The sequence below is a fragment of the Bradyrhizobium sp. U531 genome, from assembly GCF_051710265.1.
In the GTDB taxonomy this organism is placed as follows: Bacteria; Pseudomonadota; Alphaproteobacteria; order Rhizobiales; family Xanthobacteraceae; genus Bradyrhizobium.
On record NZ_JASVEN010000001.1, the window covers coordinates 334,226 to 556,563 of the forward strand.

At 65.2% G+C, this 222,338-nt stretch carries 224 protein-coding genes, 5 tRNA genes and 2 pseudogenes (2 of these 231 running past the window's edge); 124 read left to right on the forward strand and 107 right to left on the reverse strand.

Annotation, left to right across the window (positions count from 1 at the left end; translation table 11 throughout):
- The 6 genes from QRQ56_RS01615 to QRQ56_RS01640 form a co-directional block, all read left to right on the forward strand.
- Positions 1-646, forward strand: partial view of a TetR/AcrR family transcriptional regulator gene (locus QRQ56_RS01615; RefSeq protein WP_438737139.1) — the 3' portion only. The gene continues 41 nt to the left of window position 1, outside the view; 646 of the gene's 687 nt are visible here — the last part of the coding sequence; the start codon falls outside the window, past its left edge; the stop codon is at positions 644-646.
- The gene (locus QRQ56_RS01620) at positions 643-1,431 is read left to right on the forward strand and encodes an HlyD family secretion protein (protein WP_438737141.1); all 789 of its coding nucleotides are present in this window, start codon (positions 643-645) and stop codon (positions 1,429-1,431) included. The genes QRQ56_RS01615 and QRQ56_RS01620 overlap by 4 nt, the downstream gene beginning before the upstream one ends.
- The gene (locus tag QRQ56_RS01625; protein WP_438737143.1) at positions 1,428-2,360 is read left to right on the forward strand and encodes an ABC transporter ATP-binding protein; all 933 of its coding nucleotides are present in this window, start codon (positions 1,428-1,430) and stop codon (positions 2,358-2,360) included. The genes QRQ56_RS01620 and QRQ56_RS01625 overlap by 4 nt, the downstream gene beginning before the upstream one ends.
- Positions 2,357-3,538 (forward strand): ABC transporter permease, encoded by a 1,182-nt coding sequence (locus QRQ56_RS01630; RefSeq protein ID WP_438737145.1) that lies wholly within the window; start codon positions 2,357-2,359, stop codon positions 3,536-3,538. Before QRQ56_RS01625 ends, QRQ56_RS01630 begins: the two co-directional genes overlap by 4 nt.
- A 109-nt stretch (positions 3,539-3,647) precedes the next feature.
- Positions 3,648-4,955, forward strand: coding sequence for an adenylate/guanylate cyclase domain-containing protein (locus QRQ56_RS01635; RefSeq protein WP_438737147.1), 1,308 nt, complete (start codon positions 3,648-3,650; stop codon positions 4,953-4,955).
- Between the two features lie 552 nt (positions 4,956-5,507).
- Positions 5,508-6,422, forward strand: a complete 915-nt coding sequence (locus QRQ56_RS01640) for a PhzF family phenazine biosynthesis protein (RefSeq protein WP_438740045.1) — start codon at positions 5,508-5,510, stop codon at positions 6,420-6,422.
- A gap of 150 nt (positions 6,423-6,572) precedes the next feature.
- On the opposite strand, the gene QRQ56_RS01645 is transcribed toward QRQ56_RS01640, so the two are convergent.
- The gene (locus QRQ56_RS01645) at positions 6,573-7,034 is read right to left on the reverse strand and encodes a DUF488 domain-containing protein (RefSeq protein ID WP_438737149.1); all 462 of its coding nucleotides are present in this window, start codon (positions 7,032-7,034) and stop codon (positions 6,573-6,575) included.
- A gap of 9 nt (positions 7,035-7,043) precedes the next feature.
- Positions 7,044-7,865, reverse strand: a complete 822-nt coding sequence (locus tag QRQ56_RS01650; RefSeq protein ID WP_438737150.1) for a DUF72 domain-containing protein — start codon at positions 7,863-7,865, stop codon at positions 7,044-7,046.
- Between the two features lie 117 nt (positions 7,866-7,982).
- Here QRQ56_RS01650 and QRQ56_RS01655 point away from each other — a divergent pair, with 117 nt between their 5' ends.
- The 4 genes from QRQ56_RS01655 to QRQ56_RS01670 all read left to right on the forward strand — a co-directional run bounded on the left by QRQ56_RS01655 (position 7,983) and on the right by QRQ56_RS01670 (position 11,535).
- Positions 7,983-8,363, forward strand: coding sequence for a hypothetical protein (locus QRQ56_RS01655; protein ID WP_438737152.1), 381 nt, complete (start codon positions 7,983-7,985; stop codon positions 8,361-8,363).
- 66 nt (positions 8,364-8,429) lie between these two features.
- A complete protein-coding gene (locus tag QRQ56_RS01660; RefSeq protein WP_438737154.1) occupies positions 8,430-8,633 on the forward strand; it encodes a hypothetical protein in 204 nt (67 codons plus the stop codon).
- Positions 8,634-8,891: 258 nt separating this feature from the next.
- The gene (locus tag QRQ56_RS01665) at positions 8,892-10,025 is read left to right on the forward strand and encodes a glycosyltransferase family 2 protein (RefSeq protein WP_438737156.1); all 1,134 of its coding nucleotides are present in this window, start codon (positions 8,892-8,894) and stop codon (positions 10,023-10,025) included.
- A 7-nt stretch (positions 10,026-10,032) separates the two neighbouring features.
- The gene (locus QRQ56_RS01670) at positions 10,033-11,535 is read left to right on the forward strand and encodes a glycosyltransferase family 39 protein (protein WP_438737157.1); all 1,503 of its coding nucleotides are present in this window, start codon (positions 10,033-10,035) and stop codon (positions 11,533-11,535) included.
- Between the two features lie 177 nt (positions 11,536-11,712).
- On the opposite strand, the gene QRQ56_RS01675 is transcribed toward QRQ56_RS01670, so the two are convergent.
- Together QRQ56_RS01675 and QRQ56_RS01680 are read right to left on the reverse strand one after the other, a co-directional pair.
- A complete protein-coding gene (locus QRQ56_RS01675) occupies positions 11,713-13,599 on the reverse strand; it encodes a CHASE2 domain-containing protein (RefSeq protein ID WP_438737159.1) in 1,887 nt (628 codons plus the stop codon).
- A gap of 107 nt (positions 13,600-13,706) precedes the next feature.
- Positions 13,707-14,231 (reverse strand): FecR domain-containing protein, encoded by a 525-nt coding sequence (locus QRQ56_RS01680; protein WP_438737161.1) that lies wholly within the window; start codon positions 14,229-14,231, stop codon positions 13,707-13,709.
- A gap of 646 nt (positions 14,232-14,877) precedes the next feature.
- Here QRQ56_RS01680 and QRQ56_RS01685 point away from each other — a divergent pair.
- Complete coding sequence (locus QRQ56_RS01685; RefSeq protein WP_438737163.1) at positions 14,878-15,972, forward strand: DUF2778 domain-containing protein; 1,095 nt, start codon at positions 14,878-14,880, stop codon at positions 15,970-15,972.
- A gap of 60 nt (positions 15,973-16,032) precedes the next feature.
- Here QRQ56_RS01685 and QRQ56_RS01690 read toward each other — a convergent pair whose 3' ends face one another.
- Entirely contained in the window at positions 16,033-16,857 is an 825-nt protein-coding gene (locus tag QRQ56_RS01690; RefSeq protein WP_438737165.1) for an SDR family NAD(P)-dependent oxidoreductase, read from the reverse strand.
- A 22-nt stretch (positions 16,858-16,879) separates the two neighbouring features.
- Complete coding sequence (locus QRQ56_RS01695; RefSeq protein WP_438737167.1) at positions 16,880-17,713, reverse strand: MurR/RpiR family transcriptional regulator; 834 nt, start codon at positions 17,711-17,713, stop codon at positions 16,880-16,882.
- A 136-nt stretch (positions 17,714-17,849) separates the two neighbouring features.
- On the opposite strand from QRQ56_RS01695, the gene QRQ56_RS01700 reads away from it, so the two are divergent.
- From QRQ56_RS01700 to QRQ56_RS01730, 7 genes are all read left to right on the forward strand, one after another.
- A complete protein-coding gene (locus tag QRQ56_RS01700) occupies positions 17,850-19,139 on the forward strand; it encodes an ABC transporter substrate-binding protein (protein WP_438737169.1) in 1,290 nt (429 codons plus the stop codon).
- 79 nt (positions 19,140-19,218) lie between these two features.
- Entirely contained in the window at positions 19,219-20,163 is a 945-nt protein-coding gene (locus QRQ56_RS01705) for a branched-chain amino acid ABC transporter permease (RefSeq protein WP_438737171.1), read from the forward strand.
- A gap of 4 nt (positions 20,164-20,167) precedes the next feature.
- The gene (locus QRQ56_RS01710) at positions 20,168-21,211 is read left to right on the forward strand and encodes a branched-chain amino acid ABC transporter permease (protein ID WP_438737173.1); all 1,044 of its coding nucleotides are present in this window, start codon (positions 20,168-20,170) and stop codon (positions 21,209-21,211) included.
- Complete coding sequence (locus tag QRQ56_RS01715; protein WP_438737175.1) at positions 21,208-21,951, forward strand: ABC transporter ATP-binding protein; 744 nt, start codon at positions 21,208-21,210, stop codon at positions 21,949-21,951. Before QRQ56_RS01710 ends, QRQ56_RS01715 begins: the two co-directional genes overlap by 4 nt.
- A complete protein-coding gene (locus QRQ56_RS01720; protein ID WP_438737178.1) occupies positions 21,948-22,649 on the forward strand; it encodes an ABC transporter ATP-binding protein in 702 nt (233 codons plus the stop codon). The genes QRQ56_RS01715 and QRQ56_RS01720 overlap by 4 nt, the downstream gene beginning before the upstream one ends.
- On the forward strand, positions 22,649-23,314 hold the full coding sequence (locus QRQ56_RS01725; RefSeq protein ID WP_438737180.1) for an ATP-binding cassette domain-containing protein: 666 nt from the start codon (positions 22,649-22,651) through the stop codon (positions 23,312-23,314). The genes QRQ56_RS01720 and QRQ56_RS01725 overlap by 1 nt, the downstream gene beginning before the upstream one ends.
- A 91-nt stretch (positions 23,315-23,405) precedes the next feature.
- Entirely contained in the window at positions 23,406-24,842 is a 1,437-nt protein-coding gene (locus QRQ56_RS01730; protein ID WP_438737182.1) for an NAD-dependent succinate-semialdehyde dehydrogenase, read from the forward strand.
- Positions 24,843-24,982: 140 nt separating this feature from the next.
- Here the strand turns inward: QRQ56_RS01730 and QRQ56_RS01735 are convergent, their stop codons facing one another.
- From QRQ56_RS01735 to QRQ56_RS01745, 3 genes are all read right to left on the reverse strand, one after another.
- Positions 24,983-26,338: a caspase family protein gene (locus QRQ56_RS01735; RefSeq protein ID WP_438737184.1), complete on the reverse strand. Its 1,356-nt coding sequence runs from the start codon at positions 26,336-26,338 to the stop codon at positions 24,983-24,985.
- A 109-nt stretch (positions 26,339-26,447) separates the two neighbouring features.
- Positions 26,448-27,086, reverse strand: a complete 639-nt coding sequence (locus QRQ56_RS01740) for a glutathione binding-like protein (protein WP_438737186.1) — start codon at positions 27,084-27,086, stop codon at positions 26,448-26,450.
- An 11-nt stretch (positions 27,087-27,097) separates the two neighbouring features.
- On the reverse strand, positions 27,098-27,691 hold the full coding sequence (locus QRQ56_RS01745) for a cysteine hydrolase family protein (protein ID WP_438737188.1): 594 nt from the start codon (positions 27,689-27,691) through the stop codon (positions 27,098-27,100).
- Positions 27,692-27,820: 129 nt separating this feature from the next.
- Between QRQ56_RS01745 and QRQ56_RS01750 the strand changes: the two genes are divergently transcribed.
- Together QRQ56_RS01750 and lepB are read left to right on the forward strand one after the other, a co-directional pair.
- A complete protein-coding gene (locus tag QRQ56_RS01750; protein ID WP_438737190.1) occupies positions 27,821-28,660 on the forward strand; it encodes a LysR family transcriptional regulator in 840 nt (279 codons plus the stop codon).
- A gap of 128 nt (positions 28,661-28,788) precedes the next feature.
- Positions 28,789-29,538 carry a signal peptidase I gene (gene lepB / locus QRQ56_RS01755; RefSeq protein WP_438737192.1) on the forward strand — a complete coding sequence of 250 codons (750 nt, stop codon included), beginning with the start codon at positions 28,789-28,791 and terminating at the stop codon, positions 29,536-29,538.
- 195 nt (positions 29,539-29,733) lie between these two features.
- Here lepB and groL read toward each other — a convergent pair whose 3' ends face one another.
- Positions 29,734-31,374 carry a chaperonin GroEL gene (gene groL, locus QRQ56_RS01760; RefSeq protein WP_188095365.1) on the reverse strand — a complete coding sequence of 547 codons (1,641 nt, stop codon included), beginning with the start codon at positions 31,372-31,374 and terminating at the stop codon, positions 29,734-29,736.
- A 45-nt stretch (positions 31,375-31,419) separates the two neighbouring features.
- Entirely contained in the window at positions 31,420-31,734 is a 315-nt protein-coding gene (locus tag QRQ56_RS01765) for a co-chaperone GroES (RefSeq protein WP_008139213.1), read from the reverse strand.
- A gap of 376 nt (positions 31,735-32,110) precedes the next feature.
- Here QRQ56_RS01765 and QRQ56_RS01770 point away from each other — a divergent pair, with 376 nt between their 5' ends.
- The gene (locus tag QRQ56_RS01770; protein ID WP_438737195.1) at positions 32,111-32,398 is read left to right on the forward strand and encodes an usg protein; all 288 of its coding nucleotides are present in this window, start codon (positions 32,111-32,113) and stop codon (positions 32,396-32,398) included.
- 204 nt (positions 32,399-32,602) lie between these two features.
- Here QRQ56_RS01770 and QRQ56_RS01775 read toward each other — a convergent pair whose 3' ends face one another.
- Positions 32,603-34,732, reverse strand: a complete 2,130-nt coding sequence (locus tag QRQ56_RS01775) for an O-linked N-acetylglucosamine transferase family protein (protein ID WP_438737197.1) — start codon at positions 34,730-34,732, stop codon at positions 32,603-32,605.
- A gap of 187 nt (positions 34,733-34,919) precedes the next feature.
- Between QRQ56_RS01775 and QRQ56_RS01780 the strand changes: the two genes are divergently transcribed.
- Positions 34,920-35,447, forward strand: a complete 528-nt coding sequence (locus QRQ56_RS01780) for a cupin domain-containing protein (RefSeq protein WP_438737199.1) — start codon at positions 34,920-34,922, stop codon at positions 35,445-35,447.
- Between the two features lie 123 nt (positions 35,448-35,570).
- Here QRQ56_RS01780 and QRQ56_RS01785 read toward each other — a convergent pair whose 3' ends face one another.
- Positions 35,571-36,839, reverse strand: a complete 1,269-nt coding sequence (locus QRQ56_RS01785; protein ID WP_438737201.1) for a NupC/NupG family nucleoside CNT transporter — start codon at positions 36,837-36,839, stop codon at positions 35,571-35,573.
- Positions 36,840-36,993: 154 nt separating this feature from the next.
- Here QRQ56_RS01785 and QRQ56_RS01790 point away from each other — a divergent pair, with 154 nt between their 5' ends.
- Entirely contained in the window at positions 36,994-38,232 is a 1,239-nt protein-coding gene (locus QRQ56_RS01790; RefSeq protein ID WP_438737203.1) for an MFS transporter, read from the forward strand.
- A 216-nt stretch (positions 38,233-38,448) separates the two neighbouring features.
- On the opposite strand, the gene QRQ56_RS01795 is transcribed toward QRQ56_RS01790, so the two are convergent.
- The 6 genes from QRQ56_RS01795 to QRQ56_RS01820 form a co-directional block, all read right to left on the reverse strand.
- A complete protein-coding gene (locus QRQ56_RS01795; RefSeq protein ID WP_438737204.1) occupies positions 38,449-39,207 on the reverse strand; it encodes an SDR family oxidoreductase in 759 nt (252 codons plus the stop codon).
- Positions 39,208-39,231: 24 nt separating this feature from the next.
- Positions 39,232-39,990: a peptidase gene (locus tag QRQ56_RS01800; RefSeq protein ID WP_438737206.1), complete on the reverse strand. Its 759-nt coding sequence runs from the start codon at positions 39,988-39,990 to the stop codon at positions 39,232-39,234.
- Positions 39,991-40,102: 112 nt separating this feature from the next.
- Positions 40,103-40,510 (reverse strand): carboxymuconolactone decarboxylase family protein, encoded by a 408-nt coding sequence (locus tag QRQ56_RS01805; RefSeq protein ID WP_438737208.1) that lies wholly within the window; start codon positions 40,508-40,510, stop codon positions 40,103-40,105.
- 66 nt (positions 40,511-40,576) lie between these two features.
- A complete protein-coding gene (locus QRQ56_RS01810; protein ID WP_438737209.1) occupies positions 40,577-41,425 on the reverse strand; it encodes a transglutaminase family protein in 849 nt (282 codons plus the stop codon).
- A 105-nt stretch (positions 41,426-41,530) separates the two neighbouring features.
- Positions 41,531-42,475 carry an alpha-E domain-containing protein gene (locus QRQ56_RS01815; protein WP_438737211.1) on the reverse strand — a complete coding sequence of 315 codons (945 nt, stop codon included), beginning with the start codon at positions 42,473-42,475 and terminating at the stop codon, positions 41,531-41,533.
- Between the two features lie 4 nt (positions 42,476-42,479).
- Positions 42,480-43,898 (reverse strand): circularly permuted type 2 ATP-grasp protein, encoded by a 1,419-nt coding sequence (locus tag QRQ56_RS01820; protein WP_438737213.1) that lies wholly within the window; start codon positions 43,896-43,898, stop codon positions 42,480-42,482.
- Positions 43,899-44,179: 281 nt separating this feature from the next.
- On the opposite strand from QRQ56_RS01820, the gene QRQ56_RS01825 reads away from it, so the two are divergent.
- The 3 genes from QRQ56_RS01825 to QRQ56_RS01835 all read left to right on the forward strand — a co-directional run bounded on the left by QRQ56_RS01825 (position 44,180) and on the right by QRQ56_RS01835 (position 46,211).
- Positions 44,180-44,917, forward strand: a complete 738-nt coding sequence (locus tag QRQ56_RS01825) for a competence/damage-inducible protein A (RefSeq protein ID WP_438737215.1) — start codon at positions 44,180-44,182, stop codon at positions 44,915-44,917.
- Positions 44,918-44,959: 42 nt separating this feature from the next.
- Positions 44,960-45,487 (forward strand): xanthine phosphoribosyltransferase, encoded by a 528-nt coding sequence (gpt, locus tag QRQ56_RS01830; protein ID WP_438737217.1) that lies wholly within the window; start codon positions 44,960-44,962, stop codon positions 45,485-45,487.
- A gap of 106 nt (positions 45,488-45,593) precedes the next feature.
- A complete protein-coding gene (locus QRQ56_RS01835) occupies positions 45,594-46,211 on the forward strand; it encodes a hypothetical protein (protein WP_438737219.1) in 618 nt (205 codons plus the stop codon).
- 25 nt (positions 46,212-46,236) lie between these two features.
- Here the strand turns inward: QRQ56_RS01835 and QRQ56_RS01840 are convergent, their stop codons facing one another.
- Complete coding sequence (locus QRQ56_RS01840; RefSeq protein ID WP_438737221.1) at positions 46,237-47,259, reverse strand: methionine synthase; 1,023 nt, start codon at positions 47,257-47,259, stop codon at positions 46,237-46,239.
- 133 nt (positions 47,260-47,392) lie between these two features.
- Here QRQ56_RS01840 and QRQ56_RS01845 point away from each other — a divergent pair, with 133 nt between their 5' ends.
- The 4 genes from QRQ56_RS01845 (at position 47,393) to QRQ56_RS01860 (ending at position 51,966) form a co-directional block, all read left to right on the forward strand.
- Positions 47,393-48,094 carry a glutathione S-transferase N-terminal domain-containing protein gene (locus QRQ56_RS01845; protein ID WP_438737222.1) on the forward strand — a complete coding sequence of 234 codons (702 nt, stop codon included), beginning with the start codon at positions 47,393-47,395 and terminating at the stop codon, positions 48,092-48,094.
- Positions 48,095-48,223: 129 nt separating this feature from the next.
- A complete protein-coding gene (locus QRQ56_RS01850) occupies positions 48,224-48,832 on the forward strand; it encodes a 2-hydroxychromene-2-carboxylate isomerase (RefSeq protein WP_438737224.1) in 609 nt (202 codons plus the stop codon).
- A complete protein-coding gene (locus QRQ56_RS01855; protein ID WP_438737226.1) occupies positions 48,832-49,809 on the forward strand; it encodes an NADPH:quinone oxidoreductase family protein in 978 nt (325 codons plus the stop codon). The genes QRQ56_RS01850 and QRQ56_RS01855 overlap by 1 nt, the downstream gene beginning before the upstream one ends.
- Positions 49,810-49,917: 108 nt before the next feature.
- Complete coding sequence (locus QRQ56_RS01860) at positions 49,918-51,966, forward strand: methyl-accepting chemotaxis protein (protein WP_438737228.1); 2,049 nt, start codon at positions 49,918-49,920, stop codon at positions 51,964-51,966.
- Between the two features lie 32 nt (positions 51,967-51,998).
- On the opposite strand, the gene QRQ56_RS01865 is transcribed toward QRQ56_RS01860, so the two are convergent.
- The 8 genes from QRQ56_RS01865 to QRQ56_RS01900 form a co-directional block, all read right to left on the reverse strand.
- Entirely contained in the window at positions 51,999-52,889 is an 891-nt protein-coding gene (locus tag QRQ56_RS01865) for a crotonase/enoyl-CoA hydratase family protein (RefSeq protein ID WP_438737230.1), read from the reverse strand.
- Between the two features lie 126 nt (positions 52,890-53,015).
- The gene (locus QRQ56_RS01870; protein WP_438737231.1) at positions 53,016-54,449 is read right to left on the reverse strand and encodes an amidase; all 1,434 of its coding nucleotides are present in this window, start codon (positions 54,447-54,449) and stop codon (positions 53,016-53,018) included.
- Positions 54,450-54,452: 3 nt separating this feature from the next.
- The gene (locus tag QRQ56_RS01875; RefSeq protein WP_438737233.1) at positions 54,453-55,616 is read right to left on the reverse strand and encodes a M20 aminoacylase family protein; all 1,164 of its coding nucleotides are present in this window, start codon (positions 55,614-55,616) and stop codon (positions 54,453-54,455) included.
- A gap of 14 nt (positions 55,617-55,630) precedes the next feature.
- A complete protein-coding gene (locus tag QRQ56_RS01880) occupies positions 55,631-57,136 on the reverse strand; it encodes a M81 family metallopeptidase (protein ID WP_438737235.1) in 1,506 nt (501 codons plus the stop codon).
- 211 nt (positions 57,137-57,347) lie between these two features.
- Positions 57,348-58,997 (reverse strand): ABC transporter ATP-binding protein, encoded by a 1,650-nt coding sequence (locus QRQ56_RS01885; protein WP_438737237.1) that lies wholly within the window; start codon positions 58,995-58,997, stop codon positions 57,348-57,350.
- A 128-nt stretch (positions 58,998-59,125) separates the two neighbouring features.
- A complete protein-coding gene (locus tag QRQ56_RS01890) occupies positions 59,126-60,013 on the reverse strand; it encodes an ABC transporter permease (protein ID WP_438737239.1) in 888 nt (295 codons plus the stop codon).
- A 21-nt stretch (positions 60,014-60,034) separates the two neighbouring features.
- Positions 60,035-60,976 carry an ABC transporter permease gene (locus QRQ56_RS01895; RefSeq protein WP_438737241.1) on the reverse strand — a complete coding sequence of 314 codons (942 nt, stop codon included), beginning with the start codon at positions 60,974-60,976 and terminating at the stop codon, positions 60,035-60,037.
- A gap of 234 nt (positions 60,977-61,210) precedes the next feature.
- Positions 61,211-62,341, reverse strand: coding sequence for a M20/M25/M40 family metallo-hydrolase (locus QRQ56_RS01900; protein WP_438737243.1), 1,131 nt, complete (start codon positions 62,339-62,341; stop codon positions 61,211-61,213).
- A gap of 268 nt (positions 62,342-62,609) precedes the next feature.
- Between QRQ56_RS01900 and QRQ56_RS01905 the strand changes: the two genes are divergently transcribed.
- From QRQ56_RS01905 to QRQ56_RS01915, 3 genes are all read left to right on the forward strand, one after another.
- A complete protein-coding gene (locus QRQ56_RS01905) occupies positions 62,610-64,220 on the forward strand; it encodes an ABC transporter substrate-binding protein (RefSeq protein WP_438737244.1) in 1,611 nt (536 codons plus the stop codon).
- A 108-nt stretch (positions 64,221-64,328) separates the two neighbouring features.
- Positions 64,329-65,936, forward strand: a complete 1,608-nt coding sequence (locus QRQ56_RS01910; RefSeq protein WP_438737246.1) for an ABC transporter substrate-binding protein — start codon at positions 64,329-64,331, stop codon at positions 65,934-65,936.
- A 229-nt stretch (positions 65,937-66,165) separates the two neighbouring features.
- Positions 66,166-67,758 (forward strand): glycosyltransferase family 39 protein, encoded by a 1,593-nt coding sequence (locus tag QRQ56_RS01915; RefSeq protein ID WP_438737249.1) that lies wholly within the window; start codon positions 66,166-66,168, stop codon positions 67,756-67,758.
- Positions 67,759-67,765: 7 nt separating this feature from the next.
- Here QRQ56_RS01915 and QRQ56_RS01920 read toward each other — a convergent pair whose 3' ends face one another.
- The 3 genes from QRQ56_RS01920 to QRQ56_RS01930 all read right to left on the reverse strand — a co-directional run bounded on the left by QRQ56_RS01920 (position 67,766) and on the right by QRQ56_RS01930 (position 69,496).
- Positions 67,766-67,903, reverse strand: coding sequence for a hypothetical protein (locus QRQ56_RS01920; protein ID WP_438737250.1), 138 nt, complete (start codon positions 67,901-67,903; stop codon positions 67,766-67,768).
- Positions 67,904-67,958: 55 nt separating this feature from the next.
- A complete protein-coding gene (locus QRQ56_RS01925; RefSeq protein ID WP_438737252.1) occupies positions 67,959-69,161 on the reverse strand; it encodes a multidrug effflux MFS transporter in 1,203 nt (400 codons plus the stop codon).
- 182 nt (positions 69,162-69,343) lie between these two features.
- The gene (locus QRQ56_RS01930) at positions 69,344-69,496 is read right to left on the reverse strand and encodes a hypothetical protein (RefSeq protein WP_438737253.1); all 153 of its coding nucleotides are present in this window, start codon (positions 69,494-69,496) and stop codon (positions 69,344-69,346) included.
- Here QRQ56_RS01930 and QRQ56_RS01935 point away from each other — a divergent pair.
- The 3 genes and pseudogenes from QRQ56_RS01935 to QRQ56_RS01945 all read left to right on the forward strand — a co-directional run.
- Positions 69,432-69,728: pseudogene (locus tag QRQ56_RS01935) on the forward strand (enoyl-CoA hydratase-related protein); the annotation flags it as partial. The gene QRQ56_RS01930 and the pseudogene QRQ56_RS01935 overlap by 65 nt on opposite strands.
- Before the next feature lie 170 nt (positions 69,729-69,898).
- Entirely contained in the window at positions 69,899-71,212 is a 1,314-nt protein-coding gene (locus tag QRQ56_RS01940; RefSeq protein WP_438737255.1) for a hypothetical protein, read from the forward strand.
- Positions 71,213-71,247: 35 nt separating this feature from the next.
- Positions 71,248-72,519 carry a hypothetical protein gene (locus QRQ56_RS01945; protein WP_438737256.1) on the forward strand — a complete coding sequence of 424 codons (1,272 nt, stop codon included), beginning with the start codon at positions 71,248-71,250 and terminating at the stop codon, positions 72,517-72,519.
- An 8-nt stretch (positions 72,520-72,527) separates the two neighbouring features.
- On the opposite strand, the gene QRQ56_RS01950 is transcribed toward QRQ56_RS01945, so the two are convergent.
- The 5 genes from QRQ56_RS01950 to QRQ56_RS01970 form a co-directional block, all read right to left on the reverse strand.
- Positions 72,528-74,033, reverse strand: coding sequence for a hypothetical protein (locus QRQ56_RS01950; RefSeq protein WP_438737258.1), 1,506 nt, complete (start codon positions 74,031-74,033; stop codon positions 72,528-72,530).
- Positions 74,034-74,224: 191 nt separating this feature from the next.
- Complete coding sequence (asnB, locus tag QRQ56_RS01955) at positions 74,225-76,126, reverse strand: asparagine synthase (glutamine-hydrolyzing) (RefSeq protein ID WP_438737260.1); 1,902 nt, start codon at positions 76,124-76,126, stop codon at positions 74,225-74,227.
- Positions 76,127-76,160: 34 nt separating this feature from the next.
- On the reverse strand, positions 76,161-76,634 hold the full coding sequence (locus QRQ56_RS01960) for a hypothetical protein (protein ID WP_438737261.1): 474 nt from the start codon (positions 76,632-76,634) through the stop codon (positions 76,161-76,163).
- Positions 76,597-77,025: a glycosyltransferase family 2 protein gene (locus QRQ56_RS01965; protein WP_438737263.1), complete on the reverse strand. Its 429-nt coding sequence runs from the start codon at positions 77,023-77,025 to the stop codon at positions 76,597-76,599. The genes QRQ56_RS01960 and QRQ56_RS01965 overlap by 38 nt, the downstream gene beginning before the upstream one ends.
- Positions 77,022-77,768 carry a class I SAM-dependent methyltransferase gene (locus tag QRQ56_RS01970; protein WP_438737265.1) on the reverse strand — a complete coding sequence of 249 codons (747 nt, stop codon included), beginning with the start codon at positions 77,766-77,768 and terminating at the stop codon, positions 77,022-77,024. Before QRQ56_RS01970 ends, QRQ56_RS01965 begins: the two co-directional genes overlap by 4 nt.
- 329 nt (positions 77,769-78,097) lie before the next feature.
- Between QRQ56_RS01970 and QRQ56_RS01975 the strand changes: the two genes are divergently transcribed.
- The 5 genes from QRQ56_RS01975 to QRQ56_RS01995 all read left to right on the forward strand — a co-directional run bounded on the left by QRQ56_RS01975 (position 78,098) and on the right by QRQ56_RS01995 (position 82,514).
- Complete coding sequence (locus QRQ56_RS01975; RefSeq protein ID WP_438737267.1) at positions 78,098-79,591, forward strand: M15 family metallopeptidase; 1,494 nt, start codon at positions 78,098-78,100, stop codon at positions 79,589-79,591.
- A 76-nt stretch (positions 79,592-79,667) separates the two neighbouring features.
- Positions 79,668-80,228 (forward strand): hypothetical protein, encoded by a 561-nt coding sequence (locus QRQ56_RS01980; protein WP_438737269.1) that lies wholly within the window; start codon positions 79,668-79,670, stop codon positions 80,226-80,228.
- Complete coding sequence (locus QRQ56_RS01985) at positions 80,225-81,532, forward strand: hypothetical protein (RefSeq protein WP_438737271.1); 1,308 nt, start codon at positions 80,225-80,227, stop codon at positions 81,530-81,532. Before QRQ56_RS01980 ends, QRQ56_RS01985 begins: the two co-directional genes overlap by 4 nt.
- Positions 81,533-81,536: 4 nt before the next feature.
- Positions 81,537-82,067: a hypothetical protein gene (locus tag QRQ56_RS01990; protein WP_438737272.1), complete on the forward strand. Its 531-nt coding sequence runs from the start codon at positions 81,537-81,539 to the stop codon at positions 82,065-82,067.
- Positions 82,068-82,073: 6 nt separating this feature from the next.
- Complete coding sequence (locus QRQ56_RS01995) at positions 82,074-82,514, forward strand: hypothetical protein (RefSeq protein ID WP_438737273.1); 441 nt, start codon at positions 82,074-82,076, stop codon at positions 82,512-82,514.
- Positions 82,515-82,580: 66 nt separating this feature from the next.
- Here the strand turns inward: QRQ56_RS01995 and QRQ56_RS02000 are convergent.
- Positions 82,581-82,669, reverse strand: a tRNA-Leu gene (locus QRQ56_RS02000).
- A gap of 172 nt (positions 82,670-82,841) precedes the next feature.
- Here QRQ56_RS02000 and QRQ56_RS02005 point away from each other — a divergent pair.
- Entirely contained in the window at positions 82,842-83,270 is a 429-nt protein-coding gene (locus QRQ56_RS02005; protein ID WP_438737275.1) for a twin-arginine translocation pathway signal, read from the forward strand.
- Positions 83,271-83,295: 25 nt separating this feature from the next.
- On the opposite strand, the gene QRQ56_RS02010 is transcribed toward QRQ56_RS02005, so the two are convergent.
- Both QRQ56_RS02010 and QRQ56_RS02015 read right to left on the reverse strand, forming a co-directional pair.
- Positions 83,296-84,498 carry an FAD-dependent monooxygenase gene (locus QRQ56_RS02010; protein ID WP_438737277.1) on the reverse strand — a complete coding sequence of 401 codons (1,203 nt, stop codon included), beginning with the start codon at positions 84,496-84,498 and terminating at the stop codon, positions 83,296-83,298.
- Positions 84,499-84,518: 20 nt separating this feature from the next.
- Positions 84,519-84,764, reverse strand: a complete 246-nt coding sequence (locus QRQ56_RS02015; protein WP_007602543.1) for a zinc-finger domain-containing protein — start codon at positions 84,762-84,764, stop codon at positions 84,519-84,521.
- Between the two features lie 321 nt (positions 84,765-85,085).
- Here QRQ56_RS02015 and QRQ56_RS02020 point away from each other — a divergent pair, with 321 nt between their 5' ends.
- Together QRQ56_RS02020 and QRQ56_RS02025 are read left to right on the forward strand one after the other, a co-directional pair.
- Entirely contained in the window at positions 85,086-86,222 is a 1,137-nt protein-coding gene (locus QRQ56_RS02020) for a hypothetical protein (RefSeq protein ID WP_438737278.1), read from the forward strand.
- A 117-nt stretch (positions 86,223-86,339) separates the two neighbouring features.
- Positions 86,340-87,095 carry an alpha/beta fold hydrolase gene (locus QRQ56_RS02025; RefSeq protein WP_438737280.1) on the forward strand — a complete coding sequence of 252 codons (756 nt, stop codon included), beginning with the start codon at positions 86,340-86,342 and terminating at the stop codon, positions 87,093-87,095.
- Between the two features lie 10 nt (positions 87,096-87,105).
- Here QRQ56_RS02025 and QRQ56_RS02030 read toward each other — a convergent pair whose 3' ends face one another.
- Both QRQ56_RS02030 and QRQ56_RS02035 read right to left on the reverse strand, forming a co-directional pair.
- The gene (locus tag QRQ56_RS02030; RefSeq protein ID WP_438737281.1) at positions 87,106-87,828 is read right to left on the reverse strand and encodes a substrate binding domain-containing protein; all 723 of its coding nucleotides are present in this window, start codon (positions 87,826-87,828) and stop codon (positions 87,106-87,108) included.
- A complete protein-coding gene (locus tag QRQ56_RS02035) occupies positions 87,828-88,028 on the reverse strand; it encodes a LysR family transcriptional regulator (protein ID WP_438737283.1) in 201 nt (66 codons plus the stop codon). The genes QRQ56_RS02030 and QRQ56_RS02035 overlap by 1 nt, the downstream gene beginning before the upstream one ends.
- 107 nt (positions 88,029-88,135) lie before the next feature.
- Between QRQ56_RS02035 and QRQ56_RS02040 the strand changes: the two genes are divergently transcribed.
- Positions 88,136-88,549, forward strand: a complete 414-nt coding sequence (locus QRQ56_RS02040) for a hypothetical protein (protein WP_438737285.1) — start codon at positions 88,136-88,138, stop codon at positions 88,547-88,549.
- Positions 88,550-88,680: pseudogene (locus QRQ56_RS02045) on the forward strand (alpha/beta fold hydrolase); the annotation flags it as partial.
- 76 nt (positions 88,681-88,756) lie between these two features.
- Here the strand turns inward: QRQ56_RS02045 and rpsU are convergent.
- Entirely contained in the window at positions 88,757-89,032 is a 276-nt protein-coding gene (gene rpsU / locus QRQ56_RS02050) for a 30S ribosomal protein S21 (RefSeq protein WP_438740046.1), read from the reverse strand.
- Positions 89,033-89,446: 414 nt separating this feature from the next.
- Between rpsU and QRQ56_RS02055 the strand changes: the two genes are divergently transcribed.
- The 3 genes from QRQ56_RS02055 (at position 89,447) to QRQ56_RS02065 (ending at position 90,260) form a co-directional block, all read left to right on the forward strand.
- Positions 89,447-89,656 carry a cold-shock protein gene (locus QRQ56_RS02055; protein WP_438737287.1) on the forward strand — a complete coding sequence of 70 codons (210 nt, stop codon included), beginning with the start codon at positions 89,447-89,449 and terminating at the stop codon, positions 89,654-89,656.
- A 96-nt stretch (positions 89,657-89,752) separates the two neighbouring features.
- On the forward strand, positions 89,753-89,986 hold the full coding sequence (locus QRQ56_RS02060) for a transcriptional regulator (protein WP_438737288.1): 234 nt from the start codon (positions 89,753-89,755) through the stop codon (positions 89,984-89,986).
- Positions 89,987-90,038: 52 nt separating this feature from the next.
- Positions 90,039-90,260: a hypothetical protein gene (locus QRQ56_RS02065; protein ID WP_438737290.1), complete on the forward strand. Its 222-nt coding sequence runs from the start codon at positions 90,039-90,041 to the stop codon at positions 90,258-90,260.
- Between the two features lie 37 nt (positions 90,261-90,297).
- Here QRQ56_RS02065 and QRQ56_RS02070 read toward each other — a convergent pair whose 3' ends face one another.
- From QRQ56_RS02070 to QRQ56_RS02090, 5 genes are all read right to left on the reverse strand, one after another.
- Positions 90,298-90,534 (reverse strand): DUF6894 family protein, encoded by a 237-nt coding sequence (locus QRQ56_RS02070; RefSeq protein ID WP_438737292.1) that lies wholly within the window; start codon positions 90,532-90,534, stop codon positions 90,298-90,300.
- A 3-nt stretch (positions 90,535-90,537) separates the two neighbouring features.
- Complete coding sequence (locus tag QRQ56_RS02075; protein WP_438737294.1) at positions 90,538-90,723, reverse strand: hypothetical protein; 186 nt, start codon at positions 90,721-90,723, stop codon at positions 90,538-90,540.
- A 3-nt stretch (positions 90,724-90,726) separates the two neighbouring features.
- Entirely contained in the window at positions 90,727-91,098 is a 372-nt protein-coding gene (locus QRQ56_RS02080; RefSeq protein ID WP_438737296.1) for a hypothetical protein, read from the reverse strand.
- Positions 91,099-91,241: 143 nt separating this feature from the next.
- Positions 91,242-91,478: a hypothetical protein gene (locus QRQ56_RS02085; protein WP_438737297.1), complete on the reverse strand. Its 237-nt coding sequence runs from the start codon at positions 91,476-91,478 to the stop codon at positions 91,242-91,244.
- A gap of 110 nt (positions 91,479-91,588) precedes the next feature.
- Positions 91,589-92,956 carry a hypothetical protein gene (locus QRQ56_RS02090; protein ID WP_438737299.1) on the reverse strand — a complete coding sequence of 456 codons (1,368 nt, stop codon included), beginning with the start codon at positions 92,954-92,956 and terminating at the stop codon, positions 91,589-91,591.
- A gap of 290 nt (positions 92,957-93,246) precedes the next feature.
- Here QRQ56_RS02090 and cysE point away from each other — a divergent pair, with 290 nt between their 5' ends.
- Together cysE and QRQ56_RS02100 are read left to right on the forward strand one after the other, a co-directional pair.
- Positions 93,247-94,071: a serine O-acetyltransferase gene (gene cysE, locus QRQ56_RS02095; protein ID WP_438737301.1), complete on the forward strand. Its 825-nt coding sequence runs from the start codon at positions 93,247-93,249 to the stop codon at positions 94,069-94,071.
- 153 nt (positions 94,072-94,224) lie between these two features.
- Positions 94,225-94,443, forward strand: a complete 219-nt coding sequence (locus QRQ56_RS02100) for a DUF3126 family protein (RefSeq protein ID WP_007602550.1) — start codon at positions 94,225-94,227, stop codon at positions 94,441-94,443.
- A gap of 331 nt (positions 94,444-94,774) precedes the next feature.
- Here QRQ56_RS02100 and QRQ56_RS02105 read toward each other — a convergent pair whose 3' ends face one another.
- A complete protein-coding gene (locus tag QRQ56_RS02105) occupies positions 94,775-95,482 on the reverse strand; it encodes a hypothetical protein (RefSeq protein WP_438737303.1) in 708 nt (235 codons plus the stop codon).
- A 224-nt stretch (positions 95,483-95,706) separates the two neighbouring features.
- On the opposite strand from QRQ56_RS02105, the gene QRQ56_RS02110 reads away from it, so the two are divergent.
- From QRQ56_RS02110 to QRQ56_RS02120, 3 genes are all read left to right on the forward strand, one after another.
- Complete coding sequence (locus tag QRQ56_RS02110; RefSeq protein WP_438737304.1) at positions 95,707-96,036, forward strand: DUF6949 family protein; 330 nt, start codon at positions 95,707-95,709, stop codon at positions 96,034-96,036.
- A gap of 91 nt (positions 96,037-96,127) precedes the next feature.
- A complete protein-coding gene (locus QRQ56_RS02115) occupies positions 96,128-96,658 on the forward strand; it encodes a gamma carbonic anhydrase family protein (RefSeq protein WP_438737305.1) in 531 nt (176 codons plus the stop codon).
- A 129-nt stretch (positions 96,659-96,787) separates the two neighbouring features.
- Positions 96,788-98,479, forward strand: a complete 1,692-nt coding sequence (locus tag QRQ56_RS02120; RefSeq protein ID WP_438737307.1) for a PAS-domain containing protein — start codon at positions 96,788-96,790, stop codon at positions 98,477-98,479.
- Positions 98,480-98,506: 27 nt separating this feature from the next.
- On the opposite strand, the gene QRQ56_RS02125 is transcribed toward QRQ56_RS02120, so the two are convergent.
- The gene (locus QRQ56_RS02125; protein ID WP_438737309.1) at positions 98,507-98,671 is read right to left on the reverse strand and encodes a hypothetical protein; all 165 of its coding nucleotides are present in this window, start codon (positions 98,669-98,671) and stop codon (positions 98,507-98,509) included.
- 95 nt (positions 98,672-98,766) lie between these two features.
- Between QRQ56_RS02125 and QRQ56_RS02130 the strand changes: the two genes are divergently transcribed.
- Together QRQ56_RS02130 and QRQ56_RS02135 are read left to right on the forward strand one after the other, a co-directional pair.
- Positions 98,767-99,078 carry a hypothetical protein gene (locus tag QRQ56_RS02130; protein WP_438737311.1) on the forward strand — a complete coding sequence of 104 codons (312 nt, stop codon included), beginning with the start codon at positions 98,767-98,769 and terminating at the stop codon, positions 99,076-99,078.
- Positions 99,079-99,183: 105 nt separating this feature from the next.
- Positions 99,184-99,540, forward strand: a complete 357-nt coding sequence (locus QRQ56_RS02135; RefSeq protein WP_438737313.1) for a hypothetical protein — start codon at positions 99,184-99,186, stop codon at positions 99,538-99,540.
- 206 nt (positions 99,541-99,746) lie between these two features.
- Here QRQ56_RS02135 and QRQ56_RS02140 read toward each other — a convergent pair whose 3' ends face one another.
- A complete protein-coding gene (locus tag QRQ56_RS02140) occupies positions 99,747-100,241 on the reverse strand; it encodes a hypothetical protein (RefSeq protein ID WP_438737314.1) in 495 nt (164 codons plus the stop codon).
- A 517-nt stretch (positions 100,242-100,758) separates the two neighbouring features.
- Between QRQ56_RS02140 and QRQ56_RS02145 the strand changes: the two genes are divergently transcribed.
- A complete protein-coding gene (locus QRQ56_RS02145; protein WP_438737316.1) occupies positions 100,759-102,030 on the forward strand; it encodes a DUF892 family protein in 1,272 nt (423 codons plus the stop codon).
- 103 nt (positions 102,031-102,133) lie between these two features.
- On the opposite strand, the gene QRQ56_RS02150 is transcribed toward QRQ56_RS02145, so the two are convergent.
- Genes QRQ56_RS02150 through QRQ56_RS02170 form a run of 5 tightly spaced genes read right to left on the reverse strand, consistent with a single transcriptional unit; the run spans position 102,134 to position 107,046 of the window.
- The gene (locus QRQ56_RS02150; protein WP_438737318.1) at positions 102,134-102,865 is read right to left on the reverse strand and encodes an aspartate/glutamate racemase family protein; all 732 of its coding nucleotides are present in this window, start codon (positions 102,863-102,865) and stop codon (positions 102,134-102,136) included.
- Positions 102,866-102,885: 20 nt separating this feature from the next.
- Positions 102,886-103,764, reverse strand: coding sequence for an ABC transporter permease (locus QRQ56_RS02155; protein WP_438737320.1), 879 nt, complete (start codon positions 103,762-103,764; stop codon positions 102,886-102,888).
- A gap of 3 nt (positions 103,765-103,767) precedes the next feature.
- Positions 103,768-104,721, reverse strand: coding sequence for an ABC transporter permease (locus tag QRQ56_RS02160; RefSeq protein ID WP_438737322.1), 954 nt, complete (start codon positions 104,719-104,721; stop codon positions 103,768-103,770).
- A gap of 5 nt (positions 104,722-104,726) precedes the next feature.
- Positions 104,727-106,016 carry an ABC transporter substrate-binding protein gene (locus QRQ56_RS02165; RefSeq protein WP_438737324.1) on the reverse strand — a complete coding sequence of 430 codons (1,290 nt, stop codon included), beginning with the start codon at positions 106,014-106,016 and terminating at the stop codon, positions 104,727-104,729.
- 43 nt (positions 106,017-106,059) lie between these two features.
- Complete coding sequence (locus QRQ56_RS02170; RefSeq protein ID WP_438737326.1) at positions 106,060-107,046, reverse strand: ABC transporter ATP-binding protein; 987 nt, start codon at positions 107,044-107,046, stop codon at positions 106,060-106,062.
- A 255-nt stretch (positions 107,047-107,301) separates the two neighbouring features.
- Here QRQ56_RS02170 and QRQ56_RS02175 point away from each other — a divergent pair, with 255 nt between their 5' ends.
- Positions 107,302-108,009: a GntR family transcriptional regulator gene (locus QRQ56_RS02175; RefSeq protein WP_438737327.1), complete on the forward strand. Its 708-nt coding sequence runs from the start codon at positions 107,302-107,304 to the stop codon at positions 108,007-108,009.
- A gap of 426 nt (positions 108,010-108,435) precedes the next feature.
- Entirely contained in the window at positions 108,436-110,196 is a 1,761-nt protein-coding gene (locus QRQ56_RS02180) for a CYTH and CHAD domain-containing protein (protein WP_438737329.1), read from the forward strand.
- Between the two features lie 118 nt (positions 110,197-110,314).
- Here QRQ56_RS02180 and QRQ56_RS02185 read toward each other — a convergent pair whose 3' ends face one another.
- The 3 genes from QRQ56_RS02185 to QRQ56_RS02195 form a co-directional block, all read right to left on the reverse strand.
- On the reverse strand, positions 110,315-110,938 hold the full coding sequence (locus tag QRQ56_RS02185) for a transglutaminase-like cysteine peptidase (protein WP_438737331.1): 624 nt from the start codon (positions 110,936-110,938) through the stop codon (positions 110,315-110,317).
- 331 nt (positions 110,939-111,269) lie between these two features.
- Positions 111,270-111,881 (reverse strand): PilZ domain-containing protein, encoded by a 612-nt coding sequence (locus tag QRQ56_RS02190; RefSeq protein ID WP_094895511.1) that lies wholly within the window; start codon positions 111,879-111,881, stop codon positions 111,270-111,272.
- A gap of 136 nt (positions 111,882-112,017) precedes the next feature.
- Positions 112,018-113,259 (reverse strand): MFS transporter, encoded by a 1,242-nt coding sequence (locus QRQ56_RS02195; RefSeq protein ID WP_438737333.1) that lies wholly within the window; start codon positions 113,257-113,259, stop codon positions 112,018-112,020.
- A gap of 266 nt (positions 113,260-113,525) precedes the next feature.
- Here QRQ56_RS02195 and QRQ56_RS02200 point away from each other — a divergent pair, with 266 nt between their 5' ends.
- The 5 genes from QRQ56_RS02200 (at position 113,526) to QRQ56_RS02220 (ending at position 116,944) form a co-directional block, all read left to right on the forward strand.
- Entirely contained in the window at positions 113,526-114,677 is a 1,152-nt protein-coding gene (locus QRQ56_RS02200; protein ID WP_438737335.1) for a zinc-binding dehydrogenase, read from the forward strand.
- A 4-nt stretch (positions 114,678-114,681) separates the two neighbouring features.
- Positions 114,682-115,164 (forward strand): DUF5680 domain-containing protein, encoded by a 483-nt coding sequence (locus QRQ56_RS02205; protein ID WP_438737336.1) that lies wholly within the window; start codon positions 114,682-114,684, stop codon positions 115,162-115,164.
- A 212-nt stretch (positions 115,165-115,376) separates the two neighbouring features.
- Positions 115,377-115,793 (forward strand): VOC family protein, encoded by a 417-nt coding sequence (locus QRQ56_RS02210; protein ID WP_438737338.1) that lies wholly within the window; start codon positions 115,377-115,379, stop codon positions 115,791-115,793.
- A gap of 100 nt (positions 115,794-115,893) precedes the next feature.
- Entirely contained in the window at positions 115,894-116,406 is a 513-nt protein-coding gene (locus QRQ56_RS02215) for a hypothetical protein (protein ID WP_438737339.1), read from the forward strand.
- Between the two features lie 112 nt (positions 116,407-116,518).
- On the forward strand, positions 116,519-116,944 hold the full coding sequence (locus QRQ56_RS02220) for a GFA family protein (RefSeq protein ID WP_438737341.1): 426 nt from the start codon (positions 116,519-116,521) through the stop codon (positions 116,942-116,944).
- 24 nt (positions 116,945-116,968) lie between these two features.
- Here QRQ56_RS02220 and QRQ56_RS02225 read toward each other — a convergent pair whose 3' ends face one another.
- Both QRQ56_RS02225 and QRQ56_RS02230 read right to left on the reverse strand, forming a co-directional pair.
- A complete protein-coding gene (locus QRQ56_RS02225) occupies positions 116,969-117,322 on the reverse strand; it encodes a cupin domain-containing protein (RefSeq protein ID WP_438737343.1) in 354 nt (117 codons plus the stop codon).
- Between the two features lie 124 nt (positions 117,323-117,446).
- On the reverse strand, positions 117,447-118,187 hold the full coding sequence (locus tag QRQ56_RS02230) for a metallophosphoesterase family protein (protein WP_438737345.1): 741 nt from the start codon (positions 118,185-118,187) through the stop codon (positions 117,447-117,449).
- Positions 118,188-118,644: 457 nt separating this feature from the next.
- Here QRQ56_RS02230 and QRQ56_RS02235 point away from each other — a divergent pair, with 457 nt between their 5' ends.
- Entirely contained in the window at positions 118,645-120,639 is a 1,995-nt protein-coding gene (locus QRQ56_RS02235) for a DEAD/DEAH box helicase (protein ID WP_438737347.1), read from the forward strand.
- Between the two features lie 78 nt (positions 120,640-120,717).
- Here QRQ56_RS02235 and QRQ56_RS02240 read toward each other — a convergent pair whose 3' ends face one another.
- Together QRQ56_RS02240 and QRQ56_RS02245 are read right to left on the reverse strand one after the other, a co-directional pair.
- Complete coding sequence (locus QRQ56_RS02240) at positions 120,718-121,032, reverse strand: hypothetical protein (RefSeq protein WP_438737349.1); 315 nt, start codon at positions 121,030-121,032, stop codon at positions 120,718-120,720.
- A 128-nt stretch (positions 121,033-121,160) separates the two neighbouring features.
- Positions 121,161-121,667, reverse strand: a complete 507-nt coding sequence (locus QRQ56_RS02245; protein WP_438737350.1) for a GNAT family N-acetyltransferase — start codon at positions 121,665-121,667, stop codon at positions 121,161-121,163.
- Between the two features lie 144 nt (positions 121,668-121,811).
- Here QRQ56_RS02245 and QRQ56_RS02250 point away from each other — a divergent pair, with 144 nt between their 5' ends.
- A complete protein-coding gene (locus tag QRQ56_RS02250; protein WP_438737352.1) occupies positions 121,812-122,198 on the forward strand; it encodes a COG4315 family predicted lipoprotein in 387 nt (128 codons plus the stop codon).
- Positions 122,199-122,245: 47 nt separating this feature from the next.
- Here the strand turns inward: QRQ56_RS02250 and QRQ56_RS02255 are convergent, their stop codons facing one another.
- Both QRQ56_RS02255 and QRQ56_RS02260 read right to left on the reverse strand, forming a co-directional pair.
- A complete protein-coding gene (locus QRQ56_RS02255; protein ID WP_438737354.1) occupies positions 122,246-123,379 on the reverse strand; it encodes a DJ-1/PfpI family protein in 1,134 nt (377 codons plus the stop codon).
- A 153-nt stretch (positions 123,380-123,532) separates the two neighbouring features.
- Positions 123,533-124,087 carry a PAS domain-containing protein gene (locus QRQ56_RS02260; RefSeq protein WP_438737356.1) on the reverse strand — a complete coding sequence of 185 codons (555 nt, stop codon included), beginning with the start codon at positions 124,085-124,087 and terminating at the stop codon, positions 123,533-123,535.
- A 461-nt stretch (positions 124,088-124,548) separates the two neighbouring features.
- Between QRQ56_RS02260 and QRQ56_RS02265 the strand changes: the two genes are divergently transcribed.
- Together QRQ56_RS02265 and QRQ56_RS02270 are read left to right on the forward strand one after the other, a co-directional pair.
- Entirely contained in the window at positions 124,549-125,370 is an 822-nt protein-coding gene (locus QRQ56_RS02265; protein ID WP_438737358.1) for a rhomboid family intramembrane serine protease, read from the forward strand.
- 191 nt (positions 125,371-125,561) lie between these two features.
- On the forward strand, positions 125,562-125,990 hold the full coding sequence (locus QRQ56_RS02270) for a CBS domain-containing protein (protein ID WP_438737360.1): 429 nt from the start codon (positions 125,562-125,564) through the stop codon (positions 125,988-125,990).
- On the opposite strand, the gene QRQ56_RS02275 is transcribed toward QRQ56_RS02270, so the two are convergent.
- A complete protein-coding gene (locus QRQ56_RS02275) occupies positions 125,991-127,037 on the reverse strand; it encodes a patatin-like phospholipase family protein (protein ID WP_438737362.1) in 1,047 nt (348 codons plus the stop codon). It abuts the gene before it with no gap.
- A gap of 273 nt (positions 127,038-127,310) precedes the next feature.
- On the opposite strand from QRQ56_RS02275, the gene QRQ56_RS02280 reads away from it, so the two are divergent.
- Positions 127,311-128,384 (forward strand): hypothetical protein, encoded by a 1,074-nt coding sequence (locus QRQ56_RS02280; RefSeq protein ID WP_438737363.1) that lies wholly within the window; start codon positions 127,311-127,313, stop codon positions 128,382-128,384.
- A gap of 611 nt (positions 128,385-128,995) precedes the next feature.
- Positions 128,996-129,235, forward strand: coding sequence for a hypothetical protein (locus QRQ56_RS02285; RefSeq protein WP_438737365.1), 240 nt, complete (start codon positions 128,996-128,998; stop codon positions 129,233-129,235).
- 106 nt (positions 129,236-129,341) lie between these two features.
- Here QRQ56_RS02285 and QRQ56_RS02290 read toward each other — a convergent pair whose 3' ends face one another.
- Entirely contained in the window at positions 129,342-130,334 is a 993-nt protein-coding gene (locus QRQ56_RS02290) for a zinc-dependent alcohol dehydrogenase family protein (protein WP_438737367.1), read from the reverse strand.
- Positions 130,335-130,438: 104 nt separating this feature from the next.
- Here QRQ56_RS02290 and QRQ56_RS02295 point away from each other — a divergent pair, with 104 nt between their 5' ends.
- Positions 130,439-131,290, forward strand: a complete 852-nt coding sequence (locus tag QRQ56_RS02295) for a LysR family transcriptional regulator (RefSeq protein WP_438737368.1) — start codon at positions 130,439-130,441, stop codon at positions 131,288-131,290.
- Positions 131,291-131,872: 582 nt separating this feature from the next.
- Positions 131,873-134,335 carry a putative bifunctional diguanylate cyclase/phosphodiesterase gene (locus QRQ56_RS02300; protein ID WP_438737370.1) on the forward strand — a complete coding sequence of 821 codons (2,463 nt, stop codon included), beginning with the start codon at positions 131,873-131,875 and terminating at the stop codon, positions 134,333-134,335.
- On the opposite strand, the gene QRQ56_RS02305 is transcribed toward QRQ56_RS02300, so the two are convergent.
- The 3 genes from QRQ56_RS02305 to thrS form a co-directional block, all read right to left on the reverse strand.
- Entirely contained in the window at positions 134,321-135,589 is a 1,269-nt protein-coding gene (locus QRQ56_RS02305; RefSeq protein ID WP_438737372.1) for a serine hydrolase domain-containing protein, read from the reverse strand. The two genes, QRQ56_RS02300 and QRQ56_RS02305, sit on opposite strands and share 15 nt — an antisense overlap.
- 63 nt (positions 135,590-135,652) lie before the next feature.
- Positions 135,653-136,216 carry a nitroreductase family protein gene (locus tag QRQ56_RS02310; protein WP_198963839.1) on the reverse strand — a complete coding sequence of 188 codons (564 nt, stop codon included), beginning with the start codon at positions 136,214-136,216 and terminating at the stop codon, positions 135,653-135,655.
- Positions 136,217-136,309: 93 nt separating this feature from the next.
- Entirely contained in the window at positions 136,310-138,352 is a 2,043-nt protein-coding gene (gene thrS / locus QRQ56_RS02315) for a threonine--tRNA ligase (RefSeq protein ID WP_438737375.1), read from the reverse strand.
- A 186-nt stretch (positions 138,353-138,538) separates the two neighbouring features.
- On the opposite strand from thrS, the gene QRQ56_RS02320 reads away from it, so the two are divergent.
- The gene (locus QRQ56_RS02320) at positions 138,539-139,708 is read left to right on the forward strand and encodes an MFS transporter (RefSeq protein WP_438737377.1); all 1,170 of its coding nucleotides are present in this window, start codon (positions 138,539-138,541) and stop codon (positions 139,706-139,708) included.
- A 90-nt stretch (positions 139,709-139,798) separates the two neighbouring features.
- Complete coding sequence (locus tag QRQ56_RS02325; protein ID WP_438737379.1) at positions 139,799-140,188, forward strand: hypothetical protein; 390 nt, start codon at positions 139,799-139,801, stop codon at positions 140,186-140,188.
- 37 nt (positions 140,189-140,225) lie between these two features.
- On the opposite strand, the gene QRQ56_RS02330 is transcribed toward QRQ56_RS02325, so the two are convergent.
- Positions 140,226-140,552, reverse strand: coding sequence for a hypothetical protein (locus QRQ56_RS02330; RefSeq protein ID WP_438737381.1), 327 nt, complete (start codon positions 140,550-140,552; stop codon positions 140,226-140,228).
- A gap of 181 nt (positions 140,553-140,733) precedes the next feature.
- Complete coding sequence (locus QRQ56_RS02335; protein ID WP_438737382.1) at positions 140,734-142,020, reverse strand: alpha/beta hydrolase; 1,287 nt, start codon at positions 142,018-142,020, stop codon at positions 140,734-140,736.
- Between the two features lie 353 nt (positions 142,021-142,373).
- Between QRQ56_RS02335 and QRQ56_RS02340 the strand changes: the two genes are divergently transcribed.
- Together QRQ56_RS02340 and QRQ56_RS02345 are read left to right on the forward strand one after the other, a co-directional pair.
- Complete coding sequence (locus QRQ56_RS02340; RefSeq protein WP_438737384.1) at positions 142,374-143,741, forward strand: APC family permease; 1,368 nt, start codon at positions 142,374-142,376, stop codon at positions 143,739-143,741.
- A gap of 2 nt (positions 143,742-143,743) precedes the next feature.
- Positions 143,744-144,958 (forward strand): hypothetical protein, encoded by a 1,215-nt coding sequence (locus QRQ56_RS02345; protein ID WP_438737386.1) that lies wholly within the window; start codon positions 143,744-143,746, stop codon positions 144,956-144,958.
- On the opposite strand, the gene QRQ56_RS02350 is transcribed toward QRQ56_RS02345, so the two are convergent.
- Both QRQ56_RS02350 and yidD read right to left on the reverse strand, forming a co-directional pair.
- Entirely contained in the window at positions 144,959-145,087 is a 129-nt protein-coding gene (locus QRQ56_RS02350) for a hypothetical protein (protein ID WP_438737388.1), read from the reverse strand.
- A 174-nt stretch (positions 145,088-145,261) separates the two neighbouring features.
- Entirely contained in the window at positions 145,262-145,600 is a 339-nt protein-coding gene (yidD, locus tag QRQ56_RS02355) for a membrane protein insertion efficiency factor YidD (RefSeq protein ID WP_438737389.1), read from the reverse strand.
- A gap of 229 nt (positions 145,601-145,829) precedes the next feature.
- Between yidD and QRQ56_RS02360 the strand changes: the two genes are divergently transcribed.
- Positions 145,830-146,738 (forward strand): hypothetical protein, encoded by a 909-nt coding sequence (locus QRQ56_RS02360; protein WP_438737391.1) that lies wholly within the window; start codon positions 145,830-145,832, stop codon positions 146,736-146,738.
- A gap of 139 nt (positions 146,739-146,877) precedes the next feature.
- Here the strand turns inward: QRQ56_RS02360 and QRQ56_RS02365 are convergent, their stop codons facing one another.
- Positions 146,878-147,333, reverse strand: coding sequence for an iron-sulfur cluster assembly scaffold protein (locus tag QRQ56_RS02365; RefSeq protein ID WP_438737393.1), 456 nt, complete (start codon positions 147,331-147,333; stop codon positions 146,878-146,880).
- Positions 147,334-147,574: 241 nt separating this feature from the next.
- Here QRQ56_RS02365 and folE point away from each other — a divergent pair, with 241 nt between their 5' ends.
- The 4 genes from folE to QRQ56_RS02385 all read left to right on the forward strand — a co-directional run bounded on the left by folE (position 147,575) and on the right by QRQ56_RS02385 (position 151,604).
- The gene (gene folE / locus QRQ56_RS02370; protein ID WP_298242100.1) at positions 147,575-148,255 is read left to right on the forward strand and encodes a GTP cyclohydrolase I FolE; all 681 of its coding nucleotides are present in this window, start codon (positions 147,575-147,577) and stop codon (positions 148,253-148,255) included.
- A gap of 28 nt (positions 148,256-148,283) precedes the next feature.
- Positions 148,284-148,706: a phosphoribosyl-AMP cyclohydrolase gene (gene hisI, locus QRQ56_RS02375; RefSeq protein ID WP_438737395.1), complete on the forward strand. Its 423-nt coding sequence runs from the start codon at positions 148,284-148,286 to the stop codon at positions 148,704-148,706.
- Between the two features lie 198 nt (positions 148,707-148,904).
- Complete coding sequence (locus QRQ56_RS02380; RefSeq protein ID WP_438737397.1) at positions 148,905-149,963, forward strand: lytic transglycosylase domain-containing protein; 1,059 nt, start codon at positions 148,905-148,907, stop codon at positions 149,961-149,963.
- Positions 149,964-150,440: 477 nt separating this feature from the next.
- A complete protein-coding gene (locus QRQ56_RS02385) occupies positions 150,441-151,604 on the forward strand; it encodes a DUF2336 domain-containing protein (protein ID WP_438737398.1) in 1,164 nt (387 codons plus the stop codon).
- Between the two features lie 238 nt (positions 151,605-151,842).
- On the opposite strand, the gene QRQ56_RS02390 is transcribed toward QRQ56_RS02385, so the two are convergent.
- On the reverse strand, positions 151,843-152,421 hold the full coding sequence (locus QRQ56_RS02390; protein ID WP_438737400.1) for an Hpt domain-containing protein: 579 nt from the start codon (positions 152,419-152,421) through the stop codon (positions 151,843-151,845).
- A 29-nt stretch (positions 152,422-152,450) separates the two neighbouring features.
- Positions 152,451-152,996, reverse strand: coding sequence for a response regulator (locus QRQ56_RS02395; protein ID WP_008549760.1), 546 nt, complete (start codon positions 152,994-152,996; stop codon positions 152,451-152,453).
- 171 nt (positions 152,997-153,167) lie between these two features.
- Between QRQ56_RS02395 and QRQ56_RS02400 the strand changes: the two genes are divergently transcribed.
- The 3 genes from QRQ56_RS02400 to QRQ56_RS02410 are packed head-to-tail and all read left to right on the forward strand — an operon-like array spanning position 153,168 to position 154,625.
- A complete protein-coding gene (locus QRQ56_RS02400) occupies positions 153,168-153,731 on the forward strand; it encodes a DUF2975 domain-containing protein (RefSeq protein WP_438737402.1) in 564 nt (187 codons plus the stop codon).
- Positions 153,732-153,733: 2 nt separating this feature from the next.
- Positions 153,734-153,988 carry a helix-turn-helix domain-containing protein gene (locus QRQ56_RS02405; protein ID WP_438737404.1) on the forward strand — a complete coding sequence of 85 codons (255 nt, stop codon included), beginning with the start codon at positions 153,734-153,736 and terminating at the stop codon, positions 153,986-153,988.
- Positions 153,989-154,040: 52 nt separating this feature from the next.
- Positions 154,041-154,625 (forward strand): hypothetical protein, encoded by a 585-nt coding sequence (locus tag QRQ56_RS02410; protein WP_438737406.1) that lies wholly within the window; start codon positions 154,041-154,043, stop codon positions 154,623-154,625.
- 15 nt (positions 154,626-154,640) lie between these two features.
- Here the strand turns inward: QRQ56_RS02410 and QRQ56_RS02415 are convergent, their stop codons facing one another.
- Positions 154,641-155,420 (reverse strand): NAD kinase, encoded by a 780-nt coding sequence (locus tag QRQ56_RS02415; protein WP_438737407.1) that lies wholly within the window; start codon positions 155,418-155,420, stop codon positions 154,641-154,643.
- A gap of 242 nt (positions 155,421-155,662) precedes the next feature.
- On the opposite strand from QRQ56_RS02415, the gene QRQ56_RS02420 reads away from it, so the two are divergent.
- Complete coding sequence (locus QRQ56_RS02420; protein ID WP_438737409.1) at positions 155,663-157,237, forward strand: S10 family peptidase; 1,575 nt, start codon at positions 155,663-155,665, stop codon at positions 157,235-157,237.
- Here the strand turns inward: QRQ56_RS02420 and QRQ56_RS02425 are convergent.
- Together QRQ56_RS02425 and QRQ56_RS02430 are read right to left on the reverse strand one after the other, a co-directional pair.
- Positions 157,227-158,612 (reverse strand): serine hydrolase domain-containing protein, encoded by a 1,386-nt coding sequence (locus QRQ56_RS02425; protein WP_438737411.1) that lies wholly within the window; start codon positions 158,610-158,612, stop codon positions 157,227-157,229. The two genes, QRQ56_RS02420 and QRQ56_RS02425, sit on opposite strands and share 11 nt — an antisense overlap.
- A 127-nt stretch (positions 158,613-158,739) precedes the next feature.
- Positions 158,740-159,285, reverse strand: a complete 546-nt coding sequence (locus QRQ56_RS02430; RefSeq protein WP_438737413.1) for a tetratricopeptide repeat protein — start codon at positions 159,283-159,285, stop codon at positions 158,740-158,742.
- Positions 159,286-159,529: 244 nt separating this feature from the next.
- Between QRQ56_RS02430 and QRQ56_RS02435 the strand changes: the two genes are divergently transcribed.
- From QRQ56_RS02435 to QRQ56_RS02450, 4 genes are all read left to right on the forward strand, one after another.
- Entirely contained in the window at positions 159,530-159,910 is a 381-nt protein-coding gene (locus QRQ56_RS02435) for a His-rich protein BRANT (RefSeq protein ID WP_438737415.1), read from the forward strand.
- 253 nt (positions 159,911-160,163) lie between these two features.
- On the forward strand, positions 160,164-160,559 hold the full coding sequence (locus QRQ56_RS02440) for a hypothetical protein (protein WP_438740048.1): 396 nt from the start codon (positions 160,164-160,166) through the stop codon (positions 160,557-160,559).
- Between the two features lie 287 nt (positions 160,560-160,846).
- Positions 160,847-161,554 carry an outer membrane protein gene (locus QRQ56_RS02445; protein WP_438737417.1) on the forward strand — a complete coding sequence of 236 codons (708 nt, stop codon included), beginning with the start codon at positions 160,847-160,849 and terminating at the stop codon, positions 161,552-161,554.
- Between the two features lie 273 nt (positions 161,555-161,827).
- Positions 161,828-162,070 carry a hypothetical protein gene (locus QRQ56_RS02450; RefSeq protein ID WP_438737418.1) on the forward strand — a complete coding sequence of 81 codons (243 nt, stop codon included), beginning with the start codon at positions 161,828-161,830 and terminating at the stop codon, positions 162,068-162,070.
- 27 nt (positions 162,071-162,097) lie between these two features.
- On the opposite strand, the gene QRQ56_RS02455 is transcribed toward QRQ56_RS02450, so the two are convergent.
- On the reverse strand, positions 162,098-162,352 hold the full coding sequence (locus QRQ56_RS02455) for a hypothetical protein (RefSeq protein WP_438737420.1): 255 nt from the start codon (positions 162,350-162,352) through the stop codon (positions 162,098-162,100).
- Positions 162,353-162,695: 343 nt separating this feature from the next.
- Positions 162,696-163,088: a hypothetical protein gene (locus QRQ56_RS02460; protein ID WP_438737422.1), complete on the reverse strand. Its 393-nt coding sequence runs from the start codon at positions 163,086-163,088 to the stop codon at positions 162,696-162,698.
- A 99-nt stretch (positions 163,089-163,187) separates the two neighbouring features.
- On the opposite strand from QRQ56_RS02460, the gene QRQ56_RS02465 reads away from it, so the two are divergent.
- Positions 163,188-163,352, forward strand: coding sequence for a hypothetical protein (locus tag QRQ56_RS02465; protein WP_438737424.1), 165 nt, complete (start codon positions 163,188-163,190; stop codon positions 163,350-163,352).
- An 81-nt stretch (positions 163,353-163,433) separates the two neighbouring features.
- Here QRQ56_RS02465 and QRQ56_RS02470 read toward each other — a convergent pair whose 3' ends face one another.
- Positions 163,434-163,634 carry a hypothetical protein gene (locus QRQ56_RS02470; protein WP_438737426.1) on the reverse strand — a complete coding sequence of 67 codons (201 nt, stop codon included), beginning with the start codon at positions 163,632-163,634 and terminating at the stop codon, positions 163,434-163,436.
- Between the two features lie 240 nt (positions 163,635-163,874).
- On the opposite strand from QRQ56_RS02470, the gene QRQ56_RS02475 reads away from it, so the two are divergent.
- The 4 genes from QRQ56_RS02475 to QRQ56_RS02490 all read left to right on the forward strand — a co-directional run bounded on the left by QRQ56_RS02475 (position 163,875) and on the right by QRQ56_RS02490 (position 169,231).
- The gene (locus tag QRQ56_RS02475; RefSeq protein WP_438737428.1) at positions 163,875-165,572 is read left to right on the forward strand and encodes a methyl-accepting chemotaxis protein; all 1,698 of its coding nucleotides are present in this window, start codon (positions 163,875-163,877) and stop codon (positions 165,570-165,572) included.
- Between the two features lie 241 nt (positions 165,573-165,813).
- Positions 165,814-166,530, forward strand: a complete 717-nt coding sequence (locus tag QRQ56_RS02480; protein WP_438737430.1) for a class I SAM-dependent methyltransferase — start codon at positions 165,814-165,816, stop codon at positions 166,528-166,530.
- Between the two features lie 59 nt (positions 166,531-166,589).
- Positions 166,590-167,303, forward strand: coding sequence for a class I SAM-dependent methyltransferase (locus QRQ56_RS02485; protein WP_438737431.1), 714 nt, complete (start codon positions 166,590-166,592; stop codon positions 167,301-167,303).
- A 95-nt stretch (positions 167,304-167,398) separates the two neighbouring features.
- Positions 167,399-169,231: an outer membrane protein assembly factor BamB family protein gene (locus QRQ56_RS02490; RefSeq protein WP_438737433.1), complete on the forward strand. Its 1,833-nt coding sequence runs from the start codon at positions 167,399-167,401 to the stop codon at positions 169,229-169,231.
- 3 nt (positions 169,232-169,234) lie between these two features.
- On the opposite strand, the gene QRQ56_RS02495 is transcribed toward QRQ56_RS02490, so the two are convergent.
- Positions 169,235-169,495, reverse strand: a complete 261-nt coding sequence (locus QRQ56_RS02495; RefSeq protein ID WP_438737435.1) for a hypothetical protein — start codon at positions 169,493-169,495, stop codon at positions 169,235-169,237.
- A gap of 126 nt (positions 169,496-169,621) precedes the next feature.
- Between QRQ56_RS02495 and QRQ56_RS02500 the strand changes: the two genes are divergently transcribed.
- Positions 169,622-170,035, forward strand: a complete 414-nt coding sequence (locus QRQ56_RS02500) for a GFA family protein (protein WP_438740050.1) — start codon at positions 169,622-169,624, stop codon at positions 170,033-170,035.
- Positions 170,036-170,048: 13 nt separating this feature from the next.
- Here QRQ56_RS02500 and QRQ56_RS02505 read toward each other — a convergent pair.
- Together QRQ56_RS02505 and QRQ56_RS02510 are read right to left on the reverse strand one after the other, a co-directional pair.
- A tRNA-Thr gene (locus QRQ56_RS02505) sits at positions 170,049-170,123 on the reverse strand.
- Between the two features lie 167 nt (positions 170,124-170,290).
- Positions 170,291-170,767, reverse strand: coding sequence for a hypothetical protein (locus QRQ56_RS02510; protein WP_438737437.1), 477 nt, complete (start codon positions 170,765-170,767; stop codon positions 170,291-170,293).
- A gap of 281 nt (positions 170,768-171,048) precedes the next feature.
- Here QRQ56_RS02510 and QRQ56_RS02515 point away from each other — a divergent pair, with 281 nt between their 5' ends.
- Positions 171,049-171,534: a hypothetical protein gene (locus QRQ56_RS02515; protein WP_438737439.1), complete on the forward strand. Its 486-nt coding sequence runs from the start codon at positions 171,049-171,051 to the stop codon at positions 171,532-171,534.
- Between the two features lie 44 nt (positions 171,535-171,578).
- Positions 171,579-172,064, forward strand: coding sequence for a hypothetical protein (locus tag QRQ56_RS02520; RefSeq protein WP_438737441.1), 486 nt, complete (start codon positions 171,579-171,581; stop codon positions 172,062-172,064).
- A gap of 62 nt (positions 172,065-172,126) precedes the next feature.
- Here the strand turns inward: QRQ56_RS02520 and rlmB are convergent, their stop codons facing one another.
- Positions 172,127-172,957, reverse strand: a complete 831-nt coding sequence (gene rlmB, locus QRQ56_RS02525) for a 23S rRNA (guanosine(2251)-2'-O)-methyltransferase RlmB (RefSeq protein WP_438737443.1) — start codon at positions 172,955-172,957, stop codon at positions 172,127-172,129.
- Positions 172,958-173,173: 216 nt separating this feature from the next.
- Here rlmB and QRQ56_RS02530 point away from each other — a divergent pair.
- Positions 173,174-173,259, forward strand: a tRNA-Tyr gene (locus QRQ56_RS02530).
- A 177-nt stretch (positions 173,260-173,436) separates the two neighbouring features.
- Here QRQ56_RS02530 and ppk2 read toward each other — a convergent pair.
- The 4 genes from ppk2 to QRQ56_RS02550 form a co-directional block, all read right to left on the reverse strand.
- The gene (gene ppk2, locus QRQ56_RS02535; RefSeq protein WP_438737445.1) at positions 173,437-174,570 is read right to left on the reverse strand and encodes a polyphosphate kinase 2; all 1,134 of its coding nucleotides are present in this window, start codon (positions 174,568-174,570) and stop codon (positions 173,437-173,439) included.
- A gap of 72 nt (positions 174,571-174,642) precedes the next feature.
- Positions 174,643-175,695: an LLM class flavin-dependent oxidoreductase gene (locus QRQ56_RS02540; RefSeq protein WP_438737446.1), complete on the reverse strand. Its 1,053-nt coding sequence runs from the start codon at positions 175,693-175,695 to the stop codon at positions 174,643-174,645.
- Between the two features lie 95 nt (positions 175,696-175,790).
- Positions 175,791-176,771 carry an NADPH:quinone oxidoreductase family protein gene (locus tag QRQ56_RS02545; RefSeq protein WP_438737447.1) on the reverse strand — a complete coding sequence of 327 codons (981 nt, stop codon included), beginning with the start codon at positions 176,769-176,771 and terminating at the stop codon, positions 175,791-175,793.
- A 56-nt stretch (positions 176,772-176,827) separates the two neighbouring features.
- A complete protein-coding gene (locus QRQ56_RS02550) occupies positions 176,828-178,885 on the reverse strand; it encodes an ATP-dependent helicase (RefSeq protein WP_438737448.1) in 2,058 nt (685 codons plus the stop codon).
- Positions 178,886-179,015: 130 nt separating this feature from the next.
- Here QRQ56_RS02550 and QRQ56_RS02555 point away from each other — a divergent pair, with 130 nt between their 5' ends.
- Entirely contained in the window at positions 179,016-179,600 is a 585-nt protein-coding gene (locus QRQ56_RS02555; protein ID WP_438737449.1) for a TMEM175 family protein, read from the forward strand.
- Positions 179,601-179,609: 9 nt separating this feature from the next.
- On the opposite strand, the gene QRQ56_RS02560 is transcribed toward QRQ56_RS02555, so the two are convergent.
- The gene (locus tag QRQ56_RS02560; RefSeq protein WP_438737450.1) at positions 179,610-179,990 is read right to left on the reverse strand and encodes a YciI family protein; all 381 of its coding nucleotides are present in this window, start codon (positions 179,988-179,990) and stop codon (positions 179,610-179,612) included.
- A 199-nt stretch (positions 179,991-180,189) separates the two neighbouring features.
- On the opposite strand from QRQ56_RS02560, the gene QRQ56_RS02565 reads away from it, so the two are divergent.
- Positions 180,190-180,387: a hypothetical protein gene (locus QRQ56_RS02565; RefSeq protein ID WP_438737451.1), complete on the forward strand. Its 198-nt coding sequence runs from the start codon at positions 180,190-180,192 to the stop codon at positions 180,385-180,387.
- 27 nt (positions 180,388-180,414) lie between these two features.
- Positions 180,415-180,618, forward strand: coding sequence for a hypothetical protein (locus QRQ56_RS02570; protein ID WP_438737452.1), 204 nt, complete (start codon positions 180,415-180,417; stop codon positions 180,616-180,618).
- A 9-nt stretch (positions 180,619-180,627) separates the two neighbouring features.
- Here the strand turns inward: QRQ56_RS02570 and QRQ56_RS02575 are convergent, their stop codons facing one another.
- Positions 180,628-181,341, reverse strand: a complete 714-nt coding sequence (locus QRQ56_RS02575) for a substrate-binding periplasmic protein (RefSeq protein WP_438737454.1) — start codon at positions 181,339-181,341, stop codon at positions 180,628-180,630.
- 337 nt (positions 181,342-181,678) lie between these two features.
- On the opposite strand from QRQ56_RS02575, the gene QRQ56_RS02580 reads away from it, so the two are divergent.
- The 6 genes from QRQ56_RS02580 (at position 181,679) to QRQ56_RS02605 (ending at position 187,026) form a co-directional block, all read left to right on the forward strand.
- Positions 181,679-184,090 (forward strand): ATP-binding protein, encoded by a 2,412-nt coding sequence (locus tag QRQ56_RS02580; RefSeq protein ID WP_438737456.1) that lies wholly within the window; start codon positions 181,679-181,681, stop codon positions 184,088-184,090.
- A 332-nt stretch (positions 184,091-184,422) separates the two neighbouring features.
- Positions 184,423-184,496, forward strand: a tRNA-Gly gene (locus tag QRQ56_RS02585).
- 95 nt (positions 184,497-184,591) lie between these two features.
- Positions 184,592-184,921, forward strand: a complete 330-nt coding sequence (locus QRQ56_RS02590; protein WP_438737458.1) for a hypothetical protein — start codon at positions 184,592-184,594, stop codon at positions 184,919-184,921.
- Between the two features lie 63 nt (positions 184,922-184,984).
- Positions 184,985-185,437 (forward strand): DUF2231 domain-containing protein, encoded by a 453-nt coding sequence (locus QRQ56_RS02595; protein ID WP_438737460.1) that lies wholly within the window; start codon positions 184,985-184,987, stop codon positions 185,435-185,437.
- A complete protein-coding gene (locus QRQ56_RS02600; protein ID WP_438737462.1) occupies positions 185,434-186,771 on the forward strand; it encodes a PQQ-dependent sugar dehydrogenase in 1,338 nt (445 codons plus the stop codon). Before QRQ56_RS02595 ends, QRQ56_RS02600 begins: the two co-directional genes overlap by 4 nt.
- 51 nt (positions 186,772-186,822) lie before the next feature.
- Positions 186,823-187,026, forward strand: coding sequence for a hypothetical protein (locus tag QRQ56_RS02605; RefSeq protein ID WP_438737463.1), 204 nt, complete (start codon positions 186,823-186,825; stop codon positions 187,024-187,026).
- A gap of 3 nt (positions 187,027-187,029) precedes the next feature.
- On the opposite strand, the gene QRQ56_RS02610 is transcribed toward QRQ56_RS02605, so the two are convergent.
- Together QRQ56_RS02610 and QRQ56_RS02615 are read right to left on the reverse strand one after the other, a co-directional pair.
- Positions 187,030-187,965, reverse strand: coding sequence for a sugar kinase (locus QRQ56_RS02610; RefSeq protein WP_438737465.1), 936 nt, complete (start codon positions 187,963-187,965; stop codon positions 187,030-187,032).
- Positions 187,949-188,995, reverse strand: a complete 1,047-nt coding sequence (locus tag QRQ56_RS02615) for an SPFH domain-containing protein (RefSeq protein WP_438737466.1) — start codon at positions 188,993-188,995, stop codon at positions 187,949-187,951. Before QRQ56_RS02615 ends, QRQ56_RS02610 begins: the two co-directional genes overlap by 17 nt.
- A 101-nt stretch (positions 188,996-189,096) precedes the next feature.
- Here QRQ56_RS02615 and QRQ56_RS02620 point away from each other — a divergent pair, with 101 nt between their 5' ends.
- The 3 genes from QRQ56_RS02620 (at position 189,097) to QRQ56_RS02630 (ending at position 192,592) form a co-directional block, all read left to right on the forward strand.
- Positions 189,097-189,849 carry an NUDIX hydrolase gene (locus QRQ56_RS02620; RefSeq protein ID WP_438737468.1) on the forward strand — a complete coding sequence of 251 codons (753 nt, stop codon included), beginning with the start codon at positions 189,097-189,099 and terminating at the stop codon, positions 189,847-189,849.
- Positions 189,850-189,983: 134 nt separating this feature from the next.
- Positions 189,984-191,180 carry an MFS transporter gene (locus QRQ56_RS02625; RefSeq protein WP_438737470.1) on the forward strand — a complete coding sequence of 399 codons (1,197 nt, stop codon included), beginning with the start codon at positions 189,984-189,986 and terminating at the stop codon, positions 191,178-191,180.
- A gap of 182 nt (positions 191,181-191,362) precedes the next feature.
- Positions 191,363-192,592, forward strand: a complete 1,230-nt coding sequence (locus QRQ56_RS02630) for a CaiB/BaiF CoA transferase family protein (RefSeq protein WP_438737471.1) — start codon at positions 191,363-191,365, stop codon at positions 192,590-192,592.
- Positions 192,593-192,615: 23 nt separating this feature from the next.
- On the opposite strand, the gene QRQ56_RS02635 is transcribed toward QRQ56_RS02630, so the two are convergent.
- Positions 192,616-195,981, reverse strand: a complete 3,366-nt coding sequence (locus QRQ56_RS02635; protein WP_438737472.1) for an autotransporter domain-containing protein — start codon at positions 195,979-195,981, stop codon at positions 192,616-192,618.
- A gap of 209 nt (positions 195,982-196,190) precedes the next feature.
- Here QRQ56_RS02635 and QRQ56_RS02640 point away from each other — a divergent pair, with 209 nt between their 5' ends.
- From QRQ56_RS02640 to QRQ56_RS02665, 6 genes are all read left to right on the forward strand, one after another.
- Positions 196,191-197,288 carry a sensor histidine kinase gene (locus tag QRQ56_RS02640; RefSeq protein WP_438737474.1) on the forward strand — a complete coding sequence of 366 codons (1,098 nt, stop codon included), beginning with the start codon at positions 196,191-196,193 and terminating at the stop codon, positions 197,286-197,288.
- Positions 197,276-198,034, forward strand: coding sequence for a LytR/AlgR family response regulator transcription factor (locus tag QRQ56_RS02645; RefSeq protein ID WP_438737475.1), 759 nt, complete (start codon positions 197,276-197,278; stop codon positions 198,032-198,034). The genes QRQ56_RS02640 and QRQ56_RS02645 overlap by 13 nt, the downstream gene beginning before the upstream one ends.
- Before the next feature lie 131 nt (positions 198,035-198,165).
- A complete protein-coding gene (locus QRQ56_RS02650) occupies positions 198,166-199,044 on the forward strand; it encodes a 3-keto-5-aminohexanoate cleavage protein (protein ID WP_438737476.1) in 879 nt (292 codons plus the stop codon).
- A 106-nt stretch (positions 199,045-199,150) separates the two neighbouring features.
- Positions 199,151-199,366 (forward strand): hypothetical protein, encoded by a 216-nt coding sequence (locus QRQ56_RS02655; protein ID WP_438737478.1) that lies wholly within the window; start codon positions 199,151-199,153, stop codon positions 199,364-199,366.
- A 97-nt stretch (positions 199,367-199,463) separates the two neighbouring features.
- On the forward strand, positions 199,464-199,856 hold the full coding sequence (locus tag QRQ56_RS02660; protein WP_438737479.1) for a RidA family protein: 393 nt from the start codon (positions 199,464-199,466) through the stop codon (positions 199,854-199,856).
- 147 nt (positions 199,857-200,003) lie between these two features.
- A complete protein-coding gene (locus tag QRQ56_RS02665; RefSeq protein WP_438737480.1) occupies positions 200,004-200,861 on the forward strand; it encodes an outer membrane protein in 858 nt (285 codons plus the stop codon).
- Between the two features lie 71 nt (positions 200,862-200,932).
- Here the strand turns inward: QRQ56_RS02665 and QRQ56_RS02670 are convergent, their stop codons facing one another.
- Positions 200,933-201,595: a TetR/AcrR family transcriptional regulator gene (locus tag QRQ56_RS02670; protein ID WP_438737481.1), complete on the reverse strand. Its 663-nt coding sequence runs from the start codon at positions 201,593-201,595 to the stop codon at positions 200,933-200,935.
- A gap of 270 nt (positions 201,596-201,865) precedes the next feature.
- Here QRQ56_RS02670 and QRQ56_RS02675 point away from each other — a divergent pair, with 270 nt between their 5' ends.
- Positions 201,866-203,101, forward strand: a complete 1,236-nt coding sequence (locus QRQ56_RS02675) for an acyl-CoA dehydrogenase family protein (protein WP_438737484.1) — start codon at positions 201,866-201,868, stop codon at positions 203,099-203,101.
- Positions 203,102-203,261: 160 nt separating this feature from the next.
- Positions 203,262-204,320: a phosphotransferase family protein gene (locus QRQ56_RS02680; protein WP_438737485.1), complete on the forward strand. Its 1,059-nt coding sequence runs from the start codon at positions 203,262-203,264 to the stop codon at positions 204,318-204,320.
- Between the two features lie 134 nt (positions 204,321-204,454).
- On the opposite strand, the gene argE is transcribed toward QRQ56_RS02680, so the two are convergent.
- The gene (gene argE / locus QRQ56_RS02685; RefSeq protein ID WP_438737486.1) at positions 204,455-205,627 is read right to left on the reverse strand and encodes an acetylornithine deacetylase; all 1,173 of its coding nucleotides are present in this window, start codon (positions 205,625-205,627) and stop codon (positions 204,455-204,457) included.
- A 208-nt stretch (positions 205,628-205,835) separates the two neighbouring features.
- Between argE and QRQ56_RS02690 the strand changes: the two genes are divergently transcribed.
- Positions 205,836-206,108 carry a hypothetical protein gene (locus QRQ56_RS02690; RefSeq protein WP_438737488.1) on the forward strand — a complete coding sequence of 91 codons (273 nt, stop codon included), beginning with the start codon at positions 205,836-205,838 and terminating at the stop codon, positions 206,106-206,108.
- An 874-nt stretch (positions 206,109-206,982) separates the two neighbouring features.
- On the opposite strand, the gene QRQ56_RS02695 is transcribed toward QRQ56_RS02690, so the two are convergent.
- Entirely contained in the window at positions 206,983-207,768 is a 786-nt protein-coding gene (locus tag QRQ56_RS02695; RefSeq protein WP_438737490.1) for an SDR family NAD(P)-dependent oxidoreductase, read from the reverse strand.
- A 134-nt stretch (positions 207,769-207,902) separates the two neighbouring features.
- On the opposite strand from QRQ56_RS02695, the gene QRQ56_RS02700 reads away from it, so the two are divergent.
- Positions 207,903-208,601 carry a histidine phosphatase family protein gene (locus QRQ56_RS02700; protein WP_438737492.1) on the forward strand — a complete coding sequence of 233 codons (699 nt, stop codon included), beginning with the start codon at positions 207,903-207,905 and terminating at the stop codon, positions 208,599-208,601.
- A gap of 120 nt (positions 208,602-208,721) precedes the next feature.
- The gene (locus QRQ56_RS02705; RefSeq protein WP_438737493.1) at positions 208,722-209,489 is read left to right on the forward strand and encodes an SDR family NAD(P)-dependent oxidoreductase; all 768 of its coding nucleotides are present in this window, start codon (positions 208,722-208,724) and stop codon (positions 209,487-209,489) included.
- A 152-nt stretch (positions 209,490-209,641) separates the two neighbouring features.
- Here QRQ56_RS02705 and QRQ56_RS02710 read toward each other — a convergent pair whose 3' ends face one another.
- The gene (locus QRQ56_RS02710; RefSeq protein ID WP_438737494.1) at positions 209,642-210,865 is read right to left on the reverse strand and encodes a serine hydrolase domain-containing protein; all 1,224 of its coding nucleotides are present in this window, start codon (positions 210,863-210,865) and stop codon (positions 209,642-209,644) included.
- Between the two features lie 102 nt (positions 210,866-210,967).
- On the opposite strand from QRQ56_RS02710, the gene QRQ56_RS02715 reads away from it, so the two are divergent.
- A complete protein-coding gene (locus tag QRQ56_RS02715; protein WP_438737495.1) occupies positions 210,968-211,678 on the forward strand; it encodes a DUF6778 family protein in 711 nt (236 codons plus the stop codon).
- Positions 211,679-211,776: 98 nt separating this feature from the next.
- A tRNA-Trp gene (locus QRQ56_RS02720) sits at positions 211,777-211,852 on the forward strand.
- A gap of 120 nt (positions 211,853-211,972) precedes the next feature.
- On the opposite strand, the gene QRQ56_RS02725 is transcribed toward QRQ56_RS02720, so the two are convergent.
- The 3 genes from QRQ56_RS02725 to QRQ56_RS02735 all read right to left on the reverse strand — a co-directional run bounded on the left by QRQ56_RS02725 (position 211,973) and on the right by QRQ56_RS02735 (position 213,901).
- Positions 211,973-212,734 carry a glycosyltransferase family 2 protein gene (locus QRQ56_RS02725; RefSeq protein ID WP_438737496.1) on the reverse strand — a complete coding sequence of 254 codons (762 nt, stop codon included), beginning with the start codon at positions 212,732-212,734 and terminating at the stop codon, positions 211,973-211,975.
- Between the two features lie 144 nt (positions 212,735-212,878).
- The gene (locus QRQ56_RS02730) at positions 212,879-213,385 is read right to left on the reverse strand and encodes a hypothetical protein (RefSeq protein ID WP_438737497.1); all 507 of its coding nucleotides are present in this window, start codon (positions 213,383-213,385) and stop codon (positions 212,879-212,881) included.
- 9 nt (positions 213,386-213,394) lie between these two features.
- Positions 213,395-213,901, reverse strand: coding sequence for a hypothetical protein (locus tag QRQ56_RS02735; protein ID WP_438737498.1), 507 nt, complete (start codon positions 213,899-213,901; stop codon positions 213,395-213,397).
- A gap of 162 nt (positions 213,902-214,063) precedes the next feature.
- On the opposite strand from QRQ56_RS02735, the gene QRQ56_RS02740 reads away from it, so the two are divergent.
- Positions 214,064-215,719 (forward strand): hypothetical protein, encoded by a 1,656-nt coding sequence (locus tag QRQ56_RS02740; RefSeq protein WP_438737499.1) that lies wholly within the window; start codon positions 214,064-214,066, stop codon positions 215,717-215,719.
- On the opposite strand, the gene QRQ56_RS02745 is transcribed toward QRQ56_RS02740, so the two are convergent.
- The 5 genes from QRQ56_RS02745 to QRQ56_RS02765 form a co-directional block, all read right to left on the reverse strand.
- Complete coding sequence (locus tag QRQ56_RS02745) at positions 215,709-216,743, reverse strand: Gfo/Idh/MocA family protein (RefSeq protein WP_438737501.1); 1,035 nt, start codon at positions 216,741-216,743, stop codon at positions 215,709-215,711. The two genes, QRQ56_RS02740 and QRQ56_RS02745, sit on opposite strands and share 11 nt — an antisense overlap.
- A gap of 13 nt (positions 216,744-216,756) precedes the next feature.
- Positions 216,757-217,950 (reverse strand): class I SAM-dependent methyltransferase, encoded by a 1,194-nt coding sequence (locus QRQ56_RS02750; RefSeq protein ID WP_438737502.1) that lies wholly within the window; start codon positions 217,948-217,950, stop codon positions 216,757-216,759.
- Entirely contained in the window at positions 217,943-219,160 is a 1,218-nt protein-coding gene (locus QRQ56_RS02755) for a class I SAM-dependent methyltransferase (RefSeq protein WP_438737504.1), read from the reverse strand. The genes QRQ56_RS02750 and QRQ56_RS02755 overlap by 8 nt, the downstream gene beginning before the upstream one ends.
- Positions 219,161-219,327: 167 nt before the next feature.
- Positions 219,328-221,574 carry a hypothetical protein gene (locus QRQ56_RS02760; RefSeq protein WP_438737505.1) on the reverse strand — a complete coding sequence of 749 codons (2,247 nt, stop codon included), beginning with the start codon at positions 221,572-221,574 and terminating at the stop codon, positions 219,328-219,330.
- 49 nt (positions 221,575-221,623) lie between these two features.
- Positions 221,624-222,338, reverse strand: partial view of a hypothetical protein gene (locus QRQ56_RS02765; protein ID WP_438737506.1) — the end only. 1,550 nt of this gene lie beyond the right edge of the window; the window shows 715 of its 2,265 coding nt (coding positions 1,551-2,265); its start codon lies beyond the right edge, outside the window; it ends in the stop codon at positions 221,624-221,626.

Below are 222,338 nucleotides of genomic sequence, written 5' to 3' on the forward strand. Positions count from 1 at the left end.
GAGCGCGGAGCATGCGCCCGCGACCGGCGGAAAGCTGCCGGCCTCGAACCGCGCTGTGCGCGCGCTGGAGCGGCGCGCGGCGATCGTGGAGGCTGCGATGGAGGAGTTCATCGCCCGCGGCTTTGCCGCAACGCGCCTCGACGACATCGCCAAGCGCGCCGGCGTGGCGAAGGGCACGATCTACCTGCACTTCAAGGACAAGGAATCGATGTTCGAAGAGCTGGTGCGCATCGTGATCGTGCCGGTGGTGGAGCGGCTGACCACGCTGCCGCCGCCGACCGGCTCGGTGCGGGACCTCATCGAGGCCTTTGCCGGAAACTTCCTGAGAGAGGTGATCGGCACCAGGCGTGGCGATCTCGTGCGGCTGATCGTGGCGGAGGGGCCGCGCTTTCCGGCCGTCGCCGATTTCTACTACCGCGAGGTCGTCTCGCGCGGGATCGCGGCCATGCGCGCGCTGATCGAGCTCGGCATCGCTCGCGGCGAGATCCAGCACAAGAACCTCGCGCGCTATCCGCAGATACTGGTCGCACCGGCGATGATTGCGGTGATCTGGCAGAGCCTGTTTGCGCGGCACGCGCCCCTCGACGCGCAGGACATGCTGCGCGTCCATCTCGATTTGATTTTTGGCGAACGGAGGACGACATGACGTCGTCGCGGGTAATCCCTGTATTTGCATTGGCCATCGTCCTCGCAACCGGTCTTGCCGGCTGCAAGGAGAAGCGCGAGCCCGGATTTCAGGGCTGGGTCGAGGCCGACATGATCTATGTCAGCCCGGATGAGGCCGGCCGCGTCACGAAGCTGAACATCCGCGAGGGCGACGAGGTCAAGGTCGGCGATCAGCTTTATTCCGTCGATGACGATCTCCAGCTCGCCGATCTCAACCAGCAAAAGGCGACGCTGGCCAACGCGCAGCAGACCTATGACCGCGCGGCCTCGTTGAGCAAGACCGGCTCGGGCACGCAAGCCAACCTCGATTCTGCGGTGTCTTCGCTACGCGTCGCCGAAGCGCGGGTGGCGACGTCGGAGACGCGGATGGCGCGGCGCAAGGGCTTTGCGCCCGTTGCCGGCACCATCCAGCAGATCTATTTCCGTGAAGGAGAGATGGTGGCGGCGCAGCGGCCGGTGCTGTCGATCATGCCGCCCGGCAACATGAAGCTGCGCTTCTTCGTGCCGGAGACCGCGCTGCCGAAGCTTTCGATCGGTGATACGGTCCGCGTGTCCTGTGACAATTGCGCGGCCGATCTCACCGCGAAGATCTATTTCATCGCGACGTCGGCCGAATACACCCCACCCGTCATCTACAGTCTCGAAGAGCGCAACAAGCTGGTCTATCTGATCCAGGCGCGCCCTTCGCGTCCCGACGCACTGCGTGTCGGACAGCCGATCGACGTCTATTTCAATCCAAAGACCCCGGTGGCGGACAAGCGATGAGCGGCGGCAACGGCATCGCGATCGACGTCAAGGGCCTGAGCAAATCGTTCGGCGGCCGTGAGGTCGTGCACGATCTGTCGATGCAGGTGAGGCGCGGATCGATCTACGGCTTCCTCGGGCCCAACGGCTCCGGCAAGACCACGACCATCCGCATCCTCTGCGGTCTGCTCACGCCCGACAGCGGCGAGGGCACCTGCCTCGGCTACGACATTCTCAAAGATGCCGAGAAGATCAAGCGCCAGGTCGGCTACATGACCCAGCGCTTCAGCCTTTACCAGGATCTTTCCGTGCGCGAGAACCTCGAATTCGTCGCGCGGCTCTATGGTCTCGCCGACGCACGCGGTGCCGCGCGCGACATGATCAAGCGGCTCGGGTTATCGGGCCGCGAGGAGCAGCTCGCCGGCGAGCTCTCGGGCGGCTGGAAGCAGCGGCTGGCGCTGGGGGCCTGCACGCTGCCCAATCCGCAATTGCTGCTACTGGACGAGCCCACCGCCGGCGTCGATCCAAAGGCGCGGCGCGACTTCTGGAACGAGATCCATGCGCTGGCCGCCGAGGGCCTCACGGTGCTGGTTTCCACCCATTACATGGATGAAGCGGAGCGCTGTCACGAGATCGCCTACATCGCCTACGGCCATCTGCTGGTGCACGGCACCGTGGAGGAGGTGATCGCGAAGTCCGCACTGACGACCTACACCGTGACCGGAGAGGATCTCAACGCGCTCGCGGCCGAGCTCACCGGCAAGGCCGGGGTCGACATGGTGGCGCCGTTCGGCACCTCGCTGCACGTGTCCGGCCGTGACGTTCCCGCGTTAGAGGCCAGCATCGCGCCGTGGCGGCAGAGAAGCGGCCTGCACTGGCATCAATCGTCGCCTTCGCTGGAGGACGTCTTCATCGAGCTGATGGGGCGCTCGAAGGACAATTTCCAATGAGCACCGCCGATCGTCCGGCTGCAGCCCGGCCCCAAACCCCGGCCTACGCCATCCGCGAGCGCTTCGGCTTTCTGCGGCGCTCCTATGCGATGCTGATCAAGGAGTTCATCCAGCTCAAGCGCGACCGGGTGTCGTTCGCGATGATCGTGATGCTGCCGGTGATGCAGCTCATGCTGTTCGGCTATGCCATCAACACCACGCCGCACCATCTGCCGAGCGCGGTGCTGCTTCAGGAGGACTCCGATCTCGCCCGCTCGATCCTGAAGGCGCTGGAGAACACCGCCTATTTCCGCTTCCTCTACGAGGTGCACGACGTCGAGGATTTCGACAACCTCCTGAAATCCGGCAAGGTGCTGTTCGGCGTCGAGATCCCGCGCGGCTTCGAGCGCGCGGTGCGGCGCGGCGAGAGGCCGGCGCTGCTGGTCGCGGCCGATGCGACCGATCCGGTGGCGGCGAGCTCGGCGATCGGCTCGCTCGGCATGATCGTGCAGACCGCGCTCAAGCACGATCTCTATATCGGCGATCCCCCGGAGATGCCGTTCGAGATCCGCGCCCATGCCCGCTACAACCCGGCGGCGTCCTCCAGCCTGAACATCGTGCCGGGCCTCGTCGGCACCATCCTCACCATGACCATGCTGATCTTCACCGCGCTCTCTGTGACGCGCGAGGTCGAGCGCGGCACCATGGAGAGCCTGTTGTCGATGCCGATCAGGCCGGTCGAGGTGATGTTCGGCAAGATCGTGCCTTACGTGCTGGTCGGCTTCGTCCAGGCCTTCCTCATCATCGGCATCGGTGTCGGCCTGTTCGGCGTGCCCGTGCTCGGCAATCTGTTCCTGCTGGCTCTGCTCTCGACGTTGTTCATCACCACCAATTTGTCGATCGGCTACACCATCTCGACGGTGGTGCAGAACCAGCTCCAGGCCATGCAGATGTCGATGATGTTCTTCCTGCCGAGCATCCTGCTGTCCGGCTTCATGTTCCCGTTCGCAGGGATGCCGGCCTGGGCGCAATATGTCGGCGAATGCCTGCCGCTGACCCACTACTTGCGGATCGTCCGCGCCATCATGCTGAAGGGCGCGACCATGCAGAATCTGCGCTTCGACACGCTGGCCCTGGCGGCCCTGATGCTGCTCGCCATGACCATCGCCGTGACGCGCTTCCGCCGCACGCTGGATTGAGGCAAACTGTCTCTCGGGTCCTTCCGGGGCGATGCGCTAGCATTGCCCCCGGAATCTCGAGATTCCGGGTTCACGGCTTCGCCGCGCACTGGAATGACAAGGGGGCGGAATGGTCAGGTTTGCGAGCAGAAGGACACGGCACCACGCCGTGCTGTCGGAAGAGTTCGAACGCGAGCTGACACGTGAAGTGCTGCGCACCGAGCTATTGCGGGTGCGGGCCCTGATCATGACGGGCTGCATCATGATGCTGCTGCTCACCGCGATCTACATGATCGATCCGACCGTGGTGAACCGGGTCTGGCGCGGAACCGAGGGGATTGTCGAGGTCTACGGCCTTCTGGTCGGCTTCATCCTGTTCGAAGTCTGGGTACACACCCAGATCAGGAAGAATCTCCGCCTCGATCGCGACCTGCCGGTGATCCGGCGCTATATCGGCACGCTGATCGAGACGTCGCTCCCGACGCTGATTCTCGTTCTGCAGATCCGGACCATGGGCGCGACCCAGGCGCTCGGCTTCGCCGTGCCGCTGATGTACTTCATCTTCGTCATCCTCTCGACCCTGCGGCTCGACTTCTGGCTCTCTGCATTCACGGGTTTCGTCGCCGCGGCCGGGCTTCTCTCCGTCGCGCTGTACTACAATTCGGCTGACGAGGCCGGCGATCCCCTGATCTATCTGCATGCCGTGCGCAGCGTCGTCATCCTGATATGTGGCGTGCTGGCGGGTGCGGTCGGTGCGCAGCTGCGTCGCCAGTTCGCCGCGAGCATTGCGGCGGCGACCGCGCGGGACCGGGTCACGAACCTGTTCGGCCAGCACGTCTCGCCGCAGGTGGTGGAGCGACTGATGGCGGCGGGCACCAGCGGGGGCGGCGATCTCCGCCGCGTCGCGGTGATGTTCGTCGATTTCCGTGGCTTCACGGCTGGTGCGCAATCGCGCAGCCCCCAAGAGGTGGTGGATCGGCTCGACGGCGCCTTTGCAGTGCTGGTGGACATCCTCGATCGCCACGGCGGCATCGTGAACAAATTCCTGGGCGATGGTTTTCTCGCACTGTTCGGCGCCCCGCTGGAGGCCTCCGATGCCGCGCAGCGCGCGGTTGCCGCAGGCCGCGACATGCTGCGCGCGATGGACCGCATCAACGCGCAGACGAGCTGGCCGCTGCGCATCGGCATCGGCATTCATTTCGGTGAGGTCGTCGCCGGCAATATCGGCTCGCCCCGGCGCAAGGAATATACGGTCATCGGCGACACCGTGAACTTCGCCTCGCGGCTCGAAGCGCTGAACAAGGAGTTCGGCTCGCAGCTCCTGATCTCCGCGACCGTGCGCGAGGCATTGGGCGAGGACGGCAGCGACGCTGTCGCGCTCGGCGAGGTAACCGTACGCGGCTATGAGCAGAAGGTCGCGGTGTTTCAATTGGGGTAGGGCGTCTTCACATGTGGGTCGCGGTTCGTTGAAGCGGGTCGCGCTTCGGTGAACGCGTGTGATGAAATATCAGAGGTAGCTTTCGCGTATTGCATTGTGGAAGCCGAAACCCCTCGGCCTCCACTCGTGATACGGAGAAAGCCAATGACCCGAATGACCCTCATTGCGGCCGCCTTGATCGCGGCTGCCGCTGCCCCGACTTACGCCGCATCGGTCCGGCACGCTGCGCATCCTCGCGCTGTTGTCACTCAGGCGGCGACCGACAGCTGCGTCAGGGCTCCGGCCGAGGGCGCGTATGCTTCTGCGCCCTACACGCAGCCGCCTTGCCTGCCGAGCACGGGCGCCTCGTACGCCTACTGACAAGCAGACAGCGTCGGGCTGGTGAAAGCTTGCCGGCCCGGCGCTGCGTATCTCTGGAGCGTCGTCTTCCAACGCGTCATTGCCATTGCTCCGATTGCTCCGAATTTTGGGGCATGACGGGCGATGTCGCCGGCCTGTAGACTGCCGGCGATGCGGCCGGCTATTGGCCGCGACTTGCATGGGGGAATGACGATGCAGCGCCGCTACATCACCGTCGACGTGTTCACCGACCGCGCCTTCGGCGGCAATCAGCTCGCCGTGGTGCTCGATGCCGGCGGGCTTTCGACGACTCAGATGCAGACCGTCGCCACCGAGTTCAACTATTCCGAGACCACCTTCGTGCTGCCGCCGCGCGACAAGGCCAATGACGCGGAGGTGCGCATCTTCACGCCTGTCCGCGAGATGCCGTTCGCGGGCCATCCCAATATCGGCACCTCCTTCGTGTTGGCGAGCTTCGCCAAGGAGCCGAAGCCGCGCCTGCTGTTCGAGGAGAAAGCGGGCCTCGTGCCGGTCGAGATTCGCAGAGAGCAGGGCAAGGTGGTCAGCACCGAGCTGACCGCGCCGCAGCCGCTGTCGCGACTGGCGGAAGTTTCCGCCGCTGATGTCGCTTCCTGCATCTCCTTGGGCGCCGACGACATCAGGACCGACCATCACGCGCCACAGGTCGTCGGCGTGGGGACGCCGTTTCTGGTGGCGGAGCTGCATTCGCGCGATGCGCTCAAGCGGGCGAGGCCCGACGCGGCCGCCTTCGGCAGGGTGCTGCCGCGCGATGGCGCCGTCTCGGTGTGGTTCTATACGCGCGACGTGGCCGCGTCCGAGGCGCCTTGCGACCGCCAGGCGCGGATGTTCATGCGCGGCGCCAGCGGCCTCGTGGAGGATCCCGCCACCGGCAGCGCGACGGTCGCCGCGGCCGCGCTGTTCGCCGAACTCGATCCCGCGCGCGATGGCGAACTGAAGCTCACCGTCGGCCAGGGTTTCGACATGGGCCGGCCGAGCATCCTGCTGACGCGCGTGCGCAAGCAGGACGGCAAGATCGTCTCCTCCCATGTCGGCGGGCAATGCGTGCAGATGATGGAGGGGACGTTTAGGTTGGCGGGGGAGGGGTAAGGTCTCTCCCGTCATCCTGAGGTGCGAGCCCTTGCGAGCCTCGAAGGATGAACAGCCGAGCTGCAACCTCGGGGGCACGCCGTCGTCCTTCGAGGGCCGCTGAAGAAGCGGCCACCTCAGGATGACGGCTACGGCTGAAGCCGGCGCTGGCTACACCTGCCGCCCCGCCAAATTCTTCACCGTCACCCCATCGCGTTCTTCGATGATCTCCGCGATCATCTGGCGGTGGCAATGGGTGTGGTCGCGCTCGTAGCAGAGCAGGCACACCGGGCCCGCCTTCTTCACCAGCGCCGAGAGCTCGTCCATGGCTTCTCTGGCCTCGGGCGCCTTCAGGTGTTTTGAGAATATCTTCTCCAGCAAATCATACTGACCGCTCCGCGCGGCGAGGCGGCCTTCCTTCGGCGTGCCGAGCGCGGCGAGGTGGACATAGGCGATGCCGCGTTCGTCGAGGCCGGCCGACAGCTGTTTCTTGGAAAAGCCCGGCCGGCGCGACGACGTCACCGCGCGCACGTCGACCACGAGCTTGACCCCGGCGTCCTGCAGCTCGTCGAGCACCGCCTTGGGCGGCGTCTGCTCATAACCGATGGTGAAGAGCTTCTTCGCTTTTGCCATCAACCGTCCTCAGCTTACCCGCGCGATCAGCTCCATGGCGCCGTGCGGGGCACGTACCTTGCCCTCGTGGATGACGTAGGCGAACACGTCGCGCGGCTCTTTCTTGGGCTTGGCCTTGTCGACTTTCGGCAGGTCGCCGGGTTCGCCGCCCGAGGCCCAATCCTTGAAACGCTCGGCCCAGGCATCGAGCTGCTTGGGCGGATAGCAGGTCTTGATCTCGTCATCGCCCTTCTGCAGCCGGGCGTAGACGAAATCGCCGGCCACGTCGGCGATGGCGGGGTATTTGCCGTGCTCGGCGAACACCACGGGCGTCTCGAATTCGCGGATCAGCGCGATGAAATCCGGCGTGCAGAAGCTGTCGTGGCGGACCTCGACGACATGACGCAGCGCGCGCCCCTCGAGCTTGCGCGGCAGCAGCTCGAGGAACTTGCCGAAATCGGCGCCGTCGAACTTTTTCGTCGGCGCGAACTGCCACAGCACCGGTCCGAGATGGTCGCCGAGTTCCAGCACGCCGGAATCATAGAACCGCTTGATGGAATCACCGGCCTCGGCCAGCACGCGGCGGTTGGTGGCAAAGCGCGGGCCCTTCACCGAGAACACGAAACCATCGGGCACCTCGCTCGCCCATTTGCGGAAGCTTTCCGGCTTCTGCGAGCCGTAATAGGTGCCGTTGATCTCGATCGAGGTCAGCTTCGAGGCTGCATAGGACAGCTCCTTCGCCTGCGTCAGCTTTTCCGGATAGAACACGCCGCGCCAGGGCTCGAAGGTCCAGCCGCCGATGCCGATGAAGATGTTGCCTGATTTTTTTGACGCGGTTTTTGCTTTGGCCACGGAGGATCTCGCATCGACGGGAAGGGGAGGCCTCATCCTAGTCAAACGAGATGTGATTGGCCAGTTCTCGCCTCCGGTCTAAGCTCGGCGGTGCGATCTGCGACAAGGGAGAACAAGATGCGGATGCTGATGCTGGGAGCGGCGCTTATCATGATGACATCTGCTGCCATGATGTCCTCGGTCAAGGCGGATGACGACGACGCCAAGGGCGCACAGAAGCTCGCCCAGCAGGGCCGCGACGATTACTGGCATTGTCTGGCGCGGGAATATTCGCGCGACAGCAATCAGGGAAAAACGGAACAGGATTTCGGCCGTTCGGTCGCGAGTGCCTGTCCGTCGGAGCGGCAATACTACCGGGTGGCGCTGCTGGACTATCTCACCACGCAATATCCGAGCATCGATTCCGGCGCTCATCTCGCGACCGCGAACCGGGCGGTCGAGTCCGCGCAGAAGGACATTGTGACCGCTTTCGTCAAACACAGGCCCCCGGCGAAGTAGGGGCCCTTCCGGCTCCGCGCGCTTCCGTGGTATCACGGGGCGTATCTGGATGAGGGATGGGTTTCCATGGCGTCTGAGTCGATGGGGGGCATTTTGGGCGCGGTCGTCGCCGCGATCGTGCTTGCAGTGGCCGTCGTGTTCGGCCCCATCGGGCAGTACGGCAAGCCGCCCAAGCCGGCGAAGCTCGAGCCGGCCCCGGCTGCGGCGCCCGCAGCCCCCGCCGCGCCGGCGCCGCGGGGCCCGATCATCCGGGAAGTGCCGAACCAATAAGGCACGAGAATTCCGGTTTCCGGCCCCTTGCGGAGCGGTCCTGGCGTTCCTATCTAGTCTTTAACGGCGACGTTGAGCGAAAACTCCGGCGCTGGGACGACCTTGGAATAGCTTAAGGCTTGCGCCGGATGTACGCGCAGCCGGCCGTTCCGGGGTCGTTGGCATTTTGGGGCCCCTTTGGGCCGATTCCCACAGACCTCCCGGCTTGGCGGCGCAAGAACTTGGCAGCGCAGGACGCGACGGATATACGCTGCCGTCATGAATGAAGCGATCAGACCGGGCTCCGACCATCCGCCTCAGGCCCAAGAGGGCCCGGAACTATCGGTCATCGTCCCGACCTTCAACGAGCGCGACAACGTCACGGTGCTGTACCGGCGGCTGGAGGCGACGCTCGCCAATGTCGCCTGGGAGGTCGTGTTCGTCGACGACAATTCGCCCGACGGGACCTGGGATGTGGTGCGCGCGCTGGCGCAGCAGGACAGCCGCGTGCGCTGCATCCGCCGCATCGGCCGCCGCGGCCTGTCCGGCGCCTGCATCGAGGGCATCCTGGCCTCCAGCGCGCCCTTCGTGGCCGTGATCGATGCCGACCTTCAGCACGACGAGACGCAGCTGCCGAAGATGCTGTTGCTGCTCGCGAGCGACCAGGCCGATCTCGTGGTCGGCAGCCGCTACATCGAGGGCTACAAGAGCGAAGGCTTCAACAAGCAGCGCGCCGGCGCCAGCGCGCTGGCGACCGAGGTCGCCAGGAAGATGCTGCGGGTCGAGATCGCCGACCCCATGAGCGGTTTCTTCATGGTTCGCCGCGATCGGTTCGAGCAGCTCGCGCCGAAACTGTCGGTGCACGGCTTCAAGATCCTGCTCGACGTCGTCGCGACCGCGCACGGCACGTTGCGGGCCGTCGAGATTCCCTACACCTTCGGTGCCCGCCAGCACGGCGAGAGCAAGCTCGACTCCATGGTCGCGCTCGATTTCCTCGGCCTCGTGCTCGCCAAGCTGACCAACGACATCGTTTCGCTGCGTTTCGTTTTGTTCGCGATGGTCGGCAGCATCGGCCTCGTGGTGCATCTCGCGACGCTGTTCATCGGCCTTCAGCTGTTCAAGGCGCCGTTCGCGGAAGCGCAGGCGGCCGGCGCCATCGTCGCCATGACCAGCAATTTCGTTCTCAACAACTTCCTCACCTATCGCGACCAGCGGCTGAAGGGTTTTGCGCTGCTGCGCGGCCTGATCGCTTTCTACATCGTGTGCAGCGTCGGTCTGCTCGCCAATGTCGGCGTCGCCTTCTCGGTCTACGACCAGGAGCCGATCTGGTGGCTGGCCGGCATGGCCGGTGCCCTGATGGGCGTGGTGTGGAATTACGCGATGTCAGGCCTGTTCGTCTGGCGCAAGAAATAGCCGGAAGATGGCTGGAGCTGACGCGCGGATCGTCCGCAACACCGCGCTGGTGATTTTCGCGCTGGTGGCCCTGCGGCTGGTCGCGGCCGCCGTCACGCCGATTACCTTCGACGAAGCCTATTACTGGATGTGGTCGAAGAACCTGGCGGGCGGTTATTACGACCATCCGCCGATGGTCGCCTATGTGATCCGCGCCGGCACCATGATCGCGGGCGATACCGAGCTCGGCGTCCGCGTATTTTCCATCCTCCTGGCGCTGCCGATGAGCTATGCGATCTACCGCTCCGCGGCGATCCTGTTCGGCGGGGTGCGGGTCGCGGCGACCAGCGCCATCCTGCTCAATGCAACGCTGCTCGCCTCCGTCGGCACGCTGATCGTGACGCCGGACGCGCCGCTGCTGGTTGCCTCCAGCTTCGTGCTGTTCTTCCTCGCCAAGGTGCTCGAGACCGGCCGCGGTGTCTGGTGGCTTGCCGTCGGCGCGGCCGTCGGCGCCGCGCTGCTGTCGAAATACACGGCGATGTTCTTTGGCGCCGCGATCCTGATCTGGCTCATTTGCGTGCCGAAGCTGCGGCGCTGGTTCCTCTCGCCCTGGCCCTATCTCGGCGGCATCGTTGCGCTGGCCCTGTTCTCGCCGGTGATCCTCTGGAATGCCGATCATCAATGGGTCTCGTTCGCAAAGCAGCTCGGCCGCGCGAAGATCGAAGACTTCCGCCCCGTTTTCATTGCCGAGTTGATCCCGGCCCAGATCGCGTTCGCGACGCCGCTGGTCTTCATCCTCGGTGCGATGGGCCTGCACGCGCTGACCTGGCAGCGCGCCGGCGCGCTGGCCTCGCGCGTGCTGATCGAAGCGCTGTTCTGGACCATCGTCGCCTATTTCGTCTGGCATTCGCTGCACGCCCGGGTTGAGGCCAATTGGTTCGCGCCGGTCTATCCGCCGTTCGTCCTCGCAGCGGCCGCCGGAGCCAATCTCGTGCAGTGGAGGCCGCGTGCGCGCCGCGTCGTGGATTTCTGCCTCCGCTGGGCCGCGCCCGCGGGCACCGTGATGTTCATCGCGCTGGTCGTGCAGGCCAACACCGGCTGGCTGTCCGGCTATCGCCGCGACGCGACGGTGCGCAGCGTCGGCGTCGGCTGGCGCGAGCTTGCCGCGGGGATCGAAGCCGAGCGCGTGCGCCATGGCGCGACCTGCGTGCTCGCACAGGACTACGGGACCACCGGCTGGCTCGCCTTCTACCTGCCGCGCGGCACCTGCGTGCTGCAGCAGAACCAACGCATCCGCTGGGTCAACATGGGCGAGCCCGATCCCAAGCTGCTTGCGGGCAAGCTGCTTTATGTCGACGAGCTGCGCCCCGATGGTCACCCCTCCCTCAACGCTCTGTTCGCGAAGGTCACACAGGTTGCGCAATTGCAGCGCAAGCGCGGCCCGCTCGTGGTCGAGACCTACGGCATCGATCTGCTGGAAGACGCCAAGGGCGACGTGCTCGACCGCTCGCCGCCGCCCGAGGCGAGGTAGCTGCTTGTCGTCCCCGCGCACGCGGGGACCCATACCCCCAGGGAGAAGTTTGACGAAGACCGTTCGTGGGCGGCTCTTCAGCCGGTACGGCGACCTGCGCTCATCGAAGGATCACGCGGTAAGGATCCCCGCGTTCGCGGGGATGAAAGTGGAGTGCTGAGTCGATAGCAACAACTGTCAGTCGATCATCTCGGCCTTTGTCGCAGCCTGGCCCGGCCCGCTGTGATCGCGCCAGAACCACACCGTCACGACGCCCGAACGGCCGCGGACGCGGGCGAGGAGGGGGCCCGACAGGACGCCGTCGGGAGCGCCGTGGAAGTCGGCGGCATCCAGCAGCGTATCGCTCAGCGCGAGCCGCGCGCCATTCTGGACGGCCACCTCCATCAGCCGGCTCGCGACGTTGACGGTGTCGCCGGTGGCCGTGATGTGCTGATGGCTTTCGCCGAGACGGGAGGCGACGATCTCGCCGAAATGCGCGCCGATCTTGAAGCCGAGCCGATCGCCGATGGCCGGCGGCAGCGACGCGATCCAGCGTTCGATGCCGCGATGCAAGTCGATCGCGCATTTCAGCGCACGCGCCGGATCGTCGGGCATCGCGCCCGGAAGCCCAAACAGGATCATGGCGCCATCGCCGAGAAAGCCCGTGATCGTGCCGCCGCAATCGACCGCGGTCCGGTCGATCAGCGCATGAAATGCCTTCAGCACCTCCTGGATCGCGTCCGGATCGGTCCGCTCGCTCAGGCCCGTGAAGCCGGAGAGGTCGATGAAGACCACCGCTGCGTTCTGCCGGACGGGTTTTGACAGGAAGTTGGGATCGCGGGCCAGCCACTCCTGCACCGCGGGCGCCTGAAACTGGGCGAGCGACCTGCTCTTGGCTGCGAGATATTGCGTGCGGCGGCCGCCGGCCCAGAGTTGCACGCCGGCGAAGATCGCAACCGGCGGCACTGCGGCGGCGAGCGTCGTTGCTGCGTTCAGCCAGATGCCGTGCGTGAATGCGAGCGCATTGAGTCCGGCCCAGGCCATCACCACCGCGGCGGCGGCCACGATGCCGAGCGCGCTGCGCCGCCAGGCCAGCAGGCCGACCAGCAGCATCGGAAGCAGGATCGCCGCGAGCGCGTCGGCGATACGAACCCTGTAATCGCGCACGATGCCGTCGCCGGCAACGAGATGCGTGATCGCGGTCGAGACAACTTCGACGCCGGGCATCAGGGAATCGAACGGCGTGGGATAGAAGTCGCCGCCGCCGGCGACCGAGGCGCCGATCACGACGATCCGGTTCTCGATCGCCGCGCGGTCGAGCGTGCCGTCGAAAATGCTCTGCGCGCTGACGGTGCGGATGGTGCGGCGCGGACCGTAATAGGTGATCGGCAGCGCGAAATCGGCATCGGTCGGCACCGCGCGGTTGCCGAGCATGAGGTGATCCGAGGCGATCGTCAGTGCCTTGTCGAGCGCGCGGGCGGCGACCCGCAAGGGAAACGACAGTTCGACCTTGTCCTGGGTGCGGAACAGCATCGGCACCGAGAGCGGCGAGCCCGACTGCCCCGTCGCGACATTGACGACGCCGACCTCGGCGTGGTCGGCAAACGCCGGCAACGGCAGCAGGAAGCGTTCGGCCTGGGGCAGCACGGCGAGGGGGCCCTCGCTGTTCGGCTCCACGGTCTCGCTGGCGGACGGGAAGATCGCCGCGGCGGCCAGCACCATGGGGCCGGTCGCCAGCGTGTTGGCCAGCGTCGCGTCGCCGATCGCGGCGCTGCGGTCGACCAGCAGGAGGTCGATCGCGACGACCTTCGGCTTGAACTGCACGATGGTGTCGACGACGCGGGCGAGGTCGGCGCGCGGCAGCGGATAGCTGCCGCCGCGCTTCACGACGGTATCGTCGATCGCGACGATGGTGACGAGATCGGGCGGACGCTGCACGCCGCGAATCTGGGTTCGCCAATCGGTCAGCGTTGCCTCGAGCCGGTCGAGAAAGCGCAGATGGCCCTTGGCGTGCGCGGCATAGATGCCCGCGCCCCACAGTGCGGTGAGGGCAAGGGCCACCAGGATCTGAACGCGTCTCGTCATCAGCTACTGCAATCTACTTCAGGTACGGCAATCTTCTCTGTCGCCCGTGCCTTGCTGCGCGGGCCTCAATGATCCGGCCTCGTTGGCCGGCTGTATCGACCGGGCCCCTATTGGCCCAATCTTGCCATCAGCGCATCGACGCGCGGCTGGCCCCATGTCTTGACGGTCAGCGGGCCGGTTGCCTCGACGTCGACGCCTTCGCCCGGTCCAAGCACGACGCCGCGTCCGCGGCTTCTGCGCGTGACGCCGACACGTCCGTCCGCAACGAAGACCGATGTCTTGGCATCTGCGACATCGACGGCCCATCTGGTGCCGCGCACGGCGGCGATCGCTTGCGGCGTCAGCACCTTGAAGGGATTGCCGCCGGGCTTCTTGGGCACTTCGACCAGCAGCGCTTTGCTGCTCAATTCCACGGAGTCTATATGTCCGTCGCGGTTAGTGTCCTTAAGTTCAAATCTGGCGCCACTTTCGGCCACGATGGTGATGCCGTTGTCGCAGCGCCACACCTGCGTGCCTGCGGCCGACGGCGATGCCGTGCAGCCCGAATTGGCCGCGGGCTGTGCCATCGCACAGCCGATCAACAGAAACAGCCACGCGGGAGCGAAAAACCCGGCGCGCGCGAACCCCATCATGCCAGCCTCCGTTTGCGTGCTTGGCACAGTTCAAGGCGATGTTGATACGGTACCGTATCACACGCAGAGGCTGCTGAAAAGTGCCGCTCCCGGAGCTATTTCCTCGCTGCGGCATTTTCCAGTCCGCAGTGATCAACTTTCGGTCACGGGAGTGTGCCGCGCGAGCGCTGCGGCGCGTGAGCGAGCGGTCCACGGAGGCGTCGCGAGGGGCGAAGCAGCCGCTTCCGCACGCCAGCCTCGCACAATGCTTCACCGGTATCCTGCGGGCATTGATGACCACGAAAAGGACTTGGTTGGATGCGCTTAAGAAGGGGGCCGGCGAGGCTCGCTGACGACGCCAATCCGGCCGAGAATTATAGTTAACAGACGCGCGTAAGTCCGTAGTTCTGCGGGCTTTTTTCTCAGAATGAGACAGCGTGGACGAGCTGCCCTACATCCGCCCGAACTTAATCCGCATTTAACTAAAAGTCGCCTTAATGACGCTCCGACCCTCTGCGAGATGCTGTTCCCGGATCGTGACCAGCGGCACTTTGAAGGGGGACTGAGTGACACCGTCCTGGACGCAAGGCGAATGAGTACGAGTATCGCTGCGCAAAGTAACGCGGCACGGAAGTCCAAGAGAAATTCGCGGAAATCTTCCCTGAAAATGACCACGACCAATTGGCTTGGCGCCGCGGCCATCGGCTGCGCCGTGATGGGCGCCGGCTGGACCATCTACAGCAACGTCCTGGGCGCGAGCGTCTATCCGTCGGTCGGCAGCATTGGCTACGACGAGCCGGTGGTGAAGCGGGCGCCCAAGGTCGCGCTGCGTGAAGCGGGCGACGCCATCAAGGAAGCTTTCGCGCTGCTGCCCGACCGGCTGCAGGTCGCAGCCCCGATCTCGCGCGAGATGTTCAACGAGCGCTTTGCTGCGGCCGCGACCCAGGGCGTGGCGTCGAATGCAGCGAGCGCGGCGCCTGCGACCCAGGTTGCGGTGCTGAAAGATCCCCCGAAGCAGAGTGTGATCGCCAAGGTCGCGGAGGCGCTGAAGCCGGCGGCCCTGACCAAGTCTGCAGACAAGTCCACCGACAAGACGGCTGCGGACAAGACCAAGCGCGCTCCGGATGCCCAGATCCAGCTCGCTTCGGCCGATCCGGCGCAGATCGTGCCGGCCCCCGAAGCGAAGAAGTCGTTCGCGGACCGCGCCAAGGCTGCGGTGATGTCGATCACCGGGCCGCGCCAGTCGATGGTGGAAAAGCTCTGGGGCAAGCGTGAGCCGTCCGGCGGGCTTTTGGCCTATGCCTCGGCCGATGCCAGCATCACCTCGGCCATCGCGCCGAAGGAGCAGAACCCGATGTTCGGCGGTGCGCCGCCCTATGAGCGCGACACCGCGGTCTACGACATCACGGCCAAAGCGGTGTATCTGCCCGATGGCACCAAGCTCGAGGCGCATTCCGGCCTCGGCTCCAACCTCGATGATCCGCGCTCGCAACGCACCCGCATGCGCGGCGTGACCCCGCCGCACATTTACACGCTGAAGCCGCGCGAGGCGCTGTTCCACGGCGTGCCGGCGCTGCGCCTGACCCCGATCGGCGGCGAGAGTGCGATCTACGGCCGCGACGGCCTGCTCGCCCACACCTTCATGCTCGGGCCGAACGGCGACTCCAACGGCTGCGTGTCGTTCAAGGACTACTACGCGTTCCTCGACGCCTATCGCAACAAGGGCATCCGCAAGCTCGCGGTGCTGGCGCGGGTCGAGTAAGCTCAGTCAATCGAGATGATGCAAAAGGGCCGCTTCGCAGCGGCCCTTTTCTTTTGCGCGTCAGCCCGGCCAGCATTGTCCGCCGCCGTCGATCCGCAGCACCTGGCCCGAGACGAAGGCGCCCATGGGCCCTGCGAAGAACTCGACGACGCGCGCGACCTCGTCGACGGTCGCGATGCGGTCGAGCGTGCCGGTCTCGACCATCCGGTTCGCGTCCACCGCGCGCGTGCCGAGGAAGCGGCCGGTGCGTGTGTCGCCCGGCGCGATGCAGTTGACGGCGATGTCGTAGGGCCGGAGCTGGTCGGCGAGGCATCGCGTGTAGTGCGTCACGCCGGCCTTCGACACCGCATAGATCGAGCCCTGGGTGCGCCCCTTGAAGGCGGCGACCGAACCAAGCGTGACGATGCGGCCGCGTTTCCGCTCCATCATGCCCTTTGCGACCGCCTGGCAGGTCAGGATGGTCGAGAGCAGATTGCGCTCCAGCACCGCGCGCACATCCGCCTCCTTGATGAAGACCGCGTCGTTCGGATCGGGCTTGCCGCCCGCCGCCGCGATGTCGCCGCCGGCATTGTGTACGAGGATGTCGATCGGGCCGAGCGCGGCTTCCGTCTCGGCAATTACGCGCGCGATGTCCTCGCCCCTGGTGAGATCGCCGAGCACGCGCTGGCTGCGGATGCCGAACTGCTGGCCGATCTCTGCGGCAACCGCGGTCAGTGTGGTGCCCTCGCCATATTCCGCCGGCCCGTTCTCGCGCATGCCGTGGATGGCGACATCGGCGCCCAGGGCTGCGAGCTTTTCCGCGAAGGCGCGGCCGAGCCCGCGGCCTGCTCCGGTCACCAATGCGACCTTGCCGGCAAGAATCTTCGTTCCGTCATGCGATGCCATGATCTTCTCCTGTTGTGAAAGCTCAGTCTGCCGCGAGGTCGAGGCCGATCGCCATGGCCTGCACCAGGCACATCGGTGCCACCAGTGTGCGCAGTGCCGGCTCGGGCATGTCCTGGATCTCGAACACCACGCGCGCGCCTTCGACGATCGGGCTGAGCAGGCTGTCGGTGATGGAGATCGTGGGTACGCCGCGTGCGACGAGCTCGGGAAACAGCCGCGCCGTATCCGGATAGTAATTGCGGAAGCTGATCGCGACCAGCGCGTCCTCCGTGGTCGCGGCATGCGACTGCTCGTGGATGCTGCCGCCGGTGCCGTCGAGCAGGACGACGCGGCGACCGAGCTTGCGCAAGACATAGGCGAGGTGGGTTGCCACCGGAAACGAGCCGCCGAGGCCGAGCAGATAGATGTCGCGCGCCTTCGCGAGAATGGCGGTCGCAGCGTCGAGCTCGCGCGCATGCACAGACTGGCTCAACGTCACCAGCGACGACTGCGCCTCCGAGACGAAGCGCGAGAGCACCGCGGCCGGCTGGCGGCCGAGCACCGATTTCTCCTCGCTCTTCATGCGGGCGAGCCGCGCCTTGTAGCTCGGCGCGACGCCGGCCACGAGGCGTGAGCGGAACACCTGCTGCATTTCCGTGAAGCCGCCGAAGCCGAGCGCGTGGGCGAAGCGAACGATCGCCGACGGCGGCACGCCCGAGCGCTGCGCCACCTCCGCGACCGTGCCGAGTGCGACCTCAGTCGGGTGATCGAGCACGAACTCTGCGATTTGCTGCAGCCGCCCGGACAGCGCGCGGTGCCGCTGCGCAATCGCGCCGCGCAGCTCGTCGTAGCTCATGGCGCCCTGTGCCTTGTTCATCGTCTCGGGTCTCCGGATCGGTCGCCTGTTTAACGGCATTTCACCGTTTGGACCAAATATTCTACTTTACATCACAAATGGAATGAATATTCTAATCGCACAAAAAAGCAAAAGACTTCGAAAACGGGAGGAAACGATGAGGCGTCAGATCTCACGGCGAAGCGTTTTGAAGGGCAGCTTGATGGCGAGCGTCATCGGCGGCACCGGCAGCTTCTTTGGGCCGTGGAAAGAGAATCACGCGTGGGCGCAAGGTGCCAAGCCGATCAAGCTCGGCCTGACCTGCGATGCCAGCGGCCAATACGGCAACAGCGGCCAGGATGATTTCCGCGGCATCAAGATGGCAATCGACGAGGTCAACGCCAAAGGCGGCGTGCTCGGGCGGCAGGTGACATTCATCACCGCGGACACCGAGACGACACCGGCCACCGGCAGCCGCGTCGCTGAGCGCTTCATCACCCGCGAGGACTGCACCATTCTGATCGGCGCGCTGCATTCCGGCGTCGCCAACGCCATCACGCAGGTCGCCAGCAAATACGGCGTTATCTACATGAACACCAATTCCTCCGCGCCGAGCGAAGCCGGGGAGAATTGCTCACGCGTGAAATTCGTGTGGGACGGCAACGGCACCAATTTCTCCAAGGCGTCGGTCAAGAACGCGGTTGATTCCATTGGCAAGAACTGGATGCTGCTGACCAATGACTATGTCTGGGGGCACACCACCTCGGCCGCGACCAAGACGCAGGCCGAGGCGGCCGGCGGCAAGATCATCGACAATCTCCTGGTGCCGCAGAACACCCGCGACTTCACCGCCTATCTCCTGAAGATCCAGCAGGCTAAACCCGACGTGGTCGCAACCGCCATCGGCGGCGACGACATCAAGGCCTTGCGCGAGCAGGTCGCCCAGCTCAAGCTCGACGGCAAGCCGGCCTGGATCAACAACCAGCAGGACTGGCCCGACGTGTGGGGCGCGCCCGACAGCCTGTTCGGCGTGTTCGGCACGACCTGGTATCACAAGCTGCAATTGCCGGGGGTCGCCGACTTCGTCAAAAAATGGCAGGCCGCCAACAAGGACGGCCCGATCCCGGTGCCCGGCAACGTGTCCTATAACGGCTACATGTCGACGCGCGAATTGCTTCGTGCGATCGAGCGGGCAGGGTCGACCAACAACGTCAAGATCATTAGGGAGCTCGAGAACCTCAAGGTCTCGGCGACCGATCGCATGCAGCATTTCGATGCCTACATGGATCCGATGACGCATCAGATGCAGCAGACGATCTATCTGGCGCGGCGCAACGCCAAGCCGGCGGACAATACCGATCTGTTCGAGATCATCAGCTGGACCGAGCCGAAATCGGCCGCCGATGACGCCGCGCCCGGCAAGTGCAAGCTGACGCCTTACGAGCAGGTGCCGACCGTCGACTCCTAGCGGCGGTCCATCCCATCGCAGAACGAGCGGCGCGCAATCGCGCGCCGCGTGCCCGGGCCGTCATTGTTCCGGGCGAGGCATGCCAGTTGCGAGAGCCAACACCTTGTTCGACCTTCTTCCGCATCTCCTGAACGGGCTGACACTCGGCCTGTTGTTCGCACTGATTGCGCTCGGCTTCATGCTCATTGTCGGGCTGATGGAGCAGATCAACCTGGCGCATGGTTCCCTGTTCGCGCTCGGGGCCTATGTCGCCATGCAATTCACGGGACCACGCCCGCCATTGCCGGCTGATCTGGCAAAAGCCTGGCTCGCGTTGCCGCTGGGCTGGCGCTACGCCGCGACGCTCGTCATCGCGCCCGTGATCGTCAGTCTCGTCGGCATGCTGATCGAGCTCTGCATGCGGCGCACCTATGGCAAGGACCCGCTGTATGGACTGCTGCTGACCTTCGGCGCGGCGATGGTGATCGAGGAGCTGATCCGCCTGGTCTGGGGCACGCGCGACTACGTGCTGCAGGTGCCGTCCGCCATCAACGGCGGTTTCCTGTTCGGTGACCTGATTTGGTCGACCTACCGCTTCTATGCGGCGGGCATTGCGGCGGGGATCATCGGCCTGGTCTGGCTGTTGATCGAGAAGACCTCGTTTGGCGCGACCGTAAAGGCCGGCGCGCATGACAGCGAGATCGTCCGTGCGCTCGGCATCAACCTGTCGCGATTGCGGCTGCTGGTCTTCGTGTTCGGAACGATGCTGGCCGCGATCGCCGGAATGATCGTTGCGCCGATCTGGGGCATTCGCCCGCATATGGGCGTCGATGCCGTCATTCCTGCATTCCTGGTGATCGTGCTCGGCGGCGTCGGAAGTTTCTGGGGCGCGGTCGTGGCGGGGCTTCTGGTCGGGCTCTGCGTCGGTCTTGCCGGCGCTTACGCGTCCGAATGGTCGCTGTTGTCGATGTACATCCTGCTCGTCGCCGTCGTGACGTTCCGCGCGCGTGGCCTGTGGGGCAAGAAGAGCGTGCTCGAGGCCTAGGGAAATGATTGTGGGATCAAATTCGTCGTCCGACGCCGGGCGCCTGGTCACGCCGACCATGCTGGTGCTCTGGCTCGTGCTCGCAACGGTGCCGCTCTGGATCACCAAGGTCGGACTCTATCCTTATCTCGGGATCGAGATTCTGATCTGGTCGCTCTATGCGCTGGCGTTCAACCTGGTGCTGGGCACGGCCGGACTTCCGTCATTCGGGCATGGCGCCTATTTCGGCATCGGCGCCTATGCGTTCGGACTGTGCCAGTTCGACATCGTCGCCAATCTCTGGGTCTGCCTCGTGGCGGCGGTGCTGGCTGCGGGGCTCGCCGGCGCGCTGGTCGCCCTGTTCATCTCGCACCGGCGCGGCATCTACTACGCGTTCATGACGATCGCCTTCGGGCAGATCTTCTGGACGCTGGCGATCAAGTCGCACCGGATCACCGGCGGCGAGGACGGACTTCTCAAGATCAGGCGGTTGCCCGCCGATTTCGGCTTGGTCTCGTTCGACCTCACCGACAACACCGCGTTCTACTATTTCGTGCTCGCGGTCTTCGCGGTGGGTACTGCGGCATTGTGGCGGCTGGTACACTCGCCCTATGGCCGTGTGGTCGCGGCAATCAGGCAGAGCGAGATTCGCGCCTCCCATCTCGGCTACAATGTGTGGCTCTACAAGGCGTCGGTGTTCGCGCTGTCGGCCGCCGTGTCCGGCTTTGCCGGCGGGTTGTTCGCGATGGCGCAGCTTGCCGCGTTCCCCGATGTGATGAGCCTGCATCAATCCGGCTACGTCGTGATGATGACGCTGGTCGGCGGCGGGCTGGTCAGCTTTTGGGGGCCGGTGGTCGGGGTGTTTCTCTTCCTCACCGCGCGCGACGTCATCGGCGCGCTCACCAACGCCTGGATGCTCTATTTCGGTTTGCTGTTCATCGCGATCGTGCTGTTCCGCCCGGAGGGCATTGCCGGCGCACTCTCGGCAGCGGTGCAGCAGCATTCGCTCAACGCGTTGCGGCGGCGCGGCACGTCCGCAATGCGGCTCCTGGTCGGAGGCGGGCGATGAGCATGCTGGAGGCCGCGAATGTCCATGTCCGCTTCGGCGACCGCGTCGTGCTGGAGAGCGTCGATCTCGCGGTGGCCGAGGGCGAGTTCCACGGCGTGATGGGTCCGAACGGTGCGGGCAAGACCACCTTCTTCAATGTCCTCACCGGTCGGGTGAAGCCGAGCCGCGGCCGGGTCCTGCTCGGCGGCGAGGATGTCACGGGCCTGAGCCCGCACCGGATCGCCGCCAAGGGCATCGCCCGTTCGTTCCAGATCATGACGCTGTTCGACGAGTTCTCCGCCCGCGACAACGTGATGATGGGCCTGCCTGAGTTTCGTGCGCGCGGCCTCGATATCGCACGCGCGGCCTCGGGCGATAGCCGGTTTTCGGCGAAGGCATCCGAAACGCTCGCCGCGGTCGGGCTTGCCGACAAGGGCGATGTCCGTGCCAAGGACCTGTCCTATGGCGACCGCCGCGCGCTGGAGATCGCGGTCGCTCTGGCGCAGGCACCGCGCGTGCTGTGCCTGGACGAGCCGACCTCCGGCCTCGGCTCCGATGGCGTGCAGCGCCTCGCCACGCTGGTCGCGCGCCTGAAGGGCAGGCTGACCATCGTCGCCATCGAGCACGACATGGAGTTCCTGTTTTCCCTGGCGGACCGGATCTCGGTGATCCATTGGGGCCAGGTGGTCGCGCGCGGCACGCCGCACGAACTCCAGCAGAACGAATGGGTCCGTCGCTCCAACCTCGGGAAGTTCGCATGATCCTCGAAGTGGACGGCGTCGATACCTTCTATGGCGAAACCCAGGCGCTGTTCGGCGCCTCGCTCGCGATCGAGCACGCAAAAGTATTTGCACTGCTCGGGCCGAACGGCGCCGGCAAGACCACCATGCTGCGTTCGATCCTCGGGCTGACGCGGCCGCGCCGCGGTAGCGTGCGCTTCGACGGCAACGACGTGACGCGCAATCCGACCCACGAGATCGCGCGTGCCGGCATCGGCTGGGTACCGGACGACCGGCGTCTGTGCCCGACCTTGTCGGTGGCGCGCAACCTGTCGATCGCGCAGAAGCGCACGCGTTTTCGCAACTGGTCCGTCAAGGAGGCCGCGGCGATCTTTTCGCCGCTCGAATATCTCATGGAGCGCGACTGCGAAAACCTGTCGGGCGGCGAGATGCAGATGGTCGCCATCGCCCGCGCGCTGGTCGGCTCGCCCGGCCTCGTGCTGTTCGACGAGCCGAGCCAGGGGCTCGCGCCCAAGATCGTCGGTGACGTGCTCGCCACCATCATGCGGATGAAGCAGGAGGGAATCGCCTCGCTGGTCGTGGAGCAGAATGCCGAGATCGCCCTCTCGGTCGCGGACCACGCCGCGGTGATCGATCGCGGTCGGATCGTCTGGACCGGGGAGGCGGCCGCCTTGCGCGAAGATCGCGACCTGCGTCAACGCTTGCTGGGAGTACAGTGATGGCTGCGCCGCTGCTCGTTCTCGACGACGTCCGCAAGGTCTATACGCGGGGCCGTATGGTCCGCCGTCCCACCTTCACGCTCCAGGCGAGCCTGACGCTGGACCAGCCCGGCATCGTCGGCGTCGTCGGCCCGAACGGTGCCGGCAAGACCACCCTGTTCGAGATGATGACCGGCTCCAATGCGCCGACCTCCGGCCGCGTCCTGGTCGCCGGCACCGACATCCATGGCGTCAAATATCGCGAGCGCGACCGGCTCGCGATCCACTATCACCAGTCCTATCAGGTCCGGCGCTTCCGCAAGCGTGTTCCATCTGCCCTGCTGGCGCCGTCGCCGACCCGGACGCCGTTGGTGCATCTGTTCGATGAGCCGCAGTTCAACCTGCAGGACGGCTATATCGGCTTCATGCTCGATTTCTTCCGCAAGCTGCGCGACGAGGGGAGGCTGGTCATCCTCTGCATGCATCCGACGGCGAGCTGGCATCTGGACATCCTCGCCGAGATTGCTGAGCAATTCCTGTTCGTGGCTGGCGGCGGGGTGACGCAGATCGCCGATTTTCGCGGCCTCGTCACTGAGCCCCGCTTTCGCGCCTATCTCGGGCCGGAGATGACACGGGCTGCGGAGGTGCTTTGTCAGGGCAGCATTGCGCGCAAATTTGACGCGTGAGGTGGCGCGCCCTGCTGTGCTAAAGCTGCCGGCAGATGGGGTCCCATCGTCCACCCATATCACAACGATAAGCAACAACAGGGAGAGACCGTTGGCTTACACGAACACCCAGCTTTTCATCGGCGGTAAATGGCGTCCGGCCCAGTCGGGCAAGGTCATCGAGGTCGTCAATCCCGCGACCGAAGAGGTGATCGGCACCGTTGCCCATGCCGAGAAGGCCGATCTCGACGAGGCGCTGGCCGCCGCTGCCGCGGGCTTCAAGGTCTGGCGCAACGTCGCGCCGTTCGAGCGCTGCCGCATCATGCGCAAGGCGGCCGCGATCATGCGCGAGCGCAACGACGAGATCGCGCCGCTCCTGACCATGGAGCAGGGCAAGACGCTGGCCGAAGCCAAGATGGAGGCCATGGCTGCCGCCGACGTGATCGAGTGGTTCGCCGAGGAAGCCAAGCGCGCCTATGGCCGGGTGATCCCCGCGCGTGGACCCGGCATCTACCAGCTCGCGATGAAGGACCCCGTCGGCCCGGTTGCCGCCTTCACGCCCTGGAATTTCCCGATCAATCAGGTCGTTCGCAAGCTGTCGGCTGCGCTCGGCGCCGGCTGCTCGATCATCGTCAAGGCCCCGGAAGAAACGCCGGCCTCGCCCGCGCAGCTGATCCGCGCCTTCGCCGATGCCGGCGTGCCCGATGGCGTCATCAACCTGGTCTACGGTGTACCCTCTGAAATCTCCGAATACCTCATTCCGCATCCGGTGATCCGTAAGATCTCCTTCACCGGCTCGACCAATGTCGGCAAGCAGCTCAACGCGCTCGCCGGCCTGCACATGAAGCGCGCCACCATGGAGCTCGGCGGCCATGCGCCGGCGATCGTGTTCAAGGACGCGGACGTCGCTTCGGCGGCGAAGATCCTGGCGGCGGCGAAGTATCGCAACGCCGGTCAGGTCTGCATCTCGCCGACCCGCATGCTGGTGCAGGACGACGTGTTCAAGGAGTTCGTCGAGAAGTTCGTCGACGGCGCCAAGGCGTTCAAGGTCGGCAACGGCCTCGACCCTGATTCCAAGATGGGCTCGCTCGCCAATCCGCGCCGCGTCACGGCGATCGAGGGCATGGTGCAGGACGCCGTCGGCAAGGGGGCCAAGCTCGAGACCGGCGGCAAGCGCGTCGGCAACAAGGGCTACTTCTTCGAGCCGACAGTGGTCAGCGACGTGCCGAAGGACGCGCGCGCCATGAACGAGGAGCCGTTCGGCCCGCTGGCGCTGATCTCGCGCTTCTCGTCGTTCGACGAAGTGGTCGAGGAAGCGAACCGGCTGCCGTTCGGTCTTGCCTCCTACGCCTTCACCAGCTCGACCAAGACCGCAACCGCGATCGGCTCGGCGGTCGAGGCCGGCATGATGTCGATCAACAGCTTTGGTCTGGCTCTGCCCGAAGTGCCGTTCGGCGGCATCAAGGATTCCGGCTATGGCTCGGAAGGCGGCACCGAGGCCATGGAAGCCTATTTCAACATGAAGTTCATCACCCAGACGGGTGTGTAAACGCGCGTTGGGCGCCAGGCTGCGCGGTCACCGCGTGGCCCAGAGCATGATCCGGAAAAGTGCGAAGCGGTTTTCCGAAAAGATCATGCTCAAACAACAACCTAAAGCGCGATGACGATTCATCCCAATCTCATCGCGCTTTAGCGCTTGACGAAAACAACATTGCAGGCGCGCGCCTCGTTGCGCTTGCCGGTACCGCGGGTCGGCTCGAACTGCGCATCGACCGTGAAAGCGTAGGGGGAGCCGGGCGCGAGGTTGTTGAGGGTGTAGGTACTGGCTCCGGTCGTGCCGCGCGCGCTCAAGGTCGTCTTGCCGCCGGCCGGGATCTGGCCGTCGATCTCCAGCCGGTTGACGCCGTCCTTGCCCTGGGCTTCGGCGTGGAACACGCCATTGGCCACCGTGGCGACCAGCGGCCTTGTGAAGCCCTGCGCTTTGCCCGTCGGCGGGCAGTTCAGCGTCACGTCCCAATTCCCGTCGAAATCCTTGCTGCCGGTGGTTCGGGCATTGCCGCTCGGGGCCACCGCCACCTTCTGCTTCAATCCCTCGACGCGCGCCTTGGCGAGGGTGGCGAAGATGCAATTCGGGAAGCGCGCGAGATGGTCCTCGAAGGCCGCCAGCGTGCCGATCCCGTCCGCGGCCTTCCAATGAGCCTCCGCAGCCGAGCAAGGATCGGCCTTCGGCGCGGCTTGCGGCGCGGCGGGCGCGATCGTGACCGACACCGGTCCGTTCAGATAGAATTTTCCGATGATCGATAGCGACAGCTCCGGCAGCTGGGCCTTGCCGCTCGCGTCGTAGACGTCGCTGCTGATGTCGCGGAAGACGTCGCCGATCTCGTGCGGCTCCTCGATGTGCTTCAGGAACGCCGTGGTGTAGGGACTGTTGCGGCCGACGCCGTCGGCGGCAACCTGTCCCGATTGCGTCGAGAACGATACGATCGTGCCGCGCGGCGCCTCGACCTTCGACATGCCCCGTCCGATCGAGGCGGCACGCGTCGCGCCGGCGGAGCGCTTGAGGGTTTCGGCCAGCGGATTGTCGCGGCAGGAATCGAGCACGAGGATGCGCAGATTCTTGGCCTGCTGCAGATCGTTGACGATGTCGTCGACGCGCACGAAGCGCTTGAGATCGGCTTCGTCCGCGAGCACGGCGTCCACGGGCATCAGATAGTTGACGCCGTTGAACTGCATGGCATGGCCGCTGTAGTAGAACATGGCGACGTCGGCGCGGCTTGCGGCGCGTGCGAAGCGGATGGTGAGGTCCTGCATGTCGGCCTGCCGCAGGTCGATACCCTGGATCACCTCGAAGCCGCTGCGCTTCAACGAGGCCGCGACGTCCTCGGCATCATGCGAGGGGTTCGGAAGCTGCGCCGTCGTGGCATAGGCGCCATTGCCGATGACGAGCGCGACCCGCGTCTCGGCAGAGGCTGGACCGAGGCCGAGCCAGCAGGCGAGGAGAACGAGGGAGAATCCGGGCAGGGGAAGGCGTGAAAAAGCGCGCATGAGAGCCGTCCGGGAAATATCGAAAAAATATCTCCCAGCTTAGCGCATGCCGCGCCGCCGGCAATGCCTTCGCGATGGAACCGGAAGGTCCGCCCGCCGTGGCATCCTGTCACGCCGGGCTCGTCGCCACCGCCTTACGCAGCGCCAGCTCGGTCGCGATCGCCTCCCGCACGGCAGGGCGCGCCTGCATGCGCTCGAGATAGGACGACAGGGACGGCCATTGCGCGATGTCGACGCCTGCGGGACGGAGCAGCAGCAGCGCCCAGGTCAGGTGAGCGTCCGCGACGGTAAAGCGGTCGCCGACCAGGAATTCGCGCTCCGCCAGATGCGCCGACGGCACCGACAAGGTCTGCGTGATCCTTGCGCGCGGCTTGGCGAGCGAGCCGTCGTCCTTGTACCAGAAGGTTGGAAACAGGAAGGCCTTGTGGATCTCGGCGCCGATGAAGCTCAGCCATTCCTGCAGCCGATAGCGATCGGGATCACCGTTGTCGGGCGCAAGGCCGGCTTTCGGCTTCACGTCTGCGATGTACTGTAGCACAGCCGCGCTCTCGGTCAGCCGTTCGCCATTCTCCAGCACCAGAACCGGCACCGCGCCCTTCGGCGACAGGTCGCGGAAATCGCTGCCGTCATCCACGATCGTCTTGGTCCAGATACGGGCGAGGTGGTACTTCGCCTCGATCCCGGCCTCCATCAGCGCGATGCGGCTGGAGAGCGAGCAGGCCATCGGGAAGAAATAGAGTTGCAGCATGACTGGCTCCGTCAGGTCAACACATCGCTCTGCGCGATGATCGCGAAGCGGTCCGAGAGCTCGACCAGCGCGACCTCATGAATGGTGCGGGCGTCCAGCGTGCCGCCGCGTCCGTCCGGCAGGTCGCGGGTGGCGCAGGCATCGGCTGCGATCGACGTGCGCAGGCCGAGATCGAGCGCGGCGCGGGCGGTCGAGGACACGCACATGTGCGTCATGAAGCCGGCCAGCACGATGTTCTTGCGGCCGGTGGCGGCCAGCCGGGCTTGCAGGTCGGTGCCGGCGAACGCGTTCGGCAGCGCCTTTTCGATCACGGCTTCGCCTGCGAGCGGTGCCAGGCGCTCGACGATCGCGCCGCGCGCGGCTTCGCGGTCGAACAGGCTGCCGGCGCGACCCTTGTGCGCGATGTGGAAGATCGCAGCACCGCTCTCCCGTGCCCGCGCCAGCAGGCGCGCCGCCGCTTCGATCGCGGGCTGCGCATCGGGCAGCGCCAGCGGGCCGGCGCAATATTCGTTCTGGATGTCGATCAGCACGAGGCAGGCCTCGTTGAGCTTCGGCGGATTGAGATCGGTGCCGGCGAGTTCGAGCAGGGTCTTGGGAGCGGTCATGCGGGTCGGGCCTTCCAGGGGTGTCGGATGACACGACATTAGCGCAGCGGCTGCCTGCCATTGTGCAGGACTATTGCAGCTTACGGCTGCAGATTCGCAGGAGGCGGAATGGCCTGCTAGGTTCGGCCCATGAACTGGGACGATCTGCGCATCATCGCTGCGGTGAGGGACGAGGGCACCTATGCCGGCGCCAGCGCGCGGCTTCGCATCGACGAGACCACCGTCGGCCGCCGCCTGGCGCGCATCCAGCGCGATCTCGGCGTGCCGCTGTTCGATGCCGTGGATGGCATGCGGCGGCCGACCCGACATTGCGAGGCCGTGCTCGAACATGTCGGCGCGATGGCCGCGCACGCCGCCGCGATCGATCGCATCAAGGAGAGCGAGGTGGGCCCCGTGGGGCGCCTGCGTATCGCCTCGACCAACGCGGTTGCCGAAGAATTACTGGCGCCGCGGGCGAGCAGCTTCCTGCGCGATCACCCCGGCCTGACCCTGCAATTCCTCACCTCCAGCGGCAACGTCAAGTTCTCGCGCTGGCAGGCGGACCTTGCCATCCGCCTGCGCAAGCCGGAGAAGGGCGACTTCACCATCTCCAAGCTCGGCGACGTCAGGCTGTATTATTTCGAGCCTGCCGACCGCGCTGGTGGCGAGCCGATCGCCTGCGTCTATCCGGACGAGCTCGACACCATCCCTGAGGCGCAATTCCTCCGCGCGAAGCGGCTGACGAACGTGCGCTGCGTCACCGACAATGTCCGCATCATCAGGACCATGATCCAGTCGCATCAGGCCGTCGGCGTGCTGCCCGAGCACAGCTGTGCCGCGTTGCTCGCCGATCGCGGCCTGCGTGCCACGCTGCTGTCAAAGCGGCGCGACGTCTGGCTGCTCGTGCAGAACCATCTCAAGCGCGACGCGGCGACGCGGGTGACGATCGACTGGGTACGGCACTGCTTCAAGGATTTGTCGCAGGCCTGACCGCCGGCGACGGTGAGGCCTTCGCATTGAACGCAGCCTGCGCGATATGCGACCAAGATCACGGAGCCGGGATTTGCGCGCGCGCCAAGGTTGCGTAATCTCGTATCGGGATCTGACCGGGGCAGAGCATGACCAGTCTTTCGCAAACCATCCAGCCCTCGCGGGCGCAGTCGCGGGAATGGAAGGCGATTCTTCTTTTGATCCTCTTGGTCCCGGTGCTGTGGTCGCCGCTGATCCTGTTTCGCTTCGTCCTGTACCAGCCGTTCAGCATCCCCTCCAGTTCGATGGCGCCGACGCTGATGGTCGGCGACTACGTCCTCGCCGCGAAATATGCCTACGGCTACGGCCGCTATTCCGTGCCCTTCGCGCCGTCCTGGATCTCGGGCCGCATCCTCGCCTCCGATCCGGAATACGGCGACATCGTCGTGTTCCGCACGGCGAAGGACAATTCGGCCGACTACGTCAAGCGCGTGATCGGGCTGCCCGGCGACCACATCCAGATGCGGGAGGGCCGGCTCGTCCTCAACGACCGTCCGGTGACGCATGTGAGGCTCGAAGACGAGCTCGCCGACAACGCCTGCGGCGGGGATGGCGGCGTCAAGGTCCATCGTTGGCGCGAGACGCTTCCGAACGGCGCGTCCTATGTCACCAACGACTGCATCGACAACGGCTTCCTCGACAATACCAACGTCTTCACGGTGCCGCCCGGCCACCTCTTCGCGCTCGGCGACAACCGCGATAATTCCACCGACAGCCGCATGATGTCGGCGTTCGGTTTCGTGCCGATGGACAATCTCATCGGCAAGGTGACGCGGATCTTCTGGTCGCTCGACGAGGACGGCGAGCCGCATATGGAACGGCTGGGGAAGGTGAAGTAGGGGCCAGAGTGACTAGAGTCCGTAGCCCGGATGGAGCGCAAGCGTAATCCGGGACTTTGCCTGCGTCGCAAGAGACGTCCCGGATCGCACTTCGCTCCATCCGGGCTACGGGCCATAGTTCCGCGTGAGCATACCCCCAAACAAAAACCCCGGCATCGCTGCCGGGGTTTCGTAGTTCTTGAGAGGTCGTTGGACTTAGAAGTCCATGCCGCCCATGCCGCCGCCGGGGGGCATCGCCGGGCCGGCGCCGCCCTTCTTGGGCAGCTCGGCGACCATGGCTTCCGTGGTGATCAGCAGGGCCGCAACCGAGGCTGCGTTCTGGATCGCGGTACGGACCACCTTGGTCGGGTCGATGATGCCCTTCTTGACGAGGTCGGCATATTCGCCGGTCTGGGAGTCGAAGCCGTAAGCGTAGGTCTTATTCTCCAGGATCTTGCCGACGATCACCGAGCCGTCTTCACCGGCGTTGATCGCGATCTGGCGAGCGGGAGCCGACAGCGCCTTGCGAACGATCTCGACGCCGGTCTTCTGGTCGTCGTTCTTGGTGCGCAGGCCCTTGAGCTGCTCGGAGGCACGGAGCAGGGCGACGCCGCCGCCCGGGACGATGCCTTCCTCGACAGCCGCGCGGGTCGCATGCATCGCGTCATCAACGCGATCCTTGCGCTCCTTCACCTCGACCTCGGTCGCGCCGCCGACGCGGATCACCGCGACGCCGCCAGCGAGCTTGGCGAGACGCTCCTGGAGCTTCTCACGGTCGTAGTCCGAGGTGGTCTCCTCGATCTGCGCCTTGATCTGGGCCACGCGCGCCTCGATGTCGGCCTTCTTGCCGGCGCCGTTGACGATCGTGGTGTTCTCCTTGTCGATCATCACCTTCTTGGCGCGACCGAGCATGTTGAGCGTGACGTTCTCGAGCTTGATGCCGAGATCTTCCGAGATCGCCTGGCCGCCGGTCAGGATCGCGATGTCCTGCAGCATGGCCTTGCGGCGGTCGCCGAAGCCCGGAGCCTTGACGGCCGCGACCTTGAGGCCACCGCGGAGGCGGTTCACGACCAGGGTCGCGAGCGCTTCACCTTCGACGTCTTCCGCGACGATGACCAGCGGCTTGCCGGTCTGCACCACGGCCTCGAGCAGCGGGAGCAGCTCGTTCAGCGAGGAGAGCTTCTTCTCGTTGATGAGGATGTAGGCGTCGTCCATCTCAACGCGCATCTTGTCGGCGTTGGTGACGAAGTAGGGCGAGATGTAGCCGCGGTCGAACTGCATGCCCTCGACGACGTCGAGCTCGGTCTCGAGCGACTTGGCTTCCTCGACGGTGATGACACCCTCGTTGCCGACCTTCTTCATGGCGTCGGAGAGGAACTTGCCGATCTCCTGGTCGCCGTTCGCCGAGATGGTGCCGACCTGGGCGATCTCGTCGTTCGAGGTGACCTTCTTGGAGTTCTTCTGCAGGTCCGCAACCACGGCCTCGACCGCGAGGTCGATACCGCGCTTGAGGTCCATCGGGTTCATGCCGGCGGCGACCGACTTGGCGCCTTCCTTCACGATCGCCTGGGCGAGCACGGTGGCGGTGGTGGTGCCGTCGCCGGCCGCGTCAGCGGACTTGGAGGCGACTTCGCGCACCATCTGGGCGCCCATGTTCTCGAACTTGTCCTCGAGCTCGATCTCCTTGGCGACGGTGACGCCGTCCTTGGTGATGCGGGGAGCGCCGAACGACTTGTCGAGCACGACGTTGCGGCCCTTCGGACCGAGCGTGACCTTCACCGCGTTGGCGAGAACGTCGACGCCGCGCAGCATCTTGTCGCGCGCTTCAACCGAGAATTTGACTTCTTTGGCTGCCATCTGGATTTTTCCTTGAGATGTGTGACTGGAGGGAGAGAGGGGCTCTTAGGCCGCCTTCTTCTTGGAAGCGGGGACGTCGAGGACGCCCATGATGTCGCTTTCCTTCATGATCAGCAGGTCGACATTGTCGATCTTGACCTCGGTCCCGGACCACTTGCCGAACAGCACGCGGTCGCCGACCTTCAGGTCGATCGGGATCAGCTTGCCGGCTTCGTCGCGGCCACCCGGGCCAACGGCGACGACTTCGCCCTGGGAGGGCTTTTCCTTGGCAGTGTCGGGAATGATGATGCCGCCTGCGGTCTTCTCTTCTGCGTCGATGCGCTTGACCACGACGCGGTCGTGAAGCGGACGGAATTTCATGCAGTCCTCCTAAGCAATTGCACGGGATGGAGTTTTTCAAGTGTTAGCAATCGGCGCCCGCGAGTGCTAGCGCCGGCGAAGCTGAAATAGGACAGGAAATTTGCGGGGGCAAGGGCTTCTAGCAGAAAAATCGGCACTCTTAAGGCCGGGGTGCCAAAATCTCTTTACCATCGTTAACCCATCTTCATGACCGTATTAGCACGGCGTCGTGTCTGCTGCTAAAGCATTGAATTTCAACAGCTTGTTAAACTTTTGGGCTTGAGATGGATTGTCAGTTTGCGTCACATTTCTCGCATGTGAGCGCATCGTTTCGGGGTGGCTCCCCGGGGCACCGATCAAGCCACCCCCTCAATGCGCTCCTGAAAAGGAGGTTGGCATGGGCTTGCGGAGTGGGGGCGTTTCCGAGGACTTCCGGAAACAGATGCTGGGTTACGGGCTGACGACGGCGCAGATCCTTTATCGGATGCCGGATCATCCCTCGCTGCTACAGACCTACGTCTGGCAGAACTACGATATGTTTCCGAAATTCCCCGCGCTGAAGGACTTCCTGGAGTTCTGGCAGGAGAAGCTGGATGGTCCGCTCCATTCCGTCACCGTGGCCCACTCCAAGCTGATCAAGCCGGCCGAGCTGCGCGCCATCGACGGCGTGTTCCGGCTGCATTGAAGCAAGCACCGGTCTCGTAGGGTGGGCAGAGGCGCGCTCTTCGCGCGCCGTGCCCACCATCTGCCCCCGATTGAAAGAGGTCGTGGGCACGCTTCCGCCTTCGCTCTTTGAGCTTCGGCGGACAAGTCGCTTTGCCTACCCTACGCCGTCCTCGTTGAAGTTGCGCCGAGCGAACGCGCTATCGCGTGATCGCCTGAGAGGCAATCAGCCGCCGCTGCTGCAATAGCGCTGCCACATCGCACGATAGGCCTCGTCCACCGCTTGCCCGTATGAGACGGGGTTGCTGGCGGCTGTGGCCCGGATCCTGTCGGGCAGCTCGCGGCGCAGCTTGTCGAGCTTGTCGATCTCTAAGCCTCGGCTTGTTGCGATGTCGATATAGGCTTCGCGGCTTTCGGTGACCCACTCCGGCAGGCCCAGCGCCGTGAGGATGGAGCCGGCGGCACGGCTCGGCAGGCTGGTGCCGAGCTTCGCGACCACCGGCACGCCCATCTGCAGGGCTTCCCATGTGCTGACGCCGCCATTCTGCGGGAACGGGTCGAGGCAGATGTCGACGCGATTGAACGCTGCCAGATGTTCGCTTCGCGAGGTGGCGCCGAGCAGATCGACGCGGTCGGCGTGCAATCCGCACGCCTCGAACCTCGCCAGCAGATTCTCGCGGACCATCGGGTCGTCCAGCGCGACATCCTTGATCAGCAGCCGCGAGCCCGGCACCCGGTCGAGGATCCCGGACCAGACTTCCGCGGCCTCGTCCGAAATCTTGCTGATGCGGTTGAAGACGCCGAAGGTGACGAAGCCGTTTGAGATCGCGGGCGTCGGCGCCCGCGCAATCCCGTCCGGCAGCGGCGCCAGCGTCACGAAGCATGGCAGGTCGACAACGGTCTCCGCAAACAGATGCCGGACGTCGTGAGGAATCGCGACCGGATCCGACATCAGATAATCGATGGTCGGCAGCCCGGTGCCCGTGCCGTGGCCCCAGCCGTGGACCTGGATCGGCGCCGGCTTGCGCGCAAACACGCCGAGGCGGTTGCCGCGGGTATGGCCGGACAGATCGATCAGGATGTCGATGCCGTCGGCGCGGATCTCGTCGGTGAGGCGATCTTCGGTCCATTGCGAGGCATCGCGCCACCGATCGGCGATCTCGCGAAACTCGCCGGTCGTCGCATCCACTTTCGTCGAGCAGGCGTAGCACACGATCTCGAACCGTGTCCGGTCATGATGCTGAAGGACCGGCTTGAAAATCAACGCGGCCGAGTGCGCGTTGAAATCCGACGAGACATAGCCGAGCACCAGGCGGCGATCCGGATCGCGGTCGTTGTCATGCGGTCGCGCCGCGCCCGATGCGATCTTCGCGCCGACACGCTCCCACCAGACCTGTCGCGCCTGCTGATGCCGTTCGACGCTGGCGTCCCCCGCAAAGTCGAGCGTGAATATCTTGTTGGAGATCGCGCTCTGCAGGTCAGGCTGGATATCGAGCGCCCGGTCGAAACTGGCGAGGGCTTCGTCGACCCGGCCAAGTCCGGCAAGGCAAAGGCCCAGCATCATGTGAGCTTGAATGGAACCGGGATCGATCGCGAGGGCCTGCTCGCAATCGTGGGAGGCCTGAGCGATTTGCTGAATCTGCAGCAGGATGCCGGCGCGTGCGAGCCACCCGTTCGCGTCGTCGGGGGCGAGCACGATGGCCCGATTGCTGTCTGCGAGGGCTTCGTCAAATCGCTGAAGCTCTCGCAAGGCGGTGGCGCGGTTTGCGAGCGCTGCCGCATAATTGGGCTGGATCGACAACGCGCGGTTCAGGCTCGTGACGGCCTCGTCATAGCTGCGATGGCGGCAGAGCGCCCAACCCCGGCCGTTATGGGCTTCGGCAAGGTTCGGGTCGAGCGCAAGCGCCTTGTCGTAGCTGCGTAGCGCGTCCTCGTGAAGATCGAGGGCCACGCTCGCATTCCCGAGATTGGAGAGCGTGACGGCATGGTTGGGCCGCAAGGCGAGGGACTTTCGGTAGCTCGCGCAGGCCTCGTTGTGACGACGCAAGCCGTTGAGGGCGACGCCAAGGCTCATGTGAGCATCGGCAGATCGCGGGTCGGCTGCAACCGCCCGGCTCAGCAGGCTCTCGGCCAATTCATAATTCTTGGCATCGGACTCCAGAATGCCGAGCATGTGCAGCGCGATGACCTGGCTTGGCGCGAGCTGCAGGAGCTGGCGATAGGCGGCCTTCGCCTCCGGCAGGAGGCCCATCTTGTGCAGCTGCAGAGCGTGCCCGAGCATTGGCAGCACTTCGGCCTTCTGTCGCTTCTGAAGCCGGGCATTTTGAAATGCACGCTGACCTACGCTGCCGCCCATGAATCAAGTCCCCCAGAATCTCGAGGGCAAGATTAATTCAGCGGGGAAACGAATACGAGACGAGGGCCATTCGCGACGACAGCTTCGGACAAGCTACGACCGCAATTGCTGCCTCGTCCAGGACTGGCTAGTCTGCACCCGGGCCGCACCCGTCCGGCGGGCGCGGCAGAGATCAGGGAGGCAGACAATGGCCAAGCAAAAGGCATCAAGACCCGCCACGAAGACCGCGGTGAAGAAGCGCAGCGGCGTCAAGGCTGCGGCGCGCTCGCCGGCCCGCAAGGCGGTGAAGGCGAAGGCGCCCATCGCGCTTCCGAAAAAGCCCGCCCGGGCGAGGCAGCGCATCGCGATCAGCCATCACCGCGAGGAAGACTTCAAGGCCGACGGCCTGCGCGCCTACGCCAAGTACCGCGACCTCGGCATCGCCGACGCGACCCATGGTCTTGCGCAAGCGCATGTGATCCGCCTGCAGGGCCCTTGCGATCCGGCGGAGGTCTCCAAGCTGCACTTTCACAACGTCGAATTCCAGATGGTCTACGTGCTCAAGGGTTGGGTGAAGACCTATATGGACGGGCAGGGCGAGACCTTGATGAAAGAAGGCAGCGCCTGGACCCAGCCGCCGAAGATCAAGCACATGATCCTGGATTATTCCGACGACGTCGAACTGCTGGAGGTGATCCTGCCGGCGGAGTTCAAGACGGTGGAGCTGAAGGCGTAGGGCGCTGTTAGAAGAGCGCACACATCTCTCCACGTCATTGCGAGCGCAGCGAAGCAATTCAGACTGCTTCCGCAGAGACATTCCTGGATTGCTTCGCTGCGCTCGCAATGACGGCGGAGAGACCTACATCAACACCCCCACCACCGCGCCCATCAAGCACGTCGTCAGCGTCCCCGATACGATCGACTTCAGCCCAAGCGTGTTGATCTCCTCGCGCCGCTCCGGCGCCATTACCCCGAGGCCGCCGATCATGATGCCGAGGCTGGCGAAGTTGGCGAAGCCGCACATCGCGTAGAGCATGATCAGGCGCGAGCGCGGATCGAGTGCACCTTCCGGCAGCTTCGAGAAATCGACATAGGCGATCAATTCGTTGAGCACCGTCTTGGTGCCCATCAGGCTGCCGGCGGTGACGGCCTGGTCCCACGGCAGTCCCATCAGCCAGCACACCGGCGCCATCATCAGGCCGAGCAGCCGCTGCAGCGAGATCGCGGCGCCGCCGATGTTCGGCAGCAGGCCGAGAATGGCGTTGACGAGATGGACCAGCGCCACCAGCACCAGAAGCATCGCGACGATGTTGATCAGCAGCTCGATCCCGGCACGCGTGCCCTTCACGATCGCGTCCATCGTGCCGGAGACCTCCATCTCGGGATCGCCGGCGAACCGGGGATCCTCCAGCGCGCCGCCGGTGCGCTTGTCGGAGGTCTCGGGCACCATGATCAGGCTGACGAGGATCGCGGCCGGTGCGCCCAGCACGGATGCGATCACGAAATGCGCGGCTGCATCGGGGATGAGGGGCGCAAGGAGCGTCGCATAGAGCACCAGCACCGTGCCGGCGATTCCCGCCATGCCGCCGGTCATCACCAGGAATAATTCGCTGCGAGTCATCTGTGTCAGATAGGGTCGCACGAACAGCGGCGCCTCGACCATGCCGAGGAAGATGTTGGCGGCGGTCGACAGGCCCACCGCGCCGCCGACGCCGAGCGTCCGCTCCAGCAGCCAGGCCATGCCGCGGACAACAGGCGGAAGCACGCGCCAGTAGAACAACAGCGTCGTCAGCACGCTCATCACAAGCACGATCGGCAGCGCCTGGAACGCCAGGATGAAATCGGCGCCAGGCACCCTGAGGTCGAAGGGCAGGGTGCCGCCGCCGACATAGCCGAACACGAAGGCGCTTCCGGCGCGCGAGGCCGCCGAGATCGCACCGACCGCGTCGTTGATGGCGCCGAAGGCGTGCGCGACGACCGGCAGCTTCACGAGCACGATCGCGGTGACCAGGGTGACGAGAAGGCCGACCGCCGCCTGTCGCAACGACACGGCGCGCCGATTCTCCGCCAGCGCGAAGGCGATCAACAGCAATGCGAAAATGCCGAGTGCCGATTGCAAGCGCAGCATGATGTCCCCAAACCCTCAATGATTATGGCCGCGTCCACGCTGCAAAGGCAATGCCGGAAGGCCGCCGGCGCCACCCGGAGTTGACAAGAAGGTCCCCGTCAGTCACGCGAGGCTCGTCCAAGGGAGCGAAGTGCCAGGGGTGACCCAAGAGGCGATGCCAGAGCAGCCGATAGCCGTAAATCCGCCGGTGACTGCCGGCGAGCTTCTCACCCATCGCGCCTTCCTGCTCTTCGTGCTCTCGCGCAGCCTGTCGCGCTTCTCCAGCCAGATCGCGGCGGTCGCGATCGGCTGGCAGATCTACGATCTCACAGGCTCGGCCTTCGACCTCGGCATGGTCGGCCTCATCCAGTTTCTGCCCACCGCGCTGCTCGTGTTCGTCGCCGGTCACGCTGCCGACCGCTTCGAGCGCAAGCGCGTGGTTCAGCTCTGCCAGCTCGTGGAAGCGGCGACCGCGCTCTATCTCGCCGTCATCACCTATGTCGGCGCGGTCAGCGAAGTGCAGATCTTCATCGCGACCTTCGTGCTCGGCATCGCCGGTGCGTTCGAGAGCCCGACCACGGCGGCGCTGCTGCCGCTGATCGCGCCGCAGGGATCGCTCCAGCGCGCGACCGCGGTGGCGAGCGGGGCGGGACAGGTCGCGACTATCGCCGGTCCCGCGCTCGGCGGCTTCGCCTACGCGATCGCACCGCATCTGCCCTATTCCGTGATGCTGCTGTTCTGGATTTTCGGGATGATCCTGACCGGCTTCATTCGGCCGCGCCCGCAGGCGGTTGCTGCGGAGGGGACCGACGCGGACAACATCTTTGCCGGCGTTCGCTTCATCCGCAGCAATCCGGCCATCCTCGGCACCATCTCGCTCGACCTGTTCGCTGTGCTGTTCGGCGGCGTCACGGCGCTGCTGCCGATCTACGCCCGCGACATTCTGCAGACCGGTCCCGTGGGGCTCGGCGTGCTGCGCGCGGCTCCCGCGGTCGGCGCGCTGCTGATGACGATGGTGCTGGCGCGCCACGCCATCTCGCGCCATGTGGGCCTGCGGATGTTCCAGGCGGTGATCGTGTTCGGTGTCGCGACGATCGTGTTTGCACTGTCGCAGTGGATGTGGCTGTCGGTGCTCTCGCTCGCGATCCTCGGTGCGGCCGACACGATCAGCGTCGTGATCCGCTTCTCGCTGGTGCAGCTCTCGACCCCCGACGAGATGCGCGGCCGCGTCGGCGCGGTGAACTTCCTGTTCATCAACGCCTCCAACCAGCTCGGACAGTTCGAGAGCGGTGTGGCGGCGGCCCTGTTCGGCACAATGCCCGCCGCCGTGCTCGGCGGCGTCGCGACCGTTGCAGTGGCGGTGCTCTGGATGAAGCTGTTCCCGAGCCTGCGCAAAGTGGAGAGCCTGGAGTAGGGGGCGGTCTCGTGTCCCGGACAAGCCGCAACGCATTAGCGTTGCGGCGCAGAGCCGGGACCCAGAAGGCCAAGAACGCGAGTAGGGGCGGCGTGGGCCCCGGCTCAGCAGCGCGTCATTTCATGCCGCGCTGCGTCCGGGGCACGGACGTGGACAGAGCACAGGGAAATCAATGACATCCCTACTGTGCATGGGGTTGTTTTCGCAATTTTGGTTCTAGCCCCGTCCGACGAACGGCATCTTCGTCGCCATCACCGTCATGGTCAGTACGTTGGCATCGAGCGGCAGGCCGGCCATGTAGGAGACGGCATCGCCGACCGCCTTCGCGTCCATGCGCGGCTCCTGCTTCGACGTGCCGTCCGGCTGCAGCACACCGGGGCCGTTGACCATGCGATCGGTCATCGGGGTGGCGGCATTGCCGATGTCGACCTGGCCGACCGCGATGTCGTAGGCGCGGCCGTCGAGATTTGAGGCCTTGGTCAGGCCGGTGATGGCGTGCTTGGTCGAGGTGTAGGGCGCCGACAGCGGCCGCGGCGCATGCGCCGAGATCGAGCCGTTGTTGATGATGCGGCCACCGCGCGGGCTCTGGTCCTTCATGATGCGGAAGGCGTGCTGGGTGCACAGGAACGGGCCGGTGAGATTGGTGTTCACTACCGCCTGCCACTGCTCGAGGCTGAGGTCCTCGAAGGGGATGGCGGGCGCGCCCATGCCGGCATTGTTGAAGAGCACGTCGAGGCGGCCATAGGTCGCCTTCACCTTGTCGAACAATGCGGCGATGGAATCCGGCTTGGTCATGTCGGCGGTGACGCAGAGGCTCTTTCCGGCGGGACCGAGCTTTGCGGTCTCCTCGAGCATCTCCATGCGGCGCCCGACCAGCACCACGGTGAAGCCGGTATTCATCAACGCCAGCGACGCGGCGCGCCCGACGCCGGTGCCGGCGCCCGTCACCACTGCGATCTTCTTTGCTTCGCTCATTGTTTCCTGCCTTTTCTCATGCTGTCAGGTTTTGGGTTCTTTTTCGTTCTTGTAGGGCGGCCGCGGAATGTTCTGATGGGCCGCGCGCAGCGCCGCCGACCAGCGCGAGCGCAGATCGTGGAAATAGGGCTCGCCCGCCTCGATGCGGTGGTTGAGGTCGGCCTCGCAGGCGTCGGCGCGCACCACCAGCACGTCGATCGGCAGGCCGACGCCGAGGTTCGAGCGCATGGTCGAATCCATCGAGATCAGGCCGGTCTTCAGCGCTTCATAGAGCTCGACGTCGTAATGCATGGCGCGGTCGAGCACCGGCTTGCCGTATTTGTGCTCGCCGATCTGCAAATAGGGCGTGTCGGTGGTGCACTCGATGAAATTGCCGGCGGTGTAGACCATGAACAGGCGCATGCGCGCGCCCTTGATCTGGCCGCCGAACAGGAAGGAGACGTCGAACGAGACGTCCTCGGATCTCAGCGCCGGACCTTCGGTGGCGTGCACCGCGCGGATGGCCCGGCCGATGCGCTGGGCCGCCTGGAACATGGTCGGCGCATTCATCAGCGTCTCGACCTCGCCCGTGTTGGGGTCTTCCAGGCCTTCGGTCAGCGTGGAGAGCACCGACTGGCTGATGGCGAGGTTGCCGGCGCTGGCGATCGCCATGATGCGATCGCCGGGCTTGGAGAAGATGTGCAGCTTGCGGAAGGTCGAGACATTGTCGAGGCCCGCATTGGTGCGGGTGTCGGCGATCATCACCAGACCGTCCCGAACCAGGATTCCGCAACAATAGGTCATTTCCAGTCCCCGAACGCGTTTGCGCGGAATTACTAGCCAATTTCGCCGGCCGCTCCAACCCCCATTCCGGCCGTCGTTCCGGGCTCGCGCTGCGCGCGCCCCGGAATGACAGTCAGTCCGCCGCATCGACCAGAAACGCCTCATCAACGGGGACACCGAGCGCGGTGACCAGCCGGTTGGTCTCCGCGGCCATGCCGACGATGGCGAGCAATTCGCCATATTCGGCCTCGGTCATGCCCTTGGTCCGTGCGGCTGCGGTGTGCGAATGGATGCAATAGCTGCAGCCATGCGCGATCGACACCGCGACGTAGAGCATCTCCTTGACCTTGGGATCGAGCGCGCCCGGAGCCATCACCTCCTTGATGCTCTCCCAGGTTCGCCGCAGCGTCTTCGGATCATGCGCCAGCGCGCGCCAGAAATTGTTGACGAAGTCGGACTTCCGCACCTTGCGGATATCGTCGAAGACGGCGCGCGCCTCGTTGGAGAGTTCATCGTCCGAAAGCAGTTTGACAGTCGCCATGGGTACCTCGCGGGAACAGGTCTGGTCCCGCGAGTGTAGCACGGCGCGCGCGCCGGGCGGCTGCGCCTAGCTCTGCCGCTGCGACTGCGATTGCGACTGCCCGCCGCGGCCGGCCTGGTCGACCTTCACGGCCACCGTCAGCGTTTCCGCGCCGCCGCCATAGCGGGTGCCGCGCACCGGGGCTGCGCCGAGATAGTCGAGCCCGATCGCGACGCGGACATGGGCGTCGGTGGCGCAGATGCTGTTGGCGGGATCGAAGCCGACCCAGCCGAGATCGGGCACGAAGGCTTCCGCCCAGGCGTGCCCGGCGTCCTGATGCAGCATGCCGTCTGCGCGCAGGAAATGGCCGGAGACGAAGCGTGCGGGCACGCCGCCGGCGCGGGCGCAGGCGATGAAGATGTGCGCGTAGTCCTGGCAGACGCCGCGCTTGAGCGCGAATGCCTCCGCAGCCGAGGTGCCGCTGTTGGTCGGATCCTCGTCGAAGGTCATGTGATCCGCAATCTCGGCCATCAGCGTGTGCAGGAAACCGAGCGTGTCGCTCTCGGCCTCGCTGCGCAACTGGCGCGCAACCGCCGCCATGGCCGGATTGACGGAGGTGAGGTCGGTGACGCGCAGGAACATGCCGGCCGGAAAGCGCTCGTCGGTGCCGCGCAGCACGCCGCCGGTGTCGTGGGTCTCGATCAGCCCTTCGGCGGTGATCTGGATGTCGCCGACCGGCCCGCAGGACAGCACATGGGTGACGTTGCCGAACGCGTCCTCGTGCATGTCGAGCTTGGTGTCGGTGGAGACGTCGATCTGCCATTCCGCCACATATTGCCCGTCATGGCTGCCGGGTGTCATGCGCAGGATCTGGATCACGCTCGTGGCCGGCGGCTCGTAGCGATAGGTCGTGGTGTGCAGGATTCGCAGGCGCATGGTGGACCGTTGTTCTCGCGCCGTCATTCCGGGGCGATGCGCCAGCATCGAACCCGGAATCTCGAGATTCCGGGTTCGCCCTTCGGGCGCCCCGGAATGACGGCATCAGATCAAATACTGCTTCGTGATGATTTCGCCCAGCCTGGAATTGTCCGTGATGAATTCCTGAATGAATTCATGCACGCCATGCTGGAAGATGTCGTTCATGTTGCTGTGTTCCAGCCGGTTGCGGATGCCGCGGGCGTGGCGCTGGGCCGGGCCCTGGCGGCCATAGGCGACGCCGATCTGGTCGAGATTGCGCACGAGATTGTCGTAGCAGCTCGCCAGCGAGCGCGGCAGCGTGCCGTTGAGGATGAGCAGGTCCGCGACCAGCCAGGGTTTGAGCGTCTCGCGATAGACCCAGTGATAGGCCGTCAGCGCCGAGACCGAACGCAGGATCGAGCTCCACTGATAGAAGTCGAGCGGGCCGCCGACATGTTCCTCTTCCGGCAGCAGCACGTGATACTTCACGTCGAGAATGCGTGCGGTGTTGTCGGCGCGCTCCAGATGCAGGCCGAGGCGCGAGAACCAGTAGGCGTCGTTGCGCAGCATGGTCCGGTAGGCCGAGCCGTCGAAGCGCAGCGAGGTCTCCTGCACGAAGCGCAGGAATTTCGCCAGATCCTCGCGGGTCGACGTGCCCTTGCTCCAGACCTCCTGCAACTCGATCCAGGCCGAGTTGATGGTGTCCCACATCTCGCTGGTCAGCGCGGTGCGCACCGAGCGCGAGTTCAGCCGCGCCGCCTCGATGCAGTTCCTGATCGAGGACGGATTGTCCACGGAGAAGGAGAGGAAGTGGACGACGTTGTGCTCGTTGGCTTCTTCATATTGCTGGTAGAAGCTGCCGGCGACGCCGGCGGTGAGCAGCGCCGAGTCCCATTCATTGGTCTTGCCGATATAGGCGGCGGGAAGCGCGGTGACGCGCAGCGTCGCATCGATGGTGCGCGCGAGATATTCGGCCCGTTCGACGTAGCGGGCGAGCCAGTAGAGGTTTTCGGCGGTACGCGACAGCATCGAGCTACTCGTCCAGGATCCAGGTGTCTTTGGTGCCGCCGCCCTGGCTGGAATTCACGACCAGGGAGCCCTCCTTCAACGCGACACGTGTCAGGCCGCCCGGCACGATGGTGGTGCGCTTGCTGCCGGTGAGCACGAAGGGCCTGAGATCGACATGGCGCGGGGCGAGGCCCGATGCCGTGCAGGTTGGGCAGGTCGAAAGCGCCAGCGTCGGCTGCGCGATGAAACCTTCCGGCTCTCGCTTGAGCTTCTCGCGGAACGCCTCGATCGTGGCTTTCGTCGCGGCCGGACCGATCAGCATGCCGTAGCCGCCGGAGCCGTGCACTTCCTTGACGACCAGCTCGCTCAAATTATCCAGCACGTAGGCGAGATCCTTCGGCTCGCGGCAGCGCCAGGTCTGCACGTTCTTCAGGATCGGCTCCTCGCCGAGATAGAATTTCACGATGTCAGGCATGTAGGAGTAGATCGCCTTGTCGTCGGCAATCCCGGTGCCGACGGCGTTGGCGAGCGTGATGTTGCCGGCCGCATAGGCCGACATCAGGCCGGGCACGCCGAGCACCGAGTCGGGGCGGAAGGTGAGGGGATCGAGGAAGTCGTCATCGACGCGGCGGTAGATCACGTCGACCCGCTTCAGCCCTTCCGTCGTCCGCATGAACACTTCGTTGTTCTTGACGATGAGATCGCGGCCCTCGACCAGCTCGATGCCCAGCTTGTCGGCGAGGAAGGAGTGCTCGTAATAGGCCGAGTTGTAGACGCCGGGGGTGAGCAGGGCGACGGTCGGCTCGCCCGAGGCGCTGAGCGGCGCGACCGAGCGGAGCGCCGAGAGCAGCTCGTCCGGATAGCGCTCGACCGGCGCCACCCTGTGGCGGGCGAACAGATCCGGAAACAGCCGCATCATGATCTCGCGGTTTTCCAGCATGTAGGACACGCCGGACGGCGTCCGCGCATTGTCCTCGAGCACGATGAAGTCGTTGGCATCGACCCGCACGATGTCGATGCCGGCGATGTGCACGTAGACGTCGTGCGGCACCTGCTGGCCGTTCATCTCGGGCCGGAACACCGGGTTCTGGAAGATCAGATCGTCGGGCACGATCTCGGCGCGGAGGATGTCGCGGCCGTGATAGATGTCGCGCAGGAACATGTTCAGCGCCTTGACGCGCTGCTTCAGTCCCTTTTCCAGCAGCGACCATTCCTTGCCGGACATGATCCGGGGGATCACGTCGAAGGGGATCAGCCGCTCCGTGGACTCCGAATCGCCGTAGACCGCGAACGTAATGCCGATCCGGCGGAACAGCAGCTCGGCCTCCTGGCGCCGATATTCGAGCGCCTCGGGAGGGGTCTCCTTGAGCCAGCGCGCCAGCTCCTGGTAGGCGGGGCGAAGGTCCCCGCCGGGAATATTCATTTCATCAAACGCGACTGCCATAGATCCCGACTTGTCTCCCCAGGCGTTGCGCCATCGGTCAGGTCGTTTCGGCCCCGCTGGAGACCGCAACGTCCTGTGGCCATGCCGTGAGAGTGCATGACTTCTGTAGGCGGTAGCAAGGGCCGGGCCAGCGCGATAAGCATGGACTGGCAGCGTTTGCCGGGGATGGCCGGCGGCCTGCCTGAAAAAATGGCTGAGGACTGCTTATTTCGGCAGCAAAACCGCGTGACTTCAACGCGTTACCCCGGCAAAGTCGGCGCCACAGGTGAGGGACTTAAGGCATGAGCGAGATCGTCACGGCGGGCATTCTGGTCATTGGGGACGAAATCCTGTCCGGCCGGACCAAGGACAAGAATATCGGCTTCATCGCCGAATACCTGACCAATATCGGCATCGACCTGAAGGAAGTCCGGGTCGTCTCCGACGACGAGCCCGACATCATCGCGGCTTTGGATGCACTGCGGCATCGCTACACCTATGTCTTCACGACGGGCGGGATCGGGCCGACCCATGACGACATCACCGCAGACAGCGTCGCCAAGGCGTTCGGCGTCGGCATCGACCATCACCCCGAGGTGGTCGCCCGCTTCCGCGAGCGCTGGAGCGAGCAGGACCTCAACGAGGCCCGCCTGCGCATGGCCCGCATCCCCGACGGCGCCGAGCTGATCCAGAGCGCGACCATCCTCGCCCCCGGCTTCAAGATCGGCAATGTCATCGTCATGGCGGGCGTGCCCTCGATCATGCAGGCGATGATGGACATCGTCGCGCCCAAGCTGAAATCCGGCGTGCGCATGCTTTCGGACACGGTCCGCGCCAATGCGCGCGAGGGCGACATCGGCAGCCCCTTGCGGGCGATCGCCGCCGCCCATCCCGACACCATCATCGGCAGCTATCCCTTCATGGACGAGGAGCAGAAGCCGAACACCAATCTGGTGGTGCGCTCGCGCGATCCGGAGAAGCTGGCGGCTGCGATGGCGGCCGTGAAGGAGATGCTGGCGGGGTTGAATATCACCCGCTAAAGCTCCCGGCGCGCCGGGCGCTGTGCGAAGCAGGAGAAGACAATGGCTGGTGAAGCACCGGAACTGAGTGCGCAGGAGCGGGCGGGCCGGGCCTTCCCGGTCTCGTGGGACCAGTTCCATCGCGATTGCCGGGCGCTGACCTGGCGGCTCAACGAGGTCGGTCCGTTCCACGCGGTGATCGCGATCACCCGCGGCGGCCTGGTGCCGGCGGCGATCGTGGCGCGCGAGCTTGGCGTGCGCGTGATCGACACGGTCTGTATCGCGAGCTACGACCACGACAAGCAGGGCGAGCTTCAGGTGCTCAAGGGCATTTCGGAGCAGGCCATGAAGCTCGGCGGCGGCACCGGCAAGGGCCTGTTGATCGTCGACGACCTCGTCGACACCGGCAAGACCGGCAGGCTGGTGCGCGACATGCTGCCCGATGCGCATTTCGCAACCGTCTACGCCAAGCCGAAGGGGCGTCCTCTGGTCGATACCTTCATCACCGAAGTCTCGCAGGACACCTGGATCTTCTTTCCCTGGGACACCGCGCTGTCCTATCACCCGCCGCTGCGCGACGGCGCGGCTTGAGGGTGGAGTCATTCCGGGGCGATGCGAAGCATCGAACCCGGAATCTCGAGATTCCGGGTCTGGTCCTTCGGACCATCCCGGAATGACGACAGCGGAATAGTGGCCCATGCCCCTGCAAAACCGTGTCCTGCCCACCGGCGACATCATCGCCACCCCGCATCGCGGCATGTTCACCGGCAATCGCGGCATCATCCATGATCCCGCGACGAAGACGCTGCTAAAGAAGCGCTGGTCGTCGCCGGCCTGGATCATTTGCCTCTGTGAGTTTCGCGGCTGGCGGCGGCCGGTGATGGCGCGGCGGAGCTGGACCGAGCTTTTCTTTCTCGACGAGGCCACTGCGTTTGCCGCGGGACACCGACCCTGCTTCTTCTGCCGCCGCGACGATGCCAACCGCTTTCGCGCGGCTTGGGACAAGGGGAATGGCACGAGCAAGGTGAGCGCGAAAGCGATGGACGCCGAACTGCATCGGGAGCGGCTCGATCGTGGCAAGAAGCGTCTGCATCCGCTGACGGGGCCGCTCGCAGAATTGCCCGACGGCGCGATGCTGCAGCAGGGCGAGGAGAGCTTTCTGATCGCGAACGGCCGGCCGCTGCTATGGTCGCCGGCCGGCTATGCCCGCGCCGGGCACGAGCTGAAAAGCCCCATGCTGCTGACGCCGCCGTCCACGTTGCGGGCGCTGAGCGCCGGATACCGGCCGGCGCTGCATCCGACGGCTCTGGACTAGCAGAGCCGCCTTCAGGTCACCGCCATCACCCGAGCTTCTCGCGCGCCAGCGCGGCGCCTGCGCCGAGTGCCATCAGCTTGGCTTCGGCGATCTCGCGCCGCATCGGGGCCATGCCGCAATTGGTGGTGGCGATGATGTTGCTCTTGGGCACGAATTTCGTCACCGCCTCGATCACCTTCACGACGTCCTCGGCGGTTTCCACGGTGTCGTTGGCGACATCGATCACGCCGGCCTGCACGATCTTGTTCTTCAGCAGCGCGAGCAGGTCGAGCGGCACCTTGGAATTGCGGCACTCGATCGCAACCTGCTGGATCGGGCTGGCGTCGATCGCCGGAAAGATCTGCTCGTACTGCCGCCATTGCGCGCCGAGCGTTTCCTTCCAGTCGGTGTTCGCCTTGATGCCGTAGCCGTAGCAGATGTGCACCGCAGTGGTGCAGGTCAGCCCCTGCGCGGCGCGCTCCAGCGCCTTGATGCCCCAATCGTTGACCTCGTCCATGTAGACGTTGAAGGCGGGCTCGTCGAACTGAACGAAATCGACGCCGTCCGCCTGCAAGGCCTTGGCCTCCTCGTTGAGCAGCTCGGCGAAGGCAAACGCCATCTTGACCCGATCGCCATAATAGCGGTCGGCAATGGTGTCGATGATGGTCATCGGACCGGGCAGGGTGAACTTCAGCTTCTTCTTGGTGTGCGTGCGCGCCACGCGCGCCTCGAAGGCGTGCACGCGATCCCTCAGGCGGAGCGGGGCGACCACCTGCGGCACCATCGCCTTGTAGCGATCTTTGCGGATGCCCATTTCGACCTTGTGGGCGAAATCGATGCCTTCGATCTTTTCGAGGAATCCGTGGACGAAATGCTGACGGGCCTGCTCGCCTTCGGTGACGATGTCGATGCCGGCGTCCTCCTGGATCTTCAGCCAGATCAGCGTCGAGTCGCGCTTGGCACGCAGCAGCTCGTCGCCTTCAGATTTCCAGGGTGCCCAGAGCATGTTGGGCTCGGCGAGCCATTCCGGCTTCGGCAAGGAGCCGGCGATCGTAGTTGGAAACAGCATGGCGGCCCTCCCGGCAGGTTGTGTTGCGCCCCTTCCTGCCATGTCTTAACGTCGAGGTACAGAACAACGAAAGTCGCTCTCTATTCCAGCTGCGGCGACAGGAAATGCCAGGGAAGGCCTCAAGGAACAGGTCATGATCGACCTCTATTACGCGCCGACGCCGAACGGCTGGAAAATCTCGATCATGCTGGAGGAGCTCGGGCTTCCCTATACGGTGAAGCCCGTCAACATCCGCGCTGGGGAGCAGTTCGCGCCTGAGTTCCTGGCGATCTCCCCGAACAACCGCATTCCCGCGATCGTCGATCATGATCCCGCTGACGGCGGCGGACCGTTCTCGGCGTTCGAGACCGGCGCGATCCTGATCTATCTGGCGGAAAAGACCGGCCGCTTTCTGCCGACCGATCTGCGTGGCCGCTCCACTGCGATCCAGTGGGTGATGTGGCAGATGGCGGGCCTGGGGCCAATGCTCGGCCAGCACGGCCATTTCGCGCTCTATGCGGCGGAGAAGATCCCTTACGCGATCGAGCGCTATCGCGACGAGGCTGCGCGGCTGTACGGCGTGCTCGACCGGCAGCTGAAGAAGACCGGCGCTTACGTCGCCGGCGACTATTCCATCGCTGACATCGCCTGTTTCCCCTGGACCATGACCCACAAGGCGCAAGGTTTCACGCTCGACGACTATCCGAGCGTCAAACGCTGGTACGCCGAAATCCGCGCCAGGCCGCTGGTGCAGGCGGGGCTTGCGATCGGAAAATTCGTGAAAGAGCCGTTCGACGAGGAATCACGCAAGATCATGTTCGGGCAGAAGGCTAAGGAAGTGCTGGGACGGAAGTAGGCACCGTCATTCCGGGGCGCGACGAAGTCGCGAGCCCGGAATCCATCGGGCCGCGGAACGAGAGGCGAAATGGATTCCGGGTTCGCGCCCAAGAGGCGCGCCCCGGAATGACAGACATGAGGAACCACCATGATCGAATTCTTCTTCGACTGCTCCAGCCCCTGGACTTATCTCGCCTTCCACAACATCCAGCCGCTGGCAAAGGAGCTGGGCGCCGAGATCGTCTGGCGGCCGATCCTGGTCGGCGGCATCTTCAACACGGTCAATCCGAGCGTCTACGCGCAGCGCGAGACGCCGGTGCCGCTGAAGGCGCGCTACATGAAGAAGGATCTTCAGGACTGGGCGCGCTCGGCCGGCCTTGCGATCAAGATGCCGCCGACGGTGTTTCCCGTGAACAGCGTCAAGGCGATGCGCGGTTGCATCTGGCTCGGCAAGGAAGTGGTGCCATTCGCGACCGCTGTGTTCGAGACCTATTGGGGGGAGGACAAGGACATCTCGCAAGACGCCGTGCTCGCCGCGATCTGCAGCAAGGTCGGCATCGACGAGCAGAAGTTCTTCGCCGGCATTTCGGAGCAGGGCATCAAGGACCAGCTCAAGGCCAATACCGAAGAGGTCGTCGCCCGTGGCGGCTTCGGGTCGCCGACGATCTTCGTCAACAAGACCGATATGTATTTCGGCAACGACCGTCTGCCGCTGATCCGCGAGGCGCTTCTGCGCAGCAAGGCGAGCGCGGCCTGATGGTGCGCGCCGTCGTCTGCCACTCGCTCGGCGAACCCGAAGCCCTGCGGCTGGAAGAGTTTCCCTCGCGCGCCCTGAAGCCGGGCGAGGTGCGGGTCAAGATCCGCGCCGCCGGCCTCAATTTTCCCGACGTGCTGATGGCCGCCGGTCAATATCAGCTCAAGCCGGAATTGCCGTTCACGCCCGGCATGGAAGCCGCCGGCGACGTTACTGAGCTTGGCACTGAGGCGAAAGGTGTTGCCGTCGGCGACAAGGTCATCGTCAAGATGCGCCATGGCGCGTTCACGGACGAAGCAATCGTCACGCCGTCGCAGCTCACCCCCAAGCCCTCGACATTCGACTACGCGGAGGCTGCGACTTATCTTGCCGGTCATGGCACGGCCTATCATGCGCTGATCGATCGCGGCAGGGTCGAGCCGGGCGAAGTGCTGCTGGTGCATGGCGCGGGCGGCGGCACGGGATTGGCGGCCGTCGAGATCGGCAAGATGCTGGGCGCGACGGTGATCGCGACCGCCTCGAGCGACGAGAAGCTCACTATTGCCAAATCGCGCGGCGCCGATCATCTCGTCCGCTACGACCGCGAGCCGTTTCGCGATGCCGTCAAGCGCATAACCGATGGTCGCGGTGCGGACATCGTGTTCGATCCCGTCGGCGGCCAGGTCTTTGAAGACTCGATGCGCTGCATCGCCTGGGGCGCGCGCCTCCTGGTGATCGGCTTCACCGGCGGCATTGGTTCGGCCAGGACCAACCTGCTGCTGATCAAGGGCGCCAGCGTGCTCGGCGTGCGCGCCGGCGAAGCGGTCCGCAAAAATCCAGCGCTCGGCGAGGTGCGCCTGAAGGCGCTGCTGCAATGGGCAGAGGAGGGCAAGCTGCGCCCCAACGTCTCGCACCGTCTGCCATTGCAGGATTATGCAAAGGCGATGCGGCTCCTGATCGACCGCAAGGCGATCGGGCGTGTGGCGCTGACGATGGACTGACCGGCCCTGCCGTTTTAGTGCGCAGGTACCGCCTATCTTTTTCTCACGCGTATAAGGAGTTTTCTTTACCAGTCTGATCCTATCACGAGCATGCAATCGCGAACTCGGATGATGTTCAGGAAGATAAGAATAATTCATCGCATCGCTCTGGCGGCACTGCTGCCTCTTGCGACGCTCGCTGCGCTGGCCCTGTACGATATTTCCGCCAAATGGACCGTGCGCTCGGAAATGGTGGCTATGCAGCCGGTTGTCGACGGGGTCGGCAAGTTGAGCGGCCTGGTCCACGAGCTGCAGCGCGAACGCGGACTGTCCCTGACCTTTCTGAGCAGCAAGGGCGCGCAGCTGGGGGCCGAACTCCAGCAGCAGCGTGGCCGCACCAACGCTGGGCGCGCATCGGCGCTAGGCGCGCTGGTAGATCTGGCGCGCGAAGGCAGCGGCCGGCTCACTTCCGCAAGCCAGGCGGCAATCGAGAGCCTGGGGCGTCTTGAGTCACTGCGCGCGCAGATCGATCGCCAGGCGATCGCTCCCGCGGCTGCGACCGGCGCCCTGACGGAGATTGTGGGACGCCTGATCACGGTGACGTCAGGAATTTCCAAACTCGCGACGGACGACGAGATCTCGCGCTCGATTGCCGCCCACGCCAATCTCGTGGAAGCCAAGGAACGCGCCGGCCTGGAACGTGCGACTGTCGCCGGCGCGATCGCCGCCGGACGTTTCGAACCGCAGGCCTATGTCAGGGCGATTGGCCTTGCGGCTGCGCAGGACAGCTTCTTTACCGCCTTCCGCGCCGTTGCATCGCCGCACGCGCGGGATCTGTTCGGCTCTGAATTGTCGGGCCCCGCGATCGACCAGTTCGACGGCATGCGCAAAGTCGTCGAGCGGGGCGGGCTTGCGGGCGAGTTTGGCTCGCTCGACAGCAAGGCCTGGTTCGATGCCGCCACGGTTCGGATTGATCTGTTGAAGAAGATCGAGGATGGGCTGGTGACGGAGCTCACCGGCCTGATGGTGAAGAAGAAGTCCGACGCCACTCTGAGCCTTGGTCTCGTGATCGCGTTGGCTCTGCTCGCGCTGCTGACGAGCATGGCGACCGCGGCGATCATGGCGCGCGGCATCACCGTGCCGATCGGGCGGCTCGCCGGCACCATGACCCATCTTGCCGACGGCAAGCTCGACCAGCAGGTCGAGGGCACCGACCGCGCGGACGAGATCGGCGCGATGGCGTGCGCGGTTCAGTTCTTCAGGGAAAGCCTGGTCCGGAGTGTCGAGCTCAACGCGAGAGAACGCGAGGCGGCTGCGCAGCGCGCCGCGCGCGCGACGCGCATCGACGAACTCTCCGACCGTTTTGACGTCGACGTCACCGAGGTGATCGAGACCGTCATCTCCGCGTCGTCCCAGCTGGAGGCGACCGCAGGCGGGATGAGGCGATCCGCCGGCCAGACCAGCGACGAGGCCGCGAGCGTGGCAGGCGTGACCGAGATTGCGTCGGCGAACATGCAGACCGTCGCCGCGGCCACCGAGGAATTGTCCAGCTCGGTCGCCGAGATCGGACGGCGCGCGACGCAGTCGGCGCAGATCGCGGAAAAGGCCGTCGCCGAAGGCCGGCGCACCAACGAGACGGTGCAGGGCCTCTCGTCGGCGGCGGAGAGGGTTGGCGATGTGCTCCAGCTGATCAACGAGATCGCGCGGCAGACGAATTTGCTGGCGTTGAACGCGGCGATCGAAGCGGCGCGGGCGGGACAGGCGGGCAGAGGATTCGCCGTCGTGGCGGGCGAGGTGAAAGGCCTCGCCGAGCAGACGTCCAAGGCGACCGACGATATTCGCGATCAGGTCGCCGCCATCCAGGCCAGCTCCGGACAGGCCGTGAGCGCGATCCATGGCATCACGGCGACTATCGAGGAGATCAACGAGATCACCTCGTCGATCGCCGCCGCGGTGGTAGAGCAGGACGCGGCCACGCGGGAAATCGCCCGCAACGTTCAGGAAGCCGCGCGCGGGACCGGCGAGATCTCACAGAGCATCCAGGGCGTGAAAGTCGGCTCGAGCGAGTCCAGCGCCGCTGCCGGCGAAGTGTTCGATGCTTCCGAGGAACTGACGCGTCAGTCGGAAAACATGCGCCAGTTCGTCGAGACCTTCATTCGTGCCATCAAGGCGGCGTAGGCCTGTTTCGCCTACGCCACCGGGTCAGCTCGTTACTTGTAGTCCCGCTCCGACCACCAGGGGAAATAGTCCGGCATGTCGGTCGAGACCTTGTTCTTGAATTGCGCGGGACGCTTCTCCAGGAACGACACCACGCCTTCCTTCACGTCGTCGGAGCGGCCGCGGGCGTAGATGCCGCGGCTGTCGACCTTGTGGGCTTCCATGGGATCGTCCGCGCCCATCATGCGCCACATCATCTGGCGGATCAGGGCGACCGAGACCGGCGCGGTCTTGGCGGCAAATTCCTTGGCGAGCGCGCGGGCGGTCGGCAAGAGATCATCGGGGGCGACGACCTTGCTGACGAGGCGGCCGGCGAGGGCTTCCTGGGCCGGGAAGACGCGGCCCGAATAGCACCATTCCAGCGCCTGCGAGATACCGACGATGCGCGGCAGGAACCAGCTCGAGGCAGCCTCCGGCACGATGCCGCGCTGGGAGAACACGAAGCCGAACCGCGCGGCATCCGAGGCGATGCGGATGTCCATCGCGAGCTGCATGGTGACGCCGATGCCGACGGCTGGCCCGTTCACCGCGGCGATCACGGGCTTCAGGCATTTGAAGATGCGCAAGGTGACCTGCCCGCCGCCGTCGCGCACCTGCGGATCGCTGTAATCGACCTTGCCGTCGGCGAGGCGCTTCACGGGTCCGCGCCGGGCGTCGCGATCGAACGTATCGGCGCCGGAGGAGAGATCGGCGCCGGCGCAAAAGCCGCGCCCTGCGCCGGTGACGATGATGGCGCGGACGTTGTCGTCCTTGTCGGCGGCGTCGAACGCGTCGATCAGCTCGGCCTGCATCTGCGCGTTGAAGGCGTTGAGCTTGTCGGGCCGGTTCAGCGTGATGGTGAGGATCTGCTCGGCGACCTCGTATTTGATCGTCTCATACGCCATGGGTGGTTTCCTTCCGTGGGATTCTTGACCCAATTCTGTCATTGCCGGGCTTGACCCGGCAATCCATCTTTTCAAAGAGGATGGATGCGCGGGTCGAGCCCGCGCATGACGAATTGTGCAGTGACGCTAGTGCTGCGTCTTGTGTGAAGGCGGCTTCGGCCAGGGCTTCTGCGCGCCGCGCAGGCCCTCGAAGGCCTTGGCCATGCCGAGCACGCCGATATCGTCGAAGCGGCGGCCGACGATCTGCACGCCGATGGGAAAGCCGCTGTCGTCGAAACCGCCGTTGAGGGAGACCGCGGGGTTCTCGGACATATTCCATGGCACGGTATAGCAGATGTGCTCGAACGGCCGCATCGGATCGTTGGTCGGCGAGGCCCACTCCGCCGGATAGTTCACGTTCGGCGCGGTCGGCGAGATCACGTAGTCGAGCTCGCAGAACAGCTTTGCCGCGGCGGCGCGGATCGCCATGGTCTGGTTGAAGCCGCGGATCACGTCGACGCCCGAGAGCTTTGCGCCGGAGACGCCCCATTTGAAGATGTAGGGCAGCACCTTGGCCTGTTCGGCCGGCGTCAGCTTGGACAGATCGTCCCACATCCGCGCCCGCCAGAAATTGTCGAGGCCGTCGAGCATGTCGCGGGTCAAAATGCCGTCGATCTCGGTGACGACGCTGCCTGCGGATTCGAACGCCTTGGCGGCTTTCACCGCAACGTCGCGGACGGCTCGTTCCGCCGGCAGGCCGACGCCGGCATCGAGCATCAGGCCGATGCGCAATTTGCGCGGTGATTTCTCGGGGCCTTTCCAGTTGAGCGGCTCGGCCGGCAGGCTCATGCCGTCGCGCCGGTCGGGCTTTGCGATCACGCTCATCATCAGCGCGCAATCGTCGACGGTACGGGTCATGGGGCCGGCGACGCGGCCGACATAAGTGGGATCGATCGGCACGCGGCCAAAGCTCGGCTTGAGGCCGACGAGGCCGCACCAGCCCGCCGGCAGGCGCACCGAGCCGCCGATATCCGTGCCGAGATGCAAGGGGCCATAGCCGGCCGCAGCCGCGGCGCCTGCGCCCGCGCTGGAGCCGCCGGGATTCTTGGAGAGGTCCCACGGATTGCGCGCCAGCGCATGGAAGGAGGAGAGCCCGGAGGACAGCATGCCGTAATCGGGCATGGTGGTCTTGGCGAAGATGATCGCCCCGGCTTCGCGCAGCCGCGCGGCGGGCGGGGCGTCCTTCTCGGCCGGAACCAGCTTGACGCTGGCGGCCCCCAGCGGCACCGGTACGCCCTTGGTCGCGATGTTGTCCTTCACCGTCACGGGCACGCCGTCGAGCGCGCCGGACGGCTCGCCGCCGGACCAGCGCGCGGTCGAGGCCTTTGCGGCCTCGCGCGCGCCGTCGGGGTCGAATGCATAGAGCGCCTTCAGGTGCGGCTCCCACGCAGCGACATGCGTGAGCAAATCCTCCAGCACCTCGCTCGGCGAGAATTGCTTGGCGCGATAGCCGGCGATCAGATCGACCGCGGAGAGATCGTGCAGCGAGGTGACCGCTTCGTCAGGGCTCTTCTTGTGCATTTTCTAACCTACCGGCATACGGGTCTCGATGATCCGGGCGAACATGCTGGCGCCGATTGGCAGGATCTTGTCGTCGAGCACGAAGCCGGGATTGTGCACGGGCACCGAGCCGTCATGGCCGACCCAGAAATAGGCGCCGGGAATGGTCTGCAGCATGTCGGCGAAATCCTCGCTGCCCATCTTGGGCTGGGCGCGGGTGATCACGTTGGCGGGGTCCACGATGGTGCGCGCGACGTCCTCGACCACCTTGGACTGCTCGACCTGGTTGACCAGCACGTCGAAAGTATCGCGGATGTCGACGTCGATCACGCACTGATAGGCGCTTGCGATGCCCGCGCAGATGGTGCGGATGCGTTCGCTGACGAGGGTGCGGACTTCCTTCGAGAAGGTGCGGATGGTGCCGCAGAGATGCGCATCGCCGGGAATGACGTTGTAGGCGGAGCCGGCATGGATCTGGGTGATCGACACCACCGCGGCCTGCAGCGGCTCGACGTTGCGGCTGACGATGGTCTGGATCGCTTGCGCCAGCGTGGTCGCGATGATCACTGCGTCCTTGGAACGCTCGGGCATCGCGCCATGCGCGCCATAACCGGTGATGCGCAGGTCGAAGAAGTCGGCGCTGGCCATCGCCGGGCCGGGCAGGATCGCGATCTCACCGTGGTTCAGATCCGGCGCGTTGTGCAGGCCGTAGAGCTCGTCGCAGGGAAACTTCTCGAACAGCCCGTCCTTGATCATGGCACGTGCGCCGCCGAGGCCTTCCTCGGCCGGCTGGAAGATCAGGTGCACGGTGCCGTCGAAATTCCGGGTCTCGGCGAGATAGCGCGCGGTGCCCAGCAGCATGGTGGTGTGGCCGTCATGGCCGCAGCCGTGGAAGCGGCCGGGGATCTTGGAGCTCCACTTCAGATTGGTGTTCTCTTCCATCGGCAGCGCGTCCATGTCGGCGCGGAGGCCGATGCGCTTGCTCCCAGAGCCCTTGCCCTTGATGACGCCGATCACGCCGGTGCCGCCGAGACCGCGATGCACCTCGATGCCCCAGCTCTTCAGCTTGTCGGCGACGATGCCGGAGGTGCGCACTTCCTCGAAGCCGATTTCGGGATGGGCGTGAAGGTCGCGGCGGATGGCGGTGAGTTCGTCGGCATAGCCGTCGATGCGCTCGAGTGTGGGCATGTGTCTTGATCCGGTTAGCGTGAGGAGGGAATGAAAACGGGGCCGTTCGGCTTGATGCGGATGCCCGGACGCAGGCGCGTCCAGGGCAGCGAGGCGGTATCGGCCGGCATCGCGCCGGGCGCGGCGCAGATCATCAACTTCTCTGCGATCGGCTCGAAATCGGCGCGGAAGTGCACGGAACTCTTGTTGACCAGGATCTTCTCCTGCGTCGGCTCGATGCCGACATAGCGGTACATCGCCTGGTCGGCGAGCTGCGCCTTGTGCGAGGAGACGACGACCCGGACGTCGCCGATGCGCAAGGCTGCGGACGGGCCCATCTCCATCTCACGGCCACCGTAATACGGGCCCGGCGCGACGAAGCGGCCGTCGGAGAGCTTTTCGACGACGAAGGTCTCGGTGTAGGGCTCGTCGCCGGGAATACCGGACTTGCCGCCGAGCGACAGCGTGACCGTGGCGCCGACGCCGGCCGCATGCGCGGCCTTTGCCGATTCCGGATCGTAGATCGCGCCGGTCGCAGCGCTCGCCTTGTTGCGCACCAGTGCGCGCAGCATGCCCGTGGTGTCGGAATCGCCGCCGGCGCCGGGGTTGTCCTGGGTGTCGGCGATGATGATCGGCTTGCTCGCGCTCTTCGCAAGCTCCATGGCGTGGCGCACGCCGTCGTCGGGCGACCAGATCTTGCCGTCGAAATCGTCCTCGTGGCCTTCGATCAGCTTCACGATCGCGTCTGCTGCGCGATCGGCGTCCGCCTGCGTCTTGCCATAGGCGAACACGCTCGGGCCGCAGTCGCGGAAATCAGCGGCTGGGAAGCCCGGCGCGAAGGACAGCGTCGGAACCGCATCGCTCTCCAGCGCGGCGAGCTTCTCGTAGATGCCCTTGGTGGGGAAGTCGTTGGTGCATTGCCAGCTGATCGCGATCAGGAACGGCAGTTGGCAGAAGGACTTTGCGAAGCGCCGCTTGGTCTTGAGCAGCAGGGCGAGGTGTTTTGCCGACGCGCGGCCGGTGTCGGCCATGTCGACATGGGGATAGGTGCGGTAGGCGATCAACGCATCCGCATGGTCCATCATCTCGGGGGTGACGTTGGCGTGCAGGTCGAGGCTCGCGACCAGCGGAATATCCTTGCCGATGACGCGGCGCACACGTGCCAGGATCTCGCCTTCGCCATCGTCGAGATGCTCGGTGACCATCGCGCCGTGCAGGTCGAGATAGACCGCGTCGAGCGGGCCCGCGGCTGCGATGCCGTCGACCATCACTTTCACGATGCGCTCGAAGGCATCCTTGGTCACATGGGCCGACGGGCTCGCACCGCAAGCAATGGTCGGAACCAGTTCCCAGCCATTTGCTTCGGCGCTGTCCACGAAGCCGGCGAGGCCGACATTGATGCGCCGCATCACCCTGAGCACGTCGGCGCCTTCCGTCATCGCCGGCCAGCCGCCGCCATGCTGGAAATCGGCGAAAGTCGCCTTCGTGGGCGCGAAAGTGTTGGTCTCGTGCAGGAAGCCGCCGACGGCGATACGTGTCATCAAATCAAGTCCAGCGTTGGAAAGTGCGCGACGTTAGCCTCGGCCTTGCGGCGGAGGCAAGGTGAGAGGCCGTCGCGCCGCGCATGGCCTCAAGCTGTTTTGGGAATGCGTGCCGCGCACACCGTCATTGCGAGCGTAGCGAAGCAATCCAGGGTCTATCCGCGGAGGGATTCTGGATTGCTTCGCTACGCTCGCAATGACGAGGATGAGCCTACGCGCTCGCCCCCACGCCGTCAGCCACCGGCCGGAAGTTCGCAAAGTCCCAGTTGCGCCCCGGCGCGGCATCCAGCAGGGCTTTGGTGTAGGCCTCCCTGGGATGCGTCAGCACTTCGGCGGCGGGGCCCTGTTCGACGACGCGGCCGTGCTGCATCACCACGACCTCGTCGCAGATCTGCGCCGCGACGCGGAGGTCGTGGGTGATGAAGAGGATGGCGATGCCGAGCCGCTTCTGGATCTCGTCGAGCAGCTCCAGCACCTGCGCCTGCACCGAGACGTCGAGCGCGGAGACCGCCTCGTCGGCGACCAGCACGTCCGGATCGAGCGCGAGCGCACGGGCAATGGCGATGCGCTGGCGCTGGCCGCCGGAGAACTGGTGCGGATAGCGCGACACCGCGTCGGCGGGCAGGCCGACGAGCTCGAGCAGCTCGCGCGCGCGCTTGATCGCATCTGCATGCGAGACGCCATAGTTGATCGGACCTTCGGCGATGCTCTCACCGACGGTGACGCGCGGGTTGAGCGAGCGGTAGGGATCCTGGAACACGATCTGGATCTTCTGGCGGTGCGGCTGTAGCAGGCGGCGCGAGATGTCGGCGATCTCGCGGCCGGCGAGGCGAATGCCGCCGGAGGTCGGGTCGATCAGGCGCACGATGCAGCGCGCCACCGTAGATTTGCCCGAGCCGCTTTCGCCGACGATGCCGAGCGTGCGGCCCTTGCGCAAAGTCAGCGTGACCTTGTCGGCGGCGACGACCTCACGGCCTTTGCCGAAGAAAGCGCGCTCCTTGAAGATCTTGCTGAGGTCGTTGGCCTCGAGCACGACTGGCTCGCGGCTCTCCTCGCGCGGCGGCCGCGGCACCAGGCTCGGCACCGAGGCGAGCAGGTTGCGGGTGTACTCCATGGTCGGATTGCGCAGCACCGTGTCGAGCGGACCGGTCTCGACCAGGCGGCCCTGCCGCATCACCGCGACGCGGTCGGCGATCTCGGCGACTACGCCCATGTCATGGGTGATGAACAGCACGGCGGTGCCGTGATCGCGCTGAAGCTCGCGGATCAGGGACAGAATCTGCTTCTGCGTAGTGACGTCGAGCGCGGTGGTCGGCTCGTCGGCGATCAGCAGCTTCGGCTCCAGCACGAGCGCCATCGCGATCATGATGCGCTGGCGCTGGCCGCCGGAGAGGCGGTGGGGATAGGAGGCGAAGATGCGCTCGACCTGGGGCAGGTGGACCTGCTCCATCATGTCGAGGATGCGCTTCCTGCGCGCCCTGGCATCGAGCTTGGTGTGCGCGCGCAGCACCTCGTCGATCTGGCGGCCGACCGGCACCACCGGATTGAGCGCGGTCATTGGCTCCTGGAAGATCATCGCCATTTGCGTGGCGCGGAGTTGGCGCAGACGGCGATCGGTCGCGGTGAGGATCTCCTCGCCGACCAGCTTGACGCTGCCGGCAGTGGGCACCAGCGTACCCTTTGGCAGCAGGCCCATCGTGGTCAGCGAGGTCACCGACTTGCCCGAGCCGCTCTCGCCGACGAGGCACAGCGTCTCGCGCTCGCGCACCTGGATCGAGATGCCGTCGATGATCTTCGGCCCGCCCGGCTTCTTGCCGATGGAGACGACGAGGTTGTTGATGTCGAGGATGGTGTTGGTCATCAAGTTACTCCGACGTCATTGCGAGGAGCGAAGCGACGAAGCAATCCAGAAATCTTTCCGCGGATGCAGACTGGATTGCTTCGCTTCGCTCGCAATGACGGAACAAGGGGCTAGGCCGTCGAGACAAATCACTTCCCCTCCCGCTGCTTCATGCGGGGATCGAGGGCGTCGCGGGCGGCGTCGCCGATCAGATTGATGCTGAGGATGGCGATCGAGAGCAGCAGGCCCGGCCAGAAGATCAGCGACGGCTTGATCTGGAAGTACTGGCGGCCCTCGGCCATGATGTTGCCCCAGGTCGGCGTCTCCGGCGAGATGCCGGCGCCGAGGAAGGAGAGGATCGCCTCGGTGAGGATGGCGCTGGCGCAGATATAGGTGCCCTGGACGATCAGCGGGGCGACCGTGTTCGGCATCAGGTGCCGCCACATGATCTTCGGCAGGGACGAGCCGACCGAGATGGCGGCTTCCACGTACGGCTCCTCACGCGCCGACAGCACCACGGATCGCACGAGGCGGGCGACGCGCGGGATCTCGGGAATGGTGATCGCGATCAGCACGGTCCAGAGGCTGGCCCCGGACAGCGAGACCACGGCGATCGCGAGCAGGATGCTCGGCATCGCCATCAGGCCGTCCATGATGCGCATCATCACGGCGTCCACCAGCTTGAAGAAGCCGGAGACGAGGCCGATCGCAAGCCCGATGGCGATCGACAGGACGGCCGAGCCGATGCCGATCAACAGCGAGATGCGGCCGCCATAGACCACGCGCGACAACAGATCGCGTCCGTAGGCGTCGGTGCCGAGCAGGAACTGCGCCGAAGTCGGCTTCAGTCGCTGCGAGGGCGCGAGCTGGATCGGATCATGCGGTGCGATAAGCGGTGCGAGGATCGAGATCAGCACGATCAGCGTCAGCAGGACCGTCGCCGTGGCGATGATCGGCGTCGAGGTGAGGAATCCGAAACGCGGCCGCAGCGGCGACGTGATCGGGATGGATGACTGGGGAAGGGTATCGACCGACATGTTTGTTGTTAAATCCTTGCCTCAGTACCGGATCCGGGGATCGAGCAGGGTGTAGGCGACGTCGATCAGAAGATTGACGACGACGTAGATCAGCGACGTCAGCAGGATCATCGCCTGGATCACCGGATAGTCGCGCGCCAGCACCGCATCCACGGTGAGGCGGCCGATGCCGGGAATGTTGAACACGCTTTCGGTGACGACGACGCCGGAGATCAGGAGTGCAAAGCCGGTGCCGATCACGGTGATCACGGGCACGGCGGCGTTGCGCAGTGCATGGCGCATCATCACCGCGACCTCGTTGATGCCCTTCGCGCGCGCCGTTCGCACGTAATCTTCGCCGAGCACGTCGAGCATCGCCGCGCGCGTCATGCGCGCGATCAGCGCGATGTAGATGAAAGAGAGGGCGCAGGTCGGCAGGATGATGCGTTCGAAGAACGGGCCGAAGCCAACGCTGATGCTCTTGAAGCCCTGCACCGGCACCCAGCGCAGATCGATCGCGAACACCTCGATCAGGACATAGCCGACCACGAACACCGGCACCGAGAAGCCGAGCACGGAAAGCCCCATCACGAAACGGTCGATCCAGGTGCCGTGCTTCCAAGCCGCGATCACGCCCAAGGGAACGGCGACGATCACGGCGAGGATGATGGTGCACAGCGCGATCGAGATCGACGGCTCGACGCGCTGGCCAATCATCTTCATGACCGGCAGATTGGAGATCAGCGAGGTCCCGAGATCGCCGTGCAGCAGCTTGTTGACCCAGGTGACGAACTGCACGATCAGCGGCTCGTTGAGGCCGAGCGAGGTGCGGATGCGCTCCAGCCGCTCAGGTGTCGCATTGTCGCCCGCGAGGATCGCGGCGGGATCACCGGGGGTGAGGCGGAGCAGGAGGAAGACGAACAGCGCAACGACGCCCATGACGGGCACGGCGGCGAAGATTCGGCGAAGGAGATATCCGAGCAAGTTGAATCCGTCTGATTAGAGTCACATCGGCGACAGCCGCGGTAGCCTGTTCTGCCACTAGCCTAACATTTCAGCAATTCCCGTGCCATCAGGGTCACAGTTTTTGCAGTGCGGTCAGCTGATTTGGGCAGGAGTCGTACTGCGATGCGGTGTCATTCCGGGGTGCGTCAAAGACGCGAACCCGGAATCTCGAGATTCCGGGTCTGGTCCTGCGGACCATCCCGGAATGACGGGCTACTCCAGCGTGGCCAGCAGTCCCGCCATCAGGCGGCCGCGTTCGACCAGGCTCTCGACCTCGATATACTCCTCCAGCGTGTGGCCATTGGCTCCACGCACGCCCAGGCCGTCGAGGGTCGGGATGCCCATGGCACCGGTGAAGTTGCCGTCGGAGCCGCCGCCGGAACTCGCATGCGGCAGCTCGGCGCCGAGCGATTTGGCGATGCCGCGCGCCTTTTCGTACAGCGCCATCGTGCCGGCATCCGGCTCCCACACCGGCCGCGTCACGCCGCGCGTGACCTTAAAGGTGACGTCGTTGCTGGTGCCAGAGAGCGCCAGCATCCGCTCGACGCCGCGGTCGAGATCGGCCTGCCGCTTGGCCATCGAGAGCGCTTCGCCGGTGGCGGTCGTGGCAACGCAATTGACCCATTGTCCGCCATGCACGACGCCGACAGAGAAGGTGCAGTCTTCCGTCGTCATCGCGTCGATGGCGAGAATCTGCCGCGCCATTTCGCGGATCGCCGAGCGTCCGGCGGAGAGGGTCGCGCCGGCGTGGCTCGGCCGGCCCGTCGCCTCGAGATTGAAACGTGCGATGGCGTAACGTCCGGTGGTGACGCCGTTGTCGGCGCGGCCGGGCTCGGGCACCAGCACGTATTTGTTGCGCGCGGCTTCCGCCTCGATGATGTCACGCGTCGAGGGCGTGCCGACTTCCTCGTCGGGCGTGAACAGCACAGTGATCGGCAAAGGCGTGGTGAAGGATGCGCGCGCGAGCTGCCGGATCGCTTCCAGCGAGAGGTAGTTGCCGCCCTTCATGTCGTAGATGCCGGGGCCGTAGCACCTATTGCCTTCGCGCCGCCATTTCAGCTTCTCGATGGTACCGACCGGGTGGACGGTATCCATGTGGCCGGCGATCAGGATGCCCGGCTCGCCCTGCTTTGGATGGGGAAAACGCGCACGGATCACGCCGCCAAAGCCCTGGCGGCCCGCGATGCGTTCGATCGTCGCACCCATGATCGCCATATCCCGCGCTGCGATATCGAGCATGCGGTTAACGGCGCCGGCGTCCCATGTCGGGCTCTCGCATTCCACCCAGGTGCGCAGGCCTTCGAGCATGGACTCGGAATCGAAGGGAAGATTGGCTGGATTCATCTGAATGTCTCTCGAGCTTCGCAAAGGTGGAACGCGCATTGCATCGCCACGGCGGGACGAGCGGAGAGTGTTGTAGAGCCAAACCGATCCTTGTGGAGCCTGTGCGCGCGCCGCCAGGGCCTGCAGCGAAACCGGATTGACGCGATCAGCACTGTCTGCAAGTCTCGAAAGATAAAGGCATTGCATGTGGTTAGTTCGCCCAAGGAACGAACCGTATGCTCAACCAATAATCTGCCTTTGAACAGTTTCACGTCAGGAGAGACTTTTTATGTCCAACTTCATGCGCCGGGGGTCTCGCGCGTTCGCCTCCAAACTTGCGCTGTCGGTCGTCGCGCTTTCAACGGCGCTGGCCTCGCCAGTGCTCGCGGCCGGCAAGACTCTCACCGCGGTGATGCATTCCGACCTTCGCATCATCGATCCTATCTTCACCACGGCGTACATTACGCGTGATCATGGCTACATGATCTACGACACGCTGGTGGCTCCCGATTCGAACTTCAAGATCCAGCCGCAGATGGCGGACTGGAAGGTCTCAGACGACAAGCTCACCTACACCTTCACCCTGCGCGATGGACTGAAATGGCATGACGGCGCGCCGGTGACCGCGGAAGACTGCGTCGCCTCGCTCAAGCGCTGGGCCTCGGTCGACGGCATGGGCCAGAAGCTCATGGACTTCACCGCGAGCATCGAGGCGACCGACGCCAAGACCATCACGCTGAAACTGAAGGAGCCCTACGGCCTCGTCCTCGACTCCATCGGCAAGCCGTCCTCGCGCGTCGCCTTCATGATGCCGAAGCGTCTCGCCGAGGTGCCGGCGGACAAGCAGATTCCCGAGCAGATCGGCTCGGGCCCCTTCAAGTTCGTGCAGGGCGAATTCCAGCCCGGCGTGAAGGCGGTCTACGTCAAGAATACCGACTACGTGCCGCGCAAGGAGCCGGCGAGCTGGACCTCCGGCGGCAAGGTGGCGAAGGTCGACCGCGTCGAGTGGATCACCATGCCGGACTCGCAGACCGCGGTGAACGCGCTGCAGTCGGGCGACATCGACTTCATGGAGAACCTGCCCTACGACATGCTGCCGGTGCTGGAGGCGAACAAGGAGATCACGATCGAGGTTTCCAACAAGTTCGGCTTCCAGACGCTCGGCCGGATGAACTTCCTCTATCCGCCGTTCGATAACGTGAAGGTGCGGCGTGCCGCCCTCCTGGCGATCAACCAGAAGGACGTGCTCGACGCGCTGGTCGGCAATGCCAAGTATCAGAAGATCTGCGGTGCCTTCTTCGTCTGCGACACGCCGTTCGCGACGGACATCGGCGCCGAGACCCTGATCAAGGGCAACGGCATGGCGGAAGCCAAGAAGGCGCTCGCCGAATCCGGCTATGACGGCACCCCGGTGGTGATCATGGCGCCCGGCGATGTCACCACGCTGAAGGCGCAGCCGATCGTGGCGGCTCAGCTGCTGCGTGAGGCCGGCTTCAAGGTCGACCTGCAGGCGACCGACTGGCAGACCGTGGTCAGCCGGCGCGCCAGCCAGAAGCCCCCGAAGGAGGGCGGCTGGAACATGTTCTTCACCAACTGGGTCGCAGCCGACGTCTCCAACCCGATCGCCAATCTCTCGATCGGCGGCCAGGGCAAGAAGGGCGGCTGGTTCGGCTGGGCGGAGGACCCCAAGATCGAGCAGCTCAAGGACGCCTTCGTCCGCGCGCCCTCGGTCGAGGAGCAGAAGAAGATCGCGGCCGACATCCAGAAGGAAGCCTATGATCAGGTGATCTACATTCCGCTGGGGCAGTATCTGCTGCCGAGCGGCTGGCGCAAATCGCTGACCGGCGTGCTCGACGGCCCGGCGACGCCGCTGTTCTGGAACGTCGACAAGACGGAGTAAGGCCATTCCAGATAAGGAAGGCGCCTCGCGCGCCTTCCACGCCAAACCATACGCGGCGCCGTTGTCACCGGCGGCGCCGCACGCCAGCCGCTCGCCAGGAGAACGTCAATGTTCCACTTCATGCGTGGGGGGCGTCTCGCGTTCGCCTCCAAGCTCGTGCTTTCGGTCGCGGCACTTTCGGCACTGGCCTCGCCAGTCCTTGCCGCTGGCAAGACCATCACCGCGGTGATGCATTCGGATCTGCGTATCCTCGATCCGATCTTCACCAGCGCCTATATCTCGCGTGACCATGGCTACATGGTCTACGACACGCTCATCGCGACGGATTCGAATTTCAAGATCCAGCCGCAGATGGCGGACTGGAAGATCTCCGACGACAAGCTGACCTACGTCTTCACGCTGCGCGACGGCCTGAAATGGCATGACGGCACGCCCGTCACCGCGGAGGATTGCGTCGCCTCGCTGAAGCGCTGGGCCCAGGTCGACGGCATGGGGCAGCAGATGATGCTGTTCACCGCCAGCATCGAGGCGACCGACCCCAAGACCATCACGCTGAAGCTGAAGGAGCCTTACGCGCTCGTGCTGGAATCGATCGGCAAGCCGTCCTCGCGGGTCGCTTTCATGATGCCCAAGCGCCTCGCCGAGACAACGGTGGATAAGCAGATCCCGGAACAGATCGGCTCCGGCCCCTTCAAGTTCGTGCAGGGCGAATTCCAGCCCGGGGTGAAGTCGGTCTATGTCAAGAACACCGATTACGTGCCGCGCAAGGAACCGGCGAGCTGGACTGCCGGCGGCAAGGTGGTGAAGGTCGACCGCGTCGAATGGATCACGATGCCGGACTCGCAGACGGCGCTGAACGCGCTGCAGTCGGGCGACATCGATTTCATGGAATACCCCGCCATCGACATGTTGCCCGTCATCGAGGCCGACAAGGAGCTCAAGCTTGAGATCCTCAACAAGTTCGGCTTCCAGACGGGCGCGCGGATGAACTTCCTTCATCCGCCCTTTGACAATCCCAAGATCCGCCGCGCGGCATTCCTTGCGATCAAGCAGAAGGACGTGCTCGACGCGCTGATCGGCAATTCCAAATACTACAAGACCTGCGCTGCGGCTTTCATCTGCGACACGCCGTTCGCGACAGAGGTCGGCGGCGAGACCTTGGCGAAGGGAGGCGACATGGCCGCGGCCAAGAAGGCGCTGGCCGAGTCCGGTTACGACGGGACACCGGTCGTGCTGATGGCGCCGGGCGACGTGCTGCTGCTGAAGGCCCAGCCGATCGTGGTGGCCCAGCAGTTGCGCGAAGCAGGCTTCAACATCGACCTGCAGGCCACCGACTGGCAGACGGTGGTGAGCCGGCGCGCCAGCCAGAAGCCCCCGAAGGAGGGCGGTTGGAACATGTTCATCACCAATTGGGTCAGCGCCGACGTGGACAATCCGATCACGAACGTCGCCGTCGGCGGGCAGGGCAAGAAGGGCGGCTGGTTCGGCTGGGCGGAGGACGCCAAGATCGAGCAGCTCAAAGACGCCTTCGTGCGGGCCGCTTCGCTCGACGAGCGCAAGAAGATCGCGACCGAGATCCAGAAAGAGGCCTACGACCAGGTGCTCTACATGCCGCTCGGCCAGTATCAGGCGCCGAGCGCCTGGCGCAAGTCGCTGAGCGGCGTGCTCGACGGCCCCGCAACCCCGGTGTTCTGGAACGTCGACAAGTCGGAATAAGGGGAGGCGGCTCTTCCGCCTTCGGCTGCCATCACCACGCGGCGCCGCTGTCATCAGCGGCGCCGTTTCCTTTGCCGGTCTCGCGCCGGCGTGGAAACCGTGGAGCCTTTAACCTTTCCAGTTTCCAATCATTGCTATTTGTTTCAATCCTGAAATAGATGTGCCGTCTTCGCGCATCACTTTCATTGTCCCCTTTATCCCAGTGCCGATCGATTTTGCATTCCAGGCGATGGCCGAACGGTCCGATCGCGCACCGGCACGATGGCGCCGGCCTTTTCTCCGGTGGCTCGATGGCGTCGAGACGGGGTGGGCCGTGCCGCTTCTCATCGCCTGCTTCGTTGCGATCTGGACGCTGTATCTCGCCATCGCCTATGCCGGCGGCGGCCTGCACCCCGATACGCTAGAGGCCTGGACGCTGGGGCGGGATTTCGCCTGGGGCTATGCCAAGCATCCTCCGCTGATGGGGTGGGTTGCGACGGCGTGGACCTCGGTCTTTCCGGCCAGCGACTGGTCGCTGCAACTGATGGCGATGGCCAATGCCGGGCTTGCGCTGGTCTTCGTCGACCTGGTCGCGCGGCAGTTCGTCACCGGGCACAAGCGTATCCTGGTGCTGCTGCTGTTGATGCTGACGCCCGCCTATCAATTCCACGCCCAGCGCTTCAACGCCAATGCGGTGCTGCTCGCGACCTGGCCGCTGGCGACCTGGTGCTTCCTGCGCGCATTCGAGACCCGCACTGCGCTTTGGGCGGTTGCGGTGGGATGCACGACGGCGCTTTCGATGGTCGGCAAATATTACTCGATCTTCCTCGTCGCGAGCTTCGCCTTTGCGGCGCTGGCGCACCCGGCGCGGCGCGCCTATTTCACCTCAGCCTCGCCCTGGATCTCCGTCGCGACCGGGATCGTGGCGCTATCGCCGCATCTCCACTGGCTGGCGACGACCGGCGCGTCCTCCTTCACCTATGCGTTGGCTCACGCCAATGGCATTGCTGCGAGCTCGCTCGTTGAGGTCAGGACGTTTGTGCTGGGGCTGGTGGCGGCGATGGGCGTGTCGGGCGTGCTGTGGGTGTTGATCGCCGGCACGCGGCTGAAGCAGCTTCCGTCCGACTTCGCGGCCATGAGCCCGGGCCTGCGGCTGCTGTTCTACGTTGCGATCGGAACGATCGTGCTGCCGATGCTAACGTCGCTGGCGATGGGCACGGACCTGCCGTCGTTATGGGCGTTGCAGGGGCTGTTCCTGTTCGTCATCCTCATCGTCTGTGGTGCGCGCTACCCGATCGAGCGTTTCTACACCGTCAACATCACGGTGATCGTGGCCGGCGTCGCGCTTGCCGCCGTCCTGATCGTGGCTCCGATCCATGCCGTTCATCGCAACGATCGGGGCTACGAGGAGAGGCGGAATCTCTATGCGCGGGCCGCCAGCGAATTGACGCGCCAGTGGCGCGAGCTCACCGGCGAGCCGTTGAGTGCAGTCGGCGGCGATGGTTCGCTGGCTTTCGCCACCGCGTTCTACAGCCCCGATCATCCGAGCAATGTGGGGCCCTTGGAGTACGAGAGCACCTGGGGCTTTCCGCACAAGCCGGCGCCCGATCGCGGCTGGGCCGCACTCTGTTTCCGCGACCAGGGCTCGTGCATCCAGTGGATGGAGTGGGTATCTCCCCAGGTCCACCATTCCGTCAGGCGCGAGTTTACCGTGCGGGCGTCGCTCTGGGGGCGGCCGGGTATTGCCGGGGAGGTGGTCGTGCTGATGGTGCCGCCGCAGGAAGAAAAGACGCCGGCCAGCGCTGCGGATGAGTTCAGCTCCAACCGGCGGGCGACCGAGTAGGCCTCGCTCAGCAGTGGCTGTCGCGCACCTGCTCCAGCCCTTCGCTCGCGAATGGCGTGGTCAATGCAGCCTGGCCGGTGACGGGTTCGGAACGCTCCGTCGTCCGGGGTTCGACGTCGGCGTGGTCTTCGTGTTCCAGTTCCATCGCAGCGACCCTTCGAAATTGCTGCACGACAACATCGCGGCCGCCGGGAAGTTCCTCAGGCGATCGGGCGATGATGCGGCGTGAACAGCCGACCCTTCTCCACCACCAGCACGATGGCGAGCGCAGCGAGCGTCGACAGGAAGAAGCCGACCGAGAACGGCAGCAGCGTGCCGTCGAAGCTCTGCCCGATCGCCATGCCGACCACGATCCCGATCAGCGTCGTGATCGAGCCGTAGAGCGAGGAGGCCGTGCCGGCGATGCGGCCCTGCGGCTCCATGGCGAGCGCGGTGAAGTTCGCGACCATCATGCCGAACGAGAACATCATCAGCGCGGAGAGCACCATGAACAGGCTCAGCGGCAGCATGCCCAGGCATTCGGTCAGCAACATCACGCCGGCCACGGCCGTGTAGAGCGTCAGCGCTCCGTGCGAGATCACGCGCATGCCGAGCCGGCCGACCAGCCGCGCATTGAGGAAGCCGGCGACGGCCGTGCCGGCCGCGATCGCCGCGAAGGCGAGCGGGAAGTAATGGCCGAGGTGATAGACGCCGGTGAAGACCTGCTGGGCGCAGAAGACATAGGCGAACAGCGCGCCGATGACGCTGCCGGCGGCCGTGGCGTAGCCGATGGTCTGGCGATTGGTCACGGTCTGCCGGAATGCCGCGAGCACGTCGGCGGGCGCCAGCGACCTGCGTCCGGATTCGGGGAGGGTTTCCGGCAGCCGCAGCACGCACCATGCGAGCGCGAGCAGGCCGTACAGCATCAGCACCACGAAGATGCCGCGCCACGCCGTCACCAGCAGCACCGCTTGTCCGAACGAGGGGGCGATCACGGGCACCGCGATGAACACCATCATCGCGAGCGACATCACGCTCGCCATGCGGCGGCCGGCATAGCAGTCGCGCACGATCGAGGTGGCGATCACGCGCGTCGCCGAGGTGCCGAGCCCTTGCAGCGCCCGCGCCAGCAGCAGCGTCTCGAACGAGGGCGCGGCGACCGCCAGCACGCTCGCCACCGCATAGACGGCCATGCCGCCGAGCAGCACCGGCCGGCGGCCGAAGCGGTCCGACAGCGGGCCCATGATGAACTGGCCGGCGCCGAACCCGATCAGGAAGGTCGACAGCACCAGCTGAAGATGGTTGGCGACGGGGATATTGAACGCCGACCCGATATTGGGCAGCGCCGGCAGCATCATGTCCATCGCAAGCGGATTCAGCGCCATGATGGACGCGATCACGATGACGAATTCTGGAAATCCCATGGGACGGTGTCCGGAGGACACCCAGGAGTCGGCATTGACGTCGGACAAGCAGCTCACCTTCTGAAATCGAGCGACTTTATCCATCGATTATGCTGCATTGCACAACCCATGTTTCGGGATGGCTGGCCGGCGGGCGGACAAGAATTGGTGAAGTTGCGGCCCTGGGCGGCCGCGTCCCGCAATCAGCCGCGCTTGCCCGTCTGCTCGACCAGGCTGCGCGCCAGGCGTCCGGCGGTGTCGACATAGTCGAGATCCCGATGGATCAGCACGCTGGAGTACCTCTTGACCGGAGATTCCTTTTCACCGCAGCGAGCCCTGGAGATGGGATTGGTCAACCGCATCGTGCCGCATGCGCAGCTTCTGGACACCGCCTTCGCACTGGCGGACCGCATCTCGCGGCATTCCCAGCAGGCGGTCGCCCGGGTCATCACGGCCGCCACGCGGGGCCTCAACGTCTCGATCGCGGAGGGCCTTGCCATCGAGAGCGAGCAGTTCGCGCGCATGGCCGCGACGGACGACACCCGCGAGGCGCTCGATGCCTGGCTGGCCGCCCGCGCCTCCCGGTAAAAGGCCTGCGGAATCTTTCGCGGAGGCTGGCAACCAGGGATTCACCATATCAGCGGGCACGGCGCGCCGGGGAGATGAATCCGCAACCCATCCTGTCCATTGTGGCCTGACCCGCGTCGCCCCTCGCGCCCCGGGAACCCAGGAAGACAGGTATTTTCGCGGTGTCCGACGTGACCGATGCAGCACGATGGTTGGGGCCTTCGGCCGTCCCGGCCGCGAGGCGGGGGATCTGGCTGTCCTGCCTGATCGCGCTCACCGCGCTGGTCGTGTTCGGCAACCTCGCCAACTATGCCCTGCTCGATCTCAGATATGGCTGGGATCTTCTCGTCAATTGCGCGGCGGTCGATGCGCATGCAGCGGGGCTCGATCCCTATTTCGTCAAGAACCTGAAGGGCACCAATTTCTCCTATCCCTATCTGCCGGTGACGCTGGACGTGTTCCGCCCGGTCTGCGCGGGTGGCGTTCTCGTCGATCACTATATGGGCCTCTATTTCGTTCTCGCCGTGCTCTGCGGGGTCCTCCGGCCCGGGCTCGGCCGAACGCGCGCGCGCGACGTTGCGCTGAGGGTGCTGTGCGTGCTCGGTGCTTTCGTCGGTTTCGAATGGGTGCACGTATCAGGCAATTTCGCGATCCTGAGTGGCGTGCTGACCGCGATCGCGTTGATGCTCCTGCTTCGACTGCCGGCCGCCGGTGCGGCGCAGGACCCGAGCTTTGCCTTGCGCCTTGCCGGTGCTGCGCTGCTCGGTCTCGTGATGTCGTTCAAGCTGGTGTTCTTCCTGGTCCCGGCTGCGCTCTATTTTCTGCCGCTGCCGCGCGGGCGCAAGCTGCTGCTGATCGCGATGGCGGCATTCAGCTTCGCCTTGCCGATCCTGATATCGTGGCTGTTCTACCCCGATCTGTTCGCGAGCTGGCTGCTTGCGATCGGAGGACGAATTCCGGGCCAGCACGCGGTCGATCTCGTGGAGATCAATCCGTCGCTGCTGCTGCTCGCGCAGAACCTGATGCATCACGCCGGCATCGACGGCAGGCCGGTCGTGCTCGCGACCTATGCGCTCGCCGCGCTCGCGCTCGTGCTCGTGCCGTTCGCCCTGTCGGTCCTGCGCGTGACCGCGAGCCGTCCCGTGAGAGAAGGCGGATCGCGTCCGTCGCAGCTCGATCGCTGGCTGACGGATCATCCTCGCGCGGCAATGCGCATCACGGTGCTCGCGATGTTTGCGCTCTATCTCTGCTCGCCGCGGCTGAAGGAATATGCCTTCTTCGAGCTCGCGCTCTATGCAGCCATTCTGGTCGTCGACCTGCCGGCCCGTCCGCTCGCTGCCTTTCTCAGCGTCGGCCTGATCGCGCCCGCGCTGATCTCGCTGACGAGAACGACGCTCGAGGGGACTTTCATCCTGCTCGTCGCCGCGCTGATCTGCTTCTGGATTCTGCTGCTGGATTTTCGCGCGGAGCCGACACGCCTCGAGATGGAGGGCGCCAAGCCGTGACTGACATCGCCGTGTCCGCGGGAGGCGGAAAACAAATGGCCATTGCCACCGAGATGCCGGGGAGCAATTGGATGACCCGCTTCATCCTGGCGCTGGCCGTGCTGGTCGCAACGCTGGTCGCCATCGATATGGGCATGGACGAGACGTTCGGCTGGGATGCGAGGGTGAATTGTGCGGCGGTCGATGCGCATGTCCAGGGGCTCGATCCCTACTTCGTCAAGAACCTGAAGGACACCAAGCTCTCCTATCCCTATCTTCCGGTGACGCTCGACGCGTTTCGGCCGGTCTGCGCCGGCGGCTTCCTCGTCGCGCACCACAAGCCGGTCTTTCTCCTTCTCACGCTGATCTCTGCGCTGCTGCTGCCCGGTCTCGGCAAGTCCCGGCCGGGCATGAGAGACATCGCGCTGCGGATCCTGTGCGCGTTTGGCGGCTTCGTCGGCTTCCAGTGGATCGTCGCGACCGGCAATTTCGCAGCCCTGAGTGGTCTGCTGACGGCCGCATCGCTGGCCCTGCTGCTGCGCCCAGCGCCATCGGGGCAGGGCGCCGGAGCGAGCCTCGCACCGCAGCTCGCAGGCGCCGCGCTGCTCGGCCTCGTCACCTCTTTCAAGCTGGTGTTCTTCCCGGTTCTTGCCGCGCTCTATTTCCTGCCGCAGCCGCGAGGCCGCAAGCTTCTCCTCATCGCCGTCGCGGGCGGCATGTTCGTCCTCCCGATCCTGGCCTCGCTCGCGATCTACCCGGACCTGTTCAGGAGCTGGCTGAGCGCGATCTTCGGCCAGATCCCCGGACAGCATTCGCCGGGCAATGAAGTCAATCCGTCGCTGCTCTTTCTCGCGCTGACGCTCGCGGACGGCTTCGGGCTTGCCGCCAGCAAGCCCGCGGTCGCCGTGATCTATGGCCTGTTCGCGCTCGCGCTGGTGCTCGCGCCGCTTGCGATCGCGGTGTGGAAAATGATCGGGAGGTGGCGCCCGGCGCGCAAAGCTTCGCCGCTTCAAATGCTCGACGACTGGCTGGTCAGCCATCCCGAAAAGGCGATGCGCGTCACCGTGCTCGCGATGTACGCGCTCTATCTCTGCGCGCCCAGGCTGAAGGAATATGCCTTCTTCGAGGTGGCGCTCTACGCCGCCGTTCTCGTCGTCGACCTGCCTGCGGTCCTGATGGCCGCCGTGCTGACGGTCGCGGTCGCGATCCCGGTTCTGGCATCGGTCTCGGGCATCTTCGTGAGCGGCTTTGGCCAGCTCGCCTTCGCGCTGATCAGCTTCTGGCTGCTGCTGCCGCGTGAACCTTCGGGCGATGCGGCGCCTCAGTAGACCCGATCCTACCGGGCCGGGGCCTGTTGCCGGGTGTAGAGGCTGACATAGGCGCCGGTGTAGTCCTCTTTCCAGCCTCTCTCGCCGACCAGAAACTGCCGCAGCGGATCATGGGCCCTGACCCAGAGCACCGCATCGATCTGGTATTTGCTGAGCACCTTGTCCCAGGTAGCCGCATCGATGTCCCAGCGGACCAGCTTGAGATAATCGCGCAGCAGCTCGTCCGGATAGGCGGTCGCCGCCCGTCCGTCGACGAACACGGGCACTGATCCCCGCGTCCTGAAGATCAGGAGCCCGCCGACGTTCCAGTGGTTCAGGAGGCGCGCGTGCGAGACGTGCGCCTCGAGATAGCGGGCGTCCTCCTCCGAGAGCATGTCGGGCAGCGCCAGGGCAGGCCGCACCTGCATGAACGTGAAGGGCAGCAGCAGCATGCCGACCACGCCCGCCGCCAGCATCGCGCGCCGCACCTCGAAGCTCGAGAAGCGCTTCGGCAGCAGTCGGTCGATGTGGAGCGCCATCGGGACGCTGGAGAAGATGAAGAAGAACGCGGTGTATCTGAACTGGTAAAGGCCGAGAAACAGGAAGAGCCACGCGAGCACGCGCGCCTCGAGGGGAACGCGCGTGCTGTTGCGGAAGCGCAGCTCCAGGACGACGAATGCCAGCGCATAGACGATGCCGGGAAGGCTCCCCGGCAGCTCCATGTTGAAGAAGTAGGATCGCCATTCGCCGATGTCTGCCTGGACGAAGTGACCGAGCGTCGCCCTCACGCCGTCATAGACATGCCATCCCAGCGGATTGACGAAGATGGCGATGACGCAGCCCACGCCCGCCAGGCAGTAATTCCGGAAGTTCGTCCAGTCCCGTCGCAGCAGGGCGATGCCGGCGAACACGCCGAGGATCGGAAAGGCGAGCATGAAGCCGCCGTGCAGGTTGACCCAGGCGACCATCATCGGCGGCAGCAGGAACCAATGCCGCCGCCGCAGGCATTCGCCGTAGAACACGACGGCGAACAGCATGGTCGCGATGTTCGGAGAAGCCGCCAGATACATGTTGGGCGAGGCTTCGTAGCAGGGATAGAGCAGGCACGCGGCGAACACCGCGATGCAGACCGCGGGGGCCGATGCGCCGCTGCTCAGGCCGCAGAACGTGAGATAGCCGGTGATGACCGCGCCGCAGGCGACGACCATGAGTACGATCCCGCCAAAGCCCGCGTGCTGATACAGCACGCTCGCCATCACGTCCCACAGCCAGGACAGATTGTACCAGCGCCGGTCGCCGAGGGTGAACGCCCACGGATCCTGGAAAGGCACTTCGCCCTGCTGCCTGATCAGGTCGCCGGCGGCGAGATGCCAGCCGAGATCGTAATGGCCGAGCAGCAGCGGTCCGTTCGACAGATAGAACACGGTGAGGAAGGCGATCAGGAAGACGTAGACCTCGACGCCGTCGAGGTATCGTCCGGACGCGGCTTGTGCGTCGCCAATCCCGGACCGGGACCAATCTTCGCGCGCGTCCATCGGAGCTCTCACCATCGCAGCCAGCCGCTCCAGGCCCTGCAGGTCCCTGGGTCTCTGTTCGCTTTAGCGGCAGACGCTCTAAGGTGGGGTAAAGGCGGCCAGCGCAGGGCGGGTTCCGCATGCGGCAGGCCGTCTTGGTAAACGAACCCTTGCCTGCGCGGCGCGCCCCCGGGGAGGATCGCCTGGTCTGCTCAGCGTGGCGCGGGGCAGGCGAGCCCCAGCAGCCAGATTCCCATGGTGAGGATCGGCCACAATGCGAAAGCGTTGTCGGCTCTGCGGTCGAGATGCTCCTTCCACAGCAGCCGGATCGCGTCGGGCTTCAGGAACGGTGCGAACACATCGGCATCCCGGTCGAGCACGCGCGCGCAGATGGTCCGCAAGCCGCCGCGCATCAGTTGCGCGATGGGCACGTTGAAGCCGCGCTTGCGTGACCACGCGGCGTCGTGCGGCATGCCCAGGCGCTCGGCGAGCTTGCGCAGCACGTATTTCGGCGCTCCCTTCGGCCAGGGATTGAGCAGCGCGGTGTCGATCGTGCCGGCGAGGTCCATCACCCGCCGGTCCAGGATCGGAACGCGCACCTCCAGCGAATGCGCCATGCTCATCGCATCGACCTTCGCAAGCACGCTCTGCAGATGGAAGCGCTGATCGGCGATCAGGGCGCGGTCGAGCACGTTCGCATGCGGCTCGGCGTAATATTCGGCATATTCGGCGAACGGATCGGTCGAGGCGAGATCGGCCATCTCGCCGTCATAGATTGTCTCGGCGAGAAAGCGCGGAACGAGGCGCCGCCATTGCAAATGAGGGCTGTTGCCGGCTTCACCCAATCCGAGCGCGAAGCGGGCGAGCTGGGCTGCCGCCGGCAGCCGCGTCTCGTTGCCGCGCACGGATGCATAGGCTGTCCGGCCAATGAGGCCTGCGACCGGACGCGGAACGAAATGGCGCACACGCTCTGCCATCATGGTCGCGGCATAGGTTTCATATCCGCCGAAGAACTCGTCGCCGCCATCGCCGGACAGCACGACCGTGCAGTGCTGCCGGACCGCGCCGGCCAGATGATAGAAGCCGAGCGCGCCGGTGTCGGCGCATTGGCCGTCGAAATGGTAGACCACGGCGCGCAGCGCGGTCTCGGCGCCTTCGCCGGCTTCGCCATCGATGACGTGGAGCGGCAGGCCTGCGGTCGCCGCGATCTGCCGGGCCACCGCGGTCTCGTCATGGCTCTTTTCGGTGAAGCCGGCCGTGAACAAAGGCGGCTTCAATCCGAGCCGGCCGAGCGTCAGGCTGATCAGCGAGCTGTCGATGCCGCCGCTCTGCAGCACGGCGAGCGGCACGTCGCTCACCATCTGGCTCTTCACCACGGTCTCGATCGTCGATTGCAGGCGGGCGACGGCCTCGTCGAGGTCGTGGATCCCGGGCGCGCGCATCGGCCGCCAGAAGCGCCGCTCGGTCCGCTCGCGATCCGTGAAGGCGATCATCGTGCCGGGCGGCACCTGCTTGATTTCGTGGTACAGGCTTCGCTGCGTTCCCGGATGACCCGCGGCGAGATAGGTGTGCAGCGATGCCGGGTCGATCCGCGCGGCGATGTCGCCGCTCGCAATCACGCCCTTGATCTCGCTGGCGAACAGCACGCGGCTGCCGCTCTCGGAATAATACAGCGGCTTGATCCCGATGCCGTCGCGCGCCAAGATCAGGCGGCCTTCCTTCCGATCCCACAGGCCGATCGCGAAGAAGCCCTCCAGACGCTCGAACATCGCCTCGCCCCAGGCGAGGTAGGCGTAAGGAAGGATCTCGGTGTCGCAGCTGCTGCGAAACCGGAAGCCGAACGATCGCTCGAGCTCGCTGCGCAATTCCTGGTCGTTATAGATCTCTCCGTTGTAGGTGACGACGATGCGCTCCGACGCATCAAGCATCGGCTGGCGCCCGCCATCGGAGAGATCGCGGATGGCGAGCCGGCGATGGGCGAGGCCGACGGGACCGTCCAGCCAGCTGCTCTCGCCGTCCGGCCCGCGATGAACCAGCGCTGCCGACATCGCCGCGACCGCACGGGCCTCGGCGGGACGGCCGTCACGATGAAAGATGCCCGCTATCCCGCACATCGCGTTCCCTTGTGCGTTCCCTTGCCGAGGGAGGTCATGGCCGCTGGTTCATGATCTGCTTCAGAAGCACCGCGAGCAGTCCCATCGCGACGACGAGAATGCTGAGCAGGATCGCGCCGACGCCGAGGACGAAGGCGCTGACGAGCTGCAGAATGATGCCGCCGATCAGCGACACCAGCGCCAGCGCCATGCACATCATCGCCAGCAGCACGAAGATCTTCAGCGGATTGTAGTAGGTGCAGGCCTCCAGGACGTATTGCAGGGTCCGGATGGAGTCGCGGAACAGGTTCACCTTGGAGCGGCCGATCCGCTCCTTGTAGTCGATGTCGATGTAGTCGACGAACTTCGCGTTCATCATGTAGGCGAGGGTCAGCGACGTCGTGAAGCTGAAGAGGTCGCTGACATGCTCGAAATAGGAGATCGCAACCTGCTTGCCGAACACGCGCAGGCCGGAATTGATGTCGGGGATGTTACGGTTCGCCGTGAATTCGACGATCGCCTTCAGCACGGCGCAGCGGCGACTTCAGCCTGGACTCGCGGTAGTTCGGCCCGGTCCGCGCGCCGACGACCATGTCGAAACCCTGGTTGAAGCGGGCAACCAGGGCCGGGATCGCCTCCATCGGATAGGACCCGTCGGCGTCGCTGATGATGATGGTGTCGTATGTCGCGGCGCGAATGCCATCCTTCAGCGAGCGGCCATAGCCGATGTTGTGCGGATGCCTCAGCACTTTGGCGCCGGCCTGTTCGGCGAGCGCGCCGGTCCCGTCCACCGAGCCATCGTCGACGATGACGATTTCGTATGGGGTGAGTTGAGCGCTCTCGAGAGTCGCCTTCGCTCGTGCGATGGTTTCGACGATGCCGTTGCACTCGTTGAGCGCGGGAATGACGACTGAAATCATAAGCGGCGTGCAATGCAGGTGACGGACTGTCCGAAGAAGCCGCGCGAGAGTGGATCGAGCGCCCGCGACAGCGGCACGGCATATTTGTCGAACAGGGCGATCTGTCCGTTGACGGCGTCGTCGTTCAGCGACTGATGGCGCTTCAGGCGGTTGGCAAGCCATCCGAGCCCGCCGATCGGATTGAAGTAATTCAGCCGGACCAGCTCGACCGGTTGATCGGCGAGCAGCTTGGCGAGGCGTGTCGTGGTGTAGCGGCGGCAATGCCCCGCGAGGCGGTCGAGATCGTTGTAGAGCAGCATCAGGGCCGGGACGCTGATCAGCAGATGCCCTCCGGGCTTGAGCACCCGCACCAGATTGGCGACGGCGGTGGCGTCATCCTCGATGTGCTCGAGAACGTTGATGGTGAAGACCGCATCGACGCCCTCAGGAAACAGGGAACTCAATTGGTCGCGGCTGAGAATGTCGCAGACCGCGAACTTGCGGTCGGGCATCGCCATGCTGGCGCGTTCGACGCTTTCGCGGTCGTGGTCCACGCCGCAATACTCGCCGAGCTCTCCGAGCACTCTGCTGTAGAGCCCATGCCCGAACCCGACCTCGACGATTTTGCCTTTCAGATAGGGACGGAACTGGTCAATCACCCAGTTCATGTAATTCTGCGCGTCGGCGATCGCGCTCGAATACGTGTCAGCCCCGACTTTCAGGCCTTCCGTCGTCGACTGGGCGGGAAAGGAGGTTTGAGCCATGGACCCTTAAGCCTTGGAGCCTTACGCCTTGTTCGTGCCCGGGTTAGCAGCGAGCGCCCGACTTCTCAAGGACATGTGAGGCACAATCGCCTTAAAGTTCACGGCGCTAGGCGAGGCGCGGCGTCGCGCTCGGCCGAGGCTTGGGGCCGAGGCTTGGTGTCTGAACCGTGATCGGCGACGGACGAGATCGTGTGACACGCTGAGGTTGACGGCTCCGTGGCGGCGCCGTACTAATGATGATTATTGCCAGAAGTTACCATTACACGTTGCGTTGATTGTCGAGCATTTTTTTTGAAGGCCGCCGGTCGTGGCGGCTGCTGGAGGATTGCATGACCAAAAAGCAAAAGCCCAAGCCATCATCAAAAACATCCGTGGTGAACCTGGATGGGCAGGATCATCGCTTCGAGCTCCTTGCCCCCTTGTCCGATGCCGCACCCTTGGTGGCCGACGTCACGCCCCAGGTCATCACCGCTGCAAAGATGTCGGCGATCGCGCGATATGACTGGAAAAATCGCGGCGTGGCCTGCATCGGCTACACCGAAGGCATGGCGGTGGCTTACGCGTCGGCCTACGCGCGATTGCAGGCGCATGATCCCGTCGCGGACCGCATGGCGCGCCCCTTGGAACCTGCATTCCAGTCCCACGGCCATCTCAAGGGAGATGCTCTAAGCTGGTACAGCGACCAGTTGAGGGCCATCGGCATGGGCACGGCGACCGCGGTCGAGCGCTTGCGAGCCCTGTACGTCCTGCTGCTCGGTCTGGGCATGCGGGAGAGCAGCGGGCGCTTTTGCGAAGGACGCGATCGGAGCGCCAACAATCGAGCTGCCGACACGGCCGAAGCTGGCCTGTTCCAGATGAGCTTCGACCTCGTTGCGCCGCGCGCCGAATTGCTCGACGTCTTCCACCACTATCAGGACCATCCCGGCGAGGGGCTCCGCGAGATATTCGAGGTGGATATGCGTCCGCGCGAGAACGACCGCGACCGCGAAAATTTCGGCGATCCCGCCTCCTCGGGCTTTTCCTTTCAAAAGCTCAGCAAGGAATGTCCGGCCATGGTGGTCGAGATCGCTGCGCTGGGCCTGCGGGAAGAGGCGGGACATTGGGGGCCGATCATCAATCGTGCCGCCCAGATGCGGTCAGCGAGCAAGGAATTGCTGCAGGCCGTGGAACGAATCGTCGATGCACCGGCGATCGGAGCAGCCGGGCCTGCCGCCCGGGGGCTCGGCGCGGCCGCGACGCCGAGCCGTGCGGATCTTGCCCGCCGTTTTTCGGCACCGGTCCGTCTTTCCACTCTGCTGCCGATCAACAATGGGCTCTCGAGCGCCAAGGAGGAGACGATGATCTCGCTCCTCGGTTCGCCTCATATGCCGCTCACGACCGTCGGACAGAACGAGCGCGCATCCGATCTCGTCAAGCGCAACTTGGTGCTGGAGCGGATGTCCCCGCTGTTTCGCCTCACCGGCATCAAGCCGGCAATCGACGACGTGAAAGCTGTGTTGGCGAAAGCTTTCGCGCAGGAGCCGGATCTCGAAAACGTGCTGTCGACCGAAGGCATGCTCAGCGTGCGCATGCGCAAGCCGACCAATGGTTCGGTCAGCACCCATGTCTCCAACCACGCCTGGGGAACGGCAGTGGATTTCAAGGTCGTCGGCTTCGACGCGCCAGCGAACACCGGCGGATCCGTGCCGGCGTTCATCGCGCTGCTCATTCCGCTTTTCAACAAGATGGGTTGGTACTCGGGTGTCGGCTTCAACGACACCATGCATTTCGAAGTCTCGGAGGAGCGCATCCGGGAATGGGCGAAGAAAAAGGTTTTGAAATAGGCCCGGTGTGCGCTGAAATCGTCAGCGGCGCAGAACGTTTGATCGTGACAGCACTGAGTTCCGGGAGGGGCTTTCGATGCAGCGGATTGTTTTGGCGCGCGTGAAGCCGACGCTTTCACTTCCGGAGGCGCTCGACAAGATCAGGGGCGGAACGCGGGCCGTGGTCGTCGGTGACGGTCATGGATCGAGGGTCGTCACTGCCGGTGACATTTTCGAAGCCATGAACGACGCTCTTGATGCAGGCAAGGACCCAAGGAGCGTGGAGATCGGCGAGGTGGAGCCGACCCTCCCGAGGGTTGCGTTGGGAGCACCTCCAGTCACGGCAACCGACAGGTTTGGACCGCCGGGATCGTGGCCGTCTTTGACTTTCCCGGAGGAAGATCGATTTCGCTCGCTTCTGACAGCCAAGGACGGTGGCAAGGAGCCGCGCTACCTCGTCGAGGAGATCGGTCCCGAGGGGGCGGTGATCGTGACCTCGTCCGAGGTTCTCGCTGGCCACCTCGCCAAGAGCCTGACCATCTGCAAATGCGCGGGCGAACCCGTCCATAGTTTCGAACCGGATCAGGTCAGGGTACCCGGGGTCTGCAACAAACCCCACGGCAAGCCGGTCACTTGCAGCCAGGCGGGCATCGTGTGATCGGCGCGTTCAATTCGGTCTACACCGCGCTCCAGGGCTTCCTGTCGCGAACCTTCTGGTTCGCGGCCTTTCTTCCCGTCGCGCTGATTGCTGTCATTCATCTGGTGATCGCCACCCTGGCGGTCGGCCCGATCACGGTATTCGGCGCGACCCTGAGCCTGTCGGGGAGCCTCGATGCCGCCCAGTTTGCCACCACGGGAATCGTGATCGTCCTCGGCCTGGTCATCGTCGCCTACGCAGTCATGCCGCTGATGCCGCGCTTTCGCGGGTTGCTCGACGGAACTCTCCTGCCGGTGGAGATTCACGACTGGCTTCGCGGCATGCGCCGCACCGAAGCGAATATCCTGGAGAGGACGATCCAGGCACGCCTTGACGATTTGGGAGCGCTCCACACGATGCTGGAGCAGTATAGTCCTGCCGATAGTCCGTTTCGAACGGCGTATGCGGACGCAGAACGCCTCGCTGGCTTGCCCGACTCCCAGGTCGCTGACGCCGCAGCCGCCTCTCTCAAAGCCGCAAGGACGGCGATCGACAAGCGTCAATTGATGGCCGAGGCCGTACGCGCGGCGGAGGCTGCGGTGCGCACGATGCTGACCCGCAACAATCCCGACCAGCGCGAGCTCGCCCGCCTGATCGCCCCCGCCACACTCGACGCCGCCGCAGCCAAGCTGTGCGACCGCACCGGGGATCTCGCGAACCAATTCGAGGATGTTCTGAGTTCGGCTTGTCGGGAGGCGTTTTATGCTCACGAGATCATCAAGGAGCGGGTGCGGATCGCCGCAGCTCTGAAGAATCCTCGCGCGACGTTGATCGGAGACGCGCGATACGTGGTGGAGAGCTACGCCGAGGACGTGTATTGCGCGCAGTTCGATTTCCTCTGGCCACGTCTGCTCGTTGCCATCAAGGCGGAGAAGGCGGACGACCCCATATTGACGTCGATCGAGAATGCAAGAGCGCAGTCGGACTTTGCCGTTCTGTCCTGGGTTCTCATCCTCACGGTCCCGGCGATATGGTTGCCGACGCTGCTCGTGCGCGGCGGCCCCGCCTGGCTGTTCCTGGCGATCGGCGCGGCAACTCCCATGTTGCTCACGTTCTTTTACGAATTGGTCTTCGAGAACCAGCTCGCATTTGGCGACGTCGTGAAATCCACCATCGATCGACACCGGCTGCTCGTGCTCAAGATGCTTGGGCTTCCGCAGCCCACCTCGCGCAGCGGCGAGCGGCTGCTGTGGGAGCAGATCCTCGGCGCCGAAAAGGACGGCCGAACGACCGACCTCGTCTACCTCCCACCAAAGACCCAGTGACGCCATGCAGATTTCACGTCTCATTCCGATGGTCGCGTGGTGTCTCCTCGTCTTGATCGGGACACTCTTCCTGGTCGTCTATGGAAAGCCTCAAGGCCCCGTGGCGTCGCGCTTTCTTCCACCGAACACGTATTTGTTGCCGGCTGACCTCAGCTACTCCGGGTATGACGGTCGATACGTCGTCGCTGCGAATGGCCTCGCGCAAGGCGCAACGGTTTCTGCCGCGGACCTCGGCGATCAGCCGAACCTGCTCGACGGCGCGCAAGGTAAGTTGTCGCTTCTCGTCAGCGTCGATCGCTCGGCGGCGTCCGGCGTGCTGAACGCGGGCAGCAATCCGCAGCTTTGTGGCAAGAAACCCACGGCTTACGGCGCCGTCACCGTCCAGGCGGTGCGTTGCGAGAAGGACAAGAATAACAACCGATGCATAGCCATGGTTGAATTGCCCAATTCCGGCGCCGGCGAGATGGCGGCCAAGGCGCTGAAGGATGAAACGACCACCAAGGAATTGAGATTGGCGACGAAGTGCGATTTGTGAGGCAACATGCTCACCCTCAACTGGTCTGAGATCAAGAAGATCGATCTGGCTGCACAGGACATGGTTGCAGCCTGGACTGTCGCCCTGGACGTGCTCGATCCTGCGCTCAAATATCTGAGGTTCAGGGCGATCGGGAAGTGGACCGCGATGGCGGGGCTTTCTGCCTGCGGACCGGACGGGTTGATCGGGCAATCCTTCCCGGACGATCGGCTGATCCTCACCGATTGTGCGGTCGGAGCACTGATCGGCCGGATTGGCGGCAGCTCGGCGACGCTCAAGGGACCGACCACACCGGACGGCGGAGAAACCAAGCCTTTCCCGATCGGCTGCCACACGATCGTCAAGCTGCCCGACAACGCGACCGGACCCGTCTATTTCGGCTTCAACATCCTGGTCCGGCCTCTCAAGCTCGAGAGCCTCGAATTGACTGTGCTGGGCGCAAGCTGAGGTGCGGCCGGGGCCATGAATGGCCTCGTGATCGCTGCCTCCAGCGCCGGGTGCCGTCAATTCTCGTGGTGCGGGCAGCCGGGGTCGAACCGGCACAGCGCTTGCGCACCGAGGGATTTTAAGTCCCTTGCGTCTACCAATTCCGCCATGCCCGCTTGATCCAACGAGATCAAACACTTAAGTCCATCCCCGGGCGTTTGGAATTGGTGCTTTGCGTGAGCCGGGGACGTTCTTCCTTAAGCGAGCCGGGCGCTCAAGGCAAAGCCTCAATCCGGACACCAGGTGTTGCTTTAGGCATTCTCAATCCAACGGGACTATTCATCCGGCATGGCTGCTTCGTTATCCTCTTCCCTGCGCGGCACTGGCGCGCTCCTCGCGCTGCTTGTGGCCGGCGCCGCGCTGTCCGGCTGCGCCGGCATGAGCGAGACGATCGCGCCGGCCTTTGCCGATCCCGCCCGCTACGAATTATACGATTGCAAGCAGCTCGAGGGTGAGCGCAAGGCGCTCGCCAAGCGCACTGACGACTTGCGGGCCTTGATGGAGAAGGCCGAGACCGGCGCCGGTGGCGCGGTGGTGTCCGAGCTCGCTTATCGCAACGACTATATCGCGGTGCGCGGGCAGTCCCAATTGGCCGAGGACGCCTGGCGCCGCAACAGATGCCGGGAATCGCCGCCCGAGGCGACGCCGGCCCCCACGCCGTTGTCGCCGGCAGCCCCCGCCAAGCCCGCATCGAAATCCGGCAGGGCAGCCCGCTGAGGCGCCGCGCCCGCGGCGCGTCGTCTCAAGGCCGCCAGCCGTAGATCCAGTCCTGCCGCGCCAGCATGCGGTCCGGGCCGAGCGCGCGGATCGCAAGGTCGCGCGCAGCGGCAAACGGCCCGCTCAGGTGATAGATGCGGCCCTGCTGCCGCGCGGTCCGCTGCACCCGCCGCACCCGCGCCTGGCGCGCGCGGCCGTATTGTGTCAGCGCCGCGGCGATGCCCGCGCTGCTCTCGGCGGCTTCGAGGCTCAGATGCCGGGCGAGCACGGCGGCATCCTCGATCGCCATGCCGGCGCCCTGGGCGGCGAAAGGCAGCATCGCGTGCACGGCATCGCCGAGCAGCGCCACCGGACCCTTGCTCCAGGGGCAGCCGTCCGGCACGCCGAACAGCGCCCATTTCCGCCAGCTGTCGACCGTTGCGAGCATCATGCGCGCCGTCGGCGGCCAGCGTGGGCCGGCAAAGGCGTCCATCACCTCGAAGGGATCGCCGGGCGTGCTCCAGCCCGGCCTGTTCCAGGTGCCCGGCAGCACCGCGACCACGTTGATCTGGCGCCCGCCCGCGATCGGGTAGGCGACGAGATGGGCGTTCGGGCCCATCCAGAGCTGCACCCGCCGCGCGGTGTAGTCCTTCGGCAGCTGCGTGGCATCCAGCGTGCCGCGCCAGGCGATCAGTCCGGAGAAGCGCGGCTGCACCTCGGGAAACAGATGCTGGCGCACCGTCGACCAGATGCCGTCGGCGCCGATCAGCGCACTGGCAAGGTCGCTGCGGCGGATCGTGCCGCTGCGATGGACCACCGTCAGCCCCTTGGCGTGGGGGGCGACGTCCTCGAAGGTCGCGCCCAATTTCAGGTCGATGTCGGGATGGTCGGCCACGGCGCCGGCCAGCGCCGATTGCAGGTCGGCGCGGTGCACCACCCAATAGGGGGCGCCGGCGCGCGCGGAGGCGGCTTCACCGAGCGGCATGCGCAGCAGCTCGCCACCGGCCCGCGCGCTCATGATCGAGACCGCCTCCGGGACCACGGCGCGCAGCTTGAGGCGCTCGGCGAGGCCGAGCTCGACCAGCACGCGGCTGGCATTGGGGGAGAGCTGCAGTCCGGCGCCGACTTCCTCGAGGCGCTCGGCCTTCTCCAGTACGACGATGCGGAAGCCGCGGGCGGCGAGGGCGAGCGCAGCCGTCAGGCCGCCGATGCCGGCACCGGCGATGACGATCGTTCGGGAGAGCGCCACCCCTTAACCGGTGGACGCGGTCAGGCCACCTTGTCCTTCAGCACGCATTCCGGCGGGCGGGCTTCGCCCGCCTTCAGGTCGGCCGCGAAGCGGTACAGCGTCGAGCAGTAGGGGCAGATGATCTCGTTGTCGTTGCCAAGGTCTAGGAAGACGTGCGGATGATCGAACGGAGGGTTGGCGCCTACGCACATGAACTCTTGCGAGCCGATCTCGATGACGGGGACACCGGCATCGTTATGGAAGTGCGGGACGACATGGTCGGACATCGTAGTTCATCCTGGAGTGGCAATGGCGGCAGACGCAATCAAAAACTGACGCGGCATTTTGAGGCGCCGCGGACCATACTGGCGGGTGCAGATGATTGCTAGTCCAGCGGAACCGAAAGCCCCGCAATTGCCCCATGCTCATTTGCTCATGCAAATTCGACACAATCTTGCGGCCTGAGAGAAGCCCTTCTTTCGTCGGGGACGTTGTGTCGCAATTTTGGCATACTATGTCTGTGGAGAAGCGAAATTGCGTCGAAAGACGAATCATCCTGCGCCATCGATCTCAGGGACCGCAAGGCGCTCCAAATCTGGCCTTTCCACATGAAGTGGCTGCGAATCAGCACAGCGTTGACCGGTATCGTGGCCTGCGGCTTCATGCTCGCGCAGGTAGCACCGCACGCCCGTGAGGCCGGCGCGATCCTCGCCGCCCAGGACGACCCGGCCGCGCTCTCCGAGCTCAAGCTCGATTCATTGCTGCGACAGAACGACCGCCTGGTTCAGGACAACATCGAGGCCGCGCTCGCCGCTGGCGATGCCGATCTCGCCGACAGCTTTGTCGCGCTGGCGCGTGACCGCAACATCGCGCTGCCTGACGACCTCCTGAGCCGCGTCGGCGACGCGGTCAAGACCGAAGGTTCGACCTCGCACTTTGCCAAGCGCTTCGCCACCGGCCTCGTCACCGGCAATGCCGACGACGTTGCGAGCCTCTCGGGCACGGTGGCCGGCGATCTCTTCGTGATCGGCGACATCCGCGACGTGGTGCGCGAGGGCAAGCATCTGGCCATGGGCGAGGACACCGATCGCCTCGTGCTCGGTCTTGCGGCTGCCGGCCTTGCGGTCACGGCGGCGACCTATGTGTCCGTCGGTGGCGCGGCGCCGGTGCGGGCCGGACTGACGTTGGTCAAGGACGCGCGGAAAGTCGGTCGGCTGGGCGAGGGGCTCGCCGTCTGGGCCGGCCGCTCCGCGCGCGAGGTCGTGGACGCGCCGATGCTGCAGAACGCGGTCGCCAAGGGTTCGGTGTTCCGCCCAGGCGAGACGGTGGGCGCGATCAAGGCCGCGTTCCGGGCCGAGAAGGCCGGCGCGCTGGTGCGGCTCGGCAAGGACGTGACGCGCGTTGCCGAGAAGACCGGCACGCGCGGGGCGATGGATACGCTGCGCATCTCCGAGGGCCCGAAGGACGTCGCACGCGCGGCGCGGCTCGCGGAGGCGCAGGGCGGCAAGACGCGCGCGATCATGAAGCTGCTCGGCCGCGGCGCGCTGCTGCTGATCGGCGGGGCGTTCGATCTGACGATGTGGCTGTTCGGCGCGGCGCTGACGCTGTTCGGCCTTCTCTCCTCGATCAAGGCCACGACCGAGCGCCTCACCCAGGCCTGGTGCGATCGCAAGAGGGCGCGCCGGCTCCGCCGGGCCCGGATCGCGGCCGACGCCGCGCTGGCCGATGCGGCCGCGACGGCCTGAGGCGCGCCGCGCTTCGGGCTATTGTTTGAGCACGATGTTGCCGGAAAACCGCTGCACTGTTTTCCGGACCGTGCTCTAAGATCGACCTGTCCCCCACAAGATCTCACGGAACTGATGATGCCGAGCTTTCACAACGGCGCCGTTGAAATTGCCTATCTCGATGAAGGCGAGGGCGAGCCGATCATCCTGGTGCACGGCTTTGCCTCGAGCAAGAACGTCAACTGGGTCTATCCGACCTGGGTCTCGGAGCTGCGCAAGAACGGCCGCCGCGTCATCGCGCTCGACAATCGCGGCCATGGCGAAAGCGCAAAGCTCTACGAGCCCGCGCAATATTCGATTCCCGTGATGGCCGGCGACGTGCTTGCGCTGATGGATCATCTCGCCATCCCGCAGGCCGACATCATGGGCTATTCGATGGGCGGGCGGATGACGGCCTGGCTCGGCCTCAACGAGCCGCAGCGCCTGCGCTCGGCGATCCTCGGCGGCATCGGCATCGGCGGCCTGATCGAGGGCACCGGTCCCGGCGAGAACGTCGCGCTGGCGCTGGAAGCGCCTGGGCTCGACGATGTCACCGATCCCGTCGGCCGCACCTTTCGCGCCTTCGCCGACCAGACCCGCTCCGACCGCCGCGCGCTCGCCGCGTGCCTCCGCGGTACGCGCGATCTCATGACGAAGGACGAGGCCGCGCGCATCGACGTGCCCGTGTTGATCGCGGTTGGCTCGACCGACGATGTCGCGGGAAGTGCCAGCGCGCTCGGCACCATCATTCCGGGTTCGGAAGTGCTCGACATCCCCAACCGCGACCACATGCGCGCGGTCGGCGACAAGGTCTACAAATCAGGCGTGCTGGATTTCCTCTCCCGCCGCGGGTGACGGCCGATGCTCACACCGCCTTGTCGCTGAACGCGGCGGGAAGCGTGGTGAGGAACGATATCACGCGCTGAGTGCGCAGGGGCGGGCGGCGGCCGGAGGCGCGCAGCATCCATAGGGGTTCCCCAGGCGCGCGCCAGGGCCCCAGCACTTCGACCAGCCGGCCGGTGCGAAGATCTTCGTTGATGAGCCACGCCGGTCCCCAGCCGATCCCAAACCCGTTCGCGACCAAAGCGAGCGAAGCGTGTGCGTCGTCGCAAATGTGCTTAGGCTTGGGCGTGACGCGAATGGGTGCTTTGCCGCGCGGGTCGGCGAAGCGCCAGGTCAGGATCTGACCACTCGCAGGATTCCGGAAGCCGACATGGTCGTGCGAGGAAAGCTCGTATGGAGTGGCCGGCACGCCGCGCGCGTTCAGATAGGCGGGCGAGGCGCAAGCGATCCAGGAGAAGTTGCAAAGCCGCCGCGCCTGATGGCCGGGCGCGCGGTCGAGGGGCCCCGAGCGGATCGCGACGTCGACGCCTTCCGCCGCGAGATCGAGAATCTCGTTGCGGAATTTGACCTCGATCTCGATTTCCGGCCGTTCTCGCAGGAACGCGGGCAGTCGCGGCAGGATGCATGCGCGCGCGAACGAGGCGGGGGCGGTCACGCGCACTCGACCGCCATCGTCGCGCACGACTTCGCCGAGCGCGGATTGGACACGGGCGAGGCTTTCGACCAACGCGCGTCCTGCCGTCATCAGCCTGTCAGCGCCAACGAATGGGTGGAGCGATGCAAAAGCCGCAACCCGTGAGCCTTTTCGAAGCGGGCGACCGCTTTGGACATCGCAGAAGTGGTCGTCCCCGCCCGCCGCGCAGCTTCGGCGAAGGAGCCCGCCTCGACGACGCGAACGAAGGCGAGGAGACGCGAGAGATCGGGAGGCAACGTTGTTGTGGACATGCAGTCCACACAATCATGGCTACGCCGTCACTACAAGAGCCGGTCCCCCACGGCTAGATCGGGGACGTCAGCGCGCATTCTGCGCCGCTGGAAACGCGGGACCTCCCATGAACCTCATCGAAATCACCCTGCAAGCTCTCGACGCCGCGGAGCGGGCGATTCCACCCGGCCAGCCGTTCTACATGCTCAATTTGCTGCGCTATCGCGCGCAGGCGCGTTACGAGGACGGATTCGACGCCGCGCCCTGCTCGGGTCGTGAAGCCTTCAATGAACGCTACAGGCCGGCATTCCGGCATCTCGCAGCCGGCAAGCCGCTCGTGCGGATGTTCTCCGTGCCGGTCCTCGCGAGCGTCGTCGGCTCGCCAGTCGAACGCTGGGATGAAGCAGCGATCAATGAATACGGCGATTTCGCCACCTTCCGCGCGATCGTCGAAACCGAGACCTACCGGCGCGAAGTTGCTCCGCATCGGCACGCGGCGCTCGAAGATTTCCGGCTGCTCGCGCTCGCCAAGGCGACGTGAAGTGCCGGCGCGCTCGGCGCCATCATTTCGGGTTCGGAAGTGCTCGACATCCCCAACCGCGATCACATGCGCGCGTCGGCGACAAGTTCTACAAGAGCGGCGTATTGGAGTTTTTGTCACGGCGCGAGTGAGGGGCCTGGACGACGACGTTGCCGAGATGCGAACACAACGCTCTGGCGTAAGGCACCCGCGCGACGACGTTTGCCGCTACTCCGCCTTCGCCTTGATCTCGGGCAGTGGCGCCTTCCGCTCGAAGGGCTTCTTCTTCGGCGGTGCGGGCAGCAGCCCCTCCCTGATCGCCTGCTTGCGGGCGAGCTTGCGGGCGCGACGAATGGCCTCGGATTTTTCGCGAGCCTTCCTCTCGGACGGCTTTTCGTAGGAGCGGCGCTGCTTCATTTCACGGAAGACGCCTTCGCGTTGCATCTTCTTCTTGAGAACACGAAGCGCCTGCTCAACATTGTTGTCTCTGACGAGTACGTGCAAATTGATCCTCCTCGGCTGCGCGTGCGACACATCCTGCTGGCAGCCAATTGCGCAGGAGCTTTCATTGCGATTTTCGAAGAATGGTGCGGCGACGTTCGTCGCCGCTTGGACGCGCCAACTGTCTGCTACGACGAGCAGATGCGTTGCGCGGACGTGACCACCCTCGTGCAGTCCTGTCAATCGATAACGCCCGGCTCTCGACCGGCGAACTCGTTGCTGGAACAGGTGCTTTCGGGAAACAAGCCGACTTTGCGCCTTGCAAACTCGTGAAGGTGGTATATATTGTTTCTTGCTCGATTAGCCGCTGTGCCTTGTTGAATGCGCCCGCGGGCTCCTTTTCCAAAGACATCGACGAAGTTGAAGATAGCTGCCTGATTGTCAGGCGGAATGCGCTTGCGCGCTTTGGAGAAGAAAATGGCGACAGGTACGGTCAAGTGGTTCAATGGCCAAAAGGGCTTCGGATTCATTCAGCCCGACGACGGTGGTAACGATGTGTTCGTTCACATCAGCGCCGTCGAAAGAGCTGGTCTTTCGGGTCTCGGAGAGGGCCAGAAGGTCAATTTCGAAGCCAAGACAGACAAGATGCGAGGCAAAGTCAGCGCTGAGAACCTCTCGCTGGCTTGATATCGTGGGGCCGTTTCACGGATGTACTGAAACGGTTGCCTTGCCCGCTCAATCCCAGGATTGAGCGGGTTTAGTCGTTTGCGGAGCCGGTGAGCGATGACGACGAAGAAATCCGCGGAGCCGTCACCCGAAAGCGTCGCGCGGTTCGAACGCAAGCGCCTCGCCGCCGAAGAGGGCGCGCGGGCGTTGGCTGATGTCGAAAAGCAAGGCATCGAGGTTCGCAAGAACATGGCGCGCCTCCGGGAGGCCCGCGAGGCCAAGGAAGCCGATGAAGCTCTCCGGCCGCCTGCGCCGGCGCTCAAGAAGCGTTCAGGAAAGCGGGCGCGATAGTCGGGCTCAATCCTGCCGGCGAAGTTCGAAGGGCCGATCAACATGCCGGAGATTGCAGATCGTGCCTAGGATCAAGCCGGAACACGGAACCATCACCTTCTTTCTCGCTTCCGGCGCACACCGGCAATTGTGCCGGCTTGCCACGACATTCAACACGCAGAAGCAGGCCTTGAGCTACCTCCAGAAGAACCGAACGGAGTTCGAGCGTCGGGCTCGGGCGCGTCTTGCTGCGGGCGAGCTCGAAGACGGAATCGTCGTGCTCTCGATGCTTTGAAGAGTTCAGCACGGGCACTCCGGCAATTCCGGAATGTCTAGTTGATGAGCCCCTTTTTCTCCCGAACCAATGTCGCGCGGACAACGGGGCCGTTGGTATCCCTGACTTCGATGGCGAGGCCCTCGCTGCTCGCCAGCGGATCGAGTCCTCTGGCAATATCGGCGAGAGAAAGCGCGGCCTCGATCTCGGCAGCCCGCTGACTGAGCAGATCCAGGCCTTCTTCGTCTATGACGAGCTCCGCCCCGTCTCGGATGTCGAAGTAAAATCGGGACACGGCCTATTGCTTCACGTCGCGCTGCGCGCGCCGCTCGGCCTCTCGTGCCAGACGTTCAGCCTTCAGCCGCTCCATGTTGGTGTAGAGGGCCAGTTCGGCCTTCTCGTAATCGGTGGAGATCTTTTCCGGCGTCTGCTTGAAGAACTTGTTGGCCGCGCTGATCGCGGGTGTTCGATAAGGCTGCTTCATAGCTTATCCCTCGTCATGTGTTAGCGGGGAGGCCTGACCGCGCTTGTTGTTTTTCGGCCGATCGAGGCGCACCCCGTCGAACTCTTCGGGGCCTTCGATCAGATCGCGCTTTCGGCTTGCGCGGTCGTTTGCTGTCGTCGCCATGTCGCTCATGCCATCGATGGCGTCGCCGGCCATTTTCCGGGCGCGCCGCTTCTGCCGATCTCCGTGGGTGTCGGATGCAAGTCCCAGTTCGACCAGACGGCCGATTGCGTCGGACAAGCTCGTAAGATCGTTTTGATGCGCCATCCATGCCGTGACGGCTTCCAGCAGGGATTGAGAAGGCCGAAAACAAACGGTCCGTGTGTGATGGGGCTTGTTCGCCTGCTTCCTCATGAAATCCGTTGGTTGCCGCAACGCACCCCGTCAGGGGGGCGTATGACAAGCACCGGGCTTCCGATGCGTTCCTAAGTCAAATCATCCTTGTTCGACGCGACGCTCCGGCGCAGGGGGCTGCCCCGTGAAGCCGGCCGCGACGGTCATGGCTTCGGGTTTGCGGCGGATGGCAAACTGTTCTTCCGCTCCCATGGCCTCTTGCCCTCGGCGTCGCGGTCCCAGGGGCGGGCTGCCGTGGAGCTTTTCTCCTCTTCAGCCGCCTTCGCACGATCGGATTTGACCTGCTCGCGGTCCGACAGCGGCAGCTTGCCGGTGGGCTGTTCTGTTTGTGCGAAAGCAGGGAGGGTTGTCAGCAGGACGACGGCAAGGAATTTTGTCATTCCCGAAGTTAGCAGATCAACGCCGGCTTGTCCGGTTTAGTTTGTGGCTCGGTCCGGCCGGCATGACCGGGAACTTGTCATCTGGCCATCTTGATCTGCAGATATAGCATTTACAAATCATCGCGCGCTTTGATGTCGTCGCCGAACCGCCGTGTCAGCGCCATCAGGACCACGAAGGTCGCGACCCACACCATCCGCGCGCCGTAGCGGTCGTGCGGGCCGGAGATCACTGCGCAGATGAAGGCGTTGCCGAGCAGCGCCAGCGTCACGGTTGCCGCCAGCAATGTCAGGTCGTCGAGCCGGCGGTTCGCCAGCGCATGCGCGAGCAGCGCGACCAGCGCCAGCATCGAGGCCAGCGCGACGGGCACATGCAGCCAGTTGACGTAGTCGAAATCGAGCCCCCAATGCTGCTGCCGCGCCGCGCGCATCGGCGCGGCCTGCGAGGGGATGTAGCGCTCGATGATGCCGCGGGTGTGCGGGATCCAGCCGTTGGTGCCTTCGCCGGTCGCCACATGCAGCAATTGCTGCCCCATCGCGCGGAGCGCCGCGCCGGCCTGCCAGGCCGGATAGTCGGCGAGCGCGTGCACGACGATGTAACCCATCTCGTCGTTCATGCCTTCGAAGCGGCCGAGCGTGTTGAACATGCTGTTGCCCCACAGGAATTCGTCCGCGGTCGCCGGCAATTCGTTGCGGTAGGGACAGAGCTTGAATGTCTCGCGCGGGCAATGGTCGTTGAGGTAACGCGCGACGATGCCGTCCTGCATCATGCGGCCGAAGGCGACGCCGTAGCCGCCTGGCGTCCATGCAACCTTGCCCGACAACGCATAATTCGCGGAGACCAGCATCAACCCGCCCGCGACGATGGTGAGGCTCGCCTGCGTCAAGCCGGCGAGCGGAAGTCGGGCTTTGAGAAACGGCCGTGTCATCCAGCCCACGGCGCAAAGCCCCAGCAGCACGCCGAGCGTCGCGCTGTGGGTCGCGGCGGCAAAGGCGGTGAAGACGAACAGCGAGATCTTTTCCAGTGTCGAGATCCGCGCAGCGCCCACAATCAGCAGGAACAGCGACAGGATCGACAGCCCGGCAAAGATGTCGGTGAGCAGCATGCTCGCAAGCCAGGGCAGCGCGGTCGACACGATCAGGCAGAGGCTGATGGCGACGAAGCGGAAGGTCTGCATCATCGAGAGCACGCGCAGCGTCAGCTGCAGCAGCCACAGCGTCGCCAGCGACTGGACCGCGAGGTTGATCCAGAAGCCAAAACTCTCGCCATAATGCAGATAGAGGCCGAACACCGTGGAGCGGCTGGGGACGAGATAACCCTCATACCAACGCGCCAGATAGCCGCCGGTATCCCATTGCAACAGCGGATAGCCGTTCCAGAACGCCGGCGCGATCATCAGCAGGGGCAGGGCCACCGCCGCCAGACGCAGCCAAAACGAGCCCGCGGCGCGCGCGCGCAATTGATCGGTGGTGATGCTCAAATCGTCCCGTCCTCGCTTGTCGAGCATGCTCGCAATAACGGCTGGATGAGAATTCACCAATAGTTTGACGCCGCCCGGCTTGAATTTGGCAAAACTCTGACCACTTTGAGCCGACCTTGCCACTTGGGGGCGTCAGAAGAAACTCTTGTGTTTCAACGTCTTGGCGTGCTTTGGCGGGGCAAGGTGCTGTTCACTCTCAGGCAAGCCCGTCAGGACTTTGCCGCCTAGACTATGCTATAGAACCGGTGAAACGGGTCTATTCGAACGAGCAAATCCCGGAGAGCAATTCCATGGCAGTGCATCAGGTCAATCCGGGAGGAAAGCTCGCATCGCTCGATCCGATCTGGGACCGGATCAAGGGCGAAGCGGAGGACATCGTCCGTCGCGAGCCGGAGCTTGCGACCTTCATCTATTCGTCGGTGCTGCATCACGGCCGCCTGGAAGATTCGGTGATCCACCGCGTCGCCGAGCGGCTCGATCATTCCGCGCTGTCGGGCGACCTGGTGCGCCAGGCCTATATGGACGCCCTGCGCGACGATCCCGATCTCGGTAACGCCTTCCGCGCCGATCTTGTCGCCGTCTACGACCGCGATCCCGCGACCTCGCGCTTCATCGATCCCTTGCTCTACTTCAAGGGCTTCCACGCCATCCAGACCCATCGTCTGGCACACTGGCTCTATCTGAAGGGCCGCAAGGATTTTTCGTATTACCTGCAGAGCCGCGCCTCGGCGGTGTTTCAGACCGACATCAATCCCGCCGCGCGCATCGGCCGCGGCATCTTCCTCGACCACGCCACCGGCTTCGTCTGCGGCGAGACGGCTGTGATCGAGGACGACGTCTCGATCCTGCATGGCGTCACGCTCGGCGGCACCGGCAAGGAGAACGAGGATCGTCACCCGAAGATTCGTCACGGCGTCCTGATCGGCGCCGGCGCGAAGATCCTCGGCAACATCGAGATCGGCCATTGCGCGCGCATCGCCGCCGGCTCGGTCGTGGTCAAGCCCGTGCCGCACAACGTCACGGTCGCGGGCGTGCCGGCCAAGATCGTCGGCGAGGCCGGCTGTGCCGAGCCGTCGCGCACCATGGATCAGATGATCAACGCCATGGGACTTTGAGACATGGGACTTTGAGACATGGGGCTCTGAGCTCGCGTGCAAGGGCCGGATTTTTCAGGCCCTTTTCGTCCCCAAATTCTTTGGCAATTCATGCTGGCGGTTCGCCGCATCTCGTCCTAAAACCCGCCGACCAATTTCGATCGGAGACTTGCCGTGGACGTCAAAGAAGTCAGAAAGCTCGATGCGTATCTGAAGCGCGTATTCGGCAATCCCAAGATCCGCGTCGTGCCGCGGCCGAAGAAGGACGATTCCGCCGAAGTCTATATCGGCGAGGAATTCATCGGCGTTCTCTTTGTCGACGACGAGGACGATGATCGCTCCTTCCAGTTCCAGATGGCGATCCTCGAAGACGATCTCGTCGATCAGGAATAGTCTCTGTGCGCTCTCGTGTCCCGGACGCACTGCAACGCCTTCAGCGTTGCAGTGCAGAGCCGGGACCCAGAAGCTCCACGGCGCCTCTCCAACATGGGCCCCGGCTCTGCAGCGCACCGTCGAAGCGACGCTGCGCTGCGTCCGGGGCACGCACCGAGATTGAGCCGCGCTCTTTCCACGCCGTCATTGCTTCGCTGCGCCGCTGCGCTCGCAATGACGAAGATGCCAAATCGCCCGAAAATTTCCTTCGAAAAATACGAAGTGCGCCAAGCACTTGCTACTGTGCATGGGGTTGTTTTGCAGTTTTTGCTTTGGGCGTACGCGCCCGCGCTCAGCCCTTCGGCCCGCGCAATTGCGCGGTCAGCCTGTCCATCGCTTCCGCCGCGTCGCGCCATTGCGACAGCCAGCTGCGCGGAAAGCGGAAGGTGAGGTCGGCGCCGCCGACGCGGCGTTCGGACAGGCACATGCCGGGCGTCGCCGCATCGCGCGTGCAGCGCGCGGTCAGCGCCGGGCTCGCCGCCGAATAGAGATCCTCGCTGCCGTAAGGCGTATCGCTGCGGAACATCCGCATCGTCAGGCCGTCAGCGGGCGACACTGCCGCCTGGTCGAGATAGCGCGGATAAATGGTGGCGGTGCGCTGCTCGGGCGAGAGCGCGTCGTGATGCGCCGAGATCGACAGGAAGATGCGATCGATCGACTGCACCGCCGTCTCCACCGTATCGGCGGTGACGTGCTTCGGCGCGCCGGGCGGCTCCAGTGAGGGGTAGAGGAAGTCGAGGTCGATCCGCTCCTGCGGCCCGGAGTGGCGCTGGATCTTCATGCGGATCGCGGTCACCGGCAGGTTGAACAGCGTGCCGCCGATGCTCACCGGCAGCTTGTCCGGGGCGTTCGCGCCACCTGCGCCCCAGGTCGGCCACAACAGATAGGCGACCAGCGCGACCGCGCCCAATGCCGCCGCGCTGCCGAGCAGGATCGGCACGACATGCGCCCGGGTGCGCGTGCGTGGGGATCTGAGGGAAGCTGCCGAAAACACCGTCATGAGCTTGCGCTGGGTCGAACCGGATGTCGGCCGGTGGCCGACGAATCAGCGGGGAATATGCCACGGGGCGGCGTTTTCGCGCAGCGTTCCGCATCTGCGGCGGGCGGGGGCGGCCCTGCGCTTCCCGGGCGACGTCGTTAACCTTCCCTTAAGGATAATGTAGCGTTAACCGGCACTCTTTGTCACAGGAAGGCGGTGGCGTTGCGTAAGGGCGGACCGTTCCGATGACACCTGAAGCTTTCAATACCCTGTTCTCGATTTGCATCGGTTTCGCGCTCGCGGGCGCGCTCGTGAACGGATACCAGGCGGTCGCGCACCGGCCCGCGGGCTTCGGCCTGCTGCAGGACGGCGTGGCGCCGAAGACCTTTGCGGCAGTTCCGTTCCTGGTGTTCGCCGCGCCCTTCATCATCATGCGCAACACGCTCCGGGGCATGCGGGTGGAGACCCGCCGCGCCGAGTTCGTGATGATGGCGACCGTCATCGCCGGCTTCTGGAGCATGATGAGCGGCACCTTCTTCCTGATGACGCTGCGCGCGGCCGGCGTTCTGGGCTGAGACCAGCGCGTCAGGCGCCGCCTTCACGGCGGCCCTTTGCGTCGGAGCTGCGGTTTGGCTATGCCTGTGCGCGACGCGACAGGAGACCTCCATGGCGATCTACGAGCTCGACGGGCAGGCGCCCGACCTTCCCGCCGACGGCAATTACTTCATTGCCGACACCGCGACCGTGATCGGCCGCGTGCGCCTGAAGCCAGGGGCCAGCGTCTGGTTCGGCGCTGTGCTGCGCGGCGACAATGAGTGGATCGAGATCGGCGAGGGCGCCAATGTGCAGGACGGCTCGACCTGTCACACCGATCTCGGCTTCCCGCTCGTCGTCGGCAAGAACTGCACGGTCGGCCACAACGTCATCCTGCACGGCTGCACCATCGAGGAGGGCGCTCTCGTCGGCATGGGCTCGATCGTGATGAACGGCGCCAGGATCGGCCGCAACAGCATCGTCGGTGCCGGTTCCGTCATCACCGAGGGCAAGGAGTTTCCGGAACGCTCGCTCATCATCGGCTCGCCCGCCCGTGTGCTGCGTACGCTCGACGATGCCCAGGTGCAGCGCATGGGAAGCGCGGCCAAGTTCTATGCCGCCAATGGTCCGCGCTTCCAGAAGGGGCTGAAGCGGATCGGCTGACGCCCAGGCGGTGCCCGGTCGGGTCCCGCCGTCCCGGTTCCATGCCGTAACAATACTGGTTGAAACCTTAAGCCCCCGCTAGCACCGCAGGCGGTAGCCTGGGATGTTTCAACCAGGGAGGGCGGCGCCATGGACGCTGCATTGGGATCCGGCCTCGCTTCCGGCACCAATCTATTGAAGAAATTCGTTCGCTTCGCGCGCGGCGCCGATACGCTGAGCGTTGCGGAGAAGGTCTACAGCATTGCTGCCTTTCTCGCGATCGTCACCACCTTCCTGCTGGTGATGTCGGTGCAGTCCGTGCGCCTGCAGACGACGTATCGACACATGCATTCGTCTTCCGCGGCGGCCGCGATCAATGTCGGCCGCATCAACGCGCTGATCTACGCCGCCGTGATGGAGTCGCGCGGCATCTACATGTCCACCGATCGCCGTGCGATGATGCCGTTCGCGGACGGGCTGGTCCGGCGCAACCGCGAGCTGGCCGACGCCGTCAAGAGCATGGAGCGCACCGTCAGCGACGACGATGCCGAGCTGTTCGGCGCCTTCCGCCAGCGCATCGCGCAATTCATCACGTTTCGCCAGGAGCTGGCGCGGCGCGGCATGGAGATCAGCTCCGCGGCGGCGCGCGAATGGGGCGACAACACCGCCAACAGGACGCTGCGCAGCCAGCTCAACACGGACCTCGAGGCGCTCGAGCGGATCTACAGGCAGCGCGCCCTCGATGCCGACGCGCTCGCCGACGAGAACCGCTACGCGGCGGCCTATCTGTTCGCGCTGGGGCTTGCGGCGCTGCTGTTCGCGGGACTGAACGTCGTTGTCATGCGCGGCTCCGTGGTCGGTGCGCTGGCCGATATCACGCAGGCGACCGACCGGATCGCGCAAGGCGACGTCAAGAGCGAGGTGCCGCATCTCGGCCGTCACGACGAGATCGGGCGACTTGCGCGCGCCGTGCAGAATTTCCGCGACGCCGTTGCACGCATCTTCGAGCTCGAGGAGCTCGAGCTCGGCACCGCGCAGGCGCGTGACGCGGCGAGAACCGAGCGCGACAATTTCAACGACAAGTACCAGGCCAAGAAGTGGCAGCTTTCGGCCGCGATCAACAGCATGCCGCAAGGTCTGGTCATGCTCGACGGCAAGGCCAACGTGGTCGCGATGAACTCCAACTACCGCCGGATCTACAATCTGCCCGAGACGATCCAGGCCGGATCGACGCTCGAGGAGATCCTCCAGCATCGGGTCGAGAGCGGACTGTTCAGCGGCAACGTCGCGAAATACGTCGCGGCGGTCATCGACCGGATCGACAAGCGCGAGCCGGCGTCTTACGAGATCGCCCTGAACGATGGCCGCACCATCAAGATCTACGAGCGTCCGATGGACGGCGGCGGCTGGGTGTCGGTGCAGGAGGATGTCACCGAGCAGCGTCAGCATGAGCGCATTCTCCAGCGCATGGAGCGCTTCCTCGCCACCATCATCGAGAACGTGGCCGAGGGCATCATCGCCAAGGATGCGCGCAATTTGCGCTACGTCTTCGTCAACAAGGCCGCCGAGAAGATGATCGGCATGGCGCGCAGCGAGATCATCGGCAAGACCGCGCGGGAATTGTTCTCCCCCGATGCGGCCGAGCTGATCGAACGGCGCGACCAGCAACTGCTCGCGCAGAAGCAGCAGCTCGAGCCGATCATCGACACCATCGACAATCCCACGCGCGGGCGTCGCGTGATCTCCGCGCGCCGGGTTCAGATTGGCGGCGCGGGCGAAGAGTCCCACATGTTCGTGACCATGGTCGAGGACCGCACCGAGAAGTTGGTGGCGGCCGCGTAACGTCGCTTGCGCCGCGGCTGCGGCGCGTCAGCGCCCTTCGGATTCGCCGGCCTCGATGGCGCCGGCGACCCTCTCGTGGCCGGCGACCCACAGCGCATGTTCGTCGCTGCCGTTTTGATAGGGATTGGCCTCGGCTGGAATGTTTTCGCGCGCGGCGCGTTCGCCCTCCGCAAAGGGATCGCGATCGGTCATCGTGACTGGTCTCCTCGAGCTTTCAAGCTGATGGCGCGGCAATTGTTCCGGAACTGAGCTTCGCAGCGGCGGTTGACCGGGAAAGGAGATTTCCGATGGCCACGTCGCCCGCAACTGCCTCCCTCAAGACCATGATCCTGATCTTCGCGCTGGCGGCGATGCCCGCCGTCGCCTTCGCGCAGGCGGCCGGCGGATCTGCCGGATCGAGCGGTGGAGCGGCGGGATCGACCGGCGGTGTCGCCAATTCGTCCGCCTCATCGCCCGGCACCAACAGTCTCGGCACGGCGCAGTCGTCAGGCCGGGGCGGCGGAGGCGGCGCCGCCACGGGCGGTGGGACAGATGCGGCCGTCGCCGCCGAGAATCGCATGCTCGACAAGAAGCTCAAGAGCATCTGCCGCGGCTGCTGAATGCTCGCGGGGAAGTGAGGCAGTGTGGCTGTCCGGACTGCCCCGATAACGTTAGCTTGGTCCCCGCTTTGAAGCGTGGAGCGTTTCCACGCAGAGGATCGAGTAATGTTACGCAGGATGATGATGGCGGCGCTGGCCGTCGCGGCAATCGGCTTGTCGGTGCCGCAGGCGGCCGAGGCGCGCGGATTTGGACACGGTGGCTGGGGGCATGGTGGCGGTTGGGGCCATGGTGGCCACTGGCATGGGGGCGGCTTCTGGCCGGGCGTGGGGATCGGGGCGGGCATCGCCGGTGCCGGCCTGTACGGCGGCTATTACGGCTATGGCTACGGCTACCCCTATTACGCCGTTCCCGACGACTATGGTCCTGCCTACAACGATGGCTATGGCGGCTGCTACGTGGCGCGGAAGCGCGTCAGGACCCCAGCCGGATGGCGATACCGTCGCGTGGACGTCTGCGAATAGCGGCTTGGCGACAGGAATAGCGGCTCGGTGAAAGGTTGACCGACCAAAAAACAAGGCCGTTGACGCAGTATACCGTCAACGACCTTGCCAGCCCCGGACATTGAAATCGGCTCACGCCATCCGGTAACCGCGAGCATCGCGCGGAATCATACGGAGGAATGTGATCCAGTTCACAAGTGGAAAAAATTAGTCCCGCCGTGGGCTTTTCAGCCGCGCGAGCGCTTCCGTGCGCTGATATGGACGCGGTGCCGGGCCGGTTTCCTACGGGTAACCGTGGGCGTTTCGACGTCGGTGGACCGCGCGCTGGCAAACGATTGCCGCAGGCCGTCGATGGATTCGTTGAGCGACGCCACCTGCTCGGACAGGCGCTTGGTGTCGGCCTGCTGTGCCGCCATCAGCCGCTTCATGGTCTGCAGCTGATCCTGCACCACTTGGAGCTGGTCGATCGATTCCTGCTGGGTCGCCTCCAGTCCCTTGGTCTTCTCGACCAGTTGCTCGGACGCCTGCGCGGTCCGGGCCTGGAGTTGTCGCGATGCCACCACCCGGTCGGGCTCAGGGGCGGCGCCGGTATAGGCCCGCCAGATCGCGATCGAGGTCACGCCGGCGATCAGCAGGAGCAGGGCGGCGGCGGTCAGCGCGATCGGCTGAGCGCCAAGGCGAAGCAGGGGATTGGACGGTGTGTCCTGGGCGAGATCGATCATCGCTGACAAAACCCAAATTGAAACTTGGTGATTGGCGAAGAGCGGCAGCACGAGAACGCAGAACAGGGCGCGGCCGGGAGGTCCCGAAAGTGTTACTGTTCGGCAACAATTGGGACCAAAAAGAGGCTGAGGGGCAAAAAACACAGCCGATCCAGCCCCCGGGCAGGGTGATCGTGCCTATCGAAGGTGACTTCCGTAAAAATACGGATGCATAGCCCCGGCGAAGGCCGCTCCGAAGAGAACGGGCCAAGCCATGCCGCACCGCCTGCGGCATCTCCGTCAGCCCGGTAGAGACGGGAGCGGACCCTCCCTTTCTTCCAGGCCTTGCTCAACGCCTCCTGCGCCTTCGCGCGTGCCCGACGAAACTTCCCTTTGTCGGATCCGACCTCGTCCGCGTGCGTCGCGAGGTCAGTCGACACGCGTTGTCGCGGGGCTGCGCTCTTCATCGCGATAGGAACAACCGCAATGCGGGTCCGTTCGGGAGTCGATCTCTCCCCAAACTCGAGGCTTCTCCTCCATGTATCACCACGTCAAGAAACTCATGTTCACCGTTCGCGTCGACGAGCCGGACCCTCGCTTCGGCAACATGCTGCTCGAACAATTCGGTGGCGCCAACGGTGAGCTGGCCGCCGCCATGCAATATTCAATTCAGGGCCTCAACTGCGAGGATCCTGACCGCAAGGATCTGTTGATGGACATCGGCACGGAAGAACTGAGCCATCTGGAAGTTGTCGGCACATTGGCGCGCATGCATCTGAAGCCGTCGAAGTTCGATCGTCAGGCGGCCGAAGCCGATCCGTTGATCGCGATCGCCGGAGGCGGCGGCGTCAACCTGTTCAATTCGCAAGGCAACGCCTGGACTGCGGACTATCTAAAGATCACCGGCGAGCTCGATGTCGATTTGCGCAGCAACATCGCAGCCGAAGCGCGGGCCAAGATCGTCTACGAGCGGCTGATCAATTTCTGCGATGACGCCGGCAGCAAGGATGCCCTGCAATTCCTGATGACCCGCGAGATCACCCACATGAAGGCGTTCGCGCTGGCGCTCGAGAGCATGGAAAAGCCCGCCTTCAGCATCGGCCGCATCGCGCCGACGCCGGGTCTGGTTGACCAGTTCTTCAACGATTCGACGGGAGCCGGCGATCACGGCGAGATCGACACCCGCGGCCCCTGGAACGAAGGCGGCGACTGGGTCTTCACCGAATCGCCCGCGATCCAGGCCGGCGAACCGGGACCCGCGAGCGGCATCGTGACCGAGAGTTCACCGCCGGCGGACGAAACCGGGCTCGGCGATCTCCTGCTCGACGAGCTTCGCGATATCCTTCACGCTGAGAAGCAACTGACGAAGGCGCTGCCGAAAATGGCGGAAGCGGCGCGCTTCGATCAACTGCGCGAACTGTTCGAGCTGCATCTCGCCGAGACCGAGGCCCAGATCGAGCGTATCAACGAATGCTTCGAAATGCTCGGCAAGACCCCGCGGGCCAAGCCCTGCAAGGGCATGATGGGCCTCGTCGCGGAAGGGCAGGAGATCATCGACGAAGGTGAAAAGAAAGAGGACGCGGCCGCCGACCTCGCCTTGATCGGCGCGGCGCAGCGTGTCGAGCATTACGAGATCGCCGGCTACAGCACCGCCCGCAACCTTGCCCAACAACTGCGTCACAGCGCCATCGTCGCCCTGCTGTCGAAGTCGCTGGCAGAGGAGGAGAACGCGGATCAGTTGCTCAACCAGGTCGCGCGATCGCTGATGTCGGTGGCGAAGATGCCTGCTGCGGTGGAGCAGACCGAGTAGCGCGATAAACTTGCAGACCCAAGATCGGCGACCGGCGAGCCCTAAGGAAGGGGTGCCGGTCGCTGAGCCGTCTGCACGGAGCGGCCGGCCCGGTGAGCCAAGCCTAAGGCTCGAACTCCGAAAACGGCCCCGTATAGGTCTTCGTGCGCGGCGCCGCATAGGGCCCGAGCCGGGAGGTTTTCAGCCCCAGCCGGACCAGTGATTCCGCCAGGGTCACTGCAGCCGCGACGCCGTCGATGACGGGCAGGCCATGCGTGGCGGCGAGCTCGCCGGCGAGATCGGCCATGCCGGCGCAGCCGAGCACGATCGCCTCCGCGCGGTCGTCGCGGATCGCGGCCGTGATCTCCGCGGATATCTTGCCGAGCGCGACCGTGTTGCGCTCTTCGAGCGCGAGCACGGGCACCTCGGCGGCGCGAACCCGGGCGCAGCGCTCCGCGAGTCCGTATTTCCGCAAATTATGCTCGATCGGCACGATGGAAACGCCGAGCGTCGTCACCACCGCAAAGCGTGCGGCGATCAGGCTCGCCATGTGGAAACCGGCTTCGCCAATGCCGATCACCGGCGCCTTCGCGACCGCGCGCGCGGCATCGAGGCCGGTGTCGTCGAAGCAGGCGATGATGTGCGCCTCGGCGCCGTCGCGGTCGGCCTCGCGGATGCAGCCGAGCATGCCGGGCACGGCGAAGGCTTCGTCGTAGAATCCCTCGATCGAGACCGGCCCCATCGCCGGCTGCCGCGCGTCGATCACCGTGCCGGGCAGGGCGACGCTGCGTGCCGCATCGGCGATCTTCGCCGTCATCGATGCAGTGGTGTTGGGATTGACGACGTGCAGCCGCATCGGAACAGACAATCCTCTTGTCAGACGAGCCCTTTACCGGCGTCCGAACCCTTGGCCGCCTGCCGCTTGTTGAGCATGTGGATGGTGCCGAGCGCAAGCGTGATCACCGTGAACGACACGGCGGAGATCACGGTGCCGAGCGCGTAGATGTCGGGGTTGGTCACCGTGGTGGTGAGGCCCTGCAGATCGAGCGGCAACGTGTTCACCGCGCCGATCGCCTGGCTGGAGCGGGCAAGCTCGTCCCATGACAGCGTGAAGCCGAACAGGCCGATGCCGATCACCGAGGGCAGGATGATCGGCAGCACGACGTGGCGGAAAGTCTGCCACGGCGTGGCGCCGAGATCGCGCGCGGCTTCCTCGAGCCTGGGATCGAAGCGGTTGAAGATCGCGAACATGATGAGCAGGCCGAACGGCAGCGTCCAGGTCAGATGCGCGCCGAGACCCGACGTCAGCAGGCCCATCGAGGTCTCGAAATTCTCGTTCCAATGCGCCTTGATCAAATCGTCGATGATGCGGAATTCGAGGGAGATGCCGAGCGAGGTGATGATCGAGGGAACAATGAGGCTCGCGATCGCGGAATAGAACAGGATGCTCTGTGCCCTGAACTTCCTGCGGAACGCCATGCCGGCCGCGACCGACAGCACGACGGTGACGATCATCACGATCACGCCGAGCAGCAGCGAGCGGCGGAACGCCGCGCCGAGATCGACGATGCCGGTGCCTTGGAACAGTTTTGCGATCCAGAACGTCGACACGCCATTCATCGGGAAGGTGAGGCCACCCGACGGCCCCTGGAACGACAGCACGTAGATCGCGATCATCGGGCCGTAGAGAAACAGCACATAGGCCGCGAAGAAGATCGCGAGCACGTAGAACGAGCGCGGGCGTCCTTCCTTCATGCTCTAGAGCTCCTTCTTGATGTCGACGATGCGCGACATCATGGTGATGATCAGGAAGGTGATGACGAGCAGGATCACGGCGTTGGCGGCGGCGGCCGGGAATTGCAGCGCGTTGACCCGGGTCTCGATGATCTTGCCGGCCGCCGCGATCTGCTGGCCGCCCATCACGCCGATGGTGATGAAATCGCCCATCACGATGGTGATGACGAAGATCGAGCCGATCACGATGCCGGGCTTCGCCAGCGGGATGATGACGTTGACCAGCGTCTGGAAGCCGGTGGCGCCGGCGTCATAGGCGGCCTCGATCAGCGACTTGTCGATCCGGATCATGGAATTGAAGATCGGCACCACCATGAAGAAGGTGAAGAGGTGCACCAGCGCCAGCACGACGGAGAATTCGGAGAACAGCAGCCATTCGACGGGATGGCTGACCAGGCCTGTCTTCACGAGACCGGAATTGACGAGGCCGTTCCTCCCGAGCAGCGGAATCCAGGCGATCATGCGGATCACGTTGGAGGTCCAGAACGGGATCGTGCAGAGCAGCGACAAGCCCATCTGCCAGGTCTTGGACTTCACGTGGAAGGCGAGGAAATAGGCGACCCAGAAGCCGATGAACAACGTGATCGCCCAGACCATGAAGCAGAGCTTCAGCGTCTTCAGATAGGTCTTGCCGATCGTGCAGAGCTCGGGGAGCTGCGCGATGCAGCCCTCGAACGTGTCGGTGTAGCCGCGGCCGGAGAAAGCCGGCAGCAGCTGGTATTCGTTGTAGTCCCAGAACGAGACGATGACGACGAAGACGAGTGGGATGAGGAAGAAGGCCAAAAACACCAGCATCATCGGCCCGGCCTGAAGCCAGGAGACGAACGACGGCGACAGGCGCGTCGGCTTGGCCGCGCGCGCTGTGCCCGACCCCGGGATCAAGCCCGGGGATGCCTGTTGCAGGACTTCTTCCGACATCTCCGTTACGCCGCGATGAACTCATTCCATTTGCGGACCATGTAGTCGTTCTCGTCCATCACCGCGTTCCAGCAGGCGACGCCGCCCATGCGGTCCTCATAGGAGCCGCCGTCGCGCACGGCGCCGGCCTTCTCCAGCAGCGAGCCGTCGGGCGCCTTGATGTCCTTCTCGGCCGGCTTGCCTTCCATCCAGTACGCCCACTCGTAGGGCTCCATGTTCGCCTTGGCGGTGGAGAGCACGGCGGAGTAGTAGCCCTGGCGGTTGAGATAGGCGCCGGCATAGCCGGACAGGAACCAGTTGACGAACTCGTAGGCCCAGTCGAGCTTCGCACCCGACACGCCCTTGGAGACGCAGAAGCCCGACGCCCAGGAGCGGTAGCCTTCCTTCAGCGGCTGGAAGGTGCAGGCGATCCCCATCGAGCGCACCTTCGTCACCGCCGGCGACCACATCGACTGGATTACGGTCTCGCCCGACGCCATCAGGTTGACGCTCTCGTTGAAGTCTTTCCAGAAGGCGCGGAACTGGCCGGCCTTCTTGGCTTCGGTCATCACCTTCATGGTGAGATCGATCTCTTCCTTGGTCATGTTGCCCTTGTCGGCATATTTGTACTTGCCGGTGGCTTCCACGACCATCGCGGCATCCATGATGCCGATCGAGGGGATGTTGAGGATCGAGGCCTTGCCCTTGAATTCGGGGTTGAGCAGTTCGGACCAGGAACTGATCGGCCGCTTGATCAGGTCGGGACGGATGCCGAGCGTGTCGGCGTTGTAGACGGTCGGGATCAGCGTGACGAACTCGGTCGCCGACGTCGCGAACTTCTTGGAGTCCTTGCCTTCGAGGTAGAGCACCTTCCAGGGCGCGGTGCCCTGGCCGCCGATCTTCTTGCCGCCGGGCGTCTCGCCCTTGGTGAAGACGGGCGTGATGTTGTCGAACTGTTTGATCTTCTTCGCGTCGAGGGCGAGGATGTTGCCCGACGGCACGATCTTCTTCAGCGAGAAATATTCGGTGTCCAGCACGTCGAAGGAGTTTGGCTGGGTCATCACGCGCTTGGTGACGTCGTCGGTGGTCGCGGTGATGTATTCGATCTTGATGCCGGTGTCCTTCAGGCACTGTTTGGAGATGTCGTCGCCCTCGTTCACGGCAGTGCCGAGATAGCGCAGCACCTTCGCGTCGGCCGATTTCACATAGGGAAAGCCGGTGATGGCGCCGGAGCCGGCGGCAAGGCCGGCGAGTCCCGCGGTGCCCTTGAGCAGCGTGCGGCGGCTGACGCCCTTCGTCCCAGTGGTCTTGCTCATGTCAGTCACTCCTCTGTTGCGCATTTCCAGTGATCGATCGGCGCTATTGCAGACGTTGCGCCTTGGCGGGATCCCAGGTGGCCAGCACGCGATCGCCCGGACGGAACGGGTGAACGTCGAAAGTGGCTTCGGGAACGTGGGAGAACAGGGCGGTGCCGTCCTCGAGCGTGAGCGAGACGGCGATGTAGGAGCCCTGGTACTCGGTCTGGGTCAGCAGCGCCGGCGCGCCGAACGCGCCGTCAGTGAACGGCTTGATGCCGAGCTGATCGGCGCGCACGGCGATGAGCTTGCCGGCGTCGCTGAGCACGTTGTGGCCGCCGATGAAGCGCGCCACGAATTCGGTGCGGGGATGGTGGAAGATCTCGCGCGCGGTGCCCTGCTGCTCGATCTTGCCCTGGTTCATCACCACGATGTGGTCGGCGAGCGCCATCGCCTCTTCCTGGCCGTGGGTGACCTGGATGAAGCTGATGCCGAGCTCGCGCTGCAGCCGCTTCAGTTCGCCGCGCATCTTCACCCGCAGGAACGGATCGAGCGCCGAGAGCGGCTCGTCGAGCAGCAGGATCTGCGGCTCGGTGATCAGCGCGCGGGCGAGCGCCACGCGCTGCTGCTGGCCGCCCGAGAGCTGCGCCGGCAGACGGCCGGCATATTGGCTCATCGCCACCAGTTCGAGCAGCTCGCCGGCGCGCTTGTGCCGCGTCGGCTTGTCGATGCCGCGCATCTTCAGGGCGAAGGCGACGTTGTCGATCACGGACAGATGCGGAAACAGCGCGTAGGACTGGAACATCATGGCGGTGCCGCGCTCGGCCGGCGGCAGGTCGGTGACGTTCTGTGCGCCCAGGATGATGTCGCCCGCGCTGACCGCCTCGTGGCCCGCGATCATCCGCAGGGTCGAGGTCTTGCCGCAGCCGGACGGGCCGAGCAGGCAGCAATAGGTGCCGGCCGGAATCTTCAGATTGACGGTGTCGACCGCCAGCGTCGTGTCGTAGCGCTTGGTGACGGCGACCAGTTCGAGGGCGGCGGGAGTGGCCATGGCATGTCCAGGGAAGGGCGGTGCTTGCGGCCTCTCTCCGCAAGGTCCGTGCCAAACGCCCGCCCAAAGGCCGAATTCCGAAACTGTGCAGCGGAGTCAGATCGTTAGATCGAATCCCCGGGGACTTGGCCGCCCGCCGCCGACGCAGTCTTCTGCACACAAAACAGGCGTCGATTGTATAAAGTTTCGCCTGTGATTGGATACAGCTGGTCGACTACCATTCGAGGCGAACGTCGTCGATCGAGCCCACTCACCATGGCTGCCAAGTCTCGCCCCAAATCCGACGCGCCAGATGCGAGCGATCGCGTCGGCCGCATCAGGGAGGGTGTGACCGCCGCGATCCTCGAGCATCGCCTGTTGCCGGGCACCAAGCTCGGCGAGGACGAGATCGGCGAGATCTATGGCGCGAGCCGCACGCTGGTCCGCACCGCGCTGCAGCAACTCGCGCATGAAGGCATCGTCAGCATCGAGAAGAACCGCGGCGCCTTCGTCGCGCGCCCGACACCGGCCGATGCCCGCGAAGTGTTCGAGGCGCGCCGCCTGATCGAGCCCACCATCGTCGATCACGCCATCGACGCGGCATCGCCGGTTTGGCTCGATCGTCTCCAGCAACATCTCGCCGAAGAGCGCGAGGCCGAGCGGCGCGGCGACGCGCGCGCCTCGGTCCGGCTTTCCGGCGAATTTCACAAGCTCGTCGCCGAGATGAGCGGTCACAGCATCTATCTCGGCTTCCTCAAGGAGCTGATCGCGCGCTCCTCGCTGATCATCCTGCTTTACCGCCGCCACGACACGCCGGCCTGCGGCACCGATCATCACGCCGAGATCGTCACCTCGATCCGCGCGCGGGACAAGGCGAGGGCGCGCGCGCAGATGCTCTCGCATCTGAACGAGATCGAGGCCGAGCTGTTCCTGAAGGATCCCGCCGCCGACGAGCTGCGGCTCGCGGATGTGCTGGAAGCGTGAGCACGCGATTAGAATCGCTTCTGATCTCGATCGGCAGGAACCCGCTCCTCGCGGCGCGGACCGGTATCAATCTCCGCAACGGCAGGATGCCGCGCAGGGCTTGTCACAATATAGGGACGGTCGTCGGAGGCGTGACTTCTAAGAGTTTCCAGAACCAGAAAGAATTTCTCGGCTAGCATGAGTCAAGCTCGCTGACGCGTTCATCCCGGTTTCGAGCAACGCGAGATTCGCATCAATTCGATCACTTACTGTGCGCGGCAGCAATTCAATTCGCAGCACCGGGCAAATTATGACAGTCCTCGCCGATGTCTGGCGTGCGCCATGTGCATGTGGACCATGACGCGCTGCGACGTCACGCGACTATTCCTCGCGGACCGTACCGGCTATATGCTGGCGCTCTGTCATTGAACTGTCATGTCACCGGAAATGTTGAAATCAGACGCTATACCGGCTCGCAAGACAACGAGCGCGCCGGAGGGGAATCCTGTCTCAAGAGACAACAAGAGAACGCAAGCCGTCGCCGGCTTTCTCAGGCAGCGTGACGACGCCGAGCCCGTTGCGGAACCTGCGATCGTCGAGGGCGCCGTGATCGACCCGATGCCGTCGCAAGATGCATTGCCTGCACCGGAGCCAGTCCAGTCGAACGCTGCTGCGCGCGTCGCGGGTGAAATCGAGCTCAAGCTGCTCGTCGATGCCGATCGCATGGCGCACTTCGATACCGCTCCTGTCATTGCGGCCAACGCGCGCAACAAGGGCGCGCGAAAACACCTCAAGTCCGTCTACTACGACACGCCCGAGCGTCTGCTTCGCCGGAGCGGCCTGAGCCTTCGCGTGCGCCAGAGCGGCGCGCGCTTCGTGCAGACCGTGAAGACCGATGCCGCCGACGATCCGCTGCGCCGCGGCGAGTGGGAGGCGAGCGTGCCGTCGCTCGCACCCGATCTTGCCTTGGCGATGCCGTTCATTCCGGAGAAGCTTCGCGGGCAGCTCGAAATCCGGCCGCTCGAAGCGGTCTTCACCGCCGATGTCCATCGTCACGCGCGGATGCTCGACCTGCCGTCGGGTACGGTCGAGATCGCCTTCGACCGGGGCGTGCTGACGGCCGGCGACCGTTCGGTTCCGGTCAGCGAGATCGAGCTGGAGCTCAAGAGCGGCAGCGCGAGCACGATTTACGAGATCGCTCTGCGGCTGGCGGAGCACGGCGCGGTGAAACCGTCCATCCGCGGCAAGTCCGCGCGCGGCTTCGATCTCGCCGCGGACAAGCCGCCTTCGGCACGGCGCCCGCGAAAACTCCGGCTCGATCCGTCCGTGACACTGGACGAAGCCTTCGCGACGATCCTGCGCTCCTGTTTCCTTCATTTGCTGCAGTCATTGCCGGCGGCCGAGGACGGCCGCAATCCAGAAGGCGTGCATCAGTTGCGCGTCGCGTTGCGACGCCTGCGCTCGGCGCTCGACCTGATGCGATCGGTCGGCGCGCTCAGCAATCTCGACGCACTGAGATCGGAAGCCAGATGGCTGGCTCGAGACCTGTCTGCGGCGCGCGACTGGGATGTATTCCAATTGCAGACCTTGCCGACGATCGCAAAGGCCTGTCCTTCGGTCACCGGTTTCGACGCGCTGGGCCGGGCTGCGGCCGAACGCCAGTCGGACGCCTATCGCAAGGCGCATCATGCGCTCGCCGATCGCCGCTGCGCCGTCTTCCTGATCGGCCTGGGCGGCTGGATCGAGACGCGAGGTTGGCGCAACGACGTCGCGGCGGAAGATCTCGGCCAGCTCGCCGAGCCTGCCGTGACCTTCGCGCAGCGCGTCCTGTCGGTGCAACATGCCAAGGTGCTCAAGCGTGGTCGCCGCTTCAAATCGCTTGCCCCCGAGCAGCTGCATCGCCTGCGGCTCGCGGCCAAGCGCCTCCGCTATCTCGGCGAATTCCTGCTGCCTCTGTATGAAGACCGCAAATCCGTGCGACGTTTCTCGCGCCGGCTCGCAGCCTTGCAGGAGGAACTCGGCGCCTTCAACGACATGGCAGTCACGGCATCCCTGCTCGACGGGATCGGGGCCGAGCCCGACGCCGCCATCGCCGCTGCCGCCATCGCCGGCTGGCAAGCGCATGCATCGGCCGGGGGGCAGCCATCATTGCTGGGGACATGGCGCGATTTCACCGCGGCGCGCGTGCCGTGGTCGTTGGAAGACTGACTGCGACTCCCCAAAAAAGTTGCGCCCAGCCATTGGGGGATGGCTGGGCGCGCGCGAACCGGTCTGGGACGGGGAGGGGTGGGGATGTGACCGGGTCGCGTAACCTGTTGTCTCGTTTCTAATCTCGTGCGCTGGCGGTGGAGACCGCCGGCTTGGTATCGCCGAGCGAGACCCACACGTTGGGATCGCTCTGCGACTGGCGCTTGACGAAGCGGTAGCCGGTCTCCGTCCAGGCAACGACGCTCTCGTTCTGATTGTCGAGAACGAACTCGCCCTTGTCGGTCTTCACCGTCAGCACCGCGTGGCCTTCACCCTTCTTGTCGCGCACGACGGTGATGAGCAGGGCCTCGCGGGGCCATCCGGCATCGATCAGCATCTTGCGCTTCAGCAGCACGTAGTCTTCACAGTCGCCGTAACCGTCGGTCGGCAGCGACCACTTCTCGATCACGCCCCAGTGCTCCTGGTCGGTCAAAGGCTTCACGGTCTCGTTGACCCAGCGATTGACCTTGACGAGGTCGCGCCATGCGGCCTGCGACATCACGATGTCGCGCGGCTGCGTCGGTGCGACCTGGCACTGGGCGGCATTGTCCGCACAGAACTCGACCCAGCCGATCGGTGCACGCGTGGTGTCACCGAGGCTCGCGTAGAGCAGACGGCCTTCGCCGGCCTGCGCTGCCGCGCTGATCCCGAAGAGCATGGCAGCCAGTGCCAGCCCTTTCCCCTGTCCCCTGAAGTCAAACATTGTGGCCCCCGTTTCTTGTTGGGACCACATTTCGCACGGAGCTTTTGAGTTGCCGCTAAGTCGACCAAGTCAAGTCGAGACGAATACAAGTAAAACCTGCGGCGAATTCGATTTATACTTGAATCGAATTCTCATAAAATTTGAAACAACTGCAATTGATTCAAATTTTATCGATTAACGGGGAATCGCTGCCGGAACCGATGTTTCCGGGCGCAAAGGACCCGCGCGTTAACCCGCGCCTGGGCCGTCGCAAGCCATGAAAAAGGCGGCGTCCGCATCGCGGAGGCCGCCTTCGAGGCTGGAAATACAGGGGTTTTGGCGTGCTCGCGCTTTACCGCGCGGTAACGCTCTCTTCGAGTGTCTCGATCGGCTGGGCGTGGACGAACTCCAGCGCGAAGCCGTCCTCGAGGTTTCGGACCACGCGGCCCTGGACCCGGCCGAGCAGAACCGTCGATTTCAGCGGCGGCCGGTTCTCCGCCGCGATGGCCGCGCCCGAGAGCGAGAGGTCGATGATGCGGCAGGTCATCTTGGTGCCGTCCTCGAGCGTCAGCACCGCGATCGGGTTGCGCGGCACGATACGGTCGTGGCGGCGGTCCTCCGGCAGGTTGAGGATGTCGCGGTTGGCGAGCCAGGTCAGCTGCGCGGCCAGCTTGTCGCGCTTGCGGGGCGTCGCCCCGACCGTCATGGCGAAGCCGTTGTCGATGATGCGGGTGATCTTGCCCTCGACGCGGCCGATATGGTCGAGATAGGCGACCACGCGGTCGCCGACATTGCCGATGCCGGGGGCGAGCAGCGCGAGGCCCCCAGGCGACATGTTGATCACCTGGCAGGGGAATTCCCGGCGGTCGGGCAGCATATAGCGGCCGAGCAGGTGCACTTTCACCCGCTGGAAGCGCCGACGCTCCTCGGCGGCCGGAAGAAATTTCTTGTTCGCCAACGCCATTTTCACAACCCGACCCCCCGCCTGGCGGAGTCCGGGACGACCCTAAGGTGCACAGGGTTAATGCCGCGTTAGGATTGGGTGCGGCGGTAACGGACAGACACAATGCGTTCGAAAAGCCACACCCGTAAGGAAGGGCTCAAGCCGGCCTGATCGCCCGCCGCAGCAACAGGACCAGCAGCGCCAGCAGCACCGCGGCGGACAGTCCGAGTGACCAATGAATGCCGATCGCCGCGCCTGCGACCCCGACGGTGATGCCGCTGAAGGCCCGCATGCCGAGCCCCGCCATATTATAGAGACCGACGACGCGGCCGCGAATGTCATGCGGCGCATTCAGCTGCACCAGCGCCTGCGCCATGGTGTTGAACGACAGCTCGAAGAAGCCGGCAAAGAACAGCAGCACGATCGCGATCGGATAGACCCGCACCAATGCAAAGCCCAGCAGCGCCACGCTCCAGAGCATGGCCAGCAGGATCGCGGTAGCCGGCGTGCCCTTGAGGCGTCCCCAGGATTCCAGCGCGATGGCGGCGAGCACCGCACCGCCCGCATCCGCCGCGAGCAGCACGCTGTAGGAGACCCCGGGATCGCCATGGCCGAGATCGCCGGCAAAGCCCGGCATCTGGGCATGGTAGGCGTTGCCGATCATGAAGGAGGTGAGGCCGGCGAGCCAGGTCATCGCCGTCAGCACCGGCTGGGTGCCGATGGCGCGCATGGTCAGCAGGATGTCGGCAAGGCCGCGCACGGCAAAGCGCCGCACGGCGGTAGCCTTGTCGCGCACCGGCGCCCGGAACAGCCACAGCAGCATCGGCAGGTAGAACAGCGTGTTGAAGATGATGCCGTGCGAGGTGCCGAGCGTCAGCATGATCACGCCGCCGACCGCCGGTCCCACCAGGATGCCGAGATAGCGCGCCATCGCGTTCAGCCGCACGGCGCTCGGCAGGTCGGCGGGGCCGACGAGGTCGTAGAGCAGGAGCTGGTTCGGCGTCTGCCAGAGCACGCCGGCGCAGCCGTGGATCACCAGCAGCAGCATCGCGTGCCACATCTGGATCGTGTCGGTGAGGAAGAAGAAACCCCATCCGGCGGAGGCGACGATGAACAGCAGCATGCCGCACTGGATGATGCGGCGCGGATCGAACCGGTCGGCAAGGCCGCCGACCGCGACCGAGAACAACAGGAACGGCAGCCAGTGCGACAGCACCGCAAAGCCCGCCAGCGCCGGCGAATGGAATTTCTGGAACACCACCCAATAGCTGATCACGTGCTCGATATTGTCGGCCATCATCGCCAGCACATAGGCGGTGAACTGCAGCCGGTACGGCACCGACTTCATCGCCGCGAACGAGCCGGAGGCGGCGGCAGACTTTTGGGGCAGGGGGTTCAAGGGAATACCTGGGGTGAGACGTCGCCGTCCGTACACGGTCGCTGGTGACGGCTCAAGACAATTGGGCGTGCGGAGATGACGGCGGAGCTTTTGGCGGCGCTCGTAGCCCGGATGAGCGCAGCGACATCCGGGGCCGCTCTTCCCGCATATCGCTGCGCTCATGCGGGCTACAAGACTGTCCGCTTGGCACGACCGCGCATCTCACATACGCTTCGCCTCACGCCCGCACCAACCAATCATAACAGACGGGCAATGAGGAAACTGCCATGCAACAGATCCGCGTCTGCACCCACTCTGGTCCGGGCTCGGAGCCCGTGATCAAGACCGTGCCGTGGCCGAAGGTCGGCAAGAAGGCCGCGCTGATCAAGGTCGGTGCCTGCGGTGTCTGCGGCACCGATCTGCACATCCTGAAAGGTCATTGGCCGAAGCCGCTGCCCTGGCCGTTCACGCTCGGCCACGAGATTGGCGGGGTCATCGTCGAGTGCGGCGAGGAGTTCACCGAGGACTTCATGAGCAAGCCGCTCAAGGTCGGATCGAAGGTGATGATCCCGCCGCTGATGCCGTGCGGCCATTGCTATTACTGCATCCACTATCCGCAAACCGCCAACAAGTGCCTGACGCCGGTCTATTACGGCCGCTATCTCGGCTTCGACAAGGCGCCGCACATGTGGGGCGGCTGGGCCGAATATGTCTATGTCGATCTCGACATGCTGCCGGGCACCAAGATCTACAAGCTGCCTGACGACATGTCGCTTCGTCTCGGCGCGCTGTCCGAGCCATTGACCTCCTGCATCCGCGCCTTCAACCGCGCCACCCGTGCCGGCGGCTTCTCCTGGGGCGACACCGTGGTGATCCAGGGCTCGGGTCCGATCGGCATTTTGGCGGTCGCGGCGGCGCGCGAGATGGGAGCAGGGCGCGTGATCTGCGTCGGTGCGCCCGAGGAGCCGCGGCTCAAGCTCGCGCGCGAGTTCGGCGCGGAGGCGACCGTGAACATCGAGGAGATCAAGTCGCCGCAGGAGCGCATTGCGCGCGTGCGCGAGATCGTCGGCGGCTTCGGCGCCGATCTCGTGATGGACTGTTCGGGCCATCCGACCGCCGGTCCTGAAGGCATCGAGATGCTGCGCGACGGCGGCACCTATGTCGAAATGGGCCAGTTTACCGATGCCGGCTCGATCGAAACCTCCTGGCACCGCATCTGCACCAAGGACCTCAACGTGCTGGGCTCCTGGGGCTTCACCGGCAACGACCTGCCGCTCGGCGTCGACATGCTCCACCGCACGGCCGGCAAATATCCCTGGCTGAAGATGCAGACGATCTATCCGTTCACGGAAAAGGGCGTCGCGCAGGCGGTGAAGGACGCGATGGCGATGAAGACGGTGAAGTCGACCATCGTGCCGTGGCCGGAGCTGGTGGATTGAGGCCATGCCGTCCATCCCGTACGATCTTGCGGCCTTCCTGGTCGAGGCCAAGCGGCGCACCTATGCCGGCCTCGACGACGATGCGACGGTGGCGACGCCGCTGCTCGCCGGATCCAGGCAGCTCGAGCACCGCGCTGCGCCCTACGCCTATCGCGATATCTATTTCGGGATGGGGTTCTTCGTCGGGCAGGAGACCGTGTCGCGGGACGAGCGCGTCATCTGGTCGATGAGCTACAGCGGCGGCGTCCGCGCGGAGATCACGGACCGCGAGACCTTTCTGGCGATCTACCAGTTCCTGCGCCAGGCGCTGCTGGCCGTGAGCGTCGCAGAGCCTTACCGCGGACCGCGCCGGTTCGAACAGGCGGACATGGTCTATCGCAACGAGGTCGAAGGCGCGCTCGACCGTTTCCACGGCGTCGAGACGATTGCACGGCGTGACGGGACCACGCTGTACGAGCTGCGCTATGGTGGTGGCTTGCTGCGATAGGCCTCAGTCTCGTAGCCCGGATGAGCGAAGCGATATCCGGGGTGCCAGTGGTCGGAGCCGTCCCGCATATCGCTTCGCTCATGCGGGCTACGTCTGCATGAAGTCTCGAAATCTTGGAGCCCGGATGGAGCGCAGCGAAATCCGGGACCGCCGGTCCCACAGTCCGCTTCGCTTCATGCGGGGCGACGCGTCAGAATTTGGAATATGCCACGATGACAAATGAACAGACCCCGCAGCCCCGCTCCCCCTTCAGCGCCATTCGTGCGATCGACTACACCGTCATCTTCGTGCGCGACATGGCCGCGATGCGCCGGTTCTACGAGGTGGTGCTGGCGTTCCCGCTGCTGCGCGAGCTGTCGCCGAACTGGATTGAGTACGGCCTCGGCCCCAACACGCTGGCGTTGGCACGACCGAGCCGCACGGCGGGCGATGCGCCGGTGCCCACAGGCAGCGCCGCGCTGCAGCTGGCGTTCAAGGTCTCCACGCCCGAGGTCGATGCCTGTGCCGAGGAGCTGGTCCGGCAGGGCGTGGCGCTGGTGTCGCCGCCGACGAACCAGTCCTTCGGACATCGCACGCTGTTTTTCCGCGACCCCGACGGCAATTTGCTGGAGGTCTATGCGGAGATCTGAGCGGACGCCCGCCCGAAAGTTCCCTCCGGCTGCCTCGAACTAATCACACGGAGGTGAAACTTAGGACCAGGTTCCGGCTTTCATTCGCGGGAGAGGTGCCGTGAAGCGAATCCTGAAACCTATCACTTACGTTCTGGCTGCGATCTACTTCCTGGTGGATGCGGTGTTCATGGCCGTTGCGGGGCCGATCGCGCGCTGGATCGGGCGGCATCTCGAATTCAGACGGTTGCGCGCCTGGATCAGGTCGCTGCCGCCTTATCCGTCCCTGGCCTTGTTCTCCGTGCCCGTCATCATGCTCGAGCCGGTCAAGCCGGTTGCCGCGTATCTGACCGCAACCGGTCAGGTCCTGAGCGGCGTGGTGACGTTCATTGTCGGCGAATTGCTCAAGCTGGTGCTGGTCGAGCGTCTGTTCCACCTGACGCGCGACAAGCTGATGCGGATTCCCGCCTTTGCCTGGGCTTACGGAAAATATGCCGCGGCGAAGGCCTGGCTGCAGGCAACTGAAGCCTGGCGCGCCGTCCGGGCCGTGAGCCGCGCGGTGAGGGACGGGGTTGTGCGGGCAAGAGCAAGGCTGGTCAACGGGTTCAACAAGCTCGCGACCTCGCGGGATTGAGATCCGGGTCTTCGCGAATCTTCTCACATCAAGCGCGATCCCTCACTATGACAATCCGGTGCGCCCTGGAGCCAGCGGGCGTGGACATGAGTGATCAGGAGACACGGCAGCCATGAGCAGCGACGCGAACGTTCGAGCCGGCCAGTGCCATTGTGGCGCGGTGCGCTTCGAGGTCACACTCAGCGACGGCTTCAATTCGATCCGCCGCTGCACGTGCTCCTATTGCCGAATGCGCGGCGCCGTCGTCGCCATGGCGGCCATGGGCGGGATCAGATTCCTGCAGGGCGAGGAGGCGCTGACGACGTACCGCTTCCATACCGGATCGGCCCAGCACTTCTTCTGCTCCCGCTGCGGAATCTACACCCACCACCAGCGCCGGTCCGACCAAAGCCTCTATGCCATCAACGTTGCCTGCCTGGACGGGGTGAGCCCGTTCGATTTCACCGAGGTGCCCGTCATGGACGGCGTCAATCACACCAACGACACCGGCAAGCCGACGCGTCGGGCAGGTACGCTTCGCTTCATCCCGGCCGACTGAGCGCTGCCGCCGGCGATACGTTTCTCAAGCGAGCTTGCGGGCTGCCGCCGTTGCCTTGTCGCCCGTGTTCGGCGTGCCGGTCGGCTCGATCAGCATCAGGTGAACCTCCTCGCGCGCCACCGGGCGATGCTCGACCCCTTTTGGCACGACATAGAGCTCGCCCGGACCGAGCGTCACGGTGCGGTCCCGCAGCTCGATGTCCAGACGGCCCTTCAGGACCAGAAAGAAATCGTCGGTGTCGTCGTGCTTGTGCCAGGTGAATTCGCCCTTCACCTTCACCACCATCACGTCGCAATCGTTGAAGGTCGTGACCGTGCGGGGCGACCAGTGATCGCTGAAGGTCGCGAGCTTGTCGGCAAGCGATATGCTATCTGTCATGTTTCACCCGTTGCTCTCGTCTGAGGCACGATTTGGGATGGCGTGGTGGGCACGGCAAGACCGTCCTCGTCCACCGCGCGATCCTGCCTGTCGTCGCGGTTTCGGAAGATCTCGGCGCGGCCGGCTATTTGACGTATCCGGACAGCATCGCCTGCGCCCATTCGGGGCGGCCGTTGGCGAGCGCACGGGCCGAGGCAGCCTCCCAGTCATATTCGAGGGCCAGAAGTTCGGCCTGCCAGCCGCGCTTCTTCTTGGTGAGGATCGCGTAGCGGGCGTGGGGCGAGCGATATTCCAGGTTGGCGGCAAACGGAATGTCTGCGAATACCGGGCAGCCGACGCTTCCCGGATTGAGGACCAGGCACTCGCCGGGGCCCTGGACGACCGTCTGGCGGTGGCTATGGCCGCACAGCACCACGCGGGCCGTCGGCTCGCTCGCGAGACGCGTTGCCAGCACCTCGCGGCGCGCCGGCACATAGCGACCGTCGTCGAGCGATTCCTCCAGCAGGCACGTCGTGTCGTCCTCGGGCGTGCCGTGGCAGGCCAAGATCCCGTCGTCGAGCCGCAGTTGGGACGGCAGGCCATGCAGCGTGCGACGCTGCTCCGCCGTCAATGCGTTGCGCGCGAACAGGCCCGCGGGGGAGAGCTTGTCGTCCGGATATTCCTCGATCCAGCGGTCGTGGTTTCCGCGCACGGTCGGCAACGCGAGCGATTGCAGGGCGTCGAAAGTCTCCTTCGGCCACAACGGGCTGGTGACGCAATCGCCGAGGTTGACCGTGCGATCGGCGCCGCGTGCCTTGATGTCGGCCAGCACGGCCTCCAGCGCAGCAAGGTTGCCGTGGACATCGGAAATGACCGCCAATCGCATCGTCGCGCTCCCCACGCTGTTTCGCCTGAACTTCACCTATCAGGTCATCGGACGTGTCTAGCATCGTCCAATCGGCCGTTCATCAATTAGCTGCGCATCCTCGCCCTCTCGACCGTCATTGCGAGGAGACCTTGCGACGAAGCAATCCAGAATCCCTCCGCGGAAAGATCCTGGATTGCTTCGCTACGCTCGCAATGACGGTGGAGAGAGCGGGGGGCAGCAGATCCGGTTGGCTCCCAGGGTTAACCGACGCGGCGCAAAGATCCCCACTGCAACCTTCGGGCGCGGCTCTCCCTGCGAAGCCATGCAACATAGGCATGGTGATTTCCGCGCGTTTGGCGTAAAGAGCGCCCAGATCAAATCGCCAGCGTGCGGCCGGGCCGATTGCCGCGCACGTCAGCCTCAGGCCTCTCGGCTCGCTGTTGCCGCGCCTGAATTAACCAAGGTTCTCCATCCCGTGTCTCTTCCGGCCCTCACCCCGCCGCTCGCCCGCGCTTTGGCCGAGCGGAACTATGATTCACTGACCCCCGTCCAGCTTGCCGTGCTCGCGCACGAAGCGACCAGCCGCGACCTCCTGGTGTCGGCCCAGACCGGCTCCGGCAAGACCGTCGCCTATGGGCTGGCGATCGCCAAAAACCTTCTTGATGATTCCGAGCGGTTCGGGCAGGCCGGTGCGCCGCTTGCTCTGATCGTGGCGCCGACCCGCGAGCTCGCGCTTCAGGTCCAGCGCGAATTGGCCTGGCTCTATGGGAATGCGGGCGGGCGGGTCGTCTCCTGCGTCGGCGGCATGGATCCGCGCCGCGAGCAGCGCGAGCTTGCCGCGGGCGCCCACATCGTCGTCGGCACGCCCGGTCGTCTCTGCGATCATTTGCGCCGCGGCCGTCTCGACATCTCCGAGCTCGCTGCCGTGGTGCTCGACGAGGCCGACGAGATGCTCAATCTCGGCTTTCGCGAGGACATGGAGTTCATCCTCGAGACCACGCCGGAGACGCGCCGCACCCTGATGTTCTCGGCGACGTTCCCGCGCGGAATCGTCGCGCTCGCCAGGCAATATCAACGCGATGCCTTCCGGATTGAGGTTGCCGGCGATGAAGGCGGTCACGCCGATATCGAATACCGCGCCATCCGCATCGCGCCCGCCGATGCCGAGCACGCCGTCGTCAACGTGCTGCGCTTCTACGAGGCGCCGAGCGCGCTGGTGTTTTGCAGCACGCGCGATCACGTCAGGCATTTGCAGGCGGCACTGTTGGAGCGCGGCTTTTCCGTCGTCGCGCTGTCGGGCGAATTGACGCAGAACGAGCGCACCATGGCATTGCAGTCGCTGCGCGACGGCCGCGCCCGCGTCTGCGTCGCGACCGACGTCGCCGCCCGCGGCATCGATCTGCCGAGCCTCGACCTCGTCATTCATGCCGACCTGCCCAATGACGCCGAGGTGATGCAGCATCGCTCGGGCCGCACCGGACGCGCCGGGCGAAAGGGGACGAGCGTCCTGCTGGTGCCGCCCGCGCGCCGGCGGCGCGCGGAGCTGCTGCTCAATCTCGCAGGGGTCGACGCAGCCTGGGGAATCGCGCCGCAGGCGGACGAGATCCGCAAGCTCGATCACGACCGCATGAAGGACGTGTTGTTCACCGAGGAGACGACGCCGGACGACCAGGCGCTGGCGCAGGCGCTGCTCGCCGAGCGGTCCGCCGAGGACATCGCCGCCGCGCTGGCGCGGCTTTATCGCGCACGTCTGCCGTCGCCTGAGGACATCATCGATCCCGGCGAGAGAACCTCCCGGCCGCGCGAGGAGCGGGGTCGCGACAGGTTCGAGGGCAGCGACGATCGCCCCGCCAAGCCGCGATCGAAGCCCGGAAAGGGATCGTCGAAACACGTCATGGCGGACGGCAGCGTCTGGTTCCGCGCCGCGATCGGACGGCGCAAGAATGCGGAGGCGCGCTGGCTGCTGCCGATGATCTGCCGCCGCGGCGGCATCGACAAGAACGACATCGGTGCCATCAAGATCCTGGACACCACCACCGAGTTCGAGATTTCCGAGCGGGTCGCGGAATCCTTCGCCGCCAAGGTCAAGCGTCCGGACAAGGAAGACAGCATCCGCATCGACCGGATGTCGGAGGCGCCGCAGCGACAAGAGGCCGCGGAAGAGCGCCCGCAGCCTCGGCGGGAAAGGGACGATCGCGAAAAGCGCGACGAGCGTCCGCGCGAGCCACGTGAATTCAAGCCAAACGAATTCAAGCCGCGCGAGTTCAAGCCACGCGAGTTTAAACCGCGTGAGTCCAAGCCGCACGGCAAACCTTCGGGAGAGCGCGGACCTCGTTTCGACGATGCTCCGTCCTTCGGAAAGAAAAAGAAGCATCGCGACAAGCAGGCGCGCGCGGAGCCGTCGGTCACGTCGTGGCCCGTGAAGGGAGCGCCGGGCAAGAAGCCGAAGAAGAAAAAGCAGCGCGGCTGAATCGCGGCCACTTAGCGCAGACGGCAATGATGCCGCCGGATTGCACCGGCGGCATCATCTGAAAGATCAGGGGTGCGTTCAGCGACCGCCGCCGCCGCCACCGCCACCACCTCCGCCGCCACCACCACCGCCGCCTCCGCCGCCGTCGCGCATCGACGAGCTGTAGCGCGGATCAGTCTGCTTCATGTAGATCGGCGACGTATCGTGGGTGAGGCGAACGACCACGCGGCGTGCGCGGCCCGGATTCTGCGTCTCGGCAATGATGCCGCAGCTTTCGAACAGGCCGAACTGGCAGCCGTCGGTTCGGTGTGGCGCCGCGTTGGCGCTGGTTGCGGCGAACGCGCTCGTCGCAACGCATGCAAGCAAAGCAACTTTCGACAATGTGAGCTTCATGGATATTCTCCAGCCTCGGTTTGGCGAGACCGGAACGGCTCGCACATCCGTTCGACGGAGCCTGTCCTGATCGGGTTCGAGGGGGCGGCTTCACGCCCGCGTGAGCCGGCCGGAGGGCCGGACGGACGTCACCCTGCGGCGAGATCGCGCAGCATGTAGGTTGCGCCCTCGCCATAGGACGCGAGCTTGGCACGCAATTCCGCGTCCGCCGCGACGGGCTTGAAGCCGAGACGCTGCCACATCGGCCGCGTGGCGTAGACCGAAACCAGTGCCAGCGTTGTGATGCCCGAGCCGCGCGCGAGCTGCTCGATCTCGGCGATATAGGCGCGAAGCACGCCGCCGCGAAACTCGGGCAATACAGCGACGTCGTGGACGTAGAGGCAGTCGGCATCGTCAGGCAATCGCGCCAGCAAGCCGTTGAGCGGCGGGATTCGCCGCTGCATCCAGGGATGCGAAAGGCCGTAGCCGGCGATCCCATCTTCCGCAATAAGCACGCGGCATCCATTGGGATAGAGCCGCATCTTCTCGGCGAACACCTCCAGGCTTTCGGGAAGGTCGGGATGAACCCGTGCGGCGATCGCGCTGATCGCGGGAAGGTCGGATGCGTGCGCGGGGCGCCAATGCGGCTTGCTCATGTGTCGTCGTTCCGTCTCGGTTGCCACAGTTTATTCCGCCGCGTCGCGGCGCGCAGCGAAAAATATCTTTGCCGCCGTTTTGGGAATACGAGGCGGCGCGCGGCGTCCTACCCCATGCAAGCCAATTGCATGACAGGAGATATCATGACGTCCTCGATCCGCCTCGCGCTGACGCTCGCACTCTCGCTCGCGATCGTTCCCGCAGCCTTCGCCGCGCCGCCGACCAAGACCGGCAAGACCGACAAGGGCAACGTGCTCACCGATGCCAAGGGCATGACGCTCTACACTTTCGACAAGGATGCCGACGGCAAGTCCGCCTGCAACGGTCCGTGCGCGACCAACTGGCCGGTGCTGAAGGCCGAGGCGAGCGATGCGGCCGGCGACGGCTACACCGTCATCGCCCGCGACGATGGCTCCAAGCAGTGGGCCTACAAGGGCAAGCCGCTCTACACCTTCGCCAAGGACCAGAAGCCCGGCGACATCACCGGCGACGGTTTTCTGAACGGCGCCTGGCATCTGGCGATGCCGTAACGGCGCATCGTGCGTCGGCTGTCGCAAGCGGCAGCCGGCGCACGCCTTTATCTCGGATATTCCAGCTGCATCGCGACGAAGTCGGCCGTGCGTGCTCCGTAGCGCGCATCGATGTCGCGCAGCGTCTGCTCCAGGGCACGCGCGGGCGGCAGTGCGATTGCGGCCGGCGGCGTCAGCTTCGCCGGCCAGTCCGCCGCGACCTGGTCGGGCAGGATGCGCAGGCCGCCGCGGCTGATCCGCGCCTCGGCCGTGGTTGCGAAGGTGAGCGCGCGCGAACGAGAGGTGCGCGACCACGCATCGGCGATCAGCGCAAGCGAGACCTCGTCGACATCAGGTGTCAGCTCAATGCCGAGCTGCTCGCGATTCCAGAACGCGAGCGTATTCGCGATCGCCGTCAGCGCGAAGGGACGCGTGAACCGGAACGCTTCGCTGCGATGACGCGCGTCCCATTGCGCAAGGCCGATCTCGCGCGCGACTGCGTCCGCCTTGGCGCGGCCGGCGATGGCCTCGATCAGGGTGAGGGCCATCGGCATGGAGGCGGTGATACCGGTCGTCGTGGCAACGCCGCGGTCGACCACGAGCCTGCGGTCGGCGACATAGCGGATCGCGGAATGCCGTTGCAGGTCGCGCACCGAATACCAGTGCGTGGTGGCCTGCCGGCCGTCGAGCAGTCCAGTGTTGGCCACGACCATGGCGCCGACGCAGACGCCGATGACGATCGCGCCCTTGCCGGCTTGGCTTCTGATCCACTGCTGCGCAGCCGCATCGTCTTCGCGGGTCATGGCGGGCACGATGACGTAATCGGCGCCGTCGGGATGGGCGGCATCGAACTCGGCGATGGTCGCGTGCGGCTGCACTTTCAGCGCGGGATAGAGCGCGACGGGCCCGGGCCGCGTCGCCAGAGTGAGGACGTCGGCGATGTCAGCGCGCGCGAGGATGCCGTAGGGCATCAAATAGTCGGTCGTCTCGGTCATGTCGTTGATGCCGACGATGGCGATCAGGGGACGCTTGCGTTTCGGCGGCTTCAGCGCCGCAAGCGTCGCCTCGCTCTCTTCTCTGGAGATCGCAGGCGCGGTTCCCTGCGCCGGTGCGCCCGGCAGCAGCAACAGCCATGTTGCGGCGATCGCCGCCAGCAGCGCCACGCAGCCGATGCCGCTCAACGCCAGAATGCGCCACGTCATGCTCGTCACCCTCGTTGCTTCGCGCGGGGCGGAAGCTAGCGGGTGGCAAGGGCATCAGAAATGACGCAGATCCGGCAAAAACGGCCATGCGCGCGCGTGTGGATTTGTCGCGTGCGGGTTCCTCGCGCGCGATGCGGCGCGTCGGGTGAAAGACTACCTCAGCCCTTCATACACCATCAGCCCGCGTGCGATCTGCAGTTTGCGGATCGCGCGAGGCAGCAGTTTCTCCGGCTGGTGCAGATAGCGCCAGGAGGTGAGGGTGAAGCTGCCGAGCGCGCTGCATTCGTCGTCGAACGGCGCGAGCACGCCGGTCACGCTCACCGGCGTGTGCGGGCGGGCGTTGAAGGGCAGCAGCAAGAGCTCAAGATGCGCCTTGCTGCCGTCCTCGCGCGTGGCGGTGATGCCGGCGATCGCACCCAGCGTCTCATCGGCGACCACGGTCGTGATCTCCTCGATCTCGCGGCGGCTGGAATCGTCGAACAGCGCCGTAAAACTCTGGTCCTTGAGATCGCAGCCCGCGAGCGCGCAGACGCGCGTGCCCGCGACGCGGAAGGGAAAGCCGAGATTGGGCTCGCAGGAGAGCACGAAGATGTCGCCGAGCAGACCGCGCACCGCGGCCGGATCGATGTCGGCCCTGTCAGGGGCTCGTGCAGCGCCGCGCTTCTTGTCCCAATACGCGAAGAACGCGCGGCTCGACGAATGTTTCATGTCTGAACGCTTACCCCGGGGGTGCGACCTCGGAGGGACAGACCTGTCCCGCTTCAGTGCACCCGCGATCCCTTGTGTTGTTGTGCAGGAGGGGATTTGCAGCGTCCATGCCGCAGCGGCGTTTTCGCCTTCCTTAAGGCCGCCTTTGCGTCGTTAACGTTAAGTTAACTATGCGCTTTGCCCCGCGCGCCGCGCTGCTATGGTGGTCGCAGTTTCAGAGCCCGCCGCTTTCTCCAGGTTCTCGGCGGGGTCTGTACACAGGGCGTCAAACAGTTTGGCCACGGGCCGGGGAGGGGTGGGGATACACCTTCTTTCCCTGAGGCGCGGAAAGGCCGACACGGACAGGCAGGGCTTTCCCAGGGCCCTGCCTTTTCCTTTTGTGCACTTGCACTTGCGCAGGGGCGGCAAAGGCGACTATCTGCAAGGGGATCGCTCCGATCGCGCCTGAAAGCGAAGCTGCCTTGGATTCCCCGCCGCACGATTCGTCGCACGATGCTCAGCCGGACCTGCCGGCCGGACCTGAGGAGGCCCCGCGCGAGCCGATCCTGACGCTGCCGGCGGCGCTCACCGCCTATGTCCTCCTCTTGGCGGTGATCCATCTGCGGGTGCTGCTGCCGCCGGAGCTGGAGAACTGGACCATCGACGTCTTCGGCTTCATCCCCAAGCGCTACGATTCCTCGCTGCTCAATCTCGAGATCCCCGGCGGCGCCGGCGCGAAGGTCTGGAGCTTCGTCACCTATTCGCTGCTGCACGCCAATCTGACCCATCTCGGCTTCAACGTGCTCTGGCTGCTGCCGTTCGGCAGCGCGCTGGCGCGGCGCTTCGGCGCGATCAGGTTCTTCCTGTTCCTGGCGGTGACGGCGGCGGCCGGCGCGCTCGCCCATCTCATCACCCACGAGCATGCGGTGGCGCCGATGATCGGCGCCTCGGCCTCGGTGTCGGGCGCGATGGCGGCGGCGATCCGCTTCGCCTTCGTCCGCGGCAGCTTCCTGTCGTTCAACCGTTCGGACGCCGATACCGCGGCACGGGTTCCGGCGCTGCCGCTGTCGCGCGCGCTGCGCGACGGGCGCGTGGTCGGCTTCCTCGCCGTGTGGTTCGGCGTCAACATCATCTTCGGCGTCGGCGCGATCGGCATCGATGCCGAAACCACCAGCGTTGCCTGGCAGGCGCATATCGGCGGCTTCTTCGCCGGCCTGTTGCTGTTCACGCTGTTCGATCCGGTGCCGCGCGTGCGAAGCGATGCTGCGGATGCGTCATCACAGGACGTTTCAGACGGTATTTGAAGCGGCGCTTGCGGCGCAGCCCGAATTCATCCATCATTTGCGTGAAGAATGTTCCGAAGCGACAAGCCCATAGAGGCTGCGCTTCGCAAAGCGCACGCGCGTGAAACCGGCGCTGAAACTGTTAGTTGAAGACTCGAAGAACAAGTCCGGACCCGCCCGAAGGCGGACGGATCCGATTCAGGGAGGCGACAATGACGGTACGTTCCATTCTCAATACCAAGGGCCACCAGATCATGAGCGTCGAGCCCGATGCCAAGCTGGCTACCGCGGTCAAACTGCTCGGCGAGAAGAAGATCGGCGCGGTGCTGGTGATGAGCCAGAGCCGGCTGGAAGGCATCCTGTCGGAACGCGACATCGTGCGCGTGCTCGGCGAACGCGGCGCCAGCGTGATGGACGAGCCGGTGTCTCAGGTCATGACCCGCAAGGTCGTCACCTGCAAGGAGACCGACACGGTCGCCGAGCTCATGGAGATGATGACGTCAGGCAAGTTTCGGCATCTCCCCGTGATCGACAGCGGCAAGGTGGTCGGCCTGATCTCGATCGGCGACATCGTCAAGCGCCGGGTCCAGGAATACGAGAACGAGCAGGAAGCCCTGCGCGACTACATCAAGACGGCCTGATCAGGCCTGCTCGTCCGCGTTGCTCGTTTCCTTGGGCGCGTGGCCCGCGGGCGCCGGCGCCAGCACCTCGATCGCCTCCTGGATCGACTCCAGCGCGCGCTCGGCGGCACGCGCGCCGTGGGCGATCAGGTCCTCGGAGCGATGGAAGTCGAACCAGCCGAACTGGCCGACCCGTGGCGAGATCAACAGATCCGGGGGATCGCCGGCGAGGCGGGCGCGGGTGATGCGGTCCTGCATGATGTTGAAGGCATCGACCATTACCGAGGAGATGCCCGGGCGCCCGGCGCTGCCGAAGAACTCGCGCTTCATGGTCTTCTCGGGCGAGAACAGGCGCGGGAAGCGCCGCTTGGCGGTCGTCTCCTCCGGCTCGGCTGCAACCTGCGCGGGCATCGCGCCGTGCGAATAGATCGTCGTGGAATGGGTGAAGATGTCGCTGGAAAGATTTGCAGCGATGACGATTTCGGCGCCGAGCGCACGCGCCGCCGAGACCGGCACGGGATTGACCAGGGCGCCGTCGACCAGCCAGCGATCGCCGATCAGCATGGGCTGGAAGATGCCGGGCAGGGCGTAGGAGGCGCGCATCGCATCGACCACGCGGCCATGTGTCAGCCAGATCTCGTGACCGGTCCTGACTTCGGTCGCGACGCTCGCGAACTTCACCGGCAGATCCTCGATCAGGGTCTGCCCGACTGCGTCCTCGAGGCGGCTTGCCAGCTTCTCGCCGCCGAGCAGGCCGGAGCCGTTGAGGCGGATGTCGAGATAGCCGAGGATGTTGCGCACGCCTTGCAGGCTGCGCCCCCACTCCTCGAACGTCTCGAGCCGGCCGGCCGCATGCAGGCCACCGACCACGGCGCCGATGGACGTGCCGACCACGACGTCGGGCACGATTCCGTTGGCGATCAGGGTCCGGAGGATACCGATATGGGCGAAGCCGCGCGCCGCGCCGCCGCCGAGGGCGAGGCCGATGACGGGACGGCGGGTGGGGCCAAGGCCAATCTTGTCGCCGTTCGAACCGTTTGCGCCGCGCCCCTTCAAGATGTCCAGCACCGAAACTCTCCTACGCCGAGGCCAAAGCCAAAACCAAGGCAAGCCAAAGCCCGTATCGTCAGACTAGGCACCGCACCCGCACTCCGCCATCCCGGGCGCGAAGCATGGTTTATGCCGCTTTGGAGAGGGCACCGGGCAGGAGTATGGCGAGGAGCGATTGCCTCCGGACTAATCACGCAGGCGTCAACCGGGTTCCATCAATCCGGGGAGGCCCGTATTTGATGGGGTTTCAGAGGCTTGAATTTGCCGCGTTTTCGGTGAAAAGCAGGGAGTATGACACGCGGGGGTGACGGCATCATCGGATGGCGGCGCAGCGGCAGGCTGCTGCCGGCGCTAATCCTTGCTGCGTGCCTCGTTACCTCCGGCCAAAATGCTGCGCAGGCGCAGCTTTTCTCCGACCGTCCGCCGCCGGTGCCGCCGGCTTCGGTACCCGATCCCGGCGGGGCCGTCAGCCTGGCGCCGCCCGGTGGCCCTGGCGCCGGCCCGCCCAGCCTGCCGCCGACCCTGATGCAGCCGGCCACCCCCAGCATGCCGCCGCCCGCGGTCTCGACCGTGCCACCGGCCGCGCCGCTCAATGCGGCCGTGCCCGGGCAGGGCGTGCTGTCGCTGACCGCCAAATACGGCAAGGACACGCCGGCGATCACCAGCGGCCTGGTCTGGCGCGTGTTTGCCGACCGTCCCGACGAGAACGGCACCTTCAAGCTGATCCGCGAGGACCGCAACGCCACGCCGAACATCGTGCTGCCGCCCGGCAATTACGTCGTGCACGTTGCCTTTGGTCTCGTCAGCGCGGTGCGCACCGTCAGCCTGAAGGCCGAGACCGACCGCGAATCCTTCGTGCTGCCGGCCGGCGGCCTGCGCATCGAAGGCCGGGTCGGCACCAGCCGCATTCCGCAGAACCAGATCTCGTTCGCGATCTACAAGGGCAGCCAGTTCGAATCCGGCGAGCGCGCCTCGCTGGTGCCGAACGTCGCCGCCGGCGACGTCGTGCTGATCCCGGAAGGCACCTATTACATCATCTCCAACTACGGCGATGCCAACTCGGTGGTGCGCTCGGATATCCGCGTCCAGGCCGGCAAGCTCACCGACGTCACCATCACCCACCGCGCCGCGGTGATCACGCTCAAGCTGGTCAGCGACAGGGGTGGCGAGGCGCTCGCCAACACCGCCTGGTCGGTGCTGACGCCGGGCGGCGACGTCATCAAGGAATCGATCGGCGCCTTCCCGCGCGTCGTGCTCTCCGAAGGCGAATACCGCGCCATCGCCAAGAACGAGGGCAAGGTCTACGAGCGCGGCTTCAACGTCGTGAACGGCGTCGACGGCGAAGTGGAAGTGGTCGCACGCTAGCGCCGCGCTGTGTCGTCCTTTCGGTTAGCGACCTCACCAGAAATCGTGTCCCGGACGCGGTGCGGCATGAAATGCCGCTCCGCAGAGCCGGAACCCATCTGTCGGATCGGTTATTAGTCGGGCTCCGGCTTTGCAGCGCACCACTGAAGAAGCGCTGCGCTGCGTCCGCGGCACGAGCGCGTGGTTTTCGGCGCTGCCGTCTCCGCGCAAGGCGCTCGCGCCGCAACATCGTACCGCGCTTCTCATTCAGTGCACGAAAAGCCGGAGTAACTCAGGCACAGCGCACTGACCTGTATGTTGGTCAAAGCAAGTGTGCAGTTCGACCCTTTCCCGGACATCTCAGCCCATGTGTCGGCCTCTGACGTCGGCATGAAAGTTCCGGTGAGTGGTTGCTTACCCCGCTTGCGCCCCTGTGTACCGATTTGAATACCTCGGTAAGGCTGCGCCGGAAGTCGATAAACACCGGGCCCATCGGCTTATTCCGAGGCATCGCGCGTTCATCACAGTCCGGTGCAAGATACCTATTTCCGATCATCAATTTTATTCTCTTTACGTGCTGCTGCGATATATGTCGGGCATCCGTCAATCGGGGGAGGCCGGAGCAGACCGACGTGTCTGCGAGACCGGCAGGAGCAGGGGACCAGCTCGTCGGCATGTTCGAAGTGATCCTCACCAGGCGCAAGCGGTTCGGCTGGCGATGGCAGGTGTGCGACCAGTCCGGCAAGATCTTTGCCGATGGCTTCGAGCGCACCCGGCCGTCCGCCAAGTACCATGGCGAGCGCGCGCTGTTCTTCCTGTTGTCGCAGGCCTACCATCTGGGCAACCGCTCCGCGGCGGCCAGCAAGGACTAGGCAGAGCTTCGTAGCTTCGTAGCCCGGGTGAGCGCAGCGATACCCGGGGCCTCACGATCCCGGATGTCGCTGCGCTCATCCGGGCTACCAAGTCACGGCTACCAGATCAGACGTCGACGACCAGCTTGCCCTTGGCGGCGTGATCCCTGATCAGCGCATAGGCCTCGCCAACAGTCTCCAGCGTGAAACGCCTGTTATCGACGAGCGGCACCAGCTTGCCGGCTTCGACGAGGCGCGTCGCCTCCGCCATGATCTCCCCATGATGCGCGCGGCCTTCGCCCGACAGCAGCGGCAGCAGCGTGAACACGCCGGAATAGCTGGCGGCGCGGAACGACAGCGGGGCGAGCGCGTGCGTCCCCCAGCCGAGTGCGCTCACCACATGGCCGAAGCGGCGCACGGCCTGAAACGAAGCGTCCAGCACCTTGCCGCCGACGGTGTCGTAGACGATGTCGAAGCCGCGGCCGCCAGTATGCTGCGCAACGTAGGCATCGACCGGGGTGTCGCGGTCGACGAACACTGCGCCAAAACCTTCGATGGTGGCGCGCTGCGACGCCGAGCCCGTGGCGAACACCTCCGCGTCGAAGGCGCGCGCGATCTGGATCGCGACGTGACCGACGCCGCCGGCGCCGCCATGGATCAGTACCTTCTGGTTCGCCTTCAGGCCCGCGCGGTCGATCAGGCCTTCCCAGGCCGTGATGACGATCAGCGGCAGCGCGGCAGCTTCCCGCATGCTGAGATTTGTCGGCTTCAATGCGAGGAGATCGGCATCGACCGCGGCGAACTCGGCCAGCGATCCCGGCACGCCGCCGACACCGCCGGTCATGCCGTAAACCTCGTCGCCGGCCTTGAACCGCGTCACTTCGCGCCCGGTGCGTTCGACGATCCCCGCAAGATCGATCCCGGGGATCGCCGGCAGCGGGTGTCGCGCATGCGCGGCCGTCCCGGCATGAATCTTGGTGTCGAGCGGATTGACCCCGCTCGCCCGCACCCGCACCAGCACCTCGCGCGGACCGATCTCGGGTCGGGAAATGGTCGAGACGCGCAGGGGAGCGTTGTGAGCCTCCAGCACGCCAGCGCGCATCGTCGATTGTGTCGTCATCACCGTTCTTGCTCCGTTGTCGGCTCCCAATATGCCCATGAAATTTTGCATGAAAACCAACAAATATGTACGATCATCATACATATTTGCATGAGGCGATTTCGATGGAGTGGAGCGACCTGCGCATCTTCCTGGCGATTGCTCGCGAAGGCACCCTCGGCGCCGCGGCGCGCAAGATCGGCCAGACCCAGCCGACGATGGGGCGGCGGCTTCGCGCGCTCGAGACGTCGTTGGGGCAGACGCTGTTCCAGCGCACCGTGGACGGCTTCGTGCTGACCGACGAGGGCACCGCCGTGCTGCGTCACGCCGAGCGGATCGAGGACGAGGCCCTCGCGCTCGAGCGTCAAATGTCCGGGGCGAAGAATGAGCTCGATGGGCTGCTGCGCCTATCGTCGTCGGACTGGTTCGGCGCAGTGATGCTGTCGCCCGTGATCGCCGCGTTCGGCAAGCGTCACCCCGCCGTGACCGTCGAGCTTCTGACCGATGCCCGACTCTACAGCCTGCCGCGCCGCGAGGCCGATCTCGTCTTCCGCATCAAGCCGTTCAGCGAGCCCGAGGTGATCTCGCGAAAGCTGCTGCACATTCCCTACGCGCTCTACGGCAAGAAGGGCAGCAAGCCGCCGCGCGCCGGCGAGGGCCGCGGCGCGCGCCTCGTGACCATGAACGCGGAGTTCGCCGACATGCCGGATGCGGTCTGGCTGAAACGCATGCTGCCGCATGCGGAGGTCGCCTCGCGCAGCAACAACAGGCAGGTGCAGGCCGAGCTGTGCGCGCGCGGCGGCGGCTTCGCCGTGCTGCCGCGCCCGCTCGGCGACAGCGACCGCCGTCTGGTCGCGCTCGACATCGGCACGCCGCCGCCCGGCCGCGATACCTATCTCGGCTATCACCGCGATATGAAACGCCTCGCGCGTCTGCGTGCGCTGCTGGATCTGGTGATCGAGAGGTTGGCGGGCTGAGTCCGTAGGCGAGCACGATGCCGTAGGATGGGTAGAGCGAAGCGAAACCCATCACTATTCGGGCGTGTGATGATGGGTTTCGCTTCGCTCTACCCATCCTACGCACTGCGATGAAGATGCAAATTGAATGCTCGAGGCGCTCGCCCCACACTCCGTCATTGCGAGGAGCCGTTGCGACGAAGCAATCCAGAGTCTTTCCGCGGAAAGATCCTGGATTGCTTCGCTGCGCTCGCAATGACGGTGTTGAGATAGTGCGCGTTCAAACGATGGTGTCGTGCCCCGGACGCAGCGCAGCGCTTCTTCAGCGGTGCGCTGCAGAGCCGGGGCCCATGCACCAGCGCGTGCTGCGGCCTGCTGGGTCCCGGCTCTGCGCAGCAACGCGAAGAGCGTTGCAGCGCGTCCGGGACACGAGAGACACGCGCGCATCGCCTTCGCACCACCGTCATAGTCTCTAAAACGCACTAACCAACACCTGACTTAAAACTGTCATAATCGCCGAATGGAACCCGCGCCTGCGTCGTTTTTACACGTCGTTAAGTGCGCCTGCATTGGATGCGCCGTGAAAGTGCGTTGGGGACTGCCATGATTGCCGCGAAGAAGATGCCGGGAAAACCGGCCGCCGAAATGTTCGACGACATCCCGGTGCTTCAGCGCAAATGGCGGGCCGCGTTGAAGCCGGGCGACCGGTTGCCGCGCTACGAGGACGTCATGCTCGGCAGTCTCGGACGGCTGGCTGATCACATCGCGTTGCTGCGGAACGACGGCAGGCTCGAACTGTCGCGCAGTGGCCGGTACGTGCAGAAATGGCTCGGCGAGGAGCGCTGGGACATTCCGGTCGCGCAGCTGTCGCCCGATTGCGCCACGGCGCTGACGGAAGCCGCACACATCGCGCTGGCGACGGGACAGCCGCATCACGCCAGCGCGCATTGCGTGCGCGACGGCATGGTCAGGACCTATGACTTGCTGGCGCTGCCGACCGCCTCGCGCTGGGGCGCCACGCTGGTCGGTGCCTATATCAACGAGCGGGGCACGCAATATAATCTGCTGGATGCGATCTTCGCGGCGACCGACGATGCGGTGATCTCGCTTGCAACGCTGCGCGATGCCGGTGGCAAGCCGTTCGATCTCCAGATCGTGCACCACAACAACAGCGCAGGCGCGCTGCTGGATGCCGCGAATGGCAACCTGTTGTGGCGGCGGATCGGCGAGGGGACCACGTTGCTGGCCTTGCCCGGGATCATGGATTTCCTGCTCAGGACCGTCGCGGGCGGCCGCGGCGAGCAGCTCGAGATCGAGCACGAGGGCCGGCACCTCCGCCTCGGCGCCACCGCTTTCGCCGACGTGGTGTCGCTGACGATTTCCGACGTCACCGCCCTGAAGCGGCGCGACGCCTCGTTCCGCCTGCTGTTCGACAACAACCCCATGCCGATGTGGGTGTTCGACGCCGAGAGCAAGGAATTCCTTGGCGTCAACGACGCTGCCGTCCAGCATTACGGCTACAGCCGCGCCACCTTCCTGCGCATGAAGCTGCACGAGATCTGGCCCGAGGACGAGTGGGACAGCCATGCCGAGGCGCTCGAGCGGCTCGGCGACGCCTATCATTCCTCGCGCAACTGGCGGCATTTGCGCGCCGACGGCAGCGAGATCGAGGTGCTGACCTTCGGTCGCCGCGTCGCCTTCGACGATCGCGACGGCTATCTGGTCGCCGTGGTCGACATCACCGAGCGGCGCAAGGCCGAGGCGCGCATCGCGCACATGGCCCACCATGACGGCCTCACCGACCTGCCGAACCGCGAATATTTCCAGGAGCGCCTGAAGCAGGCGCTGGAGCAGGCCGGGGACAAGCGCGTCGGCGTGCTCTATATCGACCTCGACCTGTTCAAGAACATCAACGATTCCTTCGGCCATCCGGTCGGCGACCGCCTGCTCAAGGACGTCGCCGGACGCCTGACCAATGCGGTCCGCGGCGCCAATCTCGCGGCCCGGCTCGGCGGCGACGAGTTCGCGGTGATCCTGGCCGCTGACGTCTCGCCGAACGAGGCCAGCGCCTGCGCTAGCCTGCTGATCGACATGCTGAAGGCGCCCTACGACATCGACGGCCAGGAGATGGTGATCGGCGCCAGCATCGGCATCGCGCTGTCGCCCGGCGACGGCGTGACGTCGGAAGAGCTGATGCGCAATGCCGACATGGCGCTGTACCGGGCGAAGTCGGACGGCGGCGGCGTGCATCATTTCTTCGAGCGCGAGATGGACCTGCAGGCGCAGAAGCGCCGCGACATGGAGCTCGACCTGCGCCGCGCCTTCGCCAATGGCGAGTTCGAGCTGCACTACCAGCCGCTGGTGTCGATCGCCTCCGACCGTATCTCCGGCTTCGAGTCGCTGCTGCGCTGGCGCCATCCGGACAAGGGCATGATCTCGCCGGCGGAGTTCATTCCCGTCGCCGAGGACATCGGCCTCATCACGCAGTTGGGCGAATGGGTGCTGCGCGAGGCCTGTGCCGAAGCGGTGAAATGGCCCGCCGATGTCAAGGTCGCGGTCAATCTGTCGCCAGCGCAATTCCGCAGCCGCAACCTGGTTCAAATCGTGATCTCGGCGCTGGCGCAGTCCGGCCTGTCGCCGCGGCGGCTCGAGCTCGAGATCACCGAGTCGATCTTCCTCGCCGAGACCGACGCCAATCTTGCGATCCTGCACCAGTTGCGCGAGCTGGGCGTCAGCATCTCCATGGACGATTTCGGCACCGGCTATTCCAGCCTGAGCTATTTGCGCAGCTTCCCGTTCGACAAGATCAAGATCGACCGATCATTCGTCAAGGATCTGGCGGAGCGGCCCGATTGCGGCGCGATCGTGCGTGCGATCTCCGGGCTGGGCCGCAGCCTCAACATCACCACGACCGCCGAAGGTGTCGAGACCGAGGATCAGCTCGACTGGCTGCGCGCCGAGGGCTGCAACGAGGTGCAGGGCTTTCTGTTCAGCGCGGCGCGGCCGGCGGCCGAGATCGCAAAGCTGCTCGCCGATTTCGGCCAGCGCGCCTCACGGGCGGCGTAAGCCCTCGGGAAAGCTGTCATAGACCAGCGCCTTGAAGGCGGGCGTGATGCGGCTGCGCTCGTTCTGGGTCTGCTGCATCATGAGGTAGACCATGTCGAGCTTGGGATCGACGCCGAAATAGGTGCCGCTGCCCGAGTCCCATTTCAATTCGCCGAGCGAGCCCGGCGGCGGCGGCTTCGCGTTGCCGGGATCGGTCCGCACCGCAAGGCCGTAGCCATAACCGAAGCCGTCGCCCGGGAAATAGAAATAGTCGCGGCCGACGCCGGAGCCGGGCCCGATATGATCGGTCGTCATCGCCTTGAAGGCGGCGGGGCTCAGATAGCGTTTGCCGTCGAACTCGCCGCCGTTGAGCAGCATCTGCGAGAAGCGCTGATAGTCGGTGATGGTCGAGAGCAGGCCGCCGCCGCCGGACTGCCATTCCGGATGGTCGAGGCGCTCGCGCTCGGCGGCGAGCAGGATGAAATCGTTCGGCAGCGGCCGCGCCATCCGCGCCAGCTCGTCCTCGGTCGCCAGCGCGAATTTGGTGCTGGTCATGCCGAGCGGATCGAAGATGCGGGCTTTCAGGAATTCGTACAGCGTCTGGCCCGAGATGATCTCGATGACGGCGCCGAGTACGTCGGTGGAATGGCCGTAGCGCCAGAGCGTTCCCGGCTGCCGCGCCAGCGGCAGCTTTGCGATGCGGTCGGCGAATTCGCGGTTGTTGAAACCGCCTTCGAAGATGTTGGCGGCCTTGTAGGCCTGCTCGACCCATTTGCCGCCGATATAGTCGTAGCTGATGCCCGAGGTGTGCCGCAGCAGGTCCTCGATGTTGACGGGGCGGACCGGCGGCACGAGGTCGAGCTCTAGCTTGCCGTCGGGCAGGGTGACCTCGAGGCCGACCTTGGTGTCGTTGAACAGCGGAACGTATTTCGACACGGGGTCGGTCAGCGCGAGCTTGCCCTCGTCGATCAGCATCATCGCGCCGAGGCACGTGATCGGCTTGGTCATCGAGTGGATGGCGAAGATCGTGTCGGGCGTCATCGCAAGGCCCGTCCTTGTGTCGCGCACGCCGAAGGTCTTGAGATAGACCGGCTTGCCGTGCTGCTGCACCAGGATCACGGCGCCCGGCAGGCGACCGCTTCCGACCTCGTCGTTGAAATAGGCCGTGATGCGGTCGAGGCCGTCCGGCGACGGGGCGGGGATGTCCGCGGCCCGGCCTCGCGCCATCGAACCGGCGAGCATTGCGGCCCCGACCAGGAATTCACGCCGTCTCATCCGCAGCTTCCTCCACGGCGGGATCAAAGCCGCAAGATGCGGAAGGCGTCAACACGCCTTCGATTAAAAACGCGTCACGATTTCCGAAAGGAACGGCCGCGGACGGTCTTCGCTCGGCTTGGTCGGCGTGCCCACATGTATGAAGCCGGCGAGCTTTTCGTCCGGCTTGAGGCCGAGCCCGTCGAGCACGTCGCGGTCGAACGAGAACCAGCCGGTCAGCCAGCAGGCGCCGTAGCCGAGCGCGGTGGCAGCCGTGACGATGTTCATGGCGCTGGCGCCCGCCGACAATTCCTGCTCGAACGCCGGCACCTTCGGATGCGGCTTGGTGAAGCTGACGATGCCGATCACGAGAGGCGCATCCATCAGGCGCTTGCGCTCGGTCTCGACGTCGGCGGCGGGAGCGCCGGGATTCTTCCGGGCGAACACCTTGGCGATCACCTCGCCGGCACGCGCGCGGGCATCGCCCTCGAAAATGATGAAGCGCCACGGCGCGAGCTTGCCGTGATCGGGCACGCGCGCGCCGATGGTGAGGATGGTCTCGAGCTCGGCCGCCGAAGGGCCGGGGCCGGTCATCTCGCGCGGCTTGACCGAGCGTCGGGTCTTCAGGAGTTCGATGGCATCGGGCACTGCGATATCCTCTTCAAATGGTCTGCGGGCGTGCCATGCCCAGATAAGCATGCACGCCCGCAACCGGAAGCGAATTTAGATCGATTTCAGAGATCAGACGAGGCCGCGTGCCCGCCTCACGTCGGGCGGGGTCGCCTCGTCGACCAGCGCCGCGATCGCCTCCTCGGTCGTCATCACCTTCTGGCCATCGCTGCCGAGCCGGCGAACCGAGACCGAATGCGACTCGGCCTCTTTCTTGCCGACCACGAGCAGCGCCGGGATCTTGGCCAGCGAGTGCTCGCGGACCTTGTAGTTGATCTTCTCGTTGCGCAGGTCGATCTCGACCCGAAGACCGGCGCGCCGGGCCTGCTCCATCACCACCTTGGCGTATTCGTCGCCTTCCGAGGTGATGGTGGTGACCACCGCCTGCACCGGCGAGAGCCAGAGCGGGAAGTTGCCGGCATAGTGCTCGATCAGGATGCCGATATAGCGCTCCATCGAGCCGCAGATCGCGCGGTGCACCATCACGGGCGGTTTCTTGCCGCCGTCATGGTCGATGTAGAACGCGCCGAACCGCTCCGGCAGGTTGAAGTCGACCTGCGTGGTGCCGCACTGCCAGTCGCGGCCGATGGCGTCGCGCAGCACATATTCGAACTTCGGCCCGTAGAAGGCGCCTTCGCCCGGATTGATCTCGGTCTTGATGTGATTGCTCTGCGACTGGATCTCGCGCAGCACCGTCGCCATCACGCGTTCGGCGTGATCCCACATCTCGTCCGTGCCGACGCGCTTGTCCGGCCGCGTCGACAGCTTGACGGTGAGATCGCCGGTGAAGCCGAAATCGGCATAGGTCGACAGGATCAGATCGTTGATCTTGAGGCATTCCTCGGCGAGCTGGTCCTCGGTGCAGAAGATGTGCGCGTCGTCCTGGGTGAAGCCGCGCACGCGCATCAAGCCGTGCATGGCTCCGGACGGCTCGTAGCGATGCACCACGCCGAATTCGGCAAGGCGCAGGGGCAGGTCGCGGTAGCTCTTCAGGCCGTGCTTGAAGATCTGCACGTGACCCGGGCAGTTCATCGGCTTCAGCGCAAACCAGCGCTTGTCCTCGGCCTCGTCACCGGCCGACTGGGCCGCGAACATGTTCTCGCGGTACCAGCCCCAATGGCCCGAGGTCTCCCACAGCGACTTGTCGAGGATCTGCGGCGCGTTGACCTCGCTGTAATCGCCGGTCAGGCGGCGGCGCATATAGGCGATCAGCTGCTGGAAGATGGTCCAGCCCTTGGCGTGCCAGAACACGACGCCCGGGCCTTCCTCCTGGAAGTGGAAGAGGTCGAGCTCGCGCCCGAGCTTGCGATGGTCGCGCTTTTCGGCTTCCTCGATCTGCTTCAGATAAGCGTCGAGGTCCTCCTGCTTGGCGAAGGCGGTGCCGTAGATGCGCGTCAGCATCGGGTTGTTGCTGTCGCCGCGCCAATAGGCGCCGGCTACCTTCATCAGCTTGAACGCATTGCCGACCTTGCCGGTCGAGGTCATGTGCGGGCCGCGGCAGAGGTCGAACCAGTCGCCCTGGTAGTAGATCTTGATCGGCTCGGTGCCGGGAATGGCGTCGACCAGCTCGACCTTGAAGGCCTCGCCCTTGTCACGGAACACCTGTTTTGTTTTTTCGCGATCCCAAACCTCTTTCGTGAAGGGTTTGTCGCGCGCGATGATCTCGCGCATCTTTTTCTCGATCGCGGCAAAGTCTTCCGGCGTGAACGGCTCGTTGCGGAAGAAGTCGTAATAGAAGCCGTTTTCGATCACGGGGCCGATGGTGACCTGCGTGCCGGGCCACAGCGCCTGCACGGCTTCGGCGAGCACGTGGGCGCAGTCGTGGCGGATCAGTTCGAGCGCGCGCGGATCGTCGCGATTGACGAGCTCGATCTTGGCGTCGTCCTCAATGGGATCGTTGAGATCGGCGAGCGCGCCGTCGAGCGCCATCGCGACCGTGCGCTTCGCCAGCGACGGCGAGATGCCCTTGGCGATATCGAGGCCGGTGATGCCCTTGTCGTATTCGCGTCGGGCGCCGTCGGGGAAGGTGAGGGTAACTTTTGCGGCGGGGGTCACGGGTTTCAAATTGCTGAGGGAATATTGGAAGCCGGATTCGGACTTGGGCTGTTCGGTCATTGCTTTTCTCCTGAGGCTCACTCCTGCGAACGAGCGCAGGTAAGCGGGAACGAGCGATATAACAGGCGATTCGGCCTGCGCAATCAGGCATTTCCAAGAAAGTGGCGCGCAAAAGCCGGGACATTGCACCAACTATTTCGAGCCGTGCCCTTTAACCGGCCGCAAGTCGGCTCTACATGCATTTGCATGGAAAGCTCGCCCGCCGGCCGTTTCGCGCCGACCGCCCTGATGCTCGGCAATCTCGTCACCGGCTGCTCGGTGCTGGCGCCTGCGGGCATGCTGCCGGAATTGTCGGCGGGACTCGGGACCAGCATCCATGCGGCTGGGCTCTTGATCACCTTCGGCGCGGTGACGCTGTGCATCGGCTCGCCGCTGACGGCCTGGCTGACCAGCCGCATCGAGCGGCGCACGCTGCTGACCGCGACGCTCGCCGTGCTCGCGCTCGGCAATCTTGCCTCGGCCTTTGCGACCGACTACACCGGCCTCCTGATCATCCGCCTCGTGATGCTCGCGGTCGGTGCGCTCTATACGCCGCAGGCGGCGGGCACGGCGGCGTTGATCGTGCCGGCGGAGCGGCGTGGCAGCACCATCGCGTACATCTTCCTCGGCTGGTCGCTGGCCGCCGCCGTCGGCCTGCCGCTGATCACCTTCATCGCCAGCCGCTACGGCTGGCGCGCGGCCTATGCCGAGATCGGTGTGCTCGGCTGCCTCAGCTTCGTGCTGTTGCTGCTGCGCCTGCCGGCGGGCCTGAAGGGTGCGCCGGTGGACCTGAAGACCTGGGCCGAGGTCGGCCGCAACACCACAATCCTGCTGCTGCTTGCGATCACGATGCTGCAGATGTCGGGGCAGTTCGTGGTGTTCACCTTCATGGGCCCTCTGGTCAACAAGCTCACCGGCGCCGGCCCAGATGCGGTCGGCACGGTGTTCGCGCTCTACGGCATCTGCGGCTTCCTCGGCGTCGTCATCGCCACCCGCATCGTCGATCGCTGGGGCCCTTACCGCACCTCGCTGCTGTTCACCTGCCTGCTGCTGACCGGTATCGCCGGCTGGGCGTTGGGCGCGGGCACGCTTGCGTTCATGACCGCCGGGGTCGCGGTCTGGGGGCTCGGCTTTGCCTCGACCAATTCGATGCAGCAGGTGCGGCTGGTCGCGGCGGCGCCGCCCCTTGCATCGGCGACCGTCGCGCTCAACACGTCGGTCCTCTATGTCGGCCAGGCCGTCGGCTCCGCCATCGGCGGGGTGTTGTTCGCACGCGAGCTGCTGCATACGCTCGGCTTCGTTGCGGTCGGTTTCGTCGCGCTGGCGCTGACCCTTGTGGTCCTGACCCGGCCCCGTCGGGTTGCCGCGACGGCCTGACTCCGGCGTTTCCTGTGCGCAAGGTGCTTGGCAAACCGCGCGCGGGAGCGCTAGAAGGCCCGTCATGGGGACCAAAGAGAGTTGACTGAAATGAGGATGATTCTGGCGGTTGCCGCGGTGCTCTATTCAGCCTCCGCGTTCGCGCAAGCCGACAAGCCACCGATGGTCGGGGACAAGCCCTTGGTGCAGGTCAAGCCCAAGGGGACGAAAGCGGGGACCAAGGAAGCGGCGGCAAAGCCGGCCGCGGCGCCGAAGGGCAAGCCGCAGTCGATCGCCGCGCGGCTCCAGGCCTGCCTGGAGCTCGATGACGGCACCAAGGACCGGCTGAACTGCTACGACGCCATTATCCCGCCGGCGCCGAAGCCGAAACCGGCGAAGGCCAAGGGCTACGCCGATTGCAAATTCTTCAAGGAAGAGGACGAGCGGCTCGCCTGCTACAACGGCTTCGCCGAGAGCATTCCGAAGCTGCCCAAGAGCTGAAAGAGCTGATCAAAGAGTTGACGCCGTCGGCCGATGCTCAGTCGCTGATGCGGCTGAGCACGGCGCGGAAGGCGATGCCCGGCAGTTGCAGCGCGTTGCCTTCGAATTCCGCGGTGTCGCCGTCCTCGCGGCCGGCGAGCGCCAGCGTGATCCGGTCGAGGCCGAACAACGCCTTGAAGGACGGGTCGTCATTGTAGCGCTCGGTCGAGATCTTGACCTTGATGCTGTCGCCTTCGCCCGTATAGGTGCCGATGAAGGCGAAGGCCGAATTGCCCCCGCGCATCTTGCCGCCCATCACATAGACGACGCCACAGCCGGTTCCGTGAACGGTGTGGAAGTCGACCTTGTACAATCCCTGACGCACTGCATGTCCCCGCAGAATTCCAATCACGACGTGGTCGGCACGTTATGGCCGTTGTCGACGGAAGCAATCCGGTGACGTCCGGGGGATGTCGGCCATCAACATCACAATTTGATCAAAGCCTGAGGCAATTGCGGGCAGTGCCGCCAAAATCCCGAGGGGCGCAATATCGCAAGCGTGCGCGTCAGCGGCTCGACGCGGATGAACTAGTGGCCGCTACGCGCGTGAGCGCCAGCGACGGCGTCGCCGACATCTTCACCAGCACGTCCTTGAGCGGATCCCGCGTCCAGGCACGAGTGACATAGTCGCGATGTGTGATGCCGTCGCCAGTCTCGACGAACACGACGCTGCCGGGGCGCAAGGGTCCGTCCATGTCCTCGGCGACGCTGATGCCCTTCTGGCGGAGCGTGCTCATCAGCTCGCGGTCGCGCCGCGCCGTGCCGCGGGTGTAGGCGCTGACGAAGAAGCCGGAGCGGTGGCTCTCGATCCAGGATGCGAACTTGTCCATTTCGCCGTAGACGGCGTCCAGCAGCACGACGCCGCGGACGCGGTCGCTGATGCCGCCGACCTCGAGGCTCCAGGCCGTCGGCAGGAAGCCGCCGCTGTAGCCGACGATCACGATCGGCATGTTGGCGAAGGCGCGCGCGCTGTTGGGATCGCCGGTGACGCGGGCGAGGTGCTCGGCCGATTCCGCCATGAAGCGCTTGAAGCCGCCCGGCTGCCAGAACTTGCCGGCGCTGGAATCGGCGGCATCGACCGCCATCTGCGGGGCGAGCAGCACGGCATTGGCGCCGGAATCGGTGATCTGCCTGGGCACCAGCTGGCGATCGCGCACGTCGCGTTCGAGCGTTGCGCCATTGCCGTGGAAGAACACCACGATCACGCCCGGCTTGCGCACGTCGAAATGCTCGGGCACGTGCATCAGCACGCGGCTGTCATTGTAGGTCTCGTCCTGCCAGAACACGCGCCCGGAATAGCTGCGATGTCCGCGGCGGTCGCCCTTGCTGATGTTGAGGAAGGGCGCCTCGGAGGCGGGGTTGTTGCCGAAATAGGGGAACGCCGACGACTTCATGCTGACGAGCGTCGTCAAATCGTCGCGGGGCGGGCGCTTGTAGGGGACCTGCGGCTCGAGCGAGGCGACCTTGTACGGCGCCTGCTCCGGCGGTGCCTGAACGGCCCGCTTGGGCGAGAAGTCCGACATCTGCCGCTGCAGGAGACTCTCGCTCGCCGTGGGGAAACGCTCCCTGAATTGCGGAGCCGGGAAGCGATCCTCGAACGTGTCGCCGCTTGCGACTTGCTGATTGGTCTTGGCAACGACCTGAACATTGGCCTGCGAGTTCGCCGCGAGGGCCGCCGGGTTCGGCGCCTTGCCGCATTGAACCAGCGTCAGCGACAGCGGCACCAAGGCTGAGACCAGGCCAATCCGGAGCGCACGACCGCGCCGACCGGACGGTGTCCGGTCATCGCGCATGTCAGCTCTCAGTTTCGGAACGGCCCCGACCATCCACCCATGACCCCAAAGTCACGTCCATCGGCATATCAAGACAATTGAGCCGACCGGCGTTTAGGCGACGTTAAGCGTCCGGAGAAACTTCCCCACATCCGGAACGCTCAAAAGGACCATGTAATCGTGTCCTGATTGTGGGGAAGGGGAACGGGGTTTTCCGGGGCAAACGCAGCTTTCTTGCCCGACAGCGGGAATAAGCGGTGCCGGAGTACCCGTTTTGGCCGCCTCATTTAACCCTTGTTAACCCTGCTTGAATTGACTGGGCCAAGTTGCACGATGCGCCCGCGAGGCAAGACGCCTTGAGGCCGAGGACCCCGATGACGGCATCAGATGCGGGAACTGCCCCCTGGACTGGCCGCCTGACGGGAGGCGGGAGCGGGGTCTCGGTTCTGGTCGCAACCGCCATCGTCGTGGCCGATATGATCGGGGTCGGCGTCTTCACCAGCCTCGGCTTCCAGGTCAAGGACATCCCGTCCGGTTTCTCGATCCTGCTGCTGTGGACCGTCGGCGGCATCGTCGCGCTCTGCGGGGTGTTCGCCTATAGCGAGCTCGGGGCGATGTTTCCGCGCTCGAGCGGCGAGTACAATTTCCTCGGCCGGGCCTATCACCCGGCTTTCGGCTTTCTTGCCGGCTGGGTCTCGGCGACGGTGGGCTTCGCCGCACCGGTCGCGCTCGCCGCGATGGCGTTTGGCGAATACGCCAAATCGGTTGTGCCCGATCTGCCGCCGATCCCGCTCGCCATCGCTGTGGTGTGGCTGGTCTCGTTGGTGCAGCTCACCGGTGTCAGGCACTCCTCGACCTTCCAGCTGATCTCGACCATCCTCAAGGTCGTGCTGATCGTCGCCTTCCTGGTCGCCGGCTTCGTCATCGGCGTGCCGCAGCCGATCGCCTTCACGCCGCAGCCGGGCGATCTCGCCCACATCGTCAGCGCGCCGTTCGCGATCGGGCTCGTCTTCGTGATGTACTCGTTCTCGGGCTGGAATGCCGCGACCTACATCATCGGCGAGATGAACATGCCGCAGCGGGATTTGCCGCGCGCGCTGCTCGCGGGCACGCTGATCGTGCTTGTGCTGTATGTGGCGCTGAACGCGGTGTTCCTGCATTCGACGCCGGTCAGCGCGCTCGCCGGCCAGCTCGATGTCGCCAGCGTCGCCGGCAGCGCCATCTTCGGCAGCCTCGGGGGGCGCATCGTCGGCGCCATGATCTGCGTCGGCCTGATCTCCTCGATCTCCGCGATGATGTGGATCGGCCCGCGGGTGATGATGACGATGGGAGAGGACATTCCATCGCTGCGGGTGTTCTCGAAGCGATCGACGAGCGGCGCGCCCGCCTATGCCATCCTGTTTCAGCTCGCGGTCGCCAATCTCCTGCTGTTCACGCGCAGCTTCGAGGCGGTGCTCGACTTCATCCAGTTCGCGCTGCTGTTCTGCTCGTTCTTCACGGTCGCCGGCGTCATCAAGCTGCGCATCACCGATCCGGATTTGCCGAGGCCCTATCGCGCCTGGGGATACCCGTTCACGCCGCTGGTTTTCCTGCTCGTGACCGGGTTCATGATGTACTACCTGTTGACCGAGCGGCCGGTGCAGTCGCTCTCGGGGATGCTGGTGATGCTCTCCGGCCTGTTGATTTATGCTGTTTTCCGCCGGCGGCCGGTCGCCGCTGACACGTCACATAATCGCGAATAGACATGGTCCGAGCCCTGAGAATTGCGGCCGCCGCCCTTGCCCTGCTGGCCGTGGCCGTCTCCTCCGCACGCGCCGCCGACGCTACCTTCGACGACACCGCGCGCTTCCTCGCAGGCATGCAGCCTTCGGCGGACTCGCCGCTGCTGCCGCTCACGAAGGATCCTGCCTGGCAGCGCCACGCGAAATTCTTCGACGGCGCCTTCGCCCAGCTCGAGCAGCGCCAGCTCTCGAAGATCCGCGACTGGGCCGACGTCAATCTGGCCGCGCCGCGGCCGACCATGTTCTACATGTTCAGCGGCCCCGATTTCCTCTATGCGAATGCCTTCTACTCCAAGGCCAGCACCTATGTGCTCGGTGCGCTGGAGCCGGTCGGCGCCGTCCCCGATCTGACACGGCTGCCGCGCGGTTCGGTCGGCGCGGCGCTCTACAATGTCGAGCGCTCGCTCGGCTCGATCCTGAGCTTCTCGTTCTTCATCACCAAGCAGATGAAGGTCGACCTGCACGCCAACCAGGTCAACGGCACCTTGCCGATCCTCTATGTCTTCCTGGCGCGCTCGGGCAAGACCATCCGCAACGTCGAGACGATCGCGCTCGACGACAAGGGAGGGCTCCATGTCGGCGAGGACAATCCGGGGCGTAACGCCACGCGCGGCGTTCGCATCACCTTTGCGGGCGGCGATGGCGAAGCGCGCACGCTGTATTATTTCTCGACCGATCTTTCCAATGCCGGCGCGCGCAACACCGGTTTCCTGAAATTCTGCGAGACGCTTGGGCCGGGCAACAGCCTGCTCAAGAGTGCATCCTACCTGCTGCACAAGAGCGACTTTGCGGTCGTCCGCGACTGGCTGCTCGCCAACAGCGCCACCATCATCCAGGACGATTCCGGCATTCCGCTTGCGAACTACGGTGCGCGGCAATGGCGGTTCTTCCCGTTCGGCCGCTATCTCGGGCCGATCGGTGAATTCCCCGGCCGCTACCAGGAGCGCTACGCCGAGTTGTTCACGCGCGCCAAGCCGATCGATTTCGGCGTCGGCTATCGCTGGCGGATGCACGAATCGAACCTGCTGCTTTCGGTGAGAGTGCCGGGCACCGAAACGGTACCGGGCGGGGAGGCGACCTCGTCTGCCGAGCCGACGCCGAGGGCGCCGCGTCCGAAACGGCTGCGGCCGCCCGAGCCGATCCCGCCACCGCCGGGGCGTTTCTACTGGTTCCGCTGATTACCAGTGCACGCTCTGGCTCGGCACGATGAAGGCCGTCGTGCTGGGCGCCGTCGCCAGGCTCGATGCCAGATACCAGCCGGAGCCGAGCACGAGCATCAGCAAGCCGACGATCGCAAGCAGATCCATGGCGCGGGGGTCATGCTGCCGCCTGGAGCCGTGGGAGGACCCAGGCCTGAGCAGAAGATAAGGGCTGATTTTCCAGCGCATTGTTGTTTCCTCCCGGGGGAGCATCGAAACAACGCAGGAAGAAAGTCCGGAGTTCCGCGCGGGCCAGCGATGCGCAAGGCATCGGTTGCAATCTCAGGACGCGTTGACGCCGCACCAGCGACCATAGCGCCAGGGCAGATACCAGCGCGCGCCTTTCGGCGCGGCGAGCGGCACGTTGTCGATACCCGAGGTGCCGAATGGGTTGCAGCGCAGCAGCCGTGCCAGCGTCATCCAGCCGCCGGCCCAGAGGCCGAACCGTTCGATTGCCTCGTCGCCATACACGGAGCAGGTCGGCAGGTGCCGGCAATTGTAACCGACCAGCGGCGACAGCGTGTGCCGGTACAGCCAGATCAGCGCGCGACCGAGTCGGCGCGGGAGTCGCAGCGCCCCCTCGACCGAACTGGAACAATGCCCGCAGGCTGAATGCTTCATGTGCGCGGTGCCGTCAGGTTACGCTGTGAGTTGCACGGTTCCGGAGCAAGGAACTGTAAGGTGTTGTTTGCGCGCCATATTTTGCATGCTTTCTGGGAGCAGTGCAGCAAGTACCTATGGACGATCTGTATTCCCCCGGATACCATTTTTGTGACGTCCATGTGTACACTCGTCGGACGCAAAACGGGGCTTGCCTGAATCGCCTCTGGGGCTTGGGGAAGGGACCAGTTTGAAAGTTCTGAAGTCGCTTAACCTTCGCGGCTGGTTGCTGGTGGGAACCGCCGTCTGTGGAGTTGCGCTGGCTGGCGCCGTCGCGACATTCGGGTCATCGGCCAAGGCCGGCGGCGCGCTCGAAGAGCGCAAGCTTCCGATGAAGTTCAACTGGATTGCCTGCGAGCCGAATTGCCGCGGCTGGGTCAGCGCGGTCGGCATCATCACTGCCGATACCCCGAAAGATTTCGAAGAGTTTTCTCGCGGCCGTCAGATCGGTGGCGCCACCGTGGTGCTGGATTCCAGCGGCGGTTCCGTCAACGACGCGATCACGCTCGGCCGGCGCTTCCGCAATCTCGGCCTCCTGACCACGGTCGGCGTCAGCCTCCGCGGTGCTCAGTCGGCCCGTCCGGCGGTCGCGCCCGAGGCCTATTGCGAATCCATGTGCGTGTTCCTGCTGCTGGCCGGCAAGAAGCGCTACGTGCCGGAAGCCGCTCACGTCCGGGTCCACCAGATCTGGATGGGCGACCGTGCCGACGACGCCAAGGCGGCGAGCTACAGCGCGCAGGATCTGATGATCGTGGAGCGCGACATCGGCCGTCTCGCCAAATACACCTTCGACATGGGCGGTGCCGGCGATCTGCTGTCGCTCGCGCTCAGTGTTCCGCCCTGGGAAGATCTGCACGAGCTGGACGCCGGCGAACTCAAGCTCACCAATCTCGTGACGACTAATCTCGTGGCCGACGTGCTGCCGCACGTGGACATCTCCGCGCCGGCGATGGCGGAGCTGGCCCCGAAGACGCAGGCGCGGTTCGGCGCGGAACCGGAGCAGGCTTCCAAGGAGCAAGCTTCGAAGTCGACCAAGACGGCGGAGGCCCTGGTGCCGACCGGCGGTACCGCGGCCCCGGCGACAGCGTCGCAGAAGTAAGATTCCCCATCCTCATTCCCGGGTGTCGCCAGGCGGCGAACCGGGAATCCAGATGTTGATGCGTGAGATTCCCGGATGCGCAATTGCGCAACCAGGGTGCGATGCTGCGCGTCGCCCGGAAACGGCGGAGAGGGTGAGTTCAGCCCTGCGCCGCGGCCGGCTGCTTGGCCTTGGCCTCGATCTGGCCGATGGCATCGACCACGGCATCGAAGGTGAGAAGGGTCGAGGCGTGGCGCGCCTTGTAGTCGCGTACCGGCTCGAGGAATCTGATCTCCTCCCACTTGCCTTCGGGAGGTGCGCCATTCTCTTTCAGCATCTTGCGAACGGTTTCGCGTAACTCACGGAGTTCGCTCGCAGTCGATCCGACCACATGACTTGCCATGATGGATGAAGAGGCCTGGCCAAGCGCGCACGCCTTCACGTCGTGGGCGAAATCGGTGACCTTGTCGCCGTCCATCTTCAGGTCGACCTTCACGGTCGAGCCGCACAATTTGGAATGGGCGGTCGCTGTGGCATCGGCGTCCGACAACCGTCCGAGACGCGGAATATTGCCGGCCAGCTCGATGATCCGCTTGTTATAAATGTCGTTCAGCATGTGATGGGGTCCGGGACTTCCGCATCGGATCGGCCTTGGCGGGCGCCGTCCAGGGTCCTATATAGGGTCGGAACTGGCGGAAAAACAGTCCAGCGGTGCGGCGGCAGTGATCCAGATCTGCGCGTCCGGCGTTTTACCCAAGGCCCTTTTTCGTCAAAACTGTTCTCTTCAGGCGTCCGGCGGCTTGCCGCCCCGTCTGCCGGTGACACTCCGGCCGTTAAGGCCGTCGAACGGAGTAGACATGGACGCGACCATCAAGCCGATCCGCCCCAACAAGCAGCCCGAGACCCGTCCGGCCGAGCTTGATCCCGCCGAATTCCTCGCGGCCGCCGTCCGCGCCGACCAGCCGCGCCCGGCGCGTGCCGAGGCGGAAGCAGCCGTGAAGACGCTGCTCGCCTATATCGGCGAGAACACCGAGCGCGAGGGCCTGCTCGACACGCCGCGCCGCGTGGTCGAGGCCTTCGACGAACTCTATCAGGGCTACCACCAGTGCCCGGCCGAGGTGCTCGACCGCACCTTCGGCGAGACCGCCGGCTATGACGATTTCGTGCTGGTGCGCGACATCGAGTTCACCTCGCAGTGCGAGCATCACATGATGCCGTTCTACGGCAAGGCTCACATCGCCTATACCCCGGTGGAGCGCGTCGTCGGCCTGTCCAAGCTCGCCCGTCTCACCGACATCTTCGCCCGCCGGCTCCAGACCCAAGAGCATCTGACGGCACAGATCGCAGCCGCCATCGACGAGGTGCTCAAGCCCCGCGGCGTTGCCGTGCTGATCGAGGCCGAGCATACCTGCATGTCGGTGCGTGGCGTCGCCAAGCATGGCGCCTCCACCTTCACCAGCCGATTCACCGGCATGTTCCGCGACAATCCGGCGGAGCAGGCCCGTTTCCTGTCCCTGGTGCGAGGCCTGCAGCGCTGACCTCGCGAACAGATCGGCGAGGTCGCCCGTGTCCGCTCACTCCCATGAGATAGAGGAAGGCTTGTCCTTCCTGCCGCGCTTCGATGCGAACGGCCTCGTGACCGTCGTCGCGACCGACGTCGCCAACGGCGACGTGCTGATGGTCGCGCACATGAACGACGAGGCGCTGCGCAAGACCATCGCGACTGGCGAGGCCTGGTACTTCAGCCGATCGCGCAAGGCCTTGTGGCGAAAAGGTGAGACCTCAGGTCAAACCCAGCGCGTCGTCGAGATGCGGACCGATTGCGATCAGGACGCGGTCTGGATTCGTGTCGAGCAGATCGGCGCGGCCTGCCACACCGGCCGGCGCTCGTGCTTCTACCGCAAGGTCGAGGGCGAGGGCGGCGGCGCGAAGCTGGTCTTCGCCGATGCCGAGCGGCTGTTCGATCCCAGCGACGTCTACAAGAAATAGCTCTCCGTCATTCCGGGGCGGCTCGCAGAGCCGAACCCGGAATCCATCGCGCGGCATAACGCGCGGTGGAATGGATTCTCCGGTGCGCAATTGCGCACCGTAGCTCGCACCTGCGGTGCGGCCCGGAATGACCGAGCGGGCAGAATTAACCCCGCATTAACCATACCTGTCCCACGGTGAGACGACAGGGCGTCCGAATTGCCGGCGCCGCTCAACGCCGCGCGAGGCGGGCACTTCATCATGTCGGTCGACAATTCCAGTGCCACGCAGACGGCCGCTCTCGATCCGACGCGGGCGCGGGTCGCCGGTGCGATCAAGCAGGCCTCGAACGTCGCCGGCGTCAGCTTCCAGTACATGCTGACCACCGCCAAGATGGAATCGGATTTCGATCCGACGGCAGGGGCCAGCACCTCGTCCGCGCACGGGCTCTACCAGTTCATCGACCAAACCTGGCTCGGCACGGTGAAGGAGGCGGGCACCCAGCTCGGCTACGGCAACTATTCCGACGCCATCACCCGCACTTCGTCAGGCACCTACACCGTCGACGATCCCGCGATGAAGCGCTCGATCATGAAGCTGCGCGACGATCCGGAAGCCGCCTCCAGTATGGCGGCCGCGCTGACGCAGTCGAACAGCTTCAAGCTCACCGGTCTGCTCGGGCGCCGGCCGAGCGACAGCGAGCTGTACATGGCGCATTTCATGGGCGTCGGCGGAGCGGCCAAGCTGATCGCCAATGCCGAGGACAATCCGCAAGCGGTCGGTGCGCGGCTGTTTCCCAACGCGGCCTCCGCCAACCGCTCGATCTTCTACGCCAAGGACGGCCGCGCCCGCAGCGTCTCCGAAGTCTATTCGGTGCTGGACGCGCGCTATGCCAGCGCGGCCAATTCGAAAACGACCCGCAGCGCGATGGCGATGTATGGCGGTACGCCCTCGACGACGCAGGTTGCGAGCGCGAACGGCGTGCAGCCGACCGCGCCGATGGTCGACAACGCGGCCTATCTCCAGACCTTTCCCAACACCAATGCCGTGACGCCCGTGAGCGCGACATCGTCCACGACGGTCGCGGACAGCGCGCCGACCACGCCGGCCTTCCGCTCGATCTATCAGCCCGGCGATGCCCAGCCGGTCTCGGCCACGGTGCAGAAATTGTGGGGCAACAACGCCTCACTGACCTCGGTCGCCTCGGCCACGCCGGACGTGCGACCGCCTCAACCGCTCGATCTCTTCAGCGACCGCAGCGGCACGTTCTCGAGCTAGACCCGCTCTCGTGTCTCGGACGCGCTGTGACGCGGAGCGTTGCTGCTCAGAGCCGGGACCCATGCCTCGCAAACTCTCCCTCTAGAATCCTGCCCCGGACGCTGCGCACCACCTCGTGCTGCGCCGCGTCCGGGGCACAAGAGCGAGACGTTTGTCGCAGCTGCATCAACACCGTCATTGCGAGCACAGCGAAGCAATCCAGCATCCCTCCGCGGATGCATCTCTGGATTGCTTCGCTGTGCTCGCAATGACGTAGGACGGGCGAGGGCTATCGTCCTCTCGTGTCCCGGACGCGCTGCGGCGTGAAACGCTGCTGCGCTGCGTCCGGGGCACGCGAGCGCGGCGATTTACTCCCTTAACAAATCATCAATAAAACCAGCCAGTTATGGTGAACGCTTTGTTAAGCGTCGTGGTTTATTTTGTGTTGCAGGTGACGAGCCGTCACCGTTTTCGTTTGTTGTGTAAGCCGGAAGCAGCATGATTGTTCGGCAGTTCATCAATTGGATCAGAACGGCGCCCGCCGGCGAGCGGGCCGAGGCCACACGGGCGTTGGCCCGGGCCTGGCTGATCTCGGACCTTTCCCACGACGACCGCATCGCTGCCGAAGGCGCGTTGCTGATGCTGCTCGACGATCCCTCGCCGCTGGTGCGGCAGGCGATGGCCGAGGCATTCGCGCGCAGCGCGGAGGCGCCGGCATCGATCGTGCGGGCGCTGTCGGCGGACCAGCCGTCCGTCGCGCTACCCGTGCTCGAGCATTCCCCGCTCCTGATCGACGCCGATCTCGTCGACATCGTCGCCACCGGCAATGACGACGTGCAATGCGCGGTCGCCCGCCGCATCGCGCTGCCGGTCTCGGTCTGCGCCGCGATTGCCGAAGTCGGCTGCGCGGCTGCCGCGCTGGAGTTGATCGAAAATCCGCACGCCGAGCTCGCGCCGTTTTCCTGGAATCGCATCGTCGAGCGCCACGGACATCTTGCCGCGATCCGTGAGGCGATGCTGGTGCTGGACGATCTGCCGTCCGCAACGCGCGCCGCGCTGGTGGCGAAGCTGTCCGAGACCTTGGCGCAATTCGTCGTGGCGCGGAACTGGCTGAGCGCCGATCGTGCCGAGCGCATCACCGTCGAGGCGCGCGACCGCTCCACCATCAACATCGCGGCGCGCTCGCGCGGCGAGGACATGCAGGGCCTCGTGCATCATCTGCGCGTCACGGGCCAGCTCACCGCCGGGCTGATCTTGCGCGCGCTCTTGTCGAGCAATCTCGATTTGTTCGACGCGGCACTGGCCGAGCTTGCCGATCTGCCGCTGGCGCGCGTCACCGCGCTGCTGCACGACCGCGGCGGCAACAGCCTGCATGCGGTTCTCCGCCGGGCCGGACTGCCCGAGGCGACGTTCGCGGCGTTCCAGGTCGCGCTCGATGCCTGCCACGAGCAGGGCTTTGTCGACAGCGACGACGGCGTGGTGCGGCTGCGCCGGCGCATGGTCGAGCGCGTACTCACCCATTGCGAGACCGACCGCGGCGCCACCGAGCCGCTGATGGTCCTGCTGCGCCGCTTCGCCACGGAATCGGCGCGCGAAGAGGCGAGGCTGTTCTGCGACGAGATCGCGGACGAAGACGTCTACGACGACCTGATCGCGGCGTAACGAGATGCGGTAGGGGTTATGCGAAGCCGTAACCCACCACGTCTGTTTCTGCGGATACCAAAGAGGTGGATTACGCTGCGCTAATCCACCCTACGATCCCAGGCGTGTTGATAGAGCCCGGCTTTCCAACCACCGTCATTGCGAGGAGCAAAGCGACGAAGCAATCCAGAATCTCTCCGCGGAGGGATTCTGGATTGCTTCGCTGCGCTCGCAATGACGAGGAGGAGAGAGCTCAGCCTTATTCCGCCGGCGCGATGCTCGGCGCCAGGATCATCTCGAGATGCTCGGGGCGGTCGCGGTTGACCTGGGTGAGATAATCGTCGGCGACCTTGCGCAGTCGGCGGCTGAGCTCGGCGGAGACGCTGATGCTGTCGAGCCGCGTATTCTCGTGCAGGATGGCGAGAATGGCGTTGATGTGATGCGTGAACAGCTCGCTCGGGACCTTCTCCAGGGCGGGCGCGTGCTCGATGACCCGGCACAGGCTCTCGGCGATTCCCGACGCGGCCGGATAGCCGAACGTGGCGGCGTCACCCTTGATGTCGTGGGCGGCGTGGAACAGCTCGTCGCGCCGCTCCTTGGTGAAGCCGTCATTGCGGATGGCGACATAGGCGGCCGAAAGGCGGTTGACCTCGATCGTCATCCATTCCTTGAACTCGCCGGACAGACCCGCGAGCGCCTGCTCGGCGCGGCCGACGGGATCGTCGAGGTCCTTCTCCTCGACGCGTCGCAAAACCTTGCGCAGCGGATTGGGCTGCGTGATGATTTGATGCGTGGCGAAGGCCTTGACCTCGATGTCCTTTGCGCTGTTCTTCGCCATGATGCCTGTCCCGTCTGAAGACGCCTGCGCTAGATGGAGGAGCGGGCCTTGTCGAGCAGCGAGGGCTGCTGCAGCACCTCGTGCTTTTCGCCGACGCGGCGTTCGGGGCCCATATAGGCGGAGTTGGTGTTGCGGCGCCGGTCCGGACCGAAATAGGTCTTGGTCTTGATGAAGGGGCGGGGATTGGCGACGACGTTGAGGATGCGCTGATAGAGGCCCTTGGCCGAGATCGGCTTGGCCAGGAATTCGGTGACGCCGGCATCGCGCGCCACTGTGACGCGGCGCTTCTCGGAATGACCGGTCAGCATGATGATGGGCGCGTAAGGGTTGCCCTTGGATTCCGGCTGCCGGATCATCTGCGCGAGCTCGAGCCCGTCGAAGATCGGCATGGCCCAGTCGGTGATCACGATGTCGGGCACGTAATGGCTGTACATTTCCAGCGCCGTGGCGCCGTCCTCGGCTTCGTAGACTTCGCGTGCGCCGAACGAGTGCAGCAGCGTGCGCAGGATCCGGCGCATGTGCGGATTGTCGTCGCAGACGAGGAAGCGCAGCTTGTTGAAGTCGATGCGGAACATGTCGCCCGGGCCGAAGCGGTCAATCTTCGTTAACCATATCGTGGCGAGGGTTAACGAAGGGTTGCCGCTGCTTTTGAAGGGGCCTTCGGAGTACAAGCAAAGTGATATCGTAATTTTGCCATTTTTTATCGTAAAACAATAAAAATACTCATTCGAAGGGGAGTTCATCCGATGAGCGTGATCGCGTTTCCTTACCCCGCACCGGTCGAGCCGCGGCTGCGCCGCATCGGACGGATCGTGGCGATCGGCGCGCTGGTCTGCATCGTCGGGGCGGTGCTCGCCGTGCCGCTGCTCTGGTCGAGCGACGAGCTGCTGCGGCACTGGATCGCGACACAGTCTCCGCTTGGGGGGCGGCCGTTCACCCTTCACCTCGGCACGCGCTTCATCGGCGCGCTGATCAGCCTGACTGGCCTTGCGCCTGTTCTCTACGCCTTGCTGCAACTCTCGATGCTGTTCTCGCACTTCGCGCGCGGCGAGGTGTTCGTGACCAAAAACGCCTGGCGGATCCGCCGCATGGGCCTGGCGCTGATCGCCAACGCGCTGATCTCGCCTTTGGTGCAGATGCTGACCACGATCAACCTGACGCGGGCGAACCAGCCGGGCCAGATCGTGGTGATGTTCGGCATCGAGCAGTCGCAGGTGCTGTCGGTGCTGAGCGGCCTCGCGCTCGTCGCCTTCGCCACCGTGATGGCGGATGCCGTCCGCCTGTGGCACGAGAACAGCGAGATCATCTGACCATGCCGATCATCGTCAATCTCGACGTCATGCTTGCCAAGCGCAAGATCAGGTCGCGCGAACTCGCCGCGCGCATCGAGCTCACCGAGGCGAACGTCTCGCTGCTGAAATCGGGCAAGGTGCGCGGCATCCGCTTCGACACGCTGGAGCGGATCTGCGCCGTGCTCGACTGCCAGCCCGGCGACATCCTGGAATACGTCCCCGACAGCACGGACGACGCGCTGGAGCCGCGCGCGGCCGACCGCAAGTCGGCCTAGCCAGGCTTTCTCAACTCAAGCCCCTTTCAACTTAGGACTGGAGACGTCTGCGATGGACCGCCTCGTGCGCGTTCTTGCGAGCGCGACTGCGCTTGCGCTTGCCGGTTGCAGCTCGGTGCCGTTGACATCGATCCCGCGGCTTGCCCGCATCGATGCCAGGACGACGGATCTGTCGATGCTGCGCGTCGCCGTGCAATTGCCCGAGGTGCTGCGGCCGCGCTCGGGCGGCGTCAAGCTCGACGTCGTCACCAAGGTGACGGGAGAAGCCGAGACCAGGACCAGTTTTGCCATGATGGAGATGAGCGAGGCGCGCGATCGCGGCGGCCTGCCGGCGCCGCCGCCGGGATCTGCGACCCACGCCTATCGCCTGTCACCGGCCGATGCCGCGCGTTTCGAGGCGCTGCGCGCAGCCATGGTCGAGCAGGGAAAGCAAGGCAAGCGCGGGTCGATGGGGCTCGGCGCCGCGGCCAAGGAATTCTGCCGCGCCAACGCCGCGCCGCAGGCCGCTCTGCCCGTCACGATCTATCTGATGACCTCGGAGACGAAGAGCTTCGTCCCCGTCGTCAGCGATTTCGACATGCTCAGCGATCCCGCTCTGGCGGAAGGCCTGGAATCCATCCAGCCCTGCGGCCAGTGACCGCAAGGCGCAGGCTCAATAGCCGAACTGCTCGCGCAGGATCCGCTCTTCCAGGCTGTGGCCGGGGTCGAACAGCATCCGCATCGAGATGGTCTTGTCGGACAACACCTCGACGCGGCGGACGTCGCGGACTTCGTCGTGGTCGGCGACCGCCGCCACGGGGCGCTTGTCGCCCTCCAGCACCTCGATCACGACATAGGCCGTGTTGGGCAGCAGCGCGCCGCGCCAGCGGCGCGGGCGGAAGGGGCTGATCGGCGTCAGCGCCAGCAGAGCCGCGTTGATCGGCAGGATCGGTCCCTGCGCCGACAGATTGTAGGCGGTCGAGCCGGCCGGCGTCGCCACCATGATGCCGTCGGCGATCAGCTCGGGCATTCGCTCGCGCTCGTCGATCATGATCCTCAAGCGCGCCGCCTGATAGGTCTGCCGGAACAGGGCAACCTCGTTGATGGCGTGGTGCAAATGGACGCGGTCGTTGACGTCGGTCGCACGCATCAGAAGCGGATTGATCTCGGATTCATGCGCAGCCTCGAGCCGCGCGCGCAGATCGTGCGTCGCGTATTCGTTCATCAGGAAGCCGACGGTGCCGCGATGCATGCCGTAGATCGGCTTTCCCGTGTGCATGTTCTGGTGCAGCGTCTGCAGCATCAAGCCGTCGCCGCCGAGCGCGACCACGATGTCGGCCTCCGCAGGGGTGCAATTGCCGTAGTCCCGGGTGAGCTGACCGATGGCGGCCTGCGCCTCGCTGCTCGGGCTGGCGACGAAGGCGATCCGGTCGTATCGCGGGGATTTGGTCATGGCTTGTGGGGCACGGCCGCTGGCTGGAGGAAATTCCGCCGGGCTCGTCTATACGAGGTGGACCTGCATTGTCGAGGATCACCGTTCCCCAAGGCAAACGGGCGGGTGGTCGATCCGGAGAACAAAACGGGTTGATATGAGCCGGCGCGGGCGCGCCATCGACTAATGATCCCGCAAACCGTCGCAATTCCCCGCTAGCTTCGCGGTGCATCGGCTATGACAGCCGGGCAGGGAGAACGATCATGCTCACGATCTTGCCGACGCTGCGACGAACCGGGCTCGTGCTGGCGGTGTCCGCGGTCGCGCTCGCGAGCGTCGCGCGCGCGGAGGATCCGCCGCAGCCGCGCGTCGAGGCGGCCTCGCCGGCGGGCCAGAAGGGCGGCCGTGGCGGTGGCGCGCAAGGTGCGGCGCAGGCGTCGCCGTCGGCGGCCGAGCCGCACCGTCTCCCGCCTGACGCGACCACCCGGCAGACGCTGGAGCTGCCCGGCCGCACCCTCAATTTCGCCGCGACCGCGGGCTCCATCCGCGTGTTCGACGGCGGCAAGGGCGAGCCGCTGGCCGACATCGCCTATATGTCCTACCAGCTCGACGGCGCCGATCCCGCCACGCGGCCGGTCACGTTCCTGTTCAACGGCGGGCCCGGCGCGTCCTCGGCGTGGCTGCAGTTCGGCGCGGCCGGTCCGTGGCGCCTGCCGCTCGACGGCGAGGGGCTGTCGCCGTCGGCCTCGCCCGAGGTGAAGCCGAACGCGGAGACCTGGCTCGACTTCACCGATCTCGTCTTCATCGATCCCGTCAGCACCGGCTACAGTCGCTTCGTCGCGAGCGGCGAGGACGCGCGCAAATCGTTCTATTCCGTCGACGGCGACGCCAACACCATCGCCCTGGTGATCCGCCGCTGGCTCGAGAAGCACGATCGCCTGACCTCGCCGAAATTCGTCGCGGGCGAGAGCTACGGCGGCATTCGCGGGCCGAAGGTCGTGCGCCAGTTGCAGATCCAGCACGGCGTCGGCATCAAGGGCCTGATCCTGGTGTCGCCGCTGCTGGACTTCCGCGAGTTCACCGGCACCAGCCTGCTGCAATACGTCGCGACGCTGCCGAGCTACGTCGCGGTGGCGCGCGAGGCTAAAGGGCCGCCGGTCAAGCGCGCCGATCTCGCCGACGTCGAGGCTTACGCGCGTGGCGAGTTTCTGGCCGACCTCGTCAAGGGCGAGGCCGACAAGGAGGCCACCAATCGTCTCGCCGACAGGGTCGCCGCGCTCACCGGCATCGACCAGGAGGTGAGCCGCAGGCTCGCCGGCCGTTTCGACGTCGGTGAATTCCGCCGCGAGCTCGATCGCAAGAACGGCAAGGTGACGGGACGCTACGACGCCTCGGTGCGCGGTTTCGATCCCTATCCGGATTCCAGCAGCTCGCGGTTCGGCGACCCCTCGGGCGATGCGCTGCAGGCGCCGCTGACGAGCGCCGCGGTCGACGTGCTCACGCGCAAGCTCAACTGGCGGCCCGACGGTTCCTACGAAGTGCTCAACGGCGCGGTCGAAGGCCACTGGGATTTCGGCCGCGGCATCAACCCGCCGCAATCGGTGTCCGAGCTGCGCCAGATCCTCGCCACCGATGCCAGGCTGAACGTGCTGGTCGCGCACGGCCTGTTCGACCTCGCGACGCCCTATTTCGGCACGAAACGCGTGCTCGATCAGTTGCCGGCCTTCGCGACGGAGCGCGTCAAGTTCGTCGTCTATCCCGGCGGCCACATGTTCTATTCGCAAGGCGGCTCGCGGCAGGCGTTTCGCAGCGAGGTCGAGGGAATGATCAGGGAGTAGGCCGGCGCTTGCGCGGCGGATAGCGCCGCGCGATCTCCTTTGCCACGACGCCGGCAGGCTTGATGTCGGCGCCCGCGATCCAGACGTCGCTGACCTTGCCGCGCTTGTCGCGGATGCGGCGCACGGGCTCGCCATGGCTGGCATAACCGGTCGCCCAGACGAGCTTGCCGGTGTCGCGGCCGGTGACCTCGATCTCGCCGGCATCCATGAACGGATTGATGAATTGCGGATTGGCGACGAGCACGCGATTGCCGACAGGGACGAGATCGGTCGCGCCCCAGATCGTCCACCAGCGGCCGGTCCAGTCGCGCACGCGGCGCTCGGCTGCACCGCGTGTCTTGAAGGTGCGCAGGATCTGCATCGCGCCGTCCATCCAGAACGGCGCCCCGCCGTCGATGGAGTTGCTGATGATGCTAATCGTGAGCTCGCAGGCCGGGATCGAGCAGGTCCGGGAGATGTAGCCCTGGAAGTGTCCGCCGTGACCGAACCAGTCCCAGCCGTCGGTCCTGCCGGCGCTGATGCCGAGGCCGTAATAGGCCTCGAGGCTTTGCGGGATGCGCCAGTGATGCCGCGTCATCTCGCGGCGGCTCGCGGCTGACAGCATGCTCTTCTTGGCGTTGGGAGCGAGCTGCGCGAAGAAGCGCGCGGTATCGCCGGCGGTGGCGGCAAAGCCCGTCGCGGACGCCATTGCATGCGTGCGATTGTCGCCAGGGATCACGCAGCGCACGCCGAGCGGCACGCGGCGCGTGTGGCCGCGCGCGAACGGTGCGCCCTTGGGAAGCGGCGCGTCCGGCTCGGTCGCGCGCAGGCCCGCAGGCTCGATGATCTCGCGCTTGATCCAGACGGCGTAGGGCTCTTTCGTGACGGCCTCGATCACGAGACCGAGCAGGCCAAAACCGTGATTGGAATATTTGAAGCGCGTGCCGGGCTCGATCGCGGTCGGCAGCTTCAGCTCCGCGAGCAATTCCTTCGCGTCGAGATAGGGGCGGCGATCGATGAACTGGCCGGAATCGGCGCCGTCGCGCGTCAGGCCCGCGCTGTGCGACAGCACCTGCGCGATCGTCGTCTCGGCGACGCGCGGATGCAGGCCGCCGACATGCTGGCCGATGGGATCGTCGAGCCGGAGCTTGCGCTGCTCGCGCAGCTTCATGATGCCGGTCGCGGTGAAGCTCTTGGAATGGGAAGCGATGCGGAAGAGATGGCGCGGGGTGAGCTTCTCGCCGGTGTCGAGATTGGCAAGACCGAAGGCATGCTCGGCGACGATTTGGCCGCGATGGACGAAGGCGATGACGAGGCCGGGCTGCTGGATGGTCGTCAGCTGGAATTCGATCCAGGAGCCGATGTAGTCGATCGCGGATCGCAGCCACGGGTCCATTGCGCTACCAATTTGCTGGGGGGAGATTTGGTGCGCAAAGCTAGCCGAGAAAGCAGAACGGGCACAACCCCTGGGGGTGTGCCCGTTCGCATCGGTCGAAGATGCCAAACGTTTGGTCGACAGGCCGTCAGTAGACGAGCGTCGCGCCGGTCGGCTTGTCGAGCGCGGTCGCAAGCGAGCGATATTCGGAGCTGTCGGTGCCGGCGAGCGAGGCGATCTTGTTCAGATGGTACTGCGCCTGTTCGCGGTTGCCCTGCTCGAGCTGCCAGAGGCCGTAATACTGCCAGGTGCGGACGTGGTTCGGATCGTCCTTCAGCGCCAGCTCGTAATAGACCTTCGACGACTGGTAGTCGCCGAGCTTGCGATAGGAGTAGCCGATCAGATTGGCGACGTCGGCGACGTCGTCGCGCTTGAGCGACTTCAGCTGGCCGATCGCGCCGTTGTAGTCGTGGCTGTCGTAGATCGTGGTGTAGGCGGTGCGGTAGGCGGCGAGGAATTTCGGATCGTTGACGGAAGAGCTCTTCTTCTTGCCCTTCTTGGACGAGGAGGAGTCGGACTTCGGCGGCGAGGAGGGCTCGTCGCTGCCGGCGGCATAAGCGCTGGACAGCACCGGTGCGGCCGCCAGCGACATGGCGACGAGTCCCGGCAAGACAAGCATTGAGAGTTTGCGCATCTAAGTTCTCCCGTATGGAACGTGGCGATCCTACACGATTGCCTGAAGACCGGAACACCCGTCCGGCAAAAACATTCCCGCATCGCACGATCCCCCGGCGCAGATGACAAACTTGTCATCGAGATGAACGGGAGCCTGCAATCGGCTTCAGATCGGGTTCAGCGCGCGCCCCCTAGGCTCCCACCCACGATCGAAGGGGTGGCGAGAGGGCGCCGCCTTCAGATCCTTCCAAGAGGAGACCACCATGCTGAAGACCATTTCCGCAGCCTTGCTCGCCGCTTCCGTGATTGCAGCCCCGGCCTTCGCGGCCGAGGCCGGCAAGACCACCACGACCACCCCGGTGATCAAGGCGGACCAGGCCCAGACCAAGGCCTCCACCACCGCCGCGAAACCCGAGGCCGGCATCAAGGCCGATGCCAAGACCGACGCCAAGGCGGCTGACGTCAAGGCGGACGCCAAGATGGACAGCAAGTCGAAGGCGATGAACGCCAACGCGGCCGTGACGCCGGACGAGCACAAGACGGTGCGCACGCATCGCCATCACCACAAGCATCTGTCGGCCAAGAAGTCGCAGAAGGCGCAGCCGGACCTCACCAAGCCGGCGACCACCGAGAAGCGCAGCTAACGACTGATCCTGCACGCGGTGGCATCCCATTGCCCCGCCGCCGCGTCAGGGCTTCAGGCCCATCCGCCGTCCCGGCGCCGTGCGCGAAAGCGTGAGGCGCCGGCGGCGGGATGGTGCGTTGGTCGCAGCGCTTCCTCGCGGACGCGCGAATTCCCTTTGCGCAACCGAGCGGCTAGAACGGCTTTCGAGTCTGTTCGAGCGGAGCGCATGACCTGTGGGGCGATTGGCGAAACTTACGGTGCGCCTGGCATTGATCCTGGCCTTGCCGCTGGCGCTGACGGCCTGTTTCGGCAGCGATAATGACCGTCCGACCTTCATGGGCGGGGCCCAGGCCGGCGGGCCGCAGCCCTTTCCGGACAATTTCCGCAGCGACACGCTGGCGCTGATGCGCACCTATCTGAACAACCCGGTCGGCGTGCGTGAGGCCGGCATGGCCGAGCCGGTGCAGCGCGAGGTCGGCGGCCGGCAGTTCTATGTCAGCTGCCTGCATTTCACCCCCCGCGAGAGCGACGGCAGCTATAAGGCGATGCGCGAGCGCGCCGTCATCTTCGTCAACGGACGGGCGGACCGTGTCGTCGACCGGACCAACGAGCTCTGCGCCGGTGCGGTTTACGTACCCTTTCCGGAACTCGAAAAGATGGCGCGGTAGCACAAAGCCCGCCTTCATCGGCTGGTGCTAGAACGATTGGCGCCGGAGCTGCTGGATCACATTTCGGGGAGCTTTGAACGGGGCGATTTCGTCGTGCGACAAATCGTTACGGAGGGCCGTGCGCGGGCGAGAAAAACAGCCGGCGCGGGGCCACGTGACGGAACAAAATCGCGATGTTGCCACCCCGTCACAGTTAAGAACGATCAACGTTCCGGCATCGCCGCGAAGCAACCCAATTCACGCCACGTTGTTTCCTGAGTGTCGTAAATGAAAGAACGGGGATGATCATGAAATCGATTTTGCTGGGTGCAGCCGCTCTGCTTGCGCTGGCCGCGCCGGCCGCCGCCGCGGACATGCAGCCGCGCACCTATACCAAGGCTCCGGCCTATACGTCGCCGCAGGTGATCTACAACTGGACCGGCTTCTACATCGGCGGCCATGTCGGCGGTGCGTTTGCCGGCGACAGCAGCTTCCAGTCCAGCGACGCCCGCTTCATGGGCGGCGTGCAGGGCGGCTTCGACTACCAGTTCGCGCCCAATTGGGTGGTGGGTATTGAGGCCCAGTATTCCTGGCTGCCGACCAACAACAACGGCGTCACGTTCCCGCTGGGCACGCAGGTGACCTCCAACACCGACCAGATCGGCTCGGTGACCGGCCGCATCGGCTACACCTGGGGACCGACCCTGGTCTACGCCAAGGGCGGTTACGCCTGGCGTAACAACAATCTCGGCGTCAACATCGCCGGCGTGCCGCAGGCCTTCACCACGACGGGCAACAGCAAGGACGGCTACACCGTCGGCGCCGGCCTCGAATACATGTTCGCGCCGAACTGGTCCGCCAAGGCCGAGTACCAGTACTATAATTTCGGCAGCACGACCTTCACCGCCGGTCCGGCCGACATCGTCGGCGTTCGCGGCCGGGAGGACGAGCATACCGTCAAGGTCGGTGTGAACTATCGTTTCGGCTGGGGCGGTCCGGCAGCCTCGCGCTACTGACCCTTTGCCCGCGACCACGCGTCTAACAAAGGCCGGCTCTCCGCCGGCCTTTCGTTTGTCCTGCGGCGGTTTGTCCCCGGCGTCCCGTCGGCCAGCCGCGGCATTTGCAATGCGTGAACCATCTGGCGCGTCATTTGCAAACAAACATTCCGTCGCGCGCCTTCTCACGCGCGTCATGGGACTTGGGTAAAGCAAAAATAATTTTTGCCGCTTACGGAACTCGCGCTCCGGAAAGCGTTATATGAGAATTACCGGGCTGGTGGGACGACGGACATGCGTATCTTGATGTCGGCAGTGGCGCTCTCGTGCTTCATTTCCTTGCCGTGCTCTGCACAGACAATCCTCAAATCCGAGCCTTTGATGCTGGCGCCCTACGAGGTGGCTTTCGTCAAGGACGCATCCTGCCCGTCGGGCAAGGTGCTGAAGGTCACGGGCGCGATCCGCGGGCTGCACCGCCGCAAGGCCTGTGTCGCTCTGGCCGGTGAGCAGGCTTCGCTGGCGACCGCGACGCCCTGATCCTCGGCCGCTTTCGCCGGCAAAACCTCAAGAATTGAGCTGAAGCTCCATCCTGGACTGCCGTTCGGCCTCGGCCTTGTTCTTGGCGGGGTCCTCGCCCTGTGCTGCCGGGCATGGCTTGATCTCGTAGTCATTGTCCAGCACGCGGCGCGGCCCTGGGCGGTCCTCGTCGGCGCTGACGTCCACGACCAGGCCGCTGCGGTGGGCGATCTTCCAGACGTCGGATTCGCTCGGATAGGCCTTGCTGATCTGAGCGTCGTTACAAAACAAAGCGTAGGGCATTTCTTCCCGCTCCCGGAAAACCCGTTAACTGTCGCACGGGCCAGCAGGTTCCAGGGGGAGGGCGATCACGGGGCCGTGATCGAGGCCGCCGGGCTCTGAGTCCTTAACGAGTCCTGAATCGCGAAAAAAAGAATCCCTGGGACTCATTTGGCGGAATCAGCGGATGTTTCCGGCCATGACGAGCGACCTCAAGACCTCTTGCGGGCACATGCTTCTGCCGCTGACGCTGGCGCTGGTGAGCGCCTGCGCGGCCAACCTCTGGCTGGTTTGGTCCTGGTTATAGGTCCTGGTTATAGGTCTTGGTTATAGGTCCTGGCTGTAGGCCCCTGACAACGGGGCAGTCTTACTTTTTGGCCGAGGGCCCGGAGGCGTCGCGAATGGCGGCGCGCAATTTGGTCAGGGTTTCGGCACAATACTCCTCGCGCTCGCGCTCGAACCGCTCCTGATGCCTGCGGAAATTGGCGATGCGGGCCTGCATCTCGGTGCGGAAATCGCCGATCGGCCGCGGGGGCGGGAGAGGCATTGGCGAGGGCGGCGGCGCGGGAGCTTTCGCCAGCTCGATCTCGACGCTGGCGGTCTCCACCGCGATCACCTCCGCCCTGACGATTTCGGTCCTGACGGTCGGCACAGCCGGGGGCGCCCCGGGCTGAAGGACATCATCCTTCTTGCCCGTCACCGATTGAACGAAAGCCATTGTCTGCGCGATCAGGGCGTCGCGTTCGACGATCCACTTCATGATCCACCTCAGCCGGCTCCATTCCAGCAAAGCCGCTGCGCCGAATCAAGGTGGTTGGCAAGGGATTGCATATTTTTCCCGGTCGCCCGAGAGTGGGGAATGGATTCCGGGAAAGAACGTTCGGACGAAGCGGAGGGCTTGAGGCTCATCCGCGCGTTCCTGTCGCTCCCGCCCGACAAGCGGGCGGAGGTGATTGCGTTCGTCGAGGAATTGGCCCGGGCTCATGGTCGGCCGGAAGAGGGCACCAAGGCCTCGCCCAGGTAGCGCTCAGGCGCGATATGATCGGGATCGATCGTCATCGCACATCGGCCCGTGGGCCGGAAAACCGCTTGTTGAATCGGGGCTTCAGCGCTGGCGCGGATTGACGTTGGGCTCGAACGGCGCGCCCACCACCCGAACCGGCGTTTGCAGCGATGCCTGGGGGACCTCGGCGGTTGCCTGCTCGGCGACCAGCCTTTCGGTCGGTGGTCCCATGGCCGGCTCGAGCAGCGTCAATGTGCCGGCCACGGCGCCGCAGCACAGCATCACCGTCGCCAGCAAGAACATGTTTCGATTTTCTTCTCTGATCCGCATGGGCCGACAACGACTGACGCCCGGCTGCAGTTCCGCATCGGCTAGCGCCGCGAAAACAGGCTGAAGCTTACGCGAAGCTTACGTCGATCGGCGGAACAGTTATTTTTCCGTAAGAGCACCCATGTCATTTGGGATTAAATTTTAACGTCCGCCGGTTCCAATGCACGGTGCTGGGACAACGTCTCGGCACAATCATTGGTTGGGGCGGCAGAGATGAGCTTTTTGAACAATCTGAAGATCGTGTGGAAGGTGGCGCTGATCGTGGCGGTGATGGGCTGCGCGATGATCGCCGTTGCGGGCTTCGGCACACGCGAGCTCTCTGCGACCGTCGATGGCTTCGGCGAACTCGCCGCCGCCCAATCCTCCGCGCTCAACCTCGCCCGTGCCCAGCGCCGTACCGAGACATATCATGCCGCACTTTATGCCGTCCTCACCGAGGCGACCGAAGCCGGCAATGTCGCCCGCCTGAAGACCGCGAACCAGAACCGCGACGAGATCCGCCAATATCTCGATGCCGCCGAGCAGGATGATCCGCAGCGCGCCAACCAGATCAGGAGCATCGGTGATCAGCTCAAGGCGGCATTCGTCGGCTGCGACCCGGTGCTGAAGGCGGGATCGCAGGCCAGCAGCACGGAAGAAAATGCCAAGGCCGCCGACCGCGCCCATAAAGAGTGCGATCCGCTGCTCGATGCGGCCCTGGCCCGCATTGCTCAATTCACCACCGAGACCGCGCAGGCCGTCGCCAAGCGCAAGGAGGCCATCAACCGCGATGCCCAGGCTGCGACCTGGACGGTGGTCGGCGTCAGCGCCGGCGGCCTGATCCTCGGCATCGCGATCGCGCTGTTCATCGGCCTCAAGGCGATGTCGCAGCCGATTGCCCGGCTCAAGCTCGCCATGGAGGGCCTTGCCCGCAACGATCTCAAGATCGACGTGCCCGAGAAGGACCGTAACGACGAGATCGGCGAGATGGCGAAGACGGTCGAGATCTTCAAGACCAACGGACTCGAGGTCGAACGCCTCAAGGCCGCGCAAGTCGAAGTCGAGAAGCAGGCCGCCGAGCAGCGCCGCCGCGACATGGTCAACCTCGCCGACGGCTTCGAACGCGCGGTCGGCGAGATCATCGACACCGTCGGATCCGCATCCACCGAGCTCGAAGCCTCGTCCTCGACGCTGGCGACCACCGCGCAGCGCGCGCAGGAGCTGACCTCGGTCGTCGCGGTCGCCTCGGGCGAAGCCACCGGCAACGTGCAGTCGGTCGCGACCGCCACCGAGGAGCTGTCCTCGTCGGTCAACGAGATCAGCCGGCAGGTGCAGGAATCCGCGCGGATGGCGGGTGAGGCCGTCGCTCAGGCCCGCACCACGACGGAGCGGGTCAGCGAGCTCTCGGTCGCGGCGACGCGGATCGGTGACGTCGTCGAGCTGATCAACACCATTGCCGGCCAGACCAACCTGCTGGCGCTGAACGCCACCATCGAGGCGGCACGCGCCGGTGAGGCTGGCCGCGGCTTCGCCGTCGTCGCCGCCGAGGTGAAAACGCTGGCCGAGCAGACCGCGAAGGCGACCGGCGAGATCAGCCAGCAGATCTCGGGCATCCAGACCGCGACCCAGGAATCCGTCGATGCCATCCGCGACATCTCCGTGACCATCGAGCGGCTCTCGGAAGTGTCCTCGACCATCGCCGCGGCCGTCGAGGAGCAGGGCGCCGCGACCCAGGAGATTTCGCGCAACGTGCAGCAGGCCGCGCACGGCACCCAGCAGGTCTCCACCAACATCACCGACGTGCAGCGCGGCGCGGCCGAGACCGGCTCGGCTTCCTCGCAGGTGCTCTCGACCGCCAAGATGCTGGCGAGCGACAGCACCCGGCTGAAGGACGAGGTCGGGAAATTCCTGCGGACCGTGCGTACCGCCTGAGATCCGCGCGGCGGCTCGTTCCGCCGCGCCCTCGATCAGGCCAGCAGGAAGCCGAGCACGAACACGAGCAGCATGGCCGTCATGACGACGGCTGCCACCGCGCCGGCGACGATCCTGGTTTTCTCTCGGGGCGTGGTGGGGCGCATGGCATGCGCAGGCTAACCCATGTTGAAATCCGATCCAATCTGTGGTTGCTGACCGTCCCTGCGCGGGTGCGCGGCAGACACCACAGGTCCGGGACATGAATGAGGACGTCGACGGCTGGGCCACATCCGCGGCCGCATGGATCGTCGATCAAGGCGAGGACGGCGACTATGGCCGCCGCTTCGTGCTGGATGCGCCGATGCGGGCGCGGATCGAGGGGCGTGGCTTCCGCGATGCGCTCGACGTCGGGTGCGGAGAGGGGCGCTTCTGCCGCATCATGCAGAGCGCCGGCATTCGCACCACCGGCATCGATCCGACCGAGGCCCTGCTGACGCGCGCCAGGGAGCTCGACCCCAACGGCGACTACCGGCTCGGCCGCGCCGAGACGATGGATGTCGTGGCCTCCCACGATCTCGTCGTCAGCTATCTCAGCCTGATCGACATACCCGATCTCGGCGCGGCGATCGCCGCCATGGTGAGGGCGCTGCGGCCCGGCGGCACGCTGCTGATCGCCAACATGACCAGCTTCAACACCGCCGGCCCGCCCACCGGCTGGACGCGCGATCATGACGGCACCCCGCGCTTCACCATCGATCACTACATGGACGAGCGTGCGACCTGGGTGAGCTGGCGCAACATCCGGATCCTGAACTGGCATCGGCCGCTCAGCACCTACATGACGCTGCTGCTCGATCACGGCCTCCAGCTGCGCCTGTTCAGCGAGCCCCAACCGACGGGCGGCACCCCCGAGCAGATCGCCCGGCATCGCCGCGTGCCTTACTTCCACATCATGGAGTGGCAGAAGCCGGATTGAGCGGCGCAGTCCCCGGCTTTGCTGTAGTGTTGTCGTGCGATTTTATGTGAGGCTCGCCGATGATCGCCAACCGTCCTCCCGTGCTCGCCCATGACCGCTTCGTCGCCGACCGCGATAATTTCAAAGGGCTCGATCTGGCCGCACGGTTCGAGCGGATCGAGCGGACCAATTTATGGGGCGCGGCGAGCTCGGTCTCGGGCCTCGGCTCGGAGGACATGGCCACTGCCGCGATCCGGGACGCGCTGCCGCCGCTGTTGCGGCGGCTCGGCGTGCGCTCGCTGCTCGATGCGCCCTGCGGCGATGCCGGCTGGATCGGCCGCCTCAGGCTCGACATCGACTATACCGGCGTCGACATCGTGCCTTCGCTGATCGCCGCCAACACCAAGCGCGTGGCGGATGGTGAGCTCGCCGGCTGCTTCCTGGTCGCCGATCTCACGCGCGATCGACTGCCGCGCGCCGATCTGATCCTGTGCCGGGACTGCCTGGTGCATCTGAGCTTCCAGAACATCGCCCGCGCCATTGCCGGCTTTCGCGAAAGCGGTGCGCAATTCCTGCTGGCCACGACGTTTCCGGAATTCGAGGGCAACCGGGATTGCGAGGATGGCGACTGGCGCGCGCTCAACATGACCAGGGCGCCGTTCGGCTGGCCCGCGCCGCGCGATTTGATCGACGAGCGCTGCGAGGAGGGCGATGGCGGCTGGCGCGACAAGAGCCTCGGGCTGTGGCGGCTCGACGAGCTGCCGGATTCTGCTCGTGCGACCACGGATGTGTGAGGGAGTGCGGGCACGACGTCCATTGCGGACTCGCTCGCGCCGGCGATAGACTTCAAGTTGTGTAAGCGATCTCCCGTCGCATGCCGGAGCCCACCATGAGCCTACGTGCCGCCTTGGCCGCGTTGTTGATCTGGTGCAGTGCGCCGGCGCTGGCGCAGCAGGACGGGGCCACGCTCTACGCCGCGCATTGCGCGCAATGCCACGACACCGACGCGCAGACCCGCGTGCCCGGCCGCAGTGCGCTGCGGGCGATGTCGTTCGACCAGGTGCTGGGGGCTGTGACCAGTGGCAGCATGGCGGCGATGGCAAAGGACCGCAGCGATGCCGAACGCCGCGCGATCGCGTCCTTTGTCACCGGCAAGACCGCAACCGGCGGTGCGGCCGCGGATGCGGAGGGCCGCTGCGCGCAGCAGGCGAGCGGCTTTCCTGGAGCCCTCGACGGGCCGCGCTGGAACGGATGGGGCGTCGATGCCAGCAACAGCCGCTTCCAGCCGGCCGACATGGCCGCCCTGACCGCGGCGCAGGTCCCGCGTCTGCGGCTCAAGTGGGCCTATGCCTTTCCCGGCGCCTCGGTGTCGTTCGCGCCGCCGACCGTTGTCGGCGGGATGCTGTTCATCGGCGGCACCGATCGCAAGGTGCACGCGCTCGACGCACGCAGCGGCTGCACCATATGGACGCTGGCGATCGATGCGGCGGTGCGCGCGGCGATCAGCTTCGCGCCGCTCCCGGGCTCCGATCAGTTCGCGATCTTCTTCGGGGATCTGCGCGCCAACGCCTATGCGGTGAACGCGCTGACCGGCGCGCTGATCTGGAAGACCAAGGTGGAAGAGCATGCCGCCGCGCGCGTCACCGGTGCGCCGACGCTTCATGATGGTGTGCTCTACGTGCCGGTGTCCTCGCTCGAGGAGGCCGCCGGCTCACAAGCCACTTACGAATGCTGCACCTTCCGCGGCAGCGTGGTCGCGCTGGAGGCTGCGACCGGCAAGACGATCTGGCAGGCCTACACGATCCCCGAGATTCCGCATCCGACCAGCAAGAATGCCAGGGGCACGCAGCTGTTCGGCCCGTCGGGCGCTGCGATCTGGTCGGCGCCGACGATCGATGCGAAGCGGGGCGCGCTCTACGTGGCGACCAGCAATTCCTATTCGAACCCGCCGGCTGCGACCGCCGATGCGATCCTGGCGTTCGAGCTCACGACAGGCAAGCTGCTGTGGAAGCAGCAGGCGACGCCGAAGGATGCCTTCGTGGTCGCCTGCTTCAGCGCGGACAGGACCAATTGTCCTGATGAGCCGGGGCCTGATCATGATTTCGGCCAGTCGCCGATCCTCGTGACCTTGCACGACGGCCGGCGCGTGCTCGCCATCGCGCAGAAGTCCGGCGTCGTGCACGCGCTCGATCCCGATGATGGCGGCAAGATCCTGTGGCAGACACGGATCGGCAAGGGCGGCGCGCTCGGTGGCAGCGAGTGGGGCTCGGCGTCGGACGGCGAGCGCATCTATGTCGCCAATTCCGACGTGCGCTTCAAGCGCGATGGCACCCGGCAGCTCGATTCCACGCAAGGCGGCGGCCTGTTCGGCCTCGATCTCGCTTCGGGCAAAGTCGTGATGGAGGTGCCGCCGGTCGCCTGCGGAGATCGCCTTCAATGCAGCCCCGCGCTGTCGGCGGCGGTGAGCCTGATCCCGGGCGTCGTGTTCTCCGGCGGCGTCAGCGGCTTCCTGCGCGCCTACGCCACCGACGGCAAGCTGCTGTGGGAGTTCGACACCGCGCAGGATTTCAAGGCGGTGAACGGCATCCCCGCCCGTGGCGGCGCGATCGACGGTCCCGGTCCCGTCATCGCCGGCGCCATGCTCTACACCAATTCCGGCTACGGCCAATGGAGCGGCGTCTCGGGCAACGTGCTGCTGGCGTTCGAGGCGGGGACGGAGTGATGCCTATCGCCGGGGGTGCGACAGGACCAGCACCATCGTCGCGGGTTGTCCGACGACGCTCTCGACCGCGTCTGCAATCTGCGTGCTATATTCGGCGCTGATGACGCCCGCCATGTACTCGCTGCGCGCGTAGGCTATGACCACACCGCCAGACAATTCCGCGCAACGAAACCCCTGGAGGTATGTGTCGTATGTCTTCGCACCCAAGGTGAAGTTGAGCTTGGCTTGCACGGCGAGATCTTCTTCGTCAGTCAAAACAATCATGCATGCTCCGGATCCAGCGCATCGAGATACGAAGCGAAGTGTCAGGCGTTGTGCATGAAGCCATGCCGAAATGGCTTGGAACGAAAAAGCTGAGCGCCGAACAGACAGAAACTTGGAGTGCATTTGATGATCAACGCCAGATGCAGTTGCGGCGCTCTCACGCTGTCGCTGCCGGGACCATCGCAGCTCGTCGTGGCCTGTCATTGCCTGGACTGCCAGCGCCGCACCGGCGCGCCGTTCGGCGTCGGCGCGTTCTACCCGGCTCACGCCGTCACGATTTCAGGGCCATCAAAGCAGTACGTCCGGACAGCCGCGAGCGGCGGGATGGTCCGCAGCCATTTTTGTCCCGACTGCGGCGCAACGGTCTATTGGTATGCCGATAATCTGCCAGAGATGATCGGCGTCGCCGTCGGCGCGATCGCAAACCCCGATTTTCCACCGCCGATCAGATCGGTGTTCGAGCAGTCGAAACATGGCTGGGTGGAGATCGCAGGTGCCTCGCACTTTCAGCAAGGCAGCGTGGCGAAGCGTTTGGGCTGAGGACGTCAGAAGCTGGTGCCGGCTGAGGGGATTGAACCCCCGACCTTCGGTTTACAAAACCGCTGCTCTACCGCTGAGCTAAGCCGGCGACGCCTGAAAGGCGGGGCGAGGCCGGCATAGCCGGGGTCTCCACCCGTGCGCGCCGCAATACCAGACTTGATCGGAAAGTGCCAGAACCCGCAAAAGGCCGTGCCGCCGACATGAATCAGGCGGCCCTGAGGGCCGCCTGATGTCCTGCGTTAGAGCTGAAGCGCCTTACTGGCAGATGTGCCGGCGGCCGTCTTCGCCCTTGAACCAGGTGCCGGGCGTACAGACGAAGCCGTTACGCTGCGCGTAGGTGCGGGTGTCCCAGCCGCGATTGTCCCAGCCGCGGTTGTCCCACGATTGGTCGTAGGCGTAGGAATTATCCCAGGCGCGGAACGGTGCGCTGGCGATGGCGCCGGCGGTACCGATCGCGGCGCCGGCGACGCCGGCCGCAACGTCAGTCGGCCAGAAGCCGGTGCGGTTCCTGTCCCAGTCATTGTTCCAGTCGCCGTTGGTCTGACGATAGGCCGCGCGGCGATGGCGGTAGCCGCTGTCGGTATACGGATTTCCGGGTCCGAGATTCTTGCAGTTGGCGTTGGCGAATTGCGCCGCGCAGCGGCCGGGCTCGTTGACGACAGCCTGCGCCATGGCAGAGCCTGCCAGCATGGTCGCCGCAATTGCCGTGGCTCCAAAAAGTTTGATGTTCATGGTTGTTGGCTCCCAATCTGTTGACGGGGGTCTAAACGCTTGCGGCGCCGGACGTTCCGAAGAAACCGGCGGAAATTCGCGAAGCTGCGCTCAAACCGATGTGAGCGGAGCGCGGGTTCCGCGCTGGCGCCGCGCGCCGTTAACGCTTCGCTAGCTCGCCTCGCGGCATTTGAACGGCGCGCAATCCTTACACATTAGGCTTACCGGAAATTGGTGAGCGGGCCTTAACCCTCTTCTGCCGGGGATCGGTTAGGTTGCCGCCGCATAACCGGGATTTCCTCATGCGTGCTGTGGCGCTCGCTGCCTTTCTGATCGGACTGCCCGCGACGGCATTCGCCGGCGGCGGCTTCGATATCGTCGTACCCGGCCGGCCCGGCGTGCCGATCATCATCAACAACATCGACGCGTCCTACACCGTCATCGAGAGCGCCTGGGGTCTCGGCAAGGACATCCAGGTGCAGCCCACGATCTATGGCGGGCGCTACATCGCCGAGCGGCAGCCTGCCGACGTCGGCCATTATTATCCGACGATGGGGCTGCGGCCCGGCTACGGCCGGCTCGAGGTCGAGCCGCCCGCGAACCGCAAATTGCCGAAGCCCGCCGAGAGCTATCACCAGAGCTGGGGTGCGTCGTCCGCGCCGCTGCCCGCGCAGATGGATCCGCCTGTCGATCCGCCGGCGGTGATCTACGCGCCCGAGATCAACGATCGTCCGCGACCGCCGCGCCCGCGGCCGCACGTCCAAGTCCCCGGCAAGCCGCCGGGTTAAGAAACGTCAAAATCCAACAAAACGGAAATCAACAGGAGAGAGTAATGCGTCAGATGATTTCGGGACTGGTCGCGGCGGCTGCCGTGATGTTCGTCGCCACGGCACCCGCCGCGGCGTGCGGCTTCAACCCATGCCAGCCGGTCGCGCCGGTCTATTCCGGCTGCAACACGGGTTGCGGCGGCTACGGCTATGGTGCGGGCTATGGCTACGGCGCCTATGAGCGTCTCGCCGAGCCGACCACGCAATATTACCACGTCAACCAGGGCCCGACCTATACCGGCCCGGGCGCCTTCGCGCCGTATCCGACCTATCGCGAGGACGCGGTCGTCGCGCCCGCCAATTACGGCTACGGCTATCGCGCCGCCGTGGCGCCGTATCATCGCCCGCACTATCGTCCGTATCGCTACGGCTACGGCCCGCGCGTCGGCTATCTGCCGCGCGTGCACTACGGCTACGGTCCGCGCTACGGCTACGCCCCCCGCCATGCGCCGTATTACGGCGGCCATCGTGTGCTGCGCCGCTACTACTGATCGCCTGATCGGTTGAGTCAAAGGACGCCCGTTCGCGCGATGCGGACGGGCGTTTTTCTTTGTCAGCGCTTCATCAGCCCGAGGCGGCTCGCGCCGACATAGAGCGACAGCACGGCGGCGTTCGACACGTTGAGGCTCTTGATCTCGCCGGGCATGTCGAGCCGCGCCACGACGCTGCAGGTCTCGCGCGTTAATTGCCGCAGGCCCTTGCCTTCGGCCCCCAGCACCAGCGCGAGCGGCTCGCGCAGCGCGACCTCCGAGAGGTCCTCGCTGCCTTCGCTGTCGAGGCCGACGGTCTGGAAGCCGCGCTCGTTCAGCGCCGTGAGCGCGCGGGCGAGGTTCTGCACGGTGATCACAGGCACCAGCTCCAGCGCGCCGGAGGCGGCCTTGGCGAGCACGCCGGTCGCCTCGGGGCTGTGGCGCGCGGTGGTTACGATCGCCTTGACCGCGAACGCGGCCGCCGAGCGCAGGATCGCGCCGACATTGTGGGGATCGGTGATCTGGTCGAGCACCAGCACCATGCCTTCCGGCGCCAAATCCTCGATGTCGGGCGAGGGCAGGGGATCGGCTTCGGCGAGCAGGCCCTGGTGCACGGCGTCGGGCGCTAGCTGCCGGTCGATCTCCTGAGGCCGGACGATCTCGGGCGCGACGCGGGTCGCGATGTTCTCGTCCGCCAATCGCTTGGCCGCGTTCTCGGTCAATGTCAGCTTGCGGATCCGACGCGCCGGGTTGGCCAGCGCCATGGAAACGGAGTGCCAGCCATAGAGGATGACCGGCCCGTCGGTTGCCGAATCGCGGTCGCGCCGGGCCGGGCGGCCGGCCGATTTCTCGGCCTTCTTGAAGGGCTTACCGTCCCGGCGACGGCCCTTGGGTGCGAATTTTCGATCGTTCATGGCTGCGCTTGTGTCACGGGTTCCGGAATATGGCAATTTGGCCGTCTCTTGAGGCCATTATGGACCATTTTCCCCGAACGCCTCGGTTGACTTTGCCCCACCGCATCGCCCATAAACGCGCCCGGTCGCGCCCCCATCCGGGCTGTCGCGGCCTTCACGTTCCATGGCCGTCTTCGGTCGCCGGCAAGGTCCGGCCCGATTGTGCTGCCGTCGAGCGGGGGAGTGTCCCGAGTGGCAAAGGGAGCTGACTGTAAATCAGCCGCCTCATGGCTTCGCAGGTTCGAGTCCTGCCTCCCCCACCACGCTTCGCCCTTGCGGGCTACGCGTGGCGCAGCCGAGCGTAACCCGCAAGGGCGATGCGTGTCCGGCGAAGCTTGAGCGCAGCGAGAGCGAAGACGGACTGTCAGCCGCAACGATTGTCGCGCCGTAGCCCGCAGGGCGCAGGCGGACTGCAGCAGCGACCGCTCGCCGTCATCCCATTACCGCGCGTGCTCTTCCCGTTCGTGGATCACGTTCGCGCGTCCGACCAGGAGGTCGTCCACCATGCCGATGCGTTTGCTGTCCTTGCCTGCATAGGGCATCGCGTGCAGCACGTAGCGCATGGCGTTGAGGCGGGCGCGCTTCTTGTCGTCGGACTTGATGGTGATCCAGGGACAGTCCGCGGTATCCGTGTGGAAGAACATGCCTTCCTTGGCGCGCGTGTAGTCGTCCCATTTGTCGAGCGAGGCGAGGTCGATCGGCGACAGCTTCCACTGCTTCAAGGGATGGCCCTCGCGCTCCTTGAAGCGCCGCCGCTGCTCGTCGCGGCTGACCGAGAACCAGAACTTGATGAGGTGGAGCCCGCTGCGAGCAAGGTTGCGCTCGAATTCCGGGACCTGGCGCAGGAACTCGTCGTACTCGGCCTGCGAGCAGAAGTTCATGACGCGCTCGACACCGGCGCGATTGTACCAGCTCCGGTCGAACAGCACGATCTCGCCTGCGGTCGGCAGGTGCTGGACATAGCGCTGAAAATACCATTGGCCGCGCTCGACGTCGCTCGGCTTCTCCAGCGCCACGACACGGGCGCCGCGCGGATTGAGATGCTCCATGAAGCGCTTGATCGCGCCGCCCTTGCCCGCGGCGTCGCGGCCCTCGAACAACAGGACGAGGCGCTGCCGCGTCTCCTTCATCCAGTTCTGCAGCTTCAACAGCTCGGTCTGAAGCGCGAATTTCTGCTCCTCGTAATCGCGGCGATACATCCGCGATTTGTAAGGGTAGCCGCCGAACCGCCAGTCGTCGGCGAGCTCGTCGCTGGTGGTCCTTTTGGCGCGCTTGGCTGCCTTGCCGGTCAGCAGCGCCTGCATCTGCTTGGCATCATCGGGCGCGGCTCCGGTGATGATGGCCTGAACCGGCTCGCTGTCCGGTGCCAGCGCCGGCGTTCCGTTGAGGACGCTGTCGAGCGCTGCCATCTCGCTCTGCAGCGCGCCCGCGGACGATTGCTCGGCGAGGGAGCGTTCGACCGCGGTGAGCTTGACCGCACGAGGCTGCGCGCCTGCCGCCTTGCGCCGCGTGGCCGGCTTTGCGCTACGCGTTCGGGTTTGAGCTAGCCTGGACTTCCGGGGAAGAGATGCCATTCGCCTGCCTGTCCTGAAATGCACGGAAAACCTGATCTACGCGCGAATCAGGACCAGGCGACTTGACGCGGATCAAACGGCGGCGGCGGCCTCCTCGGAGAGTAAACGCTTAACCATCGGTACCACCTCGCGCCCGTAGAGCTCGATGCTCTTCATCAGCTTCTCGTGCGGCAACGGCCCCGCCGAGTACTTCAGTTGAAACCGCGAGATGCCGAGCGCCTTCGCCGTCTTCGCGATCTTGCGCGCGACCGTCTCGGGCGAGCCTACATAGAGCGAGCCGTGCTCGGCCTCCTTGACGAACTCGTCGCGGCCCATCGGCGGCCAGCCGCGCTCCTTGCCGATGCGGTCGCGCATGGCCTTGTAGTGGGGCCACAGCTCCTCGCGCGCCTGCTCATCCGTCTCGGCGACATAGCCGGGCGAGTGCACGCCGATCGGCTGGGCGGGGCGGCCGAACTCCTTGAACGCGCGATGATAGAGCTCGACGAAAGGCGCAAAGCGCGCGGGATCGCCGCCGATGATCGCGAGCATCAGCGGCAGATCATAATGCGCCGCGCGCACCACCGATTGCGGGCTGCCGCCGACGCCGATCCAGGTCTTGAGCGTGCCGTGTTCGACCGGGGGATAGACCAGCTGATCGCGCAGCGGCGGACGCAGCTTGCCCTCCCAGGTCAACGGCTGCTGCGGCAGCAAGGCGGTGAACAGGTCGAGCTTCTCCTCGAACAGCTCCTCGTATTTGCGCAAGTCGAAGCCGAACAGCGGAAAGGATTCGGTGAACGAGCCGCGGCCGAGGATCACCTCGGCGCGTCCGTTCGAGAGCGCATCGAGCGTGGCAAAGCGCTGGAACACGCGGATCGGATCGTCCGACGACAGCACCGTCACGGCCGAGCCGAGATGGATGTGCCTGGTGCGCGATGCGATCGCCGCGAGCACGGTCTCGGGCGAGGAGATCGCAAAATCAGATCGGTGGTGCTCGCCGAGGCCGATGAAGTCGAGGCCGAGCTCGTCGGCCAGCACGGCTTCGTCGACCACGTTGCGGATCACCTGCGCATGGGGGAGCAGGGTGCCGGAGGGGTCCCTGGTGACGTCGCCAAAGGTGTCCAGTCCGAATTCGAGCGGTGCGGTCATCGATGAGATCTCTGTGGGAGGATCGGCCAGATTTAATGGGCGACCGGCCGCCCACAAGGCGGCTTTCGGAAATGCTCGGTTTCCGTTTGTGAGGTCTACCGCGCGACCCGCACCACCATCTTGCCGAGCGCGCCGCGCGACTGCATGGTCCTGAACGCCTCGCGGAAATCCTTGAGCGCGAAGACGCGGCCGACCACGGGCTTCAGCTCGCCGTCGGCGAGCCAGCCCGTCAGTTGCGACATCAGGCGCTTCTGCAGCTCGGGCTCGCGCAGCGGGATCTGCGCGAGATCGACTCCGAGCAGGGCGCCGCCTTTCAGCAGCGGCAGGTTGAACGGCAGCGCGGGGATCGCGCCGGCGGCAAATCCGACCACGAGATGACGGCCGCGCCAGGCGATGGAGCGAAACGCCTGCACCGAGATCTCGCCGCCGACCGGATCGAAGATGACGTCGGCGCCGTGCCCGCCCGTCATCTCCTTCAGCGTGTCGCGCCAGCCCGCCTGCGTGTAGTCGATGACGGCGTCGGCGCCGTGCGCCTGCGCGAAAGCGCGCTTGTCCACCGTCGATGCGGCGGCGATCACGCGGGCGCCGAGCAGCTTGCCGATCTGGACGGCCGCGATCCCGGTGCCGCCGGCCGCGCCCAGCACCAGCAGCTGCTCGCCTGCAACCAGCATGGCGCGGGCGCTCAGCGCATAGAGCGCGGTCAGATAATTGGCGCGAAACGATGCCGCGACTTCTGCCGCGACGCCGTCGGGCAGGGGATGGAGCGCTTCGGGCTTGACGACGATCTCTTCGGCCAGCGCGCCCGACCGCGTCATGCCCATCACGCGCATGCCGGGTCGATAGCCGCCGGGTGCGCCGGGCGCGTCCGTCACCACGCCCGCGAACTCTGTCCCGGGAGTGAAGGGCAGGGGATCTTTGGTCTGGTAGCGTCCCTCGATCTTCAAGCCGTCGACAAAGCCGATCCCGGCGGCTTCGACGCGGACGCGCAGCAGTCCCGGCTCCATGGCCGGCGGCGGGATGTCTTTCAGCTCGATCTGATCGACGGGTGCGTATTGCTCGACGACGACAGCTTTCATGTCGGACCTCTGTTGCTCCAGCTATCCTGGCAGGTCCCGAGGCAGGCCTCTTGTGTCTACCGCCACATTCCGCGCATCCGTGCGCCGATGTCGACCTTCGGCCCTTGCGCCCCCGTGCGCGCCGCACCGGCGGCGGCCTTCGGCCAGGCGGTACGCTCGAACAAATAGACCAGTTGCTCCGGGATGAAGCGGGTGCGCGAGGCGTAGACGTGGCGGTCGCCCTTGGCGGCCTGGCCGTGGACGAAGAAGCGCTGGGGCACGACGAGGTGCAGATCGTCCTTGGCGCGGGTCATCGCGACATAGAGCAGGCGCCGCTCCTCCTCGATCTCGGCAGAGGTGCCGGCGCCGAGATCGGAGGGCATGCAGCCGTCGACAACGTTGAGCACGAACACCGATTTCCACTCCTGGCCCTTGGCGGAGTGGATGGTCGAGAGGATCAGATAGTCCTCGTCGCGGAGCGGTGGGCCGGATTTGTCGCTGGTCGCATCGGGCGGATCGAGCGTGAGCTCGGTCAGGAATTTTTCGCGGGATGAGTAGCCGCTTGCAATCTGCTCGAGCTGCATCAGATCGGCGCGGCGCGTCTCGGAATCCTCGTGGATGCGATCGAGATGCGGCTCGTACCACAGCCGCACGCGTTCAAGGTCGACCGGCCATTCGGAGTAGCGCAGGTTCTCGACGGTGCGGACGAAGGCGGTCCAGTCGTCGCCGGTGCGTGCCGGCACCGGGAGTTGCGCCAGCGCGTGCAGCGGGTCCATGCTCTCCGCCATCTGGTCGAGCACGCGCTGCGCGGTCGCGGGGCCAATGCCGGGCAACAGATGCAGGATGCGGAAACCGGCGACGCGGTCACGCGGGTTTTCGGCGAAACGCAGCAGCGCCAGCACGTCCTTGACGTGGGCGGCGTCGAGGAATTTCAGCCCGCCGAACTTCACGAACGGAATGTTGCGGCGGGTCAGCTCGATCTCGAGCGGGCCGGAATGCGAGGATGTCCGGAACAGCACCGCCTGGTGCTTGAGCAGCGCGCCTTGTTCGCGGTTCGCCAGCACTTCCTCGACGATGTAGCGCGCCTGGTCGGCCTCGTCGTGCACGGTGACGAGTTGTGGCTTGTGCGAGGCGGTGCGGTCGGTCCAGAGGTTCTTGGTGAAGCGCTCGCGGGCAAGGCCGATGACGCCGTTGGCGGCGGCGAGCACGGCCTGCGTCGAGCGATAGTTGCGGTCGAGCGTGATCATCTCCGCGCGCGGCGAGAAGCTCTGCGGAAATTCCAGGATGTTGCGCACGGTGGCGGCGCGGAACGAGTAGATCGACTGCGCGTCGTCGCCGACCACGGTGAGGCCGCGTCCATCCGGCTTCAGGGCCAGCAGGATCGAGGATTGCAGGCGGTTGGTGTCCTGGTATTCGTCGACCAGCACGTGATCGAAGCGGCCACCGATCTCCTCGGCGATCAGCGGGTCGCTCATCATCTGCGACCAGTACAGCAGGAGGTCGTCGTAATCGAGCACGTGCTGGGCCTGCTTGGCCTCGACGTAAGCCGCGAACAGGCCCTTCAGCTCCGCCGCCCAGCCCGCGCACCAGGGATAGTGCGCACCCAGCACCTTCTCGATCTCCATCTCCGCGTTGACGCAGCGCGAATAGATCGACAGGCAGGTACCCTTGGCCGGAAAACGGCTCTCGGTCTTCGACAGGCCGCGCTCGTGCCGGACGAGGTTCATCAGGTCGGCGGAATCCTCGCGGTCGTGGATGGTGAAGGCGGGATCGACGCCGATCCGCTCGGCATATTCGCGCAAGAGGCGGGCGCCGATGCCGTGGAAGGTGCCGGCCCAGGTCAGCGCATCTCGCATGATCGCGGCGTTGTTCTCGCCGAGCACTTTTCGCGAGATGCGTTCAACACGGCCGGCCATCTCGGCCGCGGCGCGGCGGGAGAACGTCATCAGCAGGATGCGGCGCGGGTCGGCGCCGGCGACGATCAGATGCGCGACGCGGTGGGCCAGCGTGTTGGTCTTGCCGGAACCGGCGCCGGCGATGACGAGCAGGGGGGCGCCCACGGTCGCGCCATCGGCCACGCCATGCTCGACGGCGCGGCGCTGCTCCGCATTGAGCGTGTCCAGATAGCTTGTCACGAATCGCCCCGGTGAAAGGGCGAGAGTCGGCGATCCCGGCGCGAATCGCAATGCGGCTGGACGGAACCGATGCTAAGACCTAGGGACAAGATCGTCCCAGGTTCCAGCCCGAAAAAGTGCACACCCCGGCATGACCGAGCTCAAGCCCGACCAGTTCGAGATGCGGCGGCTGGAATCGCTCAGCAACACCATTTTCGGCGTCGCCATGACGCTTCTGGCCTACGACCTGCCGAAGGCCGCGGTCTTCACCAGCTCCCCCGGCTGGAGCGATCTGGCCCATGTCTATTCCGGCAAGCTCGCGGGCTTCGCGCTCAGCTTCATCATCGCCGGCGTGTTCTGGATCAGCCATCACCGGCGGCTGGCACGTCAGCCGGTCGGCAGCCGCGGCCTGGTGATCCTCAATTTGTTCTTCCTGCTCTCGATCGTGCTGCTGCCCGTGACCAACGGGCTCTACACCAATTACAGCATGAGCAGCGCGGTCGCCGTGCTCTACGGCCTGCATCTCACCGCCATTGCCGGCCTCAATGCCTGGCTGTGGTGGAAGGTGCTCGGTAGCTGGCGCCAAGAGATCATGGCCTCGATGTTTCCGCTGGCCGTGTTCATCCCGGGCACGATCGTGGCGTCATTCGCGCCGCAGATCGCGCCCTTCGTCTGGTTCATCGCCTTCGGCGGCCTGTTGATCCAGCGCTTCTACGGCGCGCGAGGCGAGGCGTGAGGCCGCGCCTCACCGTCCTGTCGCGCCGAACCCATCGGCCGGCACGTAAAGCTTGACCGGTCGGATTTCGTAGACCGCGGTCGGATTGACCGCGCGCAGCTTCCGCGCCGCCGAGATCGCCTCCTCCTCGCTGGCGCATTCCATCAAGTGAAAGCCGAGGAGTTGCTCCTTGGTCTCGGCAAACGGGCCGTCCAGCACCATGCCCGCGCCGGGGCCACGCAGGGTGCGGGCCTTTCGGGTCCCGTCCAGCCGGGCGGCCGGCCCAAACTGCCCGCTTGCCCGCAAAGGCGCCTGAACCTCGATGACTTTGGCCACGACCGCGGCGTCCTGCTCCGGCGTCCAGGACAGGAGCTCGTCTTCCACGTGGTAGGCCAGGATGGCGTAAAGCATCGTCCCCTCGTTGTTTTTCTGCACAGATCCCAAGGACGTAGCACCGCAGGCGATGCCGACAATCCCCGCGCATAAAATATTGCGTGATGCGGCTGCGATGAAACCGTCCTGAAACCCGATTGCGCCCCTGCCGCGTGAACGCCGCCGGAAGCGGTCGCGACTGATGACCACAACAACAAGATTTCTGCTGGAGGCGGCAATGTCGGGTCATTCCATCAAGACGGTTTCCAAGATCATCTGCGACGCGCGTCGGACCGGACAATCCGAGACGGCCGATCTGCACGACCAGAGCGGTCATCACCGTTATTACGGCAGCTCGGCCGAGAACGGCGGCGAGCGCATCGTCGAGACCAGGCGCGGCAAGCGCCCGCGCGCCATCAGCGTCTGCGGCTTCTGACGGCTCCGGCGAGACCGTCCTTCAACCATGGATGCTTTGCAGATATCGATCGCGGCGATGCCGTTTCTGGTCTCGCTCGTCAGCCGCAACAGCAAGGCCATCGCGCCGTGCCTGCTGGCGAGCGTGGTCACCGCGCTGCTCGGCGCGGAGCCTCATCGCGCGGTCGTGGCCTGGTGCGTCGGCATATTGATCGCCGCGGTCGCGCTCCGCGAGCGGCTTCGGGCGGGCTGACAGCCGTCGTCACTTTCCGCTCAAGACCTGCTTGACCAGGGCCTCGCGCAGCGCCGCCAGCTCGCCGCTCGCTTCCATCCGGGCGATCATGTCGCCGACCTTGGGCACCAGATCGCGATGGCGTTCGTGCAGATAGTGATAGATGTGGATGCGCTCGAGCGGCGGCGAGAGCGGGTAGATCCTGTCCTGCAGATCGAGCTTCCTCACCGCCGCGAGCCCGCTGAAGAGGTCGGTGACCATCACGTCGAAGCGTTCGGCGTCGAGCATCCGCACCATGTTGTCGAGGCCGGTGGTGGCCGTGACGCGGGCCATGCCGCGCGTACCTGCTTCCGAGGAGCCGACGCCGCGGACGATGCCGACGCTGTAGTCCTTGATCGAATCCCAGCCCTTGACCTCGAATCGGAGCCTGGTCGCGAACACCGCCGGCTCGATGTAGTTGATCGCCGGCGTGACCTGGACCAGCGTCGGGTAATCGCGCGAGAGCGTTCCGATCCGCTGGATCTCGCCGTCGACCTCGCCGGCGCTCGACAATGCGAGCGCGCGCTTGCCGGGGACATCCTCGAACTCCAGCTTGATGTTCAGCCTGGCATAGACGGCGCGCAGCATCTCGCCGCCGACATATTGATCGGGGATGTCGGCGATGCGCGCCAGGCGGATCGTGTCCTGCGCGTGGGCAGGAGCGGCTGCGAGCAGCGCCAGGCAGGCGAGGGCGAGCCGCCACATCGGGCGTCTCCTGCGGTCGTGCATTGCTACCCCTGGATTCGGACGCAAGTGCAATCTACCGAGAGTTGGCGCCTGCGCGCCGGCCGCAATGGTGACCGCTGGCCGCCGCGCTGGTCACACCGGACTTTCACCGGTGTTATTCTAGCACGCGCAGTGGTAGCTTGCGCGGGAATCCTGCTGCCGGGCGGAAGACATGACCCGCCGACCTCAAGCCGCCCGTGGGCCGACAGGGTGATTGCGCGCATCAGTTGATGATGCAGGCGTCTCAATTGCTGGATTGCTCGGGGCTGCAGCCGGTGGACCGGAGCAGTGAGCCGCCATTTCGGGGGCGTGGTGCATGGCCAACGCAGGTGACGAGGACCCCAAGCGCAGCCGCGCCATCGCGCCGGCGGCTGCGAAGCCGGGCCTGACGAGCGTGGATGCCGCGCTTGCGCCTCCGATGTTTGCTTCGCTTCTGGCCCGGCTCTTCAACTGGTCGCGCAGCGGCGTCGGACCGCGGCTGCTCGCCGCGGTGCTGCTGTTCTCTTCGGTCGTGACGCTGACGCTGACGGGCCTCCAGCTCTATCTCGACTATGACCGCGAGGTCGGGCTGATCGAGACGCGGCTCGACGAGATCGGCCGCAGCACCACCGGCAGTCTCGGCGAAAGCCTGTGGAATCTCGACCAGAACCAGCTCAAGCTCCAGCTCGACGGCATCCTGCGGCTGCCCGATATCCGCGCCGCCGAGGTGCGCGAGATCGCCGACCGTCCCAATCCGATCCGCATTGCGGTCGGCGAGCCCGGCACGCGTTCGATCGTGACGCGCGACTATCCCTTGAGCACCAGTGTGCAGGGGATAGCACGCCCGATCGGCCTGCTCCATGTCGAGGCGACGCTGAGCGACGTCTATCGGCAGCTGCTGAACCGGGCCCTCGTCATCCTGGCGAGCCAGGCGGCGAAGACGTTCCTCGTCTCGCTCTTCATCATCTACATGTTTCATCTGCTGGTGACGCGGCATCTGGTCGCCATCGCCGAGTTCGTCAGCAAGTACAGCCTCGCGCGGCCACCGCCGCCTTTGCGCCTGGAGCGCAGGCCGCCCTACGATGCCGACGAGCTGGACAAGGTGATCGAGGCCTTCAACGCCATGTGCGCGAACCTCGAGCGGGCCTATGGCGAGCTGCGCGAGGCCAATGCAAATCTCGAGCGCGACCTGATCATCCGCCGGCGCGCCGAAGCGGACGCGCGGGCGAGCGAGGAGCGCTTCCGCGACTATGCCGAGACCGCGTCCGACTGGTTCTGGGAGACCGGGCCGGACCACTGCTTCACCTACCTCTCCGACCGGGTGATTGCTTTCGGCATGGATCCCAAGGTGCGGCTTGGCACGCGCCGCATCGATACCGCGCTCGACCGCGAGACCGAGGCGGAGAAATGGCGCGCGCACCTGGCGACGCTGGACCGTCACGAGCCGTTCCGCAAATTCGAATATCGCGGGCGCGACACCACCGGGCGGACACATCATTTCAGCGTCAATGGCAAGCCGGTCTTCGCCGCCGACGGACGCTTCCTGGGTTACCGCGGCTCCGCGACCGATCTTACGGCGCAGCACGAGACCGAGGAGCGACTGCGTCAAGCCCAGAAGATGGACGCAATCGGCCAGCTCACCGGCGGCGTCGCGCACGATTTCAACAACGTGCTCACGGTCATCACCGGCACCATCGAGCTCATCCGGGAAGGGCTTGCGGACAAGCCCGAATTCGCCGCGATCGCGCAGCTGATCGACGACGCGGCCGCGCGCGGCGCGGAGATCACCTCGCAGCTGCTGACCTTCGCGCGCCGCCAGCCGCTGGAGCCGCGCGAGATCGACGTCAACGCGCTCGTGGTTGAGACCGCAAAACTGCTCAAGCCGATCCTCGGCGAGCATATCGAGATCGAGACCCGGCTTGCCGACGGCGCCTGGTGCGCGATGGCCGATCCCTCGCAGCTCTCCTCCGCGATCGTCAATCTCGCCGTCAATGCGCGCGACGCGATGCCCGGCGGCGGCAGGCTCACGCTGGAGACCGCGAACCGCGAGCTCGACGGCATCGGCAGCGCCGGCGATGGCGACGGCCTGCGCGGCGCCTTCGTGATGATCGCGGTCAGCGACACCGGCCACGGCATTCCGGCCGACATCCGCGAGCGCGTGTTCGAGCCGTTCTTCACCACCAAGGGCGTCGGTCGCGGCACCGGGCTCGGGCTCAGCATGGTCTACGGCTTTGCCCGCCAGACCGGCGGCACGGTCGCGATCGAGAGCGAGGAGGGGCAGGGCACGGTGATGCGTCTGTTCCTGCCGCGGTCGAAGGGCGAGGCGCCGGCCAGGACCGCGCCGGTTCAGCCGCTCGCCAAGACACGCGGACACGAGACTATCCTCGTGGTCGAGGACGATCCGCTGGTGCAGGGCTATGTCATCGCCCAGCTCGGCAGCCTCGGCTATCGCACGCTGGTGGCCGGGGACGGCGCTTCGGCGCTGACGCTGGTCGACCAGGGCGCCAGGTTCGATCTGCTGTTCACCGACATCATCATGCCCGGCGGCATGAACGGGCGGGAATTGGCCGATGCGGTCAGGCAGCGCCGGCCGGGCGTGCGCGTGCTCTTCACCTCCGGCTACACCGACAACGCCATCGTCCACGAAGGCCATCTGGATCCCGGCGTGGCGTTGCTCGGAAAACCCTACCGGAAGGCGGAGCTGTCGGAGAAGATTCGCGAGGCGCTCGCCGGCGAGCCGCCGGCCTGAGAGCCGCGCGAGCCACGAAAAAGGCGCGGCGGGGAAGCCCCGTCGCGCCCGATTTCTTGCTCGCTGGTCCAGGGCTGAGAGCGCCCCGATGCCAGGCCCTTATTCAGAGCTTAGCGGGCGATCCCAGCGAGGTGACAGCGCTTGGTAAAAGACACTGGATCACCTCCTTTCGTTGGTTTCGGAAGACCTCAATATAGGCGGCCTTGCCCCCGCTGTTAAGGGGGCGATGGGCCCGCAGGAACCGAGGCGGCGCGCAAGGCCGGGAAGACGCCGCAAAGCGGCGTCCCGAAGCAGTTGAGACCGCCGCCCGGCCGTGTTAGGGAGCCCCTGACGCGGGTGTAGCTCAATGGTAGAGCAGCAGCCTTCCAAGCTGAATACGAGGGTTCGATTCCCTTCACCCGCTCCAGGCCTTTGCGTTAACCGCGTCCGAGCCTGATCCAGGTCAATGTCCCCCGCGCCGGATGGTCTATCGATTGGTCGCAACTTCGGGACACACACGACATGACCGACAAGCCGATCGATTGGACGCCGGATCTTTCCTTGCCGACCTCCAAATCCACCGTTCAGCACTTCATCGCAAACGCCGGCGGAGACCGCCTGGAGATCGACACCACGCCTTGGGGCGAGGCCGATCTCACCGTTAACGGTCAGTCGATTGCTCACCTCGCCACCGCGCCGAGTGCCGGTGACGCGTTTCGAACGCTTGAGGCGGTCGCGGAGGATTTCGAGGCTTGCAAGGATGCAGGCAGGGACGCAGGCAAGGATGCGCGCCTGGATCAGGTGATCGAGGACGACGAGGTCCGCGAGCGGCTGGGCCTGCCGCGCTTCTAGGAACCATTGCTCCGCGTACGGGTTGGCCGGTCGGGCAGGACCGAAACTCGTACGAGGCCGACCGTGCAGCAAGACGTGCGCGTGCGCACCACCGCGCAGATCGCGGGTCATCCGATTCACCCTATGCTGGTGCCGATCCCGATCGCGTGCTTCATCGGGGCACTCTTCACCGACATCGCCTATGTCGCCAGCGCCGAGATCATGTGGGCGGATTTCTCCGCCTGGCTTCTCGTCGTCGGTGTCGTCTTCGGCGTGCTGGCCGCAATCGCCGGCCTGACCGATTTCCTCGGCAACCGCCTGGTGCGGGCGCAGACACCGGCCTGGCCGCATCTGATCGGAAATGCGCTGGCGCTGATCGTCGCCATCGTCAACGCGCTGATCCACACCCGCGATGCCTGGACCTCGGTGTGGCCGACCGGGCTCGTGCTGTCCGTGGTCACCGTGCTGATCCTGCCCATCACCGGCTGGCTCGGCTGGGCGCTGGTCTATCGCCACGGCGTGGGAGTTGCGCGATGACAGTCCCGATGGTCCGTGCGCTGCTGTGCTCCTCGGTACTGCTCTTGGCCGCCTGCAATGACGGCAGCGGCGATCCCAAGGCGCAGATCGGCGCCAACCCTCAACTTCCCGACATCCAGCAATATCTGCTTCCGCCCATGCACATCGCGCGCATCGTCGGCTGGAAGAAGGACGAGACGCCTGCTGTGGCGCAGGGCCTCCAGATCAAGGCCTTCGCGACCGGCCTGCAGCATCCGCGTTTCCTCTACGTGCTGCCCAATGGCGACGTGCTGGTGGCGGAATCCAAGGCACCGAAGGGGGCGGGGATCAAGCGGCCCAAAGAGATCGTCATGGGATATATCGAGTCCTGGGCGACCTCGGGCGGCGACGACACCGGGCCCGGCAATCGCATCACGCTGCTGCGCGACAGCAATGGCGACGGCGTGCCGGATACGCACAGCGTGTTCCTCGATCATCTCAATTCGCCGTTCGGCATCGCGCTGGTCGGCAACGAGCTCTATGTCGCCAATACCGATGCGATCGTGAAGTATCCCTACACGGAGGGTGATACCAAGATCACCGCAGCGGGTACGGTGCTGACGCCGCTGCCGGGCGGGCCGATCAACCATCACTGGACCAAGAGCCTGGTCGCCAGCCCCGATGGCTCGAAGCTCTATGCCGGCGTCGGCTCAAACAGCAACATCACCGAGAATGGCATGGAAGCCGAGCACAGCCGCGCCGCCATCCTCGAGGTCGATCGCGCCAGCGGGCGCTGGCGCGTTTTCGCGAGCGGCTTGCGCAATCCCAACGGTCTCAGCTTCGAGCCGCAGACCGGCGCGCTGTGGACGGTGGTGAACGAGCGCGACGAACTCGGTCCCGATCTCGTGCCCGACTACATGACTTCGGTGAAGGACGGCGGCTTCTATGGCTGGCCCTACAGCTATTACGGCCAGCACGTCGATCCCCGCGTCAAGCCGCAGCGGCCGGATCTCGTCGCCAAGGCGATCGCGCCGGACTATGCCTTGAGCTCGCATGTCGCCCCGCTCGGGATGGCCTTCAACACCGGCACCAGCCTGCCGGCGGCCTATCGCGGCGGCGCCTTCGTCGGGGAGCATGGCAGCTGGAACAGGCAGGTGCTCAACGGCTACAAGGTCGTGTTCGTGCCGTTCGCGGATGGCAAGCCGAGCGGACCGGCGCAGGACGTCGTGACCGGCTTTCTCAACGGCGAGAACAAGGCGCGCGGCCGGCCCGTCGGCGTCGCCATCGACAAATCGGGCGCGCTGCTGGTCGCCGACGACAGCGGCAACACGGTGTGGCGCGTCACCGCCGCGCATCCGCAGCTGACGCAACGTTAGGCGCGCGGCCGCGTTATCGGCAGACGCTTTTCGGAACTCAGGAGCCAGACAATGGGCCTTGCTCAATATGCCATCGTGCCGGTGCAGAACGAATGGGGCGTGCTGCACGACGGCGACGTCAAGAACACCTACGCCACCAAGGAAGCCGCGTTCGAGTCCGCGGTCGCCGCCGCATCCCTCGCGCTTCGTGAGGGACATGAAGTCCAGGTCAGCGTGCCCGGCCGCCAAGCCGGCGAGAACGCGCTCGGCAGCTAGCCATCACAGGATTAACCGGCCGCGCCGCGCGGCAATCCCGATCGCAACCTCGGCACCGGCGTTGAAATCGAGGCGGTCGGCTTCGATGCCGTCGCTGAAGATGACGCCGTTCTCGGGCATCAGGGAGCGGATGCGCAATGTGTCCGCCGGGGCGAGCCGGCCGCAGACGAGACTGGTCTGCGAATGGCGGCTGGGGAACGGCTCGCGCACGGCAAAGCGCAGCTCCGCTGCATCCCAGGGCAGGGTCTCGTAACCGCTCAGCAAGGGAGGCTGGCCAAAGCTGCCGGCGATCGCCAGCGATCCCGTGACGATGCTCTTGAACCAGGCGGTCGATCCGAGCCCGGTCGAAACGATCAAGCCGCTCGACGACTGCCGCTCCTTGGTGCCGCCGGTCGCAAGCTCGTAGATCGCCGAGACATGCGTGCGGGCGCCGACGAAGAGATCGTTGACGGCGTAGAGCATCTGGCCGTCGCCGAGCCGGGCTTCCGCCATCGTCACGGCCTGGCTGCCGCGCTTGTCGGAGGCGACCTCCGGCAGCAGCTTTGCGAGGTCGCGCGGCGCGAATGGCAGCAGAATGCCGTCGTGGCGCGCGGGGTCAGGGTTGAGCCCGATCAGCGGATGGTCGTCGAGATATTTCATCGTGTTGGCGACGACGCCGTCCTGGCCGAGCGCGACCACGATGTCGTCGGGCGCGAAGATGAAGTTCGGCAGGAAGCTGCGGTCGATCACCTGGTAGCGTCCCCATTGCTCCAGCGCCTGCACCGTGGTGTGACGCTGCGCCTGGTAGACCTCGTGCTCGCGCTCATAGTCGGAGAAGTCGGCGCCGAGATGCTCGACATAGAAGCGCGCCTGCGACGCCGTGAGGTGGCGCGCGATCAGGTCCTCCAGCCTGGTCTTGCGCGTCACCAGCACGATCTTGCGGTCATTGGCGGCGGGCATTGGCGGCCTCCGTCGGCTTCGGCTTCTCCATGAGCTGGCTGAGCAGGTCCGGCGAGACGTTGAGCTGGCCGATCTTCTCGGCCTTTTCGGCGATGCCGGTGAAGGCCTGCGCGATCAGCTGACCCGGCTGCATGCCGGCCGCGGCCAGCGCCTGGATCACGCGGGTGTCGACACCCTCGAAGATCTTCATCAGCGCGCCGACGCGATAGGCCTCGGCGTCCGCCAGCGTCCGGGTGTTCCCGGCATTGAGGCCGACGAAATCCTTGCGCTTGCCTTCCAGCACGATGTCCGCGGCCATGCCGGCCTCGCGCAGCTCGTTGCGCTTGGCGGCGACGCTCGCCTCGGCGTCCATCTGGGTCTCGCGGATCGACCGCTTCTTCTGCTCGACCGCGATCTCGGTGTCGAGCTCGCTCTCGCGGATGGCGCGCTCCTGCTCGACGGCGAAGTTGCGCCGGGCGAAGATCGCCTCGTCCGCGTTCTTCAGGATCGCCTCGCGCGCCTGCGCCTCCAGCGCCTTCGCGGTGTCCGGCGTCGCTCTGATGCCGCGGATCGACACGCCGAGGATTTCGAGGCCAAGAGATTCGATGTCGGCGCGGGCCCTCAATCCGCCCAGAATGAGCTCGGCGATGCGGTCGGAGGCCTGCAGGGCTTCCCGCAGCGTCAATTCCTTCACCGCCTGTTGGGCGAGCACCTCGACCGTGCCGAGAATCCGTTCGGGGAGCTTTTCCGGATCGTCGCTCTCATAGGTCTTGCCGTCGGCCTTTAGCGTGAAGTCGAGCATCGAGGCCGCCTTCTTCGGGTCGCTGACGCGATAGGTCACCTGGCCCTGCACGGTCAGGGTCTGGAAGTCGCGCGCGGTCTGCTCGAAGATGAAGGAGGCATCGCGGCTGCCGATCGGCACGGCGACCAGCATGGTCACCGGCGCGTAATAGAGCGCGGAAAGACCGGCGCCCTCGGCGACGATGGCGCCGGCGCGGTACTTCATCAGATAGGTGGTGGGCTGAGCCTTGATGAACCTGACGCCGAACATGGTCTTCTCCGATCGCTGTCTGTAAGTGTGCCTGAGCAACTAAGTAAGTTGGACTGTACAACTAACTATGCTACTGTCAAGGCCGGACAAGGGAGAGGGCGATGGCGGGCGAGGCGGCTGGCAAAGGGCTCGGCAAGGATATCGGCAAAGATGTTGGAAAGTCTGGAGATTTGGACTTTCCGCGCCCTTTGACCACGGTCGATGTGGCGATCTTCGCGATCCTGGACGACAGCCTTCAGGTGCTGCTGGTGCGGCGGCCGGCCGGCGAGGGCGAGCCGTTTCCGGAAAGCTGGGCGCTGCCGGGAGGCTTCGTCGACGTCGCGAAGGACCGCGATCTCGCGGCGTGCGCAGCCCGCAAGTTGCGGGAGAAGACCGGCGTCAGCAGCCCTTACCTCGAGCAGCTCGGAAGCTGGGGAAGCGCGACGCGCGATCCGCGCGGCTGGTCGGCGACGCATGCCTATTTCGCGCTGATCCCGGAGGCGGCGGGCGAGCTCGCTGCGGACGCACGCTGGTTTCCGCTATCCGCAGGCAGGCTGAAGGAGAAGCTCGCCTTCGATCACGGCGAGATCCTGGCGACCGCGATCCAGCGCCTGCGCAACAAGGTGGAGTATACCTCGCTGCCGGCCTATCTAATGCCGGCCGAATTCACGCTGCCGGATCTGCAGCGGGTCTACGAGATCGTGCTCGATCGTCCGCTGGAGAAGAGCGCCTTCCGCACGCGCATCCTGTCGGCCGACATGATCGAGCCGGTGGCGAGGATGCGCCGCGGCCCCAACCGTCCGGCGCAGCTCTACCGGCTGAAGAAGGGCCGTGAGCCCGTCTATTTCGTGCGCACGTTCAATCCGCCGGACTAAGCCCATGATCGCGGCGCCGCCCTGCGGCCAGCGCCGCGGTGCCATTCGGAACGGACATGCCCGTGGTCTCCGTCTCCGGCTAAGACTGATCGCGCGGGCGCGATCTGCGCCGGCCGGGCAGGCGAACGTTTGGAATGCGGTTCTTGAAATCTGACAGCAGGCTGATCGGCGTCCTGCTAGTGCTCGCCATCACCCAACTCATCGGATGGGGTACGATCGGTCTTCCGGCCGTGGTGGGCCGCGAGCTTGCGGACGGTCTCGGCATGAGCCTGCCGGGCGTGTTCGCGGGCAGTTCGGTGCTGTATGTCACGATGGGCCTGTGCGCACCGTGGCTCGCCAAGGCCTTCGCGCGGCATGGCGCGCGCAAGGTGATGATGGTGGGGACGATCGTGTCCGTGCCGGGCTATGTCGTGCTGTTCTTCGCGCGCGAGCCGCTGCTCTATTTCGCCGGCTGGGTCATACTCGGCATGGGCGGCAGCGCCACGCTCTCGACCGGCGCGTACATCATGCTCAACGAGGTCGCCGGGCGAGGGGCCAAGAATGCCATCGGCGGGCTGATGCTGGTGACGGGGCTCTCCAGCAGCATATTCTGGCCGACCACCTCGTTCCTGAGCGGGCATCTCGGCTGGCGCGGCACTTGTCTCGTCTATGCGGCGATGATGCTTCTCATCAACCTTCCGCTCTATGCGATCCTCGCGCCCCGCCGGAAAATTGCGACCGACGATGGCGGTGCGTCGGCCAGGGCCGCGCCGCCGCCTGCGGTTCCGAGGAGCACCTTCGGTCTCGTCGTCTGCGTGATCACGCTGAACGCCTTCGTCAATTTCGGCATCAGCGCCATCCTGATCGAGTTGCTCCGGGCCGAGGGACTGGCGCCGGCGCAGGCGCTCGCCTTCGGCTCGATGCTCGGCGTGATCCAGGTCAGCGCGCGCGGGCTGGATCTTCTCGGCGGCGGGCGGTGGGACGGGATCACGACCGGGCTCGTCGCCGGCACGGCGCTCCCGATTGCCATGCTGCTGTTGATGGCGAGCGAGGGCGCGACCTGGGCGGTCGCGGCCTTCATCCTGCTCTACGGCGCCGGCAGCGGCGCGATGGCGGTGGCGCGGGCCACCATTCCGCTCGTGTTCTACGACCAGGCCGAGTTCGCCAAGGCGATGTCGATGATCGCGCTGCCGCTCAATCTGGCGTCCGCGATCTCGCCGCCGCTTCTCGTCGGCCTGCTCACCGAATTCGGCAGCCGCGGCGCGCTCGGTCTGACGCTGGTGTTCTCCTGCGCAACGGTGCTGATTTTGGCCCTCCTGGGGCGGCGGCGGCCGCTTGTGGTGTTGGCGTAACCTGAGCCGTCGGGAAATATTCGCGGCGCGGAAAGTTGCGGAGGGCGGCGGTCTTGGGGCCGGCAGGAGGATAGCCGTATGCCCCCAGTGCAGTGCTCAGGGCCCCAAAATGGTGTATCCGCAGGGAGCACGGAATGGCCTGACGCCGCCGCGCCAAAATCAGTTCCCCGGAGGAAATCGACATGTCGGCCCTGCCGCTTTCAGGCATCAAGATCCTTGACCTCACCCGTGTGCTGGCCGGGCCTTTGTCGGCCCAGATGCTGGGCGATCTCGGCGCGGAGGTGATCAAGATCGAGCGGCCGGGCACCGGCGACGACGCGCGCGCCTTCGGGCCGCCTTACCTGACCGATCCGGACGGCAAGGCGAACAACAACAACTCGTTCTATCTCTGTGCCAACCGCAACAAGAAGTCGGTCACGGTCAACATCGCCAAGCCCGAGGGGCAGGCGATCATCCGCGAGCTCGCCAAGGACGTCGACGTCTTCATGGAGAACTACAAGGTCGGCGATCTCAAGCGCTACGGCCTCGACTACGAGACGATCAAGGCGATCAATCCCGGCATCATCTATTGCTCGGTGACCGGCTTCGGCCAGACCGGCCCTTACGCGCCGCGCGCCGGCTATGACGCCATCCTGCAGGCCATGGGCGGCCTGATGAGCGTCACCGGCCATATCGACGGCGAGCCGGGCGAGGGGCCGATGAAGGTCGGCCCGTCGATCGTGGACTACATGACCGGCATGAACACCTCGATCGGCATTCTCTCCGCGCTCTATCATCGCGACGTCAACAACGGTCAGGGCCAGCACATCGACGTCTGCCTGTTCGATACCGTCATCGCCTCGCTGTCGCACTGGCTCCAGATCTTCCTCGTCAACGGCAAGACACCGCCGCGGCGCGGCACCTGGGGCAATGGCGGCATGCCCGCCGGCGTGTTCCGCTGCACCGATGGCGAGCTGATGCTGGTGGTCGGCAATGACGGCCAGTTCCGCAAGACCTGCGCCGTGCTCGGCGCGCCGGAGCTTGCGAGCGATCCGCGCTTCGTCAAGAACAACGATCGCGTCGTGCACGGCAAGGAGATCATGGCGATCTTCGCCGGCCTGTTCCTGAAGCAACCGGTGGCCTACTGGCTGGACAAGCTGGAAGAGGCCGGCGTGCCCTCGGGCCCCATCAACAATTTCGAGCAGGTGTTCGCCGATCCGCACGTGCAGTCGCGCGGCATGCGGGTGAAGACGCAGCACAAGTTCGAACCCGAGCTGTCGCTGATCCGCAACGCGCTGACCCTCTCGGGCACCCCCATCACCGAATATCGCGCCCCGCCGCTGCTCGGCGAGCACACGCAGGAAGTGCTCGGCGGCAAGCTCGGCTATGATGCCGGGAAGATCGAGGAGCTGAAGGCGCATGGGATCATCTGAGGCGCCGGCGCACCGGCGCGGCGCTACCAGTCGTATCGCAGCGACCCCTGCGCGGACACGCCGCGCGCGCCGCCTGCCAGCTCACCGCTGACCCGGGCGCCCAGCGTCACATTGTTGACGAAGCGCAGCTCGGCGCCCGAGGACAGCAGGGCTGAATCCTTCGGTGCGGCTGCGCCGTAGACCGTGAAGGCCGATCCCGGCAACGTCTGGAACACCGCGCTCATGGCCCGCTCGGTGTTGGTGTCGTGCACCCATGCGACCTGCGAACGCATGACCAGCGTCGCAGCGTCACCTGCGGCCACTGTCTTGTCGAACCGGCTTCCGAGTTCGGTCCGAAGCGTGGCGGTGCTCCGCGAATCGTAAGCGAGCGCGAACGTGCCACCTCCCGACGCCGCGCCTTCGCCGTAGGCCGGTGTGGAGAAGTTTTGTGCCTGCAACGCCGCATAGGGGGTGATCCCCATGAAGTGCGTCGCCAGCCGATAGCCGGCCTCGATGCGTCCAGCGAAGGTCTGGCCGTTGAAGCGCGCGTTGAGCTGGTCGAGGCCTGCAAGAGTGACGGTGCGGCTCGTGCTGATGCCGTTCCAGGCATAGGCCAGCGCACCCGACAGATAGGCGGCTCCCGCTTTGTGCGTGCCATAGGCGCCGATCTGAAACACGTCGCTGCGGCCGCTGCCGAGGCCGTTGCTCAAACCCCAGCTCGTGCCGCCGCCTGCCAGGGCGAAACCCAGCACGGTGTCGGCGCTGACCCGGTAATCGGCGCCGGCGACGATCCCATAGGTTCGCGGCGTCACGTCATGCGAGCCGAGCACCACCCCTTCGCCGTTGAGCTTGCCGGTGCTGCCATAGCTTGCGCCCCACACGCCCCAGCGTCGATCGAGCGCGGATATGGGATCGCGTGATGCGCCGGCCGGGGAGGTTGCCGCGTAGGCAGAGGCGAATGCCGGCGGCAGCCGGGGCTGTTCGGCATAGCCGATTGCACCGCCGCCGTTCGCGGCCTGGCCGCCGAAGGCGGCGTGACCGGTATTGGTGAGCAGCGAGACGAAGCCGTTCATCGACTGGAACGCGCTCGTCGCCGCGCCGGTCGTGACTTCGCCGGACAAACTGTCCAGCGCGCCGGCCAGCGCGGAGCCGGTGAGGCCGAAAATCGGTGCGAAGCCGCCGGATGGCACGCCCTTGTTCAGCGCGGCGTCGATGCCGCTCGCCACGTTGCGCTGGTTGATGGTGCCGTTGAGAAGCGCATCGGACAGAGCGGCCTGATCGATCACGATGTAGGCGTCGTTGGCATCGTAGCCGAGATGCGCTTTGATCGAACCGCTCAGGTCCAATGCGCCGAACGTGCCGCTGACGCCGCCTGTCGCCGTCAGGATCACCAGGCTCTGCCCGACCATGAAGCCGCCGCCGAGCTGGACGGCGCGAACGGTGCCGCTGCTCAGCGTCGCGGTGCCGTTGACGACGGTCTTGTCGGCAGTGCCCCCGGCCAGATTGATCTGGTAAATGCCGCCGAGGCCGAGATTTCCGTTCACGGTCACGGTGCCCGTCGGCGCAAAGGTGCCGGTGCTGGTGAACGAGAGGGTGCCGCCGCCGAAGGTCGTGCCGTTGCCGGCGTTGAGGATGCCGGTGTTCGTGAGCGTCGTGATGCCGCTTCCGAACGAATTCGTGCCGGTCGTGCTCCAGGTCCCGTCATTGGTGACGGTGTTGGCGCCGTTGCCGAGCGACATCAGGCCGTAGAGGCTGCCGCTGTTGGCGATGGTGCTCGCACCGCCGTTGGTGACGATGGCAGAGCGTGTTTCGGGCGCGGGAAGCGTGCTTGCGATGACGCCGCCGGCGGCGTTGTCGATCGAGATCGTTCCGCCCGTCGAGGTCGCCAGCACGACGGGGTCAGGACCGGCGCCGAACAGCGAGCCATGATTGGTGATGGTCGTGGCACCGGAGTTGGCGGTGCTTACGATGGCATCGTCGTTCGTCGAGCGCACCACGCCGGAGTTCGCGATTGTGACGCTTCCGTTGCCGCCCGCGATCGCGCGGATCGCGACATTCGTCGCGTAGACATCGGCCGTCGCGACATCGATGTTGCCGCCGCTGGCGTTGACGAAAACGCCGGTGCCGACGATCGGGGTCGCGGCGAGGCCGATCGAGCCGCCGGTCTGGTGAACCGTGACGTTGCCGGTGCTCTGCTGATTGAGATTGAGACCGCCAGATCCGATGTCGGTGGACGAGAGCAGGGTCCCGCCGCTCATGTTGAAGGTAAGGTTGCCCGAGCCGCCGCCATAGAGAGTAACTGCGGAAAGTTTGCCCGACACCGTTCCGCCGGTGACGGTCACAGTCTCGCTGCCGGTTCCGTACGCGTTCGCTGTGATCGCAGTGCCGGCCGTCGAAGTGACGTCGAAGGCGGACGTGATGTTGACCGTTCCGGCACCGTTCTGTTGCGTGTAGATGCCGGACGCTGCGGAACTGATGCTCCCACCCGGTGTGATCGTGATATCGCTGCTGCCGGCGACCACGATGCCCCAGCGTACGTTGCTGATGGCGCCGATGCCGGTGACGAACACGCCGCCGGTGCCCTGGTTCCGGATGGAGATGCCATCATTGTTGCCGGCACCAGAACCAGGCCCGGTGATGGTGCCGGTGCGGTTCACCGTGATCACGCCCGCGTTGGCCCCCTGTTCGATCTGGATGCCGTAACCGCCCGTGTCGGTGTAAGTGATATTGCCGCTGCCACTGATGGTGATGTTGGCGCTGCCGCTGTTGGCGTTGAGCGTGTTGACCGCAACGCCGGTGCGGCCGGAGATGTTGCCGGTGCCGTCGAGCAGGACATTGACGGGGCCGTAGGATTGCAGCAGCGCGCCGACGCCCGCGCCGACCGAGCCGGTATTGGTGATGTTGCCGTTGACGTGCGCGGTGAGATCGCCCGTCGCGGCGGTGCTCTGCGAGAACAGCATCAGCGAGGCGACCGATGTGGTGTCGATCGTGGCACCGGTGGCGCTGTTATAAGTGATCGCCCCGTCGCTGGTGCGCAGGTTGATCCCGCCGAAATTGGCGTTGGTGGTCTGAATGTCGGCGCCATTGTTGTTGAACGTGATTCCGGCGCCGCTCTCCGACGTGTCGATCGTGAGGCCGGAGCCGGTGATCGTGACACCGTTGGCGATGGTGGCCGTCACATCGCCGCCGGTGTTGAACGCCTGCGTGTCGAGGTTTGACGGCGAGGTGCCGGCATTTGTGTTGGTGCCGGAGACGGTCGGGGTGTCTGCGGTGCAGGAGACGGTGTTCGGAGAGGCCGTGACGGCGCAGTCGGCCGCAGCCGGGCTGGCGCTCCAGATCGTCGCCAGTGCCGTCATCGACAACAGCGCCCCTGCGCCGCGCAGGCGCGAACGATGACCCCGGTATTCCAACTGTCGCTTCCCCCCGGCTTCGCCGGACAAATGACGGCTTGCCGTCGGGTCCAGCGCTTGAATCGGAGGCGACAACACAACATCGGCGGAACGGTCGCCATCGTCATTCGACGAACCGGGCCGGATCGCCGATGAACCGGGCTTTCGTCGGGGGACAAAGCGACCGCCCCGCGATATCTTCCGGGTCAAGCTGGGGGTTGATGACCGTGATGCGTGACTTCGTTCGGCCGATCGCGATGAGGGGGCAGGGCTCGTGGCTGCTGGCAATCGTCGGCGTCTGCCTGCTGGCGGCGCTCGGAACGCTGGTGCGCATGGCCCATTTCCAGGACTTCCATCGGGCCTTCCTGATCAGCCTGCTGGTCGACCCCTTGACGCTGCCGATCATCCTGGCGTTCCGGCCGCTGCTCCTGCGCGGATATTCCGCGGCCGGCTCCGACCTCGTCCGGATTATTCTCCTCAACGCGCTGCTGTGCGTCGGCGCTGCGTTCCTGCTGACCTGCTGGGTCAGGCTGGTGACCGCTGTGACCGGCTGGCCCGTGCCGAACTGGGGAACGGTCCAGTCATGGGTGGCGCCCTGGGTCTATTACATCATCGTGTTCGCAGGCTGGCGGTTTGCGCAATTCTGGACCGCCGCCGAGATTGCCGCGGATCGCGAGAAGCAGCGCGCCATGGGAGCAGAATCCGAAGTCCTCAAGGCCGAGCTGCGTCATTTGCGCCATCAGCTCGATCCGCATTTCCTGTTCAATGCGCTGAACGGCATCGCCGTCGAGATCCCGGATCATCCGGACGCGGCCGTGGGCATGGTGCGTGAACTGGCAGCCTATTTGCGCTATTCGCTCGACCAGCGGGATCGAACCGTCACTTCGCTCGCCTCGGTGCTCGACGCAGCCCGTTCCTATCTCGAATTGCAGAAAGCCCGCTTCGGTCCCGAGCTCGACTACAGGCTGGAGTCCAGTGAGCCGGCCCGCCGGCGCATCGTGCCGAGCTTTCTGCTGCAGCCGCTGGTCGAGAATGCCGTCAAGCATGGCCTGAAGGCCGGCCACGCGCATGTCGATATCGCGATCGGGGCGGTGGCCCAGGACTCTGGCGAGGAATTCGGCGAAGAATCCGGGCTGCAGATATCGGTCACCGGCCCCGGGGAGTTGAGGCCCGACTGGGAGAACGCAGGCGACCCCGGCGTTGGCCTGTCGGTCCTGAACCGGCGTCTGCAACTGCACTATCCGGGCCGGCATGAGTTCAGCCTGCGCCAGACCGGCGACAGGGTGACTGCGGGGCTGCTGTTGCGGGGTGAACCGTGCTCCGCGTAGCGATCGTCGACGATGAAGCGCTGGCCCGGCGCGGAATGCAGCGGCTTCTCGGCGCATACCCGCAGCTCGAGGTGGTCGGCGAGGCTGCCTCGCTGAAGACGGCCATGGAGTTGATCCGCGTCGAACGGCCCGACGCGCTGTTCCTGGACATCGAGATGCATGGCGGCAGCGGGTTCGATCTGTTGCGGGATCTTCAGGAGCGCCCCGACGTCGTCTTCGTCACCGCCCACGATCGCTATGCGGTGAAGGCCTACGACTTCGCCGTGCTGGACTATCTCTTGAAGCCGATCGACCCGGAACGACTGGCCGCGGCGGTGACCAAGCTGGAAAAGGCGCAGGCTGCACGACAGGCTCTCCTCAAGATTCAGGCGCCCGCCTTGCGTCTCAGGACCAGCACGCGCACGGTGATCCAGCGTATCGATGCCATCGCCGCCATGCGTGCCGAGGGCGACTACACCCGCGTGTTCGTGGCGAACGGTCCCGCCATCCTGGTCGGACAGTCGCTCGGCAAGTTCGAGGCCCAGGTGCCGACGCCGCCGTTCCTGCGCATCAATCGCTCCTTGATCGTCAACTCGGACAGGATACGCGAGATCGAAACGGTCGATCGCGACACGATGCGGATCAGGCTCGACGATTGCGCCGAGGCGTTCGTGGTTGGACGTGCGACCGCGGCCCGGATCAGGAAGCTCTATCCCGGCATGGCGCGCCGCGCCTCGTCCAATCCTGCGGAGCGCGAGGGGACCTGATCGGGCGGACTGGCGGCAGGCCGAGCCGCGATCGTCGGGAGGGTGCTTGCTCATGGCGGGCAATTGGCTGAAGGTGGCGAAATCCAGCGCCGGCGGCGGCACCAGAAAAGAGCAACGAAAAGGCGGCAGTCATGACATCAGGCAAGACCATCATCACCTGCGCCATCACCGGCAATTTGACGAAGCCCGAGCAGTCGCCGTATCTGCCGATCACGCCCGAGCAGATCGCAACCTCCGCGCTGGAGGCGGCCGAGGCCGGCGCTGCCATCGCCCACATCCACGTGCGCGATCCCGCAACGGGGCGCCCCTCGATGGAGATCGATCTCTATCGCGATGTCGTGGACCGCATCCGCGCCCGCAACAAGAGCCTCGTCATCAACCTCACCACCGGCCCCGGCGGACGCTTCGTGCCCTCGGTCGAGGATCCCCGCGTCGCCGGTCCCGGCACCACGCTGCTGCCGCCGGAAAAGCGCGTCGAGCACATCGAGCTGCTCAAGCCCGACATCTGCACGCTCGACCTCAACACCATGAATTCCGGCGGCGAGGTCGTGATCAACACGCCGCGCAACGTCCGCATCATGGCGGAGCGGATGAAGGCGGCCGGCGTGCTGCCGGAGATCGAGCTGTTCGACAGCGGCGACTGCCATCTGGCGCGCGACCTGTTCGCCGACGGCACGCTGAAGGGGCCGGGCCTGTTCTCGCTCGTGCTCGGGGTGAAGTACGGTTTCTCGGCGACGCCAGAGACCATGTTCTATGCCCGCAGCTTGCTGCCATCGGGCGCGATCTGGTCCGGCTTCGGCATCGGCCGCGCCGAATTCCCGATGGTGGCGCAAGCCTGGCTGCTCGGCGGCCACGTCCGCGTCGGCATGGAGGACAATCTCTATATGTCCAAGGGCGTGCTGGCGAAGACCAATGCCGAGCTGGTCGCCCACGCCGCGGGCATTCTGAAGAGCCTCGGCGCGAGCGTCGCGACCGCGCAAGACGCTCGGGCGATGCTCGGCCTTGCCTGAGGCTTGCGCGCCATCCCCAGATAACTCCGGTCCGTAGTCGCACAGGCTTCCGCTTTGCGCGCGACTCTGATTCGATCTCTCCACTTGAGTTCGGGGAGGGAAGTGCATGTCCTACACCATCGGGTTCCAGGCCAAGAACCAGAAATCGGTTCTGGCCACCGAGGCGGCGACCGCCAACCAGGCCGTCGCCATCGTCGCCGCGCTGCGGCAGAGCGCCGAAGAAATAAAGTTCATCCGCTCCCCGCAGGAAGGCGAGATGGGCATCGAGATGCTGCTGCTGCTCGCCAAGGAAGAGGCCGAGGAGATGCCGCAGCGGGCCTGAGCCCGCGCACGATCACACTTCGAGCTTCAGCGAAACATGCCGGCTGCAGGATGATGTAGTCAGGCCTCAGTTTCGCTTGAACTGAAGGTGGTCGCCCATGAAACGTGAAGCGCTCCGCGTCGAGCCGATCTCGTCCTTCCTCGACCGTGTGAAGGCGCCGACATCGCCGGTGACGCGCGCCGGCAACATGATCTTCGTCGCAGGCTTGCCGCCCTTCGACCCCAAGACGGGCGAGATCGGCGGGATGACCATCGAGCGGCAGAGCGAGATCATCATGGAGCAGATGAAGCTGTGCCTTCAGGCGGCTGGCGCCTCGCTCGACAATGTCATGAAGTGCAACGTCTACTGCACCTCGACCAGGCACTTCGCCGCCTTCAACGCCGTCTATGCCCGCTACTTCCCGGTCGATCCGCCGGCGCGCATCTTCGTCTGCACGCCGGAATGGTTCGGTCCCTTCGACGTCGAGATCGACTGCATCGCGATGGCGTGAAGCCGGAGCTATTGCAGATCGGCAACACTGCGCAGCAAGCCGCCGGGCATCATCCGAGCGAATGACGCGCGCGAGGTGAGTTCTCTTTAGGTCTGTTCCATCGATGGCCGACTCGCGAAGGAGCGCGGGTCGATGGAAGGGGCACAGATGTCTGCTTGGATTTTTTCGAAGAGAGTGCTGGCCGGGGCGATCGCTGCAGCGGGCATCTTCTGCGTCGGCCTTGCCGGTGCGAATGCTGCCGATGTCGGGCCGCGCTATGCGAAGGCGGCAGCGGCGGGCGCGGCCTGGGACTGGTCGGGATTTTATCTTGGCGCGGATGTCGGCGGCGCCAGCCAGACCACGTCGTCGGGGCGCTCGGAATTCTTCGAGAACGAACCGGACAGTCCCACGACTCAATCGCAGGCGCCGTCATCCTCATCCGCCATCGGCGGGGTTCACCTCGGCTATAATTGGCAGGTCTCGCGGCTGGTCTTCGGCGTCGAAGGCGACTGGCAATGGACCAAGTCCAGCTACTCGTTCTGCCGCGAGACCGATACATTCGGTGTTCCATGCCGCGACAACGGCTTCGGGTTCGTCACGGTCCAGAGCGAGACGCAGGGCATTGGAACGTTGCGGGGACGTCTCGGCTACGCCTTCGACCGTGTTCTGCTCTACGGCACCGGCGGTCTCGCTTTGGCCGACCTGCGCAGTACCATCACGGTCGATTGCCGGGTCAACGGATGCGGACATGACGGGACCAAGAATCTGAGCGCGCAGAATTTCTCGAGCCTGAGCACCGGGTGGGTCGCAGGTGTCGGCGCAGAGGTAATGCTGTCTCCGAACTTGATCGTGCGGTCCGAATATCTGCACGTCGATGTCGGATCGGTGTCCGACAAGCTCAATCTCGCTCTGGTGAATTGTTCCAGCGGAGGGCCCTGTGGCGCCTCGTGGTCGCGCAATCAGCGCTACGACATCGGCCGGATCGGATTCAGCTACAAGTTCGGTGGCGCTGCCCGGGTGAATTGATCCCGCGAGTCTATTGCGATGCGCGAGACCCGGCCTGTTGTGGCCGGGTTTTCGCGTTGGCTTGCTACGCGTCAGCGCACCGCCACCCTTGACGGCGCCTTCGCCTCGGCCTTGCCCGCCGTCAGCGCCATCGTCGCCACGCTGACCACGCGGGCGACGACGTCCTCGACGTCGTCGAGGTCGCATTTGCCTTCCGACAGTTTCGTCAGCCGCTCGCTCTCGCGGATGGTGTGGTGCGCCATCGCGAGCGCGAAATTCAGGCCCCAATAGATATCGACGTCGCTGCGCTCGGGCAGGGCGCGGCGCATCGCGCCTGCGAATTTCCGCAAATGGTCGATCTCGCGGTTCTTGATGCGGCGGATCGGCGGCACGGATTCGATCGAGGCGCGGATCATGAAGCGCGCCGCGGTGGAGCGCTGGTTCTCGGGGCCGAGGCAGCCGCGCAAGGTCGGCCCGACCAGCGCGTGCAGGATCACCTCGATCGGCGCGCGGCCGCCGCCGTGTTCTTCCGCCGCCTTCAATTCGCGCAGGCGCTCGCGGTTGGTCGCGATCGAGCGCGTGACGAATAATTCCGCGATCAGCTCATCCTTCGAGCCGAAATGATAATTCACCGCCGCGAGGTTGACATTGGCCTCCGCGACGATGTCGCGCAGCGTCACGTCGCCGAAGCCGCGGTCGGCATAAAGCCGTTCGGCGGCGGCGAGAATGGCAGACCTCGTATGATCGCTGGCCATGGCTCTTATCCCGTCATTCCGGGGCGCGCGAAGCGCGAACCCGGAATCTCGCACCACATTCCGGGATTCCGGGTTCGGCCCTGCGGGCCGCCCCGGAATGACGTCGTGTGAGCGAGGGAGTTGCAATTCAAACACTTGTATGAAACTATCGTTTGAAGGCCGGAGAATGTCAATCGCAATCGAGACTCGTTCGCAACTTGCGGGCGGCGCAATGCGGAAGGACAGTCGGCGCAAAACGAGATCGCAAAAGAGAGAGACGAGGAGCGTCCCATGGACTTCGATATGTCGCCCAAGCAGAAGGAATGGCTTGATCGCGTGCGGTCCTTCATGGCCAAGCACGTGCGTCCGGCGGTGCCGGTCTACGACCAGCAGGACCACAGCGGCGAACGCTGGAAGGTGATCCCGGTGCTCGAGGACCTCAAGAAGAAGGCGAAGGCCGAAGGCCTCTGGAACATGTTCATGCCGCCGAACGAGCATGAGGACGACGAATTCCGCGGTGCGGGATTGACCAATCTCGAATACGCGATGCTGTCGGAAGAGATGGGCCGCATCACCTGGGCCTCGGAAGTGTTCAACTGTTCCGCGCCCGACACCGGCAACATGGAAGTGTTCATCCGCTACGGCTCCAAGGAGCAGAAGCGCAAATGGCTGCGTCCGCTGATGGACGGCGAGATCCGCTCCGCCTTCCTGATGACGGAACCGGCGGTGGCTTCGTCCGACGCGACCAACATCGAGACTCGCATCGAGAAGGACGGCGATCATTACGTCATCAACGGCCGCAAATGGTGGTCGTCGGGCGTCGGCGATCCCCGCTGCAAGATCGCGATCCTGATGGGCAAGACCGATTTCAACGCGGCCAAGCACCAGCAGCAGTCGCAGATCCTGGTTCCGCTCGACACCCCCGGCATCAAGGTCGAGAAGATGCTGCCGGTGTTCGGCTTCGACGACGCGCCGCACGGCCACGCCCAGGTGCTGCTCGACAACGTCCGCGTGCCGAAGGAGAACATCCTGCTCGGCGAGGGCCGCGGCTTCGAGATCGCGCAGGGCCGTCTCGGTCCAGGCCGCATCCATCATTGCATGCGCACCATCGGCAAGGCCGAGGAGGCGCTCGAGAAGATGGTGAAGCGGCTGTCCTCGCGCACCGCCTTCGGCAAGAAGATCGTCGAGCACTCGGTGTGGGAGCAGCGCATCGGCGATGCCCGCACCAACATCGAGATGACGCGCCTTCTCTGCCTCAAGGCAGCCGACATGATGGACAAGGTCGGCAACAAGACCGCGCAGGCCGAAATCGCCATGATCAAGGTCGCGGCGCCCAACATGGCGCTGAAGATCATCGACGAGGCGATCCAGGCGTTCGGCGGCGCCGGCGTGTCGGACGAGGCGGGCCTTGCCAAGGACTACGCCCACATCCGCACGCTCCGTCTCGCCGACGGTCCGGACGAGGTGCACAATCGCGCCATTGCACGGCTCGAAGTTCGGAAGTATGCCAACTCGCCCAAGCATTAAGAGCGAGCACCAGCCGGGAATGCCCTGCGGCATTCCCGGCTGGAAGAAACGACAAGGCATGGTCCCATTCGGAATGACCGCTTGACGCAAGTGCGTCAGCGGTTACCGATTAGGATCATGCTTGGCCTGAAAAGGTCAGAACTGAAGAGGGAGCGTCACCGTGGCTGACGGCGTCAGGAAAGACGAAGAGTTCTCGGGCACCAAGCCGGTCGAGGAGCGTCATCGTATCGACGAGATGCGGCTCGAAGCTTGGATGCGCGACAACGTCGAAGGCTATGAGGGCCCGCTGGTGGTCCTGCAGTTCAAGGGCGGCCAGTCCAATCCGACCTACCGGCTGGACACGCCGAAGCGTTCCTACGTGATGCGCAGGAAGCCGTTCGGCAAACTGTTGCCGTCGGCGCACGCGGTCGATCGCGAATATCGCGTGATCGCGGCCCTCGGAAAGCAGGGTTTTCCGGTCGCGCATGCCTATGCGCTCTGCCAGGACGACGGCGTCATTGGCTCGGCTTTCTACATCATGTCGATGGAAGAGGGCCGGGTGTTCTGGGATCCGACGCTGCCGAGCCAGACGCCGGACGATCGCCGCAAGATCTTCACCAGCAAGATCGAGACGCTGGCCAAGCTCCATATGTACGATCCCACGGCGATCGGCCTTGGCGATTTCGGCAAGCCCGGCAATTATTTTGCGCGTCAGATCGACCGCTGGACCAAGCAGTATCGCGCCTCCGAGACGCAGCACATTCCGGAGTTCGAGAAGGTCGCCGAATGGCTGCCGCGCACGGTGCCCGAGCAGGCCCGCGTCTCCGTGGTCCATGGCGACTATCGCCTCGACAACATGATTTTCCATCCGACGGAACCGCGCGTGCTGGCCGTGCTGGACTGGGAGCTGTCGACGCTCGGCGATCCCATGGCCGACTTCACCTATCTGTTGATGCAGTGGGTCATGCCGGGCCTCGACGGCGCCGACCTCAAGGCGCTCAACATCCCGAGCGTTGAAGAGGCCGCGCAGATCTATTGCAACGTCACCAAGATGACGGTGCCCGATCTCAACTGGTACTTCGCCTACAACCTGTTCCGCCTCGCCGGCATCACCCAGGGCATCGCCGGCCGCGTCCGCGACGGCACCGCGGCGAATGCAAAGGCACTGGAATCCGCCAAGCGCACCGTGCCGCTGTCGAAGGCGTCATGGGAGTACGCGCAGAAGGCCGGCGCGGTGTAGAAAATGACGAAGGCGCGGCTGGTGGCCGCGCTTTTGGTTTGGTGATGGGTTTGCGCTCTTGCCCAGCTCTCGTGTCCCGGACGCGGCGCAGCACGTAGTGCTGCTCCGCAGAGCCGGGACCCAGCAATCTCCATCTACCCCTTCGCGCAATGCGCGATCAGCCTCTCCACGAAGCCTGCGCACTTCTCCAGCTCCGCCATCTCCACGAACTCATCCGGCGTATGCGCCTGCGCGATCGAGCCTGGGCCGATCACCACCGAGGGCACGTCGGCGATGGCGGCAAACAAGCTCGCCTCCGTGCCGAACGCAACCTTGGCGTGGTCGTTGCGCCCGGCGAGGCTCTTGGCGAGCGTGACGATTGCGGCATCAGCGGCGGTGTCGAGGGCGGGATAATCCAAAATTTCCTCGAAATCGATGCCGCAGTCCGGATGCCGCGCCTTCATCGCCGGCTCGAGCTCGGCCTTGGCCCAGGCGACGATCGCATCCGTCACCTCGCGCGACTCGGTGATGCCGATGCCGCGGCATTCGAAATCCACCGTGCAGGTATCGGGCACGATGTTCAGTGCGGCGCCGCCATGCACGATGCTGGTGAGCAGGGTCGAATGCGGGACGTCGTAAAGGCTGTCCGTCGCGCGCGCGGCGGCGAGCGCCACGGCGCGGCGGCGGATCTCGACGATCAGCTCGGCCGCATATTCGATCGCGTTGACGCCCTCGGGCGCGATCGAGGAATGGCGCGCGAGCCCGTGGAAGGTGGCGCGCACGCCGTGCTTGCCCTTGTGGCCGATGATGACCTTCATCTCGGTCGGCTCGCCGATGAAGGCGCCGAGCGGCCTGATCTTCTTTTTGGCGACCTCGCGCAGCATCGGCCTCACGCCGACGCAGCCGATCTCCTCGTCGTAGGAGATCGCCAGGTGAATCGGCGTTGCGAGCTTCGCCGCGAGCATCTCCGGCACCATGGCGAGGCACACCGCGACAAATCCCTTCATGTCGGTGGTGCCGCGGCCGTAGAGCTTGCCGTCCCGTTCGACCAGCTTGAACGGATCATGGCTCCAGTCCTGGCCCACGACCGGCACGACGTCGGTATGGCCGGACAGCACCAGGCCCGGCCGGTCCTGCGGCCCGATCGTGACCCAGAGCGAGGCCTTCTGGCCGGTCTCGTCGGTGATGCGCTCGAAGCCGACGCCGAGTGCGGCGAGGTAGCTTTCGATATGGGCGATCAGCGGCAGGTTGGTGCGGTCGCTGACGGTGTCGAAGCCAACGAGGTCGGTGAGGAGTTTTCGAATACGGTCGGGTCTTGAACTTGGCATGTCACGTTCTTGTCAGGGGGTAGGGAAGCGGAAGTGCCTGCAGGAACCATACCAACGCCTTGGCCGGATGGGCAAATCAACTGACGCTTCCCCGTAGCCCGGGTGAGCGAAGCGATACCCGGGGTCGCTCGTTACCTGGAATCCCGGATGTCGCTTCGCTCATCCGGGCTACAAGATATCGCGTTGCCCGACGGGCAAAACACCCGAGATGCCGGTCAATGCAGGCGATCAAAAATATTCCGCTTTACCGAAATTCGGGAATGGCGTATCTGTCGCGGCATCCCGGCCCAAGGACAAGGGGCGTATCGCGATCGTCACGAACGCGGGCCGGGTGGCGGTGGACGTGGGTCACATCGGCGCGACGGGCTTTGCAGGGCGGGAAACCGTGAACGAAGCCATCGCGCACACGACCGGTGTGATCGGCGTACGGCAAAATCGTGTGGTCCTGACGCCCGCGGTCTGGCGTCAAGTCTTGCGGTGATGTGGACGGTCCAACCGGGCCCACGCATCGGTGATCCGCAAGGCGACGGGGCAATAGTGCAACGCTCCCGGGGAGAGCACGACATAAGCCGTCAAACCACTGCGCAGGGAAGGCCGGGATGTCTCCGGTTGCCCTGTTTACCGCTATGCAGCAGCACACGCAGTCTGCCCTTGGCATGGCGGTCCACGGGAGCCAACCGGCTCCCGGTCTTCCCTGCGCCCTCGTTCACGAGAGGGCGAGACGATCAAGCAAAACTCGGGCGAAATGAGCCGCGAGGACGCGCAACTGTGTCTGCAGAGGAAGGTGCGCATTGAAGGAGCGATGCCATCACCACGTCATTGCGAGCGCAGCGAAGCAATCCAGAGTCCTTCCGCGGTGGCAGTCTGGATTGCTTCGCTGCGCTCGCAATGACGGTGTTGAGACAGTGCGTGTTCAAACGATGGTCCCGTGCCCCGGACGCAGCGCAGCGTCACTTCGACGATGCGCTGCAGAGCCGGGGCCCATGCATCAGCGAGTGCGCGGCCTGCTGGGTCCCGGCTCTGCGGAGCGTCACTGCGTGCCGCACCGCGTCCGGGACACGAGAGAGATGTCCGCTGCTCCTACGCCTTCCGTCATTGCGAGGAGCGCTTGCGACGAAGCAATCCAGACTGCCTCCGCGGAAGGATTCCTGGATTGCTTCGCTGCGCTCGCAATGACGGTGTTGAGACAGTGCGTGTTCAAACGATGGTCTCGTGCCCCGGACGCAGCGCAGCGCTTCTTAGCGGTGCGCTGCAGAGCCGGGGCCCATGTTGTAGCGAATGCCGTGGCCTGCTGGGTCCCGGCTCTGCGCAGCAGCGTCAGAACGCTGCAGCGCGTCCGGGACACGAGACCGGTGCTAGACCGGCTTGCCCGCGTACGGCATCGACGCCGTCAGGCCGCCGTCCACGGGGAAGGCTTGGCCGTTGACATAGGAAGCCTCGTCGCTGGCGAGGAACAGGCCCATCGCCGCGAGCTCGTGCGGCTGGCCGGGGCGCTGAAGCGGGTTGAGTTGGCCGATCTTGCCCTGCGTGCCGCGCTCCTTGGCGCGGTCGAAGATCGGCTTGGTCATGCCGGTCTCGATCAGGCCGGGGCACACCGCGTTGATGCGCACGCCGGTGCCGGTGAGCGAATAGGCGGTGGTCTGCACCAGGCTGATGACGCCGGCCTTGCTCGCGGCATAAGGATGTCCGCTGGCGCCGGCCTTGAGGCCCGCCACCGACGCGGTCAGCACGATCGCGCCGGATTGCTGCTTGACCATGTGCGGCATCGCATACTTCACCGCGAGGAACGGGCCGATCAGGTTGATGCGCAAGATCTCCTGCCAGTGCTCGACGGTCTGCTCGGCGAGCGGCACGAGCCCGCCGGAGATTCCGGCATTGGCCCAGATCACGTCGAGCCGGCCATGCGTCTTCACCGCCTTGTCGATCACGGCGCTGACGTCCTTTTCGGAGCCCGCATCCGCAATCATGGCCTCGGCGATACCACCGGCCTTCTTGATCTCGTCGACCGTCTCTTTCACCGCCTCGGTGCGATCGACCGCGATCAGCCTGGCGCCCTCTCTGGTGAACAGCAGCGCAGCCGCGCGGCCGATGCCGCTGCCGGCGCCGGTGATGATGACGGATTTGCCTTGCAGGCGGCCCATGCGTTTCTCCCTTGTGGTGGCTACGCGACGCTTGCCGCGCGACGGAATTTCAAACAAGATTTCAAACGGTAAAGTGTCTTGAGACACGTTGCCACCTCACGTACAGCGACATCAGACGGGATGGAAGGGTTTCGATGGCAGGCGCAGACAAGCCGAATGTGGTCACGACGCGGTGGTGGTGGGTTCGTCACGCGCCGGTACGCAATGACGGCGGCAATATCTACGGGCAGAGCGATCTGCCCTGCGACACCAGCGATACCTATGTTTTCAACGCTGTTGCCAAGGTGCTGCCACGCAAGGCGGTCTGGTATTCGAGCAATCTGATGCGCACGCACCAGACGGCCGATGCGATCTGGGCGGCCGGGTACCCGAAGCCTGCGTCGATGCCATGGGAGCCGGATCTCGCCGAGCAGAATCTCGGCCGTTGGCAGGGCATGAACCGCGCGCAGTTCATCGCCAGCCGTCCCGTCGGTTCGAGCTGGTTCGCCGACATCAACGAGCCCGCGCCCGGCGGCGAAAGTTTCATGGATCTCTACAACCGCACCCGCCGCACCATCGAGCGCATCAACGGCGAGGCCGGCGGGCAGGACATCATCGCGGTCGCGCATGGCGGCACCATCAAGGCGGCGATCGGGCTTGCGCTGGACGGCCAGATCGAGCGCGCATTGTCGTTCGACATCGACAATTGCTCGATCACGCGGCTGGATTATTTCGCGAGCCCCGAACGCTCGGTCTGGCGGTTGCCGATGGTGAACCAGCAGCCGTGGATCGCCGATGACGCGCACGCGGCGATGCATCAGCTGGCCGGACCGGAAGTCAAGAAGCTGGCGTAAGTTAGACTGTCATTCCGGGGCGATGCGAAGCATCGAACCCGGAATCTCGAGATTCCGGGTTCGGTCCTGCGGACCGCCCCGGAGTGACATCGAATACGAAGATCAATAGGGGAGAGAAACATGACCTTGTTCGACATGAAGGGCAAAGTTGCCGTCATCACCGGCTCGACGCGCGGCATCGGGCTTGCGATCGCCGAGCGCATGGCCGAGCACGGCGCCAAGGTCGTGATCTCCTCGCGCAAGGCCGACGTCTGCGAGCAGGTGGCGAAGGGCATCAACGACAAGTTCGGCAAGGGCACGGCGGTCGCGATCGCCGCGAACATCTCCTCGAAGGAGAATCTGCAGAACCTCGTCGACGAGAGCAACCGCGCCTTCGGCAAGATCGACGTGCTGGTCTGCAACGCCGCCTCGAACCCGTATTACGGTCCGCTCGCCGGCATCTCCGACGATCAGTTCAGGAAGATCCTGGACAACAACATCGTCGCCAACAACTGGCTGATCTCGATGGTGGTGCCGCAGATGATCGAGCGCAAGGACGGCTCGGTCATCATCGTCTCCTCGATCGGCGGCCTCAAGGGCTCGACCATCCTCGGCGCTTACGCGATCTCGAAAGCCGCCGACATGCAGCTCGCGCGCAACCTCGCTTGCGAATACGGCAAGCACAACATCCGCGTGAACTGCATCGCGCCCGGCCTGATCAAGACCGATTTCGCCAAGGCGCTGTGGGACAATCCGGAGAACCTGAAAGCCTCGACCGCGCGCTCGCCGCTGCTGCGCATCGGCATCCCCGACGAGATCGCGGGCGCAGCGGTGTTCCTGGGCTCGGCGGCCGGCGACTTCATGACCGGCCAGACCATGGTGATCGACGGCGGCGCGACGATCAGCTGATCTCGCGTGTCCCGGACGCGGCGCAGCACGAAGTGCTGCTCCGCAGAGCCGGGACCCAGAACGCCAAGAGTGAGATCGTGGAGACATGGGCCCCGGCTCTGCGCAGCAACGCTAAGGGCGTTGCAGCGCGTCCGGGGCACGAGAGCGCCGCCTCACTCCACCGCCGCGTAAACCAGATCCCGCACCAGCGTGCGCGTGTAGTCGCGCTGTCCGGGGCCCTGGCTCATGAACACCACGAACAAATCCTCCTTCGGATCGATCCAGAAGAACGTGCCGGCAATGCCGCTCCAGAAATAGTTGCCGACGCTGCCCGGGAACGGCGCGATACCGGCCTCGCGGCGGACGGCGAAGCCGAGACCGAAGCCGTGTCCAGGCGACAGCAGGGTGCCGTTGGTCTGGACCTGCGGCCCGAGATGATCTGATGCCATCAGCTCCAGCGTCTTGCGGCCGATGATCCTGTTGCCGTCGAGCGTGCCGCAATTGCGCAGCATCAGGCAGAAGCGGGCGTAATCCATGGTGGTCGAGACCAGGCCGCCGCCGCCGGACTCCATCACCGGCTGCTCCAGCATATTGAAGAGCGCGACCTTGTCGCCGGTCCAGGGATCGGCCGCGAACGGCTCGGCGAGCCTGCCCGCATTGGCCTCTGACGTCGAGAAGCCGGTCTCGCTCATCTGCAGCGGCGCGAGCACGCGCTCGGTGAGGAAGGCGCCGAGCGACTTGCCGCTGGCGATCTCGATGATGCGGCCGAGGATGTCGGTGGAGCGGCTGTAGTTGAACTCCGCGCCGGGCTGGCAGACCAGCGGGAAGCTCGCCACCAATGCGGCATGCTCGGCGTTGGTGATCTTGCGGCTGCGGACGCGGGAGTCCTGATAGAGCTTGTGCACGGGGCCGTCGCCCTGGTGCTCGTAGGTGAGACCCGAGGTGTGGCGCAGCAGATCCTGCACGGTCATCGGCCGTGTCGGCGGCACCAGCTCCAGCTTGCCGCCCTTGACGATGCCGACCTGCTGGCTCGCGAACTCCGGGATGAATTTTGCGACCGGGTCGCTGAGCAGGAGGTGGCCGTCTTCGACCAGCGCCATGATGGCGACCGAGACGATCGGCTTGGTCATCGAGAAGATCCGGAAGATCGAATCCTGCGCCATCGGCGCGGTCGCCGCCGGGCTCTGCCGGCCGAGCGCCTCGAACCAGCCGACCTGGCCGCGCCGCGCGACCAGGACCGTAACCCCGGGGACGGTTCCCTTGTCGATCTCGCGCTTGAAGGCGTCCGACATGGCCTGCAGGCGCGGCCGAGACAGTCCGAGCGTCTCGGGGCGGCCTTCCGGCAGAGGCGGGGTCAGCGGCGTCGCGGCGGCTTTGGTGGCGGCTTGGGCGTTCATGGGGGCTCCCGGGCTCTTGTTCTTGGTTGACCGGGAAAGTGTCGCTCAGAAGCCCCGCAAAGAACAGATGCATTCGGCGCGGGGACATCTGGATCGGGGTACATGGAATTACAATTCGGGGTAGACAGACGCGGATGGGACATCCTATCTCTGGTGCGGGCTGAAACTGGACTGCGGGGACGGGGGCGTTCATTGAAAGTGTTGCTGGGGCTCGCGCGCATCGCCGCGCTGGGCGGGTTGCTTGTGCTTGCGGGCTGCGTCACCGCCAATAATTCCCTGTCGCCGAACGACGTCGCCAGCATGAAGCTGACCGGAGTCGCTGTCAGTTTTGCACCGGACGCCCACATCCAGTGGGACGACGGTCTCCGCGCCTATGCGGAGGCGAAGGCGGTCAGTCCGGAACAGGCGGCAACGATGGCCGAGACCCCGGAGGTCAAGGCTTTCGTGCAGGGCCTGCTGACGCCGCGGATCAAGGCCGGCGTCGAGCAGGTCCTGGCCGCTCGGCTGGCGGGCACGCGGCCGGTGCGGCTCGACATCCGCGTGAAGAGCTTGCTGTTCCCGTCGGCCATCCAGCGTATCGTGATCGGCGGCCATCGCGGCATGATCGCGGACGCCAATCTCGTCGACGCCCGAACCGGCGCGCTGATCATCGCCTATCCCGAGCTGAACGCATCGCTCTATACCGGGCAGGGCATCGTCGGGGCGGCGATGCAGGCCGCTATCGACAATAGCGCGGGGCCAACCCCGGTCGACAAGGTGAGCGTGCGCTACGGGGAGATTTACCGGAACTGGCTGCTGAAAGATGGGGTCTAGGGCGAAGTCCGCGCATGGCCGCTCGCTTCGCTCTTGCAAACCGGCCGTCGCCTGTGCTTGAAAGCGGCCCTGATCCGAAGCGGCGACGCAGGGTCTGTAGGAGTGTAGCTCAATTGGTAGAGCACCGGTCTCCAAAACCGGGGGTCGCAGGTTCGAGCCCTGCCACTCCTGCCAGCAAAATCAGTCACTTAAGTCAGATGTTGGCAGGATAGGGACGAGGCGTCCCGCGGGGCGAATCGCCGCGCGCGAGCCCTTCCGCTTGATGTCCTTGGGGTCGGCAGGCCAGGCGGCGCCTTAGCGCGCCGGGGCCCGCTCCGCATCGTCTGGAATCTGGCTTAGATCGACGTTCCGGATCGGAACGCGGCGCAGCAGCGAGACGATGGTGCCGCCGAGCTCGAAATAGGTGTGCAGCCGCAGCGCGCGCGAGGAGCCCTTCAGCTCCGCGTTCAGGCTCACGGGGACCTGGACGTAGGTCAGGCCGAGCTGGAGCAGCGAGATCAGCGCGCAGATCTGATAGCCATAGCCGTCGGCCTTGACCGCGATCTGGCGCAGCCATTTCACGGGGTAGACGATCATGCTGTGGTAGTCGGACAGCCAGAAGCCGAACAGGCAATTCAGGATGAACCGCAGCGAATGCGACTGCAGCGAGCGGTTGACGGAGCGGTCCGACTGGTTGTCGCGATAGGTGATGACGAGGTCGGCGGCGCCCGCCGCCTTGAACATGCGGGCAACACCCTCGTTCTGAAAGGCGTGATCGCCGGGAATGAGCGTGATGGCATCGAATTTCGCGCGCGAAAGGGCATATTCGAAGCCCGCGCCGACACCGCGCCGCTCGGCGTTGTGCTGCACCGTTATGCGCGGCTCGCCGGCCGCGAACTCGTCCATGATCGCGCCGGTGCCATCGGTGCTGCCGTCGTCGATCAGGAAGATCTCGAAGTCATCGAGCAGCTCGCGGGCGAGCGGCAGCACGCCACCGATGGTATCGGCGATCTTGTCCTGCTCGTTCAGCGCAGGAATGACGATCGTCAGCCGTTTTGCCGCCTTTGAAGGTGTCATCTTATGCCGCCCGTTGCCGGCCACTCATTTACTGGTGGAACCCTGCTGCAACTCTAGGTCATCTGAGCCGGGCGAACAATAAGCGGCCTGCAGATATGACCTGCACAAATGCCATGAAACCGGGGGAGTGTGTGTTCCCCGCAACTAATCGGAAAAGTCGTAAAGGCTGGTGTCGCCGATGCCAAAGGCCTGGCGCAGCCGCCCGACGCGGTCCGCCATAGTGCGGCCCGCGGCCGTTGCGTCGAAACGGGAATCGAGCGGCTCGACCAGGCCGCCCTCGACGAGGTTCTGAATTCGCCCCCGGAACAGATCTGGAACCTGCCGGTCGACGATTTCCGAGAGCGGCGCCGTCTGCTCCTGCCGGTCGAAGAGGCCCAGCAGAATGTCCAGGGACACGGATTTATACACTGCGCCAAAAGCGAAGACGTAACCCATGACGCAAAAACCGAAGATCGACGCGGCGTCCCAATATTGGAATTGCGGGACGACGAGGATCCCGAGCACAACGCCGAGCGCATGGGTGATGATCGCGGCGATCGCGAGCAGAGTCACGGCTCCGACCGTCCAGCCGCGCGCGCGGGCCATGAGCTGCAAGGCAGGCGAGAGCAGGGCGAAAGCGATGGCGGCGAGCAGTCCGATCAGGAAGGACATCGTGGCCACTCACCCAAGACCGGTCGACAGACGAACGAGCTTGACGAGACGCGCGACGGCTAGGCCCTTGTTCGTCGGGGCCAGCTTGCCGTCTGCCGTGACCACCATCCCTGCGCCGACCAGCAGCTTCAGGCGGTTGTGCGTGAAGGTGCCGAGATCGCCGCCCTGCATGTAGGCCACGGCCCATTGCTCCCAAGTGAGGGGACGGCCGGCCTTCACGAGGGCCGTGAGCAGCGTCAGCGTGAAGCCCCAGGCGAGCAGGCTGAACAGGATGTAGAAAAACATCATCGCGGTCGCCAGCAGGAACAGGCCGGCAAGCACGTCGTCGACATGGCGCTGACCGGGGAGCGCGAGACAGGCGATCGCGTAGAGGGCCAGCATGGTGACGCAGCCGAGCCGGAAGCGGCGGCCGGATCCGCCGGTGGCGGGGATGCGCGCGTAGCACAGCAGCACCAGCGGCAGCGCGACACTGAGACCGATCGCTGCGGCCTGCGCGGGGCCCGGTAGCATGTTCATTGCGGAAAATCGCCCCGGACGCTGTCAGGCCCAGCCAATGCGTGAGTCTATAGGAGGTCGCATTTTTCCGGTCAAGGGAGCCGGTCGTCCGGCCCTTGCGGACCTCAACCGGGCGTGCGAATCCTTGTCGGCGATGCCGTTCCTCCCTCCGAGATATCTCCATTGCTGCGTGCGATAATCGTCCTCCTCGTCGTGTTGTTGGCTGCGCATGCACCGATGCTCCTGAACGACGGTCTCTTCATGGACGATTGGCTGGTGCTCAAGCCGCGTCCGGACTATTTCATCGACATCGATTTCCTGCTGAACGGCGCCGGTCATCCGATCTTCTACAGCTACGACACGTTCGCGAACTGGACCGGCGCGCCCGTCGCCGTGATGGTCTCGCTGGCGATTGCCGGCATTGTCCTCGGCGCCACGTCGCTCGCGCTGACCGCAACGCGTCTCGGTCTGCTCGACCGCGCCGAGGCGGTCGGTCTGGCACTGATCGTCTGGACCTATCCCGGCTATCAGCTCTGGGCGGGCAAGGCGAATGCAGTCTACGTCTTCAGCTTCGGCCTGCTGTTCACCGGTGCGTGGCTGTTGACGCTGGCCTTCGGCGCGCGAGGTCTGCGGCGCGTGCTGCTTCGCGTGGCCTGTGCGCTCGTGTTCCTGCTGGGCTTCGCGCTCAACTCGACCATCGTGCTCTACGCCTTCGTCGTGCTCGGGCTCTTCGTTGCGATATGGCGGGCCGGGAACGCGGCCGACGGCTTCATTCGCCGCACATGGCTCGCATCCTGGCGCTGCGCGCTCGGCTATCCGGAATTGATGGTGCTGCCGCTGATCTATTGGGGCTCGCTCAACATCTGGTTCAAGCGGATCGGCGTCTACGCGCAGCATTATGATGCGCATTTCCCCACCCTCGGCGAATTGGCGAGGGGATGGTGGGCATTCTTCGTCACCGGCTACCGGGACGTCCTGGCTCATGCGGCGCGCGCGGCGATCACGGTGCCGACGATCTTCATCCTGGCGGCGGTGCTGGTCGGCATTGCCGTGCTGCTGCTGCAGCGTTCGGAGACGAAGCCGGCGGCATCAAGGCTCGCGATCCTGCTGCCGCTCGTGCTCGCCGTGGTCTTGTTTCTCGCATTGTCGTCGCCCTATCTGATCGCCGGCCTGCGGCCGTCGTCCACGCATTTCTACGAGAGCCGCCATCTGCTGATGCTCGGCGTGCCGTCGGCGCTGACGTTTCTCGCGTTCAAGCGGCTGATCGAACGCTGGACCAGCCCAGGCATCGCCTTTGCGGTCGTGTTCGGATCGGGCCTGATCGTGTCGATCGGCATGCTGTGGAGCGACTACGTCTTCATGCAGGCGAGAACGCTGAAGCAGGAGGCCCTGACGCAAAATCTTGCCGGCCGGCCCCAGCCCGCGGCGACGGTCTATGCGCTCGACGACGGTTTTGTCGATTACCCGTCCCGGCACGTGGCGTTCGGCCTCGCCGAGGTCACCGGCATGCTTCGCCTTGCCTGGGGTAACCAGCCGTTCTTCGGCTTCGCACTGCGCGCCGAGCGGCCCGACATCCTGCGGGGCATGGACGAGGCGCGGAAGGCGCCGGGAAGCGCGTTCCATCATTTCGATCCGTCGGGGCCGCAGGCCACGATCTCGTTCCAGCCGGGCCCGGGAGCCGCCCCGAACCACACCTTGGTGCGGAAATACTATGCGTGCCGGTTGCTGGCGCGCTGCGATGTCGCGGAGTTTCTGGCTGGGCTTGCGCAGGTGACGATCACGCTCGGGCCGATCGCGGGTGTCCTGCCGCTCGGGACGGAGGCCGCGCCTAGCCGCTAAAGCGGCGCTGCCAGACCGCTTCCGCCAGCGTGATGTCGGTGACCGAATCCGCCCCCGACGCCAGCGGCGCGCCGCGCGCGGCGACATCGGCAACGAAAGCGTCGGCCTGGCGCCGGAACGCCCAGCTCGTCTCTCCCGTCAGCTGCGTGCTTTGACCATCGTGCTCGACAATGACCACCGCTTCCTGCGCGGCGAAGGGCGGGGGCAATTGCAGCGTCATCGTGCCGCGCTCGAACGCGATCGTCAGTCCCTCGCGCCAGGCACCGTCCGACCCGTTGACGAGATCCAGCGCGCAGGCGATGCCGTCGAAATCGAGGGTGATGCGCCCGGCGCCGGAATCCTCGACCGTGCTGTCGGCGAGTGTCGGCGAGGCGCCGAGCAGGTAGCGCGACAGATTGATGATATGGCTGAACACGTTCAGAAAATTATCGTAGCCGGGGCGCATCGCGCGCGGCATCCAGTCGGGACCGTCCTGCCACAGCTCAAGCCCGTCCGGCCGCGCTTCGCCGGTCATCACGAAATTGTCCTGCGAGCGGCCGGTGTCGCCGCCGAAGCACCAGCCCTTGGCGCTGACGATACGCCCGAGCGACTGGTCCTGGCGCAAGCGCGTCAGCACCTGCAGCGCGCGCGCCACGCCGGCATCGTGACGCTTCATGTAGCCGATGCTGTAGACGCGATCTTGCCGCCGCGCGGCTTCGACCAGCGTAACGGCCTGCGCCGTCGTGTAGGCCATCGGCTTTTCCGACAGCACGTGACGGCCGCTGTTCAGCGCGTCCAGCACGATCGGACCGGTGGCACGCCGCTTGGTCACGACGACGACCGCGGACACCGCGCTGTCCGCGAGCAACTCCCGGTGCGAGCCGTAGACCCGGGGAATGCCGAATTTCTGTGCCGCGGCGGCGGCGAGGTCCGGCCTGAGATCGGCGATCGCGACGACGTCGCAGGCCGGATTGGCAGCGAAATTGGCGAGGTGGCACATCTGGCCGACCATGCCCGTTCCGATGATGCCAATGCCTGGCCTCACTGGCGATGATCCCTTAGCGCTTCCGGATCACGAGGAAATGCGCCGGCTGTCCCCATGTGTTGATGAATGCCGGATCCGACTGGGTGAGGGCGGTGACCGCGGCCGCGTCGCGCTGGCTGATCGCGGCAAAGATGCGATGGAAACTGTCGAGCGTGGCGATGATGGCATCGATGTCGGCGCCATCGTCGGCGAGAATGTCCGTCGTGCGGATCGTCTCCCGCAGGGAGGCAAGGCCCGCGACCACGCGCGGCAGGCTCGCGCCGAGGGGATCGTCGATCATGCCGTCGACGTCGAGGACCAGCGCCTCGATCGATGCCGAGATCGCCTTCACGGCATCGGACTTGCCGACCAGGTAGAGCTTTCGGCCGCCGAGGAAGCTCAGGCGGCTGCGGTCGAGATGGCGCGTGGCGCGGTTCAGCTTGTCGTCACCGGACAGCACCTTCTTGTGCCAGTAGATGTCCAGGCTGTCGCGATAGGCGGGCCAGGCCGAATGGATGTCGAAGCCCTGTCCGTGTGCCGCCGTGCACAGCGCCGCGGCGTCGAGGAAGTAGCGATGCCGGACGAAGGGATTCTCCAGCACGTCCATCAGCCAGGATTCGAAGCTGCGGGTGTGCGGGATGCTGTTCCACTTCGCCTCGAACAGCGTTTTCGCCGTGTCGAGCGGCGCGCGGCCCGTCAGGGCCTTGCCGGCCGCATGGATCGCCTTGAGCGCGAGCTCGAAGAAGCCGCCATAGCGCTCGTAATAGGACACGACGGCGTATCCGTCGGGATTGAGCAGGCGGTGGAAGATGCCGAGCCATTTGTCGCTCGGCTGCACCGTGTAAATGAAGCCCTCGGCATCGATGAGGTCGAAACGGCGATCGCTGCGGAAGCCCTCGACGTCGGCCAAGGCGAGCTCGCGGAGCCGCTCGGTGAGGCCGAAATGCGCGAAGTAGGCTTCGATCTTCGGGTGCGCCAGCCGGTTCGGCTCGGCGAGGGTCATGTTGGCGCCCCAGCCGGCAAACACCAGCGCGTTCTCGCCGGAATCGGGACCGAATTCGAGCACCTCGGCTGCGCGAAACAGGCGGGTCGGCAGCGCCAGCTTGTCCGAAAACAGTTCGCGCCGCTGGGTGGCGTAGGCCTCGAGCTCGGCGGACGACTTGAAATTCCCGAACGTCGGGAGGACATCCTGACGTTCGTAATAGTTGAAGAGCTTGTCCTCAGCCATGCTGCGACCTTAGCGCCGCTTCGAGACGATCGAGCTCGCTCCAGATATCGTTCGGCGCGAAGATCGAAACGATCTGCAGCGGGCGCTTCACGCTCTCGCGCAGCCGGCTGCTGACCTTGGCCTCGTTCTCCTCGTTCACGGCGAGAAGGCAGACGAGCGGACCCGACTTGGCGGCGAGGTCCTCGGGCGAACGGATCGGAATGCCGGTGCCGGGCAGGAACAGGCCCTGGCGCTCCTTCTGGTCGTCCACCGAGAGGTCGACGAGATCGGCCAGCTCGTGCGCATTGGTGAAGGTGCAGGCGCGGCAGCCGGCGCCGTAGATGGCGATCTCAGAGCCGTTGGCGCGGGCCTTGGCGAGGATCGGGCGGAGACGCGCGCCGTACTCACGTGCGCGCTGACCGAATTTCTCGCCGACACCGGCCGGGGCGGGCGGCACCGTCACCGGGCCCGCGGCACGGCGGGCGGCGATCGCGAGACTGCCACCGCTGAAATTGTATTTCTTCACCGACACGGCCTCGAAGCCGTGGCGCGCGAGCAGCGCGACCAGGGTCGGCTCGGTGAAATAGCTGACATGCTCTTCCCAGAGCACCGAGAGGTCTCCCTCTGCCGAGCCCGGCGCGAAATCGGGCACGTCGATGAACAGCAGCCCGTCGTCCTTCAGCGCGATCTTCACGCAGGCGAAGAAGTTCTCGAAATCGACGATGTGTTCGAGCACCTGGCGCGAAATGACGAGGTCGAACTTGCCGGACTGAGCGACAGCATCGTGTGCCATCTCCGGGCTGAGCATGTCGGCATAGACCTTGATGCCGCGCTCGCGGGCGATCTTGCCCGACACCGGATTGGGCTCGACGCCGACCATGACCTTGGTGCCGCGCTCGCGCAGCCGGTCCATGAACAGGCCGTCATTGCATCCGATCTCGAACACCGACTCGTGCTTCGAGAATTTCGCGATGGTATCGAGCTCGTCGACCTGGTGCGGCTCCGGCTTCCAGCTGCTGAAATTGTAGTTGAACTGGCGATAGAGAATGTCGGGGTCGATCGGTTTCACGATCTGGGGCAGGCCGCATTCGCCGCAGGCCAGCACCTCGAACGGAAAGCGTTCGTCCTGCTCGTTTCGGCTATGCCGAAGCCGATGCGCGATCGGCATCAGTCCGAGGTCGATGACCGGACGCAGGTTGGTCGAATGGCAAAGGCGGCAATGGTCAGTCACGGCTTTAACTCTTTGCAGGACAGATTGAAATCGGCGTCCCGAGCCATCGCGGCCCGCGGCTGGTCGCCCGGGATACGGCTATATAGGGCCTCAGCGTGCACCTCAATTGATAAGTTGGGTTGCACACCGTCGGCGAGCATCGCAGAGGGGGACGCGCTTGTAAGTGCTCACTTCCGGATTGAGTCTTGTTGGGACCGCCATGCCTGAAGTGCTGCGATACCATCCCAATATTCCTTGCTTCCGCGGGACACGCGACTGCGGTTCCGCAACTCCGTAATGGCTGCAACCTGTGCGTCGTCGATCTGGACTCCAAGACCCTTCCACGTCAGCAATATGTAATCAGCTCCGACGTGGAGCACGTCTAGGTTGCGTTGTATGCTATGCGTATCAAACAGTGGACTCTGGCCGTGCGCCCAGAAATCCAGCCTGTTGCTCTCGATGTAAAAGGCGTTCACATCGCGCCCGCGCAGCGCGGCAATGCTGAGTTGGGGTGGGCCGAGCAAAACGTCTCCATAGTCCGGCAGGAACACCGGATGCAGGGTATCGACCACCCGGCCGGATGGCAGGAGAGGGGATTCGGCGCAGGTCGGCAGAAAACGCAAAGCGGAATTGACGGGCAGAATGCGCCAGCCGGATGGAACGTGGCGTGAGACCTCCAGGCAGCGGTGCGGGTCGAGATCAGCAAAGGATGGGGCGGTGTCAACCAAGCCAATGCGACCGGTGACATATGCCAAAGCCCCCTTGGCGCGCGCCCGAGTTATCTCGCCCTGCGACCGAGCTACAACAGCTGCAACCAGGGCCGCCAAACAGACCGCAATTACCGCAGAAGGCAGAGAGACGAAGCGGTCTTGCAACCGATACTGTCGAAAGAGGCCGGCAAGGGGCACTATCAACGAAATTGCAATCAGAGGAGTTGCGACCGATCGGAAAGCCAGCATGCGCTCCAGACTTCCATGTGAAGTGAGAGTGATGAGGCCAACCACGGCGAGCAGAGATAGACCAAGACCGACGGCGAAGGGCCCATTCTCCTGTGGTCGCTGCACGCCGGGCAAGACGGCGCATGCGACAATGAATGCCGGGTACGCCCAGAAGTGCGGCGCGACGAACAGGTTGGAGAGCACTGTCCAAAAGCGACGCAAAGCGGCTACGACGTCGAGCAGGGAAAATCCCGCATAGTTGATGCCCTGCGCGTTGTTCACGTAGACCATCAGATCCAAGCTCGAGATTTGACGGAACCGCTCTACGTTGATGAGCGGCATGAACACGCCGATCGGATTGACCTCGGCGATGCCGAGATAAAGCTGGTTGACCAGGAGGCTAAGAGCGGCTGTTCCCAGGCCGATTGCCGCCACTGCCAGCGGCCGCACGATGCCGCGACGGCCGTAGGCGAACCAGCCGGCGGCGGCCGCCGCCATCAAGAATGCTGTGGCGATGATTGCGGCCTGGGCGACCATGATCGCGATGGACATAACGGCCGGCAGCAAGGCGCGGAAGATCACACGGACCTTTGTAGTGGCATAGAGCAGTCCAGCCCAACATACAAACAGGAGGAAGGCGCCCGTTTCATAGTGGAAGCGCCCAGTCTCCACGCCGATAAAGCTCGACCACATTGCGATCAGCGCCGCACAGCCGGGCAATACCCACCCCGTCGTCAGCCGCGCCGCGATGCGATGGACCAACGCCGCGATGGACAACAGATAAACAACGGAGAGGACTTGATGAGCCGTCGGACCACCGAAGCTTACAAGCAGCATGTCGGCTCCGTGGCCACGACCGAGCAAAAACCAGAACAGCTTTGGTTGTTCGGGGTCGAGCCAGAGACTGTGTCGGTTCTGCAGGTCAGCAAGGAGTGGCAGATACAGTTGTGGGATATCGCCGCGGGTTTCGTCGAGCACGATGCCCTTCACGAGCATAAGTACAAGAGCGGACAAAGCGAGGAGTCCAACCAGGAGCCATTCGGCGGCCGTTGATGGTGCCCAGCGGCCACGGGATCGCTGGGTCAGGTGCCGGGCAAAGTTCCAGGCGATGATGCTCGCCAGGAGTGGAATGGTGATCCATGGGAAGAGCAATCCGGCGGCGCCGAGGCAAACGCCGATGAAAATGCTCAGAGCGGCGCCGCCGAAAAATTGCAGCACGAGCAGATCAGCCGCGTCGAGGTCGTCGCCTTCGCCGGAAAACGGATTAACGAGCAAGGTCCCCATTCCGATGAAAGCGAGGACGATGTAGGGGGCGAGGACGGCGAGACAGAAGCTGTTCCACGCGACCAACGAACCGCCGCTGAAGAACTGGACGTCGGGAGGAACCCTCACCAGCAGGCCCAGCGCGGCGAGGAGGAATGGAGCTGTCATCAAGCTGGCGCGCGCGCCAGCTTGCCAGTGCGCGTTGCTCCAACGCCGGCGTTTAGCGAAGCGCATGTGGACTTCTCCGCGAAGGATCGCCTTCCCTCGTCAATTCAGCAACACCTCAGCGGCATGTGGACAATTGATCGAGACCCGCGGGATCAGCGCGCTTGCGGTCGAATGACAGATGGTGCTTGACCACTTCAAACGGTTCCACGCCGTAAGCCCCCCGGTAGATATCCTTTGATCTCGTTCTTAGTTCGGAGATTCCCGCCTCGGCCGCCGGACTCAATGACTGGTCGTCATTCTTCCACGTCAACAGCCAATAGTCAGGGGTGTCGGCGCGGACGGCAAAACGTTTCGCCAACTCATCTCTCTGAAAGAGGTCGGAGAACCCATTCAGCCAGAAATCGCAATTCGCCTTCTGAACATAAAAGAGATTTACCCCCAACGCGCGAAGCCTGGCCTCAGCGGTATCGGCCGTCCCCAGAGCGATCTTCTTGAAATCGCGCGCGACATCGCTCTCGTAAGTATGAATGATCTTGCCTCGCGTCAGGAGGGGCGAAAAGTAGCAGGGCACCATTGCGCGATAGCCGTTGAGCGGCAGAATGCGCTCAGAGCCTGTCGATTGCTGCAACTCGTCACAGCGTCGCCAGTTCAGGCTGACACGAGGCATTTGATCGAGGGGACGCCCCATCGCGAAACGGATCGCGCCGTCGCTTTTGAAGCTCTGCCATGGAAACGAATAAACCGTCCATGCGCAGGCGCCAAAGAGCGCCAGGAATGCCAGGCGCGGAGCAGCGCGACCGGTGAACCATGTCGGTGCCCACCGCCGCACG

Coding starts and splice junctions, on each gene's coding strand:
- QRQ56_RS01620 (WP_438737141.1), top strand. CDS start 643: ATGACGTCGTCGCGGGTAATCCCTGTATTTGCATTGGCCATCGTCCTC.
- QRQ56_RS01625 (WP_438737143.1), top strand. CDS start 1,428: ATGAGCGGCGGCAACGGCATCGCGATCGACGTCAAGGGCCTGAGCAAA.
- QRQ56_RS01630 (WP_438737145.1), top strand. CDS start 2,357: ATGAGCACCGCCGATCGTCCGGCTGCAGCCCGGCCCCAAACCCCGGCC.
- QRQ56_RS01635 (WP_438737147.1), top strand. CDS start 3,648: ATGGTCAGGTTTGCGAGCAGAAGGACACGGCACCACGCCGTGCTGTCG.
- QRQ56_RS01640 (WP_438740045.1), top strand. CDS start 5,508: ATGCAGCGCCGCTACATCACCGTCGACGTGTTCACCGACCGCGCCTTC.
- QRQ56_RS01645 (WP_438737149.1), bottom strand. CDS start 7,034: ATGGCAAAAGCGAAGAAGCTCTTCACCATCGGTTATGAGCAGACGCCG.
- QRQ56_RS01655 (WP_438737152.1), top strand. CDS start 7,983: ATGCGGATGCTGATGCTGGGAGCGGCGCTTATCATGATGACATCTGCT.
- QRQ56_RS01660 (WP_438737154.1), top strand. CDS start 8,430: ATGGCGTCTGAGTCGATGGGGGGCATTTTGGGCGCGGTCGTCGCCGCG.
- QRQ56_RS01665 (WP_438737156.1), top strand. CDS start 8,892: ATGAATGAAGCGATCAGACCGGGCTCCGACCATCCGCCTCAGGCCCAA.
- QRQ56_RS01670 (WP_438737157.1), top strand. CDS start 10,033: ATGGCTGGAGCTGACGCGCGGATCGTCCGCAACACCGCGCTGGTGATT.
- QRQ56_RS01675 (WP_438737159.1), bottom strand. CDS start 13,599: ATGACGAGACGCGTTCAGATCCTGGTGGCCCTTGCCCTCACCGCACTG.
- QRQ56_RS01680 (WP_438737161.1), bottom strand. CDS start 14,231: ATGATGGGGTTCGCGCGCGCCGGGTTTTTCGCTCCCGCGTGGCTGTTT.
- QRQ56_RS01685 (WP_438737163.1), top strand. CDS start 14,878: ATGACCACGACCAATTGGCTTGGCGCCGCGGCCATCGGCTGCGCCGTG.
- QRQ56_RS01690 (WP_438737165.1), bottom strand. CDS start 16,857: ATGGCATCGCATGACGGAACGAAGATTCTTGCCGGCAAGGTCGCATTG.
- QRQ56_RS01695 (WP_438737167.1), bottom strand. CDS start 17,713: ATGAACAAGGCACAGGGCGCCATGAGCTACGACGAGCTGCGCGGCGCG.
- QRQ56_RS01700 (WP_438737169.1), top strand. CDS start 17,850: ATGAGGCGTCAGATCTCACGGCGAAGCGTTTTGAAGGGCAGCTTGATG.
- QRQ56_RS01705 (WP_438737171.1), top strand. CDS start 19,219: ATGCCAGTTGCGAGAGCCAACACCTTGTTCGACCTTCTTCCGCATCTC.
- QRQ56_RS01710 (WP_438737173.1), top strand. CDS start 20,168: ATGATTGTGGGATCAAATTCGTCGTCCGACGCCGGGCGCCTGGTCACG.
- QRQ56_RS01715 (WP_438737175.1), top strand. CDS start 21,208: ATGAGCATGCTGGAGGCCGCGAATGTCCATGTCCGCTTCGGCGACCGC.
- QRQ56_RS01720 (WP_438737178.1), top strand. CDS start 21,948: ATGATCCTCGAAGTGGACGGCGTCGATACCTTCTATGGCGAAACCCAG.
- QRQ56_RS01725 (WP_438737180.1), top strand. CDS start 22,649: ATGGCTGCGCCGCTGCTCGTTCTCGACGACGTCCGCAAGGTCTATACG.
- QRQ56_RS01735 (WP_438737184.1), bottom strand. CDS start 26,338: ATGCGCGCTTTTTCACGCCTTCCCCTGCCCGGATTCTCCCTCGTTCTC.
- QRQ56_RS01740 (WP_438737186.1), bottom strand. CDS start 27,086: ATGCTGCAACTCTATTTCTTCCCGATGGCCTGCTCGCTCTCCAGCCGC.
- QRQ56_RS01745 (WP_438737188.1), bottom strand. CDS start 27,691: ATGACCGCTCCCAAGACCCTGCTCGAACTCGCCGGCACCGATCTCAAT.
- QRQ56_RS01750 (WP_438737190.1), top strand. CDS start 27,821: ATGAACTGGGACGATCTGCGCATCATCGCTGCGGTGAGGGACGAGGGC.
- lepB (WP_438737192.1), top strand. CDS start 28,789: ATGACCAGTCTTTCGCAAACCATCCAGCCCTCGCGGGCGCAGTCGCGG.
- groL (WP_188095365.1), bottom strand. CDS start 31,374: ATGGCAGCCAAAGAAGTCAAATTCTCGGTTGAAGCGCGCGACAAGATG.
- QRQ56_RS01765 (WP_008139213.1), bottom strand. CDS start 31,734: ATGAAATTCCGTCCGCTTCACGACCGCGTCGTGGTCAAGCGCATCGAC.
- QRQ56_RS01770 (WP_438737195.1), top strand. CDS start 32,111: ATGGGCTTGCGGAGTGGGGGCGTTTCCGAGGACTTCCGGAAACAGATG.
- QRQ56_RS01775 (WP_438737197.1), bottom strand. CDS start 34,732: ATGGGCGGCAGCGTAGGTCAGCGTGCATTTCAAAATGCCCGGCTTCAG.
- QRQ56_RS01780 (WP_438737199.1), top strand. CDS start 34,920: ATGGCCAAGCAAAAGGCATCAAGACCCGCCACGAAGACCGCGGTGAAG.
- QRQ56_RS01785 (WP_438737201.1), bottom strand. CDS start 36,839: ATGCTGCGCTTGCAATCGGCACTCGGCATTTTCGCATTGCTGTTGATC.
- QRQ56_RS01790 (WP_438737203.1), top strand. CDS start 36,994: ATGCCAGAGCAGCCGATAGCCGTAAATCCGCCGGTGACTGCCGGCGAG.
- QRQ56_RS01795 (WP_438737204.1), bottom strand. CDS start 39,207: ATGAGCGAAGCAAAGAAGATCGCAGTGGTGACGGGCGCCGGCACCGGC.
- QRQ56_RS01800 (WP_438737206.1), bottom strand. CDS start 39,990: ATGACCTATTGTTGCGGAATCCTGGTTCGGGACGGTCTGGTGATGATC.
- QRQ56_RS01805 (WP_438737208.1), bottom strand. CDS start 40,510: ATGGCGACTGTCAAACTGCTTTCGGACGATGAACTCTCCAACGAGGCG.
- QRQ56_RS01810 (WP_438737209.1), bottom strand. CDS start 41,425: ATGCGCCTGCGAATCCTGCACACCACGACCTATCGCTACGAGCCGCCG.
- QRQ56_RS01815 (WP_438737211.1), bottom strand. CDS start 42,475: ATGCTGTCGCGTACCGCCGAAAACCTCTACTGGCTCGCCCGCTACGTC.
- QRQ56_RS01820 (WP_438737213.1), bottom strand. CDS start 43,898: ATGGCAGTCGCGTTTGATGAAATGAATATTCCCGGCGGGGACCTTCGC.
- QRQ56_RS01825 (WP_438737215.1), top strand. CDS start 44,180: ATGAGCGAGATCGTCACGGCGGGCATTCTGGTCATTGGGGACGAAATC.
- gpt (WP_438737217.1), top strand. CDS start 44,960: ATGGCTGGTGAAGCACCGGAACTGAGTGCGCAGGAGCGGGCGGGCCGG.
- QRQ56_RS01835 (WP_438737219.1), top strand. CDS start 45,594: ATGCCCCTGCAAAACCGTGTCCTGCCCACCGGCGACATCATCGCCACC.
- QRQ56_RS01840 (WP_438737221.1), bottom strand. CDS start 47,259: ATGCTGTTTCCAACTACGATCGCCGGCTCCTTGCCGAAGCCGGAATGG.
- QRQ56_RS01845 (WP_438737222.1), top strand. CDS start 47,393: ATGATCGACCTCTATTACGCGCCGACGCCGAACGGCTGGAAAATCTCG.
- QRQ56_RS01850 (WP_438737224.1), top strand. CDS start 48,224: ATGATCGAATTCTTCTTCGACTGCTCCAGCCCCTGGACTTATCTCGCC.
- QRQ56_RS01855 (WP_438737226.1), top strand. CDS start 48,832: ATGGTGCGCGCCGTCGTCTGCCACTCGCTCGGCGAACCCGAAGCCCTG.
- QRQ56_RS01860 (WP_438737228.1), top strand. CDS start 49,918: ATGATGTTCAGGAAGATAAGAATAATTCATCGCATCGCTCTGGCGGCA.
- QRQ56_RS01865 (WP_438737230.1), bottom strand. CDS start 52,889: ATGGCGTATGAGACGATCAAATACGAGGTCGCCGAGCAGATCCTCACC.
- QRQ56_RS01870 (WP_438737231.1), bottom strand. CDS start 54,449: ATGCACAAGAAGAGCCCTGACGAAGCGGTCACCTCGCTGCACGATCTC.
- QRQ56_RS01875 (WP_438737233.1), bottom strand. CDS start 55,616: ATGCCCACACTCGAGCGCATCGACGGCTATGCCGACGAACTCACCGCC.
- QRQ56_RS01880 (WP_438737235.1), bottom strand. CDS start 57,136: ATGACACGTATCGCCGTCGGCGGCTTCCTGCACGAGACCAACACTTTC.
- QRQ56_RS01885 (WP_438737237.1), bottom strand. CDS start 58,997: ATGACCAACACCATCCTCGACATCAACAACCTCGTCGTCTCCATCGGC.
- QRQ56_RS01890 (WP_438737239.1), bottom strand. CDS start 60,013: ATGTCGGTCGATACCCTTCCCCAGTCATCCATCCCGATCACGTCGCCG.
- QRQ56_RS01900 (WP_438737243.1), bottom strand. CDS start 62,341: ATGAATCCAGCCAATCTTCCCTTCGATTCCGAGTCCATGCTCGAAGGC.
- QRQ56_RS01905 (WP_438737244.1), top strand. CDS start 62,610: ATGTCCAACTTCATGCGCCGGGGGTCTCGCGCGTTCGCCTCCAAACTT.
- QRQ56_RS01910 (WP_438737246.1), top strand. CDS start 64,329: ATGTTCCACTTCATGCGTGGGGGGCGTCTCGCGTTCGCCTCCAAGCTC.
- QRQ56_RS01915 (WP_438737249.1), top strand. CDS start 66,166: ATGGCCGAACGGTCCGATCGCGCACCGGCACGATGGCGCCGGCCTTTT.
- QRQ56_RS01920 (WP_438737250.1), bottom strand. CDS start 67,903: ATGGAACTGGAACACGAAGACCACGCCGACGTCGAACCCCGGACGACG.
- QRQ56_RS01925 (WP_438737252.1), bottom strand. CDS start 69,161: ATGGGATTTCCAGAATTCGTCATCGTGATCGCGTCCATCATGGCGCTG.
- QRQ56_RS01945 (WP_438737256.1), top strand. CDS start 71,248: ATGGCCATTGCCACCGAGATGCCGGGGAGCAATTGGATGACCCGCTTC.
- QRQ56_RS01950 (WP_438737258.1), bottom strand. CDS start 74,033: ATGGACGCGCGCGAAGATTGGTCCCGGTCCGGGATTGGCGACGCACAA.
- asnB (WP_438737260.1), bottom strand. CDS start 76,126: ATGTGCGGGATAGCGGGCATCTTTCATCGTGACGGCCGTCCCGCCGAG.
- QRQ56_RS01965 (WP_438737263.1), bottom strand. CDS start 77,025: ATGATTTCAGTCGTCATTCCCGCGCTCAACGAGTGCAACGGCATCGTC.
- QRQ56_RS01970 (WP_438737265.1), bottom strand. CDS start 77,768: ATGGCTCAAACCTCCTTTCCCGCCCAGTCGACGACGGAAGGCCTGAAA.
- QRQ56_RS01975 (WP_438737267.1), top strand. CDS start 78,098: ATGACCAAAAAGCAAAAGCCCAAGCCATCATCAAAAACATCCGTGGTG.
- QRQ56_RS01980 (WP_438737269.1), top strand. CDS start 79,668: ATGCAGCGGATTGTTTTGGCGCGCGTGAAGCCGACGCTTTCACTTCCG.
- QRQ56_RS01990 (WP_438737272.1), top strand. CDS start 81,537: ATGCAGATTTCACGTCTCATTCCGATGGTCGCGTGGTGTCTCCTCGTC.
- QRQ56_RS01995 (WP_438737273.1), top strand. CDS start 82,074: ATGCTCACCCTCAACTGGTCTGAGATCAAGAAGATCGATCTGGCTGCA.
- QRQ56_RS02005 (WP_438737275.1), top strand. CDS start 82,842: ATGGCTGCTTCGTTATCCTCTTCCCTGCGCGGCACTGGCGCGCTCCTC.
- QRQ56_RS02015 (WP_007602543.1), bottom strand. CDS start 84,764: ATGTCCGACCATGTCGTCCCGCACTTCCATAACGATGCCGGTGTCCCC.
- QRQ56_RS02020 (WP_438737278.1), top strand. CDS start 85,086: ATGAAGTGGCTGCGAATCAGCACAGCGTTGACCGGTATCGTGGCCTGC.
- QRQ56_RS02025 (WP_438737280.1), top strand. CDS start 86,340: ATGCCGAGCTTTCACAACGGCGCCGTTGAAATTGCCTATCTCGATGAA.
- QRQ56_RS02030 (WP_438737281.1), bottom strand. CDS start 87,828: ATGACGGCAGGACGCGCGTTGGTCGAAAGCCTCGCCCGTGTCCAATCC.
- QRQ56_RS02035 (WP_438737283.1), bottom strand. CDS start 88,028: ATGTCCACAACAACGTTGCCTCCCGATCTCTCGCGTCTCCTCGCCTTC.
- QRQ56_RS02040 (WP_438737285.1), top strand. CDS start 88,136: ATGAACCTCATCGAAATCACCCTGCAAGCTCTCGACGCCGCGGAGCGG.
- QRQ56_RS02055 (WP_438737287.1), top strand. CDS start 89,447: ATGGCGACAGGTACGGTCAAGTGGTTCAATGGCCAAAAGGGCTTCGGA.
- QRQ56_RS02060 (WP_438737288.1), top strand. CDS start 89,753: ATGACGACGAAGAAATCCGCGGAGCCGTCACCCGAAAGCGTCGCGCGG.
- QRQ56_RS02075 (WP_438737294.1), bottom strand. CDS start 90,723: ATGAAGCAGCCTTATCGAACACCCGCGATCAGCGCGGCCAACAAGTTC.
- QRQ56_RS02080 (WP_438737296.1), bottom strand. CDS start 91,098: ATGAGGAAGCAGGCGAACAAGCCCCATCACACACGGACCGTTTGTTTT.
- QRQ56_RS02085 (WP_438737297.1), bottom strand. CDS start 91,478: ATGACAAAATTCCTTGCCGTCGTCCTGCTGACAACCCTCCCTGCTTTC.
- cysE (WP_438737301.1), top strand. CDS start 93,247: ATGGCAGTGCATCAGGTCAATCCGGGAGGAAAGCTCGCATCGCTCGAT.
- QRQ56_RS02105 (WP_438737303.1), bottom strand. CDS start 95,482: ATGACGGTGTTTTCGGCAGCTTCCCTCAGATCCCCACGCACGCGCACC.
- QRQ56_RS02110 (WP_438737304.1), top strand. CDS start 95,707: ATGACACCTGAAGCTTTCAATACCCTGTTCTCGATTTGCATCGGTTTC.
- QRQ56_RS02115 (WP_438737305.1), top strand. CDS start 96,128: ATGGCGATCTACGAGCTCGACGGGCAGGCGCCCGACCTTCCCGCCGAC.
- QRQ56_RS02120 (WP_438737307.1), top strand. CDS start 96,788: ATGGACGCTGCATTGGGATCCGGCCTCGCTTCCGGCACCAATCTATTG.
- QRQ56_RS02125 (WP_438737309.1), bottom strand. CDS start 98,671: ATGACCGATCGCGATCCCTTTGCGGAGGGCGAACGCGCCGCGCGCGAA.
- QRQ56_RS02130 (WP_438737311.1), top strand. CDS start 98,767: ATGGCCACGTCGCCCGCAACTGCCTCCCTCAAGACCATGATCCTGATC.
- QRQ56_RS02135 (WP_438737313.1), top strand. CDS start 99,184: ATGTTACGCAGGATGATGATGGCGGCGCTGGCCGTCGCGGCAATCGGC.
- QRQ56_RS02140 (WP_438737314.1), bottom strand. CDS start 100,241: ATGATCGATCTCGCCCAGGACACACCGTCCAATCCCCTGCTTCGCCTT.
- QRQ56_RS02145 (WP_438737316.1), top strand. CDS start 100,759: ATGTATCACCACGTCAAGAAACTCATGTTCACCGTTCGCGTCGACGAG.
- QRQ56_RS02150 (WP_438737318.1), bottom strand. CDS start 102,865: ATGCGGCTGCACGTCGTCAATCCCAACACCACTGCATCGATGACGGCG.
- QRQ56_RS02155 (WP_438737320.1), bottom strand. CDS start 103,764: ATGAAGGAAGGACGCCCGCGCTCGTTCTACGTGCTCGCGATCTTCTTC.
- QRQ56_RS02160 (WP_438737322.1), bottom strand. CDS start 104,721: ATGTCGGAAGAAGTCCTGCAACAGGCATCCCCGGGCTTGATCCCGGGG.
- QRQ56_RS02165 (WP_438737324.1), bottom strand. CDS start 106,016: ATGAGCAAGACCACTGGGACGAAGGGCGTCAGCCGCCGCACGCTGCTC.
- QRQ56_RS02170 (WP_438737326.1), bottom strand. CDS start 107,046: ATGGCCACTCCCGCCGCCCTCGAACTGGTCGCCGTCACCAAGCGCTAC.
- QRQ56_RS02175 (WP_438737327.1), top strand. CDS start 107,302: ATGGCTGCCAAGTCTCGCCCCAAATCCGACGCGCCAGATGCGAGCGAT.
- QRQ56_RS02180 (WP_438737329.1), top strand. CDS start 108,436: ATGTTGAAATCAGACGCTATACCGGCTCGCAAGACAACGAGCGCGCCG.
- QRQ56_RS02185 (WP_438737331.1), bottom strand. CDS start 110,938: ATGTTTGACTTCAGGGGACAGGGGAAAGGGCTGGCACTGGCTGCCATG.
- QRQ56_RS02190 (WP_094895511.1), bottom strand. CDS start 111,881: ATGGCGTTGGCGAACAAGAAATTTCTTCCGGCCGCCGAGGAGCGTCGG.
- QRQ56_RS02200 (WP_438737335.1), top strand. CDS start 113,526: ATGCAACAGATCCGCGTCTGCACCCACTCTGGTCCGGGCTCGGAGCCC.
- QRQ56_RS02205 (WP_438737336.1), top strand. CDS start 114,682: ATGCCGTCCATCCCGTACGATCTTGCGGCCTTCCTGGTCGAGGCCAAG.
- QRQ56_RS02210 (WP_438737338.1), top strand. CDS start 115,377: ATGACAAATGAACAGACCCCGCAGCCCCGCTCCCCCTTCAGCGCCATT.
- QRQ56_RS02220 (WP_438737341.1), top strand. CDS start 116,519: ATGAGCAGCGACGCGAACGTTCGAGCCGGCCAGTGCCATTGTGGCGCG.
- QRQ56_RS02225 (WP_438737343.1), bottom strand. CDS start 117,322: ATGACAGATAGCATATCGCTTGCCGACAAGCTCGCGACCTTCAGCGAT.
- QRQ56_RS02230 (WP_438737345.1), bottom strand. CDS start 118,187: ATGCGATTGGCGGTCATTTCCGATGTCCACGGCAACCTTGCTGCGCTG.
- QRQ56_RS02240 (WP_438737349.1), bottom strand. CDS start 121,032: ATGAAGCTCACATTGTCGAAAGTTGCTTTGCTTGCATGCGTTGCGACG.
- QRQ56_RS02245 (WP_438737350.1), bottom strand. CDS start 121,667: ATGAGCAAGCCGCATTGGCGCCCCGCGCACGCATCCGACCTTCCCGCG.
- QRQ56_RS02250 (WP_438737352.1), top strand. CDS start 121,812: ATGACGTCCTCGATCCGCCTCGCGCTGACGCTCGCACTCTCGCTCGCG.
- QRQ56_RS02255 (WP_438737354.1), bottom strand. CDS start 123,379: ATGACGTGGCGCATTCTGGCGTTGAGCGGCATCGGCTGCGTGGCGCTG.
- QRQ56_RS02260 (WP_438737356.1), bottom strand. CDS start 124,087: ATGAAACATTCGTCGAGCCGCGCGTTCTTCGCGTATTGGGACAAGAAG.
- QRQ56_RS02270 (WP_438737360.1), top strand. CDS start 125,562: ATGACGGTACGTTCCATTCTCAATACCAAGGGCCACCAGATCATGAGC.
- QRQ56_RS02280 (WP_438737363.1), top strand. CDS start 127,311: ATGACACGCGGGGGTGACGGCATCATCGGATGGCGGCGCAGCGGCAGG.
- QRQ56_RS02290 (WP_438737367.1), bottom strand. CDS start 130,334: ATGACGACACAATCGACGATGCGCGCTGGCGTGCTGGAGGCTCACAAC.
- QRQ56_RS02295 (WP_438737368.1), top strand. CDS start 130,439: ATGGAGTGGAGCGACCTGCGCATCTTCCTGGCGATTGCTCGCGAAGGC.
- QRQ56_RS02300 (WP_438737370.1), top strand. CDS start 131,873: ATGATTGCCGCGAAGAAGATGCCGGGAAAACCGGCCGCCGAAATGTTC.
- QRQ56_RS02305 (WP_438737372.1), bottom strand. CDS start 135,589: ATGAGACGGCGTGAATTCCTGGTCGGGGCCGCAATGCTCGCCGGTTCG.
- thrS (WP_438737375.1), bottom strand. CDS start 138,352: ATGACCGAACAGCCCAAGTCCGAATCCGGCTTCCAATATTCCCTCAGC.
- QRQ56_RS02320 (WP_438737377.1), top strand. CDS start 138,539: ATGGAAAGCTCGCCCGCCGGCCGTTTCGCGCCGACCGCCCTGATGCTC.
- QRQ56_RS02325 (WP_438737379.1), top strand. CDS start 139,799: ATGAGGATGATTCTGGCGGTTGCCGCGGTGCTCTATTCAGCCTCCGCG.
- QRQ56_RS02335 (WP_438737382.1), bottom strand. CDS start 142,020: ATGCGCGATGACCGGACACCGTCCGGTCGGCGCGGTCGTGCGCTCCGG.
- QRQ56_RS02340 (WP_438737384.1), top strand. CDS start 142,374: ATGACGGCATCAGATGCGGGAACTGCCCCCTGGACTGGCCGCCTGACG.
- QRQ56_RS02345 (WP_438737386.1), top strand. CDS start 143,744: ATGGTCCGAGCCCTGAGAATTGCGGCCGCCGCCCTTGCCCTGCTGGCC.
- QRQ56_RS02350 (WP_438737388.1), bottom strand. CDS start 145,087: ATGGATCTGCTTGCGATCGTCGGCTTGCTGATGCTCGTGCTCGGCTCC.
- yidD (WP_438737389.1), bottom strand. CDS start 145,600: ATGAAGCATTCAGCCTGCGGGCATTGTTCCAGTTCGGTCGAGGGGGCG.
- QRQ56_RS02365 (WP_438737393.1), bottom strand. CDS start 147,333: ATGCTGAACGACATTTATAACAAGCGGATCATCGAGCTGGCCGGCAAT.
- folE (WP_298242100.1), top strand. CDS start 147,575: ATGGACGCGACCATCAAGCCGATCCGCCCCAACAAGCAGCCCGAGACC.
- QRQ56_RS02385 (WP_438737398.1), top strand. CDS start 150,441: ATGATTGTTCGGCAGTTCATCAATTGGATCAGAACGGCGCCCGCCGGC.
- QRQ56_RS02390 (WP_438737400.1), bottom strand. CDS start 152,421: ATGGCGAAGAACAGCGCAAAGGACATCGAGGTCAAGGCCTTCGCCACG.
- QRQ56_RS02395 (WP_008549760.1), bottom strand. CDS start 152,996: ATGTTCCGCATCGACTTCAACAAGCTGCGCTTCCTCGTCTGCGACGAC.
- QRQ56_RS02400 (WP_438737402.1), top strand. CDS start 153,168: ATGAGCGTGATCGCGTTTCCTTACCCCGCACCGGTCGAGCCGCGGCTG.
- QRQ56_RS02405 (WP_438737404.1), top strand. CDS start 153,734: ATGCCGATCATCGTCAATCTCGACGTCATGCTTGCCAAGCGCAAGATC.
- QRQ56_RS02410 (WP_438737406.1), top strand. CDS start 154,041: ATGGACCGCCTCGTGCGCGTTCTTGCGAGCGCGACTGCGCTTGCGCTT.
- QRQ56_RS02415 (WP_438737407.1), bottom strand. CDS start 155,420: ATGACCAAATCCCCGCGATACGACCGGATCGCCTTCGTCGCCAGCCCG.
- QRQ56_RS02420 (WP_438737409.1), top strand. CDS start 155,663: ATGCTCACGATCTTGCCGACGCTGCGACGAACCGGGCTCGTGCTGGCG.
- QRQ56_RS02425 (WP_438737411.1), bottom strand. CDS start 158,612: ATGGACCCGTGGCTGCGATCCGCGATCGACTACATCGGCTCCTGGATC.
- QRQ56_RS02430 (WP_438737413.1), bottom strand. CDS start 159,285: ATGCGCAAACTCTCAATGCTTGTCTTGCCGGGACTCGTCGCCATGTCG.
- QRQ56_RS02435 (WP_438737415.1), top strand. CDS start 159,530: ATGCTGAAGACCATTTCCGCAGCCTTGCTCGCCGCTTCCGTGATTGCA.
- QRQ56_RS02445 (WP_438737417.1), top strand. CDS start 160,847: ATGAAATCGATTTTGCTGGGTGCAGCCGCTCTGCTTGCGCTGGCCGCG.
- QRQ56_RS02450 (WP_438737418.1), top strand. CDS start 161,828: ATGCGTATCTTGATGTCGGCAGTGGCGCTCTCGTGCTTCATTTCCTTG.
- QRQ56_RS02455 (WP_438737420.1), bottom strand. CDS start 162,352: ATGCCCTACGCTTTGTTTTGTAACGACGCTCAGATCAGCAAGGCCTAT.
- QRQ56_RS02460 (WP_438737422.1), bottom strand. CDS start 163,088: ATGAAGTGGATCGTCGAACGCGACGCCCTGATCGCGCAGACAATGGCT.
- QRQ56_RS02465 (WP_438737424.1), top strand. CDS start 163,188: ATGGATTCCGGGAAAGAACGTTCGGACGAAGCGGAGGGCTTGAGGCTC.
- QRQ56_RS02470 (WP_438737426.1), bottom strand. CDS start 163,634: ATGTTCTTGCTGGCGACGGTGATGCTGTGCTGCGGCGCCGTGGCCGGC.
- QRQ56_RS02475 (WP_438737428.1), top strand. CDS start 163,875: ATGAGCTTTTTGAACAATCTGAAGATCGTGTGGAAGGTGGCGCTGATC.
- QRQ56_RS02480 (WP_438737430.1), top strand. CDS start 165,814: ATGAATGAGGACGTCGACGGCTGGGCCACATCCGCGGCCGCATGGATC.
- QRQ56_RS02485 (WP_438737431.1), top strand. CDS start 166,590: ATGATCGCCAACCGTCCTCCCGTGCTCGCCCATGACCGCTTCGTCGCC.
- QRQ56_RS02490 (WP_438737433.1), top strand. CDS start 167,399: ATGAGCCTACGTGCCGCCTTGGCCGCGTTGTTGATCTGGTGCAGTGCG.
- QRQ56_RS02495 (WP_438737435.1), bottom strand. CDS start 169,495: ATGATTGTTTTGACTGACGAAGAAGATCTCGCCGTGCAAGCCAAGCTC.
- QRQ56_RS02500 (WP_438740050.1), top strand. CDS start 169,622: ATGATCAACGCCAGATGCAGTTGCGGCGCTCTCACGCTGTCGCTGCCG.
- QRQ56_RS02510 (WP_438737437.1), bottom strand. CDS start 170,767: ATGAACATCAAACTTTTTGGAGCCACGGCAATTGCGGCGACCATGCTG.
- QRQ56_RS02515 (WP_438737439.1), top strand. CDS start 171,049: ATGCGTGCTGTGGCGCTCGCTGCCTTTCTGATCGGACTGCCCGCGACG.
- QRQ56_RS02520 (WP_438737441.1), top strand. CDS start 171,579: ATGCGTCAGATGATTTCGGGACTGGTCGCGGCGGCTGCCGTGATGTTC.
- rlmB (WP_438737443.1), bottom strand. CDS start 172,957: ATGAACGATCGAAAATTCGCACCCAAGGGCCGTCGCCGGGACGGTAAG.
- ppk2 (WP_438737445.1), bottom strand. CDS start 174,570: ATGGCATCTCTTCCCCGGAAGTCCAGGCTAGCTCAAACCCGAACGCGT.
- QRQ56_RS02540 (WP_438737446.1), bottom strand. CDS start 175,695: ATGACCGCACCGCTCGAATTCGGACTGGACACCTTTGGCGACGTCACC.
- QRQ56_RS02545 (WP_438737447.1), bottom strand. CDS start 176,771: ATGAAAGCTGTCGTCGTCGAGCAATACGCACCCGTCGATCAGATCGAG.
- QRQ56_RS02555 (WP_438737449.1), top strand. CDS start 179,016: ATGACCGAGCTCAAGCCCGACCAGTTCGAGATGCGGCGGCTGGAATCG.
- QRQ56_RS02560 (WP_438737450.1), bottom strand. CDS start 179,990: ATGCTTTACGCCATCCTGGCCTACCACGTGGAAGACGAGCTCCTGTCC.
- QRQ56_RS02565 (WP_438737451.1), top strand. CDS start 180,190: ATGTCGGGTCATTCCATCAAGACGGTTTCCAAGATCATCTGCGACGCG.
- QRQ56_RS02570 (WP_438737452.1), top strand. CDS start 180,415: ATGGATGCTTTGCAGATATCGATCGCGGCGATGCCGTTTCTGGTCTCG.
- QRQ56_RS02575 (WP_438737454.1), bottom strand. CDS start 181,341: ATGTGGCGGCTCGCCCTCGCCTGCCTGGCGCTGCTCGCAGCCGCTCCT.
- QRQ56_RS02580 (WP_438737456.1), top strand. CDS start 181,679: ATGGCCAACGCAGGTGACGAGGACCCCAAGCGCAGCCGCGCCATCGCG.
- QRQ56_RS02590 (WP_438737458.1), top strand. CDS start 184,592: ATGACCGACAAGCCGATCGATTGGACGCCGGATCTTTCCTTGCCGACC.
- QRQ56_RS02600 (WP_438737462.1), top strand. CDS start 185,434: ATGACAGTCCCGATGGTCCGTGCGCTGCTGTGCTCCTCGGTACTGCTC.
- QRQ56_RS02605 (WP_438737463.1), top strand. CDS start 186,823: ATGGGCCTTGCTCAATATGCCATCGTGCCGGTGCAGAACGAATGGGGC.
- QRQ56_RS02610 (WP_438737465.1), bottom strand. CDS start 187,965: ATGCCCGCCGCCAATGACCGCAAGATCGTGCTGGTGACGCGCAAGACC.
- QRQ56_RS02615 (WP_438737466.1), bottom strand. CDS start 188,995: ATGTTCGGCGTCAGGTTCATCAAGGCTCAGCCCACCACCTATCTGATG.
- QRQ56_RS02620 (WP_438737468.1), top strand. CDS start 189,097: ATGGCGGGCGAGGCGGCTGGCAAAGGGCTCGGCAAGGATATCGGCAAA.
- QRQ56_RS02625 (WP_438737470.1), top strand. CDS start 189,984: ATGCGGTTCTTGAAATCTGACAGCAGGCTGATCGGCGTCCTGCTAGTG.
- QRQ56_RS02630 (WP_438737471.1), top strand. CDS start 191,363: ATGTCGGCCCTGCCGCTTTCAGGCATCAAGATCCTTGACCTCACCCGT.
- QRQ56_RS02640 (WP_438737474.1), top strand. CDS start 196,191: ATGCGTGACTTCGTTCGGCCGATCGCGATGAGGGGGCAGGGCTCGTGG.
- QRQ56_RS02650 (WP_438737476.1), top strand. CDS start 198,166: ATGACATCAGGCAAGACCATCATCACCTGCGCCATCACCGGCAATTTG.
- QRQ56_RS02655 (WP_438737478.1), top strand. CDS start 199,151: ATGTCCTACACCATCGGGTTCCAGGCCAAGAACCAGAAATCGGTTCTG.
- QRQ56_RS02660 (WP_438737479.1), top strand. CDS start 199,464: ATGAAACGTGAAGCGCTCCGCGTCGAGCCGATCTCGTCCTTCCTCGAC.
- QRQ56_RS02665 (WP_438737480.1), top strand. CDS start 200,004: ATGTCTGCTTGGATTTTTTCGAAGAGAGTGCTGGCCGGGGCGATCGCT.
- QRQ56_RS02670 (WP_438737481.1), bottom strand. CDS start 201,595: ATGGCCAGCGATCATACGAGGTCTGCCATTCTCGCCGCCGCCGAACGG.
- QRQ56_RS02675 (WP_438737484.1), top strand. CDS start 201,866: ATGGACTTCGATATGTCGCCCAAGCAGAAGGAATGGCTTGATCGCGTG.
- argE (WP_438737486.1), bottom strand. CDS start 205,627: ATGCCAAGTTCAAGACCCGACCGTATTCGAAAACTCCTCACCGACCTC.
- QRQ56_RS02690 (WP_438737488.1), top strand. CDS start 205,836: ATGCCGGTCAATGCAGGCGATCAAAAATATTCCGCTTTACCGAAATTC.
- QRQ56_RS02695 (WP_438737490.1), bottom strand. CDS start 207,768: ATGGGCCGCCTGCAAGGCAAATCCGTCATCATCACCGGCGCCGGCAGC.
- QRQ56_RS02700 (WP_438737492.1), top strand. CDS start 207,903: ATGGCAGGCGCAGACAAGCCGAATGTGGTCACGACGCGGTGGTGGTGG.
- QRQ56_RS02705 (WP_438737493.1), top strand. CDS start 208,722: ATGACCTTGTTCGACATGAAGGGCAAAGTTGCCGTCATCACCGGCTCG.
- QRQ56_RS02710 (WP_438737494.1), bottom strand. CDS start 210,865: ATGAACGCCCAAGCCGCCACCAAAGCCGCCGCGACGCCGCTGACCCCG.
- QRQ56_RS02715 (WP_438737495.1), top strand. CDS start 210,968: ATGGAATTACAATTCGGGGTAGACAGACGCGGATGGGACATCCTATCT.
- QRQ56_RS02725 (WP_438737496.1), bottom strand. CDS start 212,734: ATGACACCTTCAAAGGCGGCAAAACGGCTGACGATCGTCATTCCTGCG.
- QRQ56_RS02730 (WP_438737497.1), bottom strand. CDS start 213,385: ATGTCCTTCCTGATCGGACTGCTCGCCGCCATCGCTTTCGCCCTGCTC.
- QRQ56_RS02735 (WP_438737498.1), bottom strand. CDS start 213,901: ATGAACATGCTACCGGGCCCCGCGCAGGCCGCAGCGATCGGTCTCAGT.
- QRQ56_RS02750 (WP_438737502.1), bottom strand. CDS start 217,950: ATGGCTGAGGACAAGCTCTTCAACTATTACGAACGTCAGGATGTCCTC.
- QRQ56_RS02760 (WP_438737505.1), bottom strand. CDS start 221,574: ATGCGCTTCGCTAAACGCCGGCGTTGGAGCAACGCGCACTGGCAAGCT.